Origin of the sequence: Nocardia sp. NPDC051570, assembly GCF_044454005.1 — a bacterium.
Classification (GTDB): Bacteria; Actinomycetota; Actinomycetes; order Mycobacteriales; family Mycobacteriaceae; genus Nocardia.
Genome location: NZ_JBITDI010000003.1, coordinates 1 through 226,834 on the forward strand (window position 1 = coordinate 1; position 226,834 = coordinate 226,834).

A 226,834-nucleotide genomic window follows, 5' to 3' on the forward strand; every position below is an offset into this window, starting at 1 on the left:
CAAGACGCTGGGATGGCGCACTCCCGCCGAAGCCCTCGACGAACACCTACGATCGCTCCAACAACCCGGTGTTGCGACGACCGATTGAATCCGTCGAATACACCGCGCATTTGACCGCGAAGGCGTGTTTCCGGCACGGGTTGCGCCGATCGATGGGCGCGACCGGAATCTGTTGGGACAACAGCCCTTCCGAATCATTCTGGTCGAGCTTCAAGCATGAGGAATACTACCGGCACGTCTACGCGGCGAAGACCGAACTCGTTGCCGCGGTTGACAACTGGATCAGCTTCTACAACACTACCCGGCGACACTCCGCACTCGGGATGCAAAGCCCCGACAACTTCGAGAAGTCACTACACGCGGCGGCCTGAAGCCGCACAAGCCCCCTGTCCACCGTCTTGGGGGAACCTCATGCCACCGAGGCGGCCATCGCCGAAATCGAGGCGGAAATCCCGTCCCCCGCTCAGCCAGGTCGTCACCGACATCGAGAACATGCTGCGCCGCAAGAGTTTTCACGACCGAATCGCCGAGAACTGGCCGAGGACCCTGAGTGGGACTGAGGGGTCTACTGGTCGACGTAACTCCGTTGCGACGGTCACCGCAATTTCGGCGGCTGTGGATCGGTGGGGCGCTGTCCGGGTTCGGCGGTCAGATGACGCTGGTGGCGGTGATGTTCCAGATCTGGCAGACCACCCACAGCACCATGTGGACCGGCGCGGTCGGCATCGCTCAGGTGACGCCGGTCATCGGCTGCGGCATGTTCGCCGGATCGGTGGTCGACCACGTCGATCGGCGAACCTTCTACTTGGTCACCACCATCGGCCAGGCGGTGTGTTCGCTAATGCTTGCCGCGCAAGGGTTTCTCGGACATGTGCCCGTGACCGGGGGTGTGGTGGTGGCAACGCAGTCCTGTTTCGTGGCCCGGCGGCGCGCACGTTCCTCTCCAGACTGCTGCCGACGACGCAACTGGCCGCGGGGCTAGCACTGAACCGGATCGCGGTACCTACGAGATTGTCTGCGCTCACGCACTGTCACGGTGATCGGCGCTGATTTCTTCTACCTCGAACAGTGGGTGGGTGGCGATTTCGTCGATGAGTTGGCGGGAGCCGCTGACGTAGGTTTCGTAGTCGTCGATGTCGGTGCAGACGAACCATGCGTGGTCGTCCGGCCACAGCAGGTTCGGGGAGTGACTGTTCAGAAGGTGCGGGTGGATGTACCCGCCGACTCTGGCGGTGTCGACGACGGCTCCCTGCAGCAACAGATATGGGAGATGATTGGGAAGATCGAAGGTGGCTTGTTTCCGCACCTGCGGGGACAGTTGTGGAGGTTTCAGGGCTGCGGCCTTTCGGCCGGAGCCCCCGAAAGGGAGATATTTCCATTCCACCAGGGCAGCGAAACAGAGATCGGGTGTGCTGGTGTGGCGGGTGAGGATGCCCAGCAGGGTGTCCAACTGGGGTTGCACGAGGTTGCCCTGGTCGGGTGCGCGCCAGTCGTCGGAATCGTCGCCGTAGAAGGCCGACACGAGCTCATCGCGGTCGGTCATCCCGAGCGTCTGCGCCACCGACGCCCAGGACAGCTGGGCGTCGGTAGCGGCATCGGTGGCGGGATGCAGTATCCGCGCGTATGCCGCGAACCCCACGGCCACTCGCTCCCGTATCCGGACCGAGTCCTCGAGCCAGGCCGCGGGTGCGGTGTCGGTGACGGGGGTCAAGCGGATCTCGGCCATGGGATCGTGGTCCGTTCTCGGGTGGGGAAGTCGGCGGTCGGGTGCGTGTAGAGGCTGCCGTCATCATCTACTGAATGTCCAGAACGAATCCACCGTCTCGTCATGAACCTGGCCCGACTCGTCGCGAGCCTGTGGCCAGGACGCGACAACGATGTTGTACCGATCATTTCGGAGTGGCAGGTACATTCCTATGGTGGCTCTTGTCTTCCAGTAGAAGCATTTTCCGTCCGGTGTGATCTGCTTTTCCTTCGTGGCGAATACGCAGGTTTCGAACGAATCGTGATCGTCGTCGAGCGTTTCCGGAGTATCAGGCATCGGATAGGTGAACCATCGCACGAGAATTGGGATGGCTGGGTTGTCGATTCTGAACCGAGCCGGGGCGGCGGCCAGCCGGGGCCACGTCATAGGTGACGGTGGGACAGACTCCACGAGGTCGCTTCCCACCAGCCACGACGAGCCCGCAGCGGGAACACGCACCTCGTCATCGGTCAGCATCGGCGGTCCACCAGACACGATGAAGTCCGGCACGGTGTGTTTGCCGAAACCTGGGCTGCGCGGAATGTCATGGGGCTCGTCCGTGTCGAATTCACTGATGTCCAGATTCTCGGTTGTGCCCGGATCGGGTGCGCCACTGGAGGCGCAACCCGATCCGACAAACACCACCAGAAAAAACGTGACTAGTTTCCGGTACACAACTGTTCTTTACCCGGAGGGTTTGTGGCGAACACCGGACCGTATAGCTTGGCAGATTCTCCGGGGAAGGCGAATTCACCGTAACCCCAAGTCATGTAACGGAATCGGGTGCCGGCCTGGCATTTCACTGCAGCCGACATCTTAATTTTCTTACCGCTATTACTCGACTTTTGGGCCTGGTACCCGCCCATCGTGATCGTCTTATCTTTCCACGGATTTTGCTTCAGCAGCACGGGTAGGCTTCCACCCCAAAAGCGGAGTCTGAACGTTCTCGCCTTGACCGTGTTCTTGGTCGCGGTCGGGGCCAACTTGCATTCAGAAACGACCTGTGTATGGATTTCCTCCGGATACTTCAACCGACCGTTATCCGGGGTTTGCGACGCGTGCGGAAATGCAACAGAGACACCACATGGCTCATATTCGAGTGACGGGTCGTCCGGCTCGTCGTCGGGTGAATTATCCTGCCGCATGTGTACACCGGCGAGCCTCAATGTCTTGGGCGCATCGGCATCTGGCGAGGAGGGGTCGCTGGTTGAGCTTGGATTTGGAGTAGTAGTGCTCGAAGTCGTGGCACTCGGGATCGGGTGTGTTTGAGTGGTGGTCGGCGCGGCGCTTCCCGGAGCCGTCGGCCCGGGCGGCTTGGGGGATGGGGTTACTGGCCGGGGCCGTGCGGTAGTGGAGGGTGTTGGTGCTGTCGTCGACGGCGCTGGCGCGGATGTCGAGGGCGCTGGTGCGCGGCTTGGTCCAGTCGTCGGCGGCTGGCCGGTCTCATCCGGTGTGCCCGGGCTCGATCGCGTGTTGGAGTTGTCGTGCTGGTACCCCAGATGGCGCGGGCCTTGGTCTTGTTCTGGATCATCTGTGGGCTTGTCCGGGTCGTCTGACTTCCAGTCGATGGTTCCGCCTTGGAAGTTCTGCGCCTTGCCGCCGTCGAAATCGAACTCGTCGCTGACCGGGAATCCGAAGCGGCCGTTTTCCCAGTTCCGGTTTGCCCATGAGTTTTTGATGGCACCCCACACTGCGTGCACGCCACCCTGGGGTGACCAGTAGATGGAACCGCCCTCGAAGTGCTGTCCGGCACCGTTGTCCTTGACCTTGAACTCATCCGTGGTCGGGTAGCCGAGTGGCCCGTTCTCCCACTTGAGCTCGGCCCACTTGTCGCGGATCAAACCCCAACTACTGTGCGCGTCGGTGTTGCCCGACCAGTAGACGGATCCGCCCTCGAAGTGCTGTCCGGCACCGTTGTTGTTGCCCTTGAACTCATCCGTGGTCGGGTAGCCGAGTGGCCCGTTCTCCCACTTGAGCTCGGCCCACTTGTCGCGGATCAAACCCCAGCTGCTGTGTGCGTCGGTGTTACCGGACCAGTAGACGGATCCGCTTTCGAAGTGCTGTCCGGCGCCGTTGTTCTTCGCCTTGAACTCGTCGGTCGCTGGGTAGCCGAGTGGCCCGCTCTCCCAGTCTTTGTCGGCCCATTTATCGCGGATCCGGCCCCAACTACTGTGCGCTCCGGTATTGCTCGACCAGTAGATGGACCCGCCCTCGAAGTGGTTGAAGCGCCCCGGTTTACGGGCGGCCAACTCTCGGGTCGTCGGATACTTGAGAGTGCTGTTCTCCCAACCGAGATCGCGCCACTTGTCCCGGATCGCACCACCGACCTGATTGGCGTGGCCTTTGGACACGTTCGGGTGCCAGTAGATCGAGCTGCCCTTCTCGAAGGCCTGCCAACGCCCCCCGCGCGCGGCGTCCGATTCCGCGTTCACGGGATTACCGAAGAGGTTGGACCCACCGGCTTGGTCGTACTCGACCTCGATCGCTCCGTAGACGTCGTACGAACCGATCCGCCGTGCAGACGCATCAGCGGGATTCACCAATCCTATTGATAGCGCAGCAATTACAGACACAGCCAATATGCCGATCGGAAGCCGATCTCGCCTGTTCATTATCGGCTCCGCGGGAGTAATCGTGGCGGCCCCAGCCGCGCGGGTATGTCGACGTTTATCGCGCATCCGTTGATGGAGGCTAGATGTCATGGACCTTCGTTTCTCATTGTGCGAACACTTTCCTCATCATTTCTGGTAGCTAGTAGCTGGCCTGGCCGCACACAGGGAATTGCCCGCGGTCAACGCCGCCTCGTCGATGCGGTCCCGACTGCTCGACAGGTCCTCGGCCTCAACCGGTTTCGGTCGCAGGTCGCTTACCCGCATGGGTGGGTCGTAGTCGGGGACGGTTGCACCGTCGCGGTCGGCGGCTTTGTGCTCCCGGTGGGCGGATGCGCGGTGGTCGGCTCCGACCCCGGTGCCGTCGTCGACTTCTTCGCCGCCGCCGGGGTGCATCGAGGTGGTGTCGAGGCCGGCGGTGCGGGCTTCGACGTCGTCGGTGTCGTTGTCTTGGTCGGAGGAGACGTCGTCGACGGAGCAGCGGTCGCCGTCGTGGTTGTGGCGGATGGCGGGACGACCACGGTGACTGTGGTGGTGCTCGGATCCTGGACCGGATTCACCTCGGGCCGCACTGTGGCCTGCGCCGAAACACTCGCACTGGCACTGGCACTTACGCTCACCGAGATACCTGGCTGCGACGCCGCAGTATCGGCGGTCGCGCTCGGCGCGCTGGTGGCGTTGGCAGTCGGGGCTGGATCACTCGGGGTGTCCCCGGTGCTCGGGGAGGGATCAGCGGTGCCACCCCCGACCGTCGTGACCGGCTCACCGGCACCGCTGTCGGCCGGCCTGGCATCGCCCGGAATCGGAGCATCCCGCGGTATCTCCGACCCATCGGCGACATCACCAGTCGGAAGTTGCTCGATCTCGGCGGAAAGGTCTGCCACACTCCGCGTTTCGTGACCTTCCGCCGCGGCCAGCGTGTTGCCGGTCCGGTCGCTGCGACCCGATTCGGCGACAACAACCGCGACCACGGCGGTGATCACCACGGCAGTGGCGGCCGCGTGCGGTAGATACCGCCGCACCTCCCGCGAGGTGGCCTGTTCGCGAATACGAGACCACAACCGTCGCGGCGGCGACACTCTCCCCTCCTGAGCGTCGCTCGCGATGATCAGGACTTCGGTCGCCTGCGGGTTGCGGTCGGATCTGTTGTTGTCGGGCGATTCCACCAGCTGTTGCCTTCTTCTCCGTCACGAGCCACCGCAGTCTCGTGAACTGCGCCAAGCACTCATCGGCCCTTGTGGGTACACGCCAGAAACGACAGGCACCGTAGAGCACCTGCGCATTTCGGGATTGGTCACGGGTTGACCCAAGGAACAAAACCGGTCAGCGATCGACGACTAACAGATGCCTCCCACAACCGCGCCACACCGCCTTCTCAGCCGTTCCTCGGATCGTCGACGCGAGCAAGACTGTGCAGGACGCTTGACCAGTACGCAACTTCGGTCGGCACGCATCCGGCCACCCGGACAGGCAGGGTGACGATGCAGCAAATCGCGAAGCCGTAGCCGCCCGACGCGGAAAAGCTTCCAATCGGACGAATTTGGCAAATGATTGGCGACCTTTGTGGTGGGGGCTCGTGCGGCAGCAGCATCATCGATCGTAAGAACACGAAACACGCTGCGTGTCACCGTCTTTCACGCCTAACAGATCTCGATCATGAGGATCGACCGACCTCGGAGTGACACAATTTGTCCCAGTCCGATCCACCCGGCCACCATTCCGCCATCGCCACGGAATACGCCATGATCAAGGGGTTCAATCCGATTGCGAACCGGTGAACGCCGCACCCACTGCTGGTGAATCCCGTTCGAACAGTCCACCGCGGAAGTGGTGTTCTTCGATCGCCGCATCCTTGCACGACTACGGCGTCGACGCATCATGAGTCTTACATCAATTTGATCATGATCGGCAACGAGCGTCGACTCTGGTATCAATACGACGTTCCAGCGTGTTGTCGGGCAGCCGGTCGATGGAGTATCCCGTCGGGTGGCTGTCAGGATCGTGTGTGGCCACACCTGAATAATGCACGGCATTCGGCTATGAGCGTGCACTGCCAGCGGCCAGGTGTCGACCCGAGATGATCTCTGCCCGTTGATCTTCAAGCCTGCCGCGTGGCCATGTCGAACCGCGCGACACGCGGCATGGATGGTTTGCGGGGCGCGATTTCTCGCATGCTTTACGCGTGCGCGCCGAAGTTGGTGGCGACGAGGTGATCGGCCCAGGCATGCAAGGCCTTCTCGACGGGGGCATGGTGAGCCCGATGTTGCGAGCGTGGGCTTCGGTGGTGGTGGTGTCGTAGCGGTCGGAGGAGATGAATCCCAAAGCCTCGGGGTCGGCATGCGTGAGGAAGCGGGGTAGCCGGCTGACGACCCCGACCGGGACGGTGCGGCGCGGAGCCTTGACACCGAGGTGGGCGGCGAGCAGGGCGACCAACTCGGGGAGGTTGGGGGTGGTGGGGTCGAGAATGTTGTAGGTCGCTCCCAGGGTGTCGGCATGTTCGGGGAGGGAGACGAGGAAGGCGGCCAGATACTCGACGTCGACTACAGGGACGAAGGAGTCCCTGCGGCCGGGGATGGCAAGGAGCCGACCGCGGTGCAGGTTGCGGACAAGGTCGGTGAGTCCGAAGTATTGGCCTTTGCCGATGACCGAGCTGGGGTTGGCGACGGTGAGGGGGACATCGAGTTCGGTTGCGCGCCGACGGACTACGGCATCGGCTTCGAGCTTGGATGCTTCGTAGCTACCGGCCGCGTAGGAGGCGCCTTCGACACCGCGCATGCCGGCGCGATAGCCGGTGAGATGTACGAGGCGCCGCGGTTCTGGCAGCGCGGCGGTGTAGTCGACGACGTGCAGCGCACCGGTGACGTTGTCGAGTCGGGCCTGGTGTTCGCTCAGGCCGAAGGCCATGTTGGCGGCGCAGTTGTAGACGTCGCGCACCGAGCGGATGGGATCCAGGCCGAGGTTGGGGTGGGTGATGTCGCAGTCGAGGGTGAGCAGGTTGCGGTGATCGACGGATTCGGAGTCGAGCCAGTCGGTAAGGCGGGTAGCGGGGCCGCGGAATCCGGCGGCGACGGTGTGGCCGCGTCGTAGCAGCTCCACGACGAGGTTGCGGCCGATGAATCCGGCGGCGCCGAGGATACAGTTCCCATGAACGCCGGCCCAGCGGCGTGAGCGGATATTCGGCGAGCACGGTGCGTCGGGTCCTATGATGCGCGTGGTACTCCTGTGTTCGACAGCGTCGAGCGCCGCTGATCGGGCCGACCCGTCCGTTGGAGGACCGTGATGACCACCGCAGCCCTGGCTCGACCCCACCGTGAGGAGTGAAGGGTGCCTGTGATGCAGCCGTATCCGTATCTGCCGAAGGCGATCGCCCGCAACGGATGTCGGCTATGACCGCGCACCCTTCCGGCCCCGCGCGGGTCGACTTCCATCACCATCGGTTCCCGGCGGCGAACTGGCCGAGTCGCTCCAGGGCCCGCTCGGCGCGGATTCGGGTTGGCGCTTCCCCGACGGTGCGGCGCGCTGGACACCCGAGACCAGCGTGGCGTTCATGGACGGCCTCGGGATCGCGACCGCGATCCTGTCGCTGCCCAACGACCTGGAACACAATCTGCCCGCCACGCAGCGGCGAACCTTTGCCCGCACGGTCAACAGCCTCGGTCACCAAGCCGTCGAAGACCACCCCGGCCGGTTCGGGTTCTTCGCGCATCTGCCGACACCGACCGACATCGATGCCGCGCTCGAGGAACTGACCTACGCACTGGATACGCTCCACGCCGACGGCGTCACGCTGACCAACGTCTACGGCGTCGGCGAGGAGGCCCGCTCGGTGGGTGACGTCCTCTTCGAGCCATTGTGGGCCGAGCTCGACCGGCGCGGCGCGCTGGTATTCCTGCACGGTGAGCAGACCCCGGGACGTAACCGGATGCCGAACCGGTTCCTGCCGACACCGGTGAGCGAGGTGCCCAACGAAACCTACAAGGCCGCAGCGGATCTGGTCACCAGCGGCCGCAAACGGCAGTACCCGAACGTGCGGATCATCCTGTCGCATTCCGGCGGCAGCACCCCGTTTCTCGCGGCGCGAGTCGCGGCGCTGTCGCACTACCTCGGTTGCGAGCTGAGCCCCGAGGAGATCATCGCCGACTTCCGCACCTTCTACTACGAGACTGCGCTGTCCGGTTTCGAGACCAACCTGGTCGCGTTGGAGAACTTCGTGCCACCAGAGCGGATCCTGTTCGGCACCGACTTCCCCGCGGTGAGCCCGCAGACAGCGGGCTGGTACACCGACAACGTCGACACCTACTTCGCCGACCGACCGGAGCTACTCGCGCAAGTCATGCACGGCAACGCCCACACCCTGCTGCCCCGGCTGGGGGCAAGCACCATCGCCTGAACCTGCCCGCGCCACCCCGAACTCGACCGCCACCATCGGCACCCCGGCCGAGACCCACTGAACACACGCTCATCGGCAGAAGCGGATGCTCCAGAGACGTTGGTGGCCAACCGATCAGCGGCTGGCCACCATATGCTCGAACCGCGCGCTCCGTGGCAATACCGGATGCTCGCCGAGCGGTTCGGCCGACTGGCGACGAATGCGGCCGAACGCGCGGAATGCGGCGATTACAGGACGTCGGATGCCACGGCCCCGTATGGGTCTATCGATCCAGGCTGTGAACTCGGCGCGATGTCGATCCGGCCGCACTGATCACTCCTTGAAAGATAGGAAAGGGGTTGCATTGCTTGGCCTTTGGCGTTGCCGCTACTAGAGATGAGCAGCAACCGGTTCGGAAACCGTGGATCGCGCTGTCACTGGTAGCCGTATAGAACGCGTTAACCGATTTGCTATGGCGCAGGTGGTATTCGGTAGATTCTGAATCAAATGGCAAGAGGGTCAAGCCTGTTCGGGACGGAGACCGTAGTGGGGGGCGATGTGCTGCCTACTCAGGGACTCCATGCTGCACAGTATCGATCATTCGTCGGGCAACCTTCTGGCCGATCGCCGGGCGAGCTACGCCGCGGCGCTCGGCGCCGAGCATGCCTTCTCCGAAGCCGCCGAACTCATGGTGCAGGCACTGGAATTGGTCCCGGGCTGGGTCGCGGGCTGGCACCTCCTGGGCGGCTATCGCGAGGCGGGTGGCGATGTGCCGGGGGCCCTCGCAGCGTGGAATGAGCTGCTCACCTTGGATGAACGCGGCGTGTTCGGGGCGCGACTGAAGCTCGCGGCGCACCGGGCGATCGCCGTCGCGGCCCCGCAAACGGCCTATGTCCAGGCGTTGTTCGACGACTACGCGCCGCGGTTCGAGGAGTCGCTGGTCGGCAGGCTCGCCTACCGGGTGCCGCAGCAGCTGGCGACGGCGATCGAGCAGGTGAGCGCGGGGCGCCACTTCGGACGAGTCGTCGATCTCGGGTGCGGGACGGGGTTGATGGGGCAGCTGCTCAGACCGCTGGCCGATCGGCTGGAGGGCGTCGACCTCTCGGCCGGCATGCTGGCCGAGGCGCGTCGCAAGGGCATCTACGACCGGCTCGAGCAGGACGACCTCGTGGCGTTTCTTGCCGGAGAGGACGAGGCGTTCGACCTGATCGCTGCCGCGGATGTGCTCAACTATGTCGGAACGTTGGAGCCGGTGCTCACGAGTGCGGTGCGAGCGCTGAGTCCCGGTGGGCTGATTGCCTTTTCGCTGGAAATCCATGCGGACGACGAGCCGGTGCGAGTGGCGACTTCACTGCGGTTCCAGCACGCGCCGACCCCGGCGCTCGTGGCCTGCGAGGCGCTGGGACTCGATGTTCGGATGTCCTGGGCGACCTCCCTTCGACTCGATCGCGGCGAGCCGGTCTCGGGGATGATCATCGTGGCCGTGCGCCGGTGCGATGGGCGTCGAGCCTTGCCGGGCCTGAGATGACTTCGGCCCGTGGATCTTCCACAGGCCCGCGCTGGCCGCCTCGGACCGCCTGGAGCCGCTGAACCCTCTCTACGGCAATAACTTTGGTGGCGGGATCAAATCAACTCTCGAGCCACCCGCGCCGATTGCGCTCCTCGTAATACAGGTCGTCATCCTCGTCGTACCCCCGTTGCACCCGATCCGCCTGCGCCCGTGTCGAATTGGCCTCCGCGAACGTGGACATGGCCTCGAATCGGGGATCCGCCCGCAGCTCCCGGACGGCCTCCTCCACCAACTCTTGCTTATCCGCCACCGCGGCGTTGTACGCCGCCAGCACACTCTCCTCCTCCTGCATGCTGACCGACAGCAGCCGGTTGTCCGCGTCCACGACAACTCGAATCCCATTCACGGTCCCCGTGCCCCGGATCTGCTCGAGACGTTGTTGTGCGCGTTGGACTTTCAGCCCTAGTTCCTCGAAGTCATTGCCCTGCTGGAACATTCGTCTCATCCCTTTCGGTCGGCTCAGAGGTGTCGAGTGGTGGGGGAGGGGAGTCGGATTACGGGTGCGGGGTCGTGGGTGACGAAGCGGATTTCCGAGCCGCGGGCAACCGGCAACCAGTGTTCCCGCCGATAGCGGCGGCACCTTGGGAGTCGATCCATTTGGTGCCGGGTTGCAGGCTGGTGCCTTCCTTGCTGTAGAAGCGGACAGCGTGGCTGCCGGGCTTGTCCAGGAAGCTTTCCGAACCGGTTGCTCCGAGATCCGCCGCGAGCTGTCGAGTGCGCTCGGCGACCTGGGGCCATACGTCGTCAGGTATTCCGGACGATGCGACGTAATTCGGCAGATTCACCATCTGGCCATGTGTCTGGTCGTACGGCGGCGAGCAGTTCTGTACCGAGCGCTCGTCCATCCACGTCCAGGTCAATCCCGGAACGAGTGAACTGATGTAGGTGCCGAGTTGTTCGACCGCGGACTGGAGTCGTGCCTCTGTCTCCTCCAGGGACGGGAGCTTCGTCAGCTGCTCGGCCGCCTTGGCCGTCTCCGCGGAACCGGTCTTCTCATACGGGTTGTCGAACATGCCACATCCTGTCGTCGAGAGAATCACGGCGGCGAGGGCCGTCCATATCGAATGTCGAACCGATCGGGTCATTCGAATACCTTCTTCCCGAGCCATTCGAAGCCCTCGCGGGCGTAGCGCGCACCGGCTTCGATGGGATTGACCGGCTTTTCGATGACGGCGTCCTGTGGGAGTCCGGCCACGATCATCGCGGTGTTCCAGCCCGATGTGCGTAGCTTGCCGTCCGAACCCATTCGGGGATACTCACTGTGGCCGGTGGCTTCCTCTCGGTGCACTCCGTCCACAGTTGTCGCATTTCCGGTTTCCAGATGTGTGAATCCGGGGAGGTTCGCCGGGCTCGGGCCGAAGGCATTGAAATGGGCTACCGGGTCGGCATGTGCGGTCATCTCGTACAGGTGTCCCGGCGGAATGCCGAGTTTGGACACGTCGTATCTGGCGCCGATCGAGTCGTATACGGTTCCGAGCATCGGGCCGGTGTGATGTCCTGTCACCGGCACATCCAGTCCGGGAGAGCCGTAGACCACCAGGTCGTCCACCGGGTGCTGACCGGGTTGTTGAAGCGCGAGTCCGGTCATCAGCGACCCGTAGGAATGCCCGACCGCGGTCAAGTGCATGTTTCCATCATGCGCGGCACCCAGGCCGTCGTAAAACGATGCCAACTTCGGGGCTCCGGCTTTGGCCATATCGTCCGTGGCGACATCGAGATAACCGGCGACCTTATCGGCGTTCGGTTGTGCCTGCGGTAGATCCGCACCGATCCATGCGATCGTCGCGACCTTCTCGTCGCGACCGGGAGTCATACGGAGCTGCAGCTGGGCCTGATCGCGAATCTTCCCCGACTCATCGACCATACTGCCGAGCGACTCACCGACAGTCGTATTCAATCCACCCGCGGTCACCGACACATTCTTCGCGGTATCGGGATTCCCCACGGCAACAGCGGCATGAGTCATCGCCCCGGACTGCGTATCCAGAAGCATCAGCATCCGATCCTTCTTATCGCCGAGAGTGCTCTGAACCGCCTGTAAATCCTTCAACTTGTCCTTGACCGCGGGATCCCCCGCCAATGCCCGCGAGATCTCATCATCCAACTTCATCCGATTGAACCGATCCCGATCCACCGCGGGCAACCCATCCCGATTCCCGAGATATTGGTCATGCCGCCACAACGCATCCTTCTCCGCGGGCGACAACGTCTCCCAGAAATCGTGCAGAGCCTTCGGATCGGTCGGCAGTTGGGCCTTGCCATCGAGGATGTCGCGCACCTGCCCCCTGAGCGGCGCCCCGTCCGGTTTCTGCTCATAGCCTGCGAGTGTTTCAAGATCCGTCGTAATCGCCTGCGCCGCTTTGGTTTCCGCGTCGCCGAACTGGGTGAGTAGGTTCTTCAGGCGGGTCTGGAGGTCGGTGGCCTGGGCGTCGATCGCCTGTTGGAGCATGATGGCCACGATCGGTCTGTTCGAATCGGTGCCGGAGAAGACCTTCGGGGCGGTGACGTTGCCCTGGTCGTCGACGGTCATGCCCGCGCGGGTGGCGTCGGCCACGGCGGTGAGTAGGGCGGTGCGGTAGCCGCTCAGCTCGGTGCCGTAGGTGTTGTAGTGGTCGGCGATCGTGATCAGTGTCTGGCCGAGATGGTTGGCGGCGAGTTCGTCCGATAGTGCGCGGGCCGAGGCGGCGGTGGCCGCGGCGCCGTGCCAGTTGTTCATGGCGGTGTCGATGTCCCGGTTCGAGCGCTCGATCTCGGTGGAGAACGTATCGGTGCGGGTGGCGAGGTCGGTCGCGAAGGTGAGCATCGTGTCGGGTCGGCAGCCGCGGACGTGGCCGATCGTGGTCATCGCGGGCCGCTGCCGTCGGCGTATCGGCGCAGCTGGGCCGCGAATGCCGCGTCGAGATCCGCATAGGATTTACGGATCGTCTTCGTGGCGTCCGACAGGCTCCGATAGTTCGCGCCGATCAGGCCGAATGCCTGTGCGGCGGCCGTACCCACCTGAGCCGACAGGGCCTGGATGGGTGAGTCCGGCATGGTGACCTGTCCGGTAACCTGCAGTTTGCCGATGGTCTCGGCGTGGGTGGCGAGCACACCCGCGAGCCAATCCAGGGTGGGTAGGTCCGCATCCATTTCGCCCATGTAGATCCCCCTTGCGAATGTGGCTGGGCGCCCAGTTCATCGATCTGGGGGTCACTATATGCCGCATTTGCCGGAGGCAGGGCACGCGGTGGTCTACCGAGAGCGCAGATCCGTCAGGTCGCGAATGGTCGAGTCGTCGCCGATGAGCCAGAAGCCGGTGTCCGGTGCGGCCGTCAGGGCGAGGTCGGTGGGCGTGCGCCACGGGGCCTCGAGACTCAGCTGCCAGGAGTGCAGGTAGGTGCGGGCATAGCTGTCGGACTTGTCGAACAGTGGGTCGCCGGTGATCGGATGGCCGATCCAGGCCAGATGTACGCGGATCTGGTGGCGGCGGCCGGTGATCGGACGGACCGCCAGCAGTGTGTGGGTGTCGGTGCGCAGGACCGTGGTGAATTCGGTGCGCGAGGGATAGTTCTTGCCCGCCAACAGATTTCGCTCGTCGACCGACCAGGTGTCGCCGTCGCGGGTGATGGCCTCGCGCGGGGCCGCGATGCGGACCCGATTCTTGCGGCCGACGCTCAGCGGTAGATCGATCACACCGTGGTCGGGCAGCCCCGTGGACGCGGTGATGGCCAGATACGTCTTCTCGGCCGTGCGCTTGTTGAACTGCCGGGTGAGCTGCCCGTGCGCGCCGAGATCCTTGGCCAGCAGCACCAGCCCCGAGGTCACCTTGTCGATCCGATGCACCGGATACAACGTCTCGCCCTGTCCGGCGGCCAACTCCACCAGATCGGTATCGTGCCGCTCCCCGGTCACCGAGATCCCCGCGGGCTTGTTCAGCGCGAGGATGGCCTCATCCTCCTCGACCAGACACCTTTCCCGTAACTCCGACCACCGCATATCCACCCGACCACCCTAGTTCCCGGCAGTCGGTTCACCTGTTCCCGGCATCTTCCTGGCCGGGATCACAAGGTCGCGCGCTCGAGGTCCTTCAGGCCGGTCTCGATGTGGTCGATGAGGCTGGACAGTCGGGGGACCGAGCGGCGGCAGCCGACGATGCCGAAGTCGAGGTTCTCGGCGGTGCTGGTGACCGTGATGTTCATGGCCTGGCCGTCGAACGGGATCGACAGCGGATAGTTGCTCTCGAGCCGGGCGCCCTTGCCGTACACCGGTTTGCGCGGGCCGGGGATATTGGAGATGACGAGGTTGAACGGGACCCGCGGCAGCGCCTGGAATCCCGGCATGAATACCAGCGGCAGCGGCGAGAGCAGCAGGGCCGACAGCGCCACCGACTCCAGGCGCGGCAGCTGCGCGAAGACCTCCTTGGACCGCCGCATCGAGGTGCTGATGGTCTGCAGCCGCTCGACGGGATCGGCGAGGTGGGTGCCCAGATTGCACAGCAGTGCGGCGACCTTGTTCCCGTCGGCGTCGGATTCGTGCGCGCTGCGCAGGCTCACCGGCACCATGGCCGTCAATGGCTTGTCCGGCAAGGCATTTCGATCCAGCAGATAGGCCCGCAGCGCCGAGGCCGACAGCGCGAGCACGACATCGTTGACGGTCGTCCCGGTCGCGCTGCGCACGGCGTGGATGCGTTCCAGCGGCAGCGATCCCACTGCCACGCTGCGCGCCCCGCCGATCGGCACGTTGAACATGGTCGGCGGCGCGGACAGCGGCAGCTCGAGACGCCCCTCGATCACCGAGCGCAGCGCCCCGGCGCTCGCGCCGACACCGGTCACCAATCGCGGTGCGGCCCTGCGCAATTGCTCCCAGACGCTGGTGGCCTCATCCGGCTCGTGCCGGTCGCGGCCCAGCGTCCAGGGAGCGCGCAGCCGGGTGTCGAGCGGATCGTCGGTGAGGAAGCGCTGCAGCAGCCGCAGCGCGGACACCCCGTCCATCAACGCGTGATGGACCTTGAGATAGACCGCGTATCGATTCCGCGACAGGCCCTCGATGAGTCGCCCTTCCCACAGCGGGCGATGCCGGTCCAGCAGGCTGGAATGCAACCGGCCCACCAGATCGAGCAGTTCGCTGTCGCCGCCCGGCGCGGGCAGCGCGCAGCGGCGCAGGTGATAGCCGAGGTCGACGTGTTCGGCGTGCGACCAGACGACACTGGAGAAGTTGCCGAGAATTCGGCGCTGCTGCCTGCGGAATCGCCGACTCACATCGGTGGCGTCCATCAGCTCGTCGTATACGGCGCGGATGAATTCCGGGCCCGCGTCGGCCGGCGGCTCGAACAGCTGCAGGCCGCCGACATGCATGGGATGTTCCCGCGATTCGGTGGTGAGGAAGAGTGCGTCGATAGGATTGAGAAGGTCCATGGTTCCGCCTACGGGTGGACTGTGGCCGATTGCGCGTACGGAACGGCACCGTTGCCCCCGTGTGGGTGAACTCTGGCTTACTTTACCACTCAGTCGTTTTCCCGAACCGGTGGGTAACCACGGCCCCTACAGGCACTCGTCGTCGAGATCGAGGGTGGTGCGGTCGAGGGAGTCCAGCAGATCGAATTGGGCTGCGGTGCGCGGTAATTCCCATCGGAAGAAGTACCGGGCCGCCGCTCGTTTACCGTCGTGGAACGAGCCGGTATGCCCGTGCGCGGCGACGGCCTGCGACAACCAGATCCAGGCCAGGACCACATGTCCGAACGCCTCCAGGTACGCGGCCGAATTGGCCAGTGCCAGATCGGGATTCCCGTCCTTCCAGAGGGTGGCGGTGGTGGTGGCGATGCGGCCCGCGGCCTGGGCCAGCGCGTCGGCGAAGTCGCCGAGTTCGGCATCGGCGGTGGCGCGGGCGGCCGCGATCGTGCCACCGATGGTCTCGAGCAGTAGCGCCGACGCCGCGCCGTTATCGGCGATCGCGGCCCGGCCGAGCAGGTCCAGGCTCTGAATCCCGTGGGTGCCTTCGTGAATCGGGTTCAGCCGGTTGTCGCGGTAATGCTGTTCGACGTCGTAATCGCGGGTGTAGCCCGCGCCGCCGTGCACCTGGATGGCCAGATCGTTGGCGGCCAGACACCATTGGCTGGGCCAGCTCTTGGCGATCGGGGTCAGGATGCGCAGCAGCATGCTCGCGCGAGTGTGCTCGGCCTCGTCGATGGCGCTGCGCTGTTGGTCGACCAGCGTCGCGCAGTACAGCTGCAGGGCGAGCGCGCCCTCCGCATAGGACTTCTGCGCCAGCAGCATTCGCCGCACATCGGGATGCCGCACGATCGGAATCTGAGGCGTGTCCTGACCCTTGACCGTGATGGGCCGGCCCTGCGGACGGCCGCGCGCGTAGTCGAGCGATTTCAGATAGCCGGTATAGCCGAGCGCCGTGGCGGCCAGCCCGACGCCCAGGCGCGCCTCGTTCATCATGTGGAACATGTAGGCGAGCCCACGATTCGGCTCGCCGACCAGATAGCCGACGGCCCCGGGCGCACCGCCGGGGGTGAAGGCGCCGTCGCCGAAAACCGGTGCGGTGTTGACGGTTCCGCGCCAGCCCATCTTGTGGTTGATCCCCGCCAGTACCACATCGTTGCGCTCGCCGAGCGAACCATCCTCGGCCACAAGGTATTTCGGCACGATGAACAGTGAGATGCCGCGCGTCCCGACCGGTGCGCCGGGGATCCGGGCCAGCACCAGATGCACGATGTTGTCCGCGAGCTCGTGATCACCGCCGGAGATCCACATCTTGCGCCCGAACACCCGATAGGCGCCGTCCTCCTGCGCGACGGCCTTGGTCGTGATGTCGGCCAGGCTGGATCCGGCCTGCGGTTCCGACAGCGCCATCGTGCCGAAGTACCGGCCCTCGAGCATCGGCCGGACATAGCGATCGATCTGTTCGGGCGAGGCGTGCGCGGCGAGCAGATTGGCGTTGCCCATCGTCAGCATCGGATAGCTGGTGGTGGCCAGGTTCGCGGCGTAGAACCAGGACATGCACGCGGTGAAGACGGTGTGCGGCAACTGCATTCCGCCGATCCGCTCGTCCATGCCCGCGCCGACCAGCCCGGCCGCGGCGAAGGCGTCGAGTGCCTGCTTCACCGCGGGCAGCAGATGTACCTTCTCGCCGTCGAAGCTGGGTTCGTGCAGATCGCCGTCGCGATTGTGCGGTGCGAAGTACTTCTCCGCCAGCTCCCGGCTGAGCGTGAGCACCTGATCGAAGGTCTCACGGGAATGTTCGCGATAGCGGTCCCGCTCGGTGAATCGGGCCACGTCCAGCCACTCGTAGAGTAGGAACTCGAGGTCGCGGGCGGACATGATGAGCGATGCCATAGCCCTCACCCTGCAGGTCTGCCGTCCGCCGCGCAACTTCGCGGCACGGGTTCGGCCAGCAGCGGCGCGACGAAGCGCTCGAGCAGGGCGTGCTCCTCGGTGTCGTCGCGGCCGGGCACCGTGAGCAGGGAGACGATGAGCCGGGTCAGCCAGCGGCCGAGCAGAGCCGGATCACCGTGGTCCGCGCCGAACACCGAACCCGCGATCGCCTCGATCACTGCCGAGGTCTGGGCGATACCCAGCGCGATACCCGCGTCGCCGGGACGGAACCAGGCGATCAGGAGGGGATCGGACCGCACGATCCGCAGGCTTGCCCGCATACCCGCCACCGCCCGCGCGCCCGGATCGGTGATGGCGCGGATCTCGTCGGTCACGGCGGCGGCGACCCTGCGGGCCTCGCGATGCACGAATGCCGATTGGACGGCCTGACGGCTGTCGAAGTAGCGGTACAGCGTGGCCCGGGAGCAGCCCGCCGCCCTGGCGATATCGGCCATCTGGGTGGCGGCCACGCCGTGTTCGGCGAACAGTTCGGCCGCCGCGTCGAGGATGCGTTCGGCCGCCGGGAGTGAGCTCACGCCGCCGCCCGGAACGGGACGTTGACCGGCCAGCGCACATAGCTGCCCTCTGCATAGCGGACGCCGTCGAGATCGACGGTGAATTCCGGGCATCGGGCCAGCAGTTGCCGCAGCGCGATGGTGGCCTGCATGCGGGCGGCGGCCGCGCCGAGGCAGTGATGGTTGCCGTTGCCGAAGGTGAGGATGGTGCGCGGATTCCGGGTTACCTCGAGTTCGGCTGCGTCCGAACCGAATTCGCGCTCGTCCCGGTTGGCCGCGGCGTACAGCAGCAGGACGCGGCGGCCCGCGGGAATGGTGACGCCCTCGATCTCGACATCGCGGGTGGTGGTGCGGGCCAGGCCCTGCACCGGCGAGGTGAGCCGCAGGAATTCGTCGATCGCGCCGGGGATCAGGCCGGGATCGTCGAGTAGCCGCTGCCGCTGCTCGGGATAGCTGGTCAGCAATTGCACCGCGCCGCCGAGGTTTCCGGTGGTGGTGTCGTTACCGCCGGTGATCATCGTGAAGGCGAAGCCGAGGATCCGCAGGATGCCGCCGATATCGCCGTCCGCGCCGAGGCCGGAGGCGACCAGAAGGGAGATGGTGTCATCGGCGGGCGCGACCCGGCGGCGCTCGATCATGGCGGTGAAGTACCCCAAGAGCTCGCCGACCGCCGCCTGGGCATGCGCGACGCCGCCGGTTGCCGAGGCCGCGACGATGGCCTCGCTCCATTCGTCGAACTTGGGCCGATCCGGTTCCGGCACACCGAGATAATGCGCCACGACCATGGTCGGCAGCGGTTTGAACAGCTCCACCGAGATGTCGCCGCCGCCCGCCGCGCACAGCCGCTCCAGCCGCTCGACGATGAAATCGGTTACCGCGGGCCGGATCTCGGCCACCTGCCGGGGCGTGAAGCCCTTGGCGACCCGGCGTCGAAACGCGGTGTGATCCGGCGGATCGGTGAAGACGAACGGCCGGTTCTCGCCGAGTCCGATCTCGCTCAGATTGTTGTAGTCGACGGTCAAACCCTGTGTGGAGGAGAAGGTTTCGGGATCGCGCACGGCCCGGTACACATCCGCGTACCGGGACAGCACATAGTAGTCCTCGTGTTCGCGGCCCGGCGGCACGATGTGATGCACCGGATCATGGTCGCGCAGTGCGGAATACATCTCCCAAGGATCGTGCCAGCTCGCGCCGGACCTCAGCTCGAATCGCACCGCATGAGACAGATCGCCACCCATGTATCGACGGTAGGGCGGCGCGGGTCAGTTGTCTAGAACCTGTTTCAATGCCGGCTGTGTCGGCGGGGTGCGCAGCCGCTCGTCCGCCCGTTCGAGCAGCTGGCACGCCGTCGCCTCGGTCACCTGATCGAAGCTGCGATACCACTGCCCGATGCTGTGGAACAGCGCGGGCGTCTCCAGGCAGATCACATTGTCCGCGGCGGCCGACAGCGCGCGGATCGGCCGGCACGAACCTACCGGCGTCGCGAAGACCACCCGTCCCGCCTGGCGCTTGCGTGCCAGCAGGCATGCGGCGCGCGCGGTGGCACCGGTGGCGACACCGTCGTCGACGAGCAGTACCGTGCGACCGGCCACCGGCAGCCGCTCCTGAATGCGCCGGAAGCGAGCCGCCCTGCGCAACACCGCTTCTCGTGCGTCCCGTTCCAGCCGCGCCCGCTCCGCCGGTCCGACGAACGCCCGCACCAACAGCTCGTCGTCGATCACCCGGACCCCGCATTCGGCGGCCGCGCCGAAGACCAATCGCGGGCGGCCCGGCACCTCGAGCTTATGCACCACGGCCACGTCCAGCGGTGCGCGCAGGGCGGTTGCCACCTCGTATGCCACCGGTATGCCGCCGCAGGGCACCCCGAGCACGACCGTATCCGGCCCGCCGAATGCCCGCAGACGTTCGACGAGTCGGCGGCCGGCTTCACGACGGTCGAGGAAAGGCATTGTCACACCAGGCAGTCGAGGGTGCGGAGGGCGAGCCAAGGTTCTGGACTCAGGGGAGACAGCTGGGAACTCTACGCCGAATCCGCCGGATCATGGGGCGAATTGATCGCGAACGCCTTCCCATTCGGTCTCGGTTTCGGCAGGCAACGAGGGGCGAACCCCCCTGCGCTCCCGTACGATCGCGTTCGAGTGCTCCGAGCCGGACAGGAGGAGGGGGAGGTTGCGCGTACCCCTAGCGGTTCGTGGCTGGGTCGAATGGCTGCGCCGCTTCGCCGCGACCACGCCCGGTGCGATCGTCGCGATCGTCGCCGCAGCCGTTGTGCTGTGCCTGATCTCGGGCCTGGTCGGCGCGGAGGAGTTGAGCGGCAAGACCGCTCGTCGCGACGCCGCGCTGCAGCGGTCCGAACCCCTGGCCGACGCCGCGCAGCGGCTGTACGTCGCGCTGTCGAGCGCCGACGCCGCCGCGGCCACCGCCTTTCTGACCGGTGGTATCGAATCCCGGGACGTCCGTGCGCATTACCAGCAGGCCCTCGCCGAGGCCGCCGACGCCCTGGCGACGGCCACCGCGGGCGCCTCCGATGCCGACACCCGCGCGATCGTCGCGCATATCGCCGCCGATCTGCCCACCTACACCGGGCTGGTGGAGACGGCGCGGGCGAATAACCGGCAAGGTTTTCCGGTCGGCTCGGCATATCTGCGCGAGGCCTCCGGAGTGATGCAGAATTCGTTGCTGCCCAACGCATCCCGGCTGACCGAGCAGCGGTTGGCGGCGGTGCGGGCCGATCAGCGGGCCGTCACCGCGCCGCCCTGGTTCACGCTGGTGTTGCTGGTGATCGTGATCGGCGCCGCGGTCGCGGCCTCGCGGATCCTGTTGCGGCGCACCAACCGCCGGATCAATACGGGGCTCGTGGTGGGCGCGGGCGCGGCGGTGCTGGCACTGCTGTGGATCGTCGCCGGAACGTTCGTGGCGCGCGGTGCGATCGACACCGGCGCGCAGGGCCCGACCGCGCGCAGCGACAACCTCGCGCAGGCGCGGATTCTCGCGCAGCAGGCGCGCACCGACGAGACGCTGGAGCTGATCACCCACGGCGACCCGACCGCCCCCGAACACGATTTCGGCACGAAGACCCAGCTGCTGAACAACGCCCTCGTTGCGGCCACCCCGCGCGATTCGCCGCTGCGCCAACAGTTCCAGCGCTGGTTGAACGGCCATCAGACCCAGATGAGCGCCTACGACGCGGCCGACTATTCGGCGGCGGTGAAACAGGCCATCGGGCCGGAACCGGAATCCTCGGCCAACCGCTTCACCGAGCTGGACACCGGGCTGCGCGACAACCTGGCCGCCACCCGCGCCGACCTGCGCGGGCAGATCGGCGCGGCCGGGGACGGCTGGTTCGGCGCGGCGGCGGGCACACTGGTGCTGATGGTGCTCGCGGCCGCCGGCGTCGTCGCCGGATTGTGGCCGCGGCTGAAGGAGTTCCTGTGAGTGGCGGGCATGCGCTGCGCGTGGTCGCGATGGTCGCGATCGCCTGGCTGCTGGCGGGCTGCGGCGCGGACCCGCGGGTACCGGCGAACCCGCCGGTGGTCGCGGCCGAGCCCGCGCCGCCCGGGGCCGCGGAGATCACCGCCGCGCCGAGTGCCGACGGCGACTGCGATACCAGCCTGCGGCCCGGACCGCAGCCGAAACCCGGTGCGATGCCGCCGAATTCGGCGATGGCGCGGATCGTGGCCAAGGGGCGCGTGATCGTCGGCGTCGATCAGAACACCTATCTGTTCGGCTTCCGCGATCCCGCCACCGGGCAGCTGGCGGGGTTCGATATCGATCTGGCCCGCGAGATCGCCCGGGATCTGTTCGGCGATCCGGATCGGATCGAGCTGCGGTCGGTCTCCACGGCCGATCGGGTGCCCGCATTGAAGGATCACCAGGTGGATCTGGTCGTGCGCACCTTCTCCACGACCTGTGACCGGCGTCGCGATATCGACTTCTCCGCTGTGTATTACCATGCGGCGCAACGCATTCTGGCCCCGGTGAATTCCGGGGTGAACTCCGCCGCCGATCTCGGCGGTAAGCGTGTCTGTATGACCTTCGGCGCCACCTCGGCCCGCCCGATGTTCTCGCTGCCCAACCGGCCGAGCGTGCGCGGCGTCGACGATTGGACCGACTGTCTGGTGCAGCTGCAGCAGGGCCAGGTCGATGCGGTCAGTACCGACGAGCCGATCCTGGTCGGGCTGGCCCAGCAGGACCGCAATCTGCAGGTGGTCGGCGGCCCGCTGGGATACGAGTCCTATGCGGTCGGGGTGCCGCAGGGGGAGCCGGAGATGGTGCGCTTCGTCAACGGCGTACTCGAACGCATTCGTGCCGACGGCACCTGGCAGCGTCTCTACGATCGGCATCTGGCCGTGCTGGGCCCCAGCCCGGGCCCGCCCGCCCCGCACTACAGCGAGTGAGCCGCCGATGAACGTGCTGACCGTCGCCGAGATCGACAACGAATTGGCCATGCGGGGACGGGAAAACGACGCCATCACCGCCACCCTGCTCGAATTGGATAAGCATCCGGGCCTGACACTGCTGCGCGGCTACCAGTCCACCGGCGCGACCGCCGCGCGCTGGCAACCGATGCGCGCGCGGCTGGATCTGATGTGGGAGGACTTCGGGCGCCTGCAGTCGATCCTGGACCAGGCGAAGGCGATTCGCGCGCGGCACGCCAAACCGGGCGACGCCGAACGGGCCGAACTCACCCGGCTGTTACGCGATCGCCCGCACGAGCTGTCGCGAATCCCGATCCCGATGGCCGAGCGCTCATTGACCGGGCCCAGGGAGCGGGTGCTGTTCGTGGGCATCGCCGACACGCTCGAGCGCATGCGCACGACCTTCCCGGAGATCGCCGAACTCCTCGACGCGGTCGATGCGATCAACAGCCGCGTGCTGTCCGGTCTCGCCCCGCTGCAGGCCCAACTCGAGCGGTTCGGCCCCGCCACCACCGAACTGCGCGCCATCGCCGCCGCGGTGACCGATCTCGTCGGCCGCTCGGCCACCGATCCGCTCGCCCTGACGATCCACGATATCGATTCCGGCATCAAGGAATTGACCGAACGCCTGCGCCGAGAGACCGAGGCGCTGGCCCAGCTCCGAGTCCTGACCGAGCATTGGCCCGCGGGCATCGCCGAGACCACGGCACTGCTGGACGAGCTACGCGCGGCCCACGAACGTACCGAGGCCACGCGGGTGGCGGCGGAGCACAAGATCCTCACGGCGCCGATCCCCGTGCCCACCGATCCGGGTGACGCGCTGCGATCCGAGCTGAAAACCCTTGCCGCACAGCGACGCCCGCAGTCGATCCCGCTCGCGGCGGCCGCCGCACTGCTGGACCTGCGCCTGCGCGCCGCGGAGGCACTCGAACAGGTCACGGCCGCCGAGCAATTGGCCCGCGGCCTGCTGGACCGGCGGGCCGAACTGCGGGGACGGCTGGACGCCTATCAGGTCAAGGCGGCCCGCCTGGGCGTGAGCGAGGATCAGGATGTGTTGTCGTCCAACCGGATCGCCACCGGGTTACTGTCCCGCCGCCCATGCGACCTGGCGGCGGTGACCCGAGCGGTGGCCGACTACCGCCAGATCATCGCGGAGAAATCAGGGAGGCCGGCATGACCTGCGGCGAACCGGGCTGCGGCGGAACCATCGTCGACGGCTACTGCGATATCTGTGGGACCGCGGCGAGTACCGAATCGCCCGCCGCCGCACCGGCCACGAAGTCCGGCACGGTCTGTGGTGAACCAGGTTGTGGTGGGACGATCGTCGACGGCTACTGCGATACCTGTGGCACCGCGCCGAGCGCCGAATCGCCCGCGGCGACGACGCCGCTGGCCGCGACCGCACGTTCGGCGCGCACCCGGTCGACCTCCAGTCGTTCCCGGCGCGGTCGGCTGGGCATGGGGATGGTCGACGTGCCTCGCGTTCCGCGGGTCGATCCGGCCACGGCCGTGCTCGACGATCCCGAGGTGCCGGAGAACAAGCGGTTCTGCGCCACCTGTGAGCGGCCGGTCGGTCGCTCCCGCGAGGACTCGCCCGGGCGCGCCGAGGGCTTCTGTCCACATTGCGGTACCCGATTCTCGTTCTCGCCCAAGCTGATCGGTGGCGATCTGGTCGGCGGGCAGTATCGGGTGGCGGGGCCGCTCGCGCACGGCGGGCTCGGCTGGATCTATCTGGCGACCGATACCAAGGTCGACGATCGCTGGGTGGTGCTGAAGGGTCTGCTGAATACCGGCGACCGCGATGCCATGGCCGCCGCCGTCGCCGAGCGGAGGTTCCTGGCCCAGGTCGAGCATCCGAATATCGTCAAGATCTTCAACTTCGTCGAACATCACGGCACCGACTACATCGTCATGGAATACGTCGGCGGTGTCTCGCTCAAACAGGTGCTGCGCCGCCGCCGCGAGGCCGGCGGCTCCACGCTGCCGCCCGCCCAGGCCATCGCCTATGTGCTGGAAATGCTTCCGGCGCTCGGCTATCTGCACTCGATGGGCCTGGCCTACTGCGATTTCAAGCCGGACAACGTGATGCAGACCGATGAGCAGCTCAAGCTGATCGACCTGGGCGCGGTCATGGCGATGGACGATGAGCGCAGTCCCGTCTACGGCACCGCCGGATATCAGGCACCCGAGATCGCCGATACCGGCCCGACCGTCGCCACCGAGATCTACACCGTCGCCCGGACACTGGCCGTACTCATGATGACGGTGCCGCAGCGCGACGGTCACTTCGCCGAACTGCCCGGCCCCGACACCGAACCGCTGCTGGCCCGGCACGAGTCGCTGCACCGATACCTGTTGCGCGCCACCGACTCCGAGCCGCAGGCGCGATTCGCGTCGATGGAGGAGGCCGCCGATCAGCTGACCGGGGTGCTGCGGGAGGTCCTCGCGGCCGAGGACGACACCCCGCGACCCGGCCTGTCGGTGAACTTCGGTCCGCCCCGCGCGGTATTCGGCACCGATGAGCGGTCGCTGGACGACGCCCGGGCGATCGTGGCCGCCCTGCCCGTGCCGCTGGTCGATCCGGCCGACTCCGGCGCGCCGCTGCTGGCGACCACCGGCGGTACGACGCTCGCGGAGCTGGAACCGGCATTCGAGGCCGGGCTGCGCTCGGTGGTCACCGGAGCGGCCGAATCGGTGGAGATTCCGCTGCGGCTGGTGCGTGCGGCACTCGAGGAGGGGGAAGCGGTCGAGGCGCAGTGCCGCATCGACGAGCTGACCCCGACGCTGGGCGAGGATTGGCGGCTGGCCTGGTATCGCGGACAGGCTCGGCTGCTCGTCGGCGAATACGACACCGCCGCCGCGGAATTCGAATCGGTCTACGCGACGCTGCCGGGTGAGGCGGCGCCCAAACTGGCATTGGCCGTCGCGGCCGAACTCGCCGCGCGCGACGGCATCGAGCCGGATACCGAGAGTGCCAGGGCCGCAGGCTATTACGCGACGGTATGGCGGACCGACCGGGGATACGTCAGCGCCGCCTTCGGACTGGCCCGCCTGCGCCGGGCCGCCGGAGATCGCGAGGGTGCCGTCGCCGCCCTCGACCAGGTGCAGCCCTCCTCGGCGCTGTACACCGAGGCGGGTGTCGCCGCCGTGGAAACCCTACTCGCCGAGGATGATCCGGGCGCACTCACCGAAACGCTGCTGCGCGGATGCGGCGGCCGCATCGAAAGGCTCACCATCGAATCGAAACGCCGGGCTGCCCAGATCCGGCTGCGCGTCCTCGAAACCACGCTGAGCTGGCTGTCGGCCGGACATACCGCGGCACAGGGTGATCCGCTGCTCGGCCGCGGACTCGACGAACCGGGCGTGCGCACCGGAATGGAACGGTGCTACCGCGACCTGGCCCACGAGTCCGAGGATATGTGGGACCGCTTCGACCTGGTCGACCGCGCCAATGCGGTGCGCCCGAGGTCCACGCTGTGAGCGCCGCGGCCTGCCCGGAGTGCGGCGCCCGCATCCGGATCACCGACCGCTTCTGCGAGGAGTGCGGGCGCGAGCTGGCGATCCGCCGGTCGGCGCTGCCCGATCTCGCCTTCGATCCCGCCGCCGTCTGCGAGGCATGCGGCGCGAAGGAGGTCGATCCCGACGGATACTGCGCCGCCTGCGGTGAGCTGCGCCGCCCACCGGACCGGGCCGGTGCCGATCTGGGTGCGGTGCATCTGGTCACCGATCGCGGAAAGGTACACGCGCGCAACGAGGATGCCGTCGCGGCGGCCGTGCTCGGCGCCCCCGCCGACGATCCGTTCACCGATGTCGCCCCCTCGGTCGGCGGCTCGGCCCCGACCGTCGAAGCGATCCCGATCGTCACCGATATCGCGGCCGCCCCGTCGGCCGTCGTGATCACCGTCTGCGACGGCGTATCCACCTCGGAGGATCCGCAGGCCGCCTCGGGGGCCGCGGCGCGCGCAGGCGTGGACGCCTGCCTGACCGCGCTGGCGGCCGACCGGACGGCCCGGGAGGCGGTGATGGCGGGACTGGAGGCGGCCTTCCAGGCGGTACGGGAGGTGTCGGTGGCCGACGGGCACAGTCCGTCGTGTACCTATGTCACCGCGGTGCTGCGCCCTTGTGACAGCGGCGAATTCGAGATCACGATCGCGAATGTCGGTGACAGTCGGGCATATTGGCTGCGTACGGACGGCGGCGCCGCCGACCCGCCCTCGCGTCGGCTGACCGTCGACGATTCCTGGGCGCAGGCGCTCGTCGACGCCGGGGTGATGGATGAGGCGGCGGCCATGCGCGATCCGCGGGCCCATGCCCTGGTCCGCTGGCTGGGCGCGGACTCCGACCATACGGCCGCCGAGACCGGCGTGCATTCGCTGCGGGTCCGCGGCCCGGGCGTGCTGCTGCTGTGCAGCGACGGCCTGTGGAACTACCTGCCCGACGCCGCCGATCTGGCCGCCATCGCCACCACCGCCCCGCCCGCGACGGCCGCCCGCAACCTCGTCGACTACGCCATCCATTGTGGTGGCGGGGACAACATCACCGTCGCTGTCGCGCCCGTTCGCGTGGTCAATTCAGGAGATCCATCATGAGTGCAGAAGAAGGACAAGGCATTTCGGTCGAGATCGACCAGAACGCGTACCTGGGCGAAGGAGCGGACCGGGTCGATGCCGTCGTGACCGTGGGTACCGGTCCCGACTTCGCGGTCGCCGGGCCGCCGCCGGAGCGGCTGGAGATCATCATCATCGACTGCTCCGGTTCGATGGGCGCGGGCGATCGGTTTCCGGGCGCCCGCCGCGCCACCGTCGCCGCGCTCGACGAGCTGCCCGACGGCACCCTGTTCGCCATCGTGCAGGGCACCTCGGAGGCGCAGGTGGTCTTCCCCCGGCGCGGCCCGCTCCAGCGCGCGAATCACGAATCCCGCACGGCGGCAAAGCATGAGCTGGACAGGTTGCGCCCCTACGGCGGCACCGCCATGGGTACCTGGCTGGGCCTGGCGCGTCAGATCGCGCTGCAGTATCCGCACGCGATGGCGCATGCGATCCTGCTCACCGACGGCAAGAACGAACACGAGGCCCCCGAACAGCTCGCCGCCGAGATCGCGAAGTCGCAGGGGCACTTCACCTGTGACTGCCGCGGCGTCGGAAGTGATTACGTGGTAGCGGAATTGCGCGCGATCGCCTCGGCCCTGCACGGTTCGGTGGATGTGGTGAAGGAGGGTTCGCAGCTGGCCTCGGACTTCCAGGCGATGATGCGCAGCTCGCTCGCCAAGACCATTCCCGAACTCACCCTGAGGATCTGGAGCCCGGCGGGCGCGACGGTGCATTTCGTCAAGCAGGTGGCCCCGACCATCGAGGATCTCACCGCCCGCCGCATCGAGGCCGGCGCGCAGGTGGGGGAGTATCCACTCGGCGCCTGGGGCGCCGAGGAGCGTGACTATCACGTGCAGGTGCGCGTCGAGCCCGCGGCGCCCGGCCGGGAGAAGCTCGCGGCCCGCATCAGCGTGGTCGCGGGCGACGAGGTGGTCGGCCAGGGCCTGGTCAAGGCGGTGTGGACCACCGATACCGAGCTGTCGGCGCGGATCAGCCGCCGCGTCGCCCATTACACCGGCCAGGCCGAACTGGCGGAGGCGGTGCAGGAGGGGCTCGCGGCCCGCAAACAGGGCGATCTCGATACCGCCACGGCCAAGCTGCAGCGCGCGATGGTACTGGCCTCGGAATCCGGAAACGAGGGCACCGCAAAGCTTTTGCGCAATGTCGTCGAGGTGGACGAGCGCAACGGCACGATCCGGCTGCGCCGCTCGGTGGACGCCTTCGACGAGGCCGCCCTGGATGCCCGATCGACGAAAACCGCTCGGGTGCGGAAGGAGTCGTGATGGTCAGCTGCCCCGAGGGTCACCCGACCGCGGCGACCGATTACTGCGATATCTGCGGCGCCGCGATCGGCCCGTCGCCGCTGGCCGCGGTGACGGCCGCATGTCCCGCCTGCGGTGCGCCGATCGCGGGTCGATTCTGTGAGGCGTGCGGTCATGATTCGGCCCTGCCCACTGCCTCGCGCATCGCGCCGACCGTGGTGGTCGGCGGCAATATCGGTGGGGGACAACCGATATGGGTCGCCACGGTGGCCGCCGATCACGAGTTCTACGAGCGCGTGCAGGCTCGGAAGGGTCCCGACGCCGACCGGGTGGAATTCCCGTCCTATTATCCGCCGCGCCGAATCGTGTTGTACGGCAGCGATTTTCTGATCGGCAAGCACAGCGTGTCGCAGGGCGTGGAGCCCGATATCGATCTGGGCATCGCACCGGTCGATATCGGCGTCTCACGCGCTCATGCGCGCCTGCACCTCACCGCGGACGGCATCACGGTCACCGATCTCGGCTCCACCAACGGCACATCCCTGAACGGTATCGACCATCTCATCCCGCCGAATACACCCGTGCCGCTCGGCGACGGGGCCCGCGTGCACGTCGGCGGTTGGACCACGATCACCCTTACGGTCGAGCAGCCGTCCTGAAACGGCTTGTGGCACGGCCCTTCTCGACCAGATGTGCCGGGGCCGTCGCCGGGGATCCGGCATCGTAGGGCGGCTGCGGATCGTATTCCGTCGCCAGCTGGATCGTCATGGCCTGTTCGTCGCCCGCGATGATGCCGGTCAGCCGCAGCGCCATATCGATTCCGGAGGAGACGCCCGCCGCCGTCACGTACTTGCCGTCGATGACCACCCGCTCGGACGTGGAATGCGCACCGAGACCGGCCAATTCGTCCAACGCCAGCCAGTGCGAGGTGGCCCGGCGGCCGTGCAGCAGCCCCGCCGACGCCAGCAGCAACGAACCGGTGCATACCGAGGTCGTCCAGGTGCTGGTGGTATCGACCGCGCGCAGCCAGTCCATCAGTCGCTCGTTGTCCATCTGGTCGGACTGCCCCGGCCCGCCGGGTACGAGCACGATGTCCGGCCGGGTCACCTCGTCGAGCCGCCGATCGGCGATCAGGGACAGACAACCGGTATCGGCGCGCAACGGCCCCGCCTGCTCGGCGACGAAAACCGTTTCGGCACCGGGGATTCGGCTCAGCATCTCGTAGGGCCCGACCGCATCGAGGGCGGTGAACCGGTCGTAGAGCACGATCGCGATCTGCAGTGGGCTACCGGCCATGCCTCCATGGTCGACCCGCGCCCCGATGTCCGCAACGACGAGTAACCCACCTTTCCGGCCACGGGAACCGGACGGAAGTTCGGACAAAGCACACCGATCGGACTGCTGGCTTGTTCCGTCGGCCGAAATCCCCGAGGGCCATTCATAGACCTGGACAAGCGGGGTGGTGCCGCTCACATTTACACTGCCCCGACCGGGTAGTCCAAGGAGTAACAGATATGCCAGCTAGTCCAGCCATGCGCGACCTGTTCCGTCGCAAACCCATCGAACTGATCGAGGACGAGTCCAGCGGTCTGCAGCGGGCCCTTGGCCTGTGGCAGCTGACGGCCATCGGCGTCGGTGGGATCATCGGCGCGGGCATCTTCGCCCTCGCCGGTGCGGTCGCGCACGACAAGGCCGGTCCGGCCGTGCTGATCTCGTTCCTCATCGCCGGTGTGGCCAGCGCCGCGGCCGCGCTGTCCTATGCCGAATTCGCGGGCCTGATCCCGAAGGCGGGGTCGGCCTATACGTATGGCTATGCGGTGCTCGGCGAGCCGGTCGGGTGGTTCATCGGCTGGGATCTGCTGCTGGAGTACACCGCGATCGTCGCGGTGGTCGCCATCGGCATCTCCGGATACGTCTCGTTCCTGTTGGAGCAGTTGCATATTCACCTGCCGGTGTGGATGCTGGGCGCGCCCGGAACGGGTGCCGGGCACAAGGTGGATCTGTTCGCGGCGCTGATGTGCCTGCTGATCGCGTATCTGCTGACCCAAGGCATCAAGGCGGCGGCGCGATTCGAGACGATCGTGGTCGGCATCAAGATCGTGGTCGTGCTGATCGTGATCGTCGCCGGCGCGTTCTACATCAAGACCGGCAACTACCACCCGTACTTCCCGTTCGGCTTCGGCGGCGCGGTGACCGGCGCCTCGACGGTGTTCTTCGCGGTATTCGGCTATGACGCGATGTCGACGGCCGCGGAGGAGTCGATCGACGCCAAACGCCATCTGCCCAGGGCGATCATCTACTCGCTGATCGTCTCGATGGTGCTGTACGTGCTCGTATGCCTGGTGCTGACCGGCATGCAGAAGTACACCGATATCAACCCCAAGAGCGGTCTGTCCTCGGCGTTCGCGGCCGTGGGACTGTCCGGCCTGGGCAGCCTGATCGCGGCCGGCGCCATCGTCGGCATCATGACCGTGCTGTTCACGTTCATGCTCGGCGTCACCCGCGTCTGGTACTCGATGAGCCGAGACGGCCTGCTGCCCCAGTGGTTCGCCAAAACCCATCCCGTGCGCAAGGTTCCGACCCGCATCACCTGGATCGTCGGAATCGCCTCGGCCGTGATCGCGGGCCTGCTCCCGATCGGCCAGGTCGCCGAGTTGACCAACATCGGCATCCTGCTGGCCTTCATCATCGTCTGCGTAGCGGTCATCGTCCTGCGCTACCGCCAGCCCGACCTCCCCCGCACCTTCCGTACCCCCTTCATGCCCGTGGTCCCCTTGGTAGGCATAGCCTTCTCGGTCTGGCTGATCACCGCCTTGGAACCCATCACCTGGCTCCGCTTCGCCGTCTGGTTCGTCCTGGGCATGATCTTCTACTTCGCCTACAGCCGTCGGCACTCCCTCCTGGCCACCGGCCGCGACACAACCACTCAGGTCGGCTGACCGCCACCCCTGCCCGGACTCCGTCCGGGCAGGGGACTGGGGAGGGGACCGTCCGGGGAGGGACTGGGGAGGGGACCGTCCGGGGAGGGACGGGGGAGGACTCCGTCCGGACAGGGGCCATCGATATCAGATCCGCTGGGACCTAGCGACAGAGCTCGGATCAGAGATAGTATTCGAACATGTATTCGAATCGGGATGAAGTGATGGAGCAGGCGGCGGAATCGTTGGTGGCCATCGCCGCCACTTTGCTCGAGGCTCCACTTACGCCGCTGTCCGATGACAGTGTCGTGGAACTGGCACGCCAGGTCGAACGCAGTATGCGGATGCTCATTGCGGTCCGGCAGCGACTCGCGGGCTCGCCGCGGCCCTGATCGACTGTGTCCAATTGGACACGCCGAGAAAATGAAACGGGTTCGAGTTACACGCGTGTAAGACTGTCGATGCACAGTAATGCTCTCCTCATTACAGGAGGACCGTCTATGACGAATTCTGTTGCACCGCTCGATCTACCCAAGCCCTTGGTGATCACCCTGGGTAATCTGAAGGGCGGCGTCGGGAAGACCACTTCCGCGTTCTTCCTCGCCGGCTACTTCGCGCAGGTGCATAAGCTGCGTGTGCTGGTGATCGACGCCGATCCATTGAGCCAGACCGGATACTCCTGGTACCGGAGGTTGCTCAAGGGCGAGATCGAAGTGCCTTTCACGCTCATCGCATTTCCGTCCCGGCATGTCGGCGATTGCATCACCGACAATGCCGCGGACTACGACGTGGTGATCGTGGATGCCGGTGGTGAATCCGCGGATATCTTCAAGGCCGCGATTCCCTCTACCGACGAGCTCATTCTATTGACGAGCGTGAGTCCATCGGAGGTGAAACGAGTGCCGAGTACCTATCGGGCCGCCGAGGAGGCGGCCGCCGATGCGGCCCGCGAAATACGGGTCCGCGTGCTGATGACAAAGGTTCCGGTGACGATGAAGAACGGTGTCAACGTCTCCACGGAATATCGCACCCAGCGTTCACATCTCGAGGATGCCGGGTATGAGGTTTTCGAGTCCTATCTCAGTGCCTGGAAGTGGTATCGGGAAGCCGCCGATGGGGAAGTCGGCGAGGGTGCCGAGAATCCACTCTCGGATCTGGGTGAATACGGCCAGGTGGGCGATGAGCTGGTCAGTCCCTACCGCGTCGCGCTGGGGGTGCCCGCCTGATGCCTCCGCAACGCAGGAAATCCGTGATAGGCGGTGCGGCCGCGGCCAATCCGCTGGCCGATACGGCCGAACACACCCCGCCGGTATCGCCGCTGCGCGATGCCGAATGGCGGCGGTCGGGTGCCACGTTGACCGTGGTGCCGACGGTGCCGGATCCGGCAGCCACCGTGCTGAACATGCCGCTGCCCATGGCCGGCGACGGCCCGCTGAGCGAGCGGGAGCAGGATCAGCTCTCGGCCTGCGAATCCTCGATCGGCACGCTGCGCCTGGCATTCTGGGCGGCCGGTCGAGCCCTGCAGATCGTGCGGGACGGCCGGTTGTATCGCGACGCCTACACCACCTTCGACGATTACGTGGAACAGCGGTGGGAAATGCAACGCTCCTACGCGCACAAGCTGATTCGCGCATGGCCGCTGGCCGCCCGGCTGCACCCGATGGCACCGGGAATCAACGAGGGTCAGATCCGGGAATTGCTCCCGGTGGCGACCGAATACGGCGAGGAGGCCGCGGTGACGGTCTACGCCACACTGGCCGCCGGTGAATCGAAGGTCACCGCGGGCCGGATTCGCGAGGCGATTTCGGTATTGCCCGAACAATTCGAACGGGATCATGTGGTGCAGCGATTGCAATCCTGGTTGCGCGGAGAATTGCCCGATCCCGCATCCGATCGCCCGGTGGATTTGTTCAGCAGTGTGGAATCGCGTCTGGTGGCTCTGGGCCGTCGGGTCGTCAAGGGTTCCGGTGACGATCCGAATGCGGCCCGTGAATTCGCCGCCAAATTGCGCGACCTGGCGGCGCGAATCGAACAGCAACTGAGCGCCTGATCGGTCGAGAAAATGCCCCGCAGCGGAAAAACAATCCGCGGCGGGGCATTTCTTCGTAATCTGTTGGTTTTCAATTGTTTATCGCGTTGTTATCAATAAATGCGTGTTTCCGTTTGGAATTCAATTGGGCCGGGCGAAGGATGGTTTCTCGGATCCGCTGTACCGAATGCACATCGCGTCGTTTTTCGAAACTGTTCGGAGCGCCGGGCGAAGGTCCGGACTCCGATGAAAGGATCGGAGGACCGCATCATGGCAGAAAACAGCGAAGGCCGATTAACCAGCTGTCTGCGGCCGTTGCTCTGGTGGATGATGGCGGCCGCGGTCGTCGTGCTCGGCACGATCGGTGCCCTGCTGCTGACCACCGGACAGGCCTCGGCGCAATCGGTCACCGTCCCGGGTATCGGAGTCTTCGACATCCCCGGCCCGGTCGCGACGCCCGGCGGCATGCCGGACGCTCTAGTCGCGATCCCCGAAGATGTTGCCGCGCCACCCGTTTCGGATCCCACTCGGCGCTCCGCCGCCGCCCCGTCCGAGACCGGCGCCCCGGCGCCCATCCCGGGACTGATGGGCTGCTCGATCGTCGCCGATGTGTTCGCGGCCGTCCAGTCGCTGGTCCCCGGACTCGACCTTCGTTCTCTGCCAGCGCTTCCCGGCCTGACGCCCCAGCCCGAGCCGCAGCCCGCCGCCCCGGCCGTGACGCCGGAGAAGACCCACGGCCAGCTCGCCGTGGAGGCGGCCGAATCCAAGCTCGGCTCCTCCTACGTCTTCGGCTCGGCCGGACCGGATTCCTTCGACTGCTCGGGCCTCGTGCAGTGGTCCTATGAACAGGCCGGAGTCGAATTGCCCCGCACCAGTTACGAACAGCTCGATGCCGGAACGCCGGTCGCGATCGACGACTTGCAGCCGGGTGATCTGGTGTCGTTCTACGGCGGTGATCATTCCGCGCTCTACGCCGGTGATGGACAGGTGATCCACGCCGCGACCAGCGCGACCGGCGTGGTGATGTCACCGATTTCGGAGATGCCGGTCAGCGGCGCGCGACGTTTCTGAATTCGGCTGCGCGACAATCCAAACAGCACTGCAAACGTACTTGCATATGGTCTTTCGTGATGCCCGAATCGCGGGACTGGTCGAATCCCGTCTCGACTGCGATTATCTATTCTGTGCCGAAATCTCGTTGCGGCACAACGCAGGCGAGGATGTGAGGGGAAGCAGGTGATCGACCACAACCGGGCGAATTCCGACGGGGCGCCGTTCGGGCCGATTCGTCCGGAACATGCCACCGACGGCTGGGCACTGGCCGGCGGTCCCGCGGAATGGTGGCTCACCAAGGATTTCGGCGCATTGCACGGCCGGGTGAAGGCGTCGACGCGCAGCACCTGTACCTGGCGGATCGGCAGACCCGACGGCAGCCTTATGCGCGAGGCCTCGGCGCGGTCGGTCGACGACGCCAAGACCTCGGCCGACGAGTGGATTCGCGAGCAGGCGAACCACGCCGACCGACCGAGCGAACTCTAACGGCGCGGGACGTCCTGACGCGGCCACTGCCGCCCACTGTCGGCCAGGCCCGGATCGACGGCCGGCCGCCGCCGATCGGCGGAGATCCGTTCGGCCGAATCGATCTCGGCCAGACCCACCAGCACGATCAGCATCATGGTCACCAGGGTGACGATCACGATCAACGGCGTGAGCAGCTGCATGGCATCGGAGCCGCCGGGCATGGTGTCGTGATGGCCGTGTTCGGCCTGCATGGACGCCATTCCGGTGTAATGCATTCCGCATACCGCCAGACCCATGATCAGGGCCGCGCCGAGGGTGGCCGGGAAGCCGCGCAGATGCAGCATGAACCACAGCGCTGCGGTCGCCGCCACCACCGCGATCACGATGGACAGCGCCACCAGTGCCGGCCGATAGTGCACGACCGCCTCCGATCGCATGGCGTGCATGCCGAGGTAATGCATCGAGGCCACGCCCAGTCCGGTGATCGCCCCGCCGATCGGCAGCGCCAGGATCTCGCGCCGCCCGCGCACGACGATGGACAGCCCGACCCACACCACCACGATCGCGATGGCCGCGCTGAGCAAGGTCATCATCATGTCGTAGTGAATGGTGACGCCGACGATCGAGAATCCGAGCATCGCGGTGAAATGCATGACCCAGATGCCCGCGCCGCCGAGCGCCACGGCCGCGGCGATCAGCCAGCCGCCGGGCCAGCGGGCCGAGCGGGCGTGGAATGCGCATCGCAAGGCGAGTACCGATCCGATGACCGACATCAGATAGGCCAGGGCCGGCGTCAGCCACCCGTGGTTGAAATGATCCAGTTGCAGCACGCGAACTCCGTTGGGGGCGTTGTGATCAATCCGTTATGTGACCGTCAGATGCGGCGGCGTGGCCGCCGGTCGCACCTTGTGCACGAAGTCGCGGCGGAGCGCGTGATAGGGCTCGCCGGGGTGATAGAAATTGCGGCGCATCTGCGCCAATTCGCTTGCGCGATATGCCGATAGCGGCCGGTCCGCCTCGTCTCCGGCGCGCCGCCGCTTCTTCGCGACCAACCGGTCGGCCAATTCCGATGCGGCGGAGAGGTTTTCGGCATCGCGTCGCACCCGGGACCAGAACTCCTCGGTATCGCCGGGCAGGGCGCGGTCCACCAGGCCCAGATTCGCGGCCGCGCGGGCGCCGACGGGCAGGGCCTCGCGGATGAGCCGGTCGGCCTCGGCCGCGCCCACCCGCCTCGGCAGCGTATAGGTCCAATACTCCGAGCCGTGCAGGCCCATCAGCCGATAGTGCGGATTGAGCACCACCGATTCGCGGCACCACACCTCATCGGCGGCCAGGGCCAGCATCACCCCGCCCGCGGCGGCATTACCGGCCAACGCCGCGACGACCAGCTTGTCGGTGGTGGTGAGGATCGCCTCCACCAGATCGTTCATGGCATTGATGTTGTGCCACGACTCCGTGGCCGGATCGTCGGATGCCTCGATCACATTGAGGTGGATGCCGTTGGAGAAGAAGTCGCGGGCCGGACCGAGGACCAGCACATCGACCGGACGCGTGCAGGCGTGGCGATACGCGGCCAGCAGGCGCCGGCACTGTTCGGTGCTCATCGCCCCGCCTCCGAAGGCGAATTCGAGGTAGCCGACCTCGTTCTCCTCGCGGTAGCGCAGTTCCGACCAGGTGTCGCGGGTGGCGGCCTCGGCCGGGGTGACAGGGGCCTCGGGAACGTCGGGCAGATCCCGCCCGAGCGCGATCGTCGCGGGCAGTTTGTAGGTGGCCGGGCCGCCGGGTATGCGGCGAGATCGCAACTGCGGCAACCACACCGCGCCATCGACGGTCGCGCGGCAGATCGCGCCGTCGCGGGTGGCGAGCACCGCGCCCGGCCTGCCGCGCAGGCGGTCCTCACCGAAACCGCCGTGCAGGAAGAACTCTCGGCCGTACAGCTCGTCGAGCACGCCCGGCTGGGAGTCCGCGGCGCGGAGCTTGCGCAGGACCGTGGCGGTATCGTCGGCGGTCCAGTCGATCCGGCGGTAGTGCTGCTCGTGGTAGGGACGCAGCCGTCCGTGTACGTCGGGGCGATCGTAGTCCAGCGGCTCGGGCGCGAATCGACCTGTGGCGAAACGGTTTACGGCCGTCAAGACAGCACGGACCGCGGCGTCGGCGACCTCGTTGCGGTAGAGCTCGCTCTTACCGCATGCGGCGACCGCGAACGGTTCGGTGGCCCAGATGGGCCCGGCGTCCATATCGGCGACGGCCTGCAGGACGGTGACGCCCCAGGCCCAGGCGCCCTCGTGGATGGCCCAGTCGAGCGAGGAGGGCCCGCGATCGCCCTTCGGCCCCGGATGCACGATCAGCACGGTATGCGCGGTCCAGATGTCCTCCGGAATCGCGGTCGTCAGCATGGGCGCCAGAATCAGTTCGGGCTCGAATTCGGTGACCCGCGTGCGTAAGTGATCGTCGCCCAATGCCAGCTCGATCCCCACCTCGTGGCCGCGCTCGCGCAGCTCTGCGTGCACGCGCTGCGTGAGGCTGTTGAATGCGCTGGCGACCAGCAGGATCCGCACGTTCCCTCCTCGATCCGGCCCTCCGGTGTAAAGCTGAATGAGAAGTTAGTCCGGAATTGCGGTAACCGCATCTCGTTGCGCTCCTTGCAATATCGGACTTCCGGTATGAAATCGTCTTGTGCGCCAACGGAATTAGCAAGGTGATCTGCATCACCGCGTCTGGCCTTCGGTGGTGCGAATCGACTTGTCATCCAAAGCATTACGGTGAGTCGTTTTCTGGCTACCGTTCAGCATCTAAGCCTTGTCTCAGGCTCATGATCTACTATTCAACTACGTAGATGGGTCGCTATGCCGGTGGTGACCAGGGCACACGACTGCAGAAAGGCACTGTGGCCATGACGCGAAGTGTTCCGACGACGATGTCGGCACCGCACGGAGCTACTCGAACCAGTTCGTCAATGGCAATCGGCGCTCGTCGACGGATATCGGCGTTCGCCATGATTCTTCTGGCCGCCGCGGCCCTGACCCTCCAGGCGACCACCGCGGCGGCGGAACCCGATGCGCGCGGCGGTATTTCGAGCGGGGTCAATCAATCCACACCCTCGTTGGGAGATCACTTCGTCGACCCCGGGGGTTTACGGCACACCGACTCGAATCCTGCCCTGCAGGCCGAACATAACGAGTCCCGCCGCATTTACCATCGCGAGCGCATCCAGGATCTGGAGGGCCGCTATACCGATAACGATTCCGGTGGCGGCGGGGCGCTCTGCCGTCCGCATGCCAACTGGTGCTGATGTCGGCGAGCCGAGGGCCCTGTGCGACAACCGAACGGTTGTCGCGCAGGGCATTTCCCGTTACGTCAGGTTCCCGTCGCGACACAGCGAGCCTCGGCGCCAGGTGGGCTCGGGGCGTGGGCTGACCGCGTCGAAGCTCCACTCCGAGATCGGCGCGACGGCCTTCCAATAGATCCTGCCGTCGCGATTGGGGACGGCTTGGTAGATGTCGTCGGTGCCCGGGATCAGCTGATTGCCGGTGCAGTAGTCGGTGTAGCTGGTTCCGGGCTGGCGCGCGCCGCCGCTGAACAGGCCGGTGGGGTCGGTATACGCGCCGGGATTCGGGACGGTGCTCAGCTGGGTGGTCGCCGCGCCACGAAACCAATGTGGCCCGCCGAGGTTGTCGGTGCCGCAGGTGAAGGCGCGTCCGCCGGCCACGATCGGCGTCCCCTGGGGATGGGTGACGCCCGCCCACAGGCAAGCCGCTCCGGATCGGGTGACCGCCGTCCTGGTCTCGGCCTGTGCCGTCGCGGCCCCGAGGCCGACGGTCAGCGCCGCGACCGCGGGCAGGGCGAGGATCGCTCGTCGGGTGCGAAGCGCTGCGGTTCGTGCCATGGCGTCGTTGCCTTCCCATTCATCTACTATCTACGTACGTAAACAGTAGATGATCTTCCTGAGCGCCCGATGAGGATTCGATCCCAACCGGAAGCTCTCGGGCACCGAATACCTATCGGTGCGCCTCATCCTGAGGGGCGCACCACCTCGGGTACCGCGACCCCCTGTCCCGGCCTGTCGTCAACCGATTCGGCTGGGCACAGGGGGAGGCGGGTTACCGGCCCGCGGGTTCCGGCGGTTCGAGGTGCGCCCACGGGCTCGCGGCCTCCAGCTGCGCCGCGAGCTGCAGGAGGAGGTATTCGCTGCCGGGGGCGCCGATGAACTGGCTGCCCAGCGGCAGACCGTCCGGGGTTCGATACAGCGGCACGCTCATCGCGGGCCGTCCGGTGATATTGGCCAGCGGCGTGTACGGCGTGACCGCGAAGTTGGCGAGTACGAGTTCGCGGAAGATCCTGTTGTTGGTCATCGCCCGGCCCGCGCCGAGTCCGAGCAGCGGTCCGCCGAGGCGCTGGATCAGCTGCGGGGTGTCCAGCTCGCCGATGCGCGGCGGTGGCGCGGCGACGGTGGGGGTGAGCAGCAGATCGTAGTCGGCGTGCAGATCGGCCAGGGCCCGCGTGTAATCGTTCCAGCGTTCATAGGCCGCGACCAGTTCGGGTGCGGTCAGCGAGCGTCCGGCCGCGGCCAACATCCTTGTGTCGAAATCGAATCGGCGTTCCGGCACGCCCACATTGCGGCGGACCAGGTCGAGAACGGCGGCGGCATGGGCAGTCCAGACCGTGGTGAAGTCCGCGGCCAGCTGCCTGCCGTCGAATATCGGTGCGGCGTCGTCGATCTGGTGGCCCAGGGATTCCAGTAGCGTCGCGGTCTGCTCGACCGCGCGGATCGCCTCCCCGTGTACCGCGGTGCCGATGGGGGATTCGCGGCTGATGGCGATGCGCAGTCGGCGGGGGGCGTTGGTCACCGCGTCGGCGAAGCTGTGGCCGGGGCCGCAGTGGTAGTACCGTGCCCCGGGATCGGGTCCGGCGAGGATGTCGAGCATGACCGCGCTATCGCGGACGCTGCGCGACAGCACCCCGTCGGTCGCGAGGCCGTGCAGGTGGTCGCCCCCGGCGCCGCCGCACGGCACCAGCCCACGGCCGGGCTTGAGGCCGAACAGTCCGGTCCAGGCCGCCGGAATCCGGATCGAGCCGCCACCGTCGTTACCGCCGGCCACCGGGACGATGCCCGCGGCCACCGCCGCGGCCGAGCCGCCCGAGGAGCCGCCCGGGGTTCGGTCCAGATTCCACGGATTGCGGGTGGCACCGTAGGCCGAGGACTCTGTGACGCCCTTGATCCCGAATTCGGGGGTGGTCGTCTTACCGAAGATCACCAGTCCCGAATCGAGCCAGCGGCGCACCGCAATGCTGTGGCTCTCGGCCGGAATCCGTTGCAGCGAACGGGTTCCGGAGGCCGTCGGATATCCGGCGAAATCCTGCAGCAGATCCTTGATGAGGAAGGGGACGCCCGCGAACGGGCCCTCGATCGGACCCGCCGCGCGGGCCCGGCCGACATCGTCCATGAGCAGACTCACCGCATTGACCGCCGGGCCGACCTGTTCGTAGCGCGCGAGCGCGGCCTCGAGCAGTTCGGTGGGATGTACCTGTTTCTCGGCGACCAGCCGGGCGAGGCCGACCGCGTCATGGGCCCGGTATTCGTCGTATCGCATGGGCCCTCCTGGGCGTTTTCATCGAGCAGACCACCGACGATAGCAGTTCCATATGGTTTTGCAACCGATCGGTACGCCTATCTGAAATCAACGGCTGACCAGCTACGATGGCGGCGATGACCGAAACCCGTATCGATGGCCGCAAGCTCCGCTACCAGCATCGCCGCCCCGAGCTGCTGGAGGCGGCCACGGAGTATGTGCTCGACCACGGCGTGGCCGCGCTGTCGCTGCGCCCGATGGCGACGGCGCTCGGGGTCAGTCACGCGACGCTCATCCGGCACTTCGAGACCAAGGAGGGTCTCGTCGCCGAGGTGCTCGGCCGCATCCGTGCGGATTTCGAATCCCGTTTGCTCTCCGAGGAATCCGGCGATGCGACCACCGGATCCGAACTCATGCGCGGGATCTGGCGCCGCCTGTGCCAGCCTCGTGAACAGCGTCAGTTCCGCGTGCTGTTCGAATTGGCCGCCGCCGCAGGCTATTCGAGCATCCGCGGTACCGCCCTGCCCGACACCCTGATCACCGGCTGGCTCACCCTCCTCGAGGAATCGCTGCTGCGCTACGGCTGGCCCCGCTCGACCGTCGCACATGCCGCCACCCTCGTCCTGGCCCAGGTGCGCGGCCTGCAGATCGACCTCATCACCACCGGCGACCGCGACCGGGTCGACCACGCCTTCGAACTGATGCTCGGCATGCTGGAGCGCACGGGCCTGAGCGGACAATAGGGGTACGTCGAACGTGCTACCGCACGGAAACGTCGTGTTCATCCTGGACTCGTAGCGTGTTGTTTTGCCTGCTCGAGCGAGCGAAGGGACGACCGGTGAGCGAATCGGATACGGCCGCACGGGGTTTGACGCGGCGAAGGTTTCTCGGGGGTGCGGCGCTGGCGGCGGCGTTCGCGGCCATGCCGCCGAATGTGCGGCGGGCGCTGGCCGATCCGGTGGCGCCCAAACCGATCGAGCATGTGGTGCTCCTGATGCAGGAGAACCGGTCGTTCGACCACTACTTCGGGACCATGCCGGGGGTGCGCGGATTCGCCGATCCGCAGGCCCTGCACTTCCCCGACGGGACCTCGGTGTTCCAGCAGCCCGATCCGCAGAATCCGGACGGCTATACGCTGCCCTTCCACCTGGACACCTATCGCAACAGTGTGCAGAAGATCCCGTCCACCTCGCATGCCTGGGCCGTCCAGCACCAGGCGCTCAACGGCGGCGCGATGGATCAGTGGCTGCCCGCGCACCGCAGGGCCGACGGTAAGAACGGGCCCTATGTGATGGGCTACTACGAACGAGCCGATATCCCGTTCCATTTCGCGCTGGCCGACGCGTTCACCGTGTGCGATGCCTATCACTGTTCGGTGCTCGGACCGACCTGGCCCAATCGCATGATGTGGATGACCGGGACCATCGATCCCGACGGCAATGGCGGTGGCCCGATCACCGCCAATATCCCCGCGCTCGGCGGCTACAGCTGGACCACCTATGCCGAACGGCTCGAACAGGCGGGGATCAGCTGGAAGGTCTACAACGAGATCGATGACTACGGCCTGAACATGTTCGAACTGTTCCGGCAGTATGAGACCGCGCCCGCCGATTCCCCATTGCGCAGCAAGGGATTGGCCACCTCGCCGGTCGGGCAGTTCGAACGTGACGCGCAAACCGGGAACCTGCCCGCGGTGTCGTGGATTCTGCCCAATGCCGCCGCGAGCGAACATCCGGACTATCGGCCCGCCGACGGCGCCAAGTACATCGCCGACCGCATCAATGCCCTCGCCGCCAATCGGGACCTGTGGGCCAAGACGGTATTCATCCTGACCTACGACGAGAACGACGGCCTGTTCGATCACGTCGTGCCGCCGCTGCCGCCCGCGGGCGAGGCCGGTGAATTCGTGCAGGACGATCCGATCGGTGGCGGTTATCGTGTGCCGACCATCATCGTGTCGCCGTGGACCGCGGGCGGCTGGGTGGCCACCGAACGCTTCGACCACACCTCATGTCTGCGATTCCTGGAGTGGTTCACCGGCGTTCGCGAACCCAACATCTCCGACTGGCGTCGCCGCACCTTCGGCGATCTCACCTCCGCGCTGCGCCTGAACCAGCCCCCGGCCACTCGGCCGGTCTCGTTTCCCGGTGTGGACGCCGAGGTGACCCGGGCCGATGCGACCGATAAGTTGCCCAAACCCGTCGTCCCGGCCGATCCGCAATCCGAACCGGTCCAGGAGCCGGGCACCAAACCGCATACCGGGCCGCGCTGAATCGCTATCCGCGGTAGGTCTGAGGGTCATTGCGTGCGTTCGCGGGCCGCGGCGAGCGCATCGGACAGGATGTCGCGGACAGGATCGTCGGCCTCGGTTTCGGCGAGGGCCCGGCCCAGGACCTCGACGGCCCGGTCGGGATGGCCCAGCTCCAGCAGGATCCGGCCGTGCACCAGTTCGGCTCGCGCGGCGTTGCGCGTGGCCCGCAGCGCACGATATCCGGCGGCGGCGTCGGCCGCGTACCGCACGGCCTCCGCCGCGCGTCCGGCGTCGAACAGGATTCGAGAGGTGTTGTGGCTCAACCTCGCTCGATGCCAGGCGAGCAGATCCGGATCGGGATCGGTGGCTGCCAGCTCCCGCAGCGCCTGCTCGGCCTCGTCGAGAACGGTCAGCGCCTCGTCGAAGGCGCCGGTCCAGCGCAGTGACAGCGCCTCGCTGTAGCGGCAGTAAACGAGCCGGGCGATATTGCCCGCACGCTCGGAGGTCTCGCCCGCCTCGCGATAGCGCCCCGCGGCAAGCTCATCCCGGTCCAGGGCCTCGAGGAGGTCGGCGATCTCGGTCAGTGCGCGGGCCTCGGCATCGAGATCGCCAGTGGCCCGCTCGAATTCGATGATCTGCTCGTATACCGCGAGGGCCTGATCATCCTCCCGCATATCGCGATGCAGGTCGGCCAGCAGATATCGGCAGCGCTGCGCCGCAGCGTCCCGGTCGATGGCGATCAGCCCGTCGATGGCCTCCTCGGCGAGGTCGGCGGCGTCGAGGAGCTGTCCGATCGCGCGATAGGAGACGGCCAGATCCCATTGGTGCAGTGGGACTTCGGCGATGTCCTCCCGGACGCCGACGGTGACGGCGGTGAGCAGATCGCCGACGGCCTCGGCCGCGCGGCCGCACTGGTTGAGCAGCCCACCGCGCAATCCGTGCACCGCGACCCGCAGTTCGGCCGGGGCCCCGGCGGGCAGCGCCGCCAGCGCCTGGTCCGCGGCCGCGAGCGCGGCATCGGCGTCTCGTCCGGCCCGATGCAGTTCGGCCAGGCGATGGGCCGCGTAGGCGACCTGCAGCGGGATATCGGCCTGCCGGAATGCCGACAGTGCGAGCTCGGCCGCGCGAGTCGCCTCGGTCAGCGCCTCGGGATTGCCGATGGGCGGGGACATTCGGCGCTGGGCGACATCGCCGATCAGTACCGGATCGCCCGATGTCGCCGCGGTGACGGCCGCCTCGTCGAGGACGGGCCACATCTGTTCGAGCCGCTCGGCGAGGAACAGTCCATCGGCGAGCCGCAGTGCGCCCCTGACCCTTTCACCGAGATCGGCGTGCCTGGTCAGATGGTCGTGGGCGGCCCGCAGGAGCGCCAATCCGTCCTCCGTCGCGCCGCGCTCGCACAGGCATACACCCAGGCGGCCGAGATTGGCGTGGCGGCCGTTCTCATCGCCCGCGGCAGCGAATTCCTCGGCGGCCCGGCGGAATCCGGCCTCACTGAGGGCCGGATCCGGCTGCAGCTGGGCGCGCAACACGGTCGCCCGCGCGGCGAACAAGGGATCGCTCGGCGTACCCAGTTGCCGCACCAGGGTTTCGGCCGTCGCGAATTCGCAGCGGTGCAGCGCGGATTCGGCGCGCTCGACAAGTTCGGCGTCGGTGAGCCCGCCGGTCTCCGGTTCGCTCGCGGGCGGGGCCGGATTCGGCGGTTCGGGCAGCTGCGCGACGGCCGCCAGCGGCAGCCGATCCACGATCGGCTCGCGATCCAGCACGGCGCGTACGAGGGTGGTCTGATGTTCGGTGCCGTTGCGCCGATCGAATCGCGCGGCGATCCCGAGGGCCTGGGTCGCGAGCTGTTCGTGCAACTCGCGCGCGGTCGGTTCGGTGGCAGGGCGGTCCGCATGGGCCGGGCGACCGACGAGGACCGTCCCGTGTCCGGCCTCGACGACCGTGCGCAGCAGCAGTGCGGCCGATCCGGCGAATCGCATGGCGGCGAAGGGATTCGGCGCGCGATCCACCCAGCCCAGATGCCGGGTCAGCAGCTCGAGGCCGCGGGCCTGATTCCCGGACAGGGCGCAGAACTCGAGGTGCGCGCCGATATCGTCGAGGCTCTGCGGCCGGGTGCGCAGCACCCGGTAGGCCCGCCGATGTGCGGAGCGGGCCTGATCGAACTGTCCGATGCGCAGATAGGGCAGCAGCAGCGTGGTGAGGATGTGCTGCGGTTGTTCCTGGCAGTTCAACTCGCCCTGCAACACCGGCGCGGCCAGTGCGACGGCCTCCGCGTCGCGCCCCTGCTCGGCGAGATAGACGGTCTTGTTGGACGGATCGCAGCCCGCGCAGTCGGAGTTCTCGTCTCGCGGTGCGGTGCACCATTTTTCGAACCAGTGCTCGGCGGCCGCGTGGTCGCCGATATGCGCGGCCACCCGATGTCGGCAGGCGTAGACCGCATGAGGACTCTGGCCCTCGACCCGGTAGCGGCGCTCCATCTGATCCAATGCGGCGAGCGCCTTCTCCGCGGGCACCTCCGGAAAGTCGGTGAGGGCGTTCACCGCGTACTTGAAGTACCAGCGCAGACTGTGTGTCACCCACGGCTCGTAGGCCGCCGGATCGTGATCGTAGTCGGCCAGACAGCGCGCGAAGGGCACGAACAGCTTGGCCGGCCGCATCCCGAGGGTATAGGCCTCCACCAACCGCATCCGGGTCTCGAAGGCCAGCCGGTCGTGCGCACCTGCCTCGGCATGTCGCAGAATCTGTTCCAGCAGAGCGTCTTTGCTGTCACCGTAGCCGAGTTGATCGGCCTGGCCGAGCAATTGGCGCAGCTGGTCTTCGGAGTGCGACATCAGAGCGTGCCCTCGCTGTCGTGCACGGCCCAGTCGAGCAGGCCGGCGAAGGATCGGTTGAGCAGCGCGGTATCCACCGGTCGCAGCGGATGCTGGCCGAGCAGCAGCGCCTGAATGTAAAGCGCCTCGATCGCCATCGTGGCCAGCCGCGGTTCGGCGATGCCGGAGATCTTGCGCACCAACGGGTTTCGATGATTGAGCACCAGCTGCGGGCGGTCCGGTTCGGATGCGGTGTCGAAGGCCGAGAGCACATCGGCCCACAGCTCGTCGGTGATCGCCCGGGTGCTGCGCAGCTCGGCCCGGTGCTGGGTCTCGCGATCGAGCAGATACAGCGCGGCCAGCGAGGCGGGTTCGAAACTGCGCAGGACGACCTCGCAGTCGAGCCGGTCCAGCGCGCGCTGGGCCGTGGTCAGCAGCGGGCGCAGCGCCAGTTCGGTCGCCGGATCCACCAGATCCAGGCGCATGGCCAGTTCGCTCGGGTCGAGCCGTTCGACGCGAATGTCGCGATCGAGCACCGGTAGCCGCTCGAGTATGCCGGTGAGATAGGAATAGCCGCCGTTCACCAGGCCCAGGCCCTGCGCGCTGGATACGGCCGACAGCTGCCGGAACTCCTCGACCGAGGGCGTATAGCGCACCGAAGTGCCGAAGCGGCGGCGGAATTCGGCGAGCGGCAGGCGTCCGGCATTGGTCTCGACCGGCAGCCAGCGATCCACCAGCCGCAACATCTCGTCGTCGTGCAGGGCCAGGGCCTTGACGCCCAGCTGATGGACGTTCAGGAATTCCGCGAGTCCGGCCGGATCCGAGGTGGACAACTCGACCAGCCAGTCCCGGATCCGTGTGCCGAGGGCGTCGCGGGTCGCCTCCAGCAGATCGTTCTCGTAGAGGGCCTCGCGGCTGGCGGTCGGGCGCAGTTCGGTGGTGTCGATGACGCATCGGACGAAGAACGCCCACTCCGGCAGCAGTCCGGTCACGCTCTCCGCGATCAGCATGCGCTTGAGATAGACGCGATGCCCGGCCTTGGCCGCCGGATTGGCCGCATGCGGCAGTACGAAAGCCACACCGGTGACACCGGATTCGGCCCACGCCAGGTCGATGGTCGCGAAGGGCGTGTAGCCGAAGATCTCCTCGGCGTAGGCGGATAGCGCGGCCTCGCGGTCATCGTGGGTGGAATACCGTGTCCGCCAAGGCAATTCGGGCCGCGTGACGATCCGCCCGTTCACCAGGGCCTCGACGGGCAGCATGCCCCCGAACAGCGTGGCCAATTCGGTGACCGTGCCGCCGGTGACCCAGTGCTCCATGCCCTGGCGCGGAACGAGGATCACGGTGGTGCCCGGTTCGGCGCGCTGTTCGGCGGCCGCCACGACCCGATAGCTGCCGTCGGCCGAACCGATCCACTCCACCGTGCCCCCGCCGCGGGCCGAGCGGGTGATCACCCGGGCCTGGTCGGCGACGAGGAAGCACGACAGCAGCCCGATGCCGAACTGGCCGAGGAATTCGTGCCGGGCGAATCCGAGGTCGTCGCGTTTACCGCTGCGCCCGATGGTCGCCAGCAGCGCGTGTACCTCTGCCTCGGTCAGTCCGATACCGCTGTCGTGCACTCGAATACTGCCGTCGCCGGTGCGCTCGGGCGTCTCGATCCGCACCCGCGCGGGCGCCTGGGCGTCCACCGCCCGCCGCGCGGTGATGGCATCCACCGCATTCTGCAACAACTCGCGCAGATACACCCGGGGGCTGCCGTAGAGGTGGTGGCTGAGCAGATCGACGATTCCGCGCAGGTCGACCTGAAAGACTTGTTCCACCAACGCCTCCGAACGCCCTTTTTATATCGAACTCACTCTAGTCTCGGGCCGGACGGGCGTCGTCACGCTGATTTTCGGGTCCCGCCTATCTGATGGCGGCCACCATGGCGTCGCCGAGACAACGCCAGACCACACCCGCCTCCAGGAAGCCGGCCTCGTGCAGCCGGGCGATATGCCAATCGGCCGGATGGGTGTCGCCGCTGTCGTCGGTGCCGTAGATCGCTCGGCTGGCCGCGACGGCATCGGTCAGATTCGGGTCGGATTCGGCGGCCTCCCACCACCCGTCCCAATCCAATGCCCCGGCGCGCTCGGCGCGTTCGCGGTGCGTCCGCCGAATGGTCTCGTCCGCGGCGTACAGCAGGGGACGTCCCGATTCGGGCATATGGTCGGCGTTGAGGAAGACCCCGCCCGGCCGAAGCAGTTTCGCGAGATCGCCGTAGAGCCGCAGCAGCGGCTCGGTGGTGAGCCAGTGCAGCGCGGTCGCGGTGACGACGGCATCGAACGGTTCGTCCGGCATTCCGGCGGTCCAGTCGGGCGCGTGCAGATCGGCGGAGACGAGCCGGATCCGCGCATCATCGGCGAAGGAGCCGCGCGCGATCGTGAGCAGCGCCGGATCGAGATCGACCCCGACCGAGGTGGCCTCGGGGAGTCGCTCGAACAGGCGGCGACTGATACTGCCCGTGCCGCAGGCCAGGTCGAGTACGCGCGGCGCCGGGCCCGCGACGGCCTCTACGACATCGAGCATCACCCGGAATCGCTCCTCGCGATCGGGTAGATACAGCTCCTGCTGACGATCCCAGCTGACCTGCCACCGTTCCCAAACCATGCGTCCTCCTGGTCGAACGAATACACGGGGTGTAAGAGACTCGACGCGAAGCGCCTCCAGCTACTACAAGGCTATCTATACTGCTCGGGAGAATATACGGCAGTTCCATGCTCCACCATGCGTTTCCGGCTCGATCTGGAGTGAGTGGAGGTGGTGTCGTGAGTCGCCCCGAAGGTGGTCGTCTGACCACACTTGCCGCATTGGTGTCGGTGGCGCAGCTGGCCCAGGTCGCGGTGTCGACCACCGATGTCGCGCTGATGGGAACGCTCGGGGTGCGGCAGGTGGCCGCGGGTGGGCTGGCGATGTTGCTGTTCAATCAGATCCGCTCGCTGTGCGTCGGGTTGGTCACCGCCACCGAGAATCACGTCGCCGCGGCGGCCGGGCGGGACGAAAAGCAGGGTATTCCTGCGGTTTTCGATCTTCGCGAGGTTATGCGATCGAGCCTGCTGATCGCGACCGCCGCCGGTGGGGCGGGCGCGCTGCTGCTCATCGGGCTGGGGTGGACACTGCGCTGGCTCGGCCAGGATCCGCAGGTGCTGGCGGCGGCGCGGCCGATGATGACGGCACTCGCGCCGGGAATCGTGCCGTATCTGTGGTTTCAGACCCTGCGACTGTATTCGGTCGGCAGGCAGCGGCCGCAGGCGCAGGCGCTGGTGGCCCTCGGCTGGGTGGTCGTCAATGCCGCCTTGGCAACGGTTCTGATGCACGGCTGGGGGTTCGTGCCCGCGCTCGGGCTGCCGGGGCTCGGTGTGTCGACATCGATCGGCTATCTACTCGCAACGGTCGCGCTGTGGTCGGTGCTGCGGCACGATCGCGAACTCGGTGCGGCACTGTCGATTCGGATCCTGCCCGCGCCCCGCGCGATGGTCCGCACGTACCTCCGGGTGGGCGTCCCGATCTCGCTGACGTTCGGCTCCGAAGCGGGCATCTTCTCGGTGCTGGGCTTGCTGGTCGGCACCTTCGGCCCGGCCGTGCTCGCCGCCCACAATGTGGTCTCCCAGATCGTCTACATCGTGCTGCAGATCGCGACCGGCCTGGCGCACAGCGCGTCGACCCTGATCAGCTCCGCTCTGGGCGGTGAAAACCCTTCCCGCGCAAGCGCCTTGGTGCGCTCGGCCGTCCGCTGCGCAACCGTCGCCCCCGCCCTGAGCGCACTGCTCTACGTCGCCGCGCCCGGCCTGGTGCTACGCCCGTTCCTCACCGCCGCCGACCCCGAGGGCGCCGCGGCCCTCGCGACGGCCCACACCCTGCTCGCCGTCGCGGCCGTCTTGCAGTTCTTCGATGCCGGTCAAACTCTCGGCGTCGGCATGCTGCGCGGCGAGGGCCGCACGGCCCTGGCCTTCGGCCTCTCGTCCACGGGCTACTGGCTGGTCGCCCTGCCCGCGGCGCTATTGCTGGCCTTTCCATTGCATCTCGGCGTCGCGGGCGTCTGGTGGGGACTGACCGCCGGACTCGCGACCGCGGCCACCTTGATGATCCGCAGCACTCTGCTACGCCTGGGGCCGGTGAATTCCGCTGCGCGAGTTGCGCTGTCGTAATCGTAGAACATTATCTTGTGATGTAAGGCACATGTCGGGCATTGCACCGAGGGTCCTCGCTCGGAATGTTATTATCCGGGATTGGTAGAACGGGGGAATTCTCGGGGGGTTCTGCATTGTATTCCGCGTGTATAGGCCTGCTCTGGTTCGGCATCCCCAAGGGGCGCAAGCGTTCCAGCCTCACCTATGCCTCGCACTGGCGGCGATGGACCGGGGCCGCCCTGTTGGATCATCTCCATGAGAGTGCGCCCTCGCTGTATGCCGGGATCTTCGGCGCACTGCGTCGAGATCTGTTCCAGGCGATGCTTGCGATCGCGGTGAACGGGGTCACGGCATTCGGCGCGGCGATCGCCGTGCGGCATCTGCTCGCGCGATTGTTGAATGCGGACAGCACGCTGCCGCAGATCGTATTGCCGGGCATCTTATGTCTGGCCCTGACCTACATCGCCTGGCTAGCGCTCAACCACACCTTCTTTCGCTCCGAACTGATCGGCATCGCGGCCCGCGGCTATGTCGAACACCGCCTGCTGGTGGCCCGCGGGCCGCAGGGTGGTCACAACCTCGAGACGCTGTTCGAGCGGGAGGCGAGCCGGATCGAATCGGCGTGGTCCGGACTCGTCGTGGCCGTGCTGGCGCTGATCACCGTGGTGTACACCGCCGTGTTCTTCCTGATCACCCTGGGTGTGAGCGCGGTCGCGGCGCTGGTCGTCATCCTGCTCAGCTCGATCGTGGTCTCTCGGCTGGCGAAACGACTGGACGGCACCTACGGCCGATTGTCCGTGGCCTCGGCGCAGCGAACGACCGCCGCCACCTTCGCCCTCGGGAACCGGGTGCCGATGTGGCTGCGCAACTGGGATCGAGATCTGCTCCAGCGGTATCGGGGCAGCCGCCGATCGGAGGAATCGGCACTCGAGCGTGCGGCGTGGCTGATGGCCGCGGTGACCCTGATATCGGCGGTCACGCCGCTGGCCGCACTCCTGGGAGCGGCTCTATTGCAGCTGGCCCTGCTGGGCAGGGTCGATATACCGAGCATCCTGGCCGCCGTGGCCGTCGTGGGGACATTGCGGTCGGTGGCCAACGGCACGCCCGGCATCATCGGGGATATCGCTCGGGGACGTGCCGGACATCGCGCCGTGAGCCGATACCTCGTTATCGTCGAAACCAGCGTTCCCCCAAGCGAACCGCCGCCACTCACGGGACGGCATATCGCGATCGTCGGCGGCGCGGGGAGCGGGAAGACCACCGTGTTGTATTCGGTCGCCCGCGCGCGGGCGAATCGGGAAGTCCGGGTGCTCGTCATCCCCGACGAGCCCTGGATCGTGCCGGGTGACCTGCGGGAGAACCTGCTCCTGTTTCGTCGTGATCCCGGCGACGACGAGGTCGCCGACGCGCTGCGGGCCGCTCGACTGCCCGCTCGCTTCCATGACGAATACCGTGCCGCCGCGGACGGTGCGGCGGCGGCGAGCTGGAATGTGTCTCGCGGCCAAGGCAAACGGTTCGAGTTGGCGCGAGCGCTGCTGGCCCGGCCGGAGCTGGTGCTGATCGACCAGCCGACGGCGGGGCTGGATTCGGCTCTGGCACAGGGGTTGCTGGCCGATCTGCTCGCCGGTCCGTGGCGGGATACGTCCGTCGTGTACGTCACGGGCCGACCGGACGAACAGGCCGCCGCCGATGAGGTGTGGCATGTTGCCGACGGTGAGGTGCGCGAGGTTCGCCGCAACACCCGTTCGGCCGAGGACGCGCATCATGCCGCGCCGCCCATCGATGTCGACGATGAGGCCCTGCTGTCGCCCGAACCTGCCGAGATGCCGGTCGTGCCCGGGCGCGGTGCGCGCGGATCCATTCGGAAGAGCCTGTCGCGCTTCGGCATCCTGAGCGTCGTCTCGATGGTGCTCGCGCTCTTCGCCGGTCGCGAAGTGCTGAACATCGCAGGCGATTACCTCCTGACGAGCGGGACCCTGGTGATGAACCCCTCGGCCCCATTGTGGTTGGCCGCGGTCGTATTCGGCAGCGCCGTGTTATCCATTACGGGAACGGTTTTCGTGGTCGGACGGACTATCGGTGAGGCGTCCCGGCGGTGCGTCGGATACTTCGCGGACGTGATTCGGCCGCGCCGCGGCACCGAATACGCCGATGTGCAGGATGTGTACAGCCGACTCACCTGGGATCAGCGCCGAGTCGACGAAGTGCTGCCCGCACTACTCGTCGAAACACTCGGGGCCGCAACCCTTCTCGCGGTCACCACCGGCTACGTGCTGGCGAACAATGTGCTGGCCGTGCTTCCCGTGGCGGCGGTGGGTGTGGCGTGCTGGGTCGGCCTGCGGCGCTCGGACGAGGTGCTCCGGCGCTTCAACAGCGTGGAGATCGAGGCGACGGCGCGCGTGCTGGCCAGGGTCGCGGCGCTCGGCCAGGACGGGGGACGGTTCGCCGCGCACCCCGACCGCCGGGCCACGCTCGAATGGCTGTCCGCCTGGACCTCGGCACGGGCGTTCGCCTCGCTGGACAACTCCGCCGCGCGCCGGTGGCACAACTATCGGCTCGATCTGATCGGCATCGTCTTCGTCGGAGCCGTGATCGGCTCGTCGATCTACCAGCACACCGTCGGACATATCGGCGCGGCCGATGTGCTGGCACTGAGTCTGTGCTACAGCCTCATCGCGATCTTCGCCCGGCTCGGCCGCTGCCTGGTCGAGCTGCGGCAGATCCTCGACAGCGCGGACCGATTGGCTCCGCCGGAGCGATCCGGCACGGCGAGCGCTCCACCTCGCCCGACGCCGTCGGCCGAGCCGCTGGTCGCCTTCGACGATGTCACCTTCGTCCACGATCGCAACGGTCTGGTCGTGCTGGAGCGGTTCAGCGCCTCGTTCGATCCGGGTGAGGTCATCGTGATCACCGGAGAGAGCGGCATCGGCAAATCCACCCTGGCCCAGCTGCTGATCGGTGTGCACCCGCCGACGCGGGGCACGGTGCGTACGCTCGGCGTCGATACCGGATATCTCACGAGTTCCCATGGCCGCGAGGTGCATATGTTGACCTCGACGCCGGTGTTCAAGCCCGGGCGGCTCGCCGATCACTTCTCGTGCGGCGATCCCGTGGAACTCGAGGTACTGGCGAAACAGCTTCGGATAGAACACATCCTCGGCGCACTGCCATGCGGATTCGATACCGAGGTGGGGGCGGACGGCGCGCTCGATCTGAGCAAATCCCAGCAGCAGTGTCTCGCCTTGCTGGACATAGCTCTCGATCGGCCCGCGGTCGCGGTGCTGGACGAGGCCACCTCGGAACTGAGCGCCCCGGACGAGGTCGTACTGCTGCGCACCCTGATCTCCGCCGTCCCCGACACGCTGTTCGTCATCGTCACGCACAACATCCGGCTCGGTGAGATGGCCACACGCCGAATTCATTTCGCGGGCCGGCGGCGGGTGATCCTCACTCGGCCCTCGACACGCCGGAGGGCAGCAGAAGAGGGGGATTCCCATCGGCCGGAACCTCGCTAGGCTCGAACCGATCCACCTCTGAGAGTGAGTCCCATGAGAATTCAGGTCCGCAAGGAAGTCTGTGTCGGTTCCGGGCAGTGCGTGTTCGCGGCGCCGGATGTCTTCGATCAGGATGACAACGGGCTGGTCGAGCTGGTCGTCGCCGAGCCGGTCGCCGGACACCATGACGCCGTCCGCTATGCGGCGCAATTGTGTCCGGCGATGGCCATCGAAGTCGAGGAATGAGATGTCCGCGCCACCGCGCTGCGCGCCACCTATGAGGCGATCACCCACTGGCTCGATGTGAATTCCGGTCTGCTGGAAGGTCTCACCGACGTCCCGATGGTCCAGTCGGGCTGACAGCGCCCCATTTCTCCTCGATGCGGCAGAAACGCCAGATCAGCAGTGCCACAACCCAAGTGAGGACGAACAGGCCCACGATGGCGAAGCCGATGGCGTTGAGGTTCAGTCCGGCGATCCACGTCCAGAATCCGCCGCTCCAGCCGAGTTGACCGGCCAGCAGGCCGAGCAGTTCGATGGTGCCGATGATCAGTGCGACGGCGACCGACAGGGCCGTGATGGTGATGTTGTAGTACACCTTGCGGACCGGTTTGGCGAAGGCCCAGCCGTAGGCGAAGTTCATGAACGAGCCGTCGATGGTGTCCAGCAGGCTCATGCCCGCGGCGAAAAGGATTGGCAGGCACAGGATCGCGTACCAGGGCAGGCCCGCCGCGGCGGAGGTCCCGGCGAGCACGAGCAGCGCGACCTCGGTGGCGGTATCGAAGCCGAGACCGAACAGGAGTCCGACCGGGTACATCTGCCACGGTTTGGTGATCGACTTCATGACGCCGCCGAGCAGGCGGTTCATGAATCCGCGGTTGGCGAGCTGGTTTTCGAGTTCGGCCTCGTTGTATTCGCCGGTGCGCATGCGCCGGAACACGCGCACGATGCCGAACAGGATGACGATGTTGATGATCGCGATGACGTAGAGGAACGTGCCCGAGACCGTGGTGCCGATCAGTCCGGTGTAGTGATGCAGCGCCGACGAATCGTCCTCGACCGGACCGGCGATCGCCCGCACTCCGATCGAGAGCAGCACCGCGAGGCCGAACACGATGGTGGAATGGCCGAGGGAGAAGAAGAATCCGACCGACATCGGGCGGCGGCCGTCGTTCATCAGTTTGCGGGTGGTGTTATCGATGGCCGAGATGTGATCGGCGTCGAAGGCGTGCCGCAGCCCGAGGGTGTAGGCGGTGAGGCCGACGCCGATGCCGAGGGTTCGGTCGCCGAGGTCGAAATGCTGGGGCGCGACGAAGGCGGCGAGGGTGACCCAGCCGACGATATGCAGGCCGATGATGACGGCCGCCATCGAGGCGATCGAGGTCCATTCGCGCGGGGACAGCGCGTCACGAATCGTGGACAGGGCGGGCAGCCGTCCGGTTGCAGTCGTGGTTGCCATTGCGCGATACCTCTCCCACGCCGAACGAGCACATTCCACGATAGGCGTCCCGGCCGCCAGTTGCAGTTGATTGGCAACAACGGCAATGGCATTCGCCGGGTCCGGCGCGGCACACTGGCGTCATGGCGGACAACCGGTACGGACGCACCCTGTTGAGCGAACATGGGCTGCGGTGCACCACGCCGAGGTTGGCCGTGCTGGAGGTGCTCGATCGGTCCCGGCACGCGGGCCATCTCACCGCCGCCGAGATTCATCGGCGTCTCGACGACGAGGGTCGGCGCATCGATCTCACCACCGTCTATCGCACCGTCTCGACCCTCGTGCGCAACCAGGTGCTGCACACCCTGATCATCGACGAACGCGTCGTCAGCGTCGGGCTGGCCGATCGCCCGCACCACCACGCGATCTGCAACCGCTGCGCCACCGTGACCGAGGTACCCGCCGCCGCGCTGAGCGAGGCCGTCGCCTACGCCAGCGCGGGCAGCAACTTCCTCCTGCCGAACACCGCCGCGCTGACCCTGCATGGGCTGTGCCCGCGATGCCAACGCGAGTTGCGGCCGAATTGAGCCGGGCGGCAGTCGATATCAGCGTAGGGCGACCCTGCCGGCCGCCGACCGTGACAGCCTGCGGGCCGGGCTCCTGCGGGAGATGGCGTCGATCCGGGCGTATCTCGATCAGCCCGCCTGATGGCGAAAGGTGTTGTGCCGCTACCACATTATCGTGGCAGAGTGCTCGATATGACCGACTCCGACCTGAAAACCGACCTGCATCGTTATCTGCGCTCCGCGCGCGAGGCCGTGTTGTGGAAGCTCGACGGCGCCTCCGAGTACGACGTGCGGCGGCCCATGACACCCACCGGCACCAATCTGCTCGGGCTGGTCAAACATCTCGGCAGGGTCGAGTTGGGCTACTTCGGGGACACCTTCGGCCGGCCCTACGACGAACCCACCGCCGCACAGGATTTCGAGACCGATCCCACCGCGGATATGTGGGCCACCGCCGAGGAATCGCGCGAGGACATCATCGGGTTCTACCGCAGGGCCTGGGCGCATGCCGACACCACGATCGATGAGCTCGACCTCACCGCCGAGGGTTCGGTGCCGTGGTGGCGGGAGGAGCACCGGACCGTCACGCTGCACCGAATCCTGGTGCATGTGACCGCCGAAACCAATCGGCATGCCGGACATGCCGATATCGTCCGCGAGCTCATCGACGGCACCGCGGGCCTGTTCTCCGGCAACGACAACATGCCCACCAGCGACCCGGACCGGTGGCGACGCTATCGAGCCGAGCTGGAGGACACCGCGAAACAGGCCGCCGGGCTCCGCGACTGAACGCACCCGTCCGGCGTCAGTCGGCGAGTTCGGGCGGGAAGCCGCCCGCCGCGACCGGTCCCCAGCGTTCGATACTGATGCGCAGCAGCGACTTGTTCTGCTGTGCCATGGCCTCGCGGTACTCCGCCCAGTCGGGATGTTCGCCGGAGATCCCGCGGAAGTACTCGACGAGACCGTCGAGAGCCTCCGGCATGTCCAGGATTTCCGCGTTCCCGTCGACCTGCACGTAGGGACCGTTCCAGTCGTCGGACAGGACGCAGATCGACACGCGGGGGTCGCGGCGCGCGTTGTGGACCTTGGCGCGGGCTGGATAGGTCGACACCACGATGCGGCCCTCGGGATCGAGACCGCAAGTGACAGGGGATAATTGAGGGCGGCCGTCCGCTCGGGTGGTGATCAGCACTCCCCGATGGCGAGTGCGAAGGAATTCCAGCAGTTCGGCTCGTTCGACCGCGTCGGCGGTGGCGATACGTGGCATGGTCGGGTTCCTATCATGTCGATGCCCGGCGACGGGTCGCCCTCGGCGGACAATACGGCAATGAGACTGATCGCCGCTCCTGATCTCGATCGATACACCGGTCAATGACTGGCGGGCGCATCCGCCACGAGCCGCGAGCAGCGGGGGCTTCGGCAGTTCCTGCCAGCCCAGGACGCCGCTGTAGAAGGCTCGTTGCTGGGCTTCGCCGCCTGCCGGGCATCCGACCTGTATGTGATGAATCATGTTGTCAGCCTAGGGCTTTGGATGGACGGAACCGCATGATCTGTTGCGGCCGTTGATATTCCGCGTCCGCCCGTCGCACCGGCACCGCAAGGTATAAACAAGGCAAATGGGGCCGCTTGGATGACAGCGCCCGCAGCGCGTACAGGAAAGTGCCTCTACTGGGTCTTTGCTGTCGAGAATTCGTCCGCTGCGAGTTCTGTGAGTCTGGCATCCTGAGGGGAGGCGATCGTCCGAAAGCAGCTGAGAGGCAAAGGTTCGGCACCCACAGTTCGGCGCTCGGGCCCCGGGCGGATCGCCGCAGACCTGTCGAGGCAGAACAGCACGCGCCGTGATGATGAAGGGAGGTGCGGGTGGTCGAGAGCAGGCCGGCGCCGGAAGGCGTCGATCCGTTCACACCGAACGTCGCCCGGATCTTCGACTACATGCTGGGCGGTAAGGACAACTACGAGGTCGACCGCATGGTGGCCCAGCGCATGCTCGAGGTCGCCCCCGACACTCGCCTGACGGCCTGGTTCTGCCGCCAATTCCTGATCAAGCTCACCGAGATCGCCGGCGAAGCAGGCATTCGCCAATACATCGACCTCGGCGCGGGAATCCCGACCACCCCCGCCGTGCACGAGATCGCCCGCAAAAAAGACGCGTCCGCGCGCGTGGCCTTCGTCGACTACGACCCCGTCGTCTACGCCCACGCCAACGCCATACTCGCCGGTGAGACCGGCGTGACACCGATCCTGGCCGACATCCGCCACATCGACGACCTGATCACCCGGCTACGGACCGACGCACAGATCGACTTCGCCCAACCCGTCGCCATCATGATCATCGGAGTCCTGCACTACCTCATGGACGACGAGCATCCGGCCGAGATCATCGCGCGACTGCGCGAGGTGATGGCGCCGGGCAGTTACCTCGGTTTCAGCCATGCCTCGGTCGATACCAACCAAGCATTCGTGAAGACGGTCGACGAAGTCACCACCGGCGGCATCGCCGAAGTCCGGTACCGGACCGTCGCCGAAACCACGGCCCTGTTCGACGGATTCGACCTCCTCGCCCCCGGCATCGTGCCCCTGCAGCAATGGCTCGACAACGAACTCCCCGCCACCGGCCTGGTACTGCTCGGCGGACTCTGCCGTAAACCGTAGGACAACCCCACCCCCGTGCTCCAACCTCTTCAGGAATCGCGATTCTTACTGATAGCGAATGGGTGTTGGTTGGTCCAGCCGTTGACCACAACGAATGGGTCACCCGGCTGAATTTCGGTGGACAAAGTGGCATGTCCGCAGGTCAACCGGTCGAAGTAGCGGACCTCGAAACTCAATTCATGCTTTCCGGCGCTCGGCAACTCGATCGACGTGTCGGTTTTCCAGGCGATCCGTTTGAATTCCGATCCGTCGACCGAGAAGTACACCCTGGTCAAAGTGTAAAGCACCCATGCGTTTACCGGGTGCGCTTTCACTACCACGTGGAATGTGGAACTATTGGACATGGACTCCGGCCCCCTGGCAGTCATTGATAGTATTCCCTGTCTTCCGTTTTGGCGTTATGTGTATTTCTGGAATGCCGAGCACAGCCGAAGTGGACGTCCTCATCGCGCGCACCCAGCCTCAGCATCCCCGAATCGACCGTCCTCCGGCACGGGTGCGTGAGGCAGACTGTTGATGCGAGATCATTTGTATAGGAGGAGAACCCGTTGACGGTGACGTTGCGACCCCTCGATGAGTCGGACGGCGATACGCTGACCGAACTGATCAGGCGTAACAGGGAATTTCTGCACGGTTGGATGCCGGCCGGTGATATGTCGGACGACGAGAGCGCGGCCTGGGTGCGCGATCTCATCACCGGGCGCGGGACCGGGGACAAGTGGTTCGGCCTCATCGAGCTGGACGGCCGGGTCGAGGGCGCACTGAGCATGCGGGTCCAGCACGGGATCGTCGGTGCGGCGACTCTCGGCTACTGGGTGTCGGAGCATGCCAACGGCAAGGGAGTGGTGACTGAGGCCATTCGGCAGTGTCTGGACATGGCGTTCTGGGAGATGGGTCTGCACCGGGTAGAGGCGTTTGTTCGCGAGGACAACCACGGTTCGCGTCGTGCGCTGGAAAAGAACGGCTTTCACCGGGTCGGTCTGTCGCGCGGGCATATGCATATCGCTGGGCGGTGGTGGGACATGATCTATTTCCAGAAGATTGCTCCCTGGGATGACGGGGTCCGCCTTACCCCGCCCGCTGACCGAGCGCGGTGAGGTCTTGTACCGACGTCGACCGTGCGGTCCGGCGTATCGCCGAGTAGGCGTGTCCCACCCGAACCAGCCAATCGATATCCTCGTCGAGGTCGGTGGCCTCGAGTCGTTCCAGCCGGCTGGCACCGGACTCTTCGTCGGGGGTTTCGCCGGCGGACTTGGCCTCCAGGGCTTCGTATAGCGATGAGGCGGCCGCGGCGGCCAGCTGTGTGATGTCGTCCTCGGCTGTCCCGCGGTTGTCGGGGAGATACGGACGCAGGGCTCGCCAGGAATCGCGAATCTCGATAACACGCCTGCCGAGCAGATAGCGCAGTTCACTGGTGCGGAAGTACGAATGCCACGCGGTCCTGCTGTCGCCGGGCCCGGGTCGAGAAGTTGCGCGGCGAGGGGAATTACCGGATTCGGTTCCGGTGGTGCGTATGTCGGATCGGCCGGGTTCGGAGGCACCGGTCGCGGCCACCGCCTAAGGTGCGTTGAGCGACAGGAAGGGTGTCATGACCGTCAAAGCTGCAGCGATCCAACTGGTGAGCAGGCCGATCGGTGCGCCGACGACCGGCAATTTCACCACCGTCGATGTCGAGATCGGATCGCCGCGGCCTGGGCAGGCGCTGGTGGAGAACGTCTATCTGTCCGTGGATCCTTATATGCGCGAGCTGATGCACGAAGGCTGGGAGTTCGACACCTTCCTGGAGGGCCGGGCGATCGGCCGGATCATCGAATCGGCCGATCCGCGGCTCACCGTCGGTGATTGGGTATCTCATCGCCGGTCCTGGCGGACGCACGCACTCGTCACTGCCGATGAGATCCGGGTATTGCCCGGCATCGATGGGCTGGATGTCACGAACTACCTCGGCGCGCTCGGCGGTACCGGCCTCACCGCCTATATCGGTCTGACCCGGATCGCCCGAGTGCAGCCCGGCGAGACCGTATTCATTTCGGCTGCCGCCGGGGGCGTCGGTGTTGCCGCCGGTCAACTGGCGCGCCTGCTGGGTGCGCATCGGGTCGTCGGTAGTACCGGGTCGGCTCGTAAGGCGCAGTATCTGACTCGCGAGCTCGGATTCGACGCTGCCTTCGACTACCGCGACGGTGATCTGCCCGGGCAGCTGGCCGAGGCCGCTCCGGACGGTATCGATATCTACTTCGACAATGTCGGTGGCGATCACCTGGAAGCCGCCATCGGCAGCATGCGCGAGCACGGCAGGATCGCGTTCTGCGGCGCCGTGGCGCAATACAACGACCTGTCCAATCCGCCGTCCGCACCGCGCAACCTGTTCGATCTGGTCGAGCGGAGTATCCGGCTGGAGGGATTCATGGTCCGCGACTACTACGACGTGCAGCCCGAGCTGGAGCAGTTCCTGATCCCGCACATCCTGGCCGGTCGGGTGCGCAGCCCGCACACCATCGTGGACGGATTCGACCGGATGATCGAGGCGTTCGTGGGAATGCTGCAGGGCGAGAATCTCGGCAAGATGATCGTCCGGGCCGCCGCGGCCTGACAGCCACAACGCTTGTGCGGACACCGCGGCGTAGGAGTTGGTGCCCCCGGCAGGAATCGAACCTGCGACCTGCCCTTTAGGCGATGGTTACAGCCTCTAAGTGCCCCCGGCAGGAATCGAACCTGTGACCTGCCCTTTAGGCGATGGTTACAGCCTCTAAGTGCCCCCGGCAGGAATCGAACCTGCGACCTACCCTTTAGGAGAGGGTTGCTCTATCCCCTGAGCTACGGAGGCTGGGCTTGGGCGGAGTTTACCCGGTGGGGGAGGGAAAGGGCGCATCGTGGGGTCGGGTGTTCGGTGATCAGTGGGGTTCGGGTGTGCTCTCGTCGTAGTCGGCGGGGTCGAAACGTCTTGTCTTCCAACGGAACAGGATCGTTGCACCGGGCCAGTTGTTGGTGATGCGGCCCGATGCGTTGCGGTACCAGCTGGAGCAGAAGTTCCAGGGGGTGTCCTGCAGGCGCCGCTGTAGCCAGTCGTCCCAGGACTGTTCGGCGGTGGCGCGGGCGGCGACGGATCGGCCGGGGCGGTCTGCGAGATAGCGCGCGGCCTGGCGGATGTAGCGGGCCTGCGATTCGAGCATGTAGATGATCGAGCCGGAGCCGACGTTGGTGTTCGGGCCGTACATCAGGAACAGGTTCGGGAAGTCGGGTACCGATATGCCGAGGTAGGCGCGGGCGCCCTCGGGGGACCACTCGTCGGACAGCTTGCGGCCGCCGCGGCCGTAGATGTTCATGGGGGCCAGGAATTCGGTCCCCTTGAAGCCGGTGCCGAAGATGATCACATCCACCTCGTGCTCCAGACCGTCGCCGGTGCGGATGCCGGTCGGGGTGATCGCCTCGATGGCGGTGGTCTCCACGGTCACGTTCGGCCGCGTCAGGGCGGGGAAGTAGTCGTTGGAGAACAGGCCGCGCTTGCACCCCGCCGCGTAGTCGGGGGTGAGTTTGCGGCGCAGCTCCTCGTCCGGAACCTGTTTGGCGCGATGGTGATCCGCGAGCGCGATCACCGGGTACTTCAGCCACGGCACATCGGTCAGCGCCAGCGCCAGCAGGTCGAAGGTGGCCCAGATCAGAAACCGCTCCGCCAGGCGAGTGGGCGGCACGTATTTGAACAGCGCGTGATGCACGGGCGTGTACTCGGTATCGGGCTTGGGCAGCACCCACGCCGCCGACCGCTGGAACAGCGTCAGATGCCCGACCCCCGGCGCGATCTGGGGAATGTATTGGATCGCACTGGCTCCCGTGCCGATGCAGGCCACGCGCTTACCGGTGAGATCGACGCTGTGATCCCATTCGGCCGAATGGAACGACGGTCCGGTGAAGGTGTCCAGGCCGGGGAGATTCGGCATGGCCGGACGCGACAGCTGGCCCACCGCGGAGACCAGGATATCGGTGGTCAGCGTCGCGCCGTCGGCCGTGCGCACCTGCCAAACACCATGGCGCTCATCGAATTCCGCATCGGTCACCTCGGTGCCGAAGCGGATCTTCGACGGTAACCGGTACTTCTCGGCGATCGAGCGCATGTACTCGTGGATATCGTGCTGCAGCGAAAACCGCCGCGGCCAATCCGATTTCGGCTCGAACGACCATGAGTACAGCGGCGACGGGACATCGCAGGCCGCGCCCGGATAGGTGTTCTCCCGCCACACCCCACCGAGATCGCCGGCCTTCTCCAGGATCGTGAAGCTCTCGATCCCGGCGCGCCGCAGCTCCAGCGCCAGCCCGAGCCCCGCGAATCCGGCGCCGATGATGAGGATGGACGGTGTGTGACTCATACCTCGAGAGTATGACCGTCCACCTGCTACATCGAAGAGATCAGCGGCCAGGAATCGAGATTTCCGGCCAAGATGGAGTTACGTGGCGAGACTGCGCGCGATGACCAGCCGCTGAATCTGATTCGTCCCCTCGAAGATCTGCATGACCTTGGCCTCGCGCATATAGCGCTCGACCGGGAAGTCCTGGGTGTAGCCGTAGCCGCCGAGGACCTGGACCGCGTCGGTGGTGACCTTCATGGCGGCATCGGTGGCCACCAGTTTGGCCACACTGGCCTGGCGGGAGTAGGGCAGGCCGGCGTCGCGGCGGCGGGCGGCGTCGAGGTAGGTCGCGCGGGCGGAGTCGACCGCGGCGGCCATATCGGCCAGGACGAAGCCCAGGCCCTGGTGGTCGATGATGTGGCGGCCGAAGGCCTCACGGTCGCGCGCGTAGGCGACCGCGTCGTCGAGGGCGCGCTGCGCCAAGCCGGTGGCGACCGCGGCGATGCCGAGCCGTCCGGAATCCAGGGCGCTGAACGCGATCGAAAGTCCCTGTCCCGGTTCGCCGATCAGTCGCTCGGCGGGCACCAGGGCGTCGTCGTAGGCGGCGGTGGTGGTCGGGACGGCGCGCAGTCCCATCTTCTCCTCGGGCCTGCCGAACGACAGTCCCGCAGTGCCCGCGGGCACGAGGAAGCACGAGATTCCGCGCGAGCCCTCGCCCGTGCGGGCGAACAGCGTGTAGTAATCGGCCTTGCCCCCGTTGGTGATCCACGCCTTGGCTCCGGTGATCCGATAGCCGTCCTCGACCGCGGTGGCCCGGCAGCGCAGCGCGGCCGCGTCCGAGCCGGCGTGCGGTTCGGATAGGCTGTAGGCGCCGATCATGCTGCCGCCCAACATCTCCGGCAGCCAGCGCTGTTTCTGCTCATCGGATCCGAAGACGAACAGCGGATGGCACGACAGACTGTGCACGCTGACCGCGACGGCGACCGCCGCCCACCGCGCCGCCAGCTCCTCGAGCACCTGCAGATACACCTCGTAGGGTTGTGCGCCGCCGCCGAACTCCTCCGGATACGGCAGGCTCAGCAGGCCCGCCGCGCCCAGCGCCCGGAACGCCTCGGCCGGATAGGTCTGCAGCCGCTCGTACTCGACGACATTCGGCTCGAGCACCTTGTCGGCGATCTCGCGGGTCAGCTCGATCAGGTCCCGGGCCTCGGGGGTGGGCAGCATGCGTTCGACGGGCATGGTCGTCCTTCCAGCGGGGGTTCTCCCCACGAACTGTAGGTGGATCGGTCGCGTGTGGAACCGGACGGTTGTGAACACCGATGTTCGCGGTTGACTGGACAACCGACTGGTTCGCACCTAGTATTGCGCACTGATCGTTTTCTCCAAATGGCCTGTCTCGGTGCGCATTTGGTGCTTACGGCGGTGCCGCAGGGGGTATCGCCGCGAGCGGGAAGTGCACCGAGCGGTCTGCCGACCGGGCGCCGCACGTCGGGAGCGCCCCTCGGCAGGGAAGGCCGCGCGCGACGTGCGTGGGGCTCGTCGCGCGCGGCCTGTATATCTCGCGCCGGTCGTGACCTCCCGTGCTGGTCATCCCCGCTTATGGGGTACCGACGGTTACGGTTTCGGCTATTCTCGCGCATGTGTGACCCCGTTCACCGGTGAAGGAGTAGCGGTACTGATGTGGAGCACGATGCAGGACGAGCAGCTGTCGCTGGCGACGCTGCTGCGGTATGCGGCGACATTCCAGGGTGGCAGCACGGTCTCCACCTGGACCGGCGACGGGGTGCGCACCATGACGTACCGGGAGTTGGGCGCGGACGCGGCGCGACTGGCCCATGCGCTGCGCGGGCTCGGGATCGGCGAGGGCGACCGGGTCGGCACCTTCATGTGGAACAACAACGAGCATATGGTCGCCTACGCGGCGGTGCCCGCGATGGGATCGGTGTTGCACGCGCTCAACATCCGGCTGTTTCCCGAGCAGGTGGTCTACGTCGCCAATCACGCCGAGGACCGGGTCGTGCTCGTGGACGGCTCGCTGGTGCCGATGTTCGCCAAGTACCTGCCGAACATGGCGACCGTGCGCGATGTGATCGTCGTCAACGGCGATCCCGCCACCTTGGCGGCGCCCGATGGCGTCCGGGTGCACTCCTACACCGAATTGCTTGCGGGACAACCGGATACCTACGACTTCCCGGTCGTCGACGAACGCTCCGCGGCCGGGATGTGCTATACCTCCGGCACCACCGGCGACCCCAAAGGTGTTGTCTACTCCCATCGTTCGAACTGGCTGCACGCCATGCAGGTGATCTCGCCCAACGGCATGAGCTTCACCGAACGCGATACGGTGCTGGCGATCGTCCCGCTGTTCCATGCCAATGCGTGGGGTATTCCGTATGCCGCGATGATGTCGGGCGCGAATCTGCTGATGCCCGACCGCTTTCTGCAGCCCGCCCCGCTGCTGGCGCTGCTGGCCGCGGTGAAGCCGAGCTTCGCGGCCGCGGTGCCGACCATCTGGGGCGGCGTGCTGGCGGGGCTGGACGCGCATCCGCAGGACATCTCGCATCTGCGGACCGTGGTGGTCGGCGGCGCGGCGGTGCCGCCCTCGATGATGCGGGCCTTCCAGGACAAGCACGGCGTGCGACTGCTGCATGCCTGGGGCATGACCGAAACCTCCCCGCTGGGCAGCGTGGCGCATGCACCGAAGGATATTGCGGGAGAAGAGGAATGGGCCTACCGCTACACCCAGGGCCGGTTCCCCGCATCGGTGGAGGCGCGCCTGGTCGGCGATGACGGCTCGGTGATGCCCAACGACGGCGAGGCGCTCGGCGAACTCGAGGTGCGCGGGCCGTGGATCACCGGCTCCTATTACTCGCCCGACGGCGCCGGGGTGGACGCGGAGAAGTTCCACGACGGCTGGCTGCGCACCGGCGACGTCGGGAAGATCAGTCCCGAGGGCTACCTCACGCTGGTCGACCGCTCCAAGGATGTGATCAAATCCGGCGGCGAATGGATCTCGTCGGTCGATCTCGAGAATGCGATCATGGGTCATCCGGCCGTCGCCGAGGCGTCGGTGATCGGTATCCCCGACGAGAAATGGGATGAGCGGCCGCTGGTGACGGTCGTACTCAAGGACGGCGCCGCCGCCGAGGCCGAGCAGCTGCGCGAATTCCTCGCCGGCAAGTTCGCGAAATGGCAGCTGCCCGAATACTGGACATTCCTCGAGGAGATTCCCAAGACCAGCGTGGGCAAGTTCGACAAGAAGCGCCTGCGGGCGCGGTATGCCGACGGCGAGCTGAAGGTGGTCACGCTGCCGCACGCGCGGTATTGACGAACCGCCAACAACATGTCGTACCCTGGGCCCACCGGTCGCGAACCGGGCAGGTAGTGGTGCAGGAAAGGGATGTGGGCATGGCCGAGACGAACAGCGACGCTCCGGCGTACGCGGATATGGTGAACGGCGCGCTGGAGTTCACCGTGCCGATCGCGCACAAGATGGGTGTGCGGGCGCTCGAGGTGCGGCCCGGCCATGCGGTGTCCACCGTCCCGCTCGAGGGCAACGGCAATCACTTCGGCGTCATGTACGCCGGGGTGCTGTTCACCGTGGCGGAGATGCTCGGCGGCGCGATTCCGCTGGCGACCTTCGATATGGCGAAGTACTTCCCGCTGGTGAAGGATCTGCGGATCGCGTTCCGCAAGCCCGCGAAATCCGATGTGCGCGCCGAGGCGTCGCTGTCGGAGGAGGAGATCGCCCGCATCGTCGCCGAGGCCGACGCCAAGGGCAAGGCCGATTTCACCCTGCACGCTACCGTGACCGACGCCGACGGTGTGGTGGTGGCCGAGACGACCGGCCTGTATCAGCTACGCACACACGGCAACTAGCCGCCACCCGATGGAGAGCGGCCGCACCACCTGATGGAGAGCAACGGAATTCGCCATGACCACGACCCTGCTCCGGAATCTGGGTATCCGCGCCTGGATCGAACTGGAATCGCTGCGCCTGTGCGTAGGTAGCGGTCTGGTCGGCATCGAATCGCCGTTGACCCTGTTGTCGGCGGGTAACGCGTTGCTGCGCTACGGCGCTCTGCCCGCGGCACTGCGCCTTTCGGCCGCGCGCTACGGCGATCGGGCCGCGCTCATCGATGACCGGGGCACACTGAGCTACCGGGATCTCGACGACCGGTCCACCCGCCTGGCCAACGAGTGGCGCAAGCGCGGGCTGAATTCCGGTGAGGGCGTGGCGATTCTGGCGCGCAACCATCGCGGGCTACTGGACGCGGTCTTCGCCGCGGCCAAATGCGGTACGCGAATCATCTTGCTCAACACCGATTTCGCGGGCCCGCAGCTGCACGATGTGGCCGCCCGCGAGGGCGTGGATCTGCTGGTGTACGACGAGGAGTACGAGCCGATCCTCGGCGCGCTGAGCCCCCGGCGCGGGGCCTATCGCGCCTGGACCGACTCCGCGCATACCAGCAGCCTCGAATCCCTCATCGCCGCGGGCTCACCCGTGCCGCCGCCGTCGCCCGCGACCGGGGCGAGGGTGGTGCTGCTCACCAGCGGGACCACCGGAACGCCCAAGGGCGCCACCCGCCCGGAGCCGTGGTCGCTGGAACCGCTGGGTGCGGTGCTGAGCAAGGTGCCCTTCCGCGGCCGCGAGGTCACGGAATGTCCTGCGCCGCTGTTTCATACGCTCGGATTCGCGATGGCACTGCTGGCCATCGGCTTCGGGTCCACCCTGGTGATCCGTCGGCGGTTCGATCCGCAGCGGGTGATCGACAGCATGTCCCGCCATCGCGCGACCGCGCTCATCGCGGTGCCGGTCATGCTGGCCCGGATCGCCGATCTGGGGCCGAAGGCATCGACCGGACGCGACTTGTCCACGCTGCGTATCGTTTTCGTGGCGGGTTCACAGCTCGGCGCGGATCTGTGCCGGCGGGTGACGGAGATGTTCGGGCCGGTCGTCTACAACCTCTACGGGTCGACGGAGGTCGCCTACGCCACCGTCGCGACGCCGGATGACCTTGCCGCCGAACCCGGATGCGTCGGGCGGCCGGTGCTCGGCGCGGTGGTGAAGATCCTCGACGAACAGGGCCGCGAGGCGCCGCGGGGGCGGACCGGCCGGATCTTCGTGGCCAATGCCATCCAATTCGAGGGCTATACCGGCGGCGGCGATAAGGAGCGGATCGGCGGACTCATGTCTTCGGGCGATATCGGCCATTTCGATTCGACCGGTCGGCTTTTCATCGATGGCCGCGACGACGATATGATCATTTCGGGCGGTGAGAACGTCTTCCCCGGCGAGATCGAGGAACTGCTGAACGCGCATCCGGGTATTCGGGAGGCGGCCGTGCTCGGCGTTCCGGACGACGAATTCGGTTCCCGGGTCGAGGCATTCGTGGTCCGCCGCGATCCGGATCTCGACGATGACACGATCAAGGCGCATGTGAAGGCGAATCTGGCCCGCTACAAGGTGCCTCGGCGGGTGGTGTTCCTCGACGAGCTGCCCCGCAATCCCACCGGAAAGGTGCTCAAGCGGCTGCTCAGGAGTGAGTGACCGCTCGTTGCTGTCGTTTTGCGGAACGCGATCTTCCAGATGTTTCCGTTCGGGAAATCTCGGCATTGGATTATCCAGCCTAGGTCGATACTCGATTTCTTGCCGGAAGACCCGCATGCCAGGTGTTCGCTGAACTATTCTGTCGCTAAGTGACAGGAAGAAGTTCCACCATGTCGGACACGACCCGATTACCCATCAAGATCGATACCAGCGTCGCGCACGAGGCCCGGGTCTATGACTACTGGCTCGGTGGCGTGGACAACTATCCGGCCGACCGCGCATTGGGCGATGCGATCGCCACCCACATTCCCGCCATCCGCGCGATGGCCCGCGCGAATCGCGCATTTCTCGGTCGCGCCGTGCGTTATGTGATCGAAGAACTGGGCATCACTCAGTTTCTGGACATCGGGACCGGCATTCCGACCGCGGGTAACACCCATGAGGTCGCCCAGCGGTGCGATCCCGCCGCGCGGATCGTCTACGTGGACAACGATCCGATCGTGCTGGCGCACGCCCGGGCGCTGATGGCCAGCACGCCGGAGGGCGCGACCGCGTTCATCCACGCCGATCTGCACGATCCGGAGGAGATCCTGGCCGAGCCGGTGCTCGCCGAGACCCTGGATCTGGGCCGTCCCGTGGCGCTCATGCTGGTGGCGGTGCTGATGTACTTCCGCGACGAGGACTCCCCGCACGATATCGTCGCCCGCCTGCTGAACGCGCTGCCGCCCGGTAGCTGCCTCGTGATCACCCATCCCACAGCCGATTTCGATCCGAAGGCGATGATGAACGTGGTGGTCGCCTCGGAGCAGGCCGGGATCACCTTCTATCCCCGCAGCCACGCCGAGACCGAAAGCCTGTTCGGCGGAACGGAGATCATCGATCCGGGTGTCGTTCCGGTGGTCACCTGGCGGCCCGAGCCGGCCATCGATTCCGCGCGCGTCGATGCGGCCGATCCCGAATCCGCCTGGTACTGGGCGGGTATCGGCCGCAAGCTCTGATATCGCATGCGGGACGACCGAAACCGGCGCGAGCGGGAGGGGTTCGCTCGCGCCGGCCCTTTCAGGTTGCCGGTATCAGCAGTTGCGCAATTCCGGGCTCTGGTTGAGCAGTTGGGCGCGGGTCGAGATGAAGCGTCCGTAGGTCTCGCCGCCGACCTGCGACAGCGGGAAGGCCGCGACCCGGTGGCAGTTCTGGAAGGCGAGTTTCACCCCGAAGTGCCGCTCCAGGCCGCCGCGAATCGCGTCGGAGGCCATCGCGCGCAGCAGCTGCCCGCGGGCCACCTCATCCGGCGGGGCAACCCGGTTGTCGGCGTATTCTTCAGTGCCCGAACGTAAATCGGCCGCCACCCGGCTGACCACCTCGTATGCGTAGGGCAGCGAGTTACGTACGCATTCGACGAATTCGTCGTCGCTGACCTCGCCACGCTCGGCCCGCTCGAGTAGTGCGGTTGGGACGTCCAGTGACATGACGCTCTCCTCATGGGATGGCGGTATGGTGACCCCCACGATTCTAAACGACAAACGTTGTCAACAAGGCTGGATTCGCACCGAGAGTGCCTCTGACCAGGCTGACCAGACCATTCCTGCCCCCTAGTCGATGCCTAAGGTGTTCGCGTTGGCTCGGTTTCGGTGCCCTTCGGCCGCGTCCGGACGGCGGATTTTTCCCAAATTTTCCCAAACCGAGCCTCTTCCGCCACCGGATGACGCTCCGGCAGTAAGGGATCGGCTACCCGTGGCGCTCACCGGTTGCCGCGAAAGTTGTTGTGAGAGAGATCACTGCGGCTTCGGGCGCGACCGGTTTGCCTGCCGCTACGTTGCATCGATACAGTCTCCCTTCGAGAACCCGTGCCCTATCGGCGCGGGGGGCGTCCGGGATGAGTGTGACGCGACCACAGGGATCTGTGCCTTATCAAGCCGCAGTCCTGTAGCCCCTTGTCCCTCAAGCACGCCCGGAGACTCATATGGCGTACCCAAAGCAACGCAACGGCTACTACGCTGGATACTTCGCAGTCCGCCCATCGGAATACGAGCCGGTGCGCGACCCCGATACCGGTCGAATAAAGAGATTCAAGACCGAGTCCGCGGCGAAGAAGGCTGCCGACACTGCCGAGCGGAATCACGCACGGGCGGTACTCCAAGCTGATCTGCGCCCGGCAACAGGCATCCAGGCGGGCGAGAAGGCCACTGCCCTTCCGACATTCGCTGAATACGCAGACCGCTGGTACGGCCGCCAGGATCTGGCTCGCACCACGATGACCAGTTACAGGAAGACCCTGGAGAACCATCTCATTCCGTTTTTTGGCGAGGATCGCCTGGACGAGATCGACCGAGACAGGGTTGCCGAGTGGGCCAAGTTCGAGCGTGACGCGGGGAGTGAGCCCTCTAGCATTGTGACCCGGCGTAGCACGTTGAATGTGCTCATGGGCGATGCCGTCGACGAGTATCCGCAACTGGGGCAGAACCCCGTGGCGCGTAAACGAAACCGAGGACGCAGAACCAGTTCACGGCGTCGTGCTCGTGCGACGGCTGCACCGACGATAGGTGACCTGGACGGCCTGCTTCTGGCCGAACGCGCAGCGCTGCGATCCCATCGAGACGACGAATTCGTAGTCGAAACACTCCGTCGTTGGACGGGCATGCGCTCCGGTGAGGTTCGGGGCGCGACGGTTAACGATCAAACGCCCGGGAAGATCGCGATCAATGCGCAATTATCTGAAGGCGAGGAGGGGAAGCTGTTCCTGGAACCACCGAAAGACGAGTCCTACCGACACGCCGACCTCCCGCCGTTCCTCGATCGGCTTCTAACTGACCATATCGAGCGCACCGAGCCGCGCCCGTGCCCCTGTCATAGCCAGGCTTTTCTGTTCAGGGGGATGCCGCTACGACTGTCCAAGAACGCTGAGACCGGAGTCACGGTAGCGACGGTTGCCCAGCACGTCGGGGTATCGGTACAGACCGTCCGCGTGGCTGTTAGGGGCCGTGGAAAGATTGCGGCTGCGACGCGGCAGCGGGTTCTCGAAGGGGCAAAGGAACTGGGGTTCATCCCGGCGGACCCGAATGAGTGCAGCCCGCATTGGACGGGGAGCGGCTACTACGAACAAATCTATGTGCCAGCCGCGACAGGCTGCTACCTACAGAGGAAAGGGCGGTCACGGAGCCTCGTGCTGACCGATGACTCGATCTTCCCCGGCATTCCTGTGCTCGGAAGGAACGCTGCCTCGCGGGCAACAGGGCATTGGGAGCCGATCACCACAGTCACCCGTCCACACTGGAATCGACACTCGCACCGGACGATCCTGGAGGAGATGGGTACTCCGAAGGTACTGATCGACGATCGGATCGGCCACATGGATTCCTCGGTACAGGGCATCTATACACACGTGACAAATGCGATGCGCGTCGAGTTGATGCGACGGCTGGAAGCGCGTTGGTGGGCAGCGATCGACGCGCGTCTCGCATTGTCTCCACGTTCACCCGTAAGCGTCCTGGATGAGATCCTTCAGGCTCGCGGCAAGGCGGTCGGCCTTCCGGCTGCTGCCTGATCGATACGCGCCGAAGCCCCCGCGATTGCGTTCGTGGGGGCTTCGTTATTCTATGCGGCGTGCCGCGACTTCTTGGGCCGCAGGTTCTTCAACCGTGTAGGAGCCTCGTTTTCGGCCGCTTGTCCGGTCGCTGACGGCCGTTTGGGGAGCTTTGGCAGGAATTCCCCTGGGGTGTAGGCAGATACAGTGTGGGAGCTTACGAGCGCCTCGATCTGCTCGCGAGTGAACAATAAGCGGCGGCCGACGCGGGTGTGGTCAACAAGCCGTTTGCGGGCGGCTTCCTCCAGCCAGTACTCCGACAGCGAAAGCGCCTCGGCGACCGCCGTGTGGGTGTGCAGAATCTTCGCGAGGGAGGAGTTCCGCGGTTCGATGGGTTCAGGCATGGCGTTCTCCTGATGGAGCTTTCGCACGCCTGCCAGTCCTTCGCGCGCATTCGATCGCGGCGGATAGTCGCACAGTCGGCCGCCATCGTCCAGCATTGGCGGACGTGGCGGGGCCGGGATGGACTGTGGTGAAGTCGCTTTGGCCCAGATGGTTGCGAAAGATGTGCTGCCGCCCAGCTTTCCGGCTCGCTACCTCGCGTGTACAGTCGGAGGCTGACAATAAAACAAAGGCCCCCGCAGTGTTGGTAGCACTCGGGGGCCGGACCCAAACCTGTGTTGGAGGTTCGAGTCGTGCACGAGTTTATCTCGTGGACGGTGCGGGCGCTACCTAGCGTCAGCCTGCCCTTTTCCCCTGTTTCTCCTGCCCGGCGACGATCGGTGTTCCATCGTCTTGCCAGTGGCGGAGGCCTGTCATATAACTGTTCTTGCTGGCGGTCGGCGCGTCCGATGTGTATGGATGCCCCTGCCGGTGTTGTGATGCTGCGTGCGTCCGAGGTCCCTGTGGCCAAGTCCTGACCGACTGACCGAGAGGTTGACCTCGCACGCCTTCTAGCGGCATCTGTTCGCGAATCCCCTGTAGCACAACTGCATACGTACTTCCTTGCGCGACCCACCGGTTCGGTATGGGCGGCACGTCGTACTGACTGCATGCTTGAGGATTCACAGCGACGTTCGTAGCTGGCGGTGAGGTCGATCCCTGATCGATCTCCCTGCGCCCGTGGAGTACTGACGGGTGACGCGTTCGCCAACGCGGTCGTCGCCCGTTAGAGGGGCATCTTCCCCCATGGCTTAGTGAGCCAGTCGAGGCACGACTGCATGGGGGAACCGAGGATGTGCATCCACCCCGATAAATAGAAGGACCGCCCGGCGGGGAACAGCGTGGCAGCTGTAGTGGTGTGCATCCATTTACCGGCCGGTGGGTGCGATTAGAGCCGCACCCGGTGACCTAGCTCGTGATCGTCTCGGTTGACTGACGAAGCGTTGGGCATCCCGTTGTCTTTGCGATAACGGGATAACCCTGCCCGCTCCCGCCCCAGCCTCCCTCGGAAGCATTCGGGGATTGGGAGCAAGTACATGGAACATGTTGATAACAACCGGGGCTGGGGATAAATAATCAACATCTTCTCCACAGCTCAAGCGAGCTGGGGCAGGGTCGAGGATCAGAGTTGGATGGAGGTGCGGATCGGAAAAGTTGTTGGTCTCAACGGGTTTCGGTGCTGCCTGAGGCTGGGTTGTCCGAACGCCTCGTCCGAACCCCTCGTCCGGGCAGTCGAGTTCCTCGTATGGTGGAGCGACAAGGGCCGGATGACGACGCCGAGGATTCCGACGCGAAAACGACTCGGGGATACCAGGTTTCAAACGCCGGGCTGGACACTGAAGAACTGGTTTCCCTGAGATGAAGATGGCAACCGAACCGGTTTGTCGGTTTCGGCTAGCACGGCACGTGCGCTAACAGTCATTGATGCTCGGCTGCATCAATGACTGTCTGTGATCCGCACCACTCGGAACTGGGGGTGGCTCCGTGCGGCGAGTCACGTGTACGCGTTAGCGGTGTGCGGCTGCGTGTGAATAGCCCGCAACGCCATCGTTGCAGACCGAAGAACATCGGACCCAGCCTTCCAGCCGACGGCGACCCCCGACGAGAAAGCCTGACTCACAGTGCATTTGGTTCAGGTAGGTTGGCGGCGTGATCTCCGTCCCGCTGTCAGCATTAGACCTGTTGCCCGTGCAAAAAGGCACTGCGGCGCGTGACGCGCTGAAAGCCAGCGTTGCCGTAGCCAGCCATATCGAACAACTCGGCTACCGCCGCCTGTGGTTCGCCGAGCATCACAGCAGGATGGCCGACGCCAGCTGCTGCCCGCCAGTCCTCGTCGGACAGATCGCCGCCAAAACCTCGACTCTGCGAGTCGGGTCGGGCGGCGTGATGGTGCCCAACCATGTCCCGCTGACCGTCGCCGAGCAATTCGCAACCCTGGACGCTTTCCACCCGGGACGGATCGACCTCGGCCTGGGCCGTGGCCCAGGCACCATCGATGAGAACATCGCACGGGCTCTGCGCCGCGGCGCAGGGCCGATCACCGACTTGGAATACCAGCAGGACGTCCGCACCGTGCTGAACCTGTTCGACCCGGACATAGGCACCCCCCTGCTACCGGGCTATCGCCCTGCGCTGCAGCCGTGGTTGCTGTCCTCCAGCGCCGCTGGCGGCGAGCTGGCGGGCGAGTTCGGGCTTCCCGTCGCGATAGCCCACCACATTCGTCCCCACAACACCGAGGCCACGCTGGCCGCGTACCGCGAGTCCTTCCGGCCCTCACGCTGGCTTTCCGAACCTTACGTGCTGCTGTGCGTGCTAACCGTGTGCGCCGACACCGACGACCGGGCCCACTACGTGGCCGGACCTAACGAAGTCGTCAGAGCCCACCTGGCAGAAAGAAAGCTGTCCGAACTCCTCACTCCCGAGCACGCAGCCGCCTACGACTACACCGCCACCCAACAACAGACCGTGCACCAGCTGCGGGAGAGTCAGGCACAGGGATCCCCGGAGACAGTCACCCGTCGGCTGACCGACCTCGTCCGGGCCACCGGCGCAGACGAGTTGATGCTCTACACCCCCATCTACGACCTGTCCGATCGGCTGCGGTCCTTCGAACTCGTCGCCACCCATGTCGCCCCCGCGTCCGCCAACCGGAACTGCTCCGACCAAAGGGATGACAGGTCAGCACTGCTGTAGTCGCTGGCGGCGCTCCGACGCGGAGTCAACAATTCACCAGCCCTGTCGAACAACGGCCCATCTGCTGAAACTTGACTTCGCCGAGATCTCGACTGTCCGTTGCCAATCGAGCTGGCGCATCCGACCAGGGAATCTGCCGTATAGGTGACACATATGGGGCCGTGCGTGCAGCCTCGATCGCGCCCCTGACCTGCTACGCGTCGGGTATGCGGCAGTGCGACAAGTCAACTGGCAACGGACTTCGATCTCTACTCGCCGATTCATTCTTCTGGCTACATCGGTCATCTACGACTCGTGCACCACACTTCCCCCGCATCGCCGGAGGAAACAACCTCAGCTGCCTAGCATTCCGGGCATCCGAACAGCAACCCGAACAGCCGACGCTCACTGGGGCCAGTGAGGTGCCTCAGCGACTCACCGTCTGCCTCCGCGGTCTTTCAGTTGCGCAGCCTCTTTCGGGATACCACCGCAAACCTGGCCGGGCCCAACGCCGAATCCAGGATGGTGACAGCGAGAAGGCCTTGCGTCAGGGCCCTTGTACACCCCCGGGGCCGCCACCTGGTCCGGCACAGTCGACCCCCTAGCAAGAGGTCGCTCATGCGCGCCACTCCGTGTCACATGGCCTCTTCACGGCTGTCGCGACCAGGCTCCCACGGGCAAGCAACAACGAGCTGACGACAACGGACCGCCTACACGAGGGTCGGATCGCCAGCTGGGCACGGGCAGGTCTGGGTTATCATTTACAAGATAAAGGTATTCCGCTAGCATGATCGCATGAACATCTACCGGTTGCGTAGGGGATGACGAGATGTGCGCGGCCCATGGACAGACATTCGTCGGCTCGACTGGCTACATCTGGTACGGGCATTCCGACATCACACCCCCGGTCGAAATCCAGCTGAAACATCGACCTGACTGCATCAGGCCATATCCTGACCATTTTTTGACAATTGACACGATCGGATGCCCGGCATGACGTCTGTGCGTAATCTTGCGCCCGATCCGGACGACGTGGTCGTGGCAACCCATGAGTTGACCAAGACGTTCGGGCAAGGCGACAAAGCCATTCATGCGGTACGCGGGATCTCTCTGACTGTACAACGTGGCGAGATATTTGGGGTCATTGGGCCTAACGGCGCCGGTAAAACAACGTTTCTGCATATGCTGGTCACCTTGAGTCGGCCCACTTCCGGCTCCGCGACGATATGCGGATTCGACGTACAGAAAATGCCGGACCGAGTTCGCGCGTCCATCGGAGTAGCGCTTCAGGAGAACGGGCTCGACCCGATGCAAACCGGGCGTGAGTTGCTCACACGCCATGCCCGACTGTGGGGTTTCGATCGCAGCGCAGCACGACGTCGGGCGGCTGAATTACTGGAGCGCGTCGACCTGATAGCCGCGGCGGATCGCCGTGTCGCAACTTACTCGGGTGGCATGCAGCGACGGCTCGACCTCGCGTTAGCTATCGTCGGAGAGCCACGTCTCGTACTGCTCGACGAACCCACCACTGGGCTCGACCCGATTTCGCGACGAGCGGTCTGGTCCGAAGTAGTGCGGCTTCGCGAGAGGGGCGTGACCTTCTTGCTCACGACCCAATACCTGGAGGAAGCCGACACGCTAGCCGACCAGGTGGCAATCATCGACAACGGCGTAATCGTGACCCAAGGCGAGCCGGCGCACCTGAAGAAGAAACTTGGCGGCGACGTCGTCACGATGACGTTTGAAAGCGACCAGCAGGCCGGTCAAGCCAGCTCGTACCTGGCGAACGGTGCGGTGGTGACGGGCCACGATGTCCGGATGATCGTGCCCGAAGGCGCCCAGGCGGTTCCCCGACTGGTCGACGTGCTGTCCCATCGAGGCATTGTCGTTCAGCGCCTGACTGTGAGCACCCCGACCCTCGACGAGGTCTTCTTCGCCTCCACCGGACATGCCATACAGCCCGCCGAACCCTCCACAGGAAGTACCCCATGACGCTCACGGCGACCATTCGCCCCACCGCAAACGTCCTGATATCGACGTTCATTCTGACCGGTCGATTGCTTGTCAATTCGATTCGGAATCCGGTTGGATCGCTGACAAATCTGATCATCGCAGCATTCTTCTTCGTCATCTACCTGGGCGGCTTGGGCGGCTCTGCGAATTTCTCTATGTTGGGCGGTGGAAATTATGCGACATTCCTGCTCCCGACCGCGGTAGTATTCGCATCGGCTGGCGGCAGCAGCACCGGCCTGCTTCTGGTGGAAGATATTCAGAGTGGATACTTGAGGCGCATCCTCGCGATGCCAGTTTCGCGATTCGCTGCGATCGCTGCACCGGTCTTGGTGGGTGGCGTGCAAGTACTGCTCCAAGTTGCAGCCATCGTGGTGATCGGCTTCGTGGTCGGGGCAGGCTCGGCCACCGGATTCATTGGCATAATCACGATGGTGGCGATTGCTTTCGTATGGGGCATGTTTCTCGCCGCGATTTCAGCAGCGGTTGCACTGACAACAGGAAATGCTCAGGCGACTCAGTCGGCGACGCTGCTGTTGTTCCCGCTCATCTTCATGTCACCCGCTTTCGTGCCGCGCGCGGATCTGCAGACATGGCTTCGCTATATCGCCTCGGCGAACCCCACGACGTATGTGCTGGAAGGCATGCGATCGGTACTGCTTCCCCACGGTGGAGTCGGCCATGTTGTGACAGCGTTCACGGTTTCGGGTGGCCTACTGCTTTTGGCGATCTGGTGGGCGACGAGTTCCGCGAGGAGCGTCGTGGGAGGAAGCCGTGGAGGCAAGGGCTGAGCGGCGGCTGCTCGATGCCGTGGGCCCTGCGGGTACTAGGCGTACTGTTTTGCGTTGTAAAGTAAGGTCATGCTCAAATCGTCGGTGCTTGAGGCTGCGTTGCGGATCGTCGATCGAGGCGGACTCGCCGCCTTGACGATGCGTAGCCTGGGACAAGAACTCGGGGTTGAAGGAATGGCGATTTATCACTACTTCGCCAGAAAGGACGACCTCATGGACGCCCTGGTCGCCAGTCTCTATCGAGAGCCGCCTGCGCCGACCGGTGACTGGCGAGCGGATCTGCGAGCGTTGAGTCACATGCTTCGCGATGAGATGCGGGCCCACCCGGCGATGCTTCTCGAATTTCTTTCCCGTCCAGTACGAACCGAAGCGGCCGATGCCGCGCGAGAGGCTCAGTACGCCGCGCTGTCGGCGGCCGGGCTCAGCGGGGTGGGGCTGTTGGATGCCCACCGGACCTGGGGCAGTTACGTGTTCGGCTATCTGATCACGGAGCGACTGTCCGATTTGCGACCAGAGCACGACTGGATGCCGGTCTCACACCCTGACAGACCGCTCACAAATAGCCTCGTGGGCTCGATGTCCGCACGCAACTGGGATGAGCAGTTCGACATCGGTCTCGATCAGCTCTTCGACGGGTTCGATGTCGGTCTGACCGGAGCTGTTCGCAAGGAGGTGTCAGAGGCCTAGCTCGGCGGCGCGCACAACCGCCTCCACGCGGTTACCTACTCCGAGCTTGTAGTAGATCTTCCGCAGGTGATACTCAACAGTTCGGATGCTGATGGACAACTTGTCGGCGATCATGTCGCTACGGAGCCCACGACGAACGAGCTTCAAGACCTCATCTTCTCGTTCCGTCAACGCAGCGACCAGGGGTACCGTCGGTTGAAAAAACAAACCGGACAGCGGATCCACCACAACCAGATCGCCGTCAGTAATCTTCAGGGCGCGGAGTAGTCGGTTCACTGGGGTCGATTCAGTGAAGTAGATCAGGCATCCGCGTCGCAACCAGCGCTCGGCTAGAGCGGAATTGCCAGCAGGCCCCAAGACTCCGAGGTGCAACGATGGTTGAAGCACCCTTGCCATGTATGTCAGTTCCACCATCAGCGCGTCATCTATGCCTGCCCCCAATATCAACCACTTGGGGGATACTCGTACGACGAGGTCGTGTAACTCGGCGCGGTCGAATCGACATCGATGAAACACGGTCGAAGTTACTTCGAAAACGGCCGGATTGTTTTCGAGCAGATCCCAGTGGCCGGCAACGACCACCACATTTGTGCTGCCACAATACTGCTCGTTGCCGAATCCTGCCGATTCTCCTGATTGGCAATCTGCGCTCGGAGTGTGCCATTGCGCTGACAACTGTCCCCCAAAGTGTGAGATCATCGACGCCTGCTGAGGGTCGAATAAATTCCCTTAGCTTGTCACTGTATCCGAAGGGTGGGCCAGGCCCTTAAAGGAATTGATTGCCGATATCAATTCAATCCCTCAAAGGACCCATCGGACGTGTATCATACCATCAATTGTGATCCGGGACAGATTGCCGAACCCAACGAGTCAACACGCAGCCCGCACCGCGAATTAGACTGTCCATATCAGCCACCTCTCCCTGGCTGCGTGATTAGAACAGGCATGGTTACTTCGATTTCTTTGCCCGGCGGCTCGTCGACCCGAGCTGTTACTATCGGATGATCGATTCGACTGTCATTACAATTGCGGCCGAACTTTGTCGACGAACAAATCCAGCGTACGCATTGCCACATCGCCCGGCATCGTGCCGCAGTCGATCTGCCACAGGAATGTATCGATATCCAGATAGTCCTTTAGTTCTGAAATCTGCTGGACGATCTCGTCGGGGCCGCCAACCAACGCAGCGCGCCGATCCCGCATGCTCGCAGACGTATCTGCAGCAAGAGCATTTCCGAATCCGGTGTAGCGCGGGTAGTCGTCCGAACGGGTGTGGTCCCACGCTCGCGCGCTCGCCGTCCAAACATCGAGGTATCGCCGCAGGTAACGATCACTTTCAGCGACCGCGGTGCTGCGATCTTTTGCGATGAAGATGGGTAAGCTAAGAGCCACTTCGGCGACGCCGTCTGGATTGCTGGGATGGGGTCGAAACGACTCTCGGTAGATCGACAGGAACTCGCGCTGGGTTTCGAATCCGCCGATCCCCGGGGTGACAAGTAGCTTGAAGCCTTGTTCGGCAATCCATGCGAAACTCTGACGCGATTGCACTGCCGCGATCCAGGTCGGTGGATGCGGTTGTTGAACGCACCGAGGAAGGTTCGTCGCCTCGCGGAGCGTGAAGTACGGCGTGTCCACGGTCACAGTTTCTTCGGTCCACAGACGACGCACTGTCTGCACGGTTGCCATGAAACGCTCTCGACTTCCGTCGAGCGGAACTCCGAAAGCGTCGAACTCGTATGGCAAATACGCCCTCGCGAAGCCTATCTCAGCGCGGCCCTGGCTTAGGGCATCCAGCATGGCGGTCTGAGCTGCGATCTGAACCGGGTGATGGAACATCGCCATGATGCCACCGGTCATAAGCCGAATACGATCGGTACATGCGGCGACAGCCGAAAGAAACTGGAGTGGGCTCGGGCAGTATCCGCCGTATGCTTTCAAATAGTGTTCCGTCATCTTCACGAAGTCGAGGCCGGCGCGGTCCGCTTCGCGACACAATCGCAAGGCATCCTTGTAATAAGCACTAGCGGACTGGGTTCCGGGGTCTCCATCCGGCAGAAACGAAAGTCCGAAACGCATGATGTGATTCCTTTCCTATCGGATCGACAATTCAACGGCAACAGCATGGGCAATGATAATTGGACGGATGTCCGGTATGGCGAGGAAAAGCAAGCAATGCACGGGAACGGTGACGGTCGCGGCAACGAGAGGCATGAGGAAGCCGGTCCATCGTGTAAGCGGCAACGTCTGCACAAACAATCCAACAGTGATTGCGCAAACGATCGCAAAAATAGTACCCGACGGTCGTGCCGCGGTTATTACGGCTGCTCGCAGGACGAATTCCTCGGCACCGGCAAATATCACGATGACTGCTGTCCTCCTTAGCCAACTCATTCCGGTTAATGACCGGTCGAGCCCGCGGACCCAGCCCTCACCGCGAGGCCAGGTATCGATCTGGGCTAGCCCACCGGCGAAGGAGCACAACATGCCCGCCACACCTGCTTCGACGAATCCCAGCGGTATGCCGTACAAGAGACGCCACCAGTGCGGGTCCGTCAATCCGGTTGCGCTTAGCGGCGTTCGGCCTGATATTGCGAGAACAGCTGTAGCGATTGCGGCAAGGCAGAGCAACGATGCTAGACCAGCCAACGTTCGGACGATCGCGGCGAGGTCGGCGACCGAGTGATGTTGGGCAGCACGCAACTTGACAGCAACAGTCTCCGGCCACCTCTCCAGCAGTCGGTCGGATAATGCGTATTGACCTAGGGTCCCGATGGCCACGGCGATGAGCACAAGCGGTGCGATCATGGCATCCCTTCTCGACGGTCACGGGGTTGGCGGCCTGCAAGCCAGATCTGAGTGTTGAACCAGACATGCGAAATCACCGCGGTGAACACTGTGCCGGTCACGAGGGCTCCGACGAGTGCCAGCGCACCAAGCGGCAGCTTTCCCGCCACATGGGGCCACCCGAACGAGAGATGAATCAGACCGAACCACAGCAGCGTCGCCAACACCGCTGCTCCCATTACGACTGTCGGGTGCAATCGCTGGCATGCGGCCAAAAGCAAACCCCGATAACCAAGTTCCTCGAGGATTGCGATCAGCACAACCCAGCCCAATGCGAACGCCGAATCTGCCACCGATTCGACATCGTCGCCGGGGCGGTCCCTTCTTGGCGTCAATGCTTGCGCAGCACCGGTGGCAACCCCCGCTGGGCGCACACCGGCGACCAGACCCGACCTTGCGGGCGGAGACTTCCCGGCCTGCTCACCTGATCTCGACGCGGTGTGCCGCAATTTGGCGATGATCACCCGGTCGCAAGCCACCGCCGATGAACCGGCCAGGGCTCCCAAAGGGATGCAGCAGAGCAACCCCAGCCGGTTACCCGACCAAGCCATGTGCAGCTGCGTCAGGCCAACTGCAACGACGATCAACAGCAATGCGGCATAGAGTGCGAGGAAGGAGAACCGTCGTAACCGCGCACAACGTGCGCGCAGCACAACGGCTAGCCTCGCCGAGCCGAGTACGCCGAGAACCGTTATGGCAAAGCAGTACTCCATCGTGGTAACTGACGCTCTCCGCTATGCGTACGGGTGCGGCTGGCTGTCGCGCCCGGACCCGTAGTCACCCAGACGTGGATGCGCCAGCATGGGCGCGCTCGGCATCGTCAGCGGCAATAGCTCCGGAGACCATACTCGAATCACGCGCAACCCGAGTTGGATACAGTCGACGGTTGAAAGGTCGAGCGCGACCAGCTCTTTGCCAGTCGAGTCGAATGCATCCACGAGAATTCTGATTTCGGTGCTCGGATCGACCGTGATGTCAGGAGGTAGGTCGCTCGCCGCCATCGGCGATCCACTCTCGTATCTCGCCATCAGCGCATCCTTGGTCTCGGGCAGCGCGTAGTAGGCCACGTTCGCATCGAGATCGAATATGTTGCTCGGATCGATCTCGGCATCTACCCATCGATCGGACGACTCGTCGGTCGCCGACTCCAGCAACGTCACCTTACCCAATCCGAAAACACCGGCAGCCTCGATATATGCCTTGTACATCGACCGATTGAGTCGAAGCTCGCAGCCGATACCGACCGACGACGACGGCGTGTACCCCTTTCGTTCCCCGAGCACACACACGACGGTGTGACCCGGCAAGTCGGCACTCGGTAACCAGTAGAACGTGGCCACGGGACCGTTCGGCGGCAGGCTCCGCCTCAGCACCCTGGCGACGGGCTCTGTTCGCTGATCAAATTCGATCCGATGCGAACGCCCCGACGCACACCAATGCCCCATAGCTGCATCCAGCTGTATCGCCTCGAGAAGAGCATTCCGCAGCGCAAGTTCGGGAACGGTGTGTGCTGCCCCTCCGGTTGTAACGCCTGCAATAATACGCGGCTCGCCGCGATCGCATTTCGCCGCGTAGCCGAGCAAGATCGACTGCGCAGGCACCCACACCTGCTTTCCGTCGATCAGTGACGGCGCCTGAATCCAGCCCAGCGGCTTGTCCGATGCATACGGCTGGAATATGAACGCGTCGTTGTCGAACTGTTCCTTCGTAAAGAAGTGCAGCGCCCGGTCATCGATGAGACGACCTTCTCCGGACTCCAGCTCCTCATGTGTGCACACCCGGACCTCCTCGCCGCGGGTCACTTCGGCGAGCAGCTGACAATATCGCTCTACTGTCTCACCCAGCGATCGGATGAGCGCTTCGTCAGGGAAGAGCCCGGCACCGCCAATGTGATACGGCGATACACCGCGGGGGCGCTGCTGTTTCTGGAGCAGGTGTACACCAGTCAGATCGGCACCGGAGACGATTACTCGCGGTCCGTAACGCCCGGGAAGAAGTGACGAGATCTGGACATCCAGTCCACACAGCGGCGCGAACATTCTCTCGAGCAGACGCTGGGTCGCCGGCCTCGGCGACATAGCACGTTGTCGCAATTGCATTGAACTATCCCCTTGCGGTCCGTACGGCGTCCGGCACCAGTGCTCGAACATCGAAGAAAAGCTCCCGCTCATCTCGCTCCAGGACCGATCCGCATGACGGGCAACCCGGTAAGCGCAATACTTCGTTGAAGGCGATCTCCATTGTTGGCAGATAGATGCACAATGCCTTCTGATTCGTGAAACCACTGCCGGTTGCTGCGTAGTTGATCACCTCCATCGCCAGATGTGAGGCAAGCAGGCCGATAAGAGCAGGCTCCAGTGGAATCTTCCCGTGCCGTACACGGTTCTCTACCAGCGCGCGCTTGTAACGTAGATAGCTGTCACTGTCGCGAAGGTTCATCGTGACCCGGGTCTCGAAACACTCGTAACAGCTAGTGCTCGGCGGAAGGAACATTGGACCAGCGGTGACCAACGGACCGTCGAGAGTGCCGTACAGCCACGGGATACCTAATTCGATCGCCACCCGGTTCAGCACTTTGGCAGAGATCGGATCGGGCACGGTCGTGGCAAGTACGATGAAGTAATCTCGCCACCCGGCGAAGACATCGAGCATCTCCGCGGTCGCAATTCCATCCGAGGTCCATCCCGGATCGTTACTTGTCAAAGCAGTCCACGCCGGATCGTCGTCTGCACAACGACGGACTCGGACCTCGAGTTGTTCAGTCAGATGTCCCTCCACAACGTCGACAAGCTCATCGGATCCGAGCAGAAGTACGTCGCGCGCGCGGTGCTTACTGGCTTGGCTGGTCCGTAAAGCAGGTGTGGCCAAGTCGACGTAGTGCTGGAGAGCCGAGCGCGATCCCGATTCATCGAGAACGCCGTTCACACGCAACTGATCAAGCACGGCCTCGACATCGACGCGACGCATATCGAGTTCTTTAGCAATCTCTGCGGCGGTTCGTGTGCCATCCAGTCGTAACAGAACGCGGGAGAGGGTTCCGCTGCTCGCGTCATCGGTCAACGTTATTGATACTGGATTCCAGACGCCATAACGGAGTTCCACGGAGTCACTGCTGTGTGGGACGACCGAATATTGGGATATCAGCCGTGGATTTTTCGCAACCACAACACATGCCTTCCAAGCGATAAATGAGACTCGGACATTTCGTCCTGTCTGCACGAAGAACTGGTCGGTAGAACGGGATTCGAGCTATGCCGGATCGCCCAGCACCATCGTGTGGACAAGCATCGTATAAATGCCGTCGATCTCCAACGCCAGGTGAGCCTCGTCGTCGTATACCGACGAGCAGTCGATACTGCCGACACCCAATGCCGTAGCAGCGAGATGAGCGTTCTGTGAGATCTGACCGGCCTCGATGAACAGGTGGCGAACGCCGCGTGCACCGTACTTACGCATCAGCCGCCAAGGCCGGCCGATGAATACAAGCACGGCGGACGCCTTGTCGTAGTCTATTGTGACGATATTGTCGCCGGTAGCGAACGAATTCATGAACGCACTGACCATATCGACCGAAGCGACCTCCAGGAGTCGATCGGTAAGTGGGTCGTACCGGTACATCCCGCGGTCCAGTCCGCGGACGTTCAGTGCCGCGACGTACAATTCGGTGGCGTGGAGGCCGCCGCCAGACGGTGTGAACCGCATGTGTGACCAAGTAGTTCCGCCGCGCAGATGTTGTACCTGGCCTTTCGCGCTGATTCCACCACCCGCGCGCACGATCGTCGCCACGGCGGAAAGATCGATCGGCTCGCCGCTGTAGCGTTGTACGCTTCGTCTGCGCAGCATGGCCTCGCCAGTCGATAGTCCGAGATTGAATCCGCCCGGAAGGTCGACAGCATTCTCGACGTCAACGTCCTCGCCGTTCAGCGTTGCCATCACGCCAGCAGCGTCAGTGAAGAAGCCCTGCTGTGACTGATGCAACTCTCGATCGTCGAAGCGCACCCTACTGTTGATCAGGAATTCTTCGGCGATCCCCGTGCTATCTCGATGATCACCCGACCGGTGTCGTAGGGCGAAAGGTCGAAAGGCGGTAGACCTAACCGAGCGGTATGTGGCGCTGAAGCTATTTTCGAAGACCGCGTCCCTGACCAGTGACGGTGGTGGCCGGTCATCCATTGGGTCCTTCACGGCAAGCGGCCCTTCAGTTCTTCGGCGCTGCGGTCTGATCGGACGTCCGATCGGCCTGAATGTCATCGGTGAGGGTTTGGAGCGACTTCGTGAGCGCGAGCTCGTTCTGCCATTTCAGCCATTGGGCATGGCTGATGCCGATCTTGTACAGGCCGGTCCGGAAGGCGTACTGCGAATGCGGGTCAGGTTGCATCAGATTGACGATGTTCCCTGACGGGTCCCGGAGCCGAGCCATCGTCCCGACGCTAGGGGTTATAGCGCCAGGATGCATTCCGTGGCTCGTCAGAAAATCCTCGTATTCGCTGAACTTCTCTTCATATATTGGCAGCTCGAACCGTTCCCCAACTTCTTCGCCACCGAGCTCGCACAGCTCTCTCATAGCAGTATCTAGATCGTCCACAGCTATGACAACAAACGGCTGCTGACCAGCAGCTTCCCATGCCTCGGTCTTTCGGTATTCGACGGAAAACATGGTCGCATCGATCGAGATCGGTGCATAGAAAACCCTCACGATGTCGGTCCAGGTGCGACTGAACTCGATGTCGAACATATGTGAATAGAACCGAGCGGTCTTCTCGCAGTCATCCCTACCGGCCGGCATAACAACGATCGCGAGTTTTGCTTCGAAAGGCATGGCTATCTACTTTCTGGGATACAGGGCCAAGAAATACGAACCACGGAACGACGCTGAGTGCCGAACCGCGCCACCGATGGTGCCGAATCGATGATTCGGCACCACGATGGAATTCGGTTGTCAGGCAGAGAAGGTGGAAGCGCTGCAGCAGCAGCAACTGGTTGAACAGCATACTCCTGGCACCAGAACCCGCCAGCTTCCAGCGTCCATAGCTGAAGGGACGTCCAATCTGGACTGTGCACGATGGTCAACGAATCCGGCTGTGGTCAGACGCATTATGTCGCTCCTTGAATCAAACTCGAAAGTTCGGAACATCTTGAAGCAAAGAACTTCCTTTGCGAGAGGAGTATCCATCGCGGCCGATGACCTAGCCGACAGGCGAAACCCTCGACCGCGACTGCGGACTTCCCTAGTGCGCGGTTATCGGAACGAGATGGGAGCCTCCCCGACACTCGTGAAACCCTTGTCGACGACGCCGACGTAGCAGCCGCCGGATACGAACTTGCAATCCACGTTCACCTTGGGTTGATTGCTCTTATCGTAGCCGGTGAACGCAGCGTGAACGGTAAGAGAAGTAGAGACATTTCCGTTACCGTCTGCCTGAGTAATAACCCCTGCTTTTTGATCGCACAACGTTTCGTTATCCACCATGGCGCAGAGAGCGGCGAAAACACCGGTACTTGCCGGAAAGCCGCTGGCAGTCACTGCAACAACGTCGCCGTCCGACAGGCCCGTTGATGGGGTTGCGGTGACCGCCGGAGCGGCCATGGCCAGCGGAGCTCCGATCGTAAGCGCGGCCAAGCTGCCCACGACGACCGTAAGCAGCTTTGGAAACAGTCGTACTACTTTTCGATCCATTGAATTTGATCCTCCATCTATTCCAATGAGAACATCGCGATGATCTGAAAAGAGATCCCCCATACCAATATCACCGATCCTGGCATGCGGGTACGATCTCAGCGGCGCGTGGACGGCACTGAACCGCGCCATCGTGGTGCCGAATCGATGATTCGGCACCACGATGGAATTCGGTTGTCAGGCAGAGAAGGTGGAAGCGCTGCAGCAGCAGCAACTGGTTGAACAGCTCACTCCTGGCACCAGAACCCGCCAGCTTCCAGCGTCCATAGCTGAAGGGACGTCCAATCTGGACTGTGCACGATGGTCAACGAATCCGGCTGTGGTCAGACGCATTATGTCGCTCCTTGAATCAAACTCGAAAGTTCGGAACATCTTGAAGCAAAGAACTTCCTTTGCGAGAGGAGTATCCATCGCGGCCGATGACCTAGCCGACAGGCGAAACCCTCGACCGCGACTGCGGACTTCCCTAGGAGCGTTTCGTACAGTGACCAGCCCAGTCAGAAGAGCGCTCTGACTGCGTTGAGGCGTATTCCCAGTCGCGACGTGCTGCGATCGACGGTGGAGTTTTGCACGAGCTGGGTGGTGGAGGATTCGATCTACGCCGTGCTGACACAACGAGGCCGGTTGTTCCTGAACGCGATGTTTGCCGACCTGTTCACCCATATCAGGCATCGTGACATGATGATGATATTGAAACGGCCCGAGGCCTGCCGACCTGGAAGGTTGGTGGAGCGGTTTGACCTTCGAAGCGGTTTCGAGGCAAGCGACAGGTCGGCTTTGATTAATTGCTCTTTTTAACTGCGGGGCGAACGGATGGAGATGTCCGATCCGGCTCTAGTAGGCTTTGTTTCTTTAGTTCTTGCTGTATTGCACTCGCAGCGTAGTAATGCCCGGTATTCTTGAGCGCATTGATACGGGCAATTATGGCGTCTGATCCGTATGCCGTCACAATGTCACGCAAACCGAGCTGACGGTTGAATGCGCTGTTCCTACCCATCATATTCCTTATCTCTTAGCATCAGCAAGCGACCAAACGGCACTCGCATGTTAGTACACATAGGAATCCTCCAGCCCGCGCCGAAACAGCGACACTTAGCCATCCTTACCACAGACGACTAGCACCCGCCCCATTACGCCCCCGCGCTTCTATCTTCAGCTCGGGCTATTAGAAACAATTCCATGCCGAAGCCCACCGAGCACGCCTCACCACGCCCGTGATGACACGGTGTAGGTTCAGGAGTTCACTCTCCTAGCTCAGCTTGCTGATGCGATCGCTTTCGCTGACTCAATCTATCGGAAATTCTGCTCCAGTTTTCCAGGTTCTGGTTTGCGATCGACATAAGCAGATCCAGGCAATGCGACGGGGCGCGATCGGCAATTGCAATAGATTCCTCTGCAGTGCGAGGACTTGCTTCCAACCAACGAATCAGTGCTCGCCCAGAATCATTGAAGCGAAGTGATGGATCGGCCCGCAAGCGTTTGAGACTGAACTCCCTATCGAATCCCACTCTTCGGTCGCATCCTCCATGCAGCAGGCCGGCCTCCCCTCCAGGCCGTGGCCGGTCAATTGCAGTATCTGCTGATTCTGTTGCATCCCCATTGATAGAGGTAAGGCGGGGGATTACCGCAGGCAGATTGACTTTCGGTTGCCCATCGGTCTCGGCGTTTCGTCCCGGAACCTGCGGCTTCGATCGCCGTACGCGGCCGTCCCGTCCCTCTCGCGAGGTCAACTGGGGAAGTTCCCCATCTGAGTTCCGCCGAATCGCCCCGACAGTCTTGTGGTCCAGTCCCGCAATCTGACCGATCCTCCTGTCGGACCACTCCGGGTGGAACATTAGTATCCGCCTGGCGGCTGCCCGACGATCGCCGAGCGATAGTGGCAAACCATGTCCGGTGTTCAGCTGAACAGAGAGGAGGAAAGCATCTTCATTCGTACCGTCAAAGTACTGAACCCTGACCGTCTCCTCACCTCGGGAGATGACCGCCTTCAATCTATGGACCCCGTCGATCACGTGCATCGAGGGCTTGTGCACAAGGATCGGTGGGAGTACCTCTCCCAACTCGGCCAGAAGTCGCGTGTGCGCAGTATTCTCTCCGGACACTCTCGGAGAAAGATCGCCGACAATCGCTCCTATCGGTACCTCGGTCACGCTACTGATCTTCTCCGATTCAAATGAATCCCCGACGAGAAGAGATTTAGTAGCATCTGATGTCCAACCCCCCTTGGACCCGTTAACCACTTTTGTTCCCCTAAAGTCTGATTCGCGACTATGAAAGTGCGTTAATGCAATAGGTAGGCAGTGATAGTCGGTCCATACCGACCATTGCCGATAGTTCCTTAGCTATACAAATTGTTTTCCTCTCGCGAAAATCGAGAGGTCAACTGCCCGCGCCGAGCAAAACAAGCGGCTAGCGAGTCGACTTTTACGGCCATGCCTGGATCCTCAAATTCTTTTGCATTCCCTTCATTTCGGCTGGAATGCATCAGTCTGTACTGCGGCGAGCTGTTTCCGTGAGCGCGAGTCGGGCTATTTGCAATGTCAACATACTGGGCAGGCTATCAACCGTCAAGCGATATTAGATATCGAGTTGATGCCATACCCCTATGCGTACCCCTACTCAACATGCGTACGCAAGGCTCAACGGTGCGAGTGCGTGTGATCCATGCTGTCGGCAAAGTCGCGCACTATTCGCGACTGCAGCCTGCGGTGAAGTGTGAGTAGATACCGCGTCTCTTTACGTAGAGTCGACCGTGTAGCGACAATTTCGGGGAGCAGATTTCGCTCTACCCGATCATCTAGCGTTGCTTCCCCGGCCAGGGCTTTGCGTCGAGTTACTTCCAGCCAGCATGCAATCGCTGTCAGCCTCTGTCTTTTTAGATTCGGCTCGCCCTGGGCGCACGTGTTGGCTTCCTCTAACAATTCCGGCCATGCCCAGCGGTCCAACAAATAGAAGATGCTGTCGCGTATCTCTACTACACGGCGGTGCAACTGTTCCCAGCGATTGCCCGCGACGAGTAACGTGAAGCGCTCGCTGTCGACCGATATGAGGGCCAGGTCGGGTGTGGCGTCTCGCAGCAGACGCCACATCGGATACAAGCGGGCATAGCGGTAGGCATAGGCCATGTTCTCGACAATCGGTCCCACGACGACCAAGATGCATCCCACAGGCACGAGCACGAACCGGGTGGTACTCATGATGAACGCAGCCTTCATCACCGCCGGTGTGGCGAAAGGCTCCCAGCGCTGGGCGGTGCGAATGATCATGAAAGGAATCTCAGCTGCGCTTCCAACCATAATTACAGCGAGCGCAGCATAGAGCGTTCTTCCCTGCACATAGCGCAGATGCCGCCACAATATCCAGATTATGGCGATCGAGGCAGAAACCACATAGAAACCTACCACGATCACATATACGGCAAATGGCCCCAGTCCAGGTAGCGGTCGAAATCTATCTGCGGCTGGTGTCATGGCGAAAGATGCTGACATCCCAGCGCCGGAAAGACATGCTACAGCAATTCGAGAGATGCGTTGTTTCCACTTGCTTGAACCATTCGACGCGGCCATGTGGATCACGAACTCCAGCAGTACCGCGATGTCCACAACTGCGATCACTCCCATAAGGAGATTATTAAGCTTGGCAATGCCGGTCGCCGCATTCACCGCCGTTGCAAACCATGATTGAATAGCAATAGACCCGATTGCGATAACCACCAAAACTATCCATAAGGGACGTTGGCCCGTATTGCGTATCATAGCCGGGGTTCGTACAATAAGGACGACCCATACCAATGTGAAGATCACTTCACGAGTGATATCAACGAACATTGACGGCCCCGAACATGTTAGCTGCCCTCAGCTCGAACTCACTTGGCGCACTACCCGGAGTATGCCTGAGGCGATTGAGCACTCTAGCGGCGAAAGTCTCGGAAACTTCTTCTTGAAGATCAGAGCCGGGATTCTCTGCCGCATGCTCAATTACTTTTAGCACGAAGTCCTCATCCGCGGCGTACCCATTCGCACGCGAAGAATGATAGTGATTGTGCCCTGCCAACATGTGACACATTTCGTGCAGAATTATGTGATCGCGATGATATCCTTCACAGCCTGTACGATACAGAATATGGTCCCTTTTGCCGTCGTAGTACCATAGACCGAACGGCAATGCCGGTATATCCACTTCGTGCACAAGCAGTGGCCTTCCCCGTTGTGCAGCTACACGGCGACACAACTCCTGAACGCTTTGCGGCCGCGGAGTCAACGGGAGCTGATCGATCAGTGGAGCCACAACATCGTCTATCCGCCACAGCCGCATGATTGGCTCGGTCCCTCCCTGCCCTGGGCAACGTCGGATCATCTTAACTTCCAAAATGGCAGGAGGGCAACGAGTTGGGTCATGGGATGTCCTCGCGGGACTCTGGGATGTCGTCTCCCTCGACAAGGTCGATTACGTGCTTGATCGCAGCAATCTGAGCTGCGTCGAGTTTCGCGATACGGGCCGCCAGGGCATGAATCGAATCTGTGTTCCACCTTCCACGATCCGGCGGCGGAGAAAAATAAGACGGCCGCTTACCGAAGAAGCTACCCAGAACACCTTTTGTGTTCTCCGATATATTTTCAGTTTTACCGGTCAGAATATTATGCAACTGAGCATGCGAAACCGTCTTGCCGTCGTTGACTTCGCCGATATCTCTGGATAAGCGCAGCACTCCAGGAACCTGGCCAGGGCCGTACCTTTCCTCCAGCAATTCCCGCAACACGGTAGCGAGCCAAGTCCGCGAGAAGCCGGAGGTATCATTGCCAGCCATTGTTTTGCATAACACCCTTCGGGTAGGATTTTTCTACCTCGCTTACAGAGTAGCTCATGAGCTACAAGATAGGAAGGCGCATCATACCCATGGCCCGCAGGACATTGATGGCAGTCTTAGCTCATCCTGATGATGAATCCACCACCGCTGGGGGGACACTGGCCCTCTACGCGTCACGTGGAGTCCACACCGTCCTAGTTACATGCACAAATGGCGAATACGGTGACCGGCCATACGGGGTCAGGCCGGCGGTTGATCACGACGTCAAGGCAATGGCCGCAACCCGGCTTGCCGAACTCCGACTTGCATGCGACCATTTATCTATCTGCGACCTCGAACTCCTTGGGTACCACGATTCCGGAACAGTGGACTGGGATCGCCCGCATCAGCCAACTGTATTCCGAAACATTCCCCTGGAACGCGTCGCCGCACATCTCGGCGTACTTCTGGAAAAGTATCGACCACAAGTCATTCTTACCCACGAGCCAACCAGCACGCGTCATCCCGATCATCGCCACGCTTCGAAGGCGACAGCACTGGCCGTTGAACAGACGAAAATACCTGAGAAGTTGTACTACACGGCACACGGAACCGCGTATTGGCAACGCCTTAGTCGCGCTCTCGCCGACAATGGAATCATTCGACCCAACCCCAATCCCGAATGGCGGCAGACAACCGATAAAATTGATCAAGAAATCACCACGAGTATCGCAGTACTGCCGGTGCTGAACCACAAGCGCGAAGCGGTCTACGCCCACGCCAGCCAAATAAAGAACTCGACAGCTGCGAAAGTGCCCCAAGAACGGTGGGCAGAAGTTTTCGGAACAGACGACCACATACGAGTCTTTGACACAACCAACGCTTCGCTGCCTGAAGATGACCTTTTCGCCGGAATAGGAGAATATAATTAGGTAGTATCCGGCGGCGTTAGCGGCGCCGTAGTAAACTTTGGAACCCCACCTTGGAGCCCCCGAATGAGGCTCAGCTGCATTCTGGTGTTTTCGCGCCTGTAATCCGTTGTATAATGCCGATGACGAAGACAGGCGGCTGAATAAGGTCCCTCGTCCAGACAGGTTGCTGCGTCGAGCGAGGTCGGGTTGATTGCCGGTGTGTGGCCATCGATGCCTCCTTTGACGGTGGTGTTGATGGCCAGACAACCGGAAGTGTTCGTGTATGCCGTGACACCGGAAGAGGGACGTTGGCTCCAGGAGATCACGAAGACAAGCGATCAGCGTTCGAACCAGCCGCGCCGGTTGCGTTCCTCGAAGAAACGGTCTTCGGCTTCCTCGCTCATTCGTTGCCGTCGAACCCGTTCGGCATCCTGCCGGGCCGTGTTCGCTTGCGTGAATGTGGACATGGCTTCGAAACGGGGATCGGCGCGCAGTTCCCCCGTAGCTTCCTCAACCTTGGGTTGCTTATCTTTGATCGCTGCTTGATAGGCAGCCAGGATGGCGTTCTCTTCGTCCACAGTCACTGATAGCAACCGGTTTTCCGCATCCACGACGACGCGAATGCCGTTAGCGACGCCGACTCCGCGGATCTTTTGCATCGCGTAGTGGGCGCGTTGCACCTTCGCGCCCAGATCTTCGAAGTCGTTGTGACTGGGAAGCATTCATGATCCTTCAGTCAGCTGACAGGTTTGGCGGTGTTGTCAGGATGGGCGTTTGATCTCGGTCGGTTGGGGTGTAGTCGTCCCCTTCCCTGATTGAGGGAAGCATGGAGAACCTGCACCGATGCTCAAAGAGCCGTCACCCTTGCCAGCATCCTGCACGTTCAACCTGTAGCCATCGGGGGTAATTACCGGTGTCGAGCGTGAGTCGGCACCGGGGTGGAGCCGAAATCCTTGACTGGTCCAGTAATCGCGGATCAGGTCGAAGTAATGCGTATTTTGCCCGAGTGGTACTCCGACGAGCCAGTAGCGGATCTGGAGTTGCACCGGGCCGTCGGTGCGGAGGTCGCTGTCATCGCAGGGGACGGTGATTGCTGCCTCGTCACCGAAGGCGCCGAGGTTGGGATTGTCCGGCTTGCGCGACAGGCTCACTCCAGGTTGAAGCGCCCTGAGCGTGTCCACCAGTAAGGTGTTGATGTGGTCTCGGGCGGCGGCTTCGGTCAGGTCTGTGGCCACTTTCCCTCCCTTATTGGGTGAGTCTTTTCCGCATCCGGCCAGGAGGCCAGCCACCGCGATCACCGCGATTCCGATGGTCGCGAGCATTGAGGTCACTCCGCGCCGCTTACGTATCATTTGGTTTCATCCCACCTTGTCGCCGTGGCCCGCAATGATCTCGCCCATTCCGATGAGTGACTTACTGTCGAGATCCCAGTATTGGCTGTGCGCTTGGCCGTTGTACCAATCCGCGTACCATGGTCCGGACTTCCCAGGGTCCGAGTCGAACACCGTTGCCCCGAAATCGCGGTCAGTAGGATCTCGGTTGAAGTCATCGAGTCCCGGGATGTATCGCGCTACCTGGCTGTCGGGATACAGCGCAGGAACCGGGTCGTGTTCGGCCCTGGTTGCGAAGATGTGCTTGCTCATTTCCTCATGCGGTACACCGGTCAGGTTGGCGTCGCCCGCGCCGTCGAGAGTAGTGCCAGGGCTCGCCACGAACACCGAGGCATCAGCGTTGAGGCTATGGCCGTGTCCCGCAGCATCACCCACAACCGTGGTGCCGTAGCTGTGTCCCACAACTGTGTTGTATGAAGGCTGACCCTCATGGGAGGCTCGCAGTCCGTCTTGGAAACGGTCCAGGTTTGGTGCTGCGGCGTCCGCATAGTGCTGTTGCGTGGCATTTACGAGTTCTGGCGGGGAATCGTAACCGAACCACGCGATCACCGATGGTCGCTCCGCACCGCTTTGCAACGCTTGGGCCTTCATAGCGTCCACTCGAACCATGTCGTTGCCCATCTTCGATGGTTGGGAACCAGTCCCTGGCACATATGTGGCGACATGGCTCGCTATGTCGGGATTTCCGGCCGCCACTGCCGTATGGGGTTGAGCACCCGCCTGGCTGTCGAGCATCAGCAAATAGCGGTCGGGCTTAGCGACGGATTGCGAGATGGTCTGAAGGTCATGAAGCTTGTCCTTCACCGACGGGTCACCGGCCTGCGCTCGAGTGAGTTCGTCTTGAAGCTTCATCCGGTTGTAGTGGTCGCGGTCGACTGCGGGCAGTCCGTCGTGGTTGCCGAGGTATTGGTCATGCTGCCAGAGCGCGTCCTTCTCCGCGGGCGTCAACGTCTCCCACAAGTCGTGTAACTGCTTCGGGTCGGTCGGCAACTGCGCTTTGCCGTCGATGATGTCTTGAATCTGAGACCGGACTGGCGCGCCGTCAGGAGCCTTCGCATACCCGTCGAGTAGCTCTAGATCTGCGCTAATTGCTTGTGCCGCTTTGGTTTCCGCGTCGCCGAACTGTGCCAGCAAGCTCTTGATACGGGCTTGGAACCCAGAGGCGTGGCCTTGCAGTGCTTGCTGAAGCAGGATCACCGCGATCGGAGAGTTCGATGTACCCATGTCGGTCGGTGTCGTCGGTGCGGTGACGTTGCCGTTGTCATCCACACTCATGCCCGCGAAGGGGAGATCGTGGTCGACGATGTTGAGCAAGGCCGTCCGGTAGCCGTCGAGTTCGCTACCGTAGGCGTTGAAGTGGTCGGCGAGTGTGACCACTGTTTCGCCGAGGTGGTTGCCCGCGAGCTCTTGGGCCAGTCCACGGGCGGAGGCCGCCGCCGCCGCGTCGCCCTGCCAGCTGTCCGTGGTGGCGCCGACGTCGTAGTTCATCTGCTGGACTTGCGAGGTGAAGGTGTCGTTTTGCGTGACCAGATCAGCGGCGTAGGCGCTCATCGACTGCGGATTGCATTCGCGCACATGGCTTATGGTGGTCATCGCGGCTGCTCACCGTTGGTATACCGGTGCAGTTGGTCGGCGAATAGCTGGTCGACCTCTTCGTAGGTCTTGGCCGCCGAGTTCGTCGCGTCCGACAGCTGCCGGATATTTCTGCCGATCAGCCCGTACGCCTTCAGCACAGCATCGGTGGCGCGTGCCGATGCATCCTGAAGAGGTGAGTTGGGCATCGCCGCAGTGGCGGAAACCTTGATCTGACCGATGGCATCGGCGTGGCTGGCGAGCGTGCCCCCGAGTCGATGCAGGATATCGAGATCGGCCTGAAGGATGTCGCCCACAGAGATTCCCCCTCCTGAGGCACGTTGCAGCCGCGGGACCTCCCGCGGACGTTAGCACGCCGGGGTCGCTCGGAGCGACAATACGCATAGCAGGAAGGTCCTGACAACTGATGACCGCCATCGCCGGCGACAGGCCCGGAACTGAAGGGCAGCAATAACTCAGACACCACCCTTGTGGCGCACCTGCGTTGAAGCCGCACATGCCGTGTTCACGTGTGCGAGCATTCATGGGTGGATGTGACTCGCGCGTTCCGAGACGCGTCCGTGATCAGGCTTCGAGGATACGGATTCCGCCCGCGCGCTGGATTGTGGGACCAGGTTTCCCGCGATCTCTGGAGAACTGTCGCCGCGCGACCTGCCTTCCGTGGCGGTCCATAATCGCGCCCTTCGTGCCCTGCTCCGCCTCTAGAGGCGCAAACATTCGAGAGTCTCCGACACGAGAAACCTTGTGACACACGACCGTTTCCGTGAGAATTAGGTCCGATGCTCACGATCGCGCTCACCGAAGAGGATGCACATGTCGCAGCCGGACTCCTCACTACGGCCGCCGGAGGATTCGTCCAAGCGGCAGGGAGATTCGTCCGGATCGCCATGTCAGTCCGAACCCGCCGAGCGCAAATCGCTGTGGCGTGAACCCGCCGTCGTTGCCGCCATCATCGCCATGATCAGTGCGGTTGTCGTCGCAGTTATCACTGTTAACTTTGGTGACAAGAAAAATCCACCATCCGCGTCATCGCCTGCGGGAACCGTATCAGCGACTGCAATTCCGGCCACAGGCCCGACCTTGAAGAGTGAACCCGCCGTTGAAACGACAGCACCGCCGTCAGCTGCATGGACCCTTGCCTTCAATGACAAAGAAATCAACGTAAAGCCCCTGAGTGAAATTTGCCCCAGCTGGAATATTAACCTCGAAACCGCCACCGCCCAGGATGCCAACACTGTAAACACCGATCTGTCCGGTACAGGCGGATGTGGAAATGGCTACGGCGTAAATCCAGATCATGGAGCCGTCTGGGGTGAATCGTCCACCATGAAGCCAACACCAGAGCAATGTGTTGATGCAGCCAAAGTTGGCTCACTAGGACTTGTTTCCTTCGATACCTTCGCGCCGGGAACTGCATACTGCGTGGTTACTCACAATCGAAATGTGGCATGGGTGAGAGTCGTTCGTAGAGTCGGAGCGAATGGCACAGGGTTCGACTTGGCGGTCACAGTGTGGGCGCCGCACAAGTAATCAGCTCAGGCCGCCTTCGTGGGCCGATCGGTCACGCCGTGCGCAACGACGGACAGAGTCTTGTGCATTAGGAGACAGGCCCTAGGATTCATGGGTGTTGTCGTTGGTGTCGCGGAAGAGAACCCGGAGCATCCATCTCGGAAACATTGACCCAGACTGACGGTCCGCCTTTAGGTCAATCTAAATACCCGCTCTGCCAAGCCGACCGGGCACATAGGCTTTCGCGCATGTGTAGGTGAGATGTCCAAGAGATTAGGGAGAGAGGTAGGGCGGTTGGCTGCGAGGGATTACGACGAGGAATGGATACTCGGTGTCGAGACCGGCTTGGTCAACCCGACCTTGGGCGAGGTTCACAGGCTGGCCGATGAGTTGGAGATGACTCCGGTCGAGCGCAGGCACCTGATGAACATCGCCGGGTACGGTGATGAGCCCTCCCGGCCGCCGCTCTACATCACCGACGCCGAACGTGATCGTCTGAACTTGCTCCCCTGGCCTGCGGCGATGCTGTCTCACTGCTGGGACATCGTCTATGTGACGGACAGCTATTGCGACCTTTTTCCCGGAATCTGGGAGCACCACAATTACGTAGAGTGGCTTGTGACCGATCCCCGTGCCCGCACTATCGTGGTGGACTGGCATGCCGAGGTCCGGCAGATCGCGGGCCGAGTCAAGTTCGCGAATGGCCAGCATCTCGACGAGCCTCGCTACCGCCAGATCCTCCAAACGTGCGCTCCGAACAGCCAATTCGCGCACGCGTGGTCCGCAGAAGAAGTCCGTGACGGTGCCTCAACGCAGACCTTCCTTCACGTCACTGGTGCGAACAATACCGTGTACAGCGTGCTCGACACGCCCCTACCCGATGTCTTGTCCACCGGTCGCCGAGCGCATCTGCATGTCGCCAAACCAGTCTCGACCGACGAAGAATAGCGGTCCGCGTGGTGTTCCTGACTTGGCGTATCGGTCTAGATAGCGACGGGGTGCAAAGGCGGTTTCTTCAATGGTTCGGGATGTAGTCGCCTGGTGTTGCAACGATTCAAGATTGGCTCGGTGGCGATGTGCCACTAACCGGGCAGAGTCGAAGTCTCAGGATCGCCACGTGGCGCTCATTATTCTGTGATGGTGATTACCTTGTCCTTCACGACGAGGGGTGTGTCATTCGGGCCTTTGATGTATTCGGGGATCCACACGGCTCGCGGATTTTTGAAGCGCGGATGTTTGAGGTGGCGCCAGTGCCCGCGGACCATCCACCGGTGGGTCCAGTCCGGTGCTACGCCAGCGGTGTCGCTGGGTGGCCGGTGCTGGGACTTCAGGTCGACTGTCAGCAGTGTCGAAGGGATGCCGGTCTTGTCCAGCCGCCGCCGCAGCGGGCGCGGGACGGCAGGCTGCGCGGTGTCGGCCAGCGGTGCGTCCATCAGCGACCAGGTGGCGCGGACGTAGCGGCTCAGCACCTCCGACTGGGTGTTCAGGACACCGGCGTCACGGCTGGTTTGGTAGCTGGTGGGGTGGCCGGTCACGATGAAGATCGGGTCACCGAAACCGCCCAGTGGCCCGAAAACGCTGGCGGGCAGGTCGGGTTCGGTCGGCGAGAGCCAGGACACCGTGATCCCGTCATCGACCTGGCCGAGCAGAGTGCGGGTGTCCGGACGCCAGGTGAATCCTTGTAGTACGTGCAGGTGCTCGCAGCTGGGTTGGTTGCATCGCAGGCGCACCGGCCGCTCCATGATCAGGAACCCGTGTGGGGCGGGCGCTTCGGCGATGACGAAGTCGTCGTCGGGCATCGTGGCCTGTGCTGTGTCGATGATCGTCACCATGTCGGTGGACATCCAGAAGTTGTGGGCTCGCCGAAGGCTGTCCAACTCCACCGCGGGCCCGGACTCTATACCCTGATCGACACGGACCCCGATCTCGGCGAACATTTCGGCGGCGACAGGTCCGGCCAGATGCTGCGCGTAGCCCTCCTTCCAGCGCAGAACTTCCAACGGAGGGATGGCGGCCGCAGATCCGTCGAGCATGTCCGACAGGCTAGTCGGCTTTCGTGTTCGCGCGCCGGTGGCCTGATCGCGCGGTTCCGCCCAGCCATAACCTGACCACCCACCGAAACCTGCCAATGGGTTGACGCAGGACGGAACGAGAGGTGCGTGACCTGGTGACCGGCCAGCTCCGGGAGCTGGGCCTGATCTTACTGCCTGGCGCACGCCTTCTTGCGTGTTGTTTCCAAGGGAGTCGCAGCGCACCCATCCCTCGTCGACTGGGACATGTTGCGGCATCGCCGCAGGTGGGGTGTAACGCACGCGCATTGGATGACGACCCAACGGGTGGAGCATCTGGACAGCTGATCAGTAGTTGAACGGTCAGTTAACCGAGGTTGCCGGTGTATCACAATTGAGACAGAATGTGCTTCATGAAGCAAACACCACTGAGGTTGTGGGTTAGCGTCATCTCGGATGGAGCAAGCGTGCGGTCGGTGGCATCGAGTGTCGATCTGCCACCCGCCACGCTGGGCCGCCATCTTGATGACGACACCCCGCCCTGGTCCACGGTCGTAGCAATAGCCCGCGCCTATGGAGTTAGTCCAATCGAAGGAATGCTTGCCGCTGGCCTACTCGCCCCCCGTGAAGTTTCGATGCCCATCGTGTCGAACCGCGCTGTACCGGCGGGAGAGGCATTGCGCGACGCCACCAATGCTCAAGTGGCAGAAGAGGTAATGCGCCGACTCCTGGTCGCACCGCAGGACCATGGACACCACGAACACGCCGGAGACAAGACCAGCAGACGTAGCCAGTTATGGAAAGGGATGGTATGAGTTTCGCCGACCGGGAGCCATTAGGTTTCGACGACGAAGTTTTGGGGCTGGCGATGGTCGCAACCGCCGTCGTTGCAGCCCGAGCATCGCAGTGGCGCACGCGGCCGGAAAGTCGTCCACTGACGGTTGTCATCGCATTGTTTACTTCAGCGTTCGTCATCGGACACGGTGGGTCTCATCTCCCGTGGCTTCTCGATGCGACGAAGTATCTCCATATGGCCAACGCCTCGGCCGTTACCAACGACTTGATCAGAACCGCTGCGGCCGGTTACATGTGCACCCTCGTGGCGAGGACGTGGAAGCTGGGCGACCGCGTGTACGACGCGATCCGCGGAGTGTTCGCGACCGTTGCGGTAACCATGATCCTGCTGTGGCAGCTGTCGTCCGACGGCGCCCGCACCGTCGCCTACATGGGAACCGTGACAGACGACGACCGCTATGCCACCGCCTACGGATATGTGAGCGACATCAACATCGGGCTCGCACACGCCCTGGTATTCACCAACGTCATCCTGGCCTACAGCTTTCCGCCGCCCATGGTGCGGGTCTCGCTCCTCGCGACGGGAGCGGCTGCCCTGTGCGGACTGACGTCGGCGGGCTTGCGTTTCGCCAGCGTCGCCGACCCTGACACGTTCCTGCCAGTGCGCGCGGAATGGTCGGTGCCGATCCTGGTAGTCGGCATCGCGCTCTACATCCTTGCCGGGCTCACCGGCCATCTCGCCACGGCCCGGCTCAGTAGATCGGGCGCTGAATGATCGTGTCAGCGATTGTTCGAGAGATTGGGACGCAACTGTCCGTTCGTTTGCGAGAGGTCACCCCGGCGGCTTCGGGGGAGTTGGCCGCCACGAGAAGCGATTCGGAGGAGATCTTTTTGCTGGACAGTGGCGGTGGAAGGTTGTTTCATGGGCGGAACCGGACGAATCGGGCAAGGTATGAGGCTCACGGCGAACTTCGCGGCCGGAGTGCCTGCACGAGGCGATGCGGTACGGGATGGGTCGGCAGCGACACGGCGGCCGGGATCATCGCCAGAAGCTTGCTCGCCGGTTAAGCTATCTGGTTAGGCTTTCGAACGTACGTACGAACGATGGGGATTGAGTTGTTCGAACCGCAGGTGGGCGCTGATGGGGGCGCGCGGATGATCGAGGCGGACGAGATGAGCTGGCTCGGCGAGCGCCTCGCGCTCGAGCTGTGGGGCGAAGGCCCCGAGTTCACTCTGACACTCACCATCGGCGACTCGATCGATAACGTCCAAGACTTCACGCTGGACGATCTGGTGCGCCTCAAGGGACGCGTACTCGCCGAGACGGCCAGATTCTGTGAGATTGTCGACAGATTCCAGCGCCGGTATCAGCGACCGTTCGGATGTGGAACCACTACATGTGTAGTCGGCTAGTCCTCGTCGTCTGCGCTGTTCGTGTACGCCGCGAAGAGGCCCTCGACAAGGGCGGTTTGCTCCTCGGGCGTGCGCAGGCCGCGAAAGAGCGCGAGGAGGACGATCTCCTGCATGTCGGCGGTGACCCGCATCGACAGCGGCTCGGCCTGTTGCCCTTCGATGTGACCGATCAGCTCGCCGATCGGCTTTTCGAGCACGGCCGCGAGCCGCAGCAGGATCGACGGATCGAGGATGTGTCCGACCTTGCCGCCCAGCAGGTTGTAGACAGTGCCGCGGGCGATACCAGCGCGTTTGGCCAACTCGACTCTGGAGGGCTTGCCTGTGCGGGGGTCAACGATGCCCGCCGCGTACATTGCCTCAACAAGCCACGCGTCATCTGTTGACGAATCGCTCATTGCCGCCTGTGTTTCCGCCTGCACTTGCCCATAATGCAGCAGTCTAGTTGCCGATGCAAACGCACCGAGCGCAACGATGCCACGCCTTGACCTCTACCTGAAATAGGGTCTTTACAAACCTGTGAAACCCTGCGCGCGTGTCTATTCCGGTCACTTGCCCACTGTGAGCTAGAAGGCACAGGATCGATGGTCCAACTGCTTGGTGTGGCGGAGCAGGCTCGCGTAACGTCATTCGGGCGAGGCGGGGTGACGTGCTGAATCCCTGGTCAGCGATGGTTGGGGTAGTCAACCCTGGGATGCGCGCGACGGACCGGCAGGCGTGCAGACCTCGCACCAAACAACTCCATTTTGTGATGCTTCGGGCGTCCGAGAAACCCGTGAATGGGAGATCTTGTGACGCCTTTGGTCAATGGGCACGCTGAAACGATCGGCGAATTCATCTCCGGCAGCCCCGAATGGCACGCGGCCCGCGCGAACGGAATAGGCGGCTCGGAAATCTCTGCCGTCGTCGGTCTCAACCCGTGGGAAAGCCGCTTCGGTCTCTGGCACCGCAAGAAAGACCTGCTGTCGGCCGTCCCGGAGTCCGCACCCATGAAGTGGGGCACGCTCCTCGAACCGGTCATCGCCGCCGAGTACCAGGCCAACCACCTCGACCGCGGCCAGCGCGCGAGCACCGGGGCCACCTACCGGCACCACCAGCGCCGCTGGCAGCTGGCGAACCCGGATCTGCTGATCTGGAACGGCGACGAGCTGGTGGACGGCGTGGAGATCAAAGCGCCCGGTCCCGACTTCTCGGAGAAGTGGGGCCGCGACGGATCGGATCTCATCCCCATCTATTACCGCTGCCAGATCGCGCACTACTGCGATGTGATGGGCCTCGAGTCGATGGTGTTGCGCGCCCTGCTCGGAGGAAACGATGCCCGCTCCTATCGCATCCGCCCGTCAGGTGACGACCGGGAGTTCCTCCGTGCTGAGGGCGAGCAATTCTGGAGCGACTTCCTCACCGATGTCGCACCCAACCTGGACGGCCACCTCGCCACCTACAGCGTTCTGCGCGAGCTGCACCCTGATATCGACCGCTCGATCATCGTGGACGCCCCAGCCGTGCTCGCCGACCGCTGGTGGGAAGTGCAGGCCAACCGTGATGCTGCCGACGCGGAGTACATGGAAGTTCGAACCCAGATCGCCGACCTGATCGGCATGGGCTGGAAGGCCCGCTGCGGGGATCAGACCCTCGCCTACCGCGTCCGCCCGGCCAGCGGCGGCGACCCGTATATCAAGTCCGCGCCCCGACCCGGCATCAGCCACGCCTCGATCACGGAGGCCGCCGCAGCATGACCAGCGGTGACCGCGTCGTGCCTGAGATCGCCCGGCCGGCTCACTAGCGGACCGCCACAATCACAACTGAATAGGGAACCGAATGTCTGAGATCACGAAAGCTGTTGCCACCCAGCAGAACCCGCTAGCGGTGGTCGCCCGCTATAAGCGGGAGTTGGGCACCGTCCTGCCGACCGTGCTGCGCCAGGACCCCGACCGGTGGCTGATGGCCGCCGAGAATGCCGCCCGCAAAAACCCCGATCTTATGGCAGTCATCAAGGCCGATCAGGGTGCGAGCTACATGCGGGCTCTCGTCGACTGCGCCCGGCTGGGGCATGAGCCCGGCAGCAAGGATTTCTACTTCATCAAGCGCGGCAATGCGATCAGCGGGGAGGAAAGCTACCGGGGAGTTATCAAGCGAATCCTCAACAGCGGCTTCTACCGCAGCGTCGTTGCGCGTGCGGTATTCGAACGTGACGAGTATTCGTTCGACCCGCTGACCGATATTGTTCCCAATCATGTCCCGGCGGAGGGGGATCGCGGAAAGCCGGTGTCTGCCTACGCATTCGGTGTGCACTGGGATGGTACGCCGTCGACTGTGGCGGAGGCGACCCCGGAGCGGATCGCGACCGCGAAGGCCAAGAGTTTCGGCGCGGACAAGCCCAGCTCTCCGTGGCAGATGCCGACCGGAATCATGTTCCGCAAGACCGCGATCAAGGAACTCGAGCCTTATGTCCATGTCGCGCCGGAGCCGCAGCCTCGCCGCAGCCTCGACGGCGATTACGTCGGCGCCAATCCGACCGCGGTCGCCTTCGATCTGGACCACGGTGATGTCCTCGACATCACCGAAGACCAGATCGCCGAGGCCGGTGAAGCCGCATGAGCCGCGCCCCCGAATTGGCTGTGCTCAACCGGGTCGACGTGAAGACCGTCCTCGCGGTGGACTTGAACGAGGACTACCAGGGCAACGTGGCCGCGATCGTCCAAAAATGCTGCTACGACGACGATTTCATCGACGGCAACTCCCCTCTCGCCTTCATTATTCTCGGGTACAGGTCGTGCTCCGGCTGTGATGCCTGGCAGGCTATGAACGCAGACCCGAGGGCCAAGCTCGAACACTGCTTGCAGGTACTTGAGTCGGCGCGATGGTTCGACAATCTGGCCGCGTTGCAGGAATGGATCGCGACCGCCGACACCGCTCTCCAGTGGTACGGCCACGAATCCAGGTGGCGGACCTTCCGGGGAGAAGTCATGGCGCTCGAGCACGGCGGTGATCGACCCGGCTGGATCGACTGATGGCCTTCCCGCGCTCTCGGTGGCGCGTGTGCGAGCAGGCCGACCTGTTCGGGCTCGTGCCGCGAGCCGGCCACCGTCGCTGTGCAGTGGCGGTGGTGGGGTATCCAGCACTACTGCACCCAGCACTTCATCGACCTGACCTGCGACCACCCCAACGACCTGGTGCGTTGGGACATCCTCAATTCCGAAAGGTAGTCCTGAGTGTCCTCGAAGACACGTGAAACTGATACCGAGATGTTCGACCACGCTGTTGCGGTGATGGAGGAGCTGGCTCCGGAGAAGCTGCGCCCAGAATTCGAGGGATACGGCGGGCAGTTCGGGTTTCGCTGCAGACCCGACCAGGCGAAGGTGGGCCGACGAGCCGCACGCAGGGCCGCCCGGAATCTGGGCTGGAAACCGCGCACTACCTACAGATCTGATGATCAGACGATGATCGTTTGGGACGACCGCAAGGTCCCAGACGATATCCGGGATCGTATGGATAAGCGGTGGATAGCAGCCCTTGACGAGATGTTCGGTAACCGTGGCTGCCACTAATTCTGAGAAAGCCGCTACCGCAGCATATTTGGCGGCAGCGGCGATCGACCGCCGCATACCCGCCCCCACCGCGGACAGGATCGCGGCGTGGGCGGCGCTGTTCGACGGTTCGGACGTGGAGCCGGACGAGGCGGTGGAGGCCGTCCGGCGGTACTACCGCGACGCCAGCAACGTCTACAGCATCATGCCCGCCCGCGTCCTCGACGCCGTGAACAGCCTGCCGCCGGACGCCTCGGAGGCCCGCTTCCGGGCGTTCATCAAAGTATGGGCCAACTACCCATACAGCGGGCAGATACAACGCGTGACCGGCATGGAATGGACGCCCACATTCCCGCTGCCGGAAGGCATCCATGGCGATACGGCAGCCGAACGTGCCTACCACGTTGACGAGCTGAAGGCATGGGTGCGGGACAACTGGCCCGAGATGAAGCGCCTGGTCATGGGCTGCGAAGCATGAAGTAACACAACAACATACAACTGAATAGAGAGCCGAACCGTGGCTATGGAATTCACCTCCGCGTACGAGCGGCTGGTGTCGGCGCTGCGCGGAGCCGGTGTCGTGGTCGACGACAAAGGCGACCACGGCTGCGCGCAGACCCCCGGCCACAGTCCGGGCGACCGAGGCACCACCTTCCGGCGCACCGCGGATGGCGTGTTGCTGTGGGTGCACAACGGCGACCGGGACTCCGTGCTCGAGCAGCTCGGCCTGTCGATGGCCGACTTGTTCGACGCCGACCGAACTGTCTACAACTACACCGACGGACGCCGCGTCACCCGCTTCTACGACGAGGGCACCGGCAAGAAACGGTTCGCTCAGGACGGAAATAAAAGCGGCACAGCTCTTTTCGGTATCGAGACGATCCCGGCGGATCTCGATTCACCGGTCATGGTCGTGGAAGGTGAGAAGGATGTCCGTGCCTTCCAGGCGATCGGAGTCCCGGCCGTGTCGCCGCCACAGGGCGCGAACACAGATCCGAGCCGCTTCGACTGGGCCCCGCTCGCTGGCCATCCCGTCCTGATCGTCCGCGACATGGACGAGCCCGGCCTGGCCCACGCCCAAGACGTTTTCGCGGTTCTGCGGGGAATCTGCAACGCCGCGGTCGTGGAACCCGCCGTGGGCAAGGATGCGGCTGACCACATCGCGGCGGGGTTGGAGTTCGGCGAGTTCCGGCCGATGCGGATGCCGATGCTGGAAGGGGTGCGCAGCTACTGGGAGGTGCTGGGGGATTGGTGGCAGTGGCTGCACACCCCGGCATCGGAGCGGAGGGTGTTCTCCACGCCGTGGGAGCCACTGGACGATCACCTCGCTGGCGGGCTGCATCCGCGCCGAACCTACATCGTCGCGGGCCGCCCCGGCGCGGGAAAAACTTTGTCCGCGTTGAACATTGCGCAGCACGTCGCCGAGAAGCACGCCCCCACGCTCGTGGTGAGCCTGGAAATGCCGGACCTCGAGATGGCGTCGCGGCTGGTCGCGGCAGGCTCGCAAGCACATTACGGGCAGATCACCCGCCGCGAACTCGACGACAACCATGCCCGCCGCGTCCAGCAGTACATGGAGTCGGACCGGCCGAACTCGACGAACCTGTGGATGCTGGACAAATCCAGCCTGACTATTGAACAGATCCGCTCCTACGCCGAGCAGATGCGGGAATCAGTTGGGCTGGGGCTGTTGGTGATCGACCACATCGGCCTCATCAAGCCGTCGCGGAACGGACTGTCGCGCCGGGAGGCGATCGGTCACGCCTCATGGCAGTGCTCGATAATGGCCAAAGACCTGGATATCGTGGTTTTGCTTGCGTGCCAATTGAATCGAGGCACTGAACAGGAGAACCGGCCGCCCGTCATCAGCGATCTCAAGGAAAGCGGCGACATCGAGCAGAACGCCGATGTGGTGTGCCTGTTGCACCATCCGAAGATCAACGGCGAACCGACCGGTGATGTGGAAATCCGCCTCGGCAAGAACCGCACCGGCCCCTCCGGCGCGGTCGTCACCCTGCCCTGGCGTGGGCATGTAGCGCGAATCGGATAGCAGCAAGAATTTTACCGGCACGTCGCATTGTGGCGGTAATTCAGAGGAACCATAGACCGGTTCTCCGCAACAGTCGGCCTTATGATAGGTGCCGACGGAACATCCAGTGGATGATAACTGAATAGAGGAACTGAGAGCATGGCCGGAGAATCCCCCTTCACCATTGCCGGGAATATCGCGAACGAGCCTGAACTGGGCTTCACCAGCAGCGGAGCGGGCTACCTCAACCTCACCATCGCGTCCACCCCGCGCATTCTCGACAAGAACACCAACGAATGGAAAGACGGCGAAGCGCTGTTTATACGCGGCACCGCCTGGCGCAATCTAGCCGAGAACTCCGCTGAAACCCTGAAGAAGGGTATGGGCGTTATCGCGGTCGGCTCGCTCAAGCAGCGGTCCTTCGAAAAGGACGGCGAAAAGCGAACCGTGATCGAAATGGACATCACCGATATTGCCCCATCCCTGCGGTATGCGACCGCGCAGGTTGCCAAGACTACCAGCGGTGGCGGCGGCATCCGCAACGCGGCGGGCGGCAGCGATGTGTGGAGCAACAACCCTGGCGCGAATACCGGTATGCAAGCCCCCTTCTGACAACAACAAGGACAACTGAATAATGACGGATCTCCGGTACCAAACGGTCGCGATCGGCATGGACACCGCCATCGGCGATCTTCGCTTCACTTCGATGAGTCCTGAAGACCGCGACGCTCTTGCCCGCGGCGATGAGCAGTATTGGCGTTCACGCCACGGGCTGACCGATGTCCGGCTCGGCATGACGGTAGTACTGCCAGAACTCGATCTGGTCCCCGACGCGCTACCCAACCTCGTCTGGCGTCGGAGCGGGAACGTGGGTGGCGGCTTCACCGTCGAAGTGATCGACAACGTCGACGAACTCGACCAATTGATCGAACCCGGATTGATTGCAGCCGCGGCGAAGATCAAGATCCTCGCCGCGCTGGCGAACGGGACTACCGAGGACTTGGCGGCATGATCGACATACTGTGCGTCCCCGGCACCGGGGAGCACGCTGCGGCGGGCAGCGACCGGCCCGTGGGAATGCTCGCCGAGGTGACCAAACATCTCGACGACGACCGGTTCGCTCCATGGAACGTGGCCTATCCGGCGTCCTACGGCCCGTTCGGTGGCGACGGTGTGCTCGGTCTGGACTATGTGCGGTCCGTCGACCAGGGCGTGGAAGCGTTGCTGGCCGAGGTCCGCAGCACCACGAACAGTGTTGGGCTGCTCGGGTATTCGCAGGGCGCGACGGTGGTTTCCCGGTTCTTGGAAGGCATGACGCGGGGCGACTACCCGGATGTGGAGGTCGCTTTCGTCGGGTTGATCGCGAATCCCATGCGGGGGCAGGGCTGGGTGTCGGTCGACGGCAGCAACGTCGGTTACGGCATCGCGGGTGAGCATGGCCCGTGGCCGGATGACTTCCCGGTCTGGGAGATCGCCAACCCGCGCGACCCGATCTGTTCTCTTCCCGGTTCCAGCCCGCTGCGCGGGTTCGCCGACCTGACAGCGGCATTCAGCATTGCGGACCCGGCGTGGTGGGGACAGCAGCTGGTGGACATGACCAACGCCGCCACGATGCAGCGGTGGCTTCGGGTGGGAGCAACGGACTTCGTGGCTGGCCTCGATGAGGCGCTCGACTACGCGGTGCGCGGCGAGCACACCTGCTACGGGTCTCGGCAGATCTGGCCATCCGGCCGGACCTACACCGAGGAACTCGCGCGACTGATCGACAAGCAATTCCCCGAATAGTTTTGGGGCACAACTGAATACAAGGACTTGGTGCTGGTGTTGGGTGACAGGGAACGTGATTGGATGCGGCTGGCCAAATGCCGGACCGCATCGACGCCCGAGGAATGGGCGCAATGGGAATCGGACAACCGAGGCGGCGCGCAACAAACGGACGTGGTGCTCGCCTGCACAGGCTGCAAAGTCGCGCGCGAATGCGCCACCTACGCATTGACGTTCGATCCCCGGGGCATGGTGTGGGCCGGGGTGCCGGTGCCGGAAATGCCGGGCACCGACTATTACAGGCGGGCACTGTCGCGGCTGCGGCGTATCGCGCACGGCGAGATCCGGCCATGGTGACCAAAAAGCCGACGGGAGTTGGCAATTGAATGTCGAGAACCGAGCCGAAGATGTGGCGCGTGTATCAGGACTCCTCCGCGCACTCGGCGGGAACGTCGAGTCTGGAGACTTCCGGATCGTCACCATCCCCGGCCCGCCCTGGTCCAAGTCCCGGCCCCTGTTCGGGAAAGGTCGAGCCTATAAGAGTCGCGACGATGCTGACGCTGAGACGCGATCGGGAATGTTTCTACACAACGCCGTTCGTGAGCCCTACACGGGCAATGTCGGCATAGCCTGCCTGTTCTTCCGGCAGAACCGTCAGAGGATCGACACCGACAATCTCTTGAAGCACGTTTGCGATGCATCGAATGGCGTGATCTGGAAAGACGATAGTCAGTGTACGGCGGCTGCAGGCGTGCTGGAGTTGGACGCGGGTAACCCGAGGACGGTCGTCGCTGTCGGCCAGGTGGCAAGCACGCTGGTGCGCGGGACTGATGCGTTCACCCTCTGCAAGGTGTGCGGCGCGAAGATTTTCATGGAAGGCCAGCGCGGGAGCCAGCCCGATACCTGTTCACCGGCGTGCAGACACCGAGCGTTGGGATATCCGAGTTTGTCCGAACCCGTCCCATGCGCGCACTGCGGAAACCTGTTCCGGCGGAAGACGCGTGCGCGAAAACTGTGCTCGATTCAATGCAACTCCGACTATCGACGTGAGCGGAAACGTGCTACTGCGCCAGCGAAATCGGCCTGCCCGGACTGCGGTAGAGAACTGTCACATAATCGCGGCGGTAGATGCCGCGATTGCTGGAAACTGAGCATTTCAAAGGATCGCGTCGTGCCCGAGGTGGACTAAACGCCTCGCCGAGCCCGGCGGACCCTCCGGTGTGCACATCCACATCGATACGTGCACAACGGAATCCATTCAAACGATCACAACCATCATCTACCGAAGGATCTGACCATGTGGTACCTGGCCGTTGGCGTCGCGTTCGCGATCACCTTTGCCATCCAGCTCATCCTCGAATGGGCGAAGAAGCGGCTCGACCGCGGTGGGCTGCTGATCGGCCTCGGCTTCGCCCTCGCATCCCTCGTCGCGTGGCCGGTGGCGATCATCGCGGCCATCGGCGCGCACATCTGGGAAATCCGCACCGCCCGCCGCTGATGAACACACTCTCCTGGCCGCAGTCGAGTCGGCGTTCTGCCAGGACGGACCGATCCAGTACGGCTCCCCGAATATCGACACCCTGTTCCTGCTGGACCTGACGACCTTCGGCGCAGATGTGCCACTGGGTGCGTAATGCGTTGAGTGACAACTGAATACGGAGAGCTGAATGAGGCTTGGGAAACTGCCTGCCCGCATGGACGCGGTGAAGCTGAAGCTGGCGCACTACCTGGACACGACGGCGCTGCCACCCGCCCCGCCGAACTTCGGCCACGAGAACACCTTCCGCAACTGGCAGATGCTGGCCAACGACCGTTACGGCTGCTGCGTCTGGAGCGGGGCCGCGCACGAGACGATGCTATGGGCTGGCGCGAACCGGCACGCGGGTGCCGTTCTCCGATTCCGCTGTGCTGTCGGACTATTCGGCCGCAACCGGGTTCCATGTGACTCGCAGTTTCATCGCCGCCTACTGTGACGAGGCGATCGTGTCGTTCTCGGACGAGTATCTGACCGGCGGGAAGTCGCCCGAGGGCTTCTACCGGGAGATGCTGCTGCGTGACCAGGGTGTTTTGGTCAGATCTTCCGATCGGAAGTGATATAGGTCACTCAATGTGTTCACTGTCTGGAACTTGGTGAACACCTCGATTAGATTTCAAACCATGCCAACAACCACTGCCCCCGAGGAAGCGGGGAACGCTTGTGGGGACAAACGTCGCACCGATGCAGGCTATCAACGTCACCGCCGAAAAATCGAGAAGGCGTGCGCTGAATGTCTGAAAGCGCACAGCGAATACAGCTCCGGGTATCGGGAGGGTAAACGCCTCCGGGTCAAGAAAGAAGTCGTCGAACTCGACCGCGAAGACTTCCTGATTCTGTGGCGCAACACCTCCCGCGTCACACGCGACATGCTCAAACACAGAATCCCCACCCTTCACGCCATCGCGGGTACCACCTGGCGATGACACGCTGGGCGATCCTCACGGCCCTCGCATGGCTCTCCCTTGCCGACGCCGTTCGTGACTACACCACGAATCGGCGGTATGCAGCCATGCGCTACCGGGCTCAAATAGCCGCCGCCGCAATCCTTTCCATCGCGGGAATGGTGGCCATCACTCAAATCTGATCTCAGCGACAGGATTCGAGCACCCATGACAGCTGTACTTTCCGCGCCCAAATTCGAAATCCGGCTGCCCGTGAACTACTGGACCGCCGTCTCGATCGGCCCCGCTCGAACACTCGTCCGGATCGGATCGCACCACCGAGACAACGTGGACGACATCGCGACACTCGCCGTGATCCTCCGTGAACGTCTCGGCGAAGACCTCGCCGACCACCCGAAAGACCTCCAGCGGACCTGGAGCGGCTCACCCGACATCAGCCGCGACGGCACCGTCTGGATCCGCCTGCGCAACCGAGGCCGAACGATCAACCGCGAATACCGCGTCGCCCTCAGCGAAATCCGCTCCCGCCAAGCCGAATGGTAGCCGACATGCTCAGCGTCAAATACCTGCTCTCCCGCATCGCGTACTTCGAAGACCAGCCGCACGAAGTCCTCGCCGAACTTCTCACGCAGGTCATCCAGCACGCTGTCGAAGGGGCCGACGATCACGGTATCTCGGTCATCACAGTCGACGGCCTACTCGACCTCGTCGACGAGCATCTGCAATGAAAGCCGCCCACCTCACCTACGACCACGTAGGCCGCACCCTCGTCACCGGAACCGGCAGCAAACGCAAACGCGCCGTCATCCTCGACCTCGATTACAAAGACAGCTACATCGTGGTGAAAACCCGCACGGCGCATGGCGATATCCGCCCACTCGTCCTGGCCAACGGCCAGGACATCGAGACCGAGCAGTGAGCGTCCGCTCCAGCTGAATCCGCGAAAGGCCCTGAAAGCCCATGCGCCGACACCTGACCGGCGAGCGAGCGCTCATCGTCCTGGCCGCCGCGGTCACCGCCTACGAGGTCGCCGCACCCGAAAACGAACTGATCAGCCACGCCTTCGATCGGCTGCTCGAAAAGCACCGCATCGCCACCGGATTCGCGGTGATCTACACCGCCGCCCACCTCCTCAACATCCTCCCGCCGCGCGTCGACCTCTACCACCGACTCGGCCGAACGATCGGAAGCTGACACATGGGAACCGCCCAATACACCTGGGTGAGCCAAGCCGCCTGCCGTGAAGGCGAACACCTCAAGCCCTTCCGGCTCCTCAAGCACTACACCGCCATCGCCGAGTCCGAAGGCCGGGGACTGCGCGTCGACGAGGTCTGCACGATCCTGGGCGTCGGCCGCAAAGCCGTTCATACGATGCGACGGCGCGAAAACCTGCGCAGCACCGTCATCGGCCGCGTCGTCTACGTCTCCCCCGAATCGCTCGCCGAGTACCTACGCCAGGAAGAAATCGACCCCTTCTTCCCCCGGGCGTCCCAGCGCCGCGACGCCGAACGCGCCATCGCCATCTGCCGAACCTGCCCGGTCATCAACACCTGCCTCGACCACGCACTCACCAACTACGAAGACGACGGGATCTGGGGCGGGATGAACGCGAAAGACCGTATACAGCTGCGTATTTCGATGGGACTGCGCCGCCCGCCTGTCCAGGTCCCACTGCTCTCGTCCGATGAAGTCGCCGAGGTCCGCGCGAAGTACCTCAAGAACTGCAAGACGCTCGGACACGGGGGAGTGGCGGCACTGGCGGTCGAATACAACGTCAGCGAACGCACCATCTTCCGCACCACCAAGGGCCTGTCCGCGCAAGCGAAACAGGTGGCCTGATGCACCTGTTTCACAAATGGTCCAGGTGGAAAACGGCCGTGATCCTCGACCGCGAAGTGGCCTCCACGCTGCTCGCCGGCCTCCAAGACCTCACCGCCGCGACACAGATCCTCGTCGGCGAAATCGGCAAGGCGCAGGATGTGGCCGCCTCGAGCGAGATGGCCTTCCGCATTCACGCGACCGACATGAAGCAGGCGATGAAGACGCTCGCCACCGAACAGCAGTGCCCGCGGACCGCCTACACAGGGATGCTGAGTGACACTCACGCCGCGACCGCCCTCAGCCAGCCGAGGAACCGGCGCATCCGAATCGACTACACCACCAGCGATTTCGGCGAGATCCTCGCCGCCGCCCGGCTCCTCAGCGACAACCTCCACGCTGATGTCGGAGCCCACGTCGCCTACGCCGCTCTCGCCTACTCCCGACAGATCCTCGCCACCCACAACCACGACAAGGACAGCAAGTGACCACCACCGACCCGACCGGCCCCGCCTACTACCAGTTCCCCGGCGGCATCCAGCTTGGCCAGATCTCCGGCGAGTTGACGGGTTTCGGCGCGCAGATCGTCCAGTGCGCCGCCCGCTCCTGCCGCGTCGACGGCACCAACAAGGAAACCACGATCGAAGGCCGCATCCGGGACCTCGAGAAGGCCGCCGCGTTCGCCGAGATGGAAGTCGAGCGCCTCGCCAACACCCACCGCCGGATCGCCGTCCTCAACGACGACCTGGAGGACGCCAAGACCGTACTCACACAGGTCAAAGACCAGCGCTACGAGAGCACCGAGCGGCCCGCCCGCGTCCGAGCGGAATTCGAACTCACCCCCACCGAGAACGACAAGATCTTCGACGCCGCACAGCTCCTCGCCGTCACCTACGACGACTTCATCGCCCTCGCCGCCCTGGCCGCCGCCGACAACGTGATCGCAGCGGAGGTCGCTGAAATCACCTACGGCTTACAGGCATAGCAATCTGCGCACTCGCCTTGACGGCTCCCGTGCGGCCCAGTGGCACGGCTCGACTTCGATCGCGAGCTCGGCGACCACGGACGGAGATGTTTCCCCGGAAGCCAGCAACCTGTCACCATCGCAATCAAGTAAACGCCAGCCCAATCCGCTACTGTCAGGCAATCGATGCGCATGCCAGATTTGCGAAGATTGCCCGACAATGATTGCCCGACAATGGGAGCGAACAAGATGGACCTCAGCCGGTTTGCGGAAGTAGCCGCCGCCAACGTTGCCCCCGAACACCGGGAAGCACTGAAAGCGTCGGTGCTGGACTTCGAAGCCTGGATCAAGGAGAAGACGCGATACGAGCCGACACCCGCAGAGGCGGTGGTCATCCACTACCCGTGGGATGTCGCGGCACAGTTCGCCGCTGCCGAACCCAACCAGCGGATGCTCGACCACGCGCGACTCCTCGGCCACGGCGACGAGGGCCTGACGGGCGAGGTCAAGAAACGGCTGAGCGCCTGGTACCTCAGGCTCCGTGACGACAACCTCGTCATCGAATACAATCCCCACTTCCCACCCGAGCCCGGCGTCAGCGACACCGGCGGCTGGGCCTATCGGCATCGCGAAGAACAGGACGCTGACCTACTTATCCGCAAGAACGGCTGGACCCGGCTCACCGAAGAAGGCCAAACCATCTGGGCGCTTCCCGATGAAGACCTGTGGCCGTAGCGTAGCCTCGCGCAACGAAGCCCTTACGCTGCGAACACGACTCGGAGCGGAAGGGCTTCGTTGTCTATCCGATTCGCCTACCCGGCAGCCTTCTGATTGAGCCGTCGATATGTTGTCACACGAAACGATCGGTCAATGCACGTAGGCCCGAACCCGCTTCGCTGTATCCCGTTCAATCTCAGCGCAAACCACTGCCACCCTCTCCTCATCCGTCAACCCGAAGATCTCCTTCCACTTCGTCCACGCCACAACATCTCGGTAGTGCACCTCCGCGTTCTGCTCCATCAACCTGAGCGCTACACGGGCATCCATCAACTGCAGCAGCGCCTCATGCCGGGCACGCGCCGCCCGCCGCGCACGAATGCCAGCCAGATACCAACTCAATACAAACCTCCTCCAGAAACACGAAAAGCCCTGCAAGAGCGAACCTCTCGCAGGGCGCGTCCAACACGTGAATTACAGATCCGGCTCCTCGTCGCCGCGAAGCATTGCGGTCAATGCCGTGTACGCCTCGTAGATGAGGCCTTCCGGATGAAAGCCGTTCACAGCATCTTTCGCGGATGACGGCGCAGAGCCCAGCATGAACGCTTCCAAACCGCCGTAGAACCTGTCGTGCGTCTCGCGTCTCGTCTCCATCGCTTTCAGCGTGATGTCGCCGTACTTCTCCACGAACTCTTCCGGAGTCATCACCGCTCCGTACTCAGGTCGATGTTGTAGTCGTCCAGCTCCGACAGCTTCTCATCCAATGCCCCAGCCGCGCCCAGCATCTCCTCTTTAGCCTGCGCGATGTCGTCCGGGTCGTTGTCGCCATCGTCATTGACCCAGGTCTCGGCGCAATCGCGGAACGACGAGCACAGGCCCTCGATCTCGCCGAGGGCATCCCTGATCGCCGTGGCCGCAGTCTTGAAGCCAATCAACTGCTCAAACGCCTCGGTGATGCCCTCGAACGACTGGCCGTCGACATGAACATCGTCCAGGCCGTCCGTGTTCAGGTCATCGGGGACGCTGAGACCGGCGAGAACCTCGAACGGCTCCTCCCACGCCTCGGCATTCTCCTCCCAGGAGGGCATGTCTGCGACCAAATCTCGAACCTGATCTCGGGTATACCGCTTCTCCTGCGCAATCGCATGCAGAACATCACGCGATGTCTTGACCTTAGCCATCAAACTCAAATCCCTTTCACATCAACAGAAATACGGACCAGAAGAACCTGGTCCAAGTCTAGCCCTCGTAAACGAAAAGGCCCACACCGAAAAACGATACAGGCCAACCGGAATAGACCCTACCCGATATTCCATTCGGGATGACCTGTGTAGCGAATCTCGGTCGCGCCGAACACGCCTTCGCCAAGATCGCTCAGTGGCGATATCAGAGCTGTCTCGAACAAATCCTTACAATCTCCGCCCTCGGCGAATCGCACCGACTCCCACACCGAGTAACCCTCTAGCCCGCGATTGCCGTCGTTGTCGTAGAGTGCCCAGTGGTGTTTCTCGTAACCGGCGGCCACTGGCTTGCCTTCTCCGGCACGCTCCACCTGAGCCTCGATCACTGAATCCTCGATCACGCCCGGTCCGGCCGCGCCCACCCAGCTCTCCTCCGGCTCCTCCGGCTCGCTCACCAGATCCCTTGTGACCACCCAGCCAAACGCAGCAGGCTGCGGGTACGGGTAGAGAGCCTTCAAATATGCGTACACGATCAACCCTCCTCATCAGCACTATCCATTTGGTCTTGCGACGGCTTCTTAGCGCACTCCGGGCCGATACCCATCCTGATTGAATCTGCAGTTTTCAGTTCCTTACCGCAGTCCGTGCACGTCGGAAGTGGCACATTCGCGTCGGGCCTAGCCTGGATAGTGGAGATCACTTCATCGGCTTCGGACTTCGTGTCAACTCTGGACCACTTGCCTTTACCGCTCGACTTGTCCCAGCGCTCAAGGGGGGCGCTCATCAGATTCGGGTTGTATTTGAACCGATACCGCCGACCGTTGACCTCATACCGGCCATACGGAAAGCCGTATTCCGTCATCGTCGGCTTCTTCACGGCAGGCGCAGGCTTCGACGCCGGGACCGACCGCCCCAGGCCCGGGATACTTACACGCTCAGTCACCTCCTGTTCCTTCTGTTGCGCCTTCAATTCGCGATTGTGGCTGCCGACAAGCCGCAGGAAATCCAGCCGCGAAAGCTTGCGATAGTCGTACGTTCCGGTCTTGCGCAGCAGATCGCGGAGGATGCCCTCCGTGTCGAACTCGGCCAAGGATTGCGACTCCAGCTGGCTCTCGATGTACGCCAGCGTGTCGGCCTTCGCATACACCTCCGCCACCTCGCGCCCAGCATCCGTGATCTTCGCGAACCACATCCGCTTCACCCTGTACCGTTTACTAAAACCCGCGTTCCAGCCATCGCGGCCCACCGTGTCCGTGACCGCGCACATCCCGCGACGCTCAAGCGCAAGCACCTCACGCTTCGCCACGCCCAGCCGGTCCCACACCTCACCACCACCGTCCTGCACGTACAGGCGGCGAAGCGCCTCCCGCTGCAGATCAGTAACCGGCCGAATCGAGTCGACCGGCCTCACGCCCTCGTCGTCTGATGCCATGCCACCGCCCTTCGGTCAGATCGGCCCGTGGGCCGCTACTCGTCGACCTCCGTCACGCTCAGCTCGAACTTCTTGGTTTTGCCGCCGACCGTCGCCGTCACGATGATCAAGAAATCAACCCCCTCGGCCTCGTAGGTGACCTCTTCGCAAGTCTTGCCATTGATCACGCGGGCGAGATCCATCGCCATCTCCCGCTCGTCCAGACCGTCGATCGCGAAGTCGCTCATACTGTTGCCTTCCCTCCATACAGGCAGCCGCCCGGTTGGCCGACCGCTTCGCGTCGTCGGCGGAATCGAACCACCCGCCACCGACAGTCGGCAGCGGCGAACCTGCGAAGACACCCCAAGTTCAGTCCGGCTGAGGCAACCGGTTATCGCATGACTTGCCAGGCAACTTCGACATCCACTCGCTCAGCTGCTGCCGCGCTTCGTCCGGGTCGACATCTGCCAGCTCCGAATCAAGGAGCCCGCCCGCCAACATCTCCTCCCACATGCCCGCGATGTCAGCGACGCGGCTGATCACCTCGCCTGCCAACACCTGACGCTGTCCCCGGTGCATCGTGTCCACCAACCGATTTCGCGAAGATCCGGCCCACCATCGCGCACATACGCCGACGCCATGTCGAACATGTACTCATCGACCGAGTTCACCATGCCGCCCAACCGCAGATACACATAGTTGTCATCAGGATCGAGATCGTCGACAGCGACGTAGCCACAGGCGGACCGGGCGCGGAACTCCTCCAATGACCCGACCCCCAACTCTCGGACGTGGTCGAGCAGCCTCAGCCACCAGTCCCGCTGGCCGGCATAGGAATCCATGTGAGCCTGCACCGCTTCACCGACCCTCGCCCGCTCCCGCGGTTCCAGCAACGGCCAAACCCCGGTTGCGTGCAACTCGACCCACGCCCCCACCGGGATCGACCGGCCGAACGACCTGCTGGTCACGATCCCGTCCGTCTTCTCGACGAGGAACAAGGTGTGGTGCCACGGCCCATAGGACGGTGGCCGCCATGCCAGGAGTTGGCCGCGCCGAGGAAGCTCCGTGCTTCGGTACACGCCCCGCACCCGACCATCCGCGGCCGGGTCCATGTCGCGCTCCACCCACTGCCGGGCAGCCCACACACCCTCCTTACTACCGTCCGCACACCCCGCCGTTTCAACGGCAGACGCTTCATCCCAGCAGTCACGGAACACGCGCACAATTCGCCCGCCGACGACTTCACCCATCGTGCACCGCTGAAGAGTCAGCCGTCGCGGCGTCGGCACGTCGCGAAGTCATCGCGGTCGCATCCATAGGAGCCTCCACAACTCGAACGACACCGCCACCCGCGCCCGGCGCAAACATCCCCGAGCCGCCCCACACCAGCACCGCCTGTGTCCAACCACGCCAGTCGTCCACGGTCGATGCAGTGACCGAGGTCAGCAGCCCCACCGACTCCTCCGAACGCTCCGGCTCCGCGAACTCGTGCCATACCTCCGCGACCAGCGGCATCAGCTCCTCCTCCAGCTGAAGGAGATCCGTCAACTCTTGCGGCGCGAACGACGCCCCCGGGCCGTAAAACACCGAAACCCGGACACCCGACCAATCCGCAACTGCTTGAACCCGATCAGCGAACGGAGGGAAAACGAAATCCGACACAACAAACTCCTAACCAGCCACGCAACGCGCAGCACAAATCGTCAAATGATCAACAGCAACCGACAGCAACAAACCCACGTGATCACCAGCCTCGACACCGATCACGTGATGCCGACCAGGCCGACACCACAACTCCAGACCGCCACCCGGCGAATCCCGGAACTCGACCAGCAGCAGCGCCGGGTCAGCAGAATCTAGAAGTCGGGCAGCAGCACTGGCAGACCCCACAGCGAAAACACCTGCTCCCGATCCTCGAATGAACCAACCACTTCCACCCGATACCCGATCCGGAACAACTCCCGCGCCACCTCCGAATACTCAGCCACCGTCGCCGGACGCTGAGTCGCAACCCACTCCCGATCCGCACTTGCGTGCTGACCGTTGTGTGCATACGACGCCAACCGACCGTCCGACGCATCATGGGTCCACAGCTCATCCACGAACACCGCGGTCACCGGGTCAGGCTCGAACTCCGGTGTGTACACGAACAGCACACGCACCTCAGCAACCTCGGACATCAGCGGCCACCAGCCCCGGAACGAATGGCCTCCTGGACCAAGTACTCCACCGCATACTCCGCGACATACTGATCAATCCACGCCCGCTGAAAATCGGTCAGATCCGTTGGATTCCAGGGTGTGCGCTCCATCTCCAGCTCCGCTAGCTCGGCGTCCGTAGCCGCATCCACCGACTCACCGTTAACTCGGCACATATGCTCGACGGCCGTCTTCTTCGCCTCGAAATGATCGAACATCTCTGCGTGATCCCACGATTCGGTCCGCGACCGGAGCGCCATAATCCACCGGGCGTACGCCGCGCCAGCCCTGTCCATCGCAACACCGCAACGCGTACGCGAACCGCGACCTGCCAGCACGTCGAGATCCGCCGTGATGGCCGCCTCGGCCGCCAACTCCGCCGCCGCGAAACTCGACCCGTACCCGCGTCCAAGCACCGTATCCCCGGCCGACACCACCCAGAACTGACCCCGAGGATTGCCATTCGGCCGGGAAGTCGCCGTCGCCGCGTAGTCCCCGCTCACCGCCACCATGTCCCGCTCACCCGAACGAAACCACTCCAGGGCGACACTCGCCTCCGTCATTCCGAAACTCCTTGCAACACAGAGAGACCCCAACGCCGAAGCGTCAGGGTCTCCCAAGATGGACATGTCCAATTACAACTCAACTACTGAATGCGAACTTCTACTAGATGGGAAGGGTGAATATCCTCGATCAACCCACCTTCATACTCCACGCTCACGTATGAACCGCACGCTGCCAACGGCTGCCTCACCGTCACGCCGCCGATATTCACCCACACGCACAGGTTTAGGCCATGATCGTGCGCGAGGAACAGCAAGTCCTGCAACGCTGCCGAAGTGAACCGACCATCACCGGTATCTCTGGACAGATTCTTCAAGATCACTACTCCGATCGGTCAAAACAATAGAGACTCCAACACCGAAGCGTCAGAGTCTCGCCAACAGAACGATATTCAGTTAATGCGGAAAGTCATTCCCACGGTTTGTATTTCGACCAGTCGGCCCCTGGCTTGTCCTGAATGTAGATGGAGTAGTCATCGCCACCGTGGTAGGTGAACCGGGCCTTCGTGCTCGGATAGATCTGGCAAAGCTCCTCCACCAGTTCATCTACGGCATCCTCGCCGGCCACCTGGATCGACAGCTCCAGCACGCCCTCGTCGTAGTACCAGCCGCCCTCCTCCGGGCCTCCGTAGTACCGAGTGAGGCTGTACACGTTCACGAACTTCGAACCCGGCAGGAACCGCGGCGCCCGCGCGACTTCGAACCACGCCGAGTTGTTCTCATCGGTGTACAGCGCCGGATCAATTTCCCGCTCATGGCACAGATCAACGAACCGCCGCGCCGCCACCTCGAACCAATCGGCACCCTCGCAACCGTTCGCCCACGCCTCAGCGCCCAGGCGCGCCGCCCACGCACGGTCGAACCGATTGGCGCACCGGGAACCGATCCGATCCCACATATCCTCAGGGCCAACGTCATACATGTTCGAACCTCACCTACCACTCGTTACGGTCGTAATTGCGGACCAGAATGCTCTCCTGGCTCCACTTCGCGGCGAGATCAGCCAGCTCGCCCAAATCGGTATCCAGCTGGTCGTCTGTCGCCGACTCATAGACGTGCACCTGCCGCTCGCCACTCCGGTACAGCCGATACTTCGACCAGATCCCCGAATCGGACACAATGCGGAAACCCTCGCCCTCGCTGTTAACGACCTCACGAACGACAACCACGGACCCCCGAGTCCCGGCCGGACCCAAAGCCCGCCAGCCATTCACCCAATACGGGAACCCAAGGTCCCGTTCCGGCGACAGCAGCTCCTCCAACACCCGCGCCGCATCGGCCGCGCGCACCGCATCCACCGAAACATGAAACAGGAACTCAGCCAACGTAATCCGTCCTTCTTAAGAATCGGGGGCAGTTCCCCCGCCGACGGCCACACCCCGCAAGATGTGACCGATGCGCGAGCCTCGCCAACCGAAACCTACTGACGGCCAACAACACTCACCGGCCGGATCATGGACTCACTGGACGTCAGATCTTGACCACGCCCACGATTCGGCCGAAACCCCAACCGCCGACAGAACCGGCGAACACCAGCCAACGAACCGCCATAATCCCGGGACGGCGTCACCGCCACCGGAACCCCGCGACGATCAGCCTCGGCCAACACCCTAGACATCACCGCGGACCCGACACCACACCGCCGCCGACACGACGGAACAACCAACGCGGCCACCACCAGATAGCCGGACCCGAAAAGATCCAGCTGCACCCGAACGCCAGGGAAACCACGCGCCAGCTCGGCCCGCAACGCTTCCACCCAATCGTCCGGGGCAGCCGGATCGCCATCACCGATCGCTGACCTCAGCGTCGGCCTCAAGACGGGCAGCACGCCAACCCTCGCGCGTGAACAGCCAACCGGCATGCACGACAGTCGGCTCCCACGGTGGGATCCCCGACTCGTCGACCACCGTGTGATTCACCCCGTCCGGCCCGATCACAAACCCGCCCGAGAGGCCCCAGCCGTCGATTACCGCCTCAGCAGCCTCCATCGCGGGGTACAAGCCATCAACCTGCCCACTTGTCTTCCGGCCCTTGCCGGCGTCTACCCACCACTGACCGTCCTCGGTCACCAGGGCCTAAGCATCGCCGTCAAGGTCCGCCCGCTTCACCCAGGGCTGCGAACACGGCGACCACGACCGGCCGCCGATCCGCACCTCACGCGCGCCGAACCGATTACGCAGCACCGCAACCTCAGCGCCCATCAGCCACACCATTCTCGTCGGCCCGCGTGACACCACTCGCGAGAACACTCACCACCCGGCCGTCGTCAAGTGCGAGAACCAGAACCTCCCACGGCCGCGGGAAACGGGCGTGCAGATCGTGCCCCCGCACAATCGCCCACCGTTCATTGCCACCGTGATTCCACTCCACCCGCGAACCCAACGGGAAACGAGACACCAAGTCCACCACCCGATCCCGCGCCTCGACAGGTGCACGGTACTCATCGCCCCACTCGCCCGCCGAGATCTCCTCGGCCCAGCTACAGGCCTCCGCCTTGGTCATCAGTTGATCGAGCCACCGTGTAGCGCCCGCTTCATCGGTATAGCGGACATCCCACACTTTGCTGTCAGTCCCCATCCGGCACCGACCCGTCCGCCAGCGGAATTTCTGCGTCGAGATCGACCACGCTGTCCGCCGGGTCTGCCCACCAGCGACCCACGAGATCGAACCCACCCGCCTGCACGTAATCGCGAATCAGGTCGTAATCCGCCTCGACGAAAGGCTCCAATTCCGGATGCAGCGCAATGAACTCCTCGTACGGCAAGCAGCCCCCGGCGCGCACAGCGTCCATCCGCACCTTCCACCGCGCCCGGCCAACCTGATCGCCTCTCTCGCTCAGCGTCACCACCAGCCCAACCCGCTTCCGCTCGTACGCGTTCAGCAGCGCCCACGTACCGCTCAGGTAGAACCGCATCCAGCGTTCGGCCGTCGTCCAGACCGCGAGCGGAACAGAATCCACGTGTCCGTTCTCGTACTGCGCCAGGAATCTCAATGCGGAGTACTGCCCCAGCTTCGGTGTGTTCCACGACTCGCCAGGACGCCTCGGATTCGTTGTCTGCGTGACCATCCGTACGTCGCCTTTTTTCGCCCCCTTCGTCGAAGTCTCCAGCCAGTACCGGATCTTGCAAAGCAAGTGGTAGCTGTACGGGTAGTCATCGACTACGAACGCGCTCTCCGCATCCACATGACCACGGAGCACAGCAACGACTGCGCCCCTATCTTCAATACTCGAACTCACTACGCCAAATCCCTTGTCTATCTTTATAATTGAATGCTGCGAGCGGCGCGCTCCAGTCGCCACGCCGCCAGGTGAGCACACGTCGGACGGATCACTCACTGCTAGTCCGTCCACGGATCGAAATTCGTGTGCGTAATCTCGTTGCGCCCGGACTCATGCCTGATGAAGGACGTACCCGTGTAGTCCACGTGCTCGTTCCCGTCGTGCTCATCGAGATGGCAGAACATCGCCTGGCATTTCGGCGACACGTAATAGTCGATGTCGTAGTCCGGGATACCGGCTGCACCACAGCCCTTCATGAACCCCCGGACAGCCTCCGTAGCCCACACCAGCTCCGAACGCGGGCCACGCGAAGCCATCTCCGTACCAGCGACCTCAGCGTCCGCGGCCTTCCCGGCCGCCGCCACGATGTCAGCGATCGGCCCCTCCACGCCATCACTACGGCGCTTGATACGGGCCCATGTCGCGACGAAATCAATCTCGCTCACCGCTTCGCCGCCTTCTCGACCGAGACGATCTCGCCGACCGGAACATCCAGCAACAGCCCGCCGGAGATCACCCAATCCGCGATGCTGTCGGCCACGGCCACCTCGACCTCGCCGCGTGCGGTGTCCACCCGGAACACCTGGCCCCTACCCGAACGGACAACCGCCGCGACATGAGCCGGAGTCGCGAACTCGACCATGTCGCCGACCTCGATATCCGCGATCGGAAACGCGCACGCCGGAATCGCCACACCCAGAATCGCCGCGTTCTCGAACTCGATATCTGAGGTGCGGAACTTGCAACGGTGGCACTCCAGGATCGCGTAATCCGATGTCTGTTCCTGGACAGTAAAAGAATGCTCCATCATCTTCCCCTCGCTCACAATCAACCATTCCAGTTGACCGGGCAACGCTCACCACACGGTGAGCGCTCCCCGGATACTGGACAACCAGCGGACTATGCCGCCTTCACTGCCTGAGCAACCTCGCGTGCCCGCTCGATCATGTAGTCACGTTCCGAATCAGTGAGGTAATAGCCCCAGCAGGAATCCACCCGCTCGCCATCCCGATCCTCGACAACCCAACCGCCCGTCTCGCCGCGCCTCCAAGCATCCAACAGAGCGATCTCGGACCGAGCAGCCGAAACGGGTTCACGCGAGTAATAGATATCGTCACCCTCTTCGACCACCGTCAACCCATAAAACGACCGCAACCACCGGACAACCACCCGACTATCGTGCTCACGCAATGCGTCCACAACCGCATCGGTACGAATCGGCATCCCCCTATCGCACGACTCGTACGTGTCATAGCGGTCACGGGCAGAACAGACTACCGCCGACATATGCATGTAATCGCCGTCGTCATACGGCGACACGACATAGTCCCAATCCGGCACGATGTAGATGCTCGCACCATTATCCAACGTCTCAATATGCTCGCGCGGAACGTCGATAGTCATCCCCGGACCTACTGCCCGAAGACCACGAACTCGTCCCCAAAGCTGGAGACCAATTCACGAATCGGCACGTCCCAATCCAGGCACAGCACACCGCTCATTGTTATCCGCAAACATTGATCACGAATATCCCGAGAATCCCCAACGATCTGCCGCGCCGTACCCCGCTGCGGAACACCATCGACCATCAGACCGACCTCCGATTCCGTACGCGACGCCTCAACAATCGCCGCCAAACGCACCACATCCAGGCGCGAAAGCACACCAGACATAACGAAACCTCCCGAGTTTCACCCAACGCCGATATAGCGCGGCGGCAGACGCACAGACAACGCTGTGCGCCACCGTCAACCCAATATCAGGACCAACCCGTCCACCACGAACGAACCTCGGACGGCGAGACGCCATCTAGTCCGATCTCGATCACATCATCCAGCGACGCCGAATCGTCGTAAGCGCGAACCAAAATTGCCTTCACCGCGAGATCCAACAAATCCCAATCCCGCTCACCCAAACCCAGTTCTTGGTAAACCAGGCTCATACCCTCGGACAACGCCCCGATGAAATCGCCGCGAGTGAGATCCCCGCTACGCCCCAGACCGTCCGCTATATCATTGAGTTCCATACCGTTCACTCCTCCGGAAATCCGAGATCGTCAAGCGCCTCGACATGCGCATCGCGATCCGTGTCGCACAAATTCAATACAGCCGCAGGCAGCGGCAAATGCACAGCTGTCAAATATGCGTCGACGGCGAACGGGTTCATACCCCGCAAAACCTCGATCGGCTCCGACGAAGGTTGACCATCTGCCGCGAGATCCACGCGGTTGTCTTCCGCGTCACTTTCACAGCTCCACAGATTCACGAATATCTCACCACCGTCGCCAGCGTGCAGCACCGCAAAATCGGTCTCATATTCGGGATAACCCAGGCCGAGCGCGTCGTCGATGTACGCACCGAGGGCTGCCAGCGACCCGGGTTGGAGATTGCTAGTGACCGATTTGATATGTAACTCCAGATCCGACCAATGTTCTACTTCACCGACCGGAAAAACTGGTGACGTGCGATACGAACCCTCATAGGCGCACTCCACCCCGAATCGCTCAGCATCCGCAGGGGAATCGAAATACCACCTGTATAACTCGGCGGTCGAGCCGCCCTCTTGCATAACGACGTGAGTTGACGACATACTTCTCAATCCTCCCGAACTGTAATCACACCGCAAGCGGCAATTGTGCAGGATCAACTACCGGAATCCGCCACGCATCCACCATCCGATCAGCCATCCACGTCACGATCTCATCGTGGCGATAATTCACCACCGACGTAGCGCCCTCGCAAACCCACTCGTCGTCCGGACCACCCAGATTCGACGATCCGTAATACATTTCGCGAATCTCGTGCTCAGGGAAGCCGAAATCATCCATGTCGCACACGTCCCCGTTACTCAGAATATCGGCCAAATCGGAATGAACCTGCGAACCGAAAAAACAACCCCAAGACTCGCTAGCCAACTCCCGCACATAATTCGAATGCATCTCATCGTCGATTAGCGGATAGTCAGCCAGTGCCTCAATTGTTTTAACGAGACCTTCCAGCTGGTCAAGTTGCCAGTCCACCTCGTTATCGACATCCCTAGGCAACTCGCCCAAGGTCACCGATGCTTCACCTTCACCATGAACGCCGTTCGTGTGAGTCGAGACCCAGACGTACATTTCCGCCAGCGAACGGACATTCGCCGCGTCCAGGCACGAGCCGCCATGATCCGAATAGGACATCAACGAAACCGTGATCGCCTCAACATCCTCAGTTTCCGCACCATCCGACATAACCAACTCCCACAAATGAGAGTCCTCAATCGAATCGCGAAATATGTTGTGCGCACCGTAAGCGGCCACACCGCCGCAATCCAGCAGACGCCGCCACAGTTCCACCGCACGCTCATACTGCCCCGGGGAATAGACAGCCCAGAACTTGACAAGCCTAGTCATAACGAAACCTTCCCGAGTTTCACGCACAAGCGATCTAGCTCATGCATAGAGCAACCCGCCGCCACCGTCCAGCAGAAGGAACAGCAGCGGCGAGATACCCGAGCACGCCCCTAGATATCCAGCGCGATCACATGACGCTCGACTTCAAGCTCACCAGTCACACGATCGAAAACCCGCAGACGTGCATCATTGCCAGTCCGCTCCACCCGAAACCCCCGCTCGATAAACATGAGCGCACCAGAAAACATCGCCTGCCGACACATCCGGCGACTGCCCTTCACCAACACCCGACCCGGCCCAGACTCATCAGCAACCGAAACGATCGCGTACACAGACGACATACTGAAACCTTCCCGAGTTTCACCAATCGTGATTCAGAATGAATCGACGACCAAACCAGCGGAACCGGCCGCTGACTTGAAACCGACTCACGCCGACGCAACAGGCACACGAAAACGCTTAGGAATACGCGACAGAAACCCGACCCGCCGACGTTCGGGCAACTCGCGATACAACCGCACATACTCGGCCAACATGTCAGCCTCAGACCGCCCCGTACCCACAACCTCACCAGCCGACCGCGAGTGCTGGCAGGGTTCACACCAGACACCGCGCCGGTAGTTCTTGATACCGAACGGCAGATCCGCGCCGCACTTGCGACACGTATAGGGATCAGTTTCGTGGCGATTGATATCGCCTTGCTTTCGCGCATTTCCCTTAGTGAACAGGCCAATGCCGTCCCACTGAGGATTATGCGATCCGCGCACCTTACGGCGCTCGTTCGGCATGAATTCAGACATAGCTAACCTCCCTAACTTGGGTGATTGGCGGAAGCGGCCCACCAGCCCCAGGCGATGCGCCGACGCTTCCAAATTGGCGACCTGAGAGAATGGGCCGCCGAAACGGCCCGTAACTCTCTAAGTCCCTGGTTACTCAATCACTCGATACTCGGTGCGTCTGTCCCTCCCGGTCGGTGCGGACTATTCACCACAGAGGATGAACGTTTATCGCCCGAACTGGGAAAGTGATTCGCTCTCTCACCCCGCAGGAAAGAGGTTCGACAATCTCAAAGGATTGTGACCGGAATTCCTAACTCGGCTCGCATGCTGTCACCGAAGCTACCGAATGTCGGTAACCTGCCGTTTTACAGCCTGTAGCCCATACCAATACCGCAAGTCAGCCGTTAAAACGCACCGACGCCGACTTATAGATAGTTCCCCATGGGTTGCGCTATCCGCTGCCATTGCCGCTACTAGGCCAATCATGCAAGCCGCATTGATCGGTGCCAGAAACCTTTCGGCCCACCGGATCGGCACATCAGTTACTTGTTTCCCTATGGACGCTCGCAACCCTGAAAGGGAAAGCATCCGCGCTTTGGGGGCATCCCGCCGCCCGCCGCTTCGGTACTCCGTTCGTGGCCTCACTCGATGGTTTGAAACCTTGCGCCGGACCAGCCGCAGCGAGAGGGACTGAGTCCCACTTGCTGCCTGCCTTCCGGCGGCGTGGCTCAAAAGTTACGCCGTGTACCTAACTGCTGTCAATACCTGAAATGAAATAGCAGGTCAGGACCGGTAAATGGCGACGAGTGGAGCCCTCTTAGCGCCTCGCCTAATCGGTGCCAGCACCCCAGGGCCTTGGGTGAACCGGACCACTTCCCCCGGTCGCTCGCGTCGCGCGTGGCGCGGGCACAAGCGCGCGTCTGGGTGCCTGCGTCACGCGCGCCCCTGCCTGCGTGCCCGGCCGTCTGTGCGCGCCCCTGTGTGCCCTCGGGCCGTGCCCGCATACCCGCGCCGACGCGCTCACGCGCCGCGCGTGCCCTCGCCTGCGCGCCCCTGCGGGGGAGCCCTTGCGGTGCTACGGAGTTCGCGGTACTCGCGCGCTGGCGCAGCCGCCCGCGCATACGCATCTCGCGTTTGCTCGCCGACCTGGGTAAACGTGAAAACCCGGGCCGCCCTACCGGGGTGCCGCCAGGTCAGGGCGTACCGGTCCACTCTGTGATCCGGAACGCATACCACCTCCAAGGGTCTTTTGTGATCGTTCCGTTATAATCCGTTTGCTGGTCGGTGACGGTCGGCACCACAACTGAATAACAACTGAAAACAGGAACGATGACCGCCTCGCGTGACACCTGTGGTACCTGCGCACATTGCGGCGCAACTCTCCATCGGAAGACGGCGCACGGGGTCGCGCCGAGGTATTGCCCAACCTATTGCAGGCAAGCCACCGCCCGTGTTCGAGAGAAGATGGACGGCCGGTACGAGCGCCGCCTGGAAGCGAAGCGGCGACCCGCGGTCATCGCAGCCTGCGAGGTATGCGACCACGACTTCGAGAAGCGCAACAGCCGAAGCAAAGCCTGCTCTCCGGAATGCCAGCGGGTCGATATCGCCCGCCAGGCCCGGAAGCGGTACCACCAGGACACGGACTTCCGCGAGAGAGAGCTGAGCCGGGGCCGCGTCGAGGCCCCGCCGTCGGTTGACTGCGAAGTGTGCGGGAGAACCTTTACGCCGGAACGGCGGGGGACGTTGTTGTGCTCGCCGTCGTGCAAGGCTCGACGGAAGACGGAACTCTGGCGGAAGCGCACGGGCGCGAAGCCGCGTCCGGTCCGGCTTATCCAGGTGAAGTCGGTTCCGAGGAGGGACCTGCGTTCCGATCTCCGCCGGACTTGGGAGGACGGGGACTACGAGGGTTTCTTGAATGCTGTTGCAGCGAAGGTGAATTCGAGCGGCGATGACGGCTGCTGGGAATGGACTGGCCGTATCAAGAAGGGATATCCGGAGTTTGGGTGGGGTACGCCGAAGCGGACGCTCCGCGTGCACCGGATGGTCGTCGAGGCGAAGCATGGGAAGCCGCTCGGTGCGCTGCACGCCCATCATGCCTGTGGCAACAGTAAGTGCGTGAATCCGGAACATCTGGTGGCGGCAACCCATGCTGAGAACGTGGCAGAGATGCTTGCGCGGCAGTCGTTCCTCGCGCGGATTCAGGAGCTGGAGTCGGTGGTGCAGGCGCTCGCGCCGGATCATGACGTGTTGAACCGGGTGGCGGCCTGACTTGTCGTCGCAGTGACGTTTTAGGCCGTGTATCAGGGGAAGCTGTGGTTACACGGTCTGCGCGAGCTTCTGTTCGACGTTGATCGGCCGGTAGCTGGCCGTGAAGTCGAAGTCGATGCCGAGTCGGTCGGCCCAGACGAGGAGCTGGGGAAGGCTGAAGAACTGGTCACGGCCGTGCATGAGGTCGGACACCTGGGGCGCGGTGGCCTGGAGTAGCTTTCCGGCGTCCTTGTTCTTGAGGCTGAGGTCGCGGATGCGTTCGCGGAGGATCTCGGCCCAACGGTGCCGCGTCGCCAGCTCGACCTCAGGCATGTTCTTCTTCACGTTCGGCATACCTCGATGTTAGTCCATATACCTAACTTCCACTATCGGATCATCTATGCACGTGCATGGTTTCGCGAGATCCTGGCTGGTGCAAAGGTGTTGGTGGCTGGGTTGGGGTGCACATGGCGTGGGGGTCGGGTCGCTCGATTGAGTTCGTTCGGAACCGTCCGTTGGTGATGCGACGTGACCGCGGGCTGTGTCAGCTGCGGCTGGCCGGCTGTCGTGGGTCGGCGTCGGAGGTGGATCACCGTGTGGCGGTTGCGTTCGGCGGATCGGATCGAATTGAGAACCTTCACGCCGTGTGCGCCCCGTGCCACAAGCTGAAGACCCGGGACGAGGCCCTACAGGGCATCCGTCGCCGCCGGGCCGCTGCGATCCATCCTGACCATAAACGGAAGCATCCGGGGTTGCTATGAATGTTGCTGATCTTGTCGAAATCGCTGGTTGTGTGGTGAAGATCCTCAGCTTGGTGTTGCCGCTGCTGGGGTTCTAGCCGTCGATCACGAGGACGTTGGAGGTGGGGCGTGTCTCGCCTTCATCGCCCTTGTGGGGTTCGAGCCGCATCTCGGTGTCGCCCTTGATGATTCGCACGGTCTTCCCGCAGGCGGCGCACAGAAACGTGCTCATGGTGCGCGCTGCGCATGTGGAGGTCTTGCTGGAAGATCTCGTAGAAGTGCGGGTCCGCGCTGCCGATCGTACTGACTGCTAAGCCCCTGGGATGTCGAGTCCTATTGGGTCGGGAAGTGTTCTGGGTGGTTCCCCTGGTTGAGCAGGTCGCAGATAGCTTGGGCTTCGGCAGTGTCGGCTGATTCCGCGGCGCAAAGGAGGCCATTATTGTCGGGGCTGTCCACGTATTCTTTCCAGTCGTCGAACTCGACCATGAGATGCTTGTCAGTAGGGTTTGAATTGCTGTCAGGGCGAATGACGATGAATGCGATTTGGTGATCTTATCAGGCCGTCTTCCCGCCTGTCACCTATCATCTTGCGCGCTTAAATAAGCGGGCTAATCTTGTGTCTAGTTGTTAGCGATGCGATGTGGAGAAGCTCGGTTATCTCGCCTGTCTCATAAGCAGGAGCCGTCGGTTCAAATCCGGCCAGCGCAACTCACGCATAAGGATGTAGCTCAATTGGCAGAGCGGTGGTTTCCAAAACCGCGTCAGCTACAGGTTCGAGTCCTGTCGTCCTTGCATGAGGTAGGGGTGCGTCTACCTGTCCGTGTGTCTGATGAACGGATGAAAACAACGCACATTTCCTCCCTCTGTAGCCCGACGACAGAGGTGATTCCGCGGTAGCCAAGGGTGGCTCGCGGGTGGATGGATAGGACCCGACAGGACAACTGAATATGGCAGGTAGACGACCGGGTACGGCCCCGAAACAGCCGCACGAGCGTGCGCGCCGGAATGCAGACCCGTTCGTGGCAGGTGACGGTTGGACCGAGCTGCCAGACGAGCCATATGACGGCGAGATTCCGCCGATCCCGGAATGGATCGATGTCGGTTCGCGTGGTCGCGCCATCTACGAAGATCTGGCTTCGCTCCCACAGGCCCGCACGTACGGGCCGGGTACCTGGCTGACCCTCCATATGACTCTCCCGTTGATCGAACGGTATCTGTCCCGGCCGGGCTCGGAGAACTTCAAGGCCATTACGAGCACCCTCGGCGCGGCGTTGTCGCTGACCGAGCTGGATATGCAGCGTGCGCGTATCCGGGTGAAGCCGGTCGAAGACGAGGCGGAAGAGACCGGGACGCCGGGGGAGAAGGTCGTCCCGATGGCGGCGGCCCGCCGCGCCCGGCTGATGAATTCGGCGTCGTAGCGGGCCGCGATGCCGCACGACGTTATCCGGCTCCCGCAACACGATCGGGCGTTGTCTCTGGGCTGGCTCGCGATCGAGTGGATCGAGGCGCTGACCGTCCACGGCTCCGGCGACATCGCTGGCGAGCCGGTCTCTCTGGTGGACGAGTACGCGGCGTTCATCGTTGACCTCTACGGCCTCGAGCAGGATGGCTCCCGCCTGTACGATGCGGGCTTCCTGTCGCGCCCGAAGGGGTGCGCAAAGTCTGAAATCGCGGCTCTTATAGCGCTTTTCGACACGTTCGGGCCTTCGCGGTTCGACCGGTATGCCGAGGGCGGCGAGGTGTTCGTCTGCCCGTACGGAACCGGTTTCACCTACACGTATTCGCCGGGTGAACCGATCGGTAAACGGGTCAACAGCCCTGAAGTCCGTTGCTGCGCAACCGAAGAGGACCAATCGGGCCTCGTATTCGACACCATCTACGTCAACGTGACGGACGGTCCGCTCGCGGCGGCCATGGAGCACAAGGACTCCGCTGGCCTGTCCCGGATTCTGGTCCCGGGTGGCGGTGAAATCAAGCCGTCTACCGCAAGTTCTGCGAGCAAGGACGGCGGCAAAGAAACGCTCGTGATCTTCGATGAATCACATTTGTACAACCGGCCCGAGTTGAAGCAGATGCACAAGACGCTGGTGCGTAATTTGCGTAAGCGGCGAAAGAGTGCGGGCACGTTTTATCTGGAAACCACGACCATGTACAACCCCGGCGAGGAGTCGGTCGCTGAGGACACGTACCAGGTTATCGAGGATTACCGCAGCGGCAAGCTGAAGAAGCCCACGAGGACCCTGTTCGACCACCGTTATGGGGATATTGCTCCGGAGGATCTGGAGGACGAGGAGAAGATCCGGGCGGCGCTGCTGGATGCCTATGGGGATTGTGCGTCCTGGAACGACATCGCCGGCTATGTGGACGCGATTCTCGATCCGCGGACCGATGTGGCTGATTCGTACCGCTACTGGTTCAACGCCAAGCATTCGGCCGAGGGCGCGTGGATCGCGAAATACCAGTGGGAGTCCTGCGGGCCGGAGGTGCATGTCATCAAGCCTGCAAAGGACAGGGATGTCATTGTCCTGGGTTTCGATGGTTCCCGTAAGCGCCGCCGCGGTGTCACGGACTCCACCGCGCTGATTGCCTGCCGTGTCTCGGATGGGCTGGTGTGGCCGGTCAAGGTTTGGGAGCAGGACCCCGGCCAGTTCTACCGGGACGGCTGGGAAGTGCCGGAGCACGATGCGCAGGCCATGGTGCAGTATGCGTTCCAGGCGTATAACGTGGTCGGTTTTTATGCCGACCCTGCCCGGTGGGAGTCGACCATCGCGGGCTGGGAGGCCAAGTACGGGCCTCATTTGAAGGTGAAGTCCACGCAGGCGCATCCGATCGAATGGTGGATGACCGGCGACCGTGCCTACAAGAGCGTCAAGGCTCTCGCTGAATTCGAGAACGCGATATTGGACCAACAGATGCGGCACACCGGGGATCTTCAGCTGTCGGCGCATATTTTGAACGCCCGCCGACGCTCCACCACCAAAGGCGTTCAGATCATGAAGGAAAAGCCCGACTCGCCGCACAAGATCGACGCTGCCGTGGCGGCGACGCTCGCGTGGCAATGCCGTCTCGACGCGGTGGCGAAGGGGATAGGGCTTCCACGGAAACCACGCGCTGTGGTGCGGATTCGATAACGGGTGACGGGTATGGCCGATAATACGGTGGTTGATGCTTCGGCTGCATGGGCGCCGGAGCAATGGTTCGAATTTCTGATGAAGCGTTTCGATCAGAAGTTGAAGGACAAGCGGAACGCGGTCACGGCGAATACGCCGAAGACCCGTCGGGAGCGTCTGGACCTGGCCTGGTCCTATTACATCGGTGACCCTCCGTTGCCGAATGTGCAGGAGAAGTATCGGGAGACGTTCCGCGAAATTCTGCGTAAGGCCAGGAACAATTATGCCGCGATGAGTGTCGATGTCATGACGGACAAGTCGGTGCTGACCGGCGTCCTGACCGATGCTGACGCGGATGTCGATGGCGACGATATTGCGCGACAGATCGGCGAGGAGTCGGGCTGGGATGCGATGCAACGTGATCTGCAAACCTATATGTATCTCTTCGGTGAGGCATATGCGTTGGTGATTCCTCCGCTCGAGGGCGTTGCGGGTGCGATGCCGATGATCACCGCAGAGAATCCACGTTTTGCTCTTGGTATTCCTGATCCGACGTATCCGCGCCGGTTGAAGGCGTTTGTGAAGGTGTTCAACGACGAGATCAACGATCAGCAGGTCGGGCAGCTGTATGTGAACTCGGTGCAGTACGAATTTCGCCGCGATCCTGGTATGTACACCAACACGTTCAGTTCGGACGAGTGGGCGCTGGCGAATCAGGCTACGTTGGCGGACTTGGAAGTATTCGGTGGTGTTCCGGCGGTCAGGTTCGACAATAAATTCGGTTTGGGTGAGTTCGAGCCGAATATCGATTTGTTGGATCGCATCATGGATGGTGTTCTGCAGCGCATTGTTATTCAGTGGTACCAATCTTTCCGGCAGCGGGCGGTGAAGGGTGATTTGCAGGGTGGCGCGGACTTCTCGGACCCTGAGGAGGATCTGGGCAACTTCATTCGCCGCGTGGCCGACACCAACGTGCAGGATCTTTTTACCGCTGATCCGGGCGCGCTGTGGCTGGTGCCGCCGGATGTGGACTTCTGGGAGTCGGGGCAGGCGGATCTGGTGCCGCAGCTCACCGCCATCCGCGATGACGTGAAGGAGTTCGCCGCGTCCACCCGGACTCCGTTGCACGTGATCACACCGGATGCCGCGCAAGGGTCGGCCGAGGGTGCCTCGCTGATGCGAGAAACGTTGGAGGACAAGGTGTCTGATCGTCAGTCGCGGATGACCGCTCCGTGGGCGTTGACGTGGAAGATCGCGTTCACCCTCGCGGGTCAGGTGAACCGGATTCAGGGCGTGAAGCTGCTGTGGAAGCCGATCTCGCGCGACGGTATCGCCGCCCAGGCCGAGGCGGTCGCCAAGACGCGCGGCGTGGTGTCCCGCAAGCGCCAGGTCATCAAGTTCATGGGCTTCACACCGGCGGAGGCCAAGCTCAACGAGTCCGAACTGATGCAGGAACAGCTGGCCGCGCAAGCGTTCGCGATCCCCGCCGCCGCAGCTGCGACCGGCCAGTCCGGGCCATCACCTCAGCAGACGCAGGACCAGCAGCCACAGCAGGCGGCGGGGCGGGCGGGCGCTGGGATCGCGGGTGAGGCGCCGTAGCGATGACTTCCGCGCTGTTGGGGATGGTGCAGGCACGGGCAGCTCGCCGGGACACGCTGGAGCAGCTGTTGCTGGATCGGCTGGATGCCTGGTGGAGGCTCACCAACCCGTACGACGACGACCAGGTGTCCTACTTTGTCGACCAGGCGGTGCCGTTGATGGAGACCGCGCAGCAGGCGATGGTGTCGATGGCCACGGCCGCGCAGATGTTCTATCTGTCGGACCTGGATGTCGATCTGGACGGGTGGGTGCCGGATGTGCCTGCCGAGGTGCGGACCTTCCCGCACGGGGTGGCCGGCCAGTTCGGTCGGCCGGTGCAGGCGTCGGCGAACGGCCGCACCTCCGAGCGACTGGCGGTGGCGGAGGTCTTCCAGCGTCCGGCGCGGCAATTGCGTGCTGAGGTGGCCCAGGGCGCGGCGTTCGACGATGCTCTTGCTAATTCGGTGGAGCGTGTGAAAATCATTGCTGGGACCAATCTGGCGCTGGCGGAACGCGAGGCGGAGACGCAAATTCTGCGCGAAGCGAATCGGCAGAACAAGAAGGTCATCGGGTGGCGGCGCGTTATCCATCCCGAGCTGTCGAAGACCGGTTCGTGCGGTTTGTGTGTCGCGGCATCGGACCGGATTTACTCGGTGAAGGATTTGAAGCCGATTCACGATCGGTGCCGCTGCGAAACCATGCCGGTCACTCACGCGAGTGATCCGGGCCGGGAGCTGAACGAAGACGACTTGAAGCGTCTGTACCAGGACGCGACGAGCACCTATGCCTCGGATCTGAAACGCACCCGGTACCGGGTTGATCAGCATGGTGAACTTCAGGCGGTGTTGGTCCCGGAGAAGCGCGGCCAGACGGTTCTGCGCACCAATGGTTTCGCTGCGCCGGTGAATTTGGACGAGTTCCAGAAGCAATACGAGTTCGCGCAGCGGCAGCTGCCGTTGATGCGCCAAGTTCTCGCTCAAACGCGGGCGAACGGTTTCGAAGACGGTTCGGAGCCGATCACGTACCAGCGTGGGCAGATCGCCCGCTATGAAGCAATTCTGAGCGGCAAACAGTAGAGATCGAAGTCCGGCATGGCCTTCGGTGAATAGTGAATGACCCGACAGGGATAACTGAATATGGCAACTGACCAGGTGACCGGCGCGACGACAGACGTGAGCGCCACTGCGGAGACCGAGAAGGCTACCGACCCCGTCATCGGCACCGACAATGACACCGCTGTCCCGATGACCAAGCACGGCTTTCCGGCCGAGACTCCGCTGGCGGAAATGTCGATCGAGCAGCAGCTGGCCTATTGGCGGCATCAGAGCCGCAAGCATGAGGACGCCTCCAAGGCGCTGCGCGGTGGCGTGACAGCCGACGACGCCCAGAAGCTCAAGGACCGGATTACCGAGCTGGAACGCGAACGGCTCTCCGAAGGGGAACGCGCCAAGACCGATGCCCTCGACGCGGCCCGCGCCGAGGCGGCGCAGCAGGCGCGTGCGGAGCTGCTGCCGCGGCTGCGGGAGGCCGAGTTGCGCGGATACGCCAGCATCGTCCTGACCGACCAGAACAAGCTAACCGGCTGGCTGCGCACCACGAACGCGGACGCGTTCCTGGGCGAGGACGGCGAGCTGAAGGGGGAGAAGGTCGTCGAGCATCTGCGTGAGATGTATGGCACCGCGGCGGCCGAGCCGACCCCGCCGCCGAACGGTCAGCGGCATCCGAATTGGGGGCAGGGCCAAGGCGGCGAAACGAAGACCCAGCGTGGCGTGAGTGGCCGCGCGGAGGCTGCCCGGCGTTTCGGGCCGAAGGAATAACTGAATAGTGGTTTCCCTGAAGGGGATTTGATATGGCGAATATTGCGGTGCGGCAGACCGGCACTCGATACGGCGATGCTCGGGTGTGGGTTCTCTGGGATCAGAGCGAGCAGCGCGGCCGAGTGAACATCACTCTGGACATGACCAAGTTCACGGCCGCGACTCACTACCCCAAGGGATATCTGCCCTCGGGTCTGGTGCTGAGCCAGATTACTCAAGCGGGCGCGAATCAGGGCCTGTACGGGCCTTACGATCCGAAGGCGGCCGATGGCCGACAGGTGCCCGCGGGATTCCTGTGGAATACGTTCACCCCGACCGACTTGGCGGGCCGCGAGGCCGCGCCGCTGTGGGTGGGTGTCGGCTTGATCAAGGAATCGAAGCTCCCGGCGAATTCGGGCCTGGATGCGGCGGCCAAGACTGCGCTGTCCTGGTTCAAGTTCTTCTAGTCGCTCGGCTGCCGGTCTTTATAACTGAATAGAGGAGTTTCCATGGCTTTGGTTTTCGATGGGCCGCTGGTTCCGGACGACACCATCGTTTTCGCTCGCGAGGTTCCGACCCCGAGTGAACATAAACTGGCCCAGTTCTTGCCGGACAAGTTGGTGCAGGAGCAGACCATTCGCCTGGCGAATGTAACCCGCGTCAACCGGACTGCACAGTTCCGCACCTTCGACGGTTCGATTCCGCAGCTCGAGCGGGACACCTTCGATACCCGCGAAGTCGATCTGCTGCCGATTTCCGTGCAGGGTATGAAGGGTGAGCTCGAGCGACTGCAGCTGGAACGTATGCGCCAGCAGGGCGGCAATCTGGAAGCGATCACCAACGCCATCTACGACGATATCGAGGCGAGTGTTCGCGCGATCCGTAATCGTGTCGAGATCGCGCGTGGTGAACTTTTGTCCACGGGCAAGATGACTTTGAACGAGAATGGTGTCTCGCTGACCGCCGACTACAAGGTTCCTACGGGTAACTTCGTGGCCCCGACTACCCCGTGGTCGGATGTGGCGAACGCGAAGGTCGTTACCGATATCACTTCGTGGATCGAGTACTACACCACCGTGAATGGGTACGCGCCCGGCGGCATGATTATCTCGCGCAAGACCGCAGGATATTTCCAGCGCAATGCCGAGTTCAAGTCATACGCAAATCAAATGGTGTCCGGTACCCCGCAGATCGTGTCGCGGTCGGTTGTTAACAGCGTTCTGGATGACTTCAACCTGCCGGGTATCGCGGATGTCTATGACACCGTGATCAATGTCCAGGGTACTGATACCCGCGTGATTCCGGAGGGCAAGGTTGTTTTCTTGCCGCCGAATCCTGCGGATCTGGGTTTTGTCGCTTGGGGCATTACCGCTACGGCGATGGAACTGATGAGCGCTCAGCAGACCGATATGAGCTTCCAGAATGCGCCGGGCTTGGTGGGTGTGGTGACCAAATCGGGTCCTCCGTACAAGGAGAGCACGTTCGTGGACAGCCTCCTGCTGCCGGTGCTGCAGAAGCCGGAAGCGCTGATGGTGGCGACCGTCGCCTGACGGCGAAGTAATCATCTAGCCGGGGCATTGCGCGCATGGTCTGCTGTCGGTGGATCACGAATGGCTTGCCTCGGCGCGGTGAGGATTCTTCTCCCCGTCCGAGTATGGGAAATAGGTTATGTCACAACTGAATACGTATGTGCACGTGCAGGACGAGAAGAACGTCACGCACATCTTCGGTCCTGGCGATCAGGTGCCGGGTTGGGCGGTCAGGGCGATCACCAATCCTGCCGTGTGGGCTCACCGCGATGAGGACCCCGATCCGGAACCGGACGGCGCTGTCGCCGAGGGTGGACCGCAGCCGGTGCGACGCGGGCGTAAGCCTGCGGTGAAGGCGGCTGCGTAGTGGGCGATTTCGCGACGGTCACCGATGTCGCCGACCGGTTCGGCAGCACGCTGACCCCGGAGCAGGACAAGCTGGTCACCGCCCGCATCGCCGACGCCGAAGCGCTGCTGCAGACCGAGGTGCCCGCCCTGGCCGGTGGGACCGGCGGACTGCCGGTGATCACGCTGGCGAACGCGAAGCGCGTGGTGTGCGACGCGGTGCTTCGCCCGCTGCGGAACCCGGCCGGGTTGGTGTCGGAGAGGTCCGGCCCGTTCGAGGTGACTTTCCACGCTGAGGCGCTGGCCGAGGAAATCTACTTCACTGCCGATCAACTGGCGTTGTTCCGGCGTCGGCGGCGGGTCGGCGTGGTCGGTGTCAGCGGCCCGCGCTGGTTGGCGGTGTGAGGTGCTGACCGGGGAAACAGTGATCGTTCTTCGCCGAGCCTCGCGTGACAAGTTCGGCGACCAGTCCTACGACGCCCACCACGAGGAGCCCAACGTCCTGTTGAGCCGATCGGGGACACGTACCGAAACCAGCTCTCCGGCCATGGATTTCCGCGACACGATCGTTGACGACGTGACCGCGTACTTCCTCCGGCCGGGCGCTGATGTGCTCGCGTCGGATCAGCTCGAGTTGCCCGGCGGTGATGTGTACGCGGTGCAGGGCAAGCCGCAGCGGTGGAAGACGGCCACTGCGGGTCGCCGGGCGGGCGTTGTGGTGAATCTGCGGCAGGTGAGTGGCTAATGGCGGCACCGAAGAACACGTTCGAGTTTTATGGCACGCGGTCGGCGAACGGCTGGAACAACCCGGCGATTGCCGCGTTGCTGGTGGGTCCGAAGATACGCAATACCGTGCAACGGATTGGCGTGAAGGCCGTGGGGCTGTGGCAGGCTCGAGCGCCACGCAAGTCGGGCGAACTGGCAAACTCGGCGGCGATCTCGATGCGTCTGCTGGACGCGAGTGATGGGCCGTTGGGGGCAGTGTCGCCGCGCTGGGCCGCCGACGTGGAGGCCAAGGCCGGGTATTCGGCGGCGGTGAACTTCGGTCGCCGCAACTGGCGGGGCAAGGCCGTGAGGGACACGCCGCGCAACCTGACCACGCGCGGCACGATCCGCCGGCGGCGGCCGGGCAAGACCCGGGCGTCACGCACCTGGCAGGAGATCATCCGCATCATGGCGGCCAGCTGATGGCGGGCTTCCCGGACGCGGAGCTGGTGTGCATGGCCCTGCTCGACGACCTCGGGTATACCTGCACGGCGTTGCCGGACGGCAGCCGATGGCCGGAGCTGGTCCCGCTGATCGGCGTGCATCGCAGCGGCGGCGGCATCGACTCGGAGGGCATCACGGACCGGGCGATGATGTCGGTCTGCGTGGTCGACGCGACTCGCCCCAAGGCGTGGGCGACGGCGGCGAAGGTCCGTCAGCGGCTGCTCGCGGCGGGTGCTACCGAGGTCGACGGCGCGTTGATCGATTCCACTGAGGAAATCATCGGCAATAACCAAGAGCAGGACACCGATATCGACGATCGGTTTGTCGATATGGAGTTTTGGGTGTCGTTCCGGGAAATCTGGTGATCCCGGCCGGGTGACGCCATTTCGGCGGCGGGTGTGCTTTTACAACTGAATATACAACTGAATATAGGGGTTTCCATGGCGGCTACTACTGATTTCGCCACTGTCCAGAGTCTGAAGCAGCGGCTGATCCGCAAGCCATTGGCTGGCGCCGTATTGCTCGCACCGTCGACCACACCACTACCGACGGCATACTTCAGCGGCGCAACCAGTGATCTGGTCGATTTGAAGGCCGCCGGTTTCCAGAGCATCGGTCATGTCTCCAAGGAGAATGCCCCGACGTTCAGCCCGGAGACCGAAACCAAGGATGTCGACGCGTGGGGTTTGTTGGAGCCCGCCCGTACAGACATGGTGTCACGGAAAACAACCATCAAATGGACAGGTCTCGAGACTCACAAGCTGAATCTGGAGCTGTATCACAACACCGACCTGTCGAATGTGAAATACGACAAAGACACCGGTGAAACGCGATTCGCTGATCCGACCGAGCCGTCCATCATCTACCACCGTGCATTGTTCGTGGCCGTGGACGGGGCGGGCGTCAATCGCATCTGGGTCATCAAGGAAGTTCCGAAATTCACGGTGACCACGGTGGGTGAGCAAAAGTGGAACGCGGATAACGCGATCGAGTACGACATCACCGGCCGCGCCTTCATCGATGAGACCGCCGGTTACGCGATCCGCACCATCTTCGGTGGCCCCGGATGGAAGGCTATTGCTCCCGACGCTGGCTTCGCCGCGGCGGCGTAATGGCATGAGTTCCGCCCAGCCGCGGGTTTCCTCCCCGAATCTGCGGCCGGGCGGCTTCCAGTGTTTTTCGGGGAGTTCTGCTGTGGAGGATTCGAGATGGCTGGTGTTGTTTTCCCGGTGACTGTTGTGGCGCCGGACAAGCGTGAAGCGAAGGTCCATAACGCGATCGAGTTGAATAATCTTGTTGCTCACGGATACGTAGTCAAGACTGGTATCAGTGCCCCGGTGAATGCGTCTGAATCGCCTGCTAAGGGCAACGCCGCTGCGGGATCGCGCGGCAAGTAATCGAAGTCTATACAACTGAATATAGGGGAGATCTATGGCTGCCAAGAGGGTTGCGAAGTCGGTGTCTCGCTGGGAGGCGCTGAAGCGTGAGGCCAAGAAGAACTACAGTGCGCCGGAGCCGTATGTGTTCGACGGCGCGAATCCTCAGATCGAGATCACCGCACCCGATACCCTTGAGCGGTCGCTCGCTTTGGCGTCGATGTTGGATTCTCGTGGCGGTATCGCTATCCGTGATCTGGAGCCGATGATTCTGGCGCTCGTGGGTCGTGAAGCCTTCCCGGTCGTGTGGGATGCCATTCGGGATGAGCCGGTCGAGGTCGCGATGGCTCTGGTCGAGGACATCAACCGCCATTTCGATGCTGTTCCTGATGCTGGGGCGGATGATCTGCCGGGGGGCGCGTCGGCCTCATAACGCTCGTCTGTGAGCATTATGGGGCCATCGAGTGGGACTTGTTCCACTACTGGAATGTGGACCTCTTGGATTTCTTCCGAGGGGTCCATTCCTGGCATCGGCTCTACCGATTTCTCCAGCGTCTACCGCCTGGCTCCCAATACAAGGCGGCGCTGGACATGGACGAGGGCCTGGCCAAACATATCCTCGATATCCGCGACACGGAAGAACGGGACGCGGAACTATACGGCGACGAGAGTGAAACGGCCCCTGATGGCCTGCCTCTGATCACGTCGTCGGCGGGGTATTCGATCGATTCTTTCCTGCTGCTGTCCGTGTGTGACCTGTTGCAGCAGTTGATCACCACGTTGATCGCGGTAAACATGCCGCCCGGCAAGTCGCCGCCCAAGGTGAAGCCGATGCAGCGGCCCGTGAGTGCGCTCGATCGGGAAAAGGCTGTACGCGAACAATCGGCGGTCGACGAGACGCTATCGGAGATGGGTTTCTAGGGAAATGGATCGGGGTTAGATATGGCTACGAGCTATTCAGCGGGCGTCGCCAAAATCGTTATCCGCCCCGATCTGACCGGCTTCAAAGAGAAGCTCGAAACCGAGATCCGAGCCGCGATCGCCGGAGCAGGCCGGTCGATTCCGGTCTCCCTCGAGCTTGACGCCGCATCGGTCGCCGAGGCCCGTAAAGAGGCACGCGCTGGCGGCCCGGTCACCTTCGACGCGAAGGTCACGCTGCGAGACAGGACCGTCTCCGCGGCGCAGGCCAAAGCGCAGGGTCACGCCGGAACCATCCGCTATCGCGGCGAGGTCCGCAACGACCGCGACTCGGCAGCCCGCGCCGGACGCGAAGCCGCTCGCGACTTCGGCAACGCATACCGCCAGGAGCAGCGCCGAACCTCACACGATGCGAACCGTCGCGTCGGCTCGAATGAGGCTGCCGCGAACCGGCAGACGGACCGGTACTCTCCGCAGCGCCCGCTCAGCGACGTGGAGCAGAAGGCCGCGGCCGACTACCGCGAGGCGTCGCGTCGTCTGGACGGCTACAACCGGCGCTTCGCCGCCGCTGACCGCGCGGTGGCCACGACCGAGGCGCGCGTTGCCGCACTGATGCGGGACCGTGCCGATGACTTGAATGCGTTGTGGCGCAGGGAGACTACCCGGATCACGCGGGAGATCGACACCCTTCGTGGTGCCGGATCAGAGGACCGCGGCGTCGGCCGGTCACTGACCCGCTCCACGCGCTCGCGCCGGATCGCCGACCTTCAGCGGCAGCTCCGCGAAGACCCCACCATCGGCGAAGGTCGCGCGAGTTCGGTCGCCCTGGAGCAGCGGCTCCGGGAGGCCCGACGCCAGCTCGACGCCCGTCGTGACGTGCGCCGGACGGTAGCGGGTCGCGGCGGGCCGCTGAACGACGACCACGACGTTGCGCGCCGTACCTACACCGACCTGGTGAATGCCGGGGACCTGTCGGCGCAGATGGTCCGGGCCCGGGATCGAATCACTGCCCGGCTGAACACCTCTCGCGCCGCCCTCGCCGCTATCGTGGCCCGCAGCTCAGCGCCATCAGATCTGTACTCGGACACAGATCGCCCAGCGCTTCGCGCGGAAGCCCAGGCCCGGCGACTGCTGCGGGGACGTCTGCCGGAAGATTTACCCCTCGCGGGCGACCGGAACGCGATCTCGAACGCGACTGCTGCGGCGGCCCGCCTGGAATCGGCGGAGCGGACGCTATGGCGGACGCGGGAGGGTCTGCGAAACGCTACGGCGGCTGTCAGCACGGCCGAAAAGGCGCATGAAGACCTCCGGGCCAGCGGCGAAACCGATGTCGTGAAGGTGACGCGAGCCCGGGAGCGTGTCACTCGCGCACGGACCGTGGAGCGGTTCGCGCACAACGACTACTCCGACGCGGATGTTCTGAAGGCTCATGCCGCGCAGCGGTTCGAGCGTGCTCAGAGTTCGCTGGTGCGGCGTATCGAAATGCCCCGGCTGCACCGCGCCTCGGATTGGATCGACGCGACCGCGGTGAAGGCCGCTGAGGCGCTGAGCGAGAAGCTGTTGTTCGCCGGTCGGATGCTGTCGTCGGTCACTACCATCGCGGCCAGCGCAGGTGCGGCCCTGGCTGCTATCGGTGCGGTGAACCTGGTGCCGGTCATCGCGTCGCTCACCCGGATGGGTGCGGCTTTGGCCGTCGTCCCGGCGCTGGCGGGGGCCGCAGCAGCGGCGGTCGGCACGATCGCTGTCGGTGTCGTCGGGTTGAAGGACGCGCTGAAAGCGGAATCGGAGCTTCGTCACCAGGCCACGTCGCAGGCACAGGCACAGGCCGACAAGGTCGCCGACGCGCAGCGCCGAGTGCGTGACTCTGATCGGGCCGTCAGTGACGCGGTGCGCGATGCCGCGATCACTCGCTCCGACGGTGCGGACAGGATCGTCGCCGCGGAGAAGCGGGTGCAGGACAGCCAGCGCACGGCCGCGCAGGCGCAAAAGGATTTATCATCCGCGCGCCGCGACGCGGTGGACAAGATCAACGACTACAACCGTGCTCTCAAGGGCATTCCGCTCTCGGAGCACCAGGCCCAGACCCGCCTTTTGCGCGCCCAGGCGACGCTCGCGAATCTGTGGAAGAACAAGGACGCGACGTGGCTGGACTACCGCGAGGCGATGGACGCGGTCGAGGCGGCCCGGCAGGACTGGGACAACACGATCGCGGCGAACCAGCGGCTCCAGCGCGACGCCCTCGAGGCCAACGCGAAAGGCGTCGAAGGCGACGACGCCGTGGTCCGGTCGAAACAGCAAGTCGTGGACGCGATCGGCACCGTCCGCGAGGCCGAGCGCGACCGCGGCAAGACGGTCCGCGATGTCGCTGTCGCTACCGCGAACGCCGAGAACGCGGTCACGAAAGCCCTGGAAGCGCAACAGGATGCGCTGCGCGAGCAGCAGAAAGCGTTCCAATCCGACGCGCAACAGAACTACCTCGATGCGCTGAACAAACTGAGCCCGAACGCCCGCGCGTTCGTCGAGCAACTGCACTCGATGGACGGCACTCTCACCGACCTGCGAAAGCACGTGCAGGACAACCTGTTCGAGGGGCTCGCGGGCGACATGGCGCGGCTGGGCGGAACGATCCTGCCGCTCGTCCGATCCGGCCTGGGCGGTATCGCCACCGGCATCAACGAGGGCGTGCGGTCGTCGGTGCGTTCGCTGGCGACCGAGGTCGGCCAACTGAACCTGAAGACGTTCCTCGACGAATCCGCGCGCGCCGCAACGCGACTGGGGGATTCGTTCGCTCCGGCGACTCGGTCGTTGCTGACCCTGGCGAGCACGGGCGGGGCGTTCCTGCCGCAACTGGCCGGTGCGGTCGCCGACTGGGCCACCACGTTCGACAACCGTGTGGCCGCGCTGCGCGCGTCCGGCGAGCTGGCGACGGCGATCGAGCGCGGCCTGGCCAAGGCCGGTCAGGTCGGCACGATCTTGAAGGACTCGCTCGGTGTCGTCACCGACATCTTCAAAGCCATCACCAGCAGTGGCGACGACATGCTGACCCGGTTCGAAACCCGACTGACGCGGTTGCGCGCGAAGTTGCAGAGCGCGGTGGGCCAGGAGAATATCCGCGACTTCTTCGGCGACGTGAGCGCCGAGTGGACCAAATGGTCGACGTTCATCGGCAACGCGGTCTCGCTGCTCAAGAGCACGCTGTACCCGGCTGTCCAGGGCACGTACGGGGTTCTGTTTTCGTTCGCGACCACTTTGTTGCAGGCGCTGACCACGCTCGACAAGTACACGCCGGTCGTGAAGGGCCTCGTTACGTCTCTGCTCGCCTTGAAGGTGATCGGCTCGTTGAGTTCGATGTTCGAACGCTGGGGCACGAGCATGCAGAACTTCGCGCAGGGGCGCGGGCTGGAGGGGAGCCGTTCGGCGGTTGGCGCGATCGGTACCGCGATGTCGAGGTGGAGCGGATACATCGCGGGGGCCACTCTCGCGGTCGGCTTGTTCTCGAGCAAGGTGGGTGAGCTGAGCGAGAAGCTCACCTCGATCGAGCATGTGCAGGCGAAGTGGTCGAACTACGGTATCGAGTTCCGGCAGGGAATCACGGACTCGCTGCTGAATTCCGGTGGCATCGTTGATGATTCGGTGCGCGGGAAGATCGGCAGTCAGTTCCAATCGTTCCTCGGCGACTTCCAAACCCTCAAGGACGCGCAGGTCGGCTCGTGGAGGGACCAGGTATCCGCTTCGCTGAAGGATGCGTTCACGACCGGATCGCACAGCGAGACCTGGGACAAGCTGGCCAACGGCATGAACCAAAACGCTTGGGGCAGTGAGGCACTCAATGCCTGGAAACAGCTCAACGTGCCGATTAAAGCCGTCCAGGACGCGGTTGCTGGCACGAATGAGCAGTTCAACGCATTCAAGCAGTACACCCGCGATGTAGCAGGCGAGAACTCTGGCTACTTCATCCCCGTCCTGGATTCGCTGCGTGGGCAGCTCATCAAGGCCCAGGATGCTGCGTCCAAGACGGCTGAGGTGTACGACAAGATCCGTGACCGCGCGGTCGGCGCGGCGGATGCTGTTGAGGCGCTGCGTAACTCGTTCAAACGGCAACAGGCCGACGCGCTCGCGCTGGAGAACTCCGAGTCCGCCGCGTACGCCGGGCTCGACACATTACGGGATCTGCTGAAGGGCAACGGGTCCACGGGCAAACTGAACCTCAGCAACCTCGTCGACAGCAGTGACGGATCGCTCGATACGCACATCGAGGCCGCCCGGACCCTGTCCAAGCTGCTGCAAGACCTCGCGGTGGACTACAAGGGCGTCGCAGCAGCGGAGTACACGTCGGTCTACAACCAGACCCGCGACGCGGACCAGGCACAGCAGGCGCAACGCAAGAAGATCACCGAACTTCGCGACTCCCTGGTCAACATGCTCAAAGACACGCTGCCGCAAGACCAGATCGACGGCGTCTTGAGCCGTTACGGGTTGATGCTCGATCAGCTGGCCGACGCGCCAGCAATCAAACCCAAGGTCGACACCTCCAACCTCGATGTGGCGATCGAGAAGACCAAGCAAATCCTCACCCAGCTCGACCCCAACTCGGGGTTCGCACCCATCTTCAAAGCCGCACTGACCGACCAGGAACGGCAGAAGGCTGGCCGCGACGGCAACCAGAACCCCTACGGTGTCACCCTGTCCGACCAGGACCGCCGCTATATCTCGCAGCTGAGCACAGACCTGGCTCCCCCGGACAAGACATCGCCTGCCTACTACGACACCACCTCGGCTGCCTACTACAAGGCGCTGGCGAAAGACAAGGGCATCGATGAGGTCCTGAAGGCCCGTGCCGACGTGCTGGACAAGATGTCCCAGTTCGGCGGGAATTTCAACGCGATGACCCTCGCGCAGTTGCAGGGCACCAATGTCGCGCTGGGACTGGGCGCTGACGACCTCCGTTATCTCGACCTGGACAACATCCACAATCAGCCTGCACCGCAGCAGCTTCCCTCCAACGCTGCGCCGCCGAGCAGCCAGTCATCCGGCCAGCAGGGCACGCAGCCGGGGCCGCAACCCCAGGGCGGGCAGCCGCCGTCCGGCCAGCCAGGCACGCAGCAGCCTCCGGCACAATCGGCCGGCAACCCGCCCAAGCCTGCCGACCTGCCGAAACCGACTGCTGCCCCGCAGGTTCCGGACTTCGCCCCAGCGTCGGCGACATTCACGACGTTCGCCGACGATGTACAGAAGGGCTGGAAAGACAAGCTCGATCCGGCGCTGTCGGATATGGCGACCAAGGCCGCGACGGTCGGTCAGGCGGTCGTGGACGCGAAGAACGTTGCGACGCCCGCATTCGACGACCTGGTGAAACTGTTCACCGACCGCATTTCCGGCGAACGGGGACTGTTGCCCGAGTGGGGCAAGCTGAAGACCACCATCGACGCTGATGTCACCACGATCACTGGCGACTATTGGGCGAAGCGGCTGGTCGATGCGCTGACCATGCTGGGCACGAACTTCGGCTCCGGAGTGGCGGGTGTGTCGGCGCAATGGGCGGGCATGAAGAAGGCCATCGCCGAGCCGCTGGACTACATCTTCGGGCAGGTGTTCGGTGTCGCGTTGAAGAACGCCTGGGCGCAGCTGCGTGTGATCCTGCCGAATCTGCCGGAGTGGAAGGCCGAGTTCCCGCGGTTCGGCTACGCGAGCGGCGGTATCCACGGCGTGATGTCCGGGTACTCGCCGGGCGTTGATGATCGGGTGATCGCGGTCGGCGGGGGCGAAGCGATCATGCGTCCGGAGTGGACGCGGGCCGTGGGTGCCGACTATGTCGACGGCGCCAACGCGGCGGCCCGGCGTGGCGGCATCGGCGGCGTCCGCTCCTACCTGGACGGCGCGTACGCCACGGGCGGCATCGTCGCCACCGACGATCCGATCTCGGCTGTGCAGAGGTCGTTGTGGGATGCGGTGCGTACCGCTTTCCCGGGCGCGACCTTGACCTCCGCGACCCGCACCTATCAGACCGAAGGCCACGCCGACTATCACAATGCTGGCAAGGCGATCGATCTGGGCGGGCCGATGGACCAGATCGCCCGCTGGATCTACACCCGATATCCGCAGAGCACGGAGCTGATCCACTGGCCGCTCAACGGGTGGAAAAACCTCAAGAACGGTGCGGCGCTCGACTACGGCAGCGCCACCAATGAGGGACACCGCGACCATGTGCACTGGGCCAATGGGGGGCCGATCCTGAGTGACGGTCGAATGATCTCGACGGCGACCGGCGGCCTCGGCGATGTCGTGGCCGATGTGCAGGATCAGATCACCGCGCTGCTCGTGACCCCGATGCAGCAGGCCCTGTCGGGTACGCCGGACTTCGGCACGTCAGCGCTCGGTGGCGCGTTGCCGACGGATCTGGGCAAGACGGTCAGTGACGCGGCGGTGGCGGCTGTGCAGCAGTTGGCGAGCGCCGCTGGGTTCGGAAACGTCAGCGGCACAGCAGGTGTCGAGCAGTGGCGTCCACTGGTGGAGAAGATCCTCCGCGAGAAGGGCCAGCCGCTCTCGGAGGCCAACCGAGTGCTCATACAGATGAGCAGCGAGTCCAGCGGCAATCCCCGCGCGATCAACCTCTCAGATATCAATGCCCGCAACGGAATCCCCTCCAAAGGCTTGATGCAGGTCATCGATCCGACGTTCCGCACCTATGCGGATCGCGGCTACGACCAGGATATTTGGGACCCGGAGAGCAACATCCGCGCCAGCCTCAACTACGCGCTCGCCCGCTACGGCAGCCTGGCCGCCGCCTATCAGGGTCGCGGCTATGACAGCGGCGGGTGGCTACCTGATGGCGGCTTCGGGTGGAACAAGTCCGGCGAGCCCGAGCCGGTGTTCACGGGTGACCAGTGGCGCAACATCCAATCCTTGATCGGCAGCATCAGTGATCTCGTGGGAATCATTGCGCCGCAGAACGTTGCGGCACTGCCCGTGTCGATCGCCGACGCATCGGCGAAATTCCTCGAGAAGCTGAAGGCGTTGCTGTCGGCGGTGTTCGGCAAGCCGAACAGAGACACCGCGAGCCACGGGGCTGCAGGCGCGACCGCGCCGGGCACGGCAACACCGGTCACCGGCGATGGCACCGAGGACACCGACGGTGTGGGCTCGGGCATCGACCACAGCGTGATCACGCCGGGTGATACGATCGGTCAAGCTGCGCCGGTACCGGGCACGGAGCAGAGTCTGCTGCCGACCGAGAACCCCAATGTCGGGGAAGACCTCCTGCGTGATGCCCTGTCGGATCTGCTCTCGCCCGAGCAGCTCGACGCGATGTTCCCGTCGACCGCACCGAAAGTGCCGGTGCCACAGGCTGACTGGACGCCAGCAGCAGCCACGCCCGCGGCCCCTGCGCCGCAGACGACTCCCACACCGGACGCAACCCCCGCGGCCACCCCGGACGCGTCGACAGTCATGCCCGAGTTGCCCACGCCGACACCGCCGGACCCGGCCTCGCTGGGGCTTGCTGCCCCACAGGAGCCTCAACCGGAGACCGTGCGGACCGGTGTCGTGAGGGCGATGCCGAGCGTGTCGACGACCGGTGCCGCCACAGCGTCGGCGAACGCGGCGAAGTACGCGAGCCTCACCCCGAACGCTGTGGGCAAGAAGCTCGTGCACATGGGCCTCGGGTTCGTGGACGGCAATGTCCGTCAGTTCCTGTCGGATGTCGGCCTGCCGGGCGGCGGCGCACTGGGCAATGCCCTGGACCAGGCGATGGCCTACAAGAAATCGAAGGATCAGCAGTCCTACGCCGAAAAGCAAGCCGCGGCTGCGGGGGCTGTCCACTACCACGTCGCCGATATTGACGAGGCGATGCGCAAGGAAACGATTCGTCGCTGGCAACAGACCCTCGGGTTCAAGTAGCCAGCCCGCAACAAACAACTGAATAACAACTTAATAGAGGAAAGCCATGTCACGAGCAATCGTGGAGCTGGAAGGCTGCGACGGCAGCTGGTTCCGCATCGCCGGGCCGCGAATGGGCGAGCAGGGCGTCTGGCTGGGTACTGATGTCCAAGGCATTTACGACGCCCCGGTCAAGACGCTGTACCAGGCCCATTCCACGCAAATAGGTAGCGATTATCAGGCGACGCGGTGGTTGAGCCGTGACGTGGTTTTCGGCGTCCACATCGGCAATACAGCGTCGCGGCCGTGGCAGGAAAACGACTCGGCGTGGCGAAAAGCGTGGAGCTACAGCAAGGAATCGAAGCTGTGGATCACCACCGAGGATTCCACGCGATTCCTGCGGCTGCGTATGTCGGAGCAGCCACAGTTCCACCCCGAGCATGACCCGCATCTGACGAAGATCGAAAAGGTCGTCATGACGTGCGTGGCGTCGACGCCGTGGTGGTTCGAATCCGACGCCACCGACACATTCGTTTCCAGCGGCACGAGCGACAGCGGATTCGTCACGGTCGCCAACCCGACCGACCAAGAAATCTGGCTGAAATGGGTATGCCAGGGGCCGGGCCGCTGGGTGCTTCCCGACTTCTCATTCAGCGATGACCGGTTCCGCCGGGGAACGCTCGACGCAAACCGCCGGATCTCGCTCCCGAAACAAAACGAGAGTCAAACGTTCCTCGTCGATACCGACCCATTCGAGGAGCAATTACGCGACCCATCGGGCACGCAGGTGTGGAGCCTCATGAACGGCGTCACCTTCCTGTACCCGGTGCCCGCGTGGACGCCACCGACAAAGGTACCGGTGTCGGTTTCCGAGTCAGCCGCCGGTGCCGGAATTCAGGTGCGCGCCCCCCGCACATGGTCACGACCGTGGGGACTGCAATGAGCGTCTCAACGATCGATTTCGACGCCGCATTCGCGGATCTCATGGCGGCTCGAGATAGGGAACGACGGGCCCGATTGACACCTCCCCTGGTGCGTTTCTGGGACGGAAACTGGGATCTCCGTGGACGCGTAGAACGCATCATCACCGCGAACGTTGTCGAGAAGAACAATGAAACCGGAACCGCAGTGTTCACACTCCCTCTCGACTACTACATCAGTGAATGGATCATCGATTTCGAAAATCGCACCGAGGTAATCCACTGCACCGTCGACAAGGACGGAGTGAGGTGGAGCGGCCGAATGGAAGAGTTCGCCGTCGTCAAGATGGAAGACGGCTCAGACCATTTACGAATCGCATTCAAACATGATTACGAAGAACTGAAGAAGCTGATCGTATTCCCAAATCCGTTCCTCATGCCGGAGGTGCAATTTCCCCGATTATGGCTCGCGTTCGGAACCGCTCGATTCGCCTGTAAGTTAACTGCACTTCTTAATATCATGCGAGTCGAAGGGCATTTCTGGCAGATGCCAGACGATCCGCTAGACGCAGCTCAGTGGCCTATCGGCGGACCCAGCACATGGTGGATGGTCGTCAAGCCCGATGCAATAGGTAACGACCGATCACCGCTGGCTCTGGTCCATTCTCGGATGAAATCCGTGCATGAGGCGACTAAATCGATATGCGAGGATGCGCAATTGACATGGACGTTCCGCCGCTTTTTGAAGGGTGAGGACGAACCGCCTTGGCCGGGGGCGAACCTCCGCCACGGATGCCTTGTGATCGATTTGGAAGACAAGGGGAATCGGTTCGGCGAAACCAGTATGGGTGGTGATTTGTTCGGTGGTCTGATCCGGCAGAAGACCACGGTCGGCAACGACGGCATGACCGAGGGCGTCGACATTATCAAGGACCCCGATTTCCCCGCCGAATACAGTGATCCGAACTGGCAGGGAACCATGCCGCGCGCTCCCTGGGTGACTTATCGGGACGGTGTTCATACCGCGATTGCGGCATCCGAATTCTCCATGAAGCCGGCAACGGCTGTACAGATTGTCGCGGGCGGCCACAGCATGCCGTTTGTCAACGAAATCATCAGTCAAACGATCCAACTGGTAGGCGACCTTACCGCAATGATTCCCTTCGTGCCGCCGCTTGGCGGTGTGGCGGACGCAGTTTTGAAACCGCTCTATTCCGATACGCTGTTGGCTTTTGGTGCGACCAAGGTTCCCGGGCGCGCGGCCAGGCTCGGCCGGAACCATTACAGGGAGCAATTCCAGGATGGCGCAGACCGGGCTTACACCCTCGGCTATATCCTTGCGCAACGGCTAGGAGCCTTCACCACCGAGCGGAAAATCGGTCACGAACTCACGGTGGTCGACGCGCCCTACAAGATCGGCCAGCGGGGGCTCGGCCATTTTTATATCGGCGATCGGGTCGGTACGACTGTCCGCGGTATGCAGATCGGAAAGATCTTTGTCGATCAGGTTACCGAGGTAGGTTTGGAATGGAGCCGGGAGAAAGCGGCGACGTGGAAGATCACGCTCGGCCACCGCGAGCCCACGGACCCGGTTATCCAGGCCTTCAAGAAACTTCAGGACATGCTCGGCGCGCTACACGAACTGGGAATGCTGTAGAAGCACGACGGTCACACAACTGAATAACAACTGAATAGGTGAACCATGTCACAAGAGACCGCGGAGCCCGGGATCGAGGCGTCGGCTAAGACGGCCGAAATCGAGGCATTAAAGGACACGTTCCGAAACGTGCCGGGACTGGCTGGCGCTCCGATGATTATGGCACCAGCATTGGCTGAAACGTTCGCGACCCACCAGCACGAGCTAGGAGTGCGGGTTCATCCGGATCTGGCGGTAAAGAAGTTCATCGCACCATTCCGAGGTCCGCGCGACGCATTCAACCCGAGTGGCGACTACGGAGCCATCGACACCCCGGCGACACCGATTCCCGTGCTCCCCAACATGCGGGAATATACCCCGCACGAGTTGGAAGTCATCGTCGGACAGCTCCGGGACATGGGCGTCGTCAACGATCCGGAACCGCCACGGGATGTCGCTCACGTGGTAACCGACTAATCATCTTTCGCAACCGGAAAACCTCGTCGACAATCGTAGTCAGATCCGTCGCCGACTCCCGAGCGACGTGGAAACAACTGAATAGCAATGGGGTTTGCCGTGGGTTGGTCTGGTGATCCGGTGTGGCTGGCGGACGTGCTGCGCGCCGACGGTTTGAACGTAATCGAACATGACGGCTGGCGAGATCGCGGCCACGGCGACTTCCGGGACCTGCGGGGCGTCATCTGTCACCACACCGCAGGCGGCGGCACGAGCGATTGGAAGATCGTCCAATACGGCCGCCCCGATCTGGAAGGGCCTCTCGCGCAGTTGGTGCTGGAGCGTGATGGCACGTTCCGTGTGATCGCGGCGGGTGTCTGCTGGCACGCCGGGCGCGGCTCCTGGTCGGACTGGCCGACCAACAATGCGAATTACCACAGCGTGGGCATCGAGGCCGTCTCACGTGGTGATGGCTCGGACTGGACCCCCGCGCAGCTCGACGCCTACCGCCGTGGTGTGGCCGCGATCCTGCGCCGGATCGGCCGCGGTGCCGACGACTGCGCCGGGCACAGGGAGTACAGCTCCGAAGGAAAGATCGATCCCGCCGGGATCGACATGGACCGATTCCGGGCGGATGTTCAGGCGATCATCGACCGGCGACCGACAACTGAAGATGGGAACGACATGGGTAGCTGTGATGGCTGGGGCGCGCAGGTCGTGAACCTCACCGGGGACCGGGTGTCGCGCGAAGACATCCTCCGCTACACCGATCTGCACGTCGCGCAGATCCTGGACCAGCTCGGCGGCCCCGGTGCCGCGCGTGGCGGAGACTTCCGCGGTTGGCCGCAGCTGGGCAACCGCACCGTCGTGGATGCCCTGGCGGCGATCGGCGAGAAGCTCGGTGTCGAAGGCTGCTACGACCCGAAGACCCGCAAGGCCGCGTAATCGCGTGGCGCACAACTGAATAGAGGAGAGCCATGCTTACTTTCACTCCGGAAGTCCGCTCCTACGTCTACAAGATCGTGATTGCTGTGTTGCCCCTGTTGGCTGCGCTGCATGTGATCACCTCCGACTATGTGGACCCGATCCTCACCGTCGCCGAGGCCGTCCTGGGCGTCGGTGCCGTCACCGTCGCGGTGTCGAACGTGAGTTACGGACCCAAGGACAGTAGGGGATAACCGTTGCTGCCCGCGATCCTGGCGACCGTCGCCACCTGCCTCTCGGCTATCGCGGTCGCCTTGATCACTTATTTCGGATCGAGGGTGCCGACCCTGGAGAGCCAGCGCTCCGACTTCAGCGCGATATTGCAGCCGCTGCGCGACGAGATCCGTGACCTCCGTGACAGGGTCGGCCACCTCGAGGCCGAACTACGGGTCAGCGACCGCAAATACCGGCTGCTCATCGAGTACACCAGGCGACTGCTGAGGCTGTGCCCCGAGCCGATTCCCGCCGCGCCGCAAGACATTGCGGACGACCTGTGATCGTCGAGGATTTCCTGAATAGGAGTCGGTGCCGATGACGATGCCGAATCAGAAGCCGCCGTCCGGTGCATTCGTCATCGGCAGCCGCTTCGGCCAAGACATCACCGAGCAGTCCGCCCGAGCGACCATGACCAACGGCGTCAAGGTCAGCTTCGGCAACAGCCAGAATGCCCATCACACCCAGTACAACGAGAAGATCGATAGCAACTATCAGATAGCCATGGCCGCGAAAGGTTCTGCGGACCAGGCGGTCTCGCAGTCGTCGGGGGCGGCGAACAAGGCGGCTGCCGCAGAGTCGACGGCGGCTAGCGCCTCGGCACGCGCGAGTTACTGGGAGACGGAGTTCGTCGTGGCCAGCGCCGCCGTGGTCTTGGGCGTGAACGAGCTTCTGATCGGTCCGGTGCAGAACGTCCCCGGCGGCCTGACTCGGACGGCGACCGACATGCACGTCGCGCTGCTCTCTCAGCCGAACGGGATGACATTCGAGCTGAAGAAGTGGGACGCCGATGGGCTCAACGCATCCGTACTCGGAACCTACGTCCTGCCTGCGAATACGACACGAGCCAACTGGCCGAACCTTGGATTCGTCATGAACTCGCGTGAACGCGTCTTCGTCAACGTCACCAACGTGACCGGCACGGTAGCGCCAATTGTGTTGCAGGTCTTGCTGTTTGGAAAGATGGAATGAGATACTTCGAAACCCGTTTCGGTGGCGGCGTCGGCCTGGAAGAGGTCCGGCTGGAGCCATATCAGGAAGCCCTGTGGTCCAGCGCATTCGGCGTCGAAACCCTGGATGTGCTGTTCGATCAACAGACGCCTGCCAGGGCCATCGCCACACTCGACGCGGCGATCGGCAAGTTCAACCACGACCCCGATTCGCTACGACACTTGCTGTCTCCCGGCGACCATCGCGGACTGGTCGGCAACCGACGCGTGCTCGAGCAGATGCGGGAGACCTTGGCCAACCACCCGGACGCGTCAATCAGTGGCGTGATCGAGCGCTGAGCCGAGACCATGAGTTTCCTCATCCGCCGCAACGTTCCCCGCGCCTGGGCGGGCTGGCGCGACAACTTCAACCGGCCCGCCGGACCGATCACACCTCCCTGGGTGCACCTCGGAGACGGCACCCCCGCCATCATCACCGCTGACCCTTTCCTCAAGATCCCCGCCAACCCCTGGTCGACAAACGGCGGTGGCGAGTCATACCAGTGGCAGCCCTTCACCCCGAACTTCGGGCTCGAACTGGACGTCTGGTACCCCGTGGAGGGATTGGCCGGCCAGACCTTCGCCGCCTACTTCACCAACTCCTGGAGCATGATCGGCGCGGACTGGAGAAACGTCGTCGGTGTGCGATTCCTCCATCAGCCAGCGTCAGGACCCGACAAGATCATCGTCAATGAGTTCGAAAACCTGTGGACGGTCAAAAACGTTCGGGCTCAATGGAACAGCCCTGTGGGCGGCTTCTACGGCCAGTGGGTGACGTTGAGGGTATGGGTTGAGAACGACGAGTGGGTCAGAGCATGGTTGAACGACATCTACCTCGGGTCGGTGATGATCTCGCCAGACTTCAAACTCGGACCGGACCGCAGATGCGTCCGATTCTTCACCGCCTGCCTATGCGACGTGTATATCCGATCCCTCAATCACTACGACAGACCCGCCTCGGTCCCGCCGAAAAACGTATGGGCCAACCAGATCTTCGCCGATGACTTCGAGCGCACGGACGGTGCGGTCGGGAATGGGTGGACCCAGATCGGCACCAACAACGGCATCGTGAACGGCGCGTGGTCGTTGATCGCCGCAGCCGACGGCGGTCAAGGATTGATCAGAGATACCGGGATTTCCACCGGGCGAGTTCGGGTGGAAGCAACCGTGGGCCAGAACCCAGATGCGGGCGGCGACGCGGAGTCCGGTCTGGTGCTGTGCTCGAACGCGGCGGGAACACAGGGACTGTCCGCCAACATCTTCCAAGGCCACATCCACGTGGCGCAATACTCGTCGTCACTGGGCGACAACCCGCCGACGATGACCGATCGAGACGGCAACGGCATCGCAGTCCAGGCCGGAGACACGATCGCCTTCAGCGTCTACAACTCACTCGCGTGGATCGAGATCAACGGAGTCCCGAAGTTGTACATCGGAGACGCGAACGGCGTTGTCCCGAAAACGAACACCTATGCCGGGCTGCGCATCAGGTGCAACAAGGGGAAGCCCAGCAACCCATGGAACGACGTGCGGATCTTCACCGGCCTCGGTAGCTAGACCAAAAGGACAACTGAATATGGCAGGACGAAAAGCGACAGAAGAGAATCTGGACCTCATCGTCGGCGATGACTTCGAATGGCACTACGACTGGAAGCCGGGCGGTCCCGACAGTCCGGCACAACCGTTCCCGGCAGACGCAAAGTTGTTCTACCGCTTCATGAATGGACCCGGTAGCGATTGGGCTGGCGGGACCACGTGGGAGTACGTCATCGTCAGTTCGCGCGCTTCCATCAAGATCGAGTCGGAGATCGCGGACGCCATGCCCGTCCGAACTCCCTACCGCCTCACTTACCAGAACACAACCACGACGCCGGTAACCGACAAGACCCTTGCAGTGGGCATCGTCGCCCGACAGCAGCCACCCGGGAGCCGGAAATGACAGATCTCATCGGCTCCGGCCCCGACGTGCCACACCTCGGCAACTACACCCCACCCCAGGGCGGCATCCTCATCCCCTCCCCAGGACCGACCGGACCCCCAGGGCCGCAAGGCGGCCAAGGACTCCCCGGCCCGCAAGGCGACAACCTCCGCATCGACGGACATGTACCCACCTACGCGGACCTCCCGCCGTCCGCCCCCGAGGGCGCGGTCTGGCTCGCGGCCGGGAAGCTGTACCGCCGCGGCGGGAGCGCATGGCCCGCCGAAAGTCGCGGTGCCCCGTTCCAAGGACCCGCCGGACCCGTGGGCCAGCGCGGCGAACAGGGCATCCAGGGTATCCAGGGCGTGAAAGGTGAGCCAGGACCGTCAGATTGGGCCAACCTGACCAACAAGCCGAGCACCTTCCCGCCAGCGTCGCACACCCATCCGATCTCGGAAGTCGCAAACCTTCAAACGGCCCTGGACAGTAAGGAATCGATCACGGCCAAGGGTGTGGCTCGCGGCTATGCGCCGCTGGATGACACCGGGCTGGTCCCGTCCGTGCATCTACCGTCGTACGTTGATTCCGTCAAGGAATATCCCAACCTTGCCGCTTTCCCGGCCACGGGGGCAACCGGCAAAATCTACGTGGCCGACGACACGGGAAAGATCTACCGTTGGGGCGAATCTCAATATTTCGAGATTTCTCCCAGCCCGGGCTCTACCGATGCGGTCCCGGAGGGGGCGTCGAATCGCTACTACACCGATGCCCGGGTACAGGCCAAGGTCAATTCTATGGTTGGAACTACCGCCGGGTTCCTGACGGCGGGTAACGATTCCCGGCTGACCGATCAACGCACGCCGATGGATGGGTCGGTGACGAACACGAAGATTCCTGCCGGTGCCAACATTGATCTAGCCAAACTCGCGACCGGGTATGTGAAGGGCACCGACAAGAACGGAGCCCGAACGCTCACTACCTGGGTCGGTAGTGAATCAGAATACGCTGCCATCTCACCCAAGGACGCGAACACTCTCTACTTCAGGACGGCGTGATGTCTGGTGTGAGTCTCGGCACTCTCGGCCTTCCTCGGGTTTCACTCGGCGTTACGCCTATCCAGAAGATCAGCATGGGAACCAACCTGGTCTGGTCCGCCGTGGCCCCAATGGGCATGAACATGGGCACCGGGGCCGACGCCGGGGTCATGGATTCGAACACCACAAAGAAATTCAGCGGGTGGGTTGTTCGGTCCGAATTCCCCGACACCAAGATCGTTGACGATGGACTCGTGGCCAACGGCGCGGCATCAGTGACAATCAACTGGAAGGTGACGCTGGCCGACCCGTGGGGCAGCTCGACAGACCTCCAGCTCAAGATCATGAAGAACGGCACCATCCAGCTAGGTTCAGCGGTGTTGATCAGATGGCAGCAGACCACGGCGACATTCCCCGGGATCTCCACCTCTCTAGTTAGCGGCGACCGGTTGGAACTTTACTACACAACGCCGTTCGCTACATCCCGCACTGCCCTAGCAGGAGCGACTAACACCTTCCTGTACTACACGATCCCGTAACTTCTTGCCTAATCCCAGGTCGCTGCGTACTCTCCGATTTATGGCGAAAAGGACCACCGTTGAGACGTACGATGATCTCACAGGCGAGAAGATCGACGCGACTATCGTTCCGGACCCGACTATCACCTTCATGCTTGATGGCGCGGAATACGAAATCGACCTCGGTGCAAAGAACCGCGACAAGTTCCTCACCCTCCTCGACCCGTACACCAAGGCCGCACGGAAGGCTGGCGGCCGTCGCGGCGAGCGTAGGATCGGCAAGCCTTCCAACGGCCGGGCGGGCTTGCCTCGGGAGCAGCTGGGCGCTATGCGCGATTGGGCCAAAAAGCGCGGGTACAAGGTCAGCGAACGAGGCCGCATCTCGCAAGAGGTTCAAGATGCCTTCCACGCGGCCGGAGGCAAATAACCCCAGATATCCATTTTCGGTCAAAACGGGAGCACCAGACGAGTATCGGGTGCGAGGCCGTGAAACTCGGGAAAGAAACGCGGCCCCGCACCCTCAGCATTCTACAGACCGCGCCGTGGATAGATCGCGGCTACTGTCGGATGGGGCTCAAGGTGCCCGCGTCAGCTCGGCCGAAACATCGAGCCACGGCAGCGCACCCAGTCCCGCCCCTAGAGACTCCTCGGCGGCCACCGGCCGGAAGCTCTGCAAGAAGCGCGAGGAGACGGCCACGGGCTAAACCCGCGACCGTCTCTTCACTGACCGGGGCGCTTCCTGCGAGCCCGACTACTCGTCGTCAGCAGCTCCTTTATTCCTGAAATGGTCTTCCATATTCCTATAGAGAGCAGCTGTCTTCGCGGTCATTTCGGCAGCAACATCTGCACCGAAAGCATCGGCAAGCTGCTGTTCGGTCGCTCGCGGGATGAGGACACTGCCGTCGGCCTGAGTAACCGGCATCAACGTATTCTCAACGCCGTCGCAGGTCAGGCGAAGACCCGAGCGACTTAGCTGATCGCCCGCCATGCGTAAGGCGGTGATCAACGCGTCCATGGAGTCCACGCCCGGCGCCCAGAGCACGAGCGGTTCTGGGCGCATCCCAGTGATCCGCATGCCGCACATCCAGGCGGGTCTGTCCTCGACTGGCATTCGACGCGGTGCCCCCACCTCGACCGACACCGGCCCTCGTTCGCTACCCAGCTCGCGAGTCGCGATGACCTGGCCGATGTCCCTGCCCATACCCAGATTCGTCAATTCAAGTTTCCGCCATTCTCGCTGGTCATGGCGCGAATAGGAGTCGGTCTCGCGATACCGTCAATCCCGGACGTTGTGGCGATTTCTGCAATACCCGCCGCAAGGGCCGATGAACGGATCACTAAAGGTGAGTTCCGCAGTATGAGTCACGCGTTCCGTCAATGGCAAAAAGGGGATTACGCTGGGACTTTCGCCTGGTTATCCTGGCACAGATGCTTCACCGCCGCACGAACGTACATCCTCGCGCCGCTCTCGGTGAGCATGTGCGTCCAAGACGAAACAAGGCTGTCGAACGAGATCCCTTTATCAAGATCACGACAAATCTCGCCGCCGCGATGAACGGCGAGTAGGCGATCGTCGTAAACCAGCGGTGCAGACTGCTGCTCCAACGTTGTGAGATACGCAATCGCGGCGGTCTGATTGTCCTTGAGAAAGTAAATGCGATTGCCTGGCTTGCTTGCCGACGAGACATACGCGGCGGTGGTCTGTGGTGCGCTCGTAGTCGGCGCGGCCTGCGGTGTGCTGTCGGTCGCAGAGCAGCCTGCCAACGCGACCAATGCTACCGAAACGACAACCGTTCTAAGGCATCTCACGGCTTCGGAGCCTACGTAAAGAGATCGCAAAGCGGGAGTCCCTCGGCGTGAACCGTCAGTGAATCACCCGCACCACAGGAGAATCCAGTAGCGGCGGTGGTCGTCCACCTCGCCTTGGGTGCCCTCGAACGTGCAGTGTGGACAGCCTAGACGAGTAAGTCCGAAGCCTGGTCAGTGATCGTAGGCGATCAGTGACCGGGTGACTGGTGCGTCGATGGTGTGGTTGTGCCAGATCGCGGCGGCCATCGCCAGCACGCGCTGGGCGACACGGATCGCGACGCCTTGGAAGCAGCGTCCGCCGTGGTCTTCCAGGTCGAGCTGGCCTTTGAGAGTGTCGTTGACCGACTCGATCAGCTGGCGCACCTTCTTCAGCAGCGGCTCGCCGTAACGGGCCTTCTCGCCCTTGCGCGACGGGCGCAGCATGGTGATCCCGTACTCGCCCACCAGCGTCTCGAACTCGCGGCCCGCGAAACCCTTGTCGCAGATCAACAGGATGCCGTCGTGTTCGCCAGCCACGGCCGCGTCGACCTCAAGCATGGCCGAAAGGACCTCGCGCTCACCGATTTTCGGGTCGGCCAGCGCCCACAGGATCGGCATTCCCGCCGGAGTGCACACCAGATACAGTTTCAGTCCCCAGTAAAACCGTGAGTGCGACGCGCAGTAGCCGTAGCCGGCCCACCCGGCCAGCTCCGACCGCTTCACTGTGGGACGGGACATGCCACACGGCACTGGGGTGGAGTCCACGATCCAGCAGTCATCGAGCCAGAAATCACTCGACCGTGCCAGCATTCGGATGACCCGCTTGACCAGCCCGAGCCCGGCCCGCAGGCGCTTGTTGTAGCCGGACTGCTGCGGCAGATACGGGAACATCCCGGTCAAATGCTTGTGGGCATACCGCAGCCAGTGTGCCTCGGAGGTGAACCCCAGCAGCGACTGCGCCACCGCCAGGCACACCAGCTCCGAATCGGTCAGCACCGGCGGACGGCCGGTCCACCGCGGTCCGGTCAACTCGTCATCGATCTTCACGTACAGTGCCGTCAGGAGGGCGTCCAGATCATTCGTCACACAATGATCTTCGGCGTCCTCCGCCCATGTCCGGGCATCACTGGGACTGTCCAGTCTCATTGAGGCTGAGGCAGTCTCATCGATCTGAGGTAACGGCGCGTCTGTCTTATTTGATGTGGGACGGCAGCTCGAGTCAGGTGATCAGGAGTCTCCGGACGTAGCTCGGTACTGAAGCCGAGTCGGTAGTATTCACAGCAGATAACGCTCCACCGTGTCAACGCATGGTGCCTCGCTTGCGACCGGAGCGTGGGGGACGAAGGGGAGAGCCCATGCTGGTGAACGACCGCTTGATGGAAGGCGAATTGCGGATCGGCGGGCGGCGGCGCAGCTTCACTGTGCGCCTGCCACGTGACCGACCGGCCGGGGGCGAGGTGCCGCTGGTGCTCGCGCTGCACGGCCGGGGCGGCACCGGACAGGCGATGCGACGAACGACCACCCTCGATGCCCGAGCCGACGACTGGGGCGTTGCCATCGCCTACCCGGATGGTTACCGACGCACCTGGGCAGACGCCCGTCGCACCACGAACCCGGGCATCGAAGCCGGGCACGATGTCGAGTTTCTCCGCGCCTTGATCGACTGGTCGGCCGCGCAGCACGGCACCGCGCGGGACCGGACGATCGTGGCCGGAATGTCGGCCGGCGCATTCATGGGACACCGGCTGGCGGTAGAGGCGAGCGATCAGGTGGCCGTGCTGGGGGCTGTCGCTGGTGCAATGCCGGACGCAGTGCGCGAACTCAAGCCGAGCCACGCGGTGTCCGTGTTGCTGATCAACGGCACCGAAGACAAACTTGTGCCGTTAGGCGGGCGCCGCTATTCCCGCCGCAGGTTCAACGGCCGACAGCGCACGCTAGAGCTGCTATCGCAACAGGACACCGCGCAATACTGGCAAACCATGAACCGTTGCGGACCCGATCCCGGTCCCGCAACCACGACCCCTGCGGGCCCGGATCGACCCGAGGGGCTGGCAGTGAGTCGGCAGAGCTTCACCGGCGGCATCGGGGGAACGCAGGTGTCGACCTGGACGGTGCACGGAGGGGGCCACAGCTGGCCCGGCGGCACACCGCCCAAATTCCATCTACTCCCCATCGGACCCATCGCGCAGAGTTTCGATGCAGCCGACGAGATCTGCCGCTTCGCGCTGCCCCTGCTCGGTCCAGCCTCGACTCGGCGACTCTGACCAATCGAATCGGGCATCGGCGAACGCGCAGATGGGACGGAACCTGATGCCTCACAATCAGTAAGACTGCCTCAGCCCCAATGAGACCGGACAGGGACTTCGGACTTACTCGTCTAGTGGTGCCAACGCGTAGGCTCCTATCTACCGAACCCGTCGTCCGGGGAGGTATCAACTCGGCCAGAACAGGGATGGCCCAATCATTCTCACAGCTCCTGAGATATCGATGAGTCGCGCCGCTGGCCAGCTGTGGCTGACGATCGTGCTGTCCGGAGACCGCCACCCGGCGTCCAGCTTCTGCCACACCAAGCCGAGGAAGTCCCATACCGCCGTAACGACCGGGAGTCGGTCCAGCATCAGCGGATCGCTCGTGTGGATCGCTTCTCCGGCTTGAACGAACGCCAGCATCCTCCGTCGTGCATCTTGTAGATAGGCGGTCGGCAAGATGTAGCTGCGGTCCACGGGCTCCTTCTCCCCCGTGTAGCGCCCGCGTGTCCAGTGGACCCCGATAACGTCCTTCGACGGTCCGTGCGGTTCCGACTCCCAGCCCGAGGGCCACTCCAGCTTCGCGTTGGCCCGCAGCACGGTGCCGATCGCCTGCTGACCTGGAGGCTCGTATGCGTCGCGCCGATAGATGACCTCCTGGCCCATCGTGAACCTGACGCTCGCTGTCATGTACGCCTCCCGCCAACCTGCCGCCAACTGTATTGCCACTTCGTCGCCTATGCGTCGCAGACGGACGGCCGGAAACCCCAGCATCGTATTCAGTTGTGGCGCTGGTTTTTCCGGCCGGGCGCAGCTAAGCGGCGTATGCCTCCGCAAGCTTGGTGATTTCGCGCTCCCGGCTGGCTTCCACCGCCGCCTCGCGAGTCCACGTGGACAGCAGCGCGGATACGAAGCCGTGCAGGGCCACCGAGACGGCCATGAGCGCGGGTACGGAGCCGAACTGGACGGACGCCAGCAGGTCACCGGCGAGGGCGTGGGGGAGAACGTTCAACGCTACGGCCGCGACGAGCAACAGGCCCTCGATGATGGCGAACGGCTTGCGGTTGAACGACCGCCCGAGGCGCATGCCAAGGGAGGCAACGACCATGGTCACGACGATCGGCACAGACACCATTGCCTCCATGCCGAAGGCGAGCCAGGCGAGTGGGTCAGCGGCCCCGTCGGTCGCGACCGTCCGCTGAATGTTGAGGGCCGAGATACCGATGCCGACAGCAACCATGCCGTACAGCGCATAGTCGATGCGGGCGGAGATCTTCTTCGTCAGGGCGACCTTGCCGTGCGGGTTGGTGATGCGCTTCTCGTCAGCGACGGCCTTCGCCTGCCAGCGCTGCACGTCGGCGTCCGCGTGGGCGATCTGGGCCTTGGTCTTGCTGGCGTCCTTTGCCGCCTTGGCGGCAGTCTTGGCCGTAGCGGTCGCGATGGAAAGCTCACGCGCGCAAAGCTCCTCGGCGAGCGTGATGCGCCGGTCTGCAAGGTTCGCGGCAGCCTGGCTGAGTCGGGCAGATGTCTTGGCGTCAGCGTCATCGTTGATGCGCTTCACCAGGTCGGCGATGGACGCCGGGGCGTCGGCGAGCAGGGACGGCTGTGACATGATGGTCATGCCGGGAAGCTCCATTCTTCTCGGTACCTGCCCTTCGCTGGATGGCCGTCCGGCGAAGGGCTTTTGTGTCTGGTTGTGGCGCACCGTGTCTGAGTGGATGAGCCTCAGCTGTGCGTCAGTGAGTGTGTCCCGCCAAGAGGTTGTTCGTCAAGATTCGCTATCTCGGCCATCGCGGCATTTGCGCAGGTAGGGCGATAGCCAAAGGCTGTCTGATGGCGATTATGCAAGCTTCGATGCGGCACGGCGACGCGGTACCGCAACCTTCTGGTTATTGATGGGTCCAACTCGTTTCCGGGACTCATTGCCTGCCGGAGTTTCCCAATTTTTCCCAAACCCTGGGTCTCGGCGGATCGGGACCCAGGGTGCGGACTCTCGTGCTTCGGCGCCCTCAGGCATATCGCCTGTTCAGAGGTGCAATCTTGTGGTATGGCAGCGGCTACGTCCCTCCATGTACGACCGTTTTGGCTTGGAAGGGAAGTTTCTAAACGACAAACGTTGTCAACAAGGCTGGATTCGCACCGAGAGTGCCTGCTTCAGAGCGGATTTCGCGGCCTCGGACAGCATGCGCACCAGCTCGCCCGCGGGCGCCTCGACCGCGAGCGTATGGGTCTGACCGGCCCAGAGGTTCACCGCGTCGGCGTTACCCGATTCGCGCGCGGCCTTGCGCAACGGACTGGTGGCGTAATGGATTTCGGGATAGGCGACGGGGGCGTCGGGGTGATCGAGGATGAACTGGTTGCGCAGTCCGCGCGCCCGGCGCCCGCTGAAGGCGCGGGTCAGCATGGTCGGGGTCTCGATGGGCAGGGCGTCGCGATGCAGGGCCGCGGTACCCGCCTCAGGGCAGCGCAGGAATGCGGTGCCCAATTGGACGGCCGCCGCGCCCGCGGTCAGCGCCGCCGCGATACCCGCGCCGGTGCCGATGCCGCCGGTCGCGACGATCGGGCGATCGGTGTCGGCGGTGAGCAGCTGTAACAGTGCGAGCACCGAGAGCGGATCGGCCGCATCGTCTTCGGCGCGGTCCACGAAACTCGCCCGATGCCCGCCGGCCTCGGCGCCCTGGGCGACCAGTACATCGGCGCCGGCCTCGATCGCGATGCGCGCCTCGGGCACCGAGGTGACCGTCACCCACACCTCCGAACCGGCCGCGCGCAGGAGCGCGATCCGCTCTGCCGACGGGCAGCCGAAGGTGAACGAGACCACCGGCACCGGATTGGCGGTGAGGCGGTCCAGTTTGGCGTCCCACTCGTCGTCGTCGAATCTCGGCTCGCCGAGCGGGAACCGCCGGCCCACCCGCTCGAGGTAGGCGGCGAAGCGGTCCGGCGCACTCGGCGCACCGGGCGCGAAGAGGTTGACGCCGAACGGCGCGGCGGTCAGCTGGCGCACCCGCGCGATGCGCTCGGCGCTGTCGGCGGCGCTCAGATATCCGGTGGCGAGGAAGCCGAGGCCGCCGGCCTCGGAGACCGCCGCCGCGAGTCCGGGGGTGGAGGGTCCGCCGGCCATGGGTGCCAGCACGATCGGAGTCCGTAGCTCGTCGAGGATCACCACATCAGTTTGACCCGTGCGATACCGGATGGGTCGGTGTGATCCCCGTCTCGAGCTGCGCGTTCTGTGCGGAAGGTTGCGAAAAGGTCACGACGGAGTACAGTTTCCGTCACAACAGATGCCGAATCGTTACCAAGGCGGGTCGCGGTCCGGCGGTTATCCGAGTTGATCGACGCTAGGACGAGCCTTGCCGTTGCACCGTGAGACCTCCACTTCCGTATCAGTCTGGGATTTGCTCGGAGATGGTGCTGCCGGACGGCCGACCCGGCACCGGCCCGACTCCCGCGCCGCCGACCGGATGAAGCTCGCGGCCAGTGCCGCGGTGGCCGCCGGCGCGTTGATCGGCACCGCCACCCAGCTCGCGCACGCCGCGCCGATCCTGCCCGGCAGCAATACCGGTGGCGAGGATCCGGTCACCCTCGAGGTCGCCTCCGAGCCGATCAAGGAGGCCAAGGAGGGCAAGCCCGCCCCGACCGGTCTCGCGCTGGTGGCCGAGAGTGCCACTCCCACACCGGCGGCCGCGCCTGTCGCCGCACCCGCGCCGTTCGGCCTGCAGAATCTGCCGCCCGAGGTGGCCGGTCCGCTGTCCCAGGCCGAGCAGGTGATCAAGGGCCTGCAGCAGCAGATGGGTAGTACGGTGGCGCCCACGTCCGCGGTGCGCCCGGTCGCCGGTGCGGTCAGCTCCGGATTCGGATCCCGGTGGGGCGCGTTCCATTACGGCGTCGACTTCGCCGATCCGATCGGCGAGCCGATCCACTCGGTGGAGAATGGGACCGTCATCGACGCCGGTCCGGCCTCGGGCTTCGGGCTGTGGGTGCGGGTCAAGCACGATGACGGCACCACCGCGGTGTACGGGCACGTCAACGACATCCTCACCCATGTCGGTCAGCGCGTGAACGCCGGTGATGTGATCGCGACCGTGGGCAACCGCGGCGATTCCACCGGACCGCATCTGCATATGGAGATCTGGGATGCCGATGATCATCGGATCGATCCCGCCCCGTACCTGGCCAGCAAGGGCGTCCTGCTGTCGCAGCAGCAGTGGGGTCCCCAGGACTGAGTCGAAGGTTTCAGGGGGGTGTTTGGTGGTTTGACGGGTTTGCACGAACTTTTCGATTCCGAATCGCTGCACGGGCGCATCTACGCGGCCCTGGTCCAGCATCCGAGGTCCGGCTTCGCCGACCTCGTCGCCGTCGTGGGCGCCGCCCGCGCCGCCGTCGCGGACGCGCTGGAGGAGCTGTGTGACTGGCAGGCGGTAGTGCGGATCGAGACCGGAGGAATCGTCGTGTGGGACGCGCACGCGCCGGAGGCGTTGTCGGAGGCCGAATCCCGGCGCCGGCAGACCGAGACCGCGCACATGCACGCGGCCGCGGCCCGGCTGGGCGAGACATTCCGCTCGGTGCGCCGCTCGGCCCGCGGGGACGGGACCGTCGTGCCGATGTACGAAACCCGGGAGATGGTCGCGGAATTCGAGGATCTGCAGCGCAACGCGTGTAAGAGCATCCGCCTGGTGGAGCGCGGTCCCTACGTCTGCGACGACGAGAAGGCCGAGCGGCATTTCGAACTCAAGGCCGCGCGCATCGATGCGGGCGTGCGCTATCAGCTGCTCTATCAGGACACCATCTATCAGGACGCCGATCGGCTGCGGCACGCGCTGGCCGTGACGGGCGCGGGGGCGCAGGCCCGCACGCTGCCCGATCCGCCGATCAAGGTCCTCATCGCCGACGGCGAGCGGGCCAGCCTCATGCTGCATCACGACGAGCGTCGCGGCGATCCGATGGGCCTGCGCATCGGCCCGTCGCCGACCCTCGATCTGCTGATCCGCGTCTTCGACGTGCTCTGGTCGCTGTCCGCGCCTATCTCGGTCAATCCGAGCGAGCCGCTCGACGAGCGCGATCGGGCGATCCTCACGCTGATGGGTCTGGGCGCGACCGATGACACCATCGCCCGCCGGCTCGGAATGTCGCGGCGCACGGTGGTCCGCCGCACGGCCAGCCTGTTGGAGCGGCTGGGAGCCAGTACTCGCTTCCAGGCTGGCGTCCAGGCGATGCGGCGTGGTTGGCTATGAGTCCGGCTGTGTGACAACTTAAGCCAGCCTTTACTTAACCCACCCCGAATCGTTGATCGACCATATGTCCGATTAGCATCGCCGATACGCCGCGCGGCCTCGGGATCCGCATCCACGGTTCGGGGGTGAGGTCGATGCGTCGGCGCGGGGGTCAGCGGATCCGAGAGGTTGGCGAGTACAAGCATGAACAGTGGTCACCGTGCCGCGCGTGGCGCTGGTCGGCGCCGGTCGGGAACCGCCCTCCTGGGTCAGATCGTGAGCACCGCCGTCGAGTCGGCCGCGGACTCGATCGCCATTCGGTTCAATCCGACCGGGGATCCGGCCGATCAGCGCGAACTGACCTATCGGGAACTCGACGAGGCGTCCTCACGCCTGGCCCGTGAGCTGATCGGCCGTGGTGTCGGGGCGGACGATTTCGTCGCGATGGCCATCACCCGATCGATCGAATCGGTGCTGTCGCTCTGGGCCATCGCGAAGACCGGCGCCGCCTACGTTCCGATCGATCCGGCCTATCCGCCCGAGCGGATCGCACATCTGATCTCGGATTCCGGTGCGGTCCTCGGCCTGACCACCCGGGCGCACCGAGCCGCGCTGGGCGATGCGATCGGGTGGCTCGAGCTCGACGACCCCGAGATCGCGCGCCGGGTGGCGGAGCAACCGCCGCATCCGATCTCCTATGCCGACCGCGTGCGCCAGGTGAGCGCGGACCATCCCGCCTATGTCATCTACACCTCGGGCTCGACCGGTCGGCCCAAGGGGGTCGTGGTCACAGGCGCCGGGGTCGCCGCGATGGCGGCCGTGGGCCAACAGTATTCGGTGACCAGCGATTCGCGGGTACTGCACATCAGCTCGCCGAGTTTCGACTTCTCGCTGATGGAGACGCTGTTCACCTTCGCCGTCGGGGCCACCCTGGTGGTGTCGCCGCCGACGGTGTTCGGCGGCGACGAGCTGCGGGAGTTGTTGCGCCGGGAGCGGATCACGCATCTGCTGATCACGCCGGGCGCCCTGGAATCGGTCGATCCGGAGGGGCTCGACGAGCTGCGGGCCGTCGTCTGCGGTGGTGATCGGCTCGGATCCGAACTGGTCGCGCGCTGGACCCGCGATAAGCGGGCGGTGTTCAACGCCTACGGCCCCACCGAGGCCACCGTGCTGGTGACGACCGGTGTGATGATTCCGGGCGAGCCGGTCACGATCGGCCGGGCGCTGGCGAATGTGGGCGCCTACATTCTGGATTCGCGGCTGCGACCGGTCCCGCACGGGGTGGTCGGCGAGCTGTATCTGTCCGGGGCGGGCCTGGCCCGGGGCTATCACGGTCGACCTGATCTGACCACGGAGCGATTCGTCGCGAATCCCTTCGGGGTCGATACCGGAACGCCGGGTTCGCGGCTGTATCGCACGGGCGATCTGGTGCGGCGCGGTGACGACGGCACCATCGAATACCTGGGCCGCACGGACTTCCAGGTGAAGATCCGTGGCCTGCGGATCGAGCTCGGCGAGATCGATAACGCCCTGACCCGGCATCCGGCCGTGGCGTTCGGTGCGACGCTCGGCAGGACCCTGCCCTCGGGCGCCACGGCGCTGGTGGCATATGTACTGCCGGCCGACGGCGCGACGGTGGACACCGGCGAGTTGACGGAGTTCCTGTCGGAGTCGTTGCCCGCGTACATGGTTCCGGCGGCCGTGGTGGTGCTCACGGAGATTCCGCTGACCCCGGTCGGCAAGCTGGATCGGACGCGGCTGCCCGAGCCGACCTTCACCGCACGGGAGTTCCGGGCGCCGTCGACGCCGGCGGAGGAGGTCATCGCGGAGGTGTTCGCGACGCTGCTGACGCCCGGCGACGACGGCCGGGTGGGCGCGGACGACGACTTCTTCGAACTGGGCGGCAACTCGCTGCTGGCCGTGCGGGCGGCGGCCCGGATCGGGTCGGCGCTGGATCTGCGGGTGCCGGTACAGCTGCTGTTCGAGGCGTCCACGGTGGCCGCGCTGGCCGAGCGGGTCGCCCAGCATGTGGATGCGATGGGCGCGACGCTGCGGCCGATGCCGCGGCCGGAGCGGATTCCGTTGTCGTATGCCCAGCAGCGGATGTGGTTCCTCAACCGCTTCGATCCGGGCAGCGCGGTCAACAACATTCCCGTCGCGGTGCGGTTGAGCGGTCGCCTCGATATCGGGGCGCTGCGGGCGGCGGTGCGCGATCTGGTCGAGCGGCACGAGGCGTTGCGCACGATCTATCCCGAATTCGACGGTGCGGGTTGGCAATCGGTGCTGGCGGCCGCGGATGTGCGTGCGGTGCCGGACCTGACGGTGGTCGAGGCGGCCGAGGCCGAGGTGCCCGGCCTGATCGCCGCGGCGGTGACCGCGGGCTTCGATGTGACGGTCGCGCCGCCGGTGCGGCTGCGGGTGATCCGGCTGACCGAGACCGACCATGTGCTGGTGTGCGTGGTGCACCACATCGCGGGCGACGGTTTCTCGATGGGGCCGCTGACCCGAGACCTGATGACCGCCTATATCGGCCGTGCCGAGGGTGCGGGGCCGCAGTGGCAGCCGCTCGAGGTGCAGTACGCCGATTACACGCTCTGGCAGCGCGAGGCGCTGGGCTCCGAGGACGATCCGGAATCCGTCCTGGCTCGCCAGGTCGCGTTCTGGCGGGACACCCTGGCCGATCTGCCGGAGCAGTTGGATCTGCCCGCCGATCGGCCGCGGCCGATCGCCTCCTCCTATCGCGGTGCGACCGTCGAGTTCGAGATCGACGCCGGACTGCACGCGGCGCTGAATCGCCTTGCACACCAGCACAATTCGACGCTGTTCATGGTGGTCCACGTCGCGCTGGCGGTGCTGCTGGCGCGGCTGTCGGGCACCCGGGACATCGCGATCGGCACTCCGGTGGCCGGTCGCGGTGATCAGGCGCTCGACGATCTGATCGGCATGTTCGTCAATACGCTGGTGCTGCGCACCGAGATCGATCCGGCCGGCACCGTCGACGAATTGCTGCGCCGCGTGCGCGGTACCGATGTGGCGGCGTTCGGACATGCGGATGTGCCGTTCGAGCGGTTGGTGGAACTGCTGGATCCGGTGCGTTCGGGTGCCCGGCATCCGCTGTTCCAGGTGATGCTGACCTTCCAGAACCTCGCGGAGACGCAGCTGGAGCTGCCCGGGCTGGCGGTGTCGGGCGTGGATCTGGCTGTCCCGCTGGCCAAGTTCGATATCGAGCTCACCATCGTGCCGCGCGAGCGGGACGGGGCGCCGCAGGGGATGGCGGCGGCGTTCACCTACGCCACCGATCTGTTCGACCAGCCGACGATCGAGGGTTTCGCGCGCCGCCTGCGCACCGTACTGGCGGCGATGGTCGCCGATTCGGAGCGGCCCGTCGGCGATATCGATCTGCTCGATTCGGCGCAGCGCGGCCGAATTCTGGTGGAGTGGAACGATACTCGGCATCCGGTCGGGCGGGAACTGCTGCTCGACGGGTATCGGCGTGCCGTCGCCGCGCATCCGGACGCGGTGGCGGTGGTGTACGAGGGCGACGCGGTCACGTATCGCGAATTCGATGCGCGGGTCAACCGGCTCGCGCGCGCGTTGATCGCGGGGGGTGTGGGGGCCGAATCGCTTGTCGGGCTCGCGATCCGGCGTTCGATCGATCTGGTCGTCGGGATGTACGCGGTGATCACCGCGGGCGGCGCCTACGTGCCGCTGGATCCGGATCATCCGGGTGAGCGCATCGCGCATATCCTCGAGACGGCCCGCCCGCACTGCGTGCTCACCCGGACCGCCGATGCCGTGCCGACGCCTGCGGGCACCGGGGTTCTGGATCTGGATTCCGTGACGCTGGAACAGTTTTCGGATGCTCCGATCGCCGCGGCCGAGCTGTTGCGGCCGGTATCGCCGGACAACCCGGCCTATGTGATCTTCACATCGGGTTCGACGGGCAGGCCGAAGGGCGTCGCGGTATCGCATGCGGCCATCCACAACCAGATCGAGTGGATGCTGTCGGAATACCCCCTGGACTCCCACGATGTATACCTGCAGAAGACCGCGACCACGTTCGACGTATCGCTGTGGGGCTACTTCATGCCGCTGCGGGCCGGCGCCAGGCTGGTCGTCGCCACGCACGACGGACATCGCGATACCGATTACGTGGCCGAAACCATTGCCGCACAGGGCGCGACGGTCACCGACTTCGTGCCCTCGATGCTGGCGGTATTCGCCGCGCACGCCCGGCCGGAGCTGTTGCGGACGCTGCGGCACATCTTCGTGATCGGCGAGGCGCTGCCGCCGGAGACGGTCACCGCCGTGCGGTCGGTGGCCTCGGGGGCGGTGCACAACCTCTACGGGCCCACCGAGGCGGCCGTATCGATCACCTCGTGGCGGGCCGATAAGGCCGGGTTGCGCAGTGTGCCGATCGGGTTGCCGCAGTGGAACAGTCGGGTGTACGTGCTGGATTCCCGGCTGCGGCCGGTGCCGCCCGGGGTGCCCGGCGAGCTGTATCTGGCCGGTGATCAGCTGGCCCGCGGATATGTGCGGCGGCCGGATCTGACCGCGGATCGGTTCGTGGCCGACCCCTTCGGGGACCGCGCCGGGGGAACCAGCGGTTCGCGCATGTATCGCACCGGTGATCTGGTGAGGTGGCGGGACGGCACCGATGATCTGCCGCCTCGGCTGGAATATCTGGGCCGCACCGACTTCCAGGTGAAGTTCCGTGGTCAGCGGATCGAGCTGGGCGAGATCGAGGCCGTGCTGCTGGCGCAGCCCGCCGTGACGCAGGCCGTGGCGACGGTGGTGGTCTCGCCGATCGGCGATCAACTGGTCGCCTATGCGGTCACCGCACCGGGGCAGCGGATCGATGTGGAGCAGTGCCGGACCGCGCTCGCGCGGTCACTGCCCGCCTATATGGTGCCCGCGGCGATCGTGGCGCTGGATGCCCTCCCGCTCAACGCCTCCGGGAAACTGGACCGCAGGGCATTGCCGGAGCCGACCTTCGCGGCGCGCGAATTCCGTGCTCCCGCAACGCCGGTCGAGGAGGCCGTCGCGACGGTCTTCGCCGATCTGCTGGGCGTCGATCGGGTGGGCGCGGACGACGACTTCTTCGCGCTCGGCGGCAATTCGCTGATCGCCACCCGCGTCACCGCCCGGCTCGGCGAGGCCCTGAACACACGTGTCGCGGTGCGGGAGTTGTTCGAGGCGTCCACGGTCGCGGCCCTGGCCGCCCGGATCGTTCCCGGTGCGCCCGGTGATGCCGGTCGGCCGCCGCTGGTGCGCGCCGATCGCCCGCAACGGATTCCGTTGTCGCTGGCGCAGCAGCGCATGTGGGTGATCAACCAGATCGATCCCGCCGCACCGGCTTACAACATGCCGTTCGGAATCCGGCTGAGCGGCGCGCTCGACCATGCGGCACTGCGCCACGCCGTCATGGATGTCCTGGATCGTCATGAGGCGCTGCGCACCTACTTCCCGGCGGACGGCGGACAGCCGTATCAGCGGATCGTGCCGGCCGATCAGGTGCTGCCCGGCGGGCTGACCGTCGAACCGGCGGGTACGGATCTGTCGGATCTCGGCGCCGAGCTCATGTCCACCGGATTCGACGTCACCGTGGCCGCGCCGGTGCGAATCCGGTTGTTCAGCAACGGCATCGATGATCACCTGCTCGTGCTCGTCGTCCATCACGTCTGCGCCGACGGTTCCTCGCTGGCTCCGCTGGCCCGCGATCTGGTGACGGCCTATCTGGCTCGCGCCGGAGGCGGCGCGCCCGCGTGGGCGCCGCTGCCGGTACAGTACGCCGATTTCGCGATCTGGCAGCGCGCGGTCCTCGGCACCGAGGATGAGCAGAACAGCGCCGCCGCACGGCAATTGGGGTATTGGCGCGAGCAGCTGGCGGGTCCGCCCGCCAGGCCGGAACTGCCGGCCGATCGGCCGCGGCCCGCGGTGCCGTCGCTGCGCGGCGCCACCGTCGGATTCACCGTGGGTGCGCCGGTGCATGCGGGCCTGATGGGCATCGCGCGCGAACAGCACGCCTCGCTGTTCATGGTCGTGCACGCGGCGCTGTCGGTGCTGTTGGCGCGGCTGTCCGGTGGCGGCGATATCGTCGTCGGCACGCCCATCGCCGGACGTGGCGAGCGGGCGCTCGACGAGCTGGTCGGCATGTTCGTCAATACGCTGGCCCTGCGCGGCCGGGTCGATCCGGGCGCGGGATTCGATGCACTGCTCGCCCAGATCCGGGAAACCGATCTGGCCGCATTCGCCAACGCCGATATCCCGTTCGAGCGGGTGGTGGATGCGACGGTTCCGGTGCGCGACGCGACCCGCAATCCGCTGTTCGACGTGGTGCTGTCGTTCCAGAACACCGAGCGGCCCGAGCTGCGGCTGCCCGGGTTGACCGTCACCGCGCTGGATACCGGCGAGGTGGCCGCGAAATTCGATCTGCAGATGAACGTCGAACCGCAGCCGGGCCCCGACGGTGCGCTCGGTGAGCTGGCGGTCGTCTTCACCTATGCGACAGACCTTTTCGACGAGGCGACGGTCCGCTCGTTCGGCCGGCGCTTCGAACGCATCCTGACCGCGGTCGCGGCCGATATGCGGATCACGGTGGGCGATATCGACATTCTCGATACCGAGGAGAGTAATCCGACGTCGGTGACGCCCGAGCCGCTGACGCAGGCCGGACCGGCGCAGGCCCCGACGCTGCCGCAGCTGATGGAGGCGGCCGTCGAGACCAATCCCGACGGTGTCGCCGTCGTCCTCGCCGACGCCGCCGACACGATCACCGAACTGGAATACCTCGAACTCGACGAGCGGTCCACGCGGCTGGCGCGGGCGCTGATCGCCCGCGGTGTCGGTCCGGAAGATCTGGTGGCGGTCGGGATTCCGCGTTCGGTGGAATCGGTGATCGCGGTCTGGGCCGTAGCCAAGGCCGGCGCCGGATTCCTGCCGGTCGATCCGAACTACCCCGCGGATCGGGTCGCGCATATGCTGTCGGATTCCGGGGCGGTCCTCGGCATGACGATCGAGACGGTGCGCGCGCAACTGCCGACGACCGTCGACTGGCTCGTCCTCGACGCGGCCGAGCTCGAGGAGTATCCGGCCGATCCGATCACCGACGCCGACCGGATCCGCCCGCTGCGGCCGGAGCATCGGGCGTATGTGATCTACACATCCGGATCGACGGGCCTGCCGAAGGGCGTCGTGGTCACCCACGCCGGTCTGTCGAACTTCTGCGATGAGCAGCGCGAACGATATCGGGTCACCGCCGGTTCGCGCACCCTGCATTTCGCGTCGCCGTCCTTCGACGCCTCGGTGCTGGAACTGCTGCTGGCGATCGGCGCGGCCGCGACGATGGTGGTGGTCGCGCCGACGGTCTACGGCGGCGCGGATCTGGCGGCATTGCTGCGGCGGGAACGGGTGACGCACGCGTTCATCACCCCCGCCGCCCTGGCATCGGTGGATCCGGAGGGCTTGGACAAGCTGCGCGTGGTCGTGGCCGGTGGTGAGGCATGTCCGCCGGAGTTGGTGCGGCGCTGGGCGATTCCGCTGCAGGGACGCCGGACCCGGGAGTTCTACAACGGATACGGTCCGACCGAGACCACGATCATGACGAATATCAGCGCGCCGCTCACGCCGGATGAGACGGTGACCATCGGCAAGCCGATTCGCGGGATCACCGAATACGTGCTCGACGAGCGGCTGCGGCCGGTGCCGAATCGTGTTGCCGGAGAGCTCTACATCACCGGTGTGCAGGTGGCGCGCGGCTATCACGAGCGGCCGGGGCTGACCGCGGCTCGCTTCGTGGCCGACCCCTTCGGGGTCCCAGGGGGCAGCTCAGAAGATGGCTCCGGCGCGCGGCTCTACCGCACCGGCGATCTGGTGCGCCGGACGGATTCGGGTGAGCTGGAGTATCTGGGGCGCAACGATTTCCAGGTGAAGATCCGCGGCTTCCGGATCGAACTGGGTGAGATCGATGCGGCGCTGGCCGCGCATGAGACCGTCGACTTCGCGGTGACCGTCGGCCACCGGATCGATACCCACGCAACGATTCTCGTATCCTATGTGCACGGCGCGGCGGTGGACGCCGACGAGTTGCGGGCATTCGTGGAGCGCACTCTGCCCGCGCATATGGTGCCGACCACGATCATGATCCTCGACGAGATCCCGCTGACCCCGGTGGGCAAGCTCGACCGTGCCGCGCTGCCCGCGCCGGTACTGCGGACCATCGAATTCCGCGCGCCCACCGGGCGATTGGAGGAATTGGTCGCGGAGGTTTTCACCGAATTGCTCGGTCCGGACACCGCGATCGGCGCCGACGACGATTTCTTCCACCTGGGCGGCAACTCGCTGATCGCCACCCAGGTCATGGCCCGGCTCGGTGCGGCCGTCGGTGTCCGGGTTCCGGTTCGGCTGCTGTTCGAGGCGTCGACGGTGGCGGCGCTGGCGGCCCGGCTGTCCGAGCCCGCGGGCGCGACCGATCGCCGGGAGCTCGTGGCCCGGCCGCGGCCGGACCGCATTCCGCTGTCGCTGGCGCAGCGGCGGATGTGGTTCCTGAACCGGTTCGATCCGGCGTCGCGGGCATACAACATTCCGGTGGCCGTGCGGCTGTCCGGGACGCTGGACGTCTCGGCGCTGACCGCGGCCGTCACCGATGTCATTGTCCGCCACGAGATTCTGCGCACGATCTATCCGCAGACCGCTGTGCCGGATTCCCCCGCGCCCATCCTGGAGCCGGTGCAGGTCGTTTTGCCGGTGGCGGAGGCGGTGCCCGCGATCGAGGTACGGACGCTGGCGGCCGGGGAATGGGAATCCGCGGCGCGGGCGCTGATGTCGTCGGCGTTCGATGTGACCTCGGAGGTGCCGGTCAAGGTCGCGGTATTCGAGATCGAGGGTGCGGTAAGCGAATACGTGCTGGCGATGGTGGTGCATCACATCTCCGGTGACGGTTCGTCGATTGGTCCGTTGACTCGGGATCTGATGACCGCGTACGCCGCGCGTTCGGTGGGTGCGGCGCCGGGTTGGGCGCCGTTGGCGGTGCAGTATGCGGATTACTCGATTTGGCAGCGTGAGTTGCTGGGTAGGGATGATGATCCGGAGTCGTTGGCGGCCGGCCAGATCGAGTATTGGAAGTCGGCGTTGGCCGGACTGCCGGATCAATTGGATCTGCCGTCGGATCGGCCGCGTCCGCCGGTGCAGTCGTTCGCGGGTGGCAAGGTTGACGTGCATATCGATGCCGGTACCCATCGGGCATTGATCGAGTTGGCGCGTGCTGAGGGTGCGACGCTGTTCATGGTTGTGCATACCGCGTTGGCCGTGTTGCTGGCGCGGTTGTCGGGTACTGATGACATCGCGATCGGTACGCCGATGGCCGGTCGTGGCGAAGCGGTGCTGGATGATTTGATCGGTATGTTCGTCAATACCTTGGTGTTCCGTACCCAGGTGGAGTCCGGTACGTCGTTTACCGAGTTGTTGTCGCGTCAGCGTGAGATCGATATTCAGGCGTTCGCGAATGCCGATGTGCCGTTCGAGCGTTTGGTAGAGATACTGAATCCGGTTCGTTCGACGGCGCGGCATCCGTTGTTCCAGGTGGGTTTGTCGTTCCAGAACTTGGCTCAGTCCAGCCTGGAACTGCCGGGGCTGCGGGTGTCGGGTGTGGAGTTCGATGCCGAGATCTCGCAATTCGATCTGCACTGGATCGTGTCCGATCGATACGACGAGGCCGGGGAGCCGGTCGGTATCGGTGGTGCGGTCACATTCGCCACGGATCTGTTCGAGCGGGATACCGTGCGGGGCTTCGTGGATCGGTTCGTGCGACTGCTCGGCGAGATAGTCGCCGCGCCGCGTACGGCGGTCGGGGATATGGAGCTGCTCCACGCGGTGGAGAACGAGCGAATCCTTCGGGAGCGCAATGACACCGCGCATGAGGTGGATCACGCGCAGACCCTGGCGTCGTTGCTGGCCGCGACGGCTGCGGCGAATCCGGCCGCGGTCGCGGTGATCGGGCCGGATGGTGTGGTGCTGACGTATGCCGAGCTCGATCGCCGGGTGAATCGTCTGGCGCGGTATCTGATTTCGTTGGGTGTGGGTCCGGAGTCGCGGGTGGGGTTGGCGTTGCGTCGCTCGGCCGATCTCGTGGTCGCGACGTACGCGGTGTCGGTTGCTGGTGGTGCGTATGTGCCGGTGGATCCGGATCAGCCCGCCGACCGGACGGGTTATGTCCTGTCTACTGCCGCGCCGGTGTGTGTACTGACCAATGCTGCCGCGGGGTTCGATAGCGATGTGGCACCGCTGGTTCGGATCGATGAGTTGGCCCTGGGTGAGTTCTCGGATGTGGCGATCGCCGATGCCGAGCGGGTATCCCTGTTGCGTCCGGAGAACACGGCGTATGTGATCTTCACGTCGGGTTCGACGGGTCGTCCGAAGGGTGTGGCGGTTCCGCATGCGGCGGTGGTGAATCAGTTGCTGTGGAAGACGGCCGAATTCGGTTTGGGCGTGGATGATGCGGTGTTGTTGAAGACCGCCGCGACGTTCGACCTGTCGGTATGGGAGTTCTGGTCCACGGCCGTCAGCGGCGGCCGATTGGTGATCTCCGCACCCGACGGCCACCGCGACCCGGCATACCTGAACGAACTCGTCAAACGCGAAGCCGTCACCACCCTGCACGCCGTCCCGTCCATGCTCGATGCCTTGGTGACCCACGGATTACCCGGCTCGGTACGCCGAGTACTGGCGATCGGCGAGGCCCTGCCCGGGGCATTGGCGCAACGGTTCCGATCCGCGCACCCCGACACCGATCTGTTCAACCTGTACGGCCCGACCGAGGCCGCCGTCTCGATCACCACTCACGAGGTGACCGATGCGGACCGGACCTCGGTGCCGATCGGTGTCCCGGAGTGGAACAGTCAGGTCTACGTGCTGGATTCGCGCCTGCACCCGGTCCCGGACGGCGTCGCGGGCGAACTGTATCTGGCGGGCGCGCAGCTGGCCCGCGGCTACCTCGCCCGCGCGGATCTGACCGCCGATCGGTTTGTCGCGAACCCCTTCGGCGGCCAGGGAGATGGCATCGGCTCCCGCATGTACCGCACCGGAGATCTGGTCGCCTGGCACAACGGCGAATTGGAATACCGCGGCCGCACCGACTTCCAGGTGAAGATCCGCGGCTTCCGCATCGAACTCAGTGAGATCGAGTCCGCCCTGCTGTCTCTCCCCGAGATCGCCCAGGCGGCCGTGCTGGCCCAGACGGAGGAGCGGACCGGCGGCCGTCTGGTGGCCTATCTGGTCCCCGCCGGGACGGATATCGACGTGCCGCACGTGAAATCGTCGCTGTCCTCGGTTCTTCCGTCGTATATGGTCCCCGCCGCGATCGTGATCCTCGATGCCCTGCCGCTCAACGCGAACGGCAAGCTCGATCGAAACGCCTTGCCGGAGCCGCGGTTCGAGGCCGCCGTCTTCCGCGCGCCCTCGACCCCGCTCGAAGAGGTCGTGGCCTCGGTCTATGCCGATGTACTCGGTGTGGATCAGGTGGGCCTCGACGACGACTTCTTCACCCTCGGCGGCAACTCGCTGCTGGCGGTCCGAGTGGTCGGCCGCCTGAGCGAACTGGCCGGGATCGAGGTGGGCGTGCCGTGGTTCTTCACCGATCCCACCGTGGCCGCGCTCGCCGCGCGGATCGAACGGGCGCGAGCCGGTGGCCCGGGACATGAGCTCGATGTCGACGCGGCCCTGCGGGTGCTGATTCCGATCCGATCCGGCACCGACGCCGATCCACTGTTCTGTATCCATGCCCTCGGCGGTCTGGCGTGGGTGTACCTCGGACTCTCGCGACAGGTGCCGGCGGGCCGCCCGGTCTACGGGTTGCAGTCGCCCGCCCTGTCCGAACCGGACTATCTTCCGGATTCGCTGACCGAGATCGCCCGGCGATACGCCGCCGAGATCCGGGCCGTACAGCCCGCAGGCCCGTACCGGCTGCTCGGCTGGTCGCTGGGCGGGGTGCTCGCCCATGCGGTGGCGGCCGAACTGCAGGCACAGGGCGAGGACATCGCGGAACTGATCATGCTCGACAGCCGCCTCGACACCGATGTGAGCGCCTTCCACGAGGCGGTCCGCGCCCGCATCGCCGAACTCGGCCTGGATGTGGACGGATTCGACGGCGCCGAACTGGACGACAACCTGCTGGCCATCCTGCGCGAGACCCTCGCGCCCGAATTGGGCGCGGTGCTGACGCCCGAACATCTGCGGCTGATCTACCGCACGGCGATGCGGACCATCGCGCTCGGATCCGATTATCGAGCGCCGGTGTTCCGGGGTCGTGTCGACTACTTCAGCGCGGTCGAGAACCGCGGCGGTTCGGCGGGTTGGCAGGGGTCTGTGGACGGTGTGATCGTCGAACATCCGGTCTCGGCCGACCACGACGGGATGATCGCGCCGGACGGAGTCGCCGAGATCGGATCCGTACTGGTCGGGCTGTTCGATCCCCGCGGAGATCGATAGGGAAATACCAGGTCGACAGCTTTCACGTTCCTCCGGCGGATGGGTCCGCGCTGTGACGCAGCTCATCCGATTGGAGTAATCCCGCAACGCTCGGGCACCCTTCTACCGATGAGTAGTAGATAGCTCGGGCAGACCCGCCGCACCCCGCGCACCTATATGATTGCCCGGACCGCGGGGTGGGGGCGTCGAACTTGTTCGGCGTGCGGACCTGATGAACGCGAGAGGTGAAAGCACTCGAATGGATACTGCCCGCCGTTCCGCCCGCGGGGGTCGTCGCCGTCGGTCGGGCAGCCCGCTGTTCGGTCAGCTGCTCACCGCAGCGGTGGAATCCGCGGCCGATTCGGTGGCGATCCGGTTCTCCCCGACCGGTGACCCCGCCGATGCCCGCGAACTGACCTATCGGGAATTCGACGAGGCCTCCTCACGTATGGCCCGGGAGCTGATCGACCGCGATATCGGCGCCGGTGACGTCGTCGCCATCGGCATCACCCGCTCGATCGAATCGGTGCTGTCGGTCTGGGCGATCGCCAAGACCGGCGCCGCCTACGTCCCGATCGATCCGACCTATCCCGCCGAGCGGATCGCCCATATCGTCGCCGATTCCGGTGCGGTGCTGGGCCTCACGACCTCCGCACACCGGTCCGCCCTGGGTACCGGTCTGTACTGGCTCGAACTCGACGATCCGGTGGTGGCCGATCAGGTCGCGACCCGGCCGTCGCATCCGATCTCCTATACCGACCGGGTGCGCCCGCTGACCGAGCAGCATCCGGCCTACGTCATCTACACCTCCGGCTCGACCGGCCGCCCCAAGGGCGTGGTGGTCACCCATACCGGCCTGGGCGCGCTGGTGGCCGCCGAACGCGAGCACTACGGCGTCGGCGAGGACTCCCGCGTCCTGCATGTCTGCTCACCCAACTTCGACGTCTCGGTGCTGGAACTGCTGTTGGCGTTCTCCTCGGGCGCGGCCCTGGTGGTGTCGCCGCCGCAGATCTTCGGCGGCTTCGAACTGGCGGATCTGCTGCGGCGCGAACAGATCACGCATCTGCTCATCACGCCCGGCGCACTGGAATCGGTGGATCCGAGCGGCCTGGACGACCTCGAGGCGGTCGTCGTCGCCGGTGACAAGTTCGGCCCGGAACTGATGAGCCGCTGGGCCCAGGGCAGTCGGCTGTTCTACAACGGCTACGGCCCGACCGAGGCGACCATCCTGGCTACCTCCAGCGCCCCGCTCGAGCCGGGTGAGCCGGTCACCATCGGCTCCCCGATCGCGGGAGTCGGTGCGTTCGTACTGGATTCGCGGCTGCGTCCGGTGCCCGCCGGAGTGATCGGCGAACTGTATCTGTCCGGACCGGCGCTGGCCCAGGGCTATCTGGGGCGGCCGGGCCTGACCGCGGAACGCTTCGTGGCCAGTCCGTTCGGCGCCGCCGACGGTACCGGTGCCCGGCTGTATCGCACCGGAGATCTGGTGCGGCGCAACGATTCCGACGGCACCATCGAATACCTGGGCCGCTCGGACTTCCAGGTGAAGATCCGTGGTTTCCGCATCGAACTCGGCGAGATCGATAACGCGCTGACCGCCCACCCCGACCTCGACTATGCCGCCACCCTCGGCCGCACGCTGCCCTCGGGCGCGACGGCGCTGGTGGCCTATGTCCTCCCGCGCGCCGGAACCTCGGTCGACACCGGCGAATTGGTGGACTTCCTGTCGGAATCGTTGCCCGCGTACATGATTCCCGCCGCGATCATGGTGCTCGACGAGCTCCCGCTGACCCCGGTCGGCAAGCTGGACCGTGCGCGCCTGCCCGAACCCACCTTCGCCGCAAGGGAATTCCGCGCTCCCGCCACCCCGGTCGAGGAGATCGTCGCCGATGTGTTCGCGGCGCTGCTCGTGCCGGGTGACGAGGACAATCCGGGTCGGGTGGGCGTCGACGACGACTTCTTCGAGCTGGGTGGCAACTCGCTGCTGGCGGCCCAGGCCGCCGCGCGTATCGGCGCGGCGCTGGGTCTGCGGGTGCCGGTGCAGCTGCTGTTCGAGGCGTCCACCGTGGGCGCGTTGGCCGAACGCGTGGAGCGCCATTCCGGTTCGGCGGTCGGGCAGCAGCTGCGCCCGATGCCGCGCCCCGAACGTATTCCGCTGTCGTATGCGCAGCAGCGCATGTGGTTCCTCAACCGCTTCGATCCGGCCAGCGCCGTCAACAACATTCCGGTCGCGGTCCGGCTGACGGGCGGCCTCGACGTGGCCGCGTTGCGCGCGGCCGTGCGAGATCTGGTGGAGCGCCACGAGGTACTGCGCACGATCTATCCCGAACTCGACGGCGAGGGTTACCAATTGGTGCTCGCGGCGTCGGATCCCCGTGCGGTGCCGGAACTTCCGGTCGTCGAGGCGGATCAGGCCGAGGTGTTCGGACTGGTCGCCGCGGCCGTGACCACCGGCTTCGACGTGACCCTCGCGCCGCCGCTGCGGCTGCGGGTGATCCGGCTGTCGGATACCGAATACGTGCTGGTGTGCGTGGTGCACCACATCGCGGGCGATGGCTTCTCGATGGGACCGCTGACCCGCGATCTGATGACCGCCTATCTGGATCGCGTCCGCGGCGGCCAGCCGGAGTGGACCCCGCTCGAGGTGCAGTACGCCGATTACGCGCTGTGGCAGCGCGAGGCGCTCGGCGGCGAGGACGATCCGGAATCGCTGCTGTCGCAGCAGATCGAGTACTGGCGGCAGACGCTGGCCGCGCTGCCCGACCAGTTGGAGCTGCCCGCCGACCGCCCGCGTCCGGCCATGGCCACCAACCACGGCGCGACGCTGGACTTCGAGATCGGCGCCGGGGTGCACGCCGCCCTGAATCGTCTTGCGCACCAGAATAATTCGACGCTGTTCATGGTCGTGCATGCCGCGCTCGCGGTGCTGCTGGCCCGGTTGTCGGGCACCCGCGACATCGCGATCGGCACACCGGTCGCGGGTCGCGGTGAGGCCGCACTGGACGATCTGATCGGCATGTTCGTCAATACGCTCGTGCTGCGCACCGATGTCGATCCGGCTACCCGCTTCGACGAACTGCTCGCCGCGGTCCGCGGCACCGATGTGGCCGCGTTCGGACATGCGGATGTGCCGTTCGAACGGCTCGTGGAACTGCTGGATCCGGTCCGCTCGGCGGGCCGGCATCCGCTGTTCCAGGTGATGCTCACCTTCCAGAACCTCGCCCAGACCCATCTGGAACTGCCGGGGCTGGCGGTCGCCGGGGTGGATATGTCCGTCCCGCTGGCCAAGTTCGATCTGCAGCTGACGCTGGCCGAGCGTATCGATGAACACGGTGTGCCGCAGGGCATATCGGCGGCGTTCAACTACGCCACCGATCTGTTCGACGACGCGACCGTGCAGGACTTCGCCGACCGTCTGCGCCGCGTGCTGGACGCGGTCGCCGCCGATGCCACGGCCGTGGTCGGCGATATCGACGTGCTCGCGCCGGGCGAGCGCGAACTGGTACTGCGCGAATGGAATTCCCCCGGCGTCGAGGTGCCCTCGGTCACGCTGGCCGATCTCGTCGCGGCACAGGCACGTCGGCGTCCGGACGCGGTCGCGGTTCGCTCCGGCGAGGCCACGCTCACCTTCGGCGAGCTGCAGCGCCGGGCGAATCGGGTGGCGCGGGCGCTGATCGCGCACGGCGCCGGGCCGGAAAACCTGGTGGCCGTGGCGATTCCGCGCACCGAGGCGCTGCCGGTCGCGCTGCTCGGCGTGCTGACGGCGGGCGCGGGCTATCTGCCGATCGATACGACCTATCCGCGGCAGCGGCTCGAGTTCATGCTGAACGACGCCGCGCCCACCTGCATCCTCACCACTGCCGAGGCGCGGGAATCCCTGCCGGACAACGATATTCCGGTGCTGCTGCTGGAGCAGGCCGAGGCGTTCGACGACCGTCCGGTGACCGACGCGGACCGGATCGCGCCGCTGCGGCCGCACGATCTCGCCTATGTCATCTACACCTCCGGCTCCACCGGCGTGCCCAAGGGCGTCGGCGTCACGCACCGCAACGTGCTGGAGCTGTTCGCCAACACCCAGCTGCTGTTCGAATTCGACGAGACCGATGTGTGGACGCTGTTCCACTCGTTCGCCTTCGACTTCTCGGTCTGGGAGCTGTGGTGCGCGCTGGCCAACGGCGGCGCGGTCGTCGTGGTCGACTATCTGACCTCCAGATCGCCGGAACTGTTCCGCGAGTTGCTGATTCGCGAACAGGTCACCGTGCTCAATCAGACGCCCTCGGCCTTCTACCAGCTGGCCGAGGCCGATCGCGCCGTACATTCGGATGCGGGCAAGTTCGCGCTGCGCTACGTGGTGTTCGGTGGCGAGGCCCTGGATCTGCGGCAGCTCCAGCGCTGGTACGAGCGGCACGCCCCGGACGCGCCGCAGCTGATCAACATGTACGGCATCACGGAGACGACCGTGCACGTGTCGTTCCTGGAGCTGGACGAGCGGCTGTGCGACAGCCCGGCCAGCGTCATCGGCCGGGCGCTGCCGGGCCTGGAGGCCGCCGTGCTCGACGCTCGGTTGCATCCCGCGCCGGTCGGCGTGGCCGGTGAGATGTACGTTGCGGGACAACAGCTTTCGCGAGGCTATCTGGGCCGTCCCGCACTGACCGCGGCCCGTTTCGTGGCGAATCCGTACGGGGCGCCCGGATCTCGGATGTACCGCACCGGCGATATCGGCCGCTGGGCCGGATTCAACGGCGAGGCGAATCTCGAATACGCCGGGCGTAGCGATCAACAGGTGCAGCTGCGCGGCTTCCGCATCGAACTCGGCGAGATCGAGGCGGCGCTGCTGCGCTGCACGGGCGTGAGCCAGGCCGTGGTGGTCGTGCGCGCCGACGAGCACACCGGTGACCGGCTGGTGGGCTATGTGGTGGCCGATGCGGGCGCCGCAGTGGATTCGGCCGCGCTGCGCGCCGAGGTGAGCGAATTCCTCACCGGCTACATGATTCCCGACGCGCTGGTGATCCTGGACGCGCTGCCGCTGACCCCGAACGGCAAGCTCGACCGCAGGGCGCTGCCCGCGCCGGAGTTCCTCGGTTCGGCCGCCTACCGCGCGCCCGGCACCCCGATCGAACAGGCCGTGGCCGAGGTGTTCGGCGAGCTGCTCGCCGCCGCCGAGGTGGGCCTGGACGACGACTTCTTCGGCCTCGGCGGCAATTCGCTGCTGGCCACTCGCGCGGTCGCGCGGATCAACGAGGCGCTGGACGGGAATCTAGCCGTGCGCGAGCTGTTCGAGGCGCCCTCGGTCGCCGCGCTCGCGGCCCGCATCGTGCCCGGCGCGGCGGCCGGGGCGGCCCGGCCGCGACTGGGTCCGGCCCCGCGCACCGACCGGGTGCCGCTATCGCTGGCGCAGCAGCGGATGTGGGTCATCAACCAGCTCGATCCCGAATCGCCCTCGTACAACATCCCCTTGGCGATCCGGCTGACCGGCGCACTCGATGTGGACGCGCTGCGCCACGCGGTCGGCGATGTGGTGGAGCGGCACGAGGTGCTGCGCACCCGCTATCCGGCGGGCCCGGGCGGGCGGCCGTATCAGGAGATCCTGCCGGTGAGCGAGGCGCTGCCGCACGGGCTGGACGTGGAGACCACCGACGATCCGATCGGCCGCGTCACCGCGCTGCTATCCACCGGATTCGATGTGACGCGACAGGTTCCGGTGCGCGCGCTGCTCCTGCGGAGCGGCGAGGAGCAGCTGCTGGCGCTGGTCGTCCATCACATCGCCGGTGACGGCGCGTCGATGGCGCCGCTGGCCCGCGATCTGGTGACCGCCTATCTGGCCCGCAGTCATGGCGGCGAGCCCGGCTGGGCGCCGCTCGAGGTGCAGTACGCCGACTTCGCCCTGTGGCAGCGCGGCGTGATCGGCGCCGACGACGACGAGAATTCTGTCGCCGCACGGCAATTGGCCTATTGGCGCGAACAGTTGGCCGGATTGTCCACCAGCCGGGTACTTCCGATCGATCACCCGCGGTCGGCGACGCCGTCCATGCGCGGTGCGACGGTGGGCATGCTGGTGCCCCAAGCCGTGCACGAGGGCCTGGTCCGGGTTGCGCGCGAACATAATTCGTCGCTGTTCATGGTGGTGCACGCCGCCCTGGCCGCGCTGCTGGCCCGGCAGTCGGGCAGCGCCGATATCGCCATCGGCACCGCGATCGCGGGCCGCGGCGAGCGCGCCCTGGACGATCTGGTCGGCATGTTCGTCAACACGCTGACCCTGCGCACCGGGGTGAGCACGGCCGACACCTTCGACGATCTGGTCGAAAGGGTCAGGGATACCGACCTTTCCGCCTTCGCCAACGCCGATATCCCGTTCGAGCGGGTGGCCGAGGTCCTCGCGCCCGGCCGATCCGGCGCGCAGAGCCTGTTCCAGGTGGTGCTGTCGTTCCAGAACACCGAACAGGCCACCCTCGAGCTACCCGGGCTGACCATCACCGCCCTCGACACCGACGCGGTCGCGGCGAAATTCGATCTGCAGGTGACCGTGGAACCGCGGCACGAATCCGACGGCGCGCCGGGCGAACTCGTGACCGTCCTGACCTATGCGACCGAGGTGTTCGACGAGGCGACCGTCTGGGCGCTGGGACGTCGCTTCGAGCGCATGCTGACCGCGGTCGCGGCGGATCCGCAGATCCTGATCGGCGCGATCGATCTGTTCGACGCGGGGGAACGAGCGGTCGTCCCCGCGCACGAACCGGTCGAGACCGCTTCGACCATCGGCACCGCGCTGGCGCAGGCGCTGGCCGCGGCCGTCGAGGACGATCCGGACGGTCCCGCACTGGCCTTCGGCGAGGAGGCGATCAGCTATCACGAGCTCGACGCGCGCTCCTCGCGGCTGGCCCGGGTGCTGATCGGGCGGGGCTGCGGTCCGGGCGTCGGTGTGGCGCTGCGGCTCGATCGCGGCGTCGACGCCGCCGTGGCCACCTGGGCGGTGCTGAAGGCCGGTGCCGCGGTGGTGCCGACGGCCGACGGCGTGACTCCGCCCACGACATTGGAAATCAAGGTGGGACTGGCGAATTCGGCCGTCGGCGAGTCCGGTGGCATCGACTGGCTGGTGCTCGACGAGGTGGCAGTGCTCGCCGAGATCGCCGGGGAGTCGGCGCGCCCGGTGACCTATGCGAACCGGATCCGGGCCCTGCGCGGGGCCGATCCGGCCTTCGTCGGCGCGGGGACCGCGCTGAGTTACGACGGTCTCGCGGACGCGGTGGATCGGATGCGGTCGCGCACCGGACTCACCTTCGAATCGCGCACCTTCCGCCACGGTGACACCGGGTCGGTCGCGGGCGTGCTCGAGATCGTGGCGATCGGGGCCACCGGCGCATCGCTGGTGCTGCCCGCCGACGCGAGCGCCGAGGCGCTGGCCGACGAGTGGGTCACCCACCTGTTCATCGACGCCGACGGTCTCGCCGGATTGGATCCGCAACCGCTCGAGGATCTTCGGGCGGTGGTGATCGAGCGGGGACCGGTTCCGGTCGCCGGATTCGGTGCGGCCGATGTCGTGATCACCCTCGACGAATTGCTGCCCGGAGAGAGTAAGTAGCCCGTTGAATCTCGGTGATCCCGGCAGGATTGCGGAGGTTCGACATGAGCGCACAGAAGGTTTCATCGTGATGTTCGTAGTCGGGGGCAGGGGACACAATCAGTACGGGTGGCGCGGATGACGCGCCCCGCCCGCCAGCGCCCGGTGCGGGTTCGCCGCCCGCGCGCCACGACGCTGCCGCGCCTGATGACGACGGCGGTCGAGGCGAATCCCGAGGGTGTGGCGGTGATCCACGCCGACGCCACCGCGACCCTCGCCGAGGTGACCTATGCCGAGCTCGACGAGCGCTCGACGCGGTTGGCGCGGCTGCTCATCGCGCGCGGTATCGGACCGGAAGACCTGGTGGCTCTGGGCATTCCGCGTTCGGTGGACGCTGTCGTGGCGGTGTGGGCGGTCGCCAAGACCGGCGCGGGATTCCTGGCCGTCGATCCGAATCACCCCGCCGAGCGCATCACGCATCTGGTCACCGATTCCCGTGCGGTCCTGGGCCTCACCGTCACCGAGGTGGCGGCCGAGCTGCCCGATGCGCTCGAATGGCTGATCGTCGATTCCGCCGAACTCGGCCGGAGCCTGGCGGAGTTCCCGACCGATCCGGTGACCTATGAGGACCGGGTGCGGCCGTTGCGCGCCGAACATCCGGCCTATGTCATCTACACCTCGGGCTCCACGGGCCTGCCCAAGGGAGTGGCGGTGACGCATGCCGGATTATCGAATCTCTGCGATGAGCAGCGCGAACGCTTTCAGTTGACCAGCGCGGCGCGGGTGCTGCAGGTGGCATCGCCGTCATTCGACGCCTCGGTGTTCGAGCTGTTGATGGCGGTGGGTTCGGGGGCGACGCTGGTGGTGTCGGCTCCGGCGATATTCGGCGGCGCCGAGCTGACCGCGCTGATGCACCGGGAGGCGGTCACGCATGCGGTGATCACGCCGTCGGTGCTCGCCTCGCTGGATCCCGACGGCCTCACGACGCTGCGGATGGTGCTCGCGGCGGGTGAGGCATGTCCGCCGGAGCTGGTGCGGCGTTGGGCGGTGCCGATCGGGGAGGGCCGGATCCGGCACTTCTTCAACGGTTACGGGCCGACCGAGGCGACGATCATGGCCAATTGCGCCGAGCTGTCGCCGAATTCGCCGGTGACCATCGGCGGCCCGATTCGCGGTGCGGTCGAATACGTTCTGGACGAGCGCCTCGCGCAGGTGCACCCCGGGGCGGTCGGGGAGTTGTATATCGCCGGTCCGCTGCTGGCGCGCGGCTATCACCGACGGGCCTCGCTGACGGCGGCGCGTTTCGTGGCCGACCCCTTCGGGGTCCCAGGGGGCAGCTCGGAAGTAGTCCCAGGGGGCAGCTCGGACGATGGCTGCGGTTCTCGCCTGTACCGCACGGGTGATCTGGTGCGGCGCACGGCCGATGGCGATCTGGAATATCTGGGCCGCAACGATTTCCAGGTGAAGATCCGCGGTCTGCGGATCGAGCTCGGCGAGATCGATGAGGTGCTGGCCGGACACGAAACGGTCGATTTCGCGGTCACGGTCGGCTATGAGCTCGACAACGGCGTGACCGTGCTCGTGTCCTACGTCCATGCCGCCGAGCACGCCCGGGTGGAGGTCGAGCAGCTCACGGCGCTGGCCGCCCGGACGCTCCCGGCCCATATGGTGCCGACGGCCGTCCTCGTGCTCGACGAGATTCCGCTGACCCCGGTCGGAAAGCTGGACCGCGCCGCACTTCCCGCACCGGAGCTGCGCAGCCGGCCGTATCGAGCGCCGTCGGGTCCGCTCGAGGAGGCGGTCGCGGCCGTCTTCGCCGAACTGCTCGAGCGCGACGAGCCGATCGGCGCCGACGACGACTTCTTCGCCCTCGGCGGCAACTCCCTGCTCGCCACTCGGGTCGCCGCGCGACTCGGGTCGCAGCTGGGCACGCGTTTTCCCGCCCGGCTGCTGTTCGACGCGCCGACCGTCGCGGCGTTGGCGAGTCGGCCGGAGCTGCGCGCGGGTGCGGGAGCGCGGCCGCCGCTGATACCCGTCGAGCGTCCGGAACGGATTCCGCTCGCGCCCGCCCAGCAGCGGATCTGGTTCCTCAATCGGTTCGATACCGCGTCCGCGGTGAACAACATCCCCTTCGCGCTGCGGCTTTCGGGCGATATCGATGTGGACGCGCTGCGGGCCGCGATCGCCGATGTGGTGGCGCGGCACGAGACGCTGCGCACGGTCTATCCGGCCGTCGACGGCACCGGATATCAGGTCGTGCTGCCGCCGGAGCGCGCCGTCGCCGACCTCGCGCCCGAACCCGTCGCCCCGGACGAAATCGAGGGCCGGCTGACCGCCTTCGCGCTGGCCGGATTCGATGTGACCGCTGAGGTGCCGCTGCGCATCGCGCTGCTGCGCATCGATTCCGGCACAGCAGGATCCGACTATGTGCTGGCCCTGGTGATCCACCACATCGCGGCCGACGGCGCCTCCGTCGCCCCGCTGGTGCGGGATCTGGCGACCGCATATCTGGCCCGGCACGCGGGTAGCGCCCCGACCTGGGAACCGCTGCCGGTGCAGTACGCCGATTACACGCTGTGGCAGCGTGCGGCGCTGGGCGAGGAGACGGATCCGGATTCGGTCGCCACGCGCCAGATCGATTACTGGCGTACGGCTTTGGCGGGTCTGCCCGATCGGCTGGAGCTGCCCGCGGATCGGCCGCGGCCCGCGGTGATCTCCGGCCGCGGCGGGCAGTACGCCTTCGCGATCGATGCGACGATCCATGCGCGCCTGCTGGAAGTGGCCCGGCGCCACGGTTCCTCGCTGTTCATGGCAGCGCATGCGGCATTCGCCGTGCTGTTGGCGCGGCTGTCGGCCACCGACGATATCGCCGTCGGCACGCCGGTGGCCGGGCGCGGTGAGCGGGAGCTGGACGATCTCATCGGCATGTTCGTCAACATGCTCGTGTTGCGGACGAGTGTCGATCCTGCCGTGTCGTTCGTTGATCTGCTGGCGGTGGTGAAGGAGTCCGATCTCGGGGCGTTCTCGCATGGGGAGTTGCCGTTCGAGCGGTTGGTCGAGGTGTTGGATCCGGTGCGTTCGCAGGCGCATCATCCGCTGTTCCAGGTGGCGTTGTTCTTCCAGAATATGGACTCCCCGCAGTTGGAGCTGCCCGATCTGTCGGTGCGCGCGGTCGAATTCGACGGTGCGGTAGCGAAATTCGATCTGCAGCTGACGCTCGTCCCGCGCGAGAACGATGGCGCGCCGGACGGGTTCTCGGCGCTGTTCACCTATGCCGCCGACCTGTTCGACGCGGCCACCGTCGCCGGATTCGCCGATCGGTTCGTGCGCCTGCTGGTCGCGGTGACCGACGAGCCGGAGCGCGCGGTCGGTGCGATCGAACTGCTCTCCGATGTCGAACGCGGTCGAATCCTGCGGGGCTGGAACGATACTCGGCATGCGGTGGCGCCCGAGGGGCTGCTCGACGGCTATCGTCGCGCGGTGGTGCGGCATGCCGATGCGGTCGCGGTGACCTATGAGGGCTCCGACCTCACCTATGCGGAATTCGATGCCCGCGTCAATCGCCTTGCCCGCCTGCTGATCGCGCGCGGTGTGGGCCCGGAGACTTTGGTGGGCCTGGCCGTTCGCCGCTCGCTGGATCTGGTCGTGGGGATGTACGCGATCGTGGCGGCCGGTGGTGCGTATGTGCCGCTGGATCCGGATCATCCGGCCGAACGCATCGCGCATATCCTCGACACCGCCCGGCCGCTGTGCGTGCTGACCACCAGCCGCGATCGGGCCGAGCTTCCCAGGCTCGAGCCGATCGAGATCGATCGCCTCGATCTGTCCGGCCTGTCCGCCGATCCGATCGCCGACGCCGAGCGCCGCGCTCCCGTGCGGGGCGGGCATCCGGCCTACGTCATCTTCACCTCGGGCTCCACGGGCCGCCCCAAGGGTGTGGCCGTCTCGCACGGCGCGATCCACAACCAGATCGAGTGGATGCTCGCGCAGTATCCGCTGTGGCCCGGTGATGTGTATCTGCAGAAGACCGCGACGACGTTCGATGTGTCGTTGTGGGGTTGGTTCATGCCGTTGCGGACCGGTGCGAAGTTGGTGGTGGCCACGCACGATGGTCATCGGGATCCGGTATACGTCGCGGAAACCATTGCCGCGCAGGGTGTTACGGTCACCGACTTCGTCCCATCCATGCTGACGGTGTTCGCCGCGCAGGTGGGCGCCGGAGCGTGCCCGACCCTGCGCGACATCTTCGTCATCGGCGAGGCGCTGCCGCCGGAGACGGTGCGGGCGGTGCGCCGGATCAGCCGGGCCCGCGTCCACAATCTGTACGGGCCCACCGAGGCCGCGGTATCGGTGACCTATTGGGAGGCCCGCGATACCGATCGGCCGACCGTGCCGATCGGCCTGCCGCAGTGGAATACCCGGGTGTATGTGCTGGATTCGCGGTTGCGGCCGGTTCCGGCGGGGGTGCCGGGTGAGTTGTATCTGGCTGGTGATCAGTTGGCGCGTGGGTATGTGCGGCGTCCGGATCTGACGGCGGACCGGTTCGTGGCCGACCCCTTCGGGGAACTGAGAGGTTCCCGCATGTACCGCACCGGCGATCTGGTCGTCTGGCGTGCGGAGACCGCCGCGCTGCCCGCGCGGCTGGATTACCTGGGCCGCACCGATTTCCAGGTGAAGTTCCGTGGTCAGCGCATCGAGTTGGGCGAGATCGAGACCGCGCTGCTGGCTCAGCCGTCGGTGAGCCAGGCGGTGGCGTTGGTGATGGGTTCCGCGCTGGGCGATCAGCTGGTCGCCTATGCGGTGCCGATGCCCGGATATCGGATCGATGCGGGCGAATTGCGGGATGCGATCGGGAAAACCCTGCCCGCGTATATGGTTCCGGCGACCATCGTGGCGCTGGCGGCGTTTCCACTCAATGTCAGCGGTAAGCTCGACCGCAAGGCGCTGCCGGAGCCGACGTTCGCCGGACGCGAATTCCGCGCTCCCGCAACGCCGGTCGAGGAGATCGTGGCGGGCGTGTACGCCGATGTCCTCGACGTGGCACGCGTCGGCGCCGACGACGACTTCTTCGCCCTGGGCGGCAATTCGCTGATCGCCACCCGGGTGGTGGCGCGGCTGGGCGCACTGCTCGGGATCCGCATTCCGGTGCGGGCGCTGTTCGAGACATCCACCGTCGCGGGCCTGGCCGCTGCCGTCGAATCGCAGACGCACGGGCGACGGACCGTGCCGCTGGGCGATATCGAGCGGCCCGGCCGACTGCCGTTATCGCTGGCGCAGCGGCGCATGTGGTTCCTCAATCGCTTCGATCAGGCCGACGGTTCGGCGGCCTACAACCTGCCGTTCGCGCTGCGATTGAGCGGTGATCTGGAGGTGGCGGCGCTGTCGGCGGCGCTCGACGATGTGATCGTGCGGCATGAGGTGCTGCGCACGGTCTATCCGGAAACCCAGGAGGGCCCGGCACAGGTGATCCTGCCGCCGGATACCCGATTGGGTGTGGCCGTGGAACCGGTCGCGGCCGGGGAGGTGGCCGCCGCGGTGGTCGAATTGGCGGTGACGCCGTTCGATGTCACGGCCGAGGTGCCGATTCGCGTTCGGCTGCTGCGGATTTCGGATGCCCAGACGCCGGAGTACGTGCTGGCGGTCGTGGTGCATCACATCGCGGCCGATGGTTCGTCCATGGGTCCGCTGGTGCGCGATGTGATGACGGCGTATGCGGCGCGCACGGCGGGCGAGGCCCCGGGCTGGGCCCCGCTGCGGGTGCAGTACGCCGATTACGCCCTGTGGCAGCGCGCGGTGCTCGGCGACGAATCGGATTCGGATTCGATTGCCGCCCAGCAGATCTCCTACTGGCGTCGCGAGTTGTCCGGGCTGCCGGATCTGCTGGAGCTGCCGACGGATCGGCCGCGACCCGCGATGGCGACGCTGGCGGGTGGACGGGTGCCGTTCGCCGTCGATGCCGCGACCCATACCGGGCTGGTGAGCTTGGCGCGGGAGCACGGCGCGACGATGTTCATGGTTGTGCATACGGCGTTGGCGGTATTGCTGGCTCGGTTGTCGGGCAGTGACGACATCGCGATCGGTACTCCGGTGGCGGGCCGAGGTGAGGCCGAGCTGGATGATTTGATCGGTATGTTCGTGAATACGGTCGTGTTCCGGACGCGGGTCGATCGTGGTGAGTCGTTCGCGGACCTTCTCGTGCGACAGCGGGAAACGGATCTGCAGGCTTTCGCGCATGCGGATGTTCCGTTCGAGCGTTTGGTGGAGGTGCTCAATCCGCGGCGTTCCACGGCGCATCATCCGCTGTTCCAGGTCGGCCTGTCGTTCCAGAATGTGGCTCGTACCGAGTTGGAGCTGCCCGGGTTGAGTGTGGCGGGTGTGGATGCGGATCTGGATGTGTCGCAGTTCGATCTGCATCTGATCGTCGCTGACGCGTATGGCGAGGATGGTGGTGCGGCGGGTCTGGGTGGCTTCTTCACCTATGCCACAGACCTTTTCGACGCGGAGACCGTGACCACCGTCGCGCAGCGCCTGGCGCGGATGCTGTCCCAGGTCATCGCCGACGCGCGCACACCCGTGGGTGATCTGGCCGTACTCGACCCGACCGAACTGCACCGGGTCCTCACTCGCCCGAATGCCACCGGCTATCCGCTGAATTCGGCCGCGCTGCGCATGCCAGGCTTCGGCGGCCGTGAGCTGACCTTGGCCGGACTGCTGGAGTGCACGGTCGCTGTGGCGCCCGATACGACCGCACTCGTCGCCGACGACACCGGGCAGGTGCTCAGCTATGGCGAGCTCGGCGCGCGGGTGAATCGGCTTGCGCGGTATCTGATTTCGTTGGGCGTGGGTCCGGAGTCGCGGGTGGCGTTGGCGTTGCGTCGCTCGACCGATCTCGTGGTCGCGATGTACGCGGTGTCGGTCGCTGGTGGTGTGTATGTGCCGGTGGATCCGGATCAGCCCGCCGAGCGGACGGGCTATGTCCTGTCCACTGCCGCGCCGGTATGTGTGCTGACCAACGCCGCCGCGGAGTTCGAAACCGATGTGGCACCACTGATCCGGATCGATGAGCTGGCTTCGAGCGAGCTGTCGGATGCGGCGATCACCGATGCCGAGCGAGTATCCCCGCTGCGTCCGGAGAACACCGCATACGTGATCTTCACCTCCGGTTCGACGGGTCGTCCGAAGGGTGTGGCGGTTCCGCATGCCGCGGTGGTGAACCAATTGCTGTGGAAGACGGCTGAATTCGGTTTGGGCGTGGATGATGCGCTGCTGTTGAAGACCGCCGCGACGTTCGACTTGTCGGTATGGGAGTTCTGGTCCGCCGCGGCATCGGGTGCTCGCCTCGTGCTCGCCACCGTCGACGGCCACCGCGACCCCGCCTATCTCACCGACCTCATGACCCGCACGGGCATCACCACGCTGCACGTCGTCCCATCCATGCTCGACGCCCTGCTGGCCGATGGCGGCCTGCCGCCCCTGCGCCGAGTACTGGCGATCGGCGAGGCCCTGCCCGGGGCACTGGCGCAACGGTTCCGATCCGCGCACCCCGACACCGATCTGTTCAACCTGTACGGCCCGACCGAGGCCGCCGTCTCGATCACCACTCACGAGGTGACCGATGCGGACCGGACCTCGGTGCCGATCGGTGTCCCGGAGTGGAACAGTCAGGTCTACGTGCTGGATTCGCGCCTGCACCCGGTCCCCGAGGGCATATCCGGCGAACTGTATCTGGCAGGCGCGCAACTCGCCCGCGGCTACTTCGCCCGCCCCGACCTGACCGCGGACCGCTTCGTGGCCAACCCCTTCGGAACCCCGGGCGCCCGCATGTACCGCACCGGTGACCTTGTCGCCTGGAGCAACGGTGAGTTGGAATATCGGGGTCGCACGGACTTCCAGGTGAAGATCCGTGGTTTCCGGATCGAGCTCGGTGAGATCGAGGCCGCGCTGCGGGCGTTGCCGCAGATCGCGCAGACGGCCGTTGTGGCGAGGTCGGATGAGCGTGCGGGCGATCGGTTGGTCGCCTACCTGGTCCCGTCCGGTTCGGATCTGGATGTGGCGCAGGTGAAGTCGGCGCTGTCGGCGGCGTTGCCGTCGTATATGGTGCCGTCGGCTTTCGTGGTCCTGGATGCTTTGCCGTTGAATGTGAACGGCAAGTTGGATCGGAAGGCGTTGCCGGAGCCGGAGTTCGAGAGCATCGCGTTCCGGGCGCCGTCGACTCCGATCGAGGAGGTTGTGGCGTCGGTGTATGCCGATATTCTCGGTGTGGATCGTGTCGGTGCCGATGATGATTTCTTCGCTCTCGGTGGTAACTCGTTGCTGGCCACCCAGGTCGCCGCCCGCATCGGCGCGGCCCTGGACACCCGCGTCTCCGTGCGGAGCATGTTCGAATCCCCGACCGTCACCGCGCTGGCCGCGGCCGTGGAACGCTCCACCGAGCGCCCACGCCCGGCACTCGTGGCCATCGAACGCCCCGAGACGATCCCGCTGTCGTTCGCGCAGCAGCGGATGTGGTTCCTCAATCAGTTCGATCCGTCGGCGGCGGTGTACAACATCCCGGTGGCGATCCGGTTGTCCGGTGCGCTCGATGTGGACGCGCTGCGGGAGGCGGTCGCGGATCTGGTTGCGCGGCACGAGATCCTGCGCACCACCTATCCGCTCACCGCGACCGGACCGGTCCAGGTCATCCACTCCGCGCGCACGATCGATATCGACCTGACGCCGCGGGAGGTGACGAGCGCGCGGATCGAGGCGGTCGTGACCGAGACCGTCTCGGCGGGCTTCGACGTGACCACCGAAATCCCCTTCCGCACAGCGCTGCTGCGCCTGGAACCGGCCGAGCACATCCTGGTGTTCGTGGCCCATCACATCGCCACCGACGGCTGGTCCATGGGCCCGCTCACCCGCGATCTCGTCCTGGCCTACACCGGACGCGCGGCGGGGGAGCCGCCCGCCTGGTCGCCGCTGCCGGTGCAGTACGCCGACTACGCGCTGTGGCAGCAGCGCGCGCTCGGCGCCGAGGACGATCCGGAATCGGCACTGGCCCAGCAGATCTCCTACTGGCGCGCCGAATTGGCCGCGCTGCCCGAACAAGTGGATCTGCCCGCCGATCGGCCCCGCCCGGCCGTCGCCACCTATCGCGGCGCGACCGTCTCGTTCGATATCGACGCCGAACTGCACCGCGCGCTGAAAGACCTGGCGCGCAGGCATAATTCGACGCTGTTCATGATCGCGCACGCCGCGCTGGCGGTGCTGCTGGCCCGGCTGTCGGGCACCCGCGACATCGCCATCGGCACGCCCATCGCCGGGCGCGGCGAGGCGGCGCTGGACGAGCTGGTCGGCATGTTCGTCAACACCCTCGTGCTGCGCACCGAGATCGACCCGGGCAGCACGGTCGCGGACCTGCTGGGCGGCGTGCGCCGCACCGATATCGCCGCCTTCGCCCACGCCGATGTCCCGTTCGAGCGGCTGGTCGAACTGCTCGATCCGGTCCGCTCGACGGCCCGGCATCCGCTGTTCCAGGTGGCGCTGGCCTTCCAGAACCTGACCGCGAGCGAGCTGCGGCTGCCCGGGCTGACCGTCTCCGGCCTGGACGCGCTCCCGACCCCGGCCAAGTTCGACCTGCAGCTCACCCTCGCCGAACGCACGGATCCCACCGGCACGGCCCAGGGCCTGTCCGCCGCGCTGACCTATGCGACCGATCTGTTCGACGAGGCCACCGTCCTCGGCTTCGCCGACCGCTTCCGCCGCATCCTGACCGGATTGGCCGCGGCCGACACCGTGATCGGGGATATCGAGCTGCGCACCGAGGCCGAGCGCGAACGGGCGCTGCGGCAGTGGAACGCGCCGCTCGCGCCGCCGCGCACGATACCGGCACCGTCCCTGGTCGCCCTGATCGAGGGACAGGCGCGGCTGCGGCCCACCGCCGTCGCCGTGCGGGCGGGCGAGGCGACACTGAGCTTCGCCGAACTCGACCGCCGGGCCAACCGGCTCGCCCGCGCCCTCATCGCGGGCGGGGTCGGCCCGGAATCCCTGGTGGCCGTGTCGGTTCCGCGCACCGAGGAGCTGCCGGTCGCCCTGCTGGCGATCCTGAAGGCCGGGGCGGGCTATCTGCCCATCGACACCACCTATCCGCGCCGGCGACTGGAATTCCTGCTCGCCGACGCCGCACCGGCGTATGTACTCACCACGACCGAGATGTGGGAGACCCTGCCGCAGCACGATATTCCGACGCTGCTGCTGCACCGGGCGGAGGGCTTCGACGATGCGCCGATCACCGATGCCGACCGGCGCGCGCCACTGCATCCCGACCATCTCGCCTACGTCATCTACACCTCCGGATCGACCGGCATCCCCAAGGGCGTCGGTGTCACGCACCGGAATGTGCTGCAGCTGTTGGCCAATGCGCAGCCGCTGTTCCACTTCGACCACACCGACGTGTGGACGATGTTCCACTCCTTCGCCTTCGACTTCTCGGTGTGGGAGCTGTGGGCCGCCCTCGCCACCGGCGGCAGCGTGGTCGTGGTCGACTATCTGACCTCTCGCTCGCCGGAACAGTTCCGGGAGTTGCTGATTCGCGAACGGGTGACCGTCCTCGACCAGACGCCCTCGGCGTTCTATCAGCTGATGGCCGCCGATCAGGCGGCCGGACGCGGCGATTTCGCGCTGCGCCACATCGTATTCGGCGGTGAGGCGCTGGATCTGCGCCGGGTGGCGTCCTGGCAGGCCGATCATCCCGAGGCCCGCCTGGTCAACATGTACGGCATCACCGAGACCACGGTGCACGTATCGTTCCTGGCGCTCGACGAGCGGCTCGCGGCCGCCTCGGCCAGCGTCATCGGCCGCCCGCTACCGGGCCTCGAGGTCCATATCCTCGACGCCCGGCTGCATCCGGTCCCGGCCGATGTGCCGGGGGAGATGTACGTTGCGGGCGAACAACTCTCGCGCGGATACCTCGGTCGCCCGGGCCTGACCGCGACCCGCTTCGTCGCCAACCCCTATGGCCCGCCCGGTTCGCGGCTGTACCGCTCCGGCGACCTCGGCCGCTGGCACGAGAGCGGCGATCGGGCCCGGCTCGAGTATGCGGGCCGCGGCGATCAGCAGATCCAATTGCGTGGTTTCCGTATCGAACTCGGCGAGATCGAGGCGGCCCTGCTGCGCTGTGCGGGCGTCGGCCAGGCCGCGGCGGTGGTGCGGCACGACGAGCGCGTGGGCGACCGACTGGTGGGTTATGTCGTGGCCGACCGGGATCCGGCGGCACTGCGCACCGAGGTGAGCGAATTCCTCACCGGCTATATGGTTCCCGACGCGATCATGGTGCTGGACGCGCTGCCGCTCACCCCGAACGGCAAACTCGACCGCCGCGCGCTGCCCGCGCCGGAGATCATGCGCGACAACACCTTCCGAGCACCCGGTACCGACACCGAACTGGCCGTCGCCGGGGTCTTCGCCGACCTGCTGGGCGTGGAATCCGCCGGACTCGACGACGACTTCTTCTCCCTCGGCGGCAATTCGCTGCTCGCGACCCGCGCGGTGGCGCGGCTGCGCGAGGCGACCGGCGTCCGCGTCGAGGTGGCGTGGTTGTTCGGCGATGCCACCGTCGCCGGTCTGGCCCGCCGCATCGCCGCGCCGGAACCCGCCGCCTCGGCCTTCGACGTGCTGCTGCCGCTGCGGGCGGGCACCGGGGATCCGCTGTTCTGTATCCATCCGATGTACGGATTGGCCTGGGCCTATTCGGGTCTCGCGGCCTATCTGCCGCAGCGCCCGCTGTGGGGCCTGCAGTCGCCCGCGCTGAGCGAGGATTACGTGCCGGAGTCGTTGCGGGAGATGGTGATTCGCTACGTCGCCGAGATCCGCACCGTGCAGCCGCATGGGCCGTATCGGGTGCTGGGGTGGTCGCTGGGCGGTGTGCTGGCCCATGGGATCGCCACCGAACTGCAGGCCGCGGGCGAATCGGTGGCGCTGCTGGCGATCCTGGACGCCTATCCGAATCTGGATGTCGCCGACTTCCGCACCACCCTGCGCGGCGCGCTCGCCGAGCTCGGGATCGGACCGGACTTCCTGCCCGACGGCGATCTGCACGAGCTGAGCGAGGAGGCGCTGGCCTTCCTGCACGCGACCATTCCGGCCGACGTGATCACGCTCACGTCCGAGCAGGTCCGCCGGATCTACCGCGGCGCGGTGCGCTCGGCCGAACTGGTGGCCGACCATCGGCCGGAGGTGTTCCGCGGCACGGTCGAATTCTTCCGGGCCGCCTGCGACCCGGGCAATGTCGCCCGCGATCTCGCCGCCTCGGATTGGCGGCCGTATGTGGACGGCGAGATCGTCGAATACCCCGTCGGAACCACGCATGAGGAGTTGGCGAGTCCGGCCGGACTGGCCGAGATCGGACCGATTCTGGCCCGGCTGGATCAACCCGGACCCACGGTGTGACCGGCCCGTCCGGTACCGGACAATGGTCTGGTTCCGCTGCGGCCGGCCCTCCGGTCGGGATGTCGGTGTGGTGATAACAGACGCGCCCGCCGTGCTCGATTGACCTAGGGTGGCGCTGGGACGGCACGGAGAGCGACAACAGCGAGGGTGAGACACGTGGTTCGGGTGGTCGGGCGGTACGCGGTACAGGAAGCGATTACGGCATGACCCGCCCGGCACGAGTGCGACCCACGCGAATCCGCAAAGCCCGTGTCACCACCCTGCCGCAGCTGATGGCGACCGCGGTCGAGACCGATCCGACCGCCGTCGCGGTCGTCTTCGCCGACGCCGTCGAGACCCTCGCCGAACTCACCTACGCGGAACTCGACGAACGGTCGACGCGGCTGGCGCGGCTGCTGATCGCGCGGGGCATCGGGCCCGAGGATCTGGTCGCGATCGCCATCCCGCGCTCGCTCGAATCGGTGATCGCGGTCTGGGCCGTCGCCAAGACCGGCGCGGGTTTCGTGCCGGTGGATCCGAACTATCCGGCCGAGCGGGTCACGCATATGGTGACCGATTCCCGCGCGGTCGTGGGTGTGACCGTCGCCGGGGCGGGTGCCGATCTGCCCGGCGAGGTGGAGTGGCTGACCATCGACGCCCCGGACTTCCTGCGCGAGCTCGCGCAGGTCCCGGCCGATCCGGTCACCTACGCGGACCGGCTGCGCCCGCTGCGCGCCGAACATCCGGCCTATGTCATCTACACCTCCGGCTCGACCGGCAGGCCCAAGGGTGTGGTCGTCGCCCAGGCGGGTCTGTCGGGTCTGTGCGATGAACAGCGCGAGCGCTATCGCGTCGACAGTGAGTCGCGGACACTGCATTTCGCGTCGCCGTCGTTCGATGTGTCGGTGCTGGAGCTGCTGCTGGCGATCGGTGGCGCGGCGACCATGGTCGTGGCCGCACCCTCGGTCTACGGCGGCGACGAACTCGCGGCGCTGCTGGAGCGCGAGGAGGTCACCCACGCCATCATCACCCCGGCGGTGCTGGCATCGGTCGATCCGGCGGGGCTCGACGAGCTGCGGGTGGTGATCGTCGGCGGTGAGGCCTGCCCGCCGGAGTTGGTGCGGCGCTGGGTGATCGCGATCGAATCGACCTCACGGCCCCGCGAATTCCACAATGCGTACGGGCCGACCGAGGCCACCATCATGACCAATGTCAGCGAGCCGCTGGCGCCGGGCGAGCCGGTCACCATGGGCGGGCCGATCCGAGGTATCACCGATTATGTTCTGGACGAACAGCTTTCGCCCGTGTCGACCGGCACGGTCGGCGAGTTGTACATCGGCGGCGCGCAGGTGGCGCGCGGCTATCGGGCGCGGGCGTCGCTGACGGCGGCGCGGTTCGTGGCCAATCCGTTCGGGGACCGGGACGGTGCCTCGGGATCGAGATTGTACCGCACGGGTGATCTCGTGCGCCGGACCGCGGGCGATGCGCTGGAATTCGTGGGCCGCAACGATTTCCAGGTGAAGATCCGCGGCTTCCGCATCGAGCTGGGCGAGATCGATGCGGTGCTGGCGGCCCACGAGGCGGTCGACCTCGCCGTCACGGTGGGCCACAGGCTCGACAGCGGAGCCACGATTCTCGCCGCGTATGTGCACGCCGCCCCGGGCGCCGCGATCGATATCGCCGAGCTGAGCGCGCACGCCGAACGCACCCTGCCCACCCATATGCTGCCGACCAGCATCACGGTCCTGGACATGATCCCGCTGACCCCGGTCGGCAAGGTGGACCGCGCCGCACTGCCCGCCCCGGTCCCGCACACCATCGGATCCCGAATGCCGCAGGGACCGCTGGAGCAGCTGGTCGCTGAGGTATTCACCGAATTGCTCAGCGCCGCAACGCCGATCGGCGCCGACGACGACTTCTTCGAACTCGGCGGCAATTCCCTGATCGCCACGCAGGTCGCCGCCCGACTGGGCGCGTCGATCTCGGCGCGGGTGCCCGCCCGCCTGGTATTCGAGGCGCCGACCGTGGCCACGCTGGCATCGCGCCTCGCACCGCTCGAGGGTGCGGGCGACCGCGTGGCGCTGACCGCGCAGCCGCGCCCGGAGCCGATTCCGCTGTCGCCGGCGCAGCGGCGGATGTGGTTCCTCAACCAGTTCGATCCGGAGTCCGCGGCGAACAACATCCCGTTCGCCATCCGGCTCACCGGATATCTGAACCTCGGCGCGCTCGCCGACGCCATCCTGGACCTCCTCGAGCGGCACGAGACGCTGCGCACGGTGTATCCCGCCGTCGACGGCACCGGCCATCAGCTGATCCTGCCGCTCGAGCAGGCGATTCCGGATCTGGAACCGGAGACGTTGCACGAGAACGAGATCGAGGAATGGCTGGCCGGATTCGCGCGGACCGGATTCGATGTCGCCGACCAGGTGCCGCTGCGTATCGGGCTGGGGGAGTTGGCCCCCGATGATCATGTGATCGTGGTCGTCCTGCATCACATCGCCGCCGATGGCGCGTCGGTCGCCCCGTTCATACGAGATCTGTTGGCGGCCTATCTCGCTCGACGTAACCGTGCCGTCCCGGCCTGGCGGCCGCTGCCGGTGCAGTACGCCGACTACGCGCTGTGGCAGCGCGCGGTGCTCGGCGAGGAATCAGATCCGGATTCGCTGGCCGCAGGCCAGATCGCCTACTGGCGTGCGGCTTTGGCGGGCATCGCCGATCGCCTGGACCTACCGCACGATCGGCCTCGCCCGATCGTGGCCTCCGGGCGTGGCGCGGAATACGCCTTCGCGATCGACGCCGAGCTGCGCGCCGGGCTCGAGGCGCTCGCCCAGCGCGCGGGCGGCTCGCTGTTCATGGTGCTGCATGCGGCGTTCGCGGCACTGTTGGCGCGGCTGTCGGCCACCGAGGACATCGCCATCGGCACGCCGGTGGCCGGGCGCGGTGAGCGGGAACTCGACGGCCTGATCGGCATGTTCGTCAACATGCTGGTGCTGCGGACGAGCGTCGATCCCGCCGCATCGTTCGTCGATCTGCTGGCGGCGGTGAAGGAGTCCGATCTCGGGGCGTTCTCGCATGCGGAGTTGCCGTTCGAGCGGTTGGTCGAGGTGTTGGATCCGGTGCGTTCGCAGGCGCATCATCCGCTGTTCCAGGTGGCGTTGTTCTTCCAGAACCTGGACTCCCCGCGGCTGCAACTGCCCGGATTATCCGCCACCGCAATCGAATTCGATGGCGCCGTCGCGACATTCGATCTGCAGCTGACCGTGGCGCCGCAGGGCGAGGGCTGCTCGGCGCTGTTCACCTATGCGGTCGACCTGTTCGACAAGGCCACCGTCGCCGGATTCGCCGATCGGCTGATCCGACTGCTGGAGGCCGTCGTCGCCGAGCCCGGCCGCGCGATCGGCGATATCGATCTGCTGCGCCCCGAGGAGCGGGCCGCCGCCCTCTACGACTGGAACGATACGAGCTATCCGGTCGAGCCCGAACTGCTGCTCGACGGCTATCGCCGTGCGGTACAACAGTTCCCGGACGAGATCGCGCTGAGCCATGCGGGCGAATCGCTGACCTATGCCGAATTCGACATCCGGGTGAATCAGCTGGCGCGGCTGCTGATTTCGCGCGGCGTGGGCCCGGAAGCGCTGGTGGGCCTGGCGATCGGCCGCTCGCTGGATCTGGTCGTGAGCATGTACGCGATCGTGGCGGCCGGTGGTGCGTATGTGCCGTTGGATCCGGGCCATCCGGTCGACCGCATCGCGCATATCCTCGATACGGCGCGTCCGGTCGTGGTGGTCACCACCGTCGCCGATTCCGTTGCCGTACCGGTCGATACGCCGGTGCTGCGGGTGGACACCATGGATCTGAGCCGCTTCGATCCCAGTCCGATCCGGCCCGGGGAACTGCGGCGGCCGCTGCGGCCGGAGCATCCGGCTTACGTGATCTTCACCTCGGGCTCCACCGGGCGGCCCAAGGGTGTGGCGATCTCGCATGCGGCCATTCACAATCAGATCTCCTGGATGCTGGCGGCCTATCCACTGGGCGCCGGTGATGTGTATCTGCAGAAGACCGCGACGACGTTCGATGTGTCGTTGTGGGGTTGGTTCATGCCGTTGCGGACCGGTGCGAAGCTGGTGGTGGCCACGCGTGACGGTCATCGGGATCCGGCATACATCGCGGAAACCATTGCGGCGGAGCAGGTCACGGTCACCGATTTCGTACCCTCGATGCTCACGGTATTCGCCACCCACACCGCGCCGGGGGCCTGCCCGTCGCTGCAGGACGTATTGGTGATCGGCGAGGCGCTGCCGCCGGAGACCGTGGACGCGTTGCATCGGGTCTCGCCCGCACGGGTACACAATCTGTACGGTCCTACCGAGGCCGCGGTATCGGTGACCTACTGGCCCGCATGGGGTGCGGATCGGCCGACCGTGCCGATCGGCCTGCCGCAGTGGAATACCCGGGTGTATGTGCTGGATTCGCGGTTGCGGCCGGTTCCGGCGGGGGTGCCGGGTGAGTTGTATCTGGCTGGTGATCAGTTGGCGCGTGGGTATGTGCGGCGTCCGGATCTGACGGCGGACCGGTTCGTGGCCGACCCCTTCGGGGTCCATGGAGCGGGAGAAGTCCATGGAGCGGGACAAGGGGGCAGCGGCGCGCGTATGTACCGCACCGGCGATCGGGTGGTGTGGCGGGCGGAGTCGGGAGATCTGCCCGCGCGGCTGGATTACCTGGGCCGCACCGATTTCCAGGTCAAGTTCCGGGGTCAGCGCATCGAGCTGGGCGAGATCGAGACCGCGCTGCTGACGCAGTCCGCCGTCAGCCAGGCGGTGGCGCTGGTGACGGGTTCCGCGCTGGGCGATCAGCTGGTCGCCTATGTGGTGCCCGCGCCGGATAAGCAGATCGATGCCCACCGGCTACGCGCTGCCGTCTCGGATATGTTGCCCGCCTACATGATTCCCGCGGCCATCGTGGCGCTGGCGGCGTTCCCGCTCAATGCCAGTGGCAAGCTGGATCGTAGGGCGCTGCCCGCGCCCACCTTCTCTCGCCATGAATTCCGTTCCCCCGCAACGCCGGTCGAGGAGATCGTGGCCGAGATCTTCGGCTCGGTGCTCGGCCTCGAGCGGGTGGGCGCCGACGACGACTTCTTCGCCCTCGGCGGCAATTCCCTGATCGCCACGCGGGTCGTGGCCCGCCTCGGCGCGGCCATCGGCGCCCGGGTGCCGGTGCGCGCCCTGTTCGAGACGCCGACCGTCGCAGAGCTCGCCGCCGCCGTCGAATCCCAGGCCCATCTCGAGCATACGATCGCACTCGGCAGCGTCGAGCGCCCGGACGAGCTGCCGCTGTCGCCCGCGCAGCGGCGGATGTGGTTCCTCAACCGCTTCGACCAGGCCGACGGCGCCGCGACCCCCGGATCGGCCGCCTACAACCTGCCGTTCGCGCTGCGGCTGACCGGCAGTCTGGATGCCGAATCGCTCTCGGCCGCACTGGATGACGTGGTCGCCCGGCACGAGGTGCTGCGCACGATCTATCCGCAGACCACCGCGCCCGACTCCCTGGAGCCGGTGCAGGTCGTGCTGCCACCGGATACGCGGCTGGGCGTGACGGTCGAACCGGTCGCATCGGCCGAGGTCGCCGCGGCGGTGGCCGAGTTGGCTTCGACGCCGTTCGATGTGACGGCCGGGGTGCCGATTCGCGTTCGGCTGCTGCGTATCTCGGATCTGGCGCCGGGCTCGCGGCGCGAGTATGTGCTGGCCGTGGTCGTACATCACATCGCCGCCGACGCATCGTCGGTGGGTCCGCTGGTGCGCGATGTGATGACGGCGTATGCGGCGCGCACCGCGGGCGAGGCCCCGGCGTGGCCGCCGCTGCGGGTGCAGTATGCCGATTACGCGCTGTGGCAGCGTGCGGTGCTGGGCGATGAGGGCGATTCCGAATCCATTGCCGCACAGCAGAGTACGTACTGGCGTCGGCAGCTTGCCGACCTGCCCGACCTGCTCGAGCTGCCCACCGACCGACCGAGGCCCGCGGTGGCCTCGCTGGCCGGTGCGCGCGTCGGTATCGAGATCGATGCCGTGACTCATGCCGGGCTCGTGGAGCTCGCGCATGTGCATGGCGCGACGGTGTTCATGGTTGTGCATACGGCGTTGGCGGTGTTGCTGGCTCGGTTGTCGGGCAGTGACGACATCGCGATCGGTTCTCCGGTCGCGGGCCGTGGTGAGGCCGAGCTGGATGATTTGATCGGCATGTTCGTGAATACGGTCGTGTTCCGGACGCGGGTCGTTCGTGGTGAGTCGTTCGCGAATCTGCTGATGCGGCAGCGGGAGACGGATCTGCAGGCTTTCGCGCATGCGGATGTTCCGTTCGAGCGTTTGGTGGAGGTGCTCAATCCGCGGCGTTCCACGGCGCATCATCCGTTGTTCCAGGTCGGTCTGTCGTTCCAGAATCTGGCGCGTACTCAGTTGGAGCTGCCCGGGCTCAGTGTGGCGGGTGTGGATGCGGATCTGGATGTGTCGCAGTTCGATCTGCATCTGATCGTCGCGGATGCCTATGGCGAGGATGGTGGTGCGGCAGGTCTGGGTGGCTTCTTCACCTATGCCACCGATCTGTTCGACGCCGCGACGGTCGAGGCGTTCGCCGACCGGCTGACCCGCCTGCTCGCCGCGGTCGCCGCCGATATCACGACGCCCGTCGGCGATCTCGATCTGCTCACCCCCGCCGAACGCGAGCGGGCGCTGGTGTCCCGCAATGACACCGCGCATCCGGTCGATGACGAGGCCACCCTTGTCACGCTGCTCGATCGCGCGGTGGCGGAGGATCCGGAGGCCGTGGCGCTGGTCGCCGATCTGCCCGGTAGCGACCTCGGCCGCCTGGAACTCGGCTACGGCGAGCTCGACGCGCGGGTGAATCGCCTTGCCCGGCATCTGATCTCACTGGGTGTGGGTCCGGAGTCCCGGGTGGCGCTGGCGCTGCGGCGTTCGGCGGATCTGGTGGTGGCGATGTATGCCGTCGCGAAGGCCGGTGGCGCCTATGTGCCGGTCGATCCGGACCAACCGGCCGAGCGGATCCGATACATTCTCGCGGCAGCCGATCCGGTCTGCGTGCTGACCACCACCGATATCGCTTCGGGCACAGGCGATTCCGAACAGCGGCGCGAATCCGAGACCGCGCGAGCGGCCGCGCCCGAGGATCGCGCGCACGGGCTGGATTGGCGCGGTCGCCGCGACTCCATCCCGATCCGCACCCAACCGGCCCGCGCTCGGACCTCGGCTCGCGGGAGGGGAGGGATCCTCGCCGGCCTCGCGATGCCGCTGATCCGGCTCGACGACCTGGATCTGTCGCACCATTCGGCCGACCCCGTGACCGCCGCGGAACGCCCGGCCCCGCTGCGGGTGTCGAATACCGCCTACGTCATCTTCACCTCCGGGTCGACCGGTCGGCCCAAGGGCGTCGCGGTGCCACATGCCGCGGTGGTGAACCAGTTGCTGTGGAAGACGGCCGAATTCGGTCTGGGCGCCGATGACGCGGTGCTGTTGAAGACCGCGGCCACGTTCGATGTGTCGGTGTGGGAGTTCTGGTCCGCGGCCGTCAACGGCGGCCGCCTGGTGATCGCCACCGCCGACGGTCACCGCGATCCGGTGTATCTGCGGCAGCTCATGGCGCGCGAGCGGGTCACCACGCTGCATGTCGTCCCGTCGATGCTCGACGCCCTGCTCACGGTGGATTCCGGTGCGGCGGCGCTGCGCCGGGTGCTGGCCATCGGCGAGGCCCTGCCCGCCGCGCTGGCCCGCCGGTTCCGGACCGCATATCGCGATATCGCCCTGTACAACCTCTACGGCCCGACCGAGGCGGCCGTCTCCATCACCTGCCACCGCGTGACCGATACCGATCGGACCTCGGTCCCGATCGGCGCACCCGAGTGGAACAGCCGCGTCTACGTCCTGGATTCCCGCCTACGCCCGGTTCCCGACGGCGTCCCCGGCGAGCTCTACCTCGCGGGCCCGCAGCTGGCCCGCGGCTACTTCGCCCACCCCGCCCTCACCGCCGACCGCTTCGTCGCCGATCCCTTCGGGAACATGGTGGACGGCTCCGGGGCCGGCGCTCGCATGTACCGCACCGGGGATCTGGCGGCCTGGAATGCCGACGGCGAGCTGGAATACCGCGGCCGCACCGATTCCCAGGTGAAGATCCGCGGCTTCCGCATCGAACCGGGCGAAATCGAATCCGCCCTCCTTGCCCTCCCCGACATCGCCCAGGCGACGGTTCTGGCGAAATCGGACGCCCACACCGGCACCCGCCTGATCGCCTACCTGGTGCCGTCCGCCGCGGATGTGGATGTGGCACAGGTGAAGTCGTCCCTGTCCTCGGTTCTTCCGTCCTATATGGTCCCCTCGGCATTCGTGGTCCTCGACGCCCTACCGCTCACCGCGAACGGCAAGCTGGACCGAAAGGCCCTGCCGGAACCCGAATTCGAGACCCCCGTATTCCGCGCACCCTCGACTCCGATCGAGGAGGTGGTGGCCTCGGTGTACGCCGACGTCCTCGGTGTCGATCTCGTCGGCGCCGAGGACGATTTCTTCGCTCTGGGTGGTAACTCGCTGCTCGCGACCCAGGTGGCCGCCCGCATCGGCGCGGCCCTGGACACCCATGTGCCCGTGCGGGCGCTGTTCGAGACCCCGACCGTGGCCACCCTCGCGGTGAAGGTCGAACGCGGATCCGGCGAGACCACCCGCACCCCGCTCACCGCCTACCCGCGCCCCGAGACGATCCCGCTGTCGTTCGCGCAGCAGCGGATGTGGTTCCTCAATCAGTTCGATCCGTCGGCGGCGGTGTACAACATCCCGGTCGCGATCCGGTTGTCCGGTGCGCTCGATGTGGACGCGCTGCGTGCGGCGGTCGCGGATCTCGTTGCGCGGCACGAGATCCTGCGCACGGTCTACCCGGAGACCGAATCGGGTCCGGTGCAGCATGTGCTCTCCCCGGCCGAGGTTCCGCTCGAGCTCGCGCCCATGTCGATCGGTGAGGAGCGCGTCGCACACGAGGTCGGCCGCCTGGTGGGCACGGGCTTCGACGTCACGGCCGAGATCCCGTTCCGGATCCGCCTGTTCCGGCTCTCCGCGACGGAATACGTGCTCGTCTTCGTCGCCCACCACATCGCGGCCGACGGCTGGTCCATGGGGCCGCTGACGCGGGATCTGATGGTGGCCTACGTCGCTCGCTCCGACGGCGACGCCCCGGCCTGGACGCCGCTGCCGATCCAGTACGCGGACTACGCGCTGTGGCAGCGGGCGGCGCTCGGCGACGAGAGCGATCCGGAATCCCTCGCCGGGGCCCAATTGTCCTATTGGACAACCGAACTCGCCGATCTGCCCGATGAGCTCACGCTGCCCGCCGATCGACCGCGCCCGTCCGCGCAGACCTTCGCCGGTGGTAAATCCGATTTCGTGATCGACGCCGGGGTGCATCACGCGCTGGCCGAGCTGGCCCGCGCCCACAACGCGACGCTGTTCATGGTCGTCCACACGGCCCTGGCGGTATTGCTGGCACGGCTGTCGGGCACCGACGATATCGCCATCGGCACGCCGATCGCCGGACGCGGCGAGGCCGAATTGGACGATCTGATCGGCATGTTCGTCAATACGCTCGTGCTGCGCACCCGGGTCGCCCCCGATCGCCCGTTCACCGAGCTGCTCGCCACGAACCGCGAGACCGATCTGCGCGCCTTCGCCCACGCCGGCATCCCGTTCGAGCGGCTGGTGGAGGCGCTGGATCCGCCGCGGTCGGCCGCCCGGCATCCGCTGTTCCAGGTGGCGCTGTCGTTCGAGAATCTGGCCGCCACCGGCTTCGAGCTACCGGGGCTCAGCTTCACCGCCCTGGATCCGGCCGCCGACACCGCCAAGTTCGATCTGCTGCTGACCCTGCGCGAACGGCGCGCGGTCGATGGGTCCGAGGCCGGTCTGGCCGCCGAATTCACCTATGCCCGAGACCTTTTCGACGAACACACCGTCGAGGAGTTCGGCCGCCGCTTCCGCCGCGTCCTGGCCGCCGTCGCCGCCGATCCGGCCACCGCGGTCGGCGATCTGCGGCTGCTCGACGACTCCGAACGCGCCGACCTGGTGCACCGCATGGGCGCGCCCGCGACGCCGCCGCGCACTCTGCCGGAGCTGATGGCCGCCGCGGTCGACGCGAATCCGGACGGCCCGGCCGTGGTCTACCGCGGTCGCAGCTACACCTACACCCAGCTCGATATCGCCTCCTCCAAACTGGCCAGGCGGCTCATCGAACTCGGCGCGGGTCCCGATGTGCTGGTGGCCGTGGCGATTCCGCGTTCGATCGAGGCTGTGGTCACGCTCTGGTCGGTCACCAAGTCCGGGGCCGCGTTCGTACCCGTCGACCCGGCCTATCCGATCGACCGCATCGCGCATATGGTCGCGGATTCGCGGGCGTCGCTGGGTGTCACGCTGCGCTCGGTGGTCGGCGATCTGCCCGAGGTGAGTGGCGGCTGGGTCGTGCTCGACACCCCGGAATTCGCCTACGCCGTGGATGCCCTGTCGGGCGAACCGGTCACCGACGAGGAGCGCGCCGCCGATCTGCGGCCGGACAATGCCGCGTACCTGATCTACACCTCCGGCTCCACCGGCCTGCCCAAGGGCGTCGTCAGCACCCATGCGGGCCTGGCGAACTTCGCCGCCGAACAGGTGGAACGCTATGGGCTGGACCATGATTCGCGGGCACTGGCCTTCGCCTCACCATCCTTCGACGCCTCGATGCTGGAACTGCTGCTGGCCGTCGGCGCGGCGGGCGCGCTGGTGCTGGTGCCGCCGCGCACCGTCGGCGGCGAGGAGCTGGCCGAGCTGATCGAGCGCGAGAACGCCACGCACGCCTTCCTCACACCGTCGGTGCTGGCATCGTTGGATCCTGCGGCGCTGGCGCGGATGCGGGTGATCGTGGCGGGCGGCGAGGCCGTACCCGCCGATCTGGCCGCCGCCTGGGCCGGGGCGCCGGGCCGCCGCTTCCACAACGGATACGGCCCGACCGAGACCACGATCATGGCCACCATCAGCGATCCGCTGTCGCCGGGTGAGCCGGTCACCATCGGCGGCCCGATTCGCGGTATGCGAACGCTGGTGCTGGATTCGCGGATGCGACCGGTGCCCGAGGGCGTGGCCGGTGAACTGTATCTGGGCGGCATTCAGCTCGCGCGCGGCTACCATGATCGGCCCGGACTCACCGCGGCCCGATTCGTCGCCGACCCCTTCGGGGTCCCTGGTGGCGCCTCCGGCGGAAGCGGTTCCCGCCTCTACCGGACCGGTGACGTGGTGCGCTGGCGGCGGGGCGAGCCGGTGCTGGAATACCTGGGCCGCAACGACTTCCAGGTCAAGGTGCGTGGATTCCGAGTCGAACTCGGCGAGATCGACAATGCGTTGACCGCATTGCCCGGCGTCGACTTCGCGGTCACGCTCGGGCGGGAAACGGCTTCGGGCGCGACCATTCTCGTGTCCTACGTGCACTCCTCGGCGGGGGCCGAGCTCGACACCGCCGCTCTCACACAGGCGTTGGGGCGGACGCTGCCGGAGCATATGGTGCCGACGGCGATCGTGGCGTTGGCCGAGATCCCGCTCACCCCGGTCGGCAAGCTGGACCGCCGGGCGCTGCCCGAACCGGAGCTCGCGCCCCAGGCGTACCGGGCCCCGCAGTCGCCGGGCGAACGGGTCGTGGCCGAGGTGTTCGGCGAGGTCCTCGGCGTCGATCGGGTCGGCCTGGACGACGACTTCTTCGCCCTCGGCGGCGACAGCATCGTCACCATCCAGGTGGTCGCCCGTGCCCGTGCTCGCGGCGTCCGCTTCACCTCGCGCAACGTCTTCGAGGGACGCACGGTCGAGGGTGTGGCCCGCTGGGCGGAACTGGAATCGGATGCGGCGGAACCGGTCTCGCAGGCCGGTCCGCTGCCGCTGCCCCCGATGGCGGCGCGCCTGCTGCGGATCGACCCGCCCGTCCGCGACAACCGCGCCATCGCCCTGGACATCCCGAGCGATTGCGCCCCCGAGCGCGTTCGCGCGGCGGTCCAGGCGGTTCTGGACCGGCATCCGATGCTGTCGGCACGTCTGGAAACGGCGTCCGCGCAGCAGGATTCGCCGCGCACCACTGCGAGTCGGCGGTCCCCCGAGAGCGCCGTCGACGGGTTCGACGCCGCCACGCGATTCCTGCCGCTGACCCGGCCGTCGGTGCCACCCGCCTCCGGCGAGGTCTTCGACACCGACTGGTCGGAGGCCAAGACCCAGATCCTGCCGGTCGCCGTCGTGGAACACGAGACACGGTTCCTGCCCATCGCGTCCCACGCGGTGAGCGGATCCGAGGCCCGGCCGGTCGGCTGGCTCGATTCCGGACGGCCGAATGCGGCGAACGGCACGAATTCCGCACTGCGGCTGGTGATTCCGGAGCAGTCCGCCGAGGCGTTGCTGCGCCGGTTCGTACCCGCCGCCGATACCGCCGAGATCGCACTGCGCACGCTGACCGCGGAACTGGATCCCGTCGCCGGACGCAATATCGGCTTCGGGCTGATCGCGCCCACCGATCCCGAGGAGGCCGAGCAGGGATCCGGCAACCTGGTCGTGGTGGCCAACGGCATGGTCGTCGACGACGCCTCCTGGCGCGTCATCGTGGACGAGCTGTCGGCGGCCTGGTCCGGCGGACATGCCGCCGCGGCCGCGGTCGACGCCGGACCGGCGGGCGTGGCCCGCGCACTGGCCGACCGCGCCACCGAACCGGATACCGTCGGCGAATTGTCCTGGTGGCAGCGCACTCTCGCGGCCGTGCCCGCCGAGACGCCGATCGACGGCCTCGACCTGACCGCGCGCGGCCGGGTCTCACTGGTGATCACCGCCGAGGGCGCCGCGGCCGTGGGCGCGGTCGCGCAGGCCTATCACGCGCGGATCGAGGATGTGCTCACCACGGCGCTCGCGCTGGCGCTGACCCCACCCCTGCGCGGCGGCGCGGCCGAACTGCTCGGCCCGGTCGTGCAGCTGGCCGCCGACGGCCGGAAGGTCACCGGGGCCGAATCCGGCGGCACGGTGGGCGGTTTCACCGCCACCTTCCCGCTGGTGCTCGGCCTCGACGGCGTGGACGCCGAGGAGGCGCTACTCGGCGGTCCGGCCGCGGGCAGGGCGCTGGCCCAGATCAAGGAGCTGCGCCGGTCGGTGCCTGGGCGCGGTATCGGCTACGGCCTGCTCCGCTATCTGAATCCCGCCACGGCGGCGGCGCTGGCCGCGCTCGCGCACGGCCGCATGGCGCTGCGCTATCGCGATCTGCGGCCCGCGCACGCCTATCCGGACACCCCGGCCGCCGATCTGGTCCTGGACCTGACCGTCGACGCCACCGCGGACGGGCTGCTGGCCCGATTCGACTTCGCCGCCGCGGTTCTCGACGTCGAACAGGTGAAGGAGCTGGCCGGGCACTGGGTTCGGGCCCTGGGCGGGCTGGCCGAGCACGGAACCCATTCCGACGCGGGCGGTTTCACCCCATCCGACTTCGGCCTGGTGCGGCTGTCGCAGGCCGACGTCGATCGGCTGCACCGGGCCCATCCGGCGCTCACCGACATCTGGCCGGTGACGCCGCTGCAGTCGGGCATGCTGTTCCACGCCCTGCTCGCCGATGCCTCGGTCGACGTCTACACCACCCAGTTCCGCCTCGATCTGGGCGGTGCGGTGGATGTGCGGCGGCTGCGCGAGGCGGCGCAGGCCGTGCTGGATCGGCACGACAATCTGCGGGTCGCGTTCGCCGAGGATCTGGACGGCAATCCGGTGCAGATCGTCCTCGACTCTGTCGAGATCCCGTGGCGAACAATCGATCTCACCCATCTCGAGGATGCCGACGCCCGCGCCGAACTGGCCCGGATCGAGGCCGCCGATTACGGCGATCGCTTCGATACGCATACCGCGCCGCTGCTGCGCTTCGCGCTGATCCGCACCGCCGCCGACGCCCATCGGCTGCTGGTGACCAGCCATCACATCCTCATCGACGGCTGGTCGATGCCGCTGCTCATGCAGGATCTGCTGACCCTGTACGCATTCGGCCCGCGCTCGCGGCAGGTGCCCGAGGTGTACTCCTACGGTGACTATCTGGCCTGGCTGGGATCGCAGGATGTCGAGGCCGCGCGCGCCGCCTGGCGTCGGGCCCTGGGCGGGATCACCGAGCCGACCCCGCTCGCGCCCGTCGATCCGGGTCGCGAAATTGCTTCGGGCGCTGGAGAAGTCGGCTTCGAACTGTCGGTGGCCGACACCACCGCGCTCACCCGGCTGGCTGCCCGGCTCGGTGTCACCGTGAACACCGTCGTGCAGGCGGCCTGGGGTCTGCTCATCGGCCGCAGCGTCGATCGCGACGATGTGGTGTTCGGCGCGACCGTCTCCGGCCGCCCGCCGCAGCTGCCCGGCGTCGAGACGATGGTCGGCCTGTTCCTCAACGCCATTCCGGTGCGGGTTCGCCTGCGCGCCACCGACACCCTGGCCGGGCTGCTGCGGCAGCTGCAGGCCGAACAGGCCGATCTGCTCGATCACCACCATCTGGGCCTGAGCGATATCCAGGAAACCGTCGGTGTGGACGGGCTTTTCGACTCGCTGGTGGTGTTCGAATCCTTCCCGGTCGACCGCGAGGGCCTGGACCGGGCCAGCGCCGTCGACGGTATGCAGGTGGCCGGTGTGGGCACGGTCAACGGCACCCACTACCCGGTGACGGTGATGGTGGTGCTGGACACTCAGCTGCGGGTTTCGCTGAAGTACCTGCGCGACGTCTTCGACGAGCCCACCGCATCCGCACTGGCACAACGGCTTTCGCGGCTCATCGGCCGCTTCACCGCCACCCCGCAGGCCCGCGTCGCCGAGGTGGACGCCCTGCTGGACGGCGAGCGCGCCGAACTGGCCGCCCGCAATGCCACCGCGGCGCCCGAACTGCTGGACGAGGCGACGCTGCTGACGCTGTTCGACGCCCAGGTGGCGCGGACCCCGCAGGCTCCCGCGGTGCATTTCGGCGATACGACGCTGAGCTATCGCGAACTCGACGAGCGCTCCCGCGCCCTGGCCGCGGTGCTGATCGACCGCGGTGTCGGGCCGGAATCGCTGGTGGCCGTGGCCATGCGGCGCTCGATCGAGCTGATCGTCGCGGTGTACGCGGTGCTGCGCGCGGGCGGCGGCTACGTGCCGGTCGATCCGGACCATCCGGCCGACCGCAACGAATTCGTGCTCACCACCGCCGATCCGGTATGTGTGCTGACCACCTCGCGCGATGGATTCGACACCGCCGCGGATATACCGGTATTCGACGTGGACGCCCTCGATCTCGACGGATCCGTCTCCGATCCCGGCATGCGGGCCCATCCCGACGCCGTCGCCTACGTCGTCCACACCTCCGGCTCCACCGGCCGCCCGAAGGGCGTGGCGATCACGCATCGCCAGCTGGTCAACCAGTTCCGCTGGGCCCAGCGCACCCATCCGCACGACACCGGCGACGTGGTGCTGCACAAGACCCCGATCACCTTCGATATCTCCGCGTGGGAGCTGTTGTGGCCCCTGCAGACCGGTGCGGCCGTCGTGATCGCCGAGCCGGACGGCCACCGCGATCCGGCCTATCTGACCCGGGTGATCGAACAGCGCTCGGTCAGCACGGTGCATTTCGTGCCGTCGATGCTGGACGCCTTCCTCGATCCGGTCGCCAATCCGGCGCTCGCCCAGGGACTTCCGTCGCTGCGGCGGGCGTTCGCCGCCGGTGAGGCGCTGACAGAGGAGACGGCCGCCGCCTTCGCCGAGCTGTTCGAGCACGCCCAGTTGGTGAACTGGTACGGCCCGGCCGAGGCCACGGTCGTCACCGGGCATGTGATCGGGCGGCCACACCCCGGCGCGATGCCGATCGGTATGCCGGTGGCCAATACCCGGGTGCATGTGCTGGATCGTCAGCTGCGACCGGTGCCGCCGGGCGCACCGGGCGAGTTGTATATCGCGGGTGTGCAAGTGGCCCGGGGCTACCTCCGCGCCGCGGCGCTGACCGCCGAGCGATTCGTGGCCGATCCCTTCGGGACCAGGGGGGAGGGCTCGGCGAGGTCGCGAGGCGGCCGTCTCTACCGCACCGGCGATATCGTCCGCTGGCGCGACGGCGCACTGGAGTATCTGGGCCGCAGCGACTTCCAGGTCAAGCTGCGCGGCCAGCGCATCGAGCTCGGCGAGATCGAAGCGGTGCTCGCCGCCCATGCCGCGGTGCGCCACGCCGTGGTCTCGCTGATGCCGGACGACTCCGGCCATCGCCTGATCGCCTATCTCGTCCCCGAGCCGGGCACGCGGCTCGACGAGACGGCCGTCCTGGCCCAGGCGCGGAAGTCGCTGCCGGGCTACATGATTCCCGCCGCTCTCGTGCCGCTCGCCGAGCTGCCACTCACCGCCAGCGGCAAGCTCGACCGTGCCGCGCTGCCCGCGCCGCGGTTCGCCGGGCGCCCCTACCGCGCCCCGTCGACGCCGCTCGAGCAGGCCGTCGCCGAGGTGTTCGGCGAGGTGCTCGGCGTCGACCGGGTCGGCCTGGACGACGACTTCTTCGCCCTCGGCGGCAATTCGCTGAGCGCCAGCCGTGCGGTCAGCCGACTGCGCGCGGTCACCGGGGCGCAGGTGCGGGTGCAGTGGTTCTTCACCGGCGCAACGGTTTCCGCGCTGGCCGGGCGGATCCTGGCGGGGCTGGCCGAGGGGCACGATTTCGATCGGGATTCCGACGCCGCGCTGGCGGTGTTGCTGCCCATCCGCGCCGAGGGGCCGGGCGAGCCGCTGTTCTGCATCCATCCGATGTACGGATTGTCCTGGTGCTATGCCGGATTGGCGCGCTACGTCGAGGATCGGCCGATTCTCGGCCTGCAGTCCCCGGCTCTGTCGGAGCAGGACTATCTGCCGGAGTCGCTGGCGGAGATGGCCGCCCGCTATGTCGCCGAGATCCGCGCGGTGCGGCCGCACGGCCCGTATCGACTGCTCGGCTGGTCGCTGGGCGGTGTGCTGGCCCATGCGGTCGCCACCGAACTGCAGGCCGAGGGGGAGCGGGTGGCGCTGCTGGCCATGCTCGACAGCCATCCCGATATCGAGGTGAGCGATTTCCGCACCGCGATCCGGGAGGCGTTGGCGGAGATCGGGATCGGTGCTCAGGAGCTGGTCGGCGACGGCGATATCCATGAGCTCAGCGATGTGGCGGTGGCAGCGCTGCACGCCACCGTCTCGCCCGATATGGCCGCGCTGACGCCGGAGCGGTTGTGGCGCATCTATCGCAGCGCGGTGCGCTCGGCCGAGCTGATCGCCGCGCATACGCCCGCGGTATACCGGGGTCGACTGGAATACTTCAGCGCCCTCGGCCACGACACCGCGGCCAGCGACTGGTCGGCATTCGTCGACGGCGAGATCGCCGACCATCCGATCGCCGCGGTCCATGATCAGATGACATCCCCGGAGGCGTTGTCCTATCTCGGCCCGGAATTGGCACGCCTGCTGACGGAGGGCGCCGAGCGCGCGGGCGGGGATGGCATGATAGGACGGTCGTCGCGTAACAAGATCGACTGGCAGGGCGACTAGACAGACCGTAGGGTCGGGCGAGACACCGGCCCAATAGCGCTGAACTTTGGAACTCGAGCGGATAGCGAAGGTGTGAACATTGATTCGTCGACACTTCCGGCGTAGTGGTCTCCGGGCTGCGGCGGTGCTCGCGGCAACGGGCGTTCTCATCGGCGTCGTCGCCGGAGTCGGCGCGACCACCGCTTCTGCCGACGATCCGATCATCGCGTCGAAGAGCCTTCTCGCCGACCCGAAGTCGCCCGACGGATCGCATATCAAGAAGGCGACCTACAAGGACGACCGCAACATCCGCCTCTACGTCTACTCGGCCGCGATGGACGAGACCTTCCCGGTCGACGTGCAGCGCCCGGCCGACGCCTCGGTGCCGCGCCCGACGCTGTATCTGCTCAACGGCGCCGGCGGCGGCGAGGACGACGCCTCGTGGGTGAAGAAGACCGATATCGTCAACGGCTTCCTCGGCGACAAGAACGTCAATGTCGTTCAGGTCATCGGCGGTAAGTGGAGCTACTACACCGACTGGCTGCGCGACGATCCGGTCCTGGGCCGCAACAAGTGGAAGACCTTCTTCACCGAGGAGCTGCCGCCGCTGGTCGACGGCGCGCTGGGCACCAACGGCGTCAACGCCATCGCGGGCCTGTCCACCTCGGGCACCACCGTGCTGAATCTGCCGATCGCCAAGCCCGGTCTGTACAAGGCGGCTGCCGCGTACTCCGGCTGCGCGCAGACCAGCGATCCGGCCGGTCGTGAATTCGTGAAGCTGACCGTCAACGTGTGGGGCGGCGGCGACGTGCGCAACATGTACGGCGACGACAACAACCCGGCGTGGGCGGAGAACGATCCGTACGTCAACGCCGAGAAGCTGCGCGGCACCGAGCTCTACCTCTCCAGCGGCAACGGCCTGCCCGGCCAGTACGACACCCTGGACGGCAAGTACGCCCTGCCCGGCGCGTACGGCCTGGCCAACCAGATCGTGATCGGCGGCGTCATCGAGGCCGGCACCAACTTCTGCAGCCACAACATGCAGAACAAGCTGAACACCCTCGGCATCCCCGCCACCTACAACTTCCAGAATTCCGGCACCCACTCGTGGGGCTACTGGCGCGACGACTTCATCAACTCCTGGCCCGTGCTCGCGCACGGCCTGGGGATCTGACGATCAACGGTCCCGCCGGTATTCGATAATCGGTCGCTTTTCTCCGGTCGCCTTTCTCCAGTCCTGCCCCGGTCGCCCAGCGACCGGGGCAGGGTCGTCTCCGCACGTCGAAGAGATCACACTTTTCCAGGTACCTCTCAACAAAAAGTTCGGCGACCCGTAAACTCTATCCATGAGCACCACAGTTGCCGCCCCGCGGCTGTCGTTCCAGCGGGTGCGCGCGGCCGCGGTCCTGCTCGGCCCGGCCTTCGTGGCGGCGATCGCCTATGTCGATCCGGGCAATGTCGCCTCCAATGTCAGCGCCGGCGCGCAGTTCGGCTATCTGCTGGTGTGGGTCATCGTGATGGCCAATGCGATGGCGGCGCTGGTGCAATTCCTCTCCGCGAAGCTGGGCCTGGTCACCGGGCGCACACTGCCGCAGCTGGTGCGGGATCGCTCGAGTAGGCCGGTGCGCCTGGCCTATTGGGCGCAGGCCGAACTGGTGGCGATGGCGACCGATCTGGCCGAGGTGGTGGGCGGCGCGATCGCGTTGAATCTGCTGTTCCGGCTGCCGCTGGTGCTCGGCGGGATCATCACCGGCCTGGTGTCCATGGCGCTGTTGGCAATTCAGAGTCGGCGTGGGCAGAAGCCGTTCGAGCGGATCATCATCGGCCTGCTGGCGGTGATCGCGATCGGATTCATGGCCAGCGTGGTGATCTCGCCGCCCTCGGCGCCGCAGACGTTCGGCGGCCTGCTGCCCCGATTCTCCGGCACCGAGAGCGTGCTGCTGGCCGCCGCGATGATCGGCGCGACGGTGATGCCGCATGCGATCTATCTGCATTCGGGCCTCGCGCGCGATCGGCACGGCCACGCCGAGTCGGGCGCGGCGCGTACGCGGCTGTTGCGGATCACGCGCTACGACGTGGGGCTGGCCATGATCATCGCGGGCGCGGTGAATCTGGCCATGCTGCTGATGGCCGCGCATACGCTCGACGGCCGCGCGGATGTGGATTCCATCGAATCCGCCCACGCCGCGGTGCGCGAGACGCTGGGGCCGTGGGCGGCGCTGCTGCTGGCGGTCGGCCTGCTGGCCTCCGGGCTGGCCTCCACCTCGGTGGGCGCCTACGCCGGGGCGATGATCATGGAAGGCCTGCTGCGGCGCAGCGTTCCGCTGCTGGTCCGCCGCGTGGTCACGCTGATCCCGGCGCTGATCATCCTGGCCGTGGGCTTCGATCCGACCCGGGCGCTGATCGTGTCGCAGGTGGTGCTGTCGTTCGGAATCCCGTTCGCGCTGATCCCGTTGGTGCGCTTCACCAGTGATCGCACGCTGATGGGCGACGCCGCCAACCGGCGCGTCACGACGGCCCTGGCCTGGCTGATCGCCGCCATCATCACCGCACTCAACCTGCTGCTGATCTACCTCACCGTCAGGTAGCGGTCACACTCGCCGCCCGTGGCGCATGCGGAAGATGGCCTTGGCCAGGCGCAGATGCCGCGGGTGGCGGTCGAAGGTGGACAGGTTCACCGGTGCGCGGTAGCGCTTCTGGGCGATGGCCAGGGTGCGGCTGAATTCGCGCAGGCCCGCCTCGCCGTGGGCATGGCCCTGGCCGTATTCGCCGACGCCGCCGAACGGCAGCGAGGGGATGCCCGCATAGGCCATCGACGAATTGATCGTCACCACACCGGTTCTGATGCGCTCGGCCAGCTGGGGCACCGCGCCCACGTCGCGGGTGAACACCGGCACCGCCAGCCCGTGATCGGTGGCGTTGATCCGGTCCACAGCCTCGTCCATGGTCGCGACCCGGTTCACGATCAGTACCGGCCCGACCGCCTCGCCCGTGATCGCCAGGCTGTCCTCCGGCACATCGGCGAGCACGATCGGCTCGATGTACGGCTCCCGAATGGATTCCAGCCCGCCCACGACCGTCCGCCCGCCGCGCGCGATCGCATCCTTGACCTGCCGGCGCACCACCCCGACCTGCGCCTCCAGGATCATCGGACCGTAGGAGGCCTTGCGATCCCCGCCCGGGCGCAGCCGCGTGGCCTGCGCCACAACGCGTTCCAGGAACGGTTCGTATACCGATTCCGCGACATAGGCCCGCGCGATCCCGGAGGCGCTCTGCCCCGCATTGGACATCGCACCGAAGACCGCGGCCTCGGCGGCATCGTCGAGTTTCGCGTCGACCTGCACCACCATCGAGCCCTTGCCCGCGCGCTCGACCACCACCGGCGTCATGGTCTGCGCGCACAGCGAGATCACCTCCCGCGCACCGGCGTCGGGCCCGGCATAGGAGATCTTGTCCACCCGCGCCCGGCACAGCGCGGCCACGGTGCCCTGATCGCCCGTGACCACCTGCAGTACGGGCTGATTCGGGGCCAGCCTGCTCCAGCTCTCGGCCAGCCACACCCCGACGCCGGGGGTGAGCTCACTCGGCTTGAACACCACGGCATTTCCGGCGGCCATGGCATAGGCGATCGAACCCATCGGCGTGAACACCGGATTGCTCCACGGCCCGAGCACGCCGACCACGCCCAGCGGCAGATATCCGACCGAGGCCCGCTGATTGCGGGTCAGCCAGGTGGATCCGAGCCGCGTTCGGCCCAGGGTCCGTTCGGCATTGCGGGCGGCCCAGTCCAGATTCTCCACCGCCAGCATGACCTCGATGGCCGCATCCACCCCGGGCTGACCGGTTTCGGAGCAGACGATCTCCACCAGCTCGGAGGCATTGCGGGCGATGGCGCGCTTCCAATCCAGCAGCCAGCGCCGACGCCCCGCGAATCCGATTGATCCCCACCATTTCTCGGCCACGCGCGCAGCGCGTACCGTCCGGGTCAGCTCGCCGGTCCCCATGATCGCGTAGTCGCCCACGGACTCCCCGGTCCGGGGATCATAGGATGTGAGTACCCGTGAATGGCCCGGCGGATGCGTCGCCGTTCGTGCGGACTCGGCCATTGGTCACCCTCTCGCTGACGAAAACTGCCTCGGCAGCCGGTGGAACCACAGCCGCCGTCAGTCATGGAGTCGTGTCAATTCCCCGTGTCCGCCACACTATGGGCGGGGCCACCACGCGGACAAGGAACGTCCCAGTGCGGCATACCGATCGGTCCGGGTCGGGACCAGCACCGATTCGAAGTGAGACCGACAGGTATGTCGAATTGTGAGGAACGACACAAATATCCGGATCGCGAACTGGGTACCGGTTCGCACGACCAGTAACATCGGCGCCGGTGGAAGGGATCACCAATCGACGCCCCGGCCCCGATAGTGGAGAGTTGATGCCGAGCTTGGACAACGCAGAATCGCACCCCGTGCCGGGTGACCCGGCCGTGTCGGTATCGGAGGTGCGCAAATCCTTCGGCGACGTCCATGCCCTGCAGGGCATCAGCTTCACCGCCGAACGCGCCTCGGTCCTGGGCATTCTCGGCCCGAACGGCGCGGGTAAGACCACCATGGTGAAGGTCCTGTCCACCCTGCTGCGCCCCGATTCCGGCACGGCCGTCGTCGCCGGGCACGATGTGGCCAAGGATCCGGCCGGCGTGCGGCGCTCGATCATGATGACCGGCCAGTACGCGGCCCTGGACGAGAATCTGTCCGGCCGCGAGAACCTGGAGCTGTTCGGCCGCCTGATGGGCCTGACCAAGAAGGCCGCCCGCGCCCGCGCGGACGCGCTGCTCGAGGAGTTCGATCTGGTCGGCGCGGGCCGGCGTGCGGTGCGGCACTATTCGGGCGGCATGCGCCGCCGCGTCGATATCGCCTGCGGCCTGGTGGTGCGCCCGGAGGTGGTCTTCCTCGACGAGCCGACCACCGGCCTGGACCCGCGCAGCCGCCAGGGCGTGTGGGATCTGGTGAACGCGCTCAAGGCGCAGGGCATCACCGTGTTGTTGACCACGCAGTACCTCGAGGAGGCCGACGTCCTGTCCGACAACATCATCGTCATCGATAAGGGCACGGTCATCGCCGAGGGCACCGCCGACGAACTCAAGGAGAAGACCGGCGGCAGCTACTGCGAGGTGGTCCCGCTGGATCCGACCCGGCTGCGCACCGCGGTCGCGGCCCTGGGCGATCTGGTCCCGCCGACGGTGCGCGCGGATCTCGACGGCGCCGACCGGGTCTCGATCCCGGCCCCCGACGGTGCGGGCACCCTGGCCGAGGCACTGCGCCGATTGGATTCGGCGGGCGTGGAATTGGCCGATATCGCGCTGCGACGGCCCTCGCTCGATGATGTGTTCCTCTCGATCACCGGACATTCGGGCGGTCACCAGTGAGTGCTCCCGCCCTCGACGCGCGGGCCCGGCTGTTCGCCGAGATGCCGAGCGCGCGGCTGTCCAACTTCGCCCAGTGGCGGGCGCTGACGGGTCGCATCGTGCGGACCATGGCCACCAAGGGTGAGCTGATCGTCGCGGTGGTCACCCCGCTCGTCTTCACGGTCGGTTTCTACCTTCCGATGCGCTACGTGATGAAGGTCTCGGGCATCGACTACGCCCAGTTCGTGATGCCGATCATCGTGCTGCAGACGATGTCGTTCACGATGATGTCGAATGCCCAGATCGCGGCGTTCGAGTCGATGACCGGTCTCAACACCCGGATGCAGACCATGCCGATCGGTGCGTTCGTCCCGCTGGTCTCGCGGATCTCGGCGGGTCTGGTGCGCTCGGTGACCTCGCTGATCGCGGCGATCGTCTTCGGCCATGTGATCGGGTTCCGCTTCTCCGCCGGGGTCGGCCAGGCCGTGCTGTTCTGTGTGTTCTCGCTGGGGGTCGGGACCGTGCTGGCGATCGGGGCCGATGCGCTCGGCTGCCTGACCAAGAGTCCGGAATCGCTGAGCCAGGCGCTGACGCTGCCGACCCTGATCTTCGGCATGCTCTCGTGCGGATTCGTGCCCGAAGGCGGCTTCCCGCAGTGGATTCGGCCGTTCGTGCGCAACCAGCCCATCTCCCAGCTCTCCTTCGCCATGCGCGATATGGCCGGTGCCGGGGTGAGCTGGCATGTGCTGTGGGTGCCGCTGGTATGGCTGGGTGGCCTGGCGGTGTGCTTTGTACCATTGGCGATCTGGGCGAGTGCGAGGCGTTCGTGACAACTGTGGAACTTGCCGAGCCAACCCGCGCCGTCGCGGTGTTACCCGTCGCCCCACCGCGATCCGAGCGCGCCCTGTCGACCTGGGTGGGGCACAGCCTGATCCAGTGCAAGCGGTTGTTGCTGGTCTGGACCCGCGACCCCGCGACCACCATCCAGACGCTGATCTACCCGGCGCTGACGCTGCTGATGTTCCGTGTGGTGCTGGGCGATTCGATCACCCACGCCACCGGCAAGCCCGCCATCTATGGCTTCGTGCCGCTGACCGCGCTGGTGGCGGCCATGTCCGGTTCGGTGGTCAGCGCGCTCGGCTTCAAAGGTGAGAAGTACACGGGTCTGCTGGGCCGCTTCTGGACCATGCCGATCCACCGGGCCGCGGGACTGACCGGGCGGTTGCTCGCCGAGGCGATCCGGGTGCTGATCACAACGCTGTTCATCCTCGTGGTCGGGATCTGCCTCGGCTTCCGTTTCTGGAACGGTCCGCTGGCCGCGGTGGCGATGATCTGCATTCCGGTGCTGTTCGGTGTCGGCTTCGCGGTGTTGGTGACTGCCCTGGCCACCTTCTCCGAGGGTGTGATGCTGGTGAACGTCATCGGCATCATCAATACGCTGCTCATGTTCTTCAACTCCGGTTTCGTGCCGGTCTTCGCCTATCCGCCGTGGCTGCAGCGGACCGTGGAGAACCAGCCGATGAGTACCGCCATCGATGCCATGAAGGGCCTGGCCTGGGATGGCCCCGTCGCGGTGCCGCTGATGAAAACCCTCGCCTGGACAATCGGTTTCATCGTGGTGTTCACCTACCCCGCCGTCCGCGGCTATCGCCGCGCTGCGGAGACCGGGGCCTGATCAGCCCTTCTCGCCCAACAGCACCGCGGTCATCAGGGCCTGGACCCGGGCCAGGCTCTCCCGCCGCGAATCGAAGCGCATGCGCCGGCCCGCGTCGACGACCTGGGCGATGGCGGCGTGGACGCGGAAGCGCGCCTCGGCCGGATCGCCGTCGAGCAGATGGGCCCACTCCAGGACGTTCTGGCGCTGGATGGAGCGGAGCTTGTGCTGTTCGGCGGCAGGCAGATTCGAGAATTCGGCGAAGTAGACCGGGAGGATCTCCGGCATCGCGAAGGTGAGGCGCGCGAAGCGGACGGCGATGCGCACCGCGGCATCGGCGCGGCTGGTCGCCTCGGACAGCGCCTCGGCATTGGCGATCGCGACCCGCTCGCCCGTGCGGTGGAAGGCCGCGGCCAGCAGATCGGATTTGCTGGTGAAGTAGCGGTAGACGCTGGAGGCATTGATGCCCACGGCCGCGCCGATCTCCTCGATACTGGCCTCGTGATAGCCCTGGCGGCCGAAGATCCGGATCGATTCGCTGAGCAGCTGTTCGCGTTTGGAGCTCAGTGGCAGTCCGCGCACCGGCGACTGAGTGGGCGTCTGAGTGGGCACGGGCGGCAGATCGGTCCACAGGATCGATCGGCAGATGTCCTGCAGCAGATCGATCAGCCGGCCGGTGGACAGCGCCGTGCGATGCGCGGTGATGCTGCCGATCGCGCCGAGCATGCCGGTGGCCAGCAGCTGCACATCCTCATCGGAGACCTCGGGGCGCAGCGTGGCGATGGCCCGCTCGACGGTCTCGTGCAGCCCCTCGTAGATGAGCCGGATGCGCGCGCGGTCCGCGCGTTCCAGATAGCGACGCTCCCACCGGTACAGACCGCCCTCGCGGCGCATCTCGATGGTGTGCTCGGCCAGGGCGCGGATCAGCGCGGTGAGCCGGGATTCCGGATCCAGCGCGGGATCCTCGGCGGCGCGGGCGACGTCGAGCAGCTGCTGCGCACCGGTTTCGGCGGCGGCGACCAACAGCGCGTACTTGTTGGTGAAGTGGCGATACAGCGCCGGACCGGAGATGCCGACCTCGGCCGCGATCTCGTCCACGCCGACCGGGTGATAGCCCCGCTCGCTGAATGCCCGGGCCGCGACCCGGACGATCTGCGCCTTGCGATCCTTGGGCCGGCGCTGGGTGGGTCGGCGACGTGCGGAAGCGAGCCCGGACTCGCTGGGATCCGCGACCATACACCTCTCCTTCCACCCCGGCCGCCATTGTTGACAGCGCCGGACCAGTCAACCTAAGTTAACCACAATTCGCAAAGTTAACCACCATTCTGGCGGAGCGCCAGCGTCGGCGGTCCATTCTCGGGAGCACGTCATGAGCGAAGTCGACCATTCGATCCCCGCGACCGGATTCAGCGCGATCCGGGACGGCCGGGTCTTGCGCATCACGATCACCAATCCCCGGCGTAAGAACGCCATCGACTACGACACCATGGTCGCGCTCGGCGACACCTTCCTGGCGGCCGCAGACGATACCTCGGTCCGGGCGATCGTGCTGACCGGCGCGGGCGCCGATTTCTGCACCGGGGCCGATCTGTCCACGGCGGACGCTGATCTGCGCCGGGGCATCACCCCGGAGGTGACCATGGACGCGGCCAACCGATTGGTGCGGGCGATCGTCGACGCGCCCGTGCCGGTGGTCGCCCGCATCCGGGGCGCGGCCGCGGGTATCGGGGTCGCACTGGCCCTGGCCGCCGATCTGTCCTATGCCTCCGACGAGGCCTATCTCCTCTTGGCCTTCATCAACATCGGCCTGATGCCCGACGGCGGCGCCGCGGCGATGATCGCCGCCGCCGCGGGGCGGACGGTCGCGGCGGAGATGGCGCTGCTGGGCGAGCGAATGCCGGTGACCGAGGCGGCGCGCCGCGGCATCCTCACCGCCGCGCTGCCCGTCGAGGAACTCGACGCGCGCGTGGCGGCGGTGGCGGCGAAGCTCGGCGCCGGCCCGCGCCGAGCCCTCGAACTCACCAAGCGCGCCCTCGATCGGGCCGCTCTCGCCGCCCTCGACACCGCCCTGGCCGACGAAAAGAACGGCCAGACAGAGCTTTTGCGAACACCGGATTTCGCGGAGGGCGCCAGCGCAATGCTGCAGAAGCGCAGCGCTGTGTTCGATTAGCCTCGCTTCGCTCGGCGGGTTTGCGGCGCCTGAGGCTGTGTTGTTGGCGCCGCCTCCGGCGTCGCGGGTTTGCGGCGCCCTGAGGCTCGTCGTTCGGGTACCGCTGCTTGCTCCTTCGTCGCTTGCGCAGCGGCACCCGAACGACG

At 65.1% G+C, this 226,834-nt stretch carries 195 protein-coding genes and 3 tRNA genes; 114 read left to right on the forward strand and 84 right to left on the reverse strand.

Annotated features, from left to right (window positions below; all coding sequences use genetic code 11):
• The first annotated feature begins 152 nt into the window (after nt 1-152).
• Both ACIA76_RS07005 and ACIA76_RS07010 read left to right on the forward strand, forming a co-directional pair.
• Nucleotides 153-371, forward strand: a complete 219-nt coding sequence (locus ACIA76_RS07005; protein WP_397150667.1) for an integrase core domain-containing protein — start codon at nt 153-155, stop codon at nt 369-371.
• Nucleotides 372-550: 179 nt separating this feature from the next.
• Nucleotides 551-982 (forward strand): MFS transporter, encoded by a 432-nt coding sequence (locus ACIA76_RS07010; RefSeq protein WP_397149454.1) that lies wholly within the window; start codon nt 551-553, stop codon nt 980-982.
• 39 nt (nt 983-1,021) lie between these two features.
• Here the strand turns inward: ACIA76_RS07010 and ACIA76_RS07015 are convergent, their stop codons facing one another.
• The 3 genes from ACIA76_RS07015 to ACIA76_RS07025 form a co-directional block, all read right to left on the reverse strand.
• Entirely contained in the window at nt 1,022-1,726 is a 705-nt protein-coding gene (locus ACIA76_RS07015) for a hypothetical protein (protein ID WP_397149456.1), read from the reverse strand.
• Nucleotides 1,727-1,789: 63 nt separating this feature from the next.
• Complete coding sequence (locus ACIA76_RS07020; RefSeq protein WP_397149458.1) at nt 1,790-2,419, reverse strand: hypothetical protein; 630 nt, start codon at nt 2,417-2,419, stop codon at nt 1,790-1,792.
• The gene (locus tag ACIA76_RS07025; RefSeq protein WP_397149460.1) at nt 2,404-4,284 is read right to left on the reverse strand and encodes a hypothetical protein; all 1,881 of its coding nucleotides are present in this window, start codon (nt 4,282-4,284) and stop codon (nt 2,404-2,406) included. The genes ACIA76_RS07020 and ACIA76_RS07025 overlap by 16 nt, the downstream gene beginning before the upstream one ends.
• 117 nt (nt 4,285-4,401) lie before the next feature.
• On the opposite strand from ACIA76_RS07025, the gene ACIA76_RS07030 reads away from it, so the two are divergent.
• Complete coding sequence (locus ACIA76_RS07030) at nt 4,402-5,253, forward strand: hypothetical protein (RefSeq protein WP_397149462.1); 852 nt, start codon at nt 4,402-4,404, stop codon at nt 5,251-5,253.
• A 1,137-nt stretch (nt 5,254-6,390) separates the two neighbouring features.
• Here ACIA76_RS07030 and ACIA76_RS07035 read toward each other — a convergent pair.
• Nucleotides 6,391-7,662 carry an NAD-dependent epimerase/dehydratase family protein gene (locus ACIA76_RS07035; protein ID WP_397149464.1) on the reverse strand — a complete coding sequence of 424 codons (1,272 nt, stop codon included), beginning with the start codon at nt 7,660-7,662 and terminating at the stop codon, nt 6,391-6,393.
• Nucleotides 7,663-7,900: 238 nt separating this feature from the next.
• On the opposite strand from ACIA76_RS07035, the gene ACIA76_RS07040 reads away from it, so the two are divergent.
• Nucleotides 7,901-8,743, forward strand: coding sequence for an amidohydrolase family protein (locus tag ACIA76_RS07040; RefSeq protein WP_397149466.1), 843 nt, complete (start codon nt 7,901-7,903; stop codon nt 8,741-8,743).
• A gap of 559 nt (nt 8,744-9,302) precedes the next feature.
• Nucleotides 9,303-10,250, forward strand: a complete 948-nt coding sequence (locus ACIA76_RS07045; protein ID WP_397149468.1) for a methyltransferase domain-containing protein — start codon at nt 9,303-9,305, stop codon at nt 10,248-10,250.
• A 100-nt stretch (nt 10,251-10,350) separates the two neighbouring features.
• Here the strand turns inward: ACIA76_RS07045 and ACIA76_RS07050 are convergent, their stop codons facing one another.
• From ACIA76_RS07050 to ACIA76_RS07095, 10 genes are all read right to left on the reverse strand, one after another.
• Nucleotides 10,351-10,728 carry a hypothetical protein gene (locus ACIA76_RS07050; RefSeq protein ID WP_397149470.1) on the reverse strand — a complete coding sequence of 126 codons (378 nt, stop codon included), beginning with the start codon at nt 10,726-10,728 and terminating at the stop codon, nt 10,351-10,353.
• A gap of 58 nt (nt 10,729-10,786) precedes the next feature.
• Nucleotides 10,787-11,305 carry an LppA family lipoprotein gene (locus ACIA76_RS07055; protein ID WP_397149472.1) on the reverse strand — a complete coding sequence of 173 codons (519 nt, stop codon included), beginning with the start codon at nt 11,303-11,305 and terminating at the stop codon, nt 10,787-10,789.
• A gap of 68 nt (nt 11,306-11,373) precedes the next feature.
• Nucleotides 11,374-13,137: an alpha/beta hydrolase gene (locus ACIA76_RS07060; RefSeq protein ID WP_397149474.1), complete on the reverse strand. Its 1,764-nt coding sequence runs from the start codon at nt 13,135-13,137 to the stop codon at nt 11,374-11,376.
• Nucleotides 13,134-13,430 carry a hypothetical protein gene (locus ACIA76_RS07065; RefSeq protein WP_397149476.1) on the reverse strand — a complete coding sequence of 99 codons (297 nt, stop codon included), beginning with the start codon at nt 13,428-13,430 and terminating at the stop codon, nt 13,134-13,136. Before ACIA76_RS07065 ends, ACIA76_RS07060 begins: the two co-directional genes overlap by 4 nt.
• Nucleotides 13,431-13,523: 93 nt before the next feature.
• Nucleotides 13,524-14,267, reverse strand: coding sequence for an RluA family pseudouridine synthase (locus ACIA76_RS07070; RefSeq protein WP_397150669.1), 744 nt, complete (start codon nt 14,265-14,267; stop codon nt 13,524-13,526).
• A gap of 65 nt (nt 14,268-14,332) precedes the next feature.
• Nucleotides 14,333-15,685 carry a wax ester/triacylglycerol synthase family O-acyltransferase gene (locus ACIA76_RS07075; protein ID WP_397149478.1) on the reverse strand — a complete coding sequence of 451 codons (1,353 nt, stop codon included), beginning with the start codon at nt 15,683-15,685 and terminating at the stop codon, nt 14,333-14,335.
• Nucleotides 15,686-15,811: 126 nt separating this feature from the next.
• On the reverse strand, nt 15,812-17,611 hold the full coding sequence (locus ACIA76_RS07080; protein ID WP_397149480.1) for an acyl-CoA dehydrogenase: 1,800 nt from the start codon (nt 17,609-17,611) through the stop codon (nt 15,812-15,814).
• A gap of 5 nt (nt 17,612-17,616) precedes the next feature.
• The gene (locus tag ACIA76_RS07085; protein ID WP_397149482.1) at nt 17,617-18,186 is read right to left on the reverse strand and encodes a TetR/AcrR family transcriptional regulator; all 570 of its coding nucleotides are present in this window, start codon (nt 18,184-18,186) and stop codon (nt 17,617-17,619) included.
• Nucleotides 18,183-19,403: a cytochrome P450 gene (locus tag ACIA76_RS07090; protein WP_397149484.1), complete on the reverse strand. Its 1,221-nt coding sequence runs from the start codon at nt 19,401-19,403 to the stop codon at nt 18,183-18,185. The genes ACIA76_RS07085 and ACIA76_RS07090 overlap by 4 nt, the downstream gene beginning before the upstream one ends.
• A 24-nt stretch (nt 19,404-19,427) precedes the next feature.
• A complete protein-coding gene (locus ACIA76_RS07095; RefSeq protein WP_397150671.1) occupies nt 19,428-20,114 on the reverse strand; it encodes a phosphoribosyltransferase in 687 nt (228 codons plus the stop codon).
• Between the two features lie 220 nt (nt 20,115-20,334).
• Between ACIA76_RS07095 and ACIA76_RS07100 the strand changes: the two genes are divergently transcribed.
• Genes ACIA76_RS07100 through ACIA76_RS07130 form a run of 7 tightly spaced genes read left to right on the forward strand, consistent with a single transcriptional unit; the run spans nt 20,335 to nt 29,093 of the window.
• On the forward strand, nt 20,335-21,600 hold the full coding sequence (locus tag ACIA76_RS07100) for a hypothetical protein (RefSeq protein ID WP_397149486.1): 1,266 nt from the start codon (nt 20,335-20,337) through the stop codon (nt 21,598-21,600).
• Nucleotides 21,597-22,562: a glutamate ABC transporter substrate-binding protein gene (locus ACIA76_RS07105; RefSeq protein WP_397149488.1), complete on the forward strand. Its 966-nt coding sequence runs from the start codon at nt 21,597-21,599 to the stop codon at nt 22,560-22,562. The genes ACIA76_RS07100 and ACIA76_RS07105 overlap by 4 nt, the downstream gene beginning before the upstream one ends.
• Nucleotides 22,563-22,569: 7 nt before the next feature.
• Nucleotides 22,570-23,760: a hypothetical protein gene (locus ACIA76_RS07110; RefSeq protein ID WP_397149490.1), complete on the forward strand. Its 1,191-nt coding sequence runs from the start codon at nt 22,570-22,572 to the stop codon at nt 23,758-23,760.
• Nucleotides 23,757-26,063, forward strand: coding sequence for a tetratricopeptide repeat protein (locus ACIA76_RS07115; RefSeq protein ID WP_397149492.1), 2,307 nt, complete (start codon nt 23,757-23,759; stop codon nt 26,061-26,063). The genes ACIA76_RS07110 and ACIA76_RS07115 overlap by 4 nt, the downstream gene beginning before the upstream one ends.
• Nucleotides 26,060-27,172: a PP2C family serine/threonine-protein phosphatase gene (locus ACIA76_RS07120; RefSeq protein WP_397149494.1), complete on the forward strand. Its 1,113-nt coding sequence runs from the start codon at nt 26,060-26,062 to the stop codon at nt 27,170-27,172. Before ACIA76_RS07115 ends, ACIA76_RS07120 begins: the two co-directional genes overlap by 4 nt.
• Entirely contained in the window at nt 27,169-28,455 is a 1,287-nt protein-coding gene (locus tag ACIA76_RS07125; RefSeq protein ID WP_397149496.1) for a VWA domain-containing protein, read from the forward strand. Before ACIA76_RS07120 ends, ACIA76_RS07125 begins: the two co-directional genes overlap by 4 nt.
• Nucleotides 28,455-29,093 (forward strand): FHA domain-containing protein, encoded by a 639-nt coding sequence (locus ACIA76_RS07130; RefSeq protein ID WP_397149498.1) that lies wholly within the window; start codon nt 28,455-28,457, stop codon nt 29,091-29,093. Before ACIA76_RS07125 ends, ACIA76_RS07130 begins: the two co-directional genes overlap by 1 nt.
• On the opposite strand, the gene ACIA76_RS07135 is transcribed toward ACIA76_RS07130, so the two are convergent.
• A complete protein-coding gene (locus ACIA76_RS07135) occupies nt 29,071-29,730 on the reverse strand; it encodes a DJ-1/PfpI family protein (RefSeq protein WP_397149500.1) in 660 nt (219 codons plus the stop codon). The genes ACIA76_RS07130 and ACIA76_RS07135 overlap by 23 nt on opposite strands.
• A 218-nt stretch (nt 29,731-29,948) precedes the next feature.
• Here ACIA76_RS07135 and ACIA76_RS07140 point away from each other — a divergent pair, with 218 nt between their 5' ends.
• The 6 genes from ACIA76_RS07140 to ACIA76_RS07165 all read left to right on the forward strand — a co-directional run bounded on the left by ACIA76_RS07140 (nt 29,949) and on the right by ACIA76_RS07165 (nt 34,920).
• Nucleotides 29,949-31,373: an amino acid permease gene (locus ACIA76_RS07140; RefSeq protein WP_397149502.1), complete on the forward strand. Its 1,425-nt coding sequence runs from the start codon at nt 29,949-29,951 to the stop codon at nt 31,371-31,373.
• 179 nt (nt 31,374-31,552) lie between these two features.
• Nucleotides 31,553-31,744 (forward strand): hypothetical protein, encoded by a 192-nt coding sequence (locus tag ACIA76_RS07145; protein WP_397149504.1) that lies wholly within the window; start codon nt 31,553-31,555, stop codon nt 31,742-31,744.
• A gap of 108 nt (nt 31,745-31,852) precedes the next feature.
• The gene (locus tag ACIA76_RS07150; protein WP_397149506.1) at nt 31,853-32,578 is read left to right on the forward strand and encodes a ParA family protein; all 726 of its coding nucleotides are present in this window, start codon (nt 31,853-31,855) and stop codon (nt 32,576-32,578) included.
• Complete coding sequence (locus tag ACIA76_RS07155) at nt 32,578-33,402, forward strand: hypothetical protein (protein WP_397149508.1); 825 nt, start codon at nt 32,578-32,580, stop codon at nt 33,400-33,402. The genes ACIA76_RS07150 and ACIA76_RS07155 overlap by 1 nt, the downstream gene beginning before the upstream one ends.
• A gap of 249 nt (nt 33,403-33,651) precedes the next feature.
• On the forward strand, nt 33,652-34,452 hold the full coding sequence (locus ACIA76_RS07160; protein ID WP_397149510.1) for a C40 family peptidase: 801 nt from the start codon (nt 33,652-33,654) through the stop codon (nt 34,450-34,452).
• A gap of 165 nt (nt 34,453-34,617) precedes the next feature.
• Nucleotides 34,618-34,920, forward strand: coding sequence for a hypothetical protein (locus tag ACIA76_RS07165; protein WP_397149512.1), 303 nt, complete (start codon nt 34,618-34,620; stop codon nt 34,918-34,920).
• Here ACIA76_RS07165 and ACIA76_RS07170 read toward each other — a convergent pair.
• Both ACIA76_RS07170 and ACIA76_RS07175 read right to left on the reverse strand, forming a co-directional pair.
• Complete coding sequence (locus tag ACIA76_RS07170) at nt 34,917-35,732, reverse strand: MHYT domain-containing protein (RefSeq protein WP_397149514.1); 816 nt, start codon at nt 35,730-35,732, stop codon at nt 34,917-34,919. The two genes, ACIA76_RS07165 and ACIA76_RS07170, sit on opposite strands and share 4 nt — an antisense overlap.
• Nucleotides 35,733-35,765: 33 nt before the next feature.
• The gene (locus ACIA76_RS07175; protein ID WP_397149516.1) at nt 35,766-37,460 is read right to left on the reverse strand and encodes a hydrogenase maturation protein; all 1,695 of its coding nucleotides are present in this window, start codon (nt 37,458-37,460) and stop codon (nt 35,766-35,768) included.
• 437 nt (nt 37,461-37,897) lie between these two features.
• Here ACIA76_RS07175 and ACIA76_RS07180 point away from each other — a divergent pair, with 437 nt between their 5' ends.
• Nucleotides 37,898-38,194: a hypothetical protein gene (locus ACIA76_RS07180; RefSeq protein WP_397149518.1), complete on the forward strand. Its 297-nt coding sequence runs from the start codon at nt 37,898-37,900 to the stop codon at nt 38,192-38,194.
• 60 nt (nt 38,195-38,254) lie between these two features.
• On the opposite strand, the gene ACIA76_RS07185 is transcribed toward ACIA76_RS07180, so the two are convergent.
• Together ACIA76_RS07185 and ACIA76_RS07190 are read right to left on the reverse strand one after the other, a co-directional pair.
• Nucleotides 38,255-38,788, reverse strand: a complete 534-nt coding sequence (locus ACIA76_RS07185; protein ID WP_397149520.1) for a hypothetical protein — start codon at nt 38,786-38,788, stop codon at nt 38,255-38,257.
• 214 nt (nt 38,789-39,002) lie between these two features.
• Nucleotides 39,003-40,493, reverse strand: a complete 1,491-nt coding sequence (locus ACIA76_RS07190; RefSeq protein ID WP_397149522.1) for an amidase — start codon at nt 40,491-40,493, stop codon at nt 39,003-39,005.
• Between the two features lie 116 nt (nt 40,494-40,609).
• Here ACIA76_RS07190 and ACIA76_RS07195 point away from each other — a divergent pair, with 116 nt between their 5' ends.
• Both ACIA76_RS07195 and ACIA76_RS07200 read left to right on the forward strand, forming a co-directional pair.
• The gene (locus ACIA76_RS07195; protein WP_397149524.1) at nt 40,610-41,215 is read left to right on the forward strand and encodes a TetR/AcrR family transcriptional regulator; all 606 of its coding nucleotides are present in this window, start codon (nt 40,610-40,612) and stop codon (nt 41,213-41,215) included.
• Between the two features lie 179 nt (nt 41,216-41,394).
• On the forward strand, nt 41,395-42,744 hold the full coding sequence (locus ACIA76_RS07200; RefSeq protein ID WP_397150673.1) for an alkaline phosphatase family protein: 1,350 nt from the start codon (nt 41,395-41,397) through the stop codon (nt 42,742-42,744).
• Between the two features lie 26 nt (nt 42,745-42,770).
• Here the strand turns inward: ACIA76_RS07200 and ACIA76_RS07205 are convergent, their stop codons facing one another.
• The 3 genes from ACIA76_RS07205 to ACIA76_RS07215 form a co-directional block, all read right to left on the reverse strand.
• Nucleotides 42,771-45,557 (reverse strand): hypothetical protein, encoded by a 2,787-nt coding sequence (locus ACIA76_RS07205; RefSeq protein WP_397149526.1) that lies wholly within the window; start codon nt 45,555-45,557, stop codon nt 42,771-42,773.
• The gene (locus tag ACIA76_RS07210) at nt 45,557-47,356 is read right to left on the reverse strand and encodes an HSP90 family protein (protein WP_397149528.1); all 1,800 of its coding nucleotides are present in this window, start codon (nt 47,354-47,356) and stop codon (nt 45,557-45,559) included. Before ACIA76_RS07210 ends, ACIA76_RS07205 begins: the two co-directional genes overlap by 1 nt.
• A gap of 85 nt (nt 47,357-47,441) precedes the next feature.
• Nucleotides 47,442-48,182 (reverse strand): class I SAM-dependent methyltransferase, encoded by a 741-nt coding sequence (locus tag ACIA76_RS07215; protein ID WP_397149530.1) that lies wholly within the window; start codon nt 48,180-48,182, stop codon nt 47,442-47,444.
• 158 nt (nt 48,183-48,340) lie between these two features.
• Here ACIA76_RS07215 and ACIA76_RS07220 point away from each other — a divergent pair, with 158 nt between their 5' ends.
• The 3 genes from ACIA76_RS07220 (at nt 48,341) to ACIA76_RS07230 (ending at nt 53,442) form a co-directional block, all read left to right on the forward strand.
• Complete coding sequence (locus ACIA76_RS07220; RefSeq protein ID WP_397149532.1) at nt 48,341-49,720, forward strand: MATE family efflux transporter; 1,380 nt, start codon at nt 48,341-48,343, stop codon at nt 49,718-49,720.
• Between the two features lie 116 nt (nt 49,721-49,836).
• Nucleotides 49,837-53,217: an ATP-binding cassette domain-containing protein gene (locus tag ACIA76_RS07225; RefSeq protein WP_397149535.1), complete on the forward strand. Its 3,381-nt coding sequence runs from the start codon at nt 49,837-49,839 to the stop codon at nt 53,215-53,217.
• Between the two features lie 33 nt (nt 53,218-53,250).
• Nucleotides 53,251-53,442, forward strand: a complete 192-nt coding sequence (locus tag ACIA76_RS07230) for a ferredoxin (RefSeq protein WP_397149537.1) — start codon at nt 53,251-53,253, stop codon at nt 53,440-53,442.
• 82 nt (nt 53,443-53,524) lie between these two features.
• Here the strand turns inward: ACIA76_RS07230 and ACIA76_RS07235 are convergent, their stop codons facing one another.
• Nucleotides 53,525-54,655, reverse strand: a complete 1,131-nt coding sequence (locus ACIA76_RS07235) for a HoxN/HupN/NixA family nickel/cobalt transporter (RefSeq protein WP_397149539.1) — start codon at nt 54,653-54,655, stop codon at nt 53,525-53,527.
• A gap of 122 nt (nt 54,656-54,777) precedes the next feature.
• Between ACIA76_RS07235 and ACIA76_RS07240 the strand changes: the two genes are divergently transcribed.
• Together ACIA76_RS07240 and ACIA76_RS07245 are read left to right on the forward strand one after the other, a co-directional pair.
• On the forward strand, nt 54,778-55,221 hold the full coding sequence (locus ACIA76_RS07240) for a Fur family transcriptional regulator (protein WP_397149541.1): 444 nt from the start codon (nt 54,778-54,780) through the stop codon (nt 55,219-55,221).
• A gap of 171 nt (nt 55,222-55,392) precedes the next feature.
• Nucleotides 55,393-55,989 (forward strand): DinB family protein, encoded by a 597-nt coding sequence (locus tag ACIA76_RS07245; protein WP_397149543.1) that lies wholly within the window; start codon nt 55,393-55,395, stop codon nt 55,987-55,989.
• Nucleotides 55,990-56,005: 16 nt separating this feature from the next.
• Here the strand turns inward: ACIA76_RS07245 and ACIA76_RS07250 are convergent, their stop codons facing one another.
• Nucleotides 56,006-56,467, reverse strand: a complete 462-nt coding sequence (locus tag ACIA76_RS07250) for a PPOX class F420-dependent oxidoreductase (protein WP_397149545.1) — start codon at nt 56,465-56,467, stop codon at nt 56,006-56,008.
• A gap of 593 nt (nt 56,468-57,060) precedes the next feature.
• Between ACIA76_RS07250 and ACIA76_RS07255 the strand changes: the two genes are divergently transcribed.
• Nucleotides 57,061-57,852: an SAM-dependent methyltransferase gene (locus tag ACIA76_RS07255; protein WP_397149547.1), complete on the forward strand. Its 792-nt coding sequence runs from the start codon at nt 57,061-57,063 to the stop codon at nt 57,850-57,852.
• A gap of 29 nt (nt 57,853-57,881) precedes the next feature.
• On the opposite strand, the gene ACIA76_RS07260 is transcribed toward ACIA76_RS07255, so the two are convergent.
• Entirely contained in the window at nt 57,882-58,118 is a 237-nt protein-coding gene (locus ACIA76_RS07260; protein WP_397149549.1) for a hypothetical protein, read from the reverse strand.
• A 288-nt stretch (nt 58,119-58,406) separates the two neighbouring features.
• On the opposite strand from ACIA76_RS07260, the gene ACIA76_RS07265 reads away from it, so the two are divergent.
• Nucleotides 58,407-58,949: a GNAT family N-acetyltransferase gene (locus tag ACIA76_RS07265; protein WP_397150675.1), complete on the forward strand. Its 543-nt coding sequence runs from the start codon at nt 58,407-58,409 to the stop codon at nt 58,947-58,949.
• On the opposite strand, the gene ACIA76_RS07270 is transcribed toward ACIA76_RS07265, so the two are convergent.
• Nucleotides 58,921-59,406 carry a DUF6545 domain-containing protein gene (locus tag ACIA76_RS07270; protein ID WP_397149551.1) on the reverse strand — a complete coding sequence of 162 codons (486 nt, stop codon included), beginning with the start codon at nt 59,404-59,406 and terminating at the stop codon, nt 58,921-58,923. The genes ACIA76_RS07265 and ACIA76_RS07270 overlap by 29 nt on opposite strands.
• Before the next feature lie 34 nt (nt 59,407-59,440).
• On the opposite strand from ACIA76_RS07270, the gene ACIA76_RS07275 reads away from it, so the two are divergent.
• The gene (locus ACIA76_RS07275) at nt 59,441-60,442 is read left to right on the forward strand and encodes an NADP-dependent oxidoreductase (protein ID WP_397149553.1); all 1,002 of its coding nucleotides are present in this window, start codon (nt 59,441-59,443) and stop codon (nt 60,440-60,442) included.
• A 161-nt stretch (nt 60,443-60,603) separates the two neighbouring features.
• Here ACIA76_RS07275 and ACIA76_RS07280 read toward each other — a convergent pair.
• The 3 genes from ACIA76_RS07280 to ACIA76_RS07290 form a co-directional block, all read right to left on the reverse strand.
• A tRNA-Arg gene (locus ACIA76_RS07280) sits at nt 60,604-60,676 on the reverse strand.
• Nucleotides 60,677-60,743: 67 nt separating this feature from the next.
• Complete coding sequence (locus ACIA76_RS07285) at nt 60,744-62,213, reverse strand: flavin-containing monooxygenase (RefSeq protein ID WP_397149555.1); 1,470 nt, start codon at nt 62,211-62,213, stop codon at nt 60,744-60,746.
• 78 nt (nt 62,214-62,291) lie between these two features.
• A complete protein-coding gene (locus ACIA76_RS07290) occupies nt 62,292-63,431 on the reverse strand; it encodes an acyl-CoA dehydrogenase family protein (RefSeq protein ID WP_397149557.1) in 1,140 nt (379 codons plus the stop codon).
• A gap of 439 nt (nt 63,432-63,870) precedes the next feature.
• Here ACIA76_RS07290 and ACIA76_RS07295 point away from each other — a divergent pair, with 439 nt between their 5' ends.
• From ACIA76_RS07295 to ACIA76_RS07310, 4 genes are all read left to right on the forward strand, one after another.
• Nucleotides 63,871-65,520, forward strand: coding sequence for a long-chain fatty acid--CoA ligase (locus tag ACIA76_RS07295; RefSeq protein ID WP_397149559.1), 1,650 nt, complete (start codon nt 63,871-63,873; stop codon nt 65,518-65,520).
• An 80-nt stretch (nt 65,521-65,600) separates the two neighbouring features.
• Nucleotides 65,601-66,071, forward strand: a complete 471-nt coding sequence (locus ACIA76_RS07300) for a YiiD C-terminal domain-containing protein (RefSeq protein WP_397149561.1) — start codon at nt 65,601-65,603, stop codon at nt 66,069-66,071.
• Nucleotides 66,072-66,126: 55 nt separating this feature from the next.
• Nucleotides 66,127-67,743 (forward strand): acyl-CoA synthetase, encoded by a 1,617-nt coding sequence (locus ACIA76_RS07305; RefSeq protein ID WP_397149563.1) that lies wholly within the window; start codon nt 66,127-66,129, stop codon nt 67,741-67,743.
• A gap of 170 nt (nt 67,744-67,913) precedes the next feature.
• A complete protein-coding gene (locus tag ACIA76_RS07310; protein ID WP_397149565.1) occupies nt 67,914-68,741 on the forward strand; it encodes an SAM-dependent methyltransferase in 828 nt (275 codons plus the stop codon).
• Between the two features lie 75 nt (nt 68,742-68,816).
• On the opposite strand, the gene ACIA76_RS07315 is transcribed toward ACIA76_RS07310, so the two are convergent.
• Nucleotides 68,817-69,209, reverse strand: a complete 393-nt coding sequence (locus ACIA76_RS07315) for an SCO5389 family protein (RefSeq protein WP_397149567.1) — start codon at nt 69,207-69,209, stop codon at nt 68,817-68,819.
• Nucleotides 69,210-69,703: 494 nt separating this feature from the next.
• On the opposite strand from ACIA76_RS07315, the gene ACIA76_RS07320 reads away from it, so the two are divergent.
• Nucleotides 69,704-71,284, forward strand: coding sequence for a LacI family DNA-binding transcriptional regulator (locus ACIA76_RS07320; RefSeq protein ID WP_397149569.1), 1,581 nt, complete (start codon nt 69,704-69,706; stop codon nt 71,282-71,284).
• Between the two features lie 50 nt (nt 71,285-71,334).
• Here ACIA76_RS07320 and ACIA76_RS07325 read toward each other — a convergent pair whose 3' ends face one another.
• A complete protein-coding gene (locus ACIA76_RS07325; RefSeq protein ID WP_397149570.1) occupies nt 71,335-71,763 on the reverse strand; it encodes a hypothetical protein in 429 nt (142 codons plus the stop codon).
• 1,591 nt (nt 71,764-73,354) lie between these two features.
• On the opposite strand from ACIA76_RS07325, the gene ACIA76_RS07330 reads away from it, so the two are divergent.
• The 4 genes from ACIA76_RS07330 to ACIA76_RS07345 all read left to right on the forward strand — a co-directional run bounded on the left by ACIA76_RS07330 (nt 73,355) and on the right by ACIA76_RS07345 (nt 77,865).
• Nucleotides 73,355-74,398: an LLM class flavin-dependent oxidoreductase gene (locus ACIA76_RS07330; protein ID WP_397149572.1), complete on the forward strand. Its 1,044-nt coding sequence runs from the start codon at nt 73,355-73,357 to the stop codon at nt 74,396-74,398.
• A gap of 972 nt (nt 74,399-75,370) precedes the next feature.
• Nucleotides 75,371-76,369 (forward strand): ATP-binding cassette domain-containing protein, encoded by a 999-nt coding sequence (locus ACIA76_RS07335; protein ID WP_397149574.1) that lies wholly within the window; start codon nt 75,371-75,373, stop codon nt 76,367-76,369.
• The gene (locus ACIA76_RS07340; RefSeq protein ID WP_397149576.1) at nt 76,366-77,178 is read left to right on the forward strand and encodes an ABC transporter permease; all 813 of its coding nucleotides are present in this window, start codon (nt 76,366-76,368) and stop codon (nt 77,176-77,178) included. Before ACIA76_RS07335 ends, ACIA76_RS07340 begins: the two co-directional genes overlap by 4 nt.
• Nucleotides 77,179-77,247: 69 nt before the next feature.
• Nucleotides 77,248-77,865, forward strand: coding sequence for a TetR/AcrR family transcriptional regulator (locus ACIA76_RS07345; protein WP_397149578.1), 618 nt, complete (start codon nt 77,248-77,250; stop codon nt 77,863-77,865).
• On the opposite strand, the gene ACIA76_RS07350 is transcribed toward ACIA76_RS07345, so the two are convergent.
• The 12 genes from ACIA76_RS07350 to ACIA76_RS07405 form a co-directional block, all read right to left on the reverse strand.
• Nucleotides 77,854-78,564: a response regulator transcription factor gene (locus tag ACIA76_RS07350; protein ID WP_397149580.1), complete on the reverse strand. Its 711-nt coding sequence runs from the start codon at nt 78,562-78,564 to the stop codon at nt 77,854-77,856. The two genes, ACIA76_RS07345 and ACIA76_RS07350, sit on opposite strands and share 12 nt — an antisense overlap.
• Nucleotides 78,565-78,885: 321 nt before the next feature.
• Nucleotides 78,886-79,941: an LLM class flavin-dependent oxidoreductase gene (locus ACIA76_RS07355; RefSeq protein ID WP_397149582.1), complete on the reverse strand. Its 1,056-nt coding sequence runs from the start codon at nt 79,939-79,941 to the stop codon at nt 78,886-78,888.
• A gap of 15 nt (nt 79,942-79,956) precedes the next feature.
• Nucleotides 79,957-80,670, reverse strand: a complete 714-nt coding sequence (locus tag ACIA76_RS07360) for a hypothetical protein (protein ID WP_397149584.1) — start codon at nt 80,668-80,670, stop codon at nt 79,957-79,959.
• Nucleotides 80,667-81,362 carry a CPBP family intramembrane glutamic endopeptidase gene (locus ACIA76_RS07365; protein WP_397149586.1) on the reverse strand — a complete coding sequence of 232 codons (696 nt, stop codon included), beginning with the start codon at nt 81,360-81,362 and terminating at the stop codon, nt 80,667-80,669. Before ACIA76_RS07365 ends, ACIA76_RS07360 begins: the two co-directional genes overlap by 4 nt.
• An 81-nt stretch (nt 81,363-81,443) precedes the next feature.
• Nucleotides 81,444-82,748, reverse strand: coding sequence for a YcaO-like family protein (locus ACIA76_RS07370; protein WP_397149588.1), 1,305 nt, complete (start codon nt 82,746-82,748; stop codon nt 81,444-81,446).
• A 64-nt stretch (nt 82,749-82,812) separates the two neighbouring features.
• The gene (locus ACIA76_RS07375; RefSeq protein WP_397149590.1) at nt 82,813-83,769 is read right to left on the reverse strand and encodes a TOMM precursor leader peptide-binding protein; all 957 of its coding nucleotides are present in this window, start codon (nt 83,767-83,769) and stop codon (nt 82,813-82,815) included.
• 189 nt (nt 83,770-83,958) lie between these two features.
• Entirely contained in the window at nt 83,959-84,708 is a 750-nt protein-coding gene (locus ACIA76_RS07380) for a SagB/ThcOx family dehydrogenase (RefSeq protein ID WP_397149592.1), read from the reverse strand.
• A gap of 199 nt (nt 84,709-84,907) precedes the next feature.
• The gene (locus ACIA76_RS07385; protein WP_397149594.1) at nt 84,908-85,444 is read right to left on the reverse strand and encodes a VOC family protein; all 537 of its coding nucleotides are present in this window, start codon (nt 85,442-85,444) and stop codon (nt 84,908-84,910) included.
• Between the two features lie 504 nt (nt 85,445-85,948).
• Nucleotides 85,949-86,548 (reverse strand): enediyne antibiotic chromoprotein, encoded by a 600-nt coding sequence (locus ACIA76_RS07390; protein ID WP_397149596.1) that lies wholly within the window; start codon nt 86,546-86,548, stop codon nt 85,949-85,951.
• Between the two features lie 1,079 nt (nt 86,549-87,627).
• Complete coding sequence (locus ACIA76_RS07395; protein ID WP_397149598.1) at nt 87,628-88,626, reverse strand: ParB/RepB/Spo0J family partition protein; 999 nt, start codon at nt 88,624-88,626, stop codon at nt 87,628-87,630.
• Nucleotides 88,627-89,025: 399 nt separating this feature from the next.
• Nucleotides 89,026-90,213 (reverse strand): MAB_1171c family putative transporter, encoded by a 1,188-nt coding sequence (locus ACIA76_RS07400; protein WP_397149600.1) that lies wholly within the window; start codon nt 90,211-90,213, stop codon nt 89,026-89,028.
• Nucleotides 90,214-90,779: 566 nt separating this feature from the next.
• Nucleotides 90,780-91,193 carry a hypothetical protein gene (locus ACIA76_RS07405; RefSeq protein ID WP_397149602.1) on the reverse strand — a complete coding sequence of 138 codons (414 nt, stop codon included), beginning with the start codon at nt 91,191-91,193 and terminating at the stop codon, nt 90,780-90,782.
• Between the two features lie 56 nt (nt 91,194-91,249).
• Between ACIA76_RS07405 and ACIA76_RS07410 the strand changes: the two genes are divergently transcribed.
• Complete coding sequence (locus ACIA76_RS07410; protein ID WP_397149604.1) at nt 91,250-92,104, forward strand: PIG-L family deacetylase; 855 nt, start codon at nt 91,250-91,252, stop codon at nt 92,102-92,104.
• A gap of 317 nt (nt 92,105-92,421) precedes the next feature.
• On the opposite strand, the gene ACIA76_RS07415 is transcribed toward ACIA76_RS07410, so the two are convergent.
• The 4 genes from ACIA76_RS07415 to ACIA76_RS07430 are packed head-to-tail and all read right to left on the reverse strand — an operon-like array spanning nt 92,422 to nt 95,363.
• Complete coding sequence (locus ACIA76_RS07415; protein ID WP_397149606.1) at nt 92,422-92,805, reverse strand: hypothetical protein; 384 nt, start codon at nt 92,803-92,805, stop codon at nt 92,422-92,424.
• Between the two features lie 39 nt (nt 92,806-92,844).
• The gene (locus ACIA76_RS07420) at nt 92,845-93,405 is read right to left on the reverse strand and encodes a hypothetical protein (RefSeq protein WP_397149608.1); all 561 of its coding nucleotides are present in this window, start codon (nt 93,403-93,405) and stop codon (nt 92,845-92,847) included.
• 36 nt (nt 93,406-93,441) lie between these two features.
• Complete coding sequence (locus ACIA76_RS07425) at nt 93,442-95,067, reverse strand: alpha/beta hydrolase (RefSeq protein ID WP_397149610.1); 1,626 nt, start codon at nt 95,065-95,067, stop codon at nt 93,442-93,444.
• Nucleotides 95,064-95,363: a hypothetical protein gene (locus tag ACIA76_RS07430; protein ID WP_397149612.1), complete on the reverse strand. Its 300-nt coding sequence runs from the start codon at nt 95,361-95,363 to the stop codon at nt 95,064-95,066. The genes ACIA76_RS07425 and ACIA76_RS07430 overlap by 4 nt, the downstream gene beginning before the upstream one ends.
• 517 nt (nt 95,364-95,880) lie before the next feature.
• Here ACIA76_RS07430 and ACIA76_RS07435 point away from each other — a divergent pair.
• Nucleotides 95,881-96,597 carry a hypothetical protein gene (locus tag ACIA76_RS07435; protein ID WP_397149614.1) on the forward strand — a complete coding sequence of 239 codons (717 nt, stop codon included), beginning with the start codon at nt 95,881-95,883 and terminating at the stop codon, nt 96,595-96,597.
• Between the two features lie 273 nt (nt 96,598-96,870).
• Nucleotides 96,871-97,524: a hypothetical protein gene (locus ACIA76_RS07440; RefSeq protein ID WP_397149616.1), complete on the forward strand. Its 654-nt coding sequence runs from the start codon at nt 96,871-96,873 to the stop codon at nt 97,522-97,524.
• 179 nt (nt 97,525-97,703) lie between these two features.
• Here the strand turns inward: ACIA76_RS07440 and ACIA76_RS07445 are convergent, their stop codons facing one another.
• Nucleotides 97,704-98,609, reverse strand: a complete 906-nt coding sequence (locus tag ACIA76_RS07445; protein WP_397149618.1) for a hypothetical protein — start codon at nt 98,607-98,609, stop codon at nt 97,704-97,706.
• A gap of 787 nt (nt 98,610-99,396) precedes the next feature.
• On the opposite strand from ACIA76_RS07445, the gene ACIA76_RS07450 reads away from it, so the two are divergent.
• Together ACIA76_RS07450 and ACIA76_RS07455 are read left to right on the forward strand one after the other, a co-directional pair.
• The gene (locus tag ACIA76_RS07450; protein ID WP_397149620.1) at nt 99,397-100,155 is read left to right on the forward strand and encodes a hypothetical protein; all 759 of its coding nucleotides are present in this window, start codon (nt 99,397-99,399) and stop codon (nt 100,153-100,155) included.
• Between the two features lie 329 nt (nt 100,156-100,484).
• A complete protein-coding gene (locus ACIA76_RS07455; protein ID WP_397149622.1) occupies nt 100,485-100,793 on the forward strand; it encodes a hypothetical protein in 309 nt (102 codons plus the stop codon).
• Here ACIA76_RS07455 and ACIA76_RS07460 read toward each other — a convergent pair.
• Nucleotides 100,790-101,212, reverse strand: a complete 423-nt coding sequence (locus ACIA76_RS07460; RefSeq protein ID WP_397149624.1) for a helix-turn-helix domain-containing protein — start codon at nt 101,210-101,212, stop codon at nt 100,790-100,792. The two genes, ACIA76_RS07455 and ACIA76_RS07460, sit on opposite strands and share 4 nt — an antisense overlap.
• 357 nt (nt 101,213-101,569) lie before the next feature.
• Between ACIA76_RS07460 and ACIA76_RS07465 the strand changes: the two genes are divergently transcribed.
• The 23 genes from ACIA76_RS07465 to ACIA76_RS07575 all read left to right on the forward strand — a co-directional run bounded on the left by ACIA76_RS07465 (nt 101,570) and on the right by ACIA76_RS07575 (nt 114,066).
• Nucleotides 101,570-102,526 carry a YqaJ viral recombinase family protein gene (locus ACIA76_RS07465; RefSeq protein WP_397149626.1) on the forward strand — a complete coding sequence of 319 codons (957 nt, stop codon included), beginning with the start codon at nt 101,570-101,572 and terminating at the stop codon, nt 102,524-102,526.
• A gap of 82 nt (nt 102,527-102,608) precedes the next feature.
• The gene (locus ACIA76_RS07470; protein ID WP_397149629.1) at nt 102,609-103,388 is read left to right on the forward strand and encodes a recombinase RecT; all 780 of its coding nucleotides are present in this window, start codon (nt 102,609-102,611) and stop codon (nt 103,386-103,388) included.
• Complete coding sequence (locus tag ACIA76_RS07475) at nt 103,385-103,801, forward strand: hypothetical protein (protein WP_397149631.1); 417 nt, start codon at nt 103,385-103,387, stop codon at nt 103,799-103,801. The genes ACIA76_RS07470 and ACIA76_RS07475 overlap by 4 nt, the downstream gene beginning before the upstream one ends.
• A gap of 201 nt (nt 103,802-104,002) precedes the next feature.
• Nucleotides 104,003-104,338, forward strand: coding sequence for a hypothetical protein (locus tag ACIA76_RS07480; RefSeq protein ID WP_397149633.1), 336 nt, complete (start codon nt 104,003-104,005; stop codon nt 104,336-104,338).
• A gap of 28 nt (nt 104,339-104,366) precedes the next feature.
• Nucleotides 104,367-104,795: a hypothetical protein gene (locus ACIA76_RS07485; RefSeq protein ID WP_397149635.1), complete on the forward strand. Its 429-nt coding sequence runs from the start codon at nt 104,367-104,369 to the stop codon at nt 104,793-104,795.
• 75 nt (nt 104,796-104,870) lie between these two features.
• Nucleotides 104,871-106,367, forward strand: coding sequence for a DnaB-like helicase C-terminal domain-containing protein (locus ACIA76_RS07490; RefSeq protein ID WP_397149637.1), 1,497 nt, complete (start codon nt 104,871-104,873; stop codon nt 106,365-106,367).
• 138 nt (nt 106,368-106,505) lie between these two features.
• Nucleotides 106,506-106,958, forward strand: coding sequence for a single-stranded DNA-binding protein (ssb, locus tag ACIA76_RS07495; protein ID WP_397149639.1), 453 nt, complete (start codon nt 106,506-106,508; stop codon nt 106,956-106,958).
• 22 nt (nt 106,959-106,980) lie between these two features.
• Nucleotides 106,981-107,358 (forward strand): hypothetical protein, encoded by a 378-nt coding sequence (locus ACIA76_RS07500; RefSeq protein ID WP_397149641.1) that lies wholly within the window; start codon nt 106,981-106,983, stop codon nt 107,356-107,358.
• Entirely contained in the window at nt 107,355-108,131 is a 777-nt protein-coding gene (locus ACIA76_RS07505; RefSeq protein ID WP_397149643.1) for a PE-PPE domain-containing protein, read from the forward strand. Before ACIA76_RS07500 ends, ACIA76_RS07505 begins: the two co-directional genes overlap by 4 nt.
• A 63-nt stretch (nt 108,132-108,194) precedes the next feature.
• Nucleotides 108,195-108,467, forward strand: coding sequence for a WhiB family transcriptional regulator (locus ACIA76_RS07510; protein WP_397149645.1), 273 nt, complete (start codon nt 108,195-108,197; stop codon nt 108,465-108,467).
• A gap of 52 nt (nt 108,468-108,519) precedes the next feature.
• Nucleotides 108,520-109,299, forward strand: coding sequence for a RusA family crossover junction endodeoxyribonuclease (locus ACIA76_RS07515; protein WP_397150677.1), 780 nt, complete (start codon nt 108,520-108,522; stop codon nt 109,297-109,299).
• A 108-nt stretch (nt 109,300-109,407) separates the two neighbouring features.
• Nucleotides 109,408-109,608 carry a hypothetical protein gene (locus ACIA76_RS07520; protein ID WP_397149647.1) on the forward strand — a complete coding sequence of 67 codons (201 nt, stop codon included), beginning with the start codon at nt 109,408-109,410 and terminating at the stop codon, nt 109,606-109,608.
• 169 nt (nt 109,609-109,777) lie between these two features.
• Nucleotides 109,778-110,083 carry a hypothetical protein gene (locus ACIA76_RS07525; RefSeq protein WP_397149649.1) on the forward strand — a complete coding sequence of 102 codons (306 nt, stop codon included), beginning with the start codon at nt 109,778-109,780 and terminating at the stop codon, nt 110,081-110,083.
• A gap of 184 nt (nt 110,084-110,267) precedes the next feature.
• Nucleotides 110,268-110,570 carry a hypothetical protein gene (locus ACIA76_RS07530; RefSeq protein WP_397149651.1) on the forward strand — a complete coding sequence of 101 codons (303 nt, stop codon included), beginning with the start codon at nt 110,268-110,270 and terminating at the stop codon, nt 110,568-110,570.
• Nucleotides 110,567-110,731, forward strand: coding sequence for a hypothetical protein (locus tag ACIA76_RS07535; protein ID WP_397149653.1), 165 nt, complete (start codon nt 110,567-110,569; stop codon nt 110,729-110,731). The genes ACIA76_RS07530 and ACIA76_RS07535 overlap by 4 nt, the downstream gene beginning before the upstream one ends.
• 145 nt (nt 110,732-110,876) lie before the next feature.
• Nucleotides 110,877-111,092: a hypothetical protein gene (locus ACIA76_RS07540; RefSeq protein ID WP_397149655.1), complete on the forward strand. Its 216-nt coding sequence runs from the start codon at nt 110,877-110,879 to the stop codon at nt 111,090-111,092.
• A gap of 5 nt (nt 111,093-111,097) precedes the next feature.
• Nucleotides 111,098-111,277, forward strand: coding sequence for a hypothetical protein (locus ACIA76_RS07545; protein WP_397149657.1), 180 nt, complete (start codon nt 111,098-111,100; stop codon nt 111,275-111,277).
• Entirely contained in the window at nt 111,274-111,468 is a 195-nt protein-coding gene (locus ACIA76_RS07550; protein ID WP_397149659.1) for a hypothetical protein, read from the forward strand. Before ACIA76_RS07545 ends, ACIA76_RS07550 begins: the two co-directional genes overlap by 4 nt.
• 41 nt (nt 111,469-111,509) lie before the next feature.
• A complete protein-coding gene (locus tag ACIA76_RS07555; RefSeq protein ID WP_397149661.1) occupies nt 111,510-111,743 on the forward strand; it encodes a hypothetical protein in 234 nt (77 codons plus the stop codon).
• A 3-nt stretch (nt 111,744-111,746) separates the two neighbouring features.
• The gene (locus ACIA76_RS07560; RefSeq protein ID WP_397149663.1) at nt 111,747-112,388 is read left to right on the forward strand and encodes a WhiB family transcriptional regulator; all 642 of its coding nucleotides are present in this window, start codon (nt 111,747-111,749) and stop codon (nt 112,386-112,388) included.
• Nucleotides 112,389-112,426: 38 nt separating this feature from the next.
• Nucleotides 112,427-112,855, forward strand: coding sequence for a hypothetical protein (locus ACIA76_RS07565; RefSeq protein WP_397149665.1), 429 nt, complete (start codon nt 112,427-112,429; stop codon nt 112,853-112,855).
• A complete protein-coding gene (locus ACIA76_RS07570) occupies nt 112,852-113,352 on the forward strand; it encodes a hypothetical protein (RefSeq protein ID WP_397149667.1) in 501 nt (166 codons plus the stop codon). Before ACIA76_RS07565 ends, ACIA76_RS07570 begins: the two co-directional genes overlap by 4 nt.
• A 213-nt stretch (nt 113,353-113,565) precedes the next feature.
• Nucleotides 113,566-114,066, forward strand: a complete 501-nt coding sequence (locus ACIA76_RS07575; RefSeq protein ID WP_397149669.1) for an XRE family transcriptional regulator — start codon at nt 113,566-113,568, stop codon at nt 114,064-114,066.
• A gap of 132 nt (nt 114,067-114,198) precedes the next feature.
• Here the strand turns inward: ACIA76_RS07575 and ACIA76_RS07580 are convergent, their stop codons facing one another.
• The 9 genes from ACIA76_RS07580 to ACIA76_RS07620 form a co-directional block, all read right to left on the reverse strand.
• Complete coding sequence (locus ACIA76_RS07580; protein ID WP_397149671.1) at nt 114,199-114,450, reverse strand: hypothetical protein; 252 nt, start codon at nt 114,448-114,450, stop codon at nt 114,199-114,201.
• 72 nt (nt 114,451-114,522) lie between these two features.
• A complete protein-coding gene (locus ACIA76_RS07585; RefSeq protein WP_397149673.1) occupies nt 114,523-114,753 on the reverse strand; it encodes a hypothetical protein in 231 nt (76 codons plus the stop codon).
• On the reverse strand, nt 114,753-115,229 hold the full coding sequence (locus ACIA76_RS07590) for a hypothetical protein (protein ID WP_397149675.1): 477 nt from the start codon (nt 115,227-115,229) through the stop codon (nt 114,753-114,755). Before ACIA76_RS07590 ends, ACIA76_RS07585 begins: the two co-directional genes overlap by 1 nt.
• Nucleotides 115,230-115,348: 119 nt before the next feature.
• Nucleotides 115,349-115,759: a hypothetical protein gene (locus tag ACIA76_RS07595; RefSeq protein ID WP_397149677.1), complete on the reverse strand. Its 411-nt coding sequence runs from the start codon at nt 115,757-115,759 to the stop codon at nt 115,349-115,351.
• A 2-nt stretch (nt 115,760-115,761) separates the two neighbouring features.
• Entirely contained in the window at nt 115,762-116,661 is a 900-nt protein-coding gene (locus ACIA76_RS07600; protein ID WP_397149679.1) for a DUF6011 domain-containing protein, read from the reverse strand.
• A 35-nt stretch (nt 116,662-116,696) separates the two neighbouring features.
• A complete protein-coding gene (locus ACIA76_RS07605) occupies nt 116,697-116,888 on the reverse strand; it encodes a hypothetical protein (RefSeq protein WP_397149681.1) in 192 nt (63 codons plus the stop codon).
• 121 nt (nt 116,889-117,009) lie between these two features.
• A complete protein-coding gene (locus tag ACIA76_RS07610; RefSeq protein WP_397149683.1) occupies nt 117,010-117,195 on the reverse strand; it encodes a hypothetical protein in 186 nt (61 codons plus the stop codon).
• Complete coding sequence (locus ACIA76_RS07615; RefSeq protein ID WP_397149685.1) at nt 117,180-117,890, reverse strand: hypothetical protein; 711 nt, start codon at nt 117,888-117,890, stop codon at nt 117,180-117,182. The genes ACIA76_RS07610 and ACIA76_RS07615 overlap by 16 nt, the downstream gene beginning before the upstream one ends.
• Nucleotides 117,883-118,302 (reverse strand): hypothetical protein, encoded by a 420-nt coding sequence (locus tag ACIA76_RS07620; RefSeq protein WP_397149687.1) that lies wholly within the window; start codon nt 118,300-118,302, stop codon nt 117,883-117,885. The genes ACIA76_RS07615 and ACIA76_RS07620 overlap by 8 nt, the downstream gene beginning before the upstream one ends.
• A 45-nt stretch (nt 118,303-118,347) precedes the next feature.
• On the opposite strand from ACIA76_RS07620, the gene ACIA76_RS07625 reads away from it, so the two are divergent.
• A complete protein-coding gene (locus ACIA76_RS07625; protein WP_397149689.1) occupies nt 118,348-118,500 on the forward strand; it encodes a hypothetical protein in 153 nt (50 codons plus the stop codon).
• On the opposite strand, the gene ACIA76_RS07630 is transcribed toward ACIA76_RS07625, so the two are convergent.
• From ACIA76_RS07630 to ACIA76_RS07705, 16 genes are all read right to left on the reverse strand, one after another.
• Complete coding sequence (locus ACIA76_RS07630; RefSeq protein ID WP_397149691.1) at nt 118,497-118,820, reverse strand: hypothetical protein; 324 nt, start codon at nt 118,818-118,820, stop codon at nt 118,497-118,499. The genes ACIA76_RS07625 and ACIA76_RS07630 overlap by 4 nt on opposite strands.
• Complete coding sequence (locus ACIA76_RS07635) at nt 118,820-119,401, reverse strand: hypothetical protein (RefSeq protein ID WP_397149693.1); 582 nt, start codon at nt 119,399-119,401, stop codon at nt 118,820-118,822. The genes ACIA76_RS07630 and ACIA76_RS07635 overlap by 1 nt, the downstream gene beginning before the upstream one ends.
• Nucleotides 119,402-119,810: 409 nt before the next feature.
• Nucleotides 119,811-120,188: a hypothetical protein gene (locus ACIA76_RS07640; RefSeq protein ID WP_397149695.1), complete on the reverse strand. Its 378-nt coding sequence runs from the start codon at nt 120,186-120,188 to the stop codon at nt 119,811-119,813.
• 148 nt (nt 120,189-120,336) lie between these two features.
• Nucleotides 120,337-120,699 (reverse strand): hypothetical protein, encoded by a 363-nt coding sequence (locus ACIA76_RS07645; protein WP_397149697.1) that lies wholly within the window; start codon nt 120,697-120,699, stop codon nt 120,337-120,339.
• Between the two features lie 489 nt (nt 120,700-121,188).
• Nucleotides 121,189-121,473, reverse strand: coding sequence for a hypothetical protein (locus ACIA76_RS07650; RefSeq protein ID WP_397149699.1), 285 nt, complete (start codon nt 121,471-121,473; stop codon nt 121,189-121,191).
• Between the two features lie 121 nt (nt 121,474-121,594).
• Nucleotides 121,595-121,906, reverse strand: coding sequence for a hypothetical protein (locus ACIA76_RS07655; protein ID WP_397149701.1), 312 nt, complete (start codon nt 121,904-121,906; stop codon nt 121,595-121,597).
• A 64-nt stretch (nt 121,907-121,970) separates the two neighbouring features.
• Nucleotides 121,971-122,588: a hypothetical protein gene (locus ACIA76_RS07660; RefSeq protein WP_397149703.1), complete on the reverse strand. Its 618-nt coding sequence runs from the start codon at nt 122,586-122,588 to the stop codon at nt 121,971-121,973.
• Nucleotides 122,589-122,743: 155 nt separating this feature from the next.
• Nucleotides 122,744-123,130 (reverse strand): hypothetical protein, encoded by a 387-nt coding sequence (locus ACIA76_RS07665; protein WP_397149705.1) that lies wholly within the window; start codon nt 123,128-123,130, stop codon nt 122,744-122,746.
• Nucleotides 123,127-123,492: a hypothetical protein gene (locus ACIA76_RS07670; protein WP_397149707.1), complete on the reverse strand. Its 366-nt coding sequence runs from the start codon at nt 123,490-123,492 to the stop codon at nt 123,127-123,129. The genes ACIA76_RS07665 and ACIA76_RS07670 overlap by 4 nt, the downstream gene beginning before the upstream one ends.
• Nucleotides 123,493-123,584: 92 nt before the next feature.
• A complete protein-coding gene (locus ACIA76_RS07675; protein WP_397149709.1) occupies nt 123,585-124,088 on the reverse strand; it encodes a hypothetical protein in 504 nt (167 codons plus the stop codon).
• A gap of 8 nt (nt 124,089-124,096) precedes the next feature.
• Nucleotides 124,097-124,357 carry a hypothetical protein gene (locus ACIA76_RS07680; RefSeq protein ID WP_397149711.1) on the reverse strand — a complete coding sequence of 87 codons (261 nt, stop codon included), beginning with the start codon at nt 124,355-124,357 and terminating at the stop codon, nt 124,097-124,099.
• An 86-nt stretch (nt 124,358-124,443) separates the two neighbouring features.
• Nucleotides 124,444-124,710 carry a hypothetical protein gene (locus tag ACIA76_RS07685; RefSeq protein ID WP_397149713.1) on the reverse strand — a complete coding sequence of 89 codons (267 nt, stop codon included), beginning with the start codon at nt 124,708-124,710 and terminating at the stop codon, nt 124,444-124,446.
• Nucleotides 124,711-124,715: 5 nt separating this feature from the next.
• Nucleotides 124,716-125,273: a hypothetical protein gene (locus ACIA76_RS07690; protein ID WP_397149715.1), complete on the reverse strand. Its 558-nt coding sequence runs from the start codon at nt 125,271-125,273 to the stop codon at nt 124,716-124,718.
• A 25-nt stretch (nt 125,274-125,298) separates the two neighbouring features.
• On the reverse strand, nt 125,299-126,075 hold the full coding sequence (locus tag ACIA76_RS07695) for a hypothetical protein (RefSeq protein WP_397149717.1): 777 nt from the start codon (nt 126,073-126,075) through the stop codon (nt 125,299-125,301).
• Between the two features lie 110 nt (nt 126,076-126,185).
• Entirely contained in the window at nt 126,186-126,407 is a 222-nt protein-coding gene (locus tag ACIA76_RS07700; RefSeq protein WP_397149719.1) for a hypothetical protein, read from the reverse strand.
• A 96-nt stretch (nt 126,408-126,503) separates the two neighbouring features.
• Nucleotides 126,504-126,875, reverse strand: coding sequence for a hypothetical protein (locus ACIA76_RS07705; RefSeq protein WP_397149721.1), 372 nt, complete (start codon nt 126,873-126,875; stop codon nt 126,504-126,506).
• Between the two features lie 1,443 nt (nt 126,876-128,318).
• On the opposite strand from ACIA76_RS07705, the gene ACIA76_RS07710 reads away from it, so the two are divergent.
• Nucleotides 128,319-129,122: an HNH endonuclease signature motif containing protein gene (locus tag ACIA76_RS07710; RefSeq protein ID WP_397149723.1), complete on the forward strand. Its 804-nt coding sequence runs from the start codon at nt 128,319-128,321 to the stop codon at nt 129,120-129,122.
• Between the two features lie 48 nt (nt 129,123-129,170).
• On the opposite strand, the gene ACIA76_RS07715 is transcribed toward ACIA76_RS07710, so the two are convergent.
• A complete protein-coding gene (locus ACIA76_RS07715) occupies nt 129,171-129,455 on the reverse strand; it encodes an XRE family transcriptional regulator (RefSeq protein ID WP_397149725.1) in 285 nt (94 codons plus the stop codon).
• Nucleotides 129,456-129,622: 167 nt separating this feature from the next.
• Here ACIA76_RS07715 and ACIA76_RS07720 point away from each other — a divergent pair, with 167 nt between their 5' ends.
• Entirely contained in the window at nt 129,623-129,862 is a 240-nt protein-coding gene (locus ACIA76_RS07720) for an HNH endonuclease (protein ID WP_397150679.1), read from the forward strand.
• A gap of 73 nt (nt 129,863-129,935) precedes the next feature.
• Here ACIA76_RS07720 and ACIA76_RS07725 read toward each other — a convergent pair whose 3' ends face one another.
• Entirely contained in the window at nt 129,936-130,073 is a 138-nt protein-coding gene (locus ACIA76_RS07725; protein ID WP_397149727.1) for a hypothetical protein, read from the reverse strand.
• Nucleotides 130,074-130,475: 402 nt separating this feature from the next.
• On the opposite strand from ACIA76_RS07725, the gene ACIA76_RS07730 reads away from it, so the two are divergent.
• The 32 genes from ACIA76_RS07730 (at nt 130,476) to ACIA76_RS07885 (ending at nt 158,672) form a co-directional block, all read left to right on the forward strand.
• A tRNA-Met gene (locus ACIA76_RS07730) sits at nt 130,476-130,549 on the forward strand.
• A 9-nt stretch (nt 130,550-130,558) separates the two neighbouring features.
• Nucleotides 130,559-130,633: transfer RNA gene (locus ACIA76_RS07735), tRNA-Trp, on the forward strand.
• Nucleotides 130,634-130,860: 227 nt separating this feature from the next.
• Nucleotides 130,861-131,259, forward strand: coding sequence for a hypothetical protein (locus ACIA76_RS07740; protein ID WP_397149729.1), 399 nt, complete (start codon nt 130,861-130,863; stop codon nt 131,257-131,259).
• A gap of 9 nt (nt 131,260-131,268) precedes the next feature.
• Entirely contained in the window at nt 131,269-132,972 is a 1,704-nt protein-coding gene (locus ACIA76_RS07745; protein WP_397149731.1) for a hypothetical protein, read from the forward strand.
• Between the two features lie 12 nt (nt 132,973-132,984).
• The gene (locus ACIA76_RS07750; protein WP_397149733.1) at nt 132,985-134,550 is read left to right on the forward strand and encodes a phage portal protein; all 1,566 of its coding nucleotides are present in this window, start codon (nt 132,985-132,987) and stop codon (nt 134,548-134,550) included.
• A 2-nt stretch (nt 134,551-134,552) separates the two neighbouring features.
• Nucleotides 134,553-135,605 carry a hypothetical protein gene (locus ACIA76_RS07755; protein WP_397149735.1) on the forward strand — a complete coding sequence of 351 codons (1,053 nt, stop codon included), beginning with the start codon at nt 134,553-134,555 and terminating at the stop codon, nt 135,603-135,605.
• A 60-nt stretch (nt 135,606-135,665) separates the two neighbouring features.
• Nucleotides 135,666-136,346 (forward strand): hypothetical protein, encoded by a 681-nt coding sequence (locus ACIA76_RS07760; RefSeq protein WP_397149737.1) that lies wholly within the window; start codon nt 135,666-135,668, stop codon nt 136,344-136,346.
• Nucleotides 136,347-136,378: 32 nt separating this feature from the next.
• Complete coding sequence (locus ACIA76_RS07765) at nt 136,379-136,792, forward strand: head decoration protein (RefSeq protein ID WP_397149739.1); 414 nt, start codon at nt 136,379-136,381, stop codon at nt 136,790-136,792.
• 42 nt (nt 136,793-136,834) lie between these two features.
• Nucleotides 136,835-137,875: a major capsid protein gene (locus tag ACIA76_RS07770; protein WP_397149742.1), complete on the forward strand. Its 1,041-nt coding sequence runs from the start codon at nt 136,835-136,837 to the stop codon at nt 137,873-137,875.
• Nucleotides 137,876-137,993: 118 nt separating this feature from the next.
• Complete coding sequence (locus ACIA76_RS07775; protein ID WP_397149744.1) at nt 137,994-138,221, forward strand: hypothetical protein; 228 nt, start codon at nt 137,994-137,996, stop codon at nt 138,219-138,221.
• On the forward strand, nt 138,221-138,604 hold the full coding sequence (locus ACIA76_RS07780) for a hypothetical protein (RefSeq protein WP_397149745.1): 384 nt from the start codon (nt 138,221-138,223) through the stop codon (nt 138,602-138,604). The genes ACIA76_RS07775 and ACIA76_RS07780 overlap by 1 nt, the downstream gene beginning before the upstream one ends.
• A 19-nt stretch (nt 138,605-138,623) precedes the next feature.
• Entirely contained in the window at nt 138,624-138,944 is a 321-nt protein-coding gene (locus ACIA76_RS07785) for a hypothetical protein (RefSeq protein ID WP_397149747.1), read from the forward strand.
• A complete protein-coding gene (locus tag ACIA76_RS07790) occupies nt 138,944-139,387 on the forward strand; it encodes a hypothetical protein (RefSeq protein WP_397149749.1) in 444 nt (147 codons plus the stop codon). The genes ACIA76_RS07785 and ACIA76_RS07790 overlap by 1 nt, the downstream gene beginning before the upstream one ends.
• Nucleotides 139,388-139,419: 32 nt before the next feature.
• Nucleotides 139,420-139,773: a hypothetical protein gene (locus tag ACIA76_RS07795; protein WP_397149751.1), complete on the forward strand. Its 354-nt coding sequence runs from the start codon at nt 139,420-139,422 to the stop codon at nt 139,771-139,773.
• A gap of 75 nt (nt 139,774-139,848) precedes the next feature.
• The gene (locus ACIA76_RS07800) at nt 139,849-140,520 is read left to right on the forward strand and encodes a hypothetical protein (protein WP_397149753.1); all 672 of its coding nucleotides are present in this window, start codon (nt 139,849-139,851) and stop codon (nt 140,518-140,520) included.
• 96 nt (nt 140,521-140,616) lie between these two features.
• On the forward strand, nt 140,617-140,805 hold the full coding sequence (locus tag ACIA76_RS07805) for a hypothetical protein (RefSeq protein WP_397149755.1): 189 nt from the start codon (nt 140,617-140,619) through the stop codon (nt 140,803-140,805).
• A gap of 34 nt (nt 140,806-140,839) precedes the next feature.
• Complete coding sequence (locus ACIA76_RS07810) at nt 140,840-141,217, forward strand: hypothetical protein (protein ID WP_397149757.1); 378 nt, start codon at nt 140,840-140,842, stop codon at nt 141,215-141,217.
• A gap of 158 nt (nt 141,218-141,375) precedes the next feature.
• Nucleotides 141,376-141,705, forward strand: coding sequence for a hypothetical protein (locus ACIA76_RS07815; protein ID WP_397149759.1), 330 nt, complete (start codon nt 141,376-141,378; stop codon nt 141,703-141,705).
• A gap of 21 nt (nt 141,706-141,726) precedes the next feature.
• Nucleotides 141,727-149,598, forward strand: a complete 7,872-nt coding sequence (locus ACIA76_RS07820; protein ID WP_397149761.1) for a transglycosylase SLT domain-containing protein — start codon at nt 141,727-141,729, stop codon at nt 149,596-149,598.
• Between the two features lie 61 nt (nt 149,599-149,659).
• Nucleotides 149,660-150,520 (forward strand): phage tail protein, encoded by an 861-nt coding sequence (locus tag ACIA76_RS07825; protein ID WP_397149763.1) that lies wholly within the window; start codon nt 149,660-149,662, stop codon nt 150,518-150,520.
• Nucleotides 150,493-152,154 carry a phage tail protein gene (locus ACIA76_RS07830; RefSeq protein WP_397149765.1) on the forward strand — a complete coding sequence of 554 codons (1,662 nt, stop codon included), beginning with the start codon at nt 150,493-150,495 and terminating at the stop codon, nt 152,152-152,154. The genes ACIA76_RS07825 and ACIA76_RS07830 overlap by 28 nt, the downstream gene beginning before the upstream one ends.
• Before the next feature lie 45 nt (nt 152,155-152,199).
• Nucleotides 152,200-152,610, forward strand: a complete 411-nt coding sequence (locus ACIA76_RS07835) for a DUF2744 domain-containing protein (RefSeq protein WP_397149767.1) — start codon at nt 152,200-152,202, stop codon at nt 152,608-152,610.
• Between the two features lie 135 nt (nt 152,611-152,745).
• Entirely contained in the window at nt 152,746-153,534 is a 789-nt protein-coding gene (locus ACIA76_RS07840) for an N-acetylmuramoyl-L-alanine amidase (protein WP_397149769.1), read from the forward strand.
• 32 nt (nt 153,535-153,566) lie between these two features.
• The gene (locus tag ACIA76_RS07845; RefSeq protein WP_397149771.1) at nt 153,567-153,767 is read left to right on the forward strand and encodes a hypothetical protein; all 201 of its coding nucleotides are present in this window, start codon (nt 153,567-153,569) and stop codon (nt 153,765-153,767) included.
• 3 nt (nt 153,768-153,770) lie between these two features.
• Entirely contained in the window at nt 153,771-154,070 is a 300-nt protein-coding gene (locus ACIA76_RS07850; RefSeq protein WP_397149773.1) for a hypothetical protein, read from the forward strand.
• A 34-nt stretch (nt 154,071-154,104) separates the two neighbouring features.
• A complete protein-coding gene (locus tag ACIA76_RS07855; protein WP_397149775.1) occupies nt 154,105-154,758 on the forward strand; it encodes a hypothetical protein in 654 nt (217 codons plus the stop codon).
• Entirely contained in the window at nt 154,755-155,075 is a 321-nt protein-coding gene (locus ACIA76_RS07860; RefSeq protein WP_397149777.1) for a hypothetical protein, read from the forward strand. Before ACIA76_RS07855 ends, ACIA76_RS07860 begins: the two co-directional genes overlap by 4 nt.
• A gap of 9 nt (nt 155,076-155,084) precedes the next feature.
• A complete protein-coding gene (locus ACIA76_RS07865) occupies nt 155,085-156,332 on the forward strand; it encodes a hypothetical protein (protein ID WP_397149779.1) in 1,248 nt (415 codons plus the stop codon).
• 19 nt (nt 156,333-156,351) lie between these two features.
• On the forward strand, nt 156,352-156,714 hold the full coding sequence (locus ACIA76_RS07870) for a hypothetical protein (RefSeq protein ID WP_397149781.1): 363 nt from the start codon (nt 156,352-156,354) through the stop codon (nt 156,712-156,714).
• Nucleotides 156,711-157,748 (forward strand): hypothetical protein, encoded by a 1,038-nt coding sequence (locus ACIA76_RS07875; RefSeq protein WP_397149783.1) that lies wholly within the window; start codon nt 156,711-156,713, stop codon nt 157,746-157,748. Before ACIA76_RS07870 ends, ACIA76_RS07875 begins: the two co-directional genes overlap by 4 nt.
• 74 nt (nt 157,749-157,822) lie before the next feature.
• On the forward strand, nt 157,823-158,266 hold the full coding sequence (locus ACIA76_RS07880; protein ID WP_397149785.1) for a hypothetical protein: 444 nt from the start codon (nt 157,823-157,825) through the stop codon (nt 158,264-158,266).
• Nucleotides 158,267-158,306: 40 nt separating this feature from the next.
• Entirely contained in the window at nt 158,307-158,672 is a 366-nt protein-coding gene (locus ACIA76_RS07885) for an Lsr2 family protein (RefSeq protein ID WP_397149786.1), read from the forward strand.
• Nucleotides 158,673-158,996: 324 nt separating this feature from the next.
• On the opposite strand, the gene ACIA76_RS07890 is transcribed toward ACIA76_RS07885, so the two are convergent.
• The 3 genes from ACIA76_RS07890 to ACIA76_RS07900 all read right to left on the reverse strand — a co-directional run bounded on the left by ACIA76_RS07890 (nt 158,997) and on the right by ACIA76_RS07900 (nt 161,119).
• Nucleotides 158,997-159,446 carry a DUF6968 family protein gene (locus tag ACIA76_RS07890; RefSeq protein WP_397149788.1) on the reverse strand — a complete coding sequence of 150 codons (450 nt, stop codon included), beginning with the start codon at nt 159,444-159,446 and terminating at the stop codon, nt 158,997-158,999.
• A 191-nt stretch (nt 159,447-159,637) separates the two neighbouring features.
• Nucleotides 159,638-160,009 carry a DUF732 domain-containing protein gene (locus ACIA76_RS07895; RefSeq protein ID WP_397149790.1) on the reverse strand — a complete coding sequence of 124 codons (372 nt, stop codon included), beginning with the start codon at nt 160,007-160,009 and terminating at the stop codon, nt 159,638-159,640.
• 216 nt (nt 160,010-160,225) lie between these two features.
• Nucleotides 160,226-161,119: an IS982 family transposase gene (locus ACIA76_RS07900; RefSeq protein ID WP_397149792.1), complete on the reverse strand. Its 894-nt coding sequence runs from the start codon at nt 161,117-161,119 to the stop codon at nt 160,226-160,228.
• 269 nt (nt 161,120-161,388) lie between these two features.
• Here ACIA76_RS07900 and ACIA76_RS07905 point away from each other — a divergent pair, with 269 nt between their 5' ends.
• A complete protein-coding gene (locus tag ACIA76_RS07905) occupies nt 161,389-162,297 on the forward strand; it encodes an alpha/beta hydrolase family esterase (protein WP_397149794.1) in 909 nt (302 codons plus the stop codon).
• A 168-nt stretch (nt 162,298-162,465) separates the two neighbouring features.
• Here the strand turns inward: ACIA76_RS07905 and ACIA76_RS07910 are convergent, their stop codons facing one another.
• The 3 genes from ACIA76_RS07910 to ACIA76_RS07920 form a co-directional block, all read right to left on the reverse strand.
• Nucleotides 162,466-162,969 (reverse strand): hypothetical protein, encoded by a 504-nt coding sequence (locus tag ACIA76_RS07910; RefSeq protein WP_397149796.1) that lies wholly within the window; start codon nt 162,967-162,969, stop codon nt 162,466-162,468.
• 124 nt (nt 162,970-163,093) lie between these two features.
• Nucleotides 163,094-163,900 (reverse strand): hypothetical protein, encoded by an 807-nt coding sequence (locus ACIA76_RS07915; protein ID WP_397149798.1) that lies wholly within the window; start codon nt 163,898-163,900, stop codon nt 163,094-163,096.
• A gap of 498 nt (nt 163,901-164,398) precedes the next feature.
• Entirely contained in the window at nt 164,399-165,442 is a 1,044-nt protein-coding gene (locus ACIA76_RS07920) for a nitronate monooxygenase (protein ID WP_397149800.1), read from the reverse strand.
• Between the two features lie 232 nt (nt 165,443-165,674).
• Here ACIA76_RS07920 and ACIA76_RS07925 point away from each other — a divergent pair, with 232 nt between their 5' ends.
• The 8 genes from ACIA76_RS07925 (at nt 165,675) to ACIA76_RS07960 (ending at nt 220,054) form a co-directional block, all read left to right on the forward strand.
• Entirely contained in the window at nt 165,675-166,502 is an 828-nt protein-coding gene (locus ACIA76_RS07925) for a M23 family metallopeptidase (protein WP_397149802.1), read from the forward strand.
• A gap of 39 nt (nt 166,503-166,541) precedes the next feature.
• A complete protein-coding gene (locus ACIA76_RS07930) occupies nt 166,542-167,510 on the forward strand; it encodes a DNA-binding response regulator (protein WP_397149804.1) in 969 nt (322 codons plus the stop codon).
• Between the two features lie 183 nt (nt 167,511-167,693).
• A complete protein-coding gene (locus ACIA76_RS07935) occupies nt 167,694-179,972 on the forward strand; it encodes an amino acid adenylation domain-containing protein (RefSeq protein ID WP_397149806.1) in 12,279 nt (4,092 codons plus the stop codon).
• A gap of 238 nt (nt 179,973-180,210) precedes the next feature.
• Nucleotides 180,211-187,530 carry an amino acid adenylation domain-containing protein gene (locus tag ACIA76_RS07940; protein ID WP_397149808.1) on the forward strand — a complete coding sequence of 2,440 codons (7,320 nt, stop codon included), beginning with the start codon at nt 180,211-180,213 and terminating at the stop codon, nt 187,528-187,530.
• A gap of 108 nt (nt 187,531-187,638) precedes the next feature.
• Nucleotides 187,639-199,935: an amino acid adenylation domain-containing protein gene (locus ACIA76_RS07945; protein WP_397149810.1), complete on the forward strand. Its 12,297-nt coding sequence runs from the start codon at nt 187,639-187,641 to the stop codon at nt 199,933-199,935.
• Between the two features lie 203 nt (nt 199,936-200,138).
• Complete coding sequence (locus ACIA76_RS07950) at nt 200,139-217,487, forward strand: amino acid adenylation domain-containing protein (RefSeq protein ID WP_397149812.1); 17,349 nt, start codon at nt 200,139-200,141, stop codon at nt 217,485-217,487.
• A 124-nt stretch (nt 217,488-217,611) separates the two neighbouring features.
• On the forward strand, nt 217,612-218,640 hold the full coding sequence (locus ACIA76_RS07955; RefSeq protein WP_397150681.1) for an alpha/beta hydrolase: 1,029 nt from the start codon (nt 217,612-217,614) through the stop codon (nt 218,638-218,640).
• Nucleotides 218,641-218,812: 172 nt separating this feature from the next.
• A complete protein-coding gene (locus tag ACIA76_RS07960; protein WP_397149814.1) occupies nt 218,813-220,054 on the forward strand; it encodes an Nramp family divalent metal transporter in 1,242 nt (413 codons plus the stop codon).
• A 3-nt stretch (nt 220,055-220,057) separates the two neighbouring features.
• Here the strand turns inward: ACIA76_RS07960 and ACIA76_RS07965 are convergent, their stop codons facing one another.
• Nucleotides 220,058-221,572, reverse strand: coding sequence for an aldehyde dehydrogenase family protein (locus tag ACIA76_RS07965; protein WP_397149816.1), 1,515 nt, complete (start codon nt 221,570-221,572; stop codon nt 220,058-220,060).
• 323 nt (nt 221,573-221,895) lie between these two features.
• On the opposite strand from ACIA76_RS07965, the gene ACIA76_RS07970 reads away from it, so the two are divergent.
• From ACIA76_RS07970 to ACIA76_RS07980, 3 genes are read left to right on the forward strand one after another with little or no spacing between them, the layout of a single operon-like run.
• Nucleotides 221,896-222,885: an ATP-binding cassette domain-containing protein gene (locus ACIA76_RS07970; RefSeq protein ID WP_397149818.1), complete on the forward strand. Its 990-nt coding sequence runs from the start codon at nt 221,896-221,898 to the stop codon at nt 222,883-222,885.
• 41 nt (nt 222,886-222,926) lie between these two features.
• On the forward strand, nt 222,927-223,694 hold the full coding sequence (locus tag ACIA76_RS07975) for an ABC transporter permease (protein WP_397150683.1): 768 nt from the start codon (nt 222,927-222,929) through the stop codon (nt 223,692-223,694).
• Nucleotides 223,691-224,539 carry an ABC transporter permease gene (locus tag ACIA76_RS07980; protein ID WP_397149820.1) on the forward strand — a complete coding sequence of 283 codons (849 nt, stop codon included), beginning with the start codon at nt 223,691-223,693 and terminating at the stop codon, nt 224,537-224,539. The genes ACIA76_RS07975 and ACIA76_RS07980 overlap by 4 nt, the downstream gene beginning before the upstream one ends.
• Here the strand turns inward: ACIA76_RS07980 and ACIA76_RS07985 are convergent, their stop codons facing one another.
• Nucleotides 224,540-225,754 (reverse strand): TetR/AcrR family transcriptional regulator, encoded by a 1,215-nt coding sequence (locus ACIA76_RS07985; protein ID WP_397149822.1) that lies wholly within the window; start codon nt 225,752-225,754, stop codon nt 224,540-224,542.
• 133 nt (nt 225,755-225,887) lie between these two features.
• Between ACIA76_RS07985 and ACIA76_RS07990 the strand changes: the two genes are divergently transcribed.
• Nucleotides 225,888-226,688: an enoyl-CoA hydratase-related protein gene (locus tag ACIA76_RS07990; RefSeq protein ID WP_397149824.1), complete on the forward strand. Its 801-nt coding sequence runs from the start codon at nt 225,888-225,890 to the stop codon at nt 226,686-226,688.
• The last annotated feature ends 146 nt before the right edge of the window (nt 226,689-226,834 follow it).

Excerpts from the sequence above, each read along its gene's own strand:
- ACIA76_RS07560 (WP_397149663.1), top strand. The coding sequence starts at position 111,747 with ATGGGAACCGCCCAATACACCTGGGTGAGCCAAGCCGCCTGCCGTGAA.
- ACIA76_RS07905 (WP_397149794.1), top strand. The coding sequence starts at position 161,389 with ATGCTGGTGAACGACCGCTTGATGGAAGGCGAATTGCGGATCGGCGGG.
- ACIA76_RS07125 (WP_397149496.1), top strand. The coding sequence starts at position 27,169 with ATGAGTGCAGAAGAAGGACAAGGCATTTCGGTCGAGATCGACCAGAAC.
- ACIA76_RS07310 (WP_397149565.1), top strand. The coding sequence starts at position 67,914 with ATGTCGGACACGACCCGATTACCCATCAAGATCGATACCAGCGTCGCG.
- ACIA76_RS07465 (WP_397149626.1), top strand. The coding sequence starts at position 101,570 with ATGGGAGATCTTGTGACGCCTTTGGTCAATGGGCACGCTGAAACGATC.
- ACIA76_RS07500 (WP_397149641.1), top strand. The coding sequence starts at position 106,981 with ATGACGGATCTCCGGTACCAAACGGTCGCGATCGGCATGGACACCGCC.
- ACIA76_RS07765 (WP_397149739.1), top strand. The coding sequence starts at position 136,379 with ATGGCGAATATTGCGGTGCGGCAGACCGGCACTCGATACGGCGATGCT.
- ACIA76_RS07555 (WP_397149661.1), top strand. The coding sequence starts at position 111,510 with ATGCGCCGACACCTGACCGGCGAGCGAGCGCTCATCGTCCTGGCCGCC.
- ACIA76_RS07975 (WP_397150683.1), top strand. The coding sequence starts at position 222,927 with ATGCCGAGCGCGCGGCTGTCCAACTTCGCCCAGTGGCGGGCGCTGACG.
- ACIA76_RS07315 (WP_397149567.1), bottom strand. The coding sequence starts at position 69,209 with ATGTCACTGGACGTCCCAACCGCACTACTCGAGCGGGCCGAGCGTGGC.
- ACIA76_RS07185 (WP_397149520.1), bottom strand. The coding sequence starts at position 38,788 with ATGGCACGAACCGCAGCGCTTCGCACCCGACGAGCGATCCTCGCCCTG.
- ACIA76_RS07720 (WP_397150679.1), top strand. The coding sequence starts at position 129,623 with ATGCGACGTGACCGCGGGCTGTGTCAGCTGCGGCTGGCCGGCTGTCGT.
- ACIA76_RS07475 (WP_397149631.1), top strand. The coding sequence starts at position 103,385 with ATGAGCCGCGCCCCCGAATTGGCTGTGCTCAACCGGGTCGACGTGAAG.
- ACIA76_RS07130 (WP_397149498.1), top strand. The coding sequence starts at position 28,455 with ATGGTCAGCTGCCCCGAGGGTCACCCGACCGCGGCGACCGATTACTGC.
- ACIA76_RS07350 (WP_397149580.1), bottom strand. The coding sequence starts at position 78,564 with ATGATCTCACACTTTGGGGGACAGTTGTCAGCGCAATGGCACACTCCG.
- ACIA76_RS07400 (WP_397149600.1), bottom strand. The coding sequence starts at position 90,213 with ATGTTCGTTGATATCACTCGTGAAGTGATCTTCACATTGGTATGGGTC.
- ACIA76_RS07180 (WP_397149518.1), top strand. The coding sequence starts at position 37,898 with ATGATTCTTCTGGCCGCCGCGGCCCTGACCCTCCAGGCGACCACCGCG.
- ACIA76_RS07275 (WP_397149553.1), top strand. The coding sequence starts at position 59,441 with ATGACCGTCAAAGCTGCAGCGATCCAACTGGTGAGCAGGCCGATCGGT.
- ACIA76_RS07155 (WP_397149508.1), top strand. The coding sequence starts at position 32,578 with ATGCCTCCGCAACGCAGGAAATCCGTGATAGGCGGTGCGGCCGCGGCC.
- ACIA76_RS07425 (WP_397149610.1), bottom strand. The coding sequence starts at position 95,067 with ATGACCACCATAAGCCATGTGCGCGAATGCAATCCGCAGTCGATGAGC.
- ACIA76_RS07250 (WP_397149545.1), bottom strand. The coding sequence starts at position 56,467 with ATGCCACGTATCGCCACCGCCGACGCGGTCGAACGAGCCGAACTGCTG.
- ACIA76_RS07865 (WP_397149779.1), top strand. The coding sequence starts at position 155,085 with ATGAGTTTCCTCATCCGCCGCAACGTTCCCCGCGCCTGGGCGGGCTGG.
- ACIA76_RS07195 (WP_397149524.1), top strand. The coding sequence starts at position 40,610 with ATGACCGAAACCCGTATCGATGGCCGCAAGCTCCGCTACCAGCATCGC.
- ACIA76_RS07600 (WP_397149679.1), bottom strand. The coding sequence starts at position 116,661 with ATGGCATCAGACGACGAGGGCGTGAGGCCGGTCGACTCGATTCGGCCG.
- ACIA76_RS07290 (WP_397149557.1), bottom strand. The coding sequence starts at position 63,431 with ATGCCCGTCGAACGCATGCTGCCCACCCCCGAGGCCCGGGACCTGATC.
- ACIA76_RS07060 (WP_397149474.1), bottom strand. The coding sequence starts at position 13,137 with ATGACCACGATCGGCCACGTCCGCGGCTGCCGACCCGACACGATGCTC.
- ACIA76_RS07505 (WP_397149643.1), top strand. The coding sequence starts at position 107,355 with ATGATCGACATACTGTGCGTCCCCGGCACCGGGGAGCACGCTGCGGCG.
- ACIA76_RS07045 (WP_397149468.1), top strand. The coding sequence starts at position 9,303 with ATGCTGCACAGTATCGATCATTCGTCGGGCAACCTTCTGGCCGATCGC.
- ACIA76_RS07805 (WP_397149755.1), top strand. The coding sequence starts at position 140,617 with ATGGCTGGTGTTGTTTTCCCGGTGACTGTTGTGGCGCCGGACAAGCGT.
- ACIA76_RS07800 (WP_397149753.1), top strand. The coding sequence starts at position 139,849 with ATGGCGGCTACTACTGATTTCGCCACTGTCCAGAGTCTGAAGCAGCGG.
- ACIA76_RS07285 (WP_397149555.1), bottom strand. The coding sequence starts at position 62,213 with ATGAGTCACACACCGTCCATCCTCATCATCGGCGCCGGATTCGCGGGG.
- ACIA76_RS07015 (WP_397149456.1), bottom strand. The coding sequence starts at position 1,726 with ATGGCCGAGATCCGCTTGACCCCCGTCACCGACACCGCACCCGCGGCC.
- ACIA76_RS07345 (WP_397149578.1), top strand. The coding sequence starts at position 77,248 with ATGCTCAAATCGTCGGTGCTTGAGGCTGCGTTGCGGATCGTCGATCGA.
- ACIA76_RS07525 (WP_397149649.1), top strand. The coding sequence starts at position 109,778 with ATGAGGCTTGGGAAACTGCCTGCCCGCATGGACGCGGTGAAGCTGAAG.
- ACIA76_RS07405 (WP_397149602.1), bottom strand. The coding sequence starts at position 91,193 with ATGGCTGGCAATGATACCTCCGGCTTCTCGCGGACTTGGCTCGCTACC.
- ACIA76_RS07680 (WP_397149711.1), bottom strand. The coding sequence starts at position 124,357 with ATGTCTGGTGTGCTTTCGCGCCTGGATGTGGTGCGTTTGGCGGCGATT.
- ACIA76_RS07605 (WP_397149681.1), bottom strand. The coding sequence starts at position 116,888 with ATGAGCGACTTCGCGATCGACGGTCTGGACGAGCGGGAGATGGCGATG.
- ACIA76_RS07320 (WP_397149569.1), top strand. The coding sequence starts at position 69,704 with ATGGCGTACCCAAAGCAACGCAACGGCTACTACGCTGGATACTTCGCA.
- ACIA76_RS07545 (WP_397149657.1), top strand. The coding sequence starts at position 111,098 with ATGCTCAGCGTCAAATACCTGCTCTCCCGCATCGCGTACTTCGAAGAC.
- ACIA76_RS07630 (WP_397149691.1), bottom strand. The coding sequence starts at position 118,820 with ATGTCCGAGGTTGCTGAGGTGCGTGTGCTGTTCGTGTACACACCGGAG.
- ACIA76_RS07385 (WP_397149594.1), bottom strand. The coding sequence starts at position 85,444 with ATGTTCGACATCGAGTTCAGTCGCACCTGGACCGACATCGTGAGGGTT.
- ACIA76_RS07415 (WP_397149606.1), bottom strand. The coding sequence starts at position 92,805 with ATGCTTCCCAGTCACAACGACTTCGAAGATCTGGGCGCGAAGGTGCAA.
- ACIA76_RS07335 (WP_397149574.1), top strand. The coding sequence starts at position 75,371 with ATGACGTCTGTGCGTAATCTTGCGCCCGATCCGGACGACGTGGTCGTG.
- ACIA76_RS07110 (WP_397149490.1), top strand. The coding sequence starts at position 22,570 with ATGAACGTGCTGACCGTCGCCGAGATCGACAACGAATTGGCCATGCGG.
- ACIA76_RS07655 (WP_397149701.1), bottom strand. The coding sequence starts at position 121,906 with ATGACCAAGGCGGAGGCCTGTAGCTGGGCCGAGGAGATCTCGGCGGGC.
- ACIA76_RS07360 (WP_397149584.1), bottom strand. The coding sequence starts at position 80,670 with ATGATCGCACCGCTTGTGCTCATCGCCGTGGCCATCGGGACCCTAGGT.
- ACIA76_RS07370 (WP_397149588.1), bottom strand. The coding sequence starts at position 82,748 with ATGTTCGCGCCGCTGTGTGGACTGGATGTCCAGATCTCGTCACTTCTT.
- ACIA76_RS07815 (WP_397149759.1), top strand. The coding sequence starts at position 141,376 with ATGGACGAGGGCCTGGCCAAACATATCCTCGATATCCGCGACACGGAA.
- ACIA76_RS07770 (WP_397149742.1), top strand. The coding sequence starts at position 136,835 with ATGGCTTTGGTTTTCGATGGGCCGCTGGTTCCGGACGACACCATCGTT.
- ACIA76_RS07215 (WP_397149530.1), bottom strand. The coding sequence starts at position 48,182 with ATGGTTTGGGAACGGTGGCAGGTCAGCTGGGATCGTCAGCAGGAGCTG.
- ACIA76_RS07675 (WP_397149709.1), bottom strand. The coding sequence starts at position 124,088 with ATGACTATCGACGTTCCGCGCGAGCATATTGAGACGTTGGATAATGGT.
- ACIA76_RS07715 (WP_397149725.1), bottom strand. The coding sequence starts at position 129,455 with ATGCCGAACGTGAAGAAGAACATGCCTGAGGTCGAGCTGGCGACGCGG.
- ACIA76_RS07140 (WP_397149502.1), top strand. The coding sequence starts at position 29,949 with ATGCCAGCTAGTCCAGCCATGCGCGACCTGTTCCGTCGCAAACCCATC.
- ACIA76_RS07040 (WP_397149466.1), top strand. The coding sequence starts at position 7,901 with ATGGACGGCCTCGGGATCGCGACCGCGATCCTGTCGCTGCCCAACGAC.
- ACIA76_RS07635 (WP_397149693.1), bottom strand. The coding sequence starts at position 119,401 with ATGACGGAGGCGAGTGTCGCCCTGGAGTGGTTTCGTTCGGGTGAGCGG.
- ACIA76_RS07590 (WP_397149675.1), bottom strand. The coding sequence starts at position 115,229 with ATGGCTAAGGTCAAGACATCGCGTGATGTTCTGCATGCGATTGCGCAG.
- ACIA76_RS07775 (WP_397149744.1), top strand. The coding sequence starts at position 137,994 with ATGTCACAACTGAATACGTATGTGCACGTGCAGGACGAGAAGAACGTC.
- ACIA76_RS07070 (WP_397150669.1), bottom strand. The coding sequence starts at position 14,267 with ATGCGGTGGTCGGAGTTACGGGAAAGGTGTCTGGTCGAGGAGGATGAG.
- ACIA76_RS07745 (WP_397149731.1), top strand. The coding sequence starts at position 131,269 with ATGCCGCACGACGTTATCCGGCTCCCGCAACACGATCGGGCGTTGTCT.
- ACIA76_RS07050 (WP_397149470.1), bottom strand. The coding sequence starts at position 10,728 with ATGTTCCAGCAGGGCAATGACTTCGAGGAACTAGGGCTGAAAGTCCAA.
- ACIA76_RS07585 (WP_397149673.1), bottom strand. The coding sequence starts at position 114,753 with ATGACTCCGGAAGAGTTCGTGGAGAAGTACGGCGACATCACGCTGAAA.
- ACIA76_RS07410 (WP_397149604.1), top strand. The coding sequence starts at position 91,250 with ATGAGCTACAAGATAGGAAGGCGCATCATACCCATGGCCCGCAGGACA.
- ACIA76_RS07520 (WP_397149647.1), top strand. The coding sequence starts at position 109,408 with ATGTGGTACCTGGCCGTTGGCGTCGCGTTCGCGATCACCTTTGCCATC.
- ACIA76_RS07845 (WP_397149771.1), top strand. The coding sequence starts at position 153,567 with ATGCTTACTTTCACTCCGGAAGTCCGCTCCTACGTCTACAAGATCGTG.
- ACIA76_RS07150 (WP_397149506.1), top strand. The coding sequence starts at position 31,853 with ATGACGAATTCTGTTGCACCGCTCGATCTACCCAAGCCCTTGGTGATC.
- ACIA76_RS07835 (WP_397149767.1), top strand. The coding sequence starts at position 152,200 with ATGTCACAAGAGACCGCGGAGCCCGGGATCGAGGCGTCGGCTAAGACG.
- ACIA76_RS07935 (WP_397149806.1), top strand. The coding sequence starts at position 167,694 with ATGAACAGTGGTCACCGTGCCGCGCGTGGCGCTGGTCGGCGCCGGTCG.
- ACIA76_RS07340 (WP_397149576.1), top strand. The coding sequence starts at position 76,366 with ATGACGCTCACGGCGACCATTCGCCCCACCGCAAACGTCCTGATATCG.
- ACIA76_RS07325 (WP_397149570.1), bottom strand. The coding sequence starts at position 71,763 with ATGCTGGACGATGGCGGCCGACTGTGCGACTATCCGCCGCGATCGAAT.
- ACIA76_RS07750 (WP_397149733.1), top strand. The coding sequence starts at position 132,985 with ATGGCCGATAATACGGTGGTTGATGCTTCGGCTGCATGGGCGCCGGAG.
- ACIA76_RS07420 (WP_397149608.1), bottom strand. The coding sequence starts at position 93,405 with ATGCTCGCGACCATCGGAATCGCGGTGATCGCGGTGGCTGGCCTCCTG.
- ssb (WP_397149639.1), top strand. The coding sequence starts at position 106,506 with ATGGCCGGAGAATCCCCCTTCACCATTGCCGGGAATATCGCGAACGAG.
- ACIA76_RS07135 (WP_397149500.1), bottom strand. The coding sequence starts at position 29,730 with ATGGCCGGTAGCCCACTGCAGATCGCGATCGTGCTCTACGACCGGTTC.
- ACIA76_RS07435 (WP_397149614.1), top strand. The coding sequence starts at position 95,881 with ATGTCGCAGCCGGACTCCTCACTACGGCCGCCGGAGGATTCGTCCAAG.
- ACIA76_RS07300 (WP_397149561.1), top strand. The coding sequence starts at position 65,601 with ATGGCCGAGACGAACAGCGACGCTCCGGCGTACGCGGATATGGTGAAC.
- ACIA76_RS07455 (WP_397149622.1), top strand. The coding sequence starts at position 100,485 with ATGGGGATTGAGTTGTTCGAACCGCAGGTGGGCGCTGATGGGGGCGCG.
- ACIA76_RS07960 (WP_397149814.1), top strand. The coding sequence starts at position 218,813 with ATGAGCACCACAGTTGCCGCCCCGCGGCTGTCGTTCCAGCGGGTGCGC.
- ACIA76_RS07670 (WP_397149707.1), bottom strand. The coding sequence starts at position 123,492 with ATGGAGCATTCTTTTACTGTCCAGGAACAGACATCGGATTACGCGATC.
- ACIA76_RS07690 (WP_397149715.1), bottom strand. The coding sequence starts at position 125,273 with ATGTCGTCAACTCACGTCGTTATGCAAGAGGGCGGCTCGACCGCCGAG.
- ACIA76_RS07305 (WP_397149563.1), top strand. The coding sequence starts at position 66,127 with ATGACCACGACCCTGCTCCGGAATCTGGGTATCCGCGCCTGGATCGAA.
- ACIA76_RS07145 (WP_397149504.1), top strand. The coding sequence starts at position 31,553 with ATGTATTCGAATCGGGATGAAGTGATGGAGCAGGCGGCGGAATCGTTG.
- ACIA76_RS07820 (WP_397149761.1), top strand. The coding sequence starts at position 141,727 with ATGGCTACGAGCTATTCAGCGGGCGTCGCCAAAATCGTTATCCGCCCC.
- ACIA76_RS07575 (WP_397149669.1), top strand. The coding sequence starts at position 113,566 with ATGGGAGCGAACAAGATGGACCTCAGCCGGTTTGCGGAAGTAGCCGCC.
- ACIA76_RS07205 (WP_397149526.1), bottom strand. The coding sequence starts at position 45,557 with ATGTCGCACTCCGAAGACCAGCTGCGCCAATTGCTCGGCCAGGCCGAT.
- ACIA76_RS07530 (WP_397149651.1), top strand. The coding sequence starts at position 110,268 with ATGCCAACAACCACTGCCCCCGAGGAAGCGGGGAACGCTTGTGGGGAC.
- ACIA76_RS07625 (WP_397149689.1), top strand. The coding sequence starts at position 118,348 with ATGATCAACAGCAACCGACAGCAACAAACCCACGTGATCACCAGCCTC.
- ACIA76_RS07510 (WP_397149645.1), top strand. The coding sequence starts at position 108,195 with ATGCGGCTGGCCAAATGCCGGACCGCATCGACGCCCGAGGAATGGGCG.
- ACIA76_RS07550 (WP_397149659.1), top strand. The coding sequence starts at position 111,274 with ATGAAAGCCGCCCACCTCACCTACGACCACGTAGGCCGCACCCTCGTC.
- ACIA76_RS07615 (WP_397149685.1), bottom strand. The coding sequence starts at position 117,890 with ATGGGTGAAGTCGTCGGCGGGCGAATTGTGCGCGTGTTCCGTGACTGC.
- ACIA76_RS07295 (WP_397149559.1), top strand. The coding sequence starts at position 63,871 with ATGTGGAGCACGATGCAGGACGAGCAGCTGTCGCTGGCGACGCTGCTG.
- ACIA76_RS07200 (WP_397150673.1), top strand. The coding sequence starts at position 41,395 with ATGCCGCCGAATGTGCGGCGGGCGCTGGCCGATCCGGTGGCGCCCAAA.
- ACIA76_RS07795 (WP_397149751.1), top strand. The coding sequence starts at position 139,420 with ATGGCCCTGCTCGACGACCTCGGGTATACCTGCACGGCGTTGCCGGAC.
- ACIA76_RS07030 (WP_397149462.1), top strand. The coding sequence starts at position 4,402 with ATGTCGACGTTTATCGCGCATCCGTTGATGGAGGCTAGATGTCATGGA.
- ACIA76_RS07705 (WP_397149721.1), bottom strand. The coding sequence starts at position 126,875 with ATGTCTGAATTCATGCCGAACGAGCGCCGTAAGGTGCGCGGATCGCAT.
- ACIA76_RS07685 (WP_397149713.1), bottom strand. The coding sequence starts at position 124,710 with ATGGAACTCAATGATATAGCGGACGGTCTGGGGCGTAGCGGGGATCTC.
- ACIA76_RS07725 (WP_397149727.1), bottom strand. The coding sequence starts at position 130,073 with ATGAGCACGTTTCTGTGCGCCGCCTGCGGGAAGACCGTGCGAATCATC.
- ACIA76_RS07115 (WP_397149492.1), top strand. The coding sequence starts at position 23,757 with ATGACCTGCGGCGAACCGGGCTGCGGCGGAACCATCGTCGACGGCTAC.
- ACIA76_RS07075 (WP_397149478.1), bottom strand. The coding sequence starts at position 15,685 with ATGGACCTTCTCAATCCTATCGACGCACTCTTCCTCACCACCGAATCG.
- ACIA76_RS07970 (WP_397149818.1), top strand. The coding sequence starts at position 221,896 with ATGCCGAGCTTGGACAACGCAGAATCGCACCCCGTGCCGGGTGACCCG.
- ACIA76_RS07870 (WP_397149781.1), top strand. The coding sequence starts at position 156,352 with ATGGCAGGACGAAAAGCGACAGAAGAGAATCTGGACCTCATCGTCGGC.
- ACIA76_RS07965 (WP_397149816.1), bottom strand. The coding sequence starts at position 221,572 with ATGGCCGAGTCCGCACGAACGGCGACGCATCCGCCGGGCCATTCACGG.
- ACIA76_RS07190 (WP_397149522.1), bottom strand. The coding sequence starts at position 40,493 with ATGCGATACGACGAATACCGGGCCCATGACGCGGTCGGCCTCGCCCGG.
- ACIA76_RS07160 (WP_397149510.1), top strand. The coding sequence starts at position 33,652 with ATGGCAGAAAACAGCGAAGGCCGATTAACCAGCTGTCTGCGGCCGTTG.
- ACIA76_RS07950 (WP_397149812.1), top strand. The coding sequence starts at position 200,139 with ATGACCCGCCCGGCACGAGTGCGACCCACGCGAATCCGCAAAGCCCGT.
- ACIA76_RS07055 (WP_397149472.1), bottom strand. The coding sequence starts at position 11,305 with ATGTTCGACAACCCGTATGAGAAGACCGGTTCCGCGGAGACGGCCAAG.
- ACIA76_RS07830 (WP_397149765.1), top strand. The coding sequence starts at position 150,493 with ATGGTCACGACCGTGGGGACTGCAATGAGCGTCTCAACGATCGATTTC.
- ACIA76_RS07875 (WP_397149783.1), top strand. The coding sequence starts at position 156,711 with ATGACAGATCTCATCGGCTCCGGCCCCGACGTGCCACACCTCGGCAAC.
- ACIA76_RS07695 (WP_397149717.1), bottom strand. The coding sequence starts at position 126,075 with ATGACTAGGCTTGTCAAGTTCTGGGCTGTCTATTCCCCGGGGCAGTAT.
- ACIA76_RS07080 (WP_397149480.1), bottom strand. The coding sequence starts at position 17,611 with ATGGCATCGCTCATCATGTCCGCCCGCGACCTCGAGTTCCTACTCTAC.
- ACIA76_RS07990 (WP_397149824.1), top strand. The coding sequence starts at position 225,888 with ATGAGCGAAGTCGACCATTCGATCCCCGCGACCGGATTCAGCGCGATC.
- ACIA76_RS07760 (WP_397149737.1), top strand. The coding sequence starts at position 135,666 with ATGGCAACTGACCAGGTGACCGGCGCGACGACAGACGTGAGCGCCACT.
- ACIA76_RS07450 (WP_397149620.1), top strand. The coding sequence starts at position 99,397 with ATGAGTTTCGCCGACCGGGAGCCATTAGGTTTCGACGACGAAGTTTTG.
- ACIA76_RS07810 (WP_397149757.1), top strand. The coding sequence starts at position 140,840 with ATGGCTGCCAAGAGGGTTGCGAAGTCGGTGTCTCGCTGGGAGGCGCTG.
- ACIA76_RS07985 (WP_397149822.1), bottom strand. The coding sequence starts at position 225,754 with ATGGTCGCGGATCCCAGCGAGTCCGGGCTCGCTTCCGCACGTCGCCGA.
- ACIA76_RS07445 (WP_397149618.1), bottom strand. The coding sequence starts at position 98,609 with ATGCTCGACGGATCTGCGGCCGCCATCCCTCCGTTGGAAGTTCTGCGC.
- ACIA76_RS07860 (WP_397149777.1), top strand. The coding sequence starts at position 154,755 with ATGAGATACTTCGAAACCCGTTTCGGTGGCGGCGTCGGCCTGGAAGAG.
- ACIA76_RS07890 (WP_397149788.1), bottom strand. The coding sequence starts at position 159,446 with ATGGGCAGGGACATCGGCCAGGTCATCGCGACTCGCGAGCTGGGTAGC.
- ACIA76_RS07535 (WP_397149653.1), top strand. The coding sequence starts at position 110,567 with ATGACACGCTGGGCGATCCTCACGGCCCTCGCATGGCTCTCCCTTGCC.
- ACIA76_RS07240 (WP_397149541.1), top strand. The coding sequence starts at position 54,778 with ATGGCGGACAACCGGTACGGACGCACCCTGTTGAGCGAACATGGGCTG.
- ACIA76_RS07910 (WP_397149796.1), bottom strand. The coding sequence starts at position 162,969 with ATGACAGCGAGCGTCAGGTTCACGATGGGCCAGGAGGTCATCTATCGG.
- ACIA76_RS07235 (WP_397149539.1), bottom strand. The coding sequence starts at position 54,655 with ATGGCAACCACGACTGCAACCGGACGGCTGCCCGCCCTGTCCACGATT.
- ACIA76_RS07885 (WP_397149786.1), top strand. The coding sequence starts at position 158,307 with ATGGCGAAAAGGACCACCGTTGAGACGTACGATGATCTCACAGGCGAG.
- ACIA76_RS07755 (WP_397149735.1), top strand. The coding sequence starts at position 134,553 with ATGACTTCCGCGCTGTTGGGGATGGTGCAGGCACGGGCAGCTCGCCGG.
- ACIA76_RS07855 (WP_397149775.1), top strand. The coding sequence starts at position 154,105 with ATGACGATGCCGAATCAGAAGCCGCCGTCCGGTGCATTCGTCATCGGC.
- ACIA76_RS07790 (WP_397149749.1), top strand. The coding sequence starts at position 138,944 with ATGGCGGCACCGAAGAACACGTTCGAGTTTTATGGCACGCGGTCGGCG.
- ACIA76_RS07355 (WP_397149582.1), bottom strand. The coding sequence starts at position 79,941 with ATGCGTTTCGGACTTTCGTTTCTGCCGGATGGAGACCCCGGAACCCAG.
- ACIA76_RS07245 (WP_397149543.1), top strand. The coding sequence starts at position 55,393 with ATGACCGACTCCGACCTGAAAACCGACCTGCATCGTTATCTGCGCTCC.
- ACIA76_RS07090 (WP_397149484.1), bottom strand. The coding sequence starts at position 19,403 with ATGGGTGGCGATCTGTCTCATGCGGTGCGATTCGAGCTGAGGTCCGGC.
- ACIA76_RS07065 (WP_397149476.1), bottom strand. The coding sequence starts at position 13,430 with ATGGGCGAAATGGATGCGGACCTACCCACCCTGGATTGGCTCGCGGGT.
- ACIA76_RS07710 (WP_397149723.1), top strand. The coding sequence starts at position 128,319 with ATGGACGGCCGGTACGAGCGCCGCCTGGAAGCGAAGCGGCGACCCGCG.
- ACIA76_RS07880 (WP_397149785.1), top strand. The coding sequence starts at position 157,823 with ATGGGAACCAACCTGGTCTGGTCCGCCGTGGCCCCAATGGGCATGAAC.
- ACIA76_RS07940 (WP_397149808.1), top strand. The coding sequence starts at position 180,211 with ATGGATACTGCCCGCCGTTCCGCCCGCGGGGGTCGTCGCCGTCGGTCG.
- ACIA76_RS07470 (WP_397149629.1), top strand. The coding sequence starts at position 102,609 with ATGTCTGAGATCACGAAAGCTGTTGCCACCCAGCAGAACCCGCTAGCG.
- ACIA76_RS07005 (WP_397150667.1), top strand. The coding sequence starts at position 153 with ATGGGCGCGACCGGAATCTGTTGGGACAACAGCCCTTCCGAATCATTC.
- ACIA76_RS07095 (WP_397150671.1), bottom strand. The coding sequence starts at position 20,114 with ATGCCTTTCCTCGACCGTCGTGAAGCCGGCCGCCGACTCGTCGAACGT.
- ACIA76_RS07230 (WP_397149537.1), top strand. The coding sequence starts at position 53,251 with ATGAGAATTCAGGTCCGCAAGGAAGTCTGTGTCGGTTCCGGGCAGTGC.
- ACIA76_RS07915 (WP_397149798.1), bottom strand. The coding sequence starts at position 163,900 with ATGACCATCATGTCACAGCCGTCCCTGCTCGCCGACGCCCCGGCGTCC.